General features: G+C 46.8%; 178 protein-coding genes and 1 tRNA gene (1 of these 179 cut by a window edge). 79 read left to right on the top strand and 100 right to left on the bottom strand.

What is annotated here, in order from left to right; genetic code table 11:
* The 6 genes in view from L3C95_RS26220 to L3C95_RS26195 are tightly spaced (at most 52 nt apart) and all read left to right on the top strand, a layout consistent with a single transcriptional unit that may run on beyond the window.
* Nucleotides 1-1,037 carry the 3' end of a hypothetical protein gene (locus L3C95_RS26220; RefSeq protein ID WP_236392376.1) on the top strand. It extends 1,195 nt beyond the left edge of the window, so the window shows 1,037 of its 2,232 coding nt (coding positions 1,196-2,232); the start codon falls outside the window, past its left edge; it ends in the stop codon at nt 1,035-1,037.
* Nucleotides 1,038-1,041: 4 nt separating this feature from the next.
* Nucleotides 1,042-2,148, top strand: a complete 1,107-nt coding sequence (locus tag L3C95_RS26215; RefSeq protein WP_236392374.1) for a hypothetical protein — start codon at nt 1,042-1,044, stop codon at nt 2,146-2,148.
* A 52-nt stretch (nt 2,149-2,200) separates the two neighbouring features.
* Nucleotides 2,201-2,686 carry a hypothetical protein gene (locus tag L3C95_RS26210; protein WP_236392372.1) on the top strand — a complete coding sequence of 162 codons (486 nt, stop codon included), beginning with the start codon at nt 2,201-2,203 and terminating at the stop codon, nt 2,684-2,686.
* Nucleotides 2,683-9,399, top strand: coding sequence for a hypothetical protein (locus L3C95_RS26205; protein ID WP_236392370.1), 6,717 nt, complete (start codon nt 2,683-2,685; stop codon nt 9,397-9,399). Before L3C95_RS26210 ends, L3C95_RS26205 begins: the two co-directional genes overlap by 4 nt.
* Before the next feature lie 21 nt (nt 9,400-9,420).
* Nucleotides 9,421-10,194: a hypothetical protein gene (locus L3C95_RS26200; protein ID WP_236392368.1), complete on the top strand. Its 774-nt coding sequence runs from the start codon at nt 9,421-9,423 to the stop codon at nt 10,192-10,194.
* A 29-nt stretch (nt 10,195-10,223) separates the two neighbouring features.
* Nucleotides 10,224-18,872, top strand: a complete 8,649-nt coding sequence (locus L3C95_RS26195; protein WP_236392366.1) for an RHS repeat-associated core domain-containing protein — start codon at nt 10,224-10,226, stop codon at nt 18,870-18,872.
* Between the two features lie 451 nt (nt 18,873-19,323).
* Here the strand turns inward: L3C95_RS26195 and L3C95_RS26190 are convergent, their stop codons facing one another.
* The 7 genes from L3C95_RS26190 to L3C95_RS26160 form a co-directional block, all read right to left on the bottom strand.
* Nucleotides 19,324-22,050 carry a glycoside hydrolase family 78 protein gene (locus L3C95_RS26190; protein ID WP_236392364.1) on the bottom strand — a complete coding sequence of 909 codons (2,727 nt, stop codon included), beginning with the start codon at nt 22,048-22,050 and terminating at the stop codon, nt 19,324-19,326.
* A gap of 405 nt (nt 22,051-22,455) precedes the next feature.
* Nucleotides 22,456-23,196, bottom strand: coding sequence for a hypothetical protein (locus L3C95_RS26185; RefSeq protein ID WP_236392362.1), 741 nt, complete (start codon nt 23,194-23,196; stop codon nt 22,456-22,458).
* 322 nt (nt 23,197-23,518) lie between these two features.
* Nucleotides 23,519-24,352, bottom strand: coding sequence for an aldo/keto reductase (locus L3C95_RS26180; protein WP_236392360.1), 834 nt, complete (start codon nt 24,350-24,352; stop codon nt 23,519-23,521).
* 10 nt (nt 24,353-24,362) lie between these two features.
* Nucleotides 24,363-25,709, bottom strand: coding sequence for a TolC family protein (locus L3C95_RS26175; RefSeq protein ID WP_236392358.1), 1,347 nt, complete (start codon nt 25,707-25,709; stop codon nt 24,363-24,365).
* 6 nt (nt 25,710-25,715) lie between these two features.
* A complete protein-coding gene (locus L3C95_RS26170; protein ID WP_236392355.1) occupies nt 25,716-28,835 on the bottom strand; it encodes an efflux RND transporter permease subunit in 3,120 nt (1,039 codons plus the stop codon).
* A 9-nt stretch (nt 28,836-28,844) separates the two neighbouring features.
* Entirely contained in the window at nt 28,845-29,921 is a 1,077-nt protein-coding gene (locus L3C95_RS26165) for an efflux RND transporter periplasmic adaptor subunit (protein ID WP_236392354.1), read from the bottom strand.
* Nucleotides 29,922-30,119: 198 nt separating this feature from the next.
* Nucleotides 30,120-31,025: a helix-turn-helix domain-containing protein gene (locus tag L3C95_RS26160; protein WP_236392351.1), complete on the bottom strand. Its 906-nt coding sequence runs from the start codon at nt 31,023-31,025 to the stop codon at nt 30,120-30,122.
* A gap of 143 nt (nt 31,026-31,168) precedes the next feature.
* Here L3C95_RS26160 and L3C95_RS26155 point away from each other — a divergent pair, with 143 nt between their 5' ends.
* Together L3C95_RS26155 and L3C95_RS26150 are read left to right on the top strand one after the other, a co-directional pair.
* A complete protein-coding gene (locus L3C95_RS26155; RefSeq protein WP_236392349.1) occupies nt 31,169-33,121 on the top strand; it encodes a M1 family metallopeptidase in 1,953 nt (650 codons plus the stop codon).
* Between the two features lie 17 nt (nt 33,122-33,138).
* Complete coding sequence (locus L3C95_RS26150; RefSeq protein ID WP_236392347.1) at nt 33,139-33,612, top strand: CYTH domain-containing protein; 474 nt, start codon at nt 33,139-33,141, stop codon at nt 33,610-33,612.
* Nucleotides 33,613-33,704: 92 nt separating this feature from the next.
* On the opposite strand, the gene L3C95_RS26145 is transcribed toward L3C95_RS26150, so the two are convergent.
* From L3C95_RS26145 to L3C95_RS26135, 3 genes are all read right to left on the bottom strand, one after another.
* Nucleotides 33,705-35,468, bottom strand: coding sequence for an alpha-amylase family glycosyl hydrolase (locus L3C95_RS26145; protein ID WP_236392346.1), 1,764 nt, complete (start codon nt 35,466-35,468; stop codon nt 33,705-33,707).
* 109 nt (nt 35,469-35,577) lie between these two features.
* Nucleotides 35,578-36,996, bottom strand: a complete 1,419-nt coding sequence (locus L3C95_RS26140; RefSeq protein ID WP_236392343.1) for a serine hydrolase domain-containing protein — start codon at nt 36,994-36,996, stop codon at nt 35,578-35,580.
* A gap of 262 nt (nt 36,997-37,258) precedes the next feature.
* The gene (locus tag L3C95_RS26135) at nt 37,259-38,014 is read right to left on the bottom strand and encodes an SDR family oxidoreductase (RefSeq protein WP_236392341.1); all 756 of its coding nucleotides are present in this window, start codon (nt 38,012-38,014) and stop codon (nt 37,259-37,261) included.
* 209 nt (nt 38,015-38,223) lie between these two features.
* Between L3C95_RS26135 and L3C95_RS26130 the strand changes: the two genes are divergently transcribed.
* From L3C95_RS26130 to L3C95_RS26120, 3 genes are all read left to right on the top strand, one after another.
* On the top strand, nt 38,224-39,003 hold the full coding sequence (locus tag L3C95_RS26130; protein WP_236392339.1) for a DUF1080 domain-containing protein: 780 nt from the start codon (nt 38,224-38,226) through the stop codon (nt 39,001-39,003).
* Between the two features lie 222 nt (nt 39,004-39,225).
* The gene (locus L3C95_RS26125; protein WP_236392337.1) at nt 39,226-40,449 is read left to right on the top strand and encodes a vWA domain-containing protein; all 1,224 of its coding nucleotides are present in this window, start codon (nt 39,226-39,228) and stop codon (nt 40,447-40,449) included.
* Between the two features lie 63 nt (nt 40,450-40,512).
* A complete protein-coding gene (locus L3C95_RS26120) occupies nt 40,513-41,073 on the top strand; it encodes a hypothetical protein (protein ID WP_236392336.1) in 561 nt (186 codons plus the stop codon).
* A gap of 116 nt (nt 41,074-41,189) precedes the next feature.
* Here the strand turns inward: L3C95_RS26120 and L3C95_RS26115 are convergent, their stop codons facing one another.
* Together L3C95_RS26115 and L3C95_RS26110 are read right to left on the bottom strand one after the other, a co-directional pair.
* Nucleotides 41,190-41,825: an OmpW/AlkL family protein gene (locus L3C95_RS26115; protein WP_236392334.1), complete on the bottom strand. Its 636-nt coding sequence runs from the start codon at nt 41,823-41,825 to the stop codon at nt 41,190-41,192.
* 433 nt (nt 41,826-42,258) lie between these two features.
* Nucleotides 42,259-42,648, bottom strand: a complete 390-nt coding sequence (locus L3C95_RS26110; RefSeq protein WP_236392332.1) for a hypothetical protein — start codon at nt 42,646-42,648, stop codon at nt 42,259-42,261.
* 418 nt (nt 42,649-43,066) lie between these two features.
* Here L3C95_RS26110 and L3C95_RS26105 point away from each other — a divergent pair, with 418 nt between their 5' ends.
* On the top strand, nt 43,067-43,882 hold the full coding sequence (locus L3C95_RS26105) for a class I SAM-dependent methyltransferase (protein WP_236392330.1): 816 nt from the start codon (nt 43,067-43,069) through the stop codon (nt 43,880-43,882).
* Between the two features lie 287 nt (nt 43,883-44,169).
* Nucleotides 44,170-44,709, top strand: a complete 540-nt coding sequence (locus L3C95_RS26100) for a YSC84-related protein (RefSeq protein ID WP_236392328.1) — start codon at nt 44,170-44,172, stop codon at nt 44,707-44,709.
* Nucleotides 44,710-44,879: 170 nt separating this feature from the next.
* Here L3C95_RS26100 and L3C95_RS26095 read toward each other — a convergent pair whose 3' ends face one another.
* Both L3C95_RS26095 and L3C95_RS26090 read right to left on the bottom strand, forming a co-directional pair.
* Nucleotides 44,880-45,410, bottom strand: coding sequence for a VOC family protein (locus tag L3C95_RS26095; protein WP_236392326.1), 531 nt, complete (start codon nt 45,408-45,410; stop codon nt 44,880-44,882).
* 66 nt (nt 45,411-45,476) lie between these two features.
* Nucleotides 45,477-46,217, bottom strand: a complete 741-nt coding sequence (locus L3C95_RS26090; protein ID WP_236392324.1) for a helix-turn-helix domain-containing protein — start codon at nt 46,215-46,217, stop codon at nt 45,477-45,479.
* Between the two features lie 487 nt (nt 46,218-46,704).
* Here L3C95_RS26090 and hmpA point away from each other — a divergent pair, with 487 nt between their 5' ends.
* Together hmpA and L3C95_RS26080 are read left to right on the top strand one after the other, a co-directional pair.
* Nucleotides 46,705-47,916, top strand: a complete 1,212-nt coding sequence (hmpA, locus tag L3C95_RS26085) for an NO-inducible flavohemoprotein (protein ID WP_236392322.1) — start codon at nt 46,705-46,707, stop codon at nt 47,914-47,916.
* 300 nt (nt 47,917-48,216) lie between these two features.
* Complete coding sequence (locus L3C95_RS26080) at nt 48,217-48,936, top strand: class I SAM-dependent methyltransferase (RefSeq protein WP_236392321.1); 720 nt, start codon at nt 48,217-48,219, stop codon at nt 48,934-48,936.
* An 80-nt stretch (nt 48,937-49,016) separates the two neighbouring features.
* Here the strand turns inward: L3C95_RS26080 and L3C95_RS26075 are convergent, their stop codons facing one another.
* On the bottom strand, nt 49,017-49,778 hold the full coding sequence (locus tag L3C95_RS26075; RefSeq protein WP_236392319.1) for an oxygenase MpaB family protein: 762 nt from the start codon (nt 49,776-49,778) through the stop codon (nt 49,017-49,019).
* An 11-nt stretch (nt 49,779-49,789) separates the two neighbouring features.
* Nucleotides 49,790-50,275 (bottom strand): hypothetical protein, encoded by a 486-nt coding sequence (locus L3C95_RS26070; protein WP_236392317.1) that lies wholly within the window; start codon nt 50,273-50,275, stop codon nt 49,790-49,792.
* Nucleotides 50,276-50,418: 143 nt separating this feature from the next.
* On the opposite strand from L3C95_RS26070, the gene L3C95_RS26065 reads away from it, so the two are divergent.
* Complete coding sequence (locus tag L3C95_RS26065) at nt 50,419-51,165, top strand: hypothetical protein (protein ID WP_236392315.1); 747 nt, start codon at nt 50,419-50,421, stop codon at nt 51,163-51,165.
* A gap of 52 nt (nt 51,166-51,217) precedes the next feature.
* Here L3C95_RS26065 and L3C95_RS26060 read toward each other — a convergent pair whose 3' ends face one another.
* Entirely contained in the window at nt 51,218-51,586 is a 369-nt protein-coding gene (locus L3C95_RS26060) for a nuclear transport factor 2 family protein (protein WP_236392313.1), read from the bottom strand.
* Nucleotides 51,587-51,970: 384 nt separating this feature from the next.
* Here L3C95_RS26060 and L3C95_RS26055 point away from each other — a divergent pair.
* Both L3C95_RS26055 and L3C95_RS26050 read left to right on the top strand, forming a co-directional pair.
* Nucleotides 51,971-52,044 (top strand) — tRNA-Pro (locus L3C95_RS26055).
* 103 nt (nt 52,045-52,147) lie between these two features.
* Nucleotides 52,148-52,822: a hypothetical protein gene (locus tag L3C95_RS26050; RefSeq protein ID WP_236392311.1), complete on the top strand. Its 675-nt coding sequence runs from the start codon at nt 52,148-52,150 to the stop codon at nt 52,820-52,822.
* A gap of 153 nt (nt 52,823-52,975) precedes the next feature.
* Here L3C95_RS26050 and L3C95_RS26045 read toward each other — a convergent pair whose 3' ends face one another.
* The 8 genes from L3C95_RS26045 to L3C95_RS26010 all read right to left on the bottom strand — a co-directional run bounded on the left by L3C95_RS26045 (nt 52,976) and on the right by L3C95_RS26010 (nt 61,584).
* The gene (locus tag L3C95_RS26045) at nt 52,976-53,785 is read right to left on the bottom strand and encodes a DJ-1/PfpI/YhbO family deglycase/protease (protein WP_236392309.1); all 810 of its coding nucleotides are present in this window, start codon (nt 53,783-53,785) and stop codon (nt 52,976-52,978) included.
* 34 nt (nt 53,786-53,819) lie between these two features.
* The gene (locus L3C95_RS26040) at nt 53,820-54,539 is read right to left on the bottom strand and encodes a putative quinol monooxygenase (RefSeq protein ID WP_236392307.1); all 720 of its coding nucleotides are present in this window, start codon (nt 54,537-54,539) and stop codon (nt 53,820-53,822) included.
* A 33-nt stretch (nt 54,540-54,572) separates the two neighbouring features.
* The gene (locus tag L3C95_RS26035; protein ID WP_236392306.1) at nt 54,573-55,385 is read right to left on the bottom strand and encodes an alpha/beta fold hydrolase; all 813 of its coding nucleotides are present in this window, start codon (nt 55,383-55,385) and stop codon (nt 54,573-54,575) included.
* A gap of 93 nt (nt 55,386-55,478) precedes the next feature.
* The gene (locus tag L3C95_RS26030; protein WP_236392304.1) at nt 55,479-56,048 is read right to left on the bottom strand and encodes a carboxymuconolactone decarboxylase family protein; all 570 of its coding nucleotides are present in this window, start codon (nt 56,046-56,048) and stop codon (nt 55,479-55,481) included.
* A gap of 3 nt (nt 56,049-56,051) precedes the next feature.
* The gene (locus L3C95_RS26025) at nt 56,052-56,633 is read right to left on the bottom strand and encodes a cupin domain-containing protein (RefSeq protein ID WP_236392302.1); all 582 of its coding nucleotides are present in this window, start codon (nt 56,631-56,633) and stop codon (nt 56,052-56,054) included.
* Nucleotides 56,634-56,643: 10 nt separating this feature from the next.
* Nucleotides 56,644-56,865: a 2TM domain-containing protein gene (locus tag L3C95_RS26020; protein ID WP_236392301.1), complete on the bottom strand. Its 222-nt coding sequence runs from the start codon at nt 56,863-56,865 to the stop codon at nt 56,644-56,646.
* A 197-nt stretch (nt 56,866-57,062) separates the two neighbouring features.
* Complete coding sequence (locus L3C95_RS26015) at nt 57,063-59,024, bottom strand: sigma 54-interacting response regulator (RefSeq protein WP_236392299.1); 1,962 nt, start codon at nt 59,022-59,024, stop codon at nt 57,063-57,065.
* A 13-nt stretch (nt 59,025-59,037) separates the two neighbouring features.
* Nucleotides 59,038-61,584 carry a histidine kinase dimerization/phosphoacceptor domain -containing protein gene (locus L3C95_RS26010; RefSeq protein ID WP_236392297.1) on the bottom strand — a complete coding sequence of 849 codons (2,547 nt, stop codon included), beginning with the start codon at nt 61,582-61,584 and terminating at the stop codon, nt 59,038-59,040.
* Nucleotides 61,585-62,053: 469 nt separating this feature from the next.
* Between L3C95_RS26010 and L3C95_RS26005 the strand changes: the two genes are divergently transcribed.
* Entirely contained in the window at nt 62,054-62,758 is a 705-nt protein-coding gene (locus L3C95_RS26005) for a hypothetical protein (protein WP_236392295.1), read from the top strand.
* Nucleotides 62,759-62,836: 78 nt separating this feature from the next.
* Complete coding sequence (locus tag L3C95_RS26000; RefSeq protein ID WP_236392292.1) at nt 62,837-66,004, top strand: TonB-dependent receptor; 3,168 nt, start codon at nt 62,837-62,839, stop codon at nt 66,002-66,004.
* 78 nt (nt 66,005-66,082) lie between these two features.
* Here the strand turns inward: L3C95_RS26000 and L3C95_RS25995 are convergent, their stop codons facing one another.
* From L3C95_RS25995 to L3C95_RS25980, 4 genes are all read right to left on the bottom strand, one after another.
* Entirely contained in the window at nt 66,083-66,595 is a 513-nt protein-coding gene (locus tag L3C95_RS25995) for an OmpH family outer membrane protein (RefSeq protein WP_236392291.1), read from the bottom strand.
* A 216-nt stretch (nt 66,596-66,811) separates the two neighbouring features.
* Nucleotides 66,812-68,617: a hypothetical protein gene (locus L3C95_RS25990; RefSeq protein WP_236392289.1), complete on the bottom strand. Its 1,806-nt coding sequence runs from the start codon at nt 68,615-68,617 to the stop codon at nt 66,812-66,814.
* Between the two features lie 394 nt (nt 68,618-69,011).
* The gene (locus L3C95_RS25985; protein ID WP_236392287.1) at nt 69,012-70,427 is read right to left on the bottom strand and encodes an alpha-L-fucosidase; all 1,416 of its coding nucleotides are present in this window, start codon (nt 70,425-70,427) and stop codon (nt 69,012-69,014) included.
* Nucleotides 70,428-70,558: 131 nt separating this feature from the next.
* Nucleotides 70,559-71,134: a YceI family protein gene (locus L3C95_RS25980; protein WP_236392285.1), complete on the bottom strand. Its 576-nt coding sequence runs from the start codon at nt 71,132-71,134 to the stop codon at nt 70,559-70,561.
* 198 nt (nt 71,135-71,332) lie between these two features.
* Between L3C95_RS25980 and L3C95_RS25975 the strand changes: the two genes are divergently transcribed.
* Nucleotides 71,333-72,616, top strand: a complete 1,284-nt coding sequence (locus L3C95_RS25975; RefSeq protein WP_236392283.1) for an amidohydrolase — start codon at nt 71,333-71,335, stop codon at nt 72,614-72,616.
* A 134-nt stretch (nt 72,617-72,750) separates the two neighbouring features.
* On the opposite strand, the gene L3C95_RS25970 is transcribed toward L3C95_RS25975, so the two are convergent.
* A complete protein-coding gene (locus L3C95_RS25970) occupies nt 72,751-74,241 on the bottom strand; it encodes a S8 family peptidase (protein WP_236392282.1) in 1,491 nt (496 codons plus the stop codon).
* A gap of 892 nt (nt 74,242-75,133) precedes the next feature.
* On the opposite strand from L3C95_RS25970, the gene L3C95_RS25965 reads away from it, so the two are divergent.
* On the top strand, nt 75,134-76,027 hold the full coding sequence (locus tag L3C95_RS25965) for a PfkB family carbohydrate kinase (RefSeq protein WP_236392279.1): 894 nt from the start codon (nt 75,134-75,136) through the stop codon (nt 76,025-76,027).
* A 148-nt stretch (nt 76,028-76,175) separates the two neighbouring features.
* Here the strand turns inward: L3C95_RS25965 and L3C95_RS25960 are convergent, their stop codons facing one another.
* A complete protein-coding gene (locus L3C95_RS25960) occupies nt 76,176-78,953 on the bottom strand; it encodes a substrate-binding domain-containing protein (protein WP_236392277.1) in 2,778 nt (925 codons plus the stop codon).
* 221 nt (nt 78,954-79,174) lie between these two features.
* Here L3C95_RS25960 and L3C95_RS25955 point away from each other — a divergent pair, with 221 nt between their 5' ends.
* Genes L3C95_RS25955 through L3C95_RS25935 form a run of 5 tightly spaced genes read left to right on the top strand, consistent with a single transcriptional unit; the run spans nt 79,175 to nt 87,863 of the window.
* Nucleotides 79,175-80,503, top strand: a complete 1,329-nt coding sequence (locus L3C95_RS25955) for a sugar porter family MFS transporter (RefSeq protein WP_236392275.1) — start codon at nt 79,175-79,177, stop codon at nt 80,501-80,503.
* Nucleotides 80,504-80,532: 29 nt separating this feature from the next.
* Entirely contained in the window at nt 80,533-81,450 is a 918-nt protein-coding gene (locus tag L3C95_RS25950; RefSeq protein WP_236392273.1) for a carbohydrate kinase family protein, read from the top strand.
* A 49-nt stretch (nt 81,451-81,499) separates the two neighbouring features.
* A complete protein-coding gene (locus L3C95_RS25945; RefSeq protein ID WP_236392271.1) occupies nt 81,500-84,580 on the top strand; it encodes a SusC/RagA family TonB-linked outer membrane protein in 3,081 nt (1,026 codons plus the stop codon).
* 21 nt (nt 84,581-84,601) lie between these two features.
* Complete coding sequence (locus tag L3C95_RS25940) at nt 84,602-86,320, top strand: RagB/SusD family nutrient uptake outer membrane protein (protein ID WP_236392269.1); 1,719 nt, start codon at nt 84,602-84,604, stop codon at nt 86,318-86,320.
* 34 nt (nt 86,321-86,354) lie between these two features.
* A complete protein-coding gene (locus L3C95_RS25935) occupies nt 86,355-87,863 on the top strand; it encodes a glycoside hydrolase family 32 protein (RefSeq protein WP_236392267.1) in 1,509 nt (502 codons plus the stop codon).
* A gap of 872 nt (nt 87,864-88,735) precedes the next feature.
* Here L3C95_RS25935 and L3C95_RS25930 read toward each other — a convergent pair.
* On the bottom strand, nt 88,736-92,788 hold the full coding sequence (locus tag L3C95_RS25930; protein WP_236392265.1) for a glycosyl hydrolase family 28-related protein: 4,053 nt from the start codon (nt 92,786-92,788) through the stop codon (nt 88,736-88,738).
* A 327-nt stretch (nt 92,789-93,115) separates the two neighbouring features.
* On the opposite strand from L3C95_RS25930, the gene L3C95_RS25925 reads away from it, so the two are divergent.
* Both L3C95_RS25925 and L3C95_RS25920 read left to right on the top strand, forming a co-directional pair.
* On the top strand, nt 93,116-93,640 hold the full coding sequence (locus L3C95_RS25925; protein ID WP_236392263.1) for a DUF2975 domain-containing protein: 525 nt from the start codon (nt 93,116-93,118) through the stop codon (nt 93,638-93,640).
* Nucleotides 93,641-93,644: 4 nt separating this feature from the next.
* The gene (locus L3C95_RS25920; protein ID WP_236392261.1) at nt 93,645-93,872 is read left to right on the top strand and encodes a helix-turn-helix domain-containing protein; all 228 of its coding nucleotides are present in this window, start codon (nt 93,645-93,647) and stop codon (nt 93,870-93,872) included.
* Between the two features lie 49 nt (nt 93,873-93,921).
* On the opposite strand, the gene L3C95_RS25915 is transcribed toward L3C95_RS25920, so the two are convergent.
* Nucleotides 93,922-94,836, bottom strand: coding sequence for a glycosyltransferase family 8 protein (locus tag L3C95_RS25915; RefSeq protein WP_236392259.1), 915 nt, complete (start codon nt 94,834-94,836; stop codon nt 93,922-93,924).
* A gap of 1,070 nt (nt 94,837-95,906) precedes the next feature.
* Here L3C95_RS25915 and L3C95_RS25910 point away from each other — a divergent pair.
* Complete coding sequence (locus tag L3C95_RS25910) at nt 95,907-98,294, top strand: ABC transporter permease (RefSeq protein ID WP_236392257.1); 2,388 nt, start codon at nt 95,907-95,909, stop codon at nt 98,292-98,294.
* Between the two features lie 1,085 nt (nt 98,295-99,379).
* On the opposite strand, the gene L3C95_RS25905 is transcribed toward L3C95_RS25910, so the two are convergent.
* Nucleotides 99,380-102,670, bottom strand: coding sequence for a hypothetical protein (locus tag L3C95_RS25905; RefSeq protein WP_236392256.1), 3,291 nt, complete (start codon nt 102,668-102,670; stop codon nt 99,380-99,382).
* Nucleotides 102,671-103,390: 720 nt separating this feature from the next.
* Entirely contained in the window at nt 103,391-104,242 is an 852-nt protein-coding gene (locus tag L3C95_RS25900) for a hypothetical protein (RefSeq protein WP_236392254.1), read from the bottom strand.
* Nucleotides 104,243-104,924: 682 nt separating this feature from the next.
* Here L3C95_RS25900 and L3C95_RS25895 point away from each other — a divergent pair.
* The 5 genes from L3C95_RS25895 to pepE all read left to right on the top strand — a co-directional run bounded on the left by L3C95_RS25895 (nt 104,925) and on the right by pepE (nt 109,191).
* On the top strand, nt 104,925-106,136 hold the full coding sequence (locus L3C95_RS25895) for a BamA/TamA family outer membrane protein (protein ID WP_236392252.1): 1,212 nt from the start codon (nt 104,925-104,927) through the stop codon (nt 106,134-106,136).
* A 97-nt stretch (nt 106,137-106,233) separates the two neighbouring features.
* On the top strand, nt 106,234-106,812 hold the full coding sequence (locus L3C95_RS25890; RefSeq protein ID WP_236392250.1) for a Crp/Fnr family transcriptional regulator: 579 nt from the start codon (nt 106,234-106,236) through the stop codon (nt 106,810-106,812).
* Nucleotides 106,813-106,963: 151 nt separating this feature from the next.
* A complete protein-coding gene (locus L3C95_RS25885) occupies nt 106,964-107,560 on the top strand; it encodes an NADPH-dependent F420 reductase (protein ID WP_236392248.1) in 597 nt (198 codons plus the stop codon).
* A 116-nt stretch (nt 107,561-107,676) separates the two neighbouring features.
* The gene (locus L3C95_RS25880) at nt 107,677-108,423 is read left to right on the top strand and encodes an SDR family NAD(P)-dependent oxidoreductase (protein WP_236392246.1); all 747 of its coding nucleotides are present in this window, start codon (nt 107,677-107,679) and stop codon (nt 108,421-108,423) included.
* Nucleotides 108,424-108,489: 66 nt separating this feature from the next.
* Nucleotides 108,490-109,191, top strand: coding sequence for a dipeptidase PepE (pepE, locus tag L3C95_RS25875; protein WP_236392245.1), 702 nt, complete (start codon nt 108,490-108,492; stop codon nt 109,189-109,191).
* A 3-nt stretch (nt 109,192-109,194) separates the two neighbouring features.
* Here pepE and L3C95_RS25870 read toward each other — a convergent pair whose 3' ends face one another.
* From L3C95_RS25870 to L3C95_RS25860, 3 genes are all read right to left on the bottom strand, one after another.
* The gene (locus L3C95_RS25870) at nt 109,195-110,118 is read right to left on the bottom strand and encodes an NADP-dependent oxidoreductase (protein WP_236392243.1); all 924 of its coding nucleotides are present in this window, start codon (nt 110,116-110,118) and stop codon (nt 109,195-109,197) included.
* 86 nt (nt 110,119-110,204) lie between these two features.
* On the bottom strand, nt 110,205-110,843 hold the full coding sequence (locus L3C95_RS25865) for an NAD(P)-dependent oxidoreductase (protein WP_236392241.1): 639 nt from the start codon (nt 110,841-110,843) through the stop codon (nt 110,205-110,207).
* Nucleotides 110,844-110,913: 70 nt separating this feature from the next.
* A complete protein-coding gene (locus L3C95_RS25860; protein WP_236392239.1) occupies nt 110,914-111,729 on the bottom strand; it encodes a helix-turn-helix domain-containing protein in 816 nt (271 codons plus the stop codon).
* Between the two features lie 121 nt (nt 111,730-111,850).
* Here L3C95_RS25860 and L3C95_RS25855 point away from each other — a divergent pair, with 121 nt between their 5' ends.
* From L3C95_RS25855 to L3C95_RS25845, 3 genes are all read left to right on the top strand, one after another.
* The gene (locus tag L3C95_RS25855; protein ID WP_236392237.1) at nt 111,851-112,222 is read left to right on the top strand and encodes a hypothetical protein; all 372 of its coding nucleotides are present in this window, start codon (nt 111,851-111,853) and stop codon (nt 112,220-112,222) included.
* A gap of 140 nt (nt 112,223-112,362) precedes the next feature.
* Nucleotides 112,363-113,733, top strand: coding sequence for a 3' terminal RNA ribose 2'-O-methyltransferase Hen1 (locus L3C95_RS25850; protein WP_236392236.1), 1,371 nt, complete (start codon nt 112,363-112,365; stop codon nt 113,731-113,733).
* Nucleotides 113,734-113,768: 35 nt separating this feature from the next.
* Complete coding sequence (locus L3C95_RS25845) at nt 113,769-116,312, top strand: polynucleotide kinase-phosphatase (protein WP_236392234.1); 2,544 nt, start codon at nt 113,769-113,771, stop codon at nt 116,310-116,312.
* A 277-nt stretch (nt 116,313-116,589) separates the two neighbouring features.
* On the opposite strand, the gene L3C95_RS25840 is transcribed toward L3C95_RS25845, so the two are convergent.
* The 3 genes from L3C95_RS25840 to L3C95_RS25830 all read right to left on the bottom strand — a co-directional run bounded on the left by L3C95_RS25840 (nt 116,590) and on the right by L3C95_RS25830 (nt 119,484).
* Nucleotides 116,590-117,852 (bottom strand): flavin monoamine oxidase family protein, encoded by a 1,263-nt coding sequence (locus L3C95_RS25840; protein ID WP_236392232.1) that lies wholly within the window; start codon nt 117,850-117,852, stop codon nt 116,590-116,592.
* Between the two features lie 422 nt (nt 117,853-118,274).
* On the bottom strand, nt 118,275-118,904 hold the full coding sequence (locus L3C95_RS25835; RefSeq protein ID WP_236392230.1) for a hypothetical protein: 630 nt from the start codon (nt 118,902-118,904) through the stop codon (nt 118,275-118,277).
* Between the two features lie 112 nt (nt 118,905-119,016).
* The gene (locus L3C95_RS25830) at nt 119,017-119,484 is read right to left on the bottom strand and encodes a hypothetical protein (protein WP_236392228.1); all 468 of its coding nucleotides are present in this window, start codon (nt 119,482-119,484) and stop codon (nt 119,017-119,019) included.
* 223 nt (nt 119,485-119,707) lie between these two features.
* Between L3C95_RS25830 and L3C95_RS25825 the strand changes: the two genes are divergently transcribed.
* The 5 genes from L3C95_RS25825 to L3C95_RS25805 all read left to right on the top strand — a co-directional run bounded on the left by L3C95_RS25825 (nt 119,708) and on the right by L3C95_RS25805 (nt 126,449).
* Nucleotides 119,708-120,262, top strand: coding sequence for a hypothetical protein (locus L3C95_RS25825; RefSeq protein ID WP_236392226.1), 555 nt, complete (start codon nt 119,708-119,710; stop codon nt 120,260-120,262).
* A gap of 141 nt (nt 120,263-120,403) precedes the next feature.
* Nucleotides 120,404-121,810, top strand: a complete 1,407-nt coding sequence (locus L3C95_RS25820) for an arylsulfatase (RefSeq protein WP_236392224.1) — start codon at nt 120,404-120,406, stop codon at nt 121,808-121,810.
* 8 nt (nt 121,811-121,818) lie between these two features.
* Complete coding sequence (locus tag L3C95_RS25815) at nt 121,819-124,599, top strand: glycosyl hydrolase (RefSeq protein WP_236392223.1); 2,781 nt, start codon at nt 121,819-121,821, stop codon at nt 124,597-124,599.
* Nucleotides 124,600-124,626: 27 nt separating this feature from the next.
* Nucleotides 124,627-125,535, top strand: a complete 909-nt coding sequence (locus L3C95_RS25810; protein WP_236392221.1) for a helix-turn-helix domain-containing protein — start codon at nt 124,627-124,629, stop codon at nt 125,533-125,535.
* An 80-nt stretch (nt 125,536-125,615) separates the two neighbouring features.
* The gene (locus L3C95_RS25805) at nt 125,616-126,449 is read left to right on the top strand and encodes an SDR family NAD(P)-dependent oxidoreductase (protein WP_236392219.1); all 834 of its coding nucleotides are present in this window, start codon (nt 125,616-125,618) and stop codon (nt 126,447-126,449) included.
* 940 nt (nt 126,450-127,389) lie between these two features.
* On the opposite strand, the gene L3C95_RS25800 is transcribed toward L3C95_RS25805, so the two are convergent.
* Nucleotides 127,390-127,971, bottom strand: a complete 582-nt coding sequence (locus tag L3C95_RS25800) for a TetR/AcrR family transcriptional regulator (RefSeq protein ID WP_236392217.1) — start codon at nt 127,969-127,971, stop codon at nt 127,390-127,392.
* Between the two features lie 140 nt (nt 127,972-128,111).
* Between L3C95_RS25800 and L3C95_RS25795 the strand changes: the two genes are divergently transcribed.
* Nucleotides 128,112-128,930 carry an SDR family oxidoreductase gene (locus tag L3C95_RS25795; RefSeq protein WP_236392215.1) on the top strand — a complete coding sequence of 273 codons (819 nt, stop codon included), beginning with the start codon at nt 128,112-128,114 and terminating at the stop codon, nt 128,928-128,930.
* A gap of 266 nt (nt 128,931-129,196) precedes the next feature.
* Here L3C95_RS25795 and L3C95_RS25790 read toward each other — a convergent pair whose 3' ends face one another.
* Nucleotides 129,197-129,874 (bottom strand): hypothetical protein, encoded by a 678-nt coding sequence (locus L3C95_RS25790; protein ID WP_236392213.1) that lies wholly within the window; start codon nt 129,872-129,874, stop codon nt 129,197-129,199.
* 136 nt (nt 129,875-130,010) lie between these two features.
* Nucleotides 130,011-130,826, bottom strand: a complete 816-nt coding sequence (locus L3C95_RS25785) for a helix-turn-helix domain-containing protein (RefSeq protein WP_236392210.1) — start codon at nt 130,824-130,826, stop codon at nt 130,011-130,013.
* Nucleotides 130,827-131,200: 374 nt separating this feature from the next.
* Between L3C95_RS25785 and L3C95_RS25780 the strand changes: the two genes are divergently transcribed.
* Nucleotides 131,201-132,958, top strand: coding sequence for an ABC transporter ATP-binding protein (locus L3C95_RS25780; protein WP_236392209.1), 1,758 nt, complete (start codon nt 131,201-131,203; stop codon nt 132,956-132,958).
* Nucleotides 132,939-134,699: an ABC transporter ATP-binding protein gene (locus L3C95_RS25775; protein ID WP_236392207.1), complete on the top strand. Its 1,761-nt coding sequence runs from the start codon at nt 132,939-132,941 to the stop codon at nt 134,697-134,699. The genes L3C95_RS25780 and L3C95_RS25775 overlap by 20 nt, the downstream gene beginning before the upstream one ends.
* A 5-nt stretch (nt 134,700-134,704) precedes the next feature.
* On the opposite strand, the gene L3C95_RS25770 is transcribed toward L3C95_RS25775, so the two are convergent.
* The 5 genes from L3C95_RS25770 to L3C95_RS25750 form a co-directional block, all read right to left on the bottom strand.
* A complete protein-coding gene (locus tag L3C95_RS25770; RefSeq protein ID WP_236392205.1) occupies nt 134,705-135,103 on the bottom strand; it encodes a DUF1634 domain-containing protein in 399 nt (132 codons plus the stop codon).
* A 4-nt stretch (nt 135,104-135,107) separates the two neighbouring features.
* Nucleotides 135,108-135,944, bottom strand: coding sequence for a sulfite exporter TauE/SafE family protein (locus L3C95_RS25765; protein ID WP_236392203.1), 837 nt, complete (start codon nt 135,942-135,944; stop codon nt 135,108-135,110).
* An 11-nt stretch (nt 135,945-135,955) separates the two neighbouring features.
* A complete protein-coding gene (locus L3C95_RS25760; RefSeq protein ID WP_236392202.1) occupies nt 135,956-136,612 on the bottom strand; it encodes a FadR/GntR family transcriptional regulator in 657 nt (218 codons plus the stop codon).
* Nucleotides 136,613-138,177: 1,565 nt separating this feature from the next.
* Entirely contained in the window at nt 138,178-139,104 is a 927-nt protein-coding gene (locus L3C95_RS25755) for an acyl-CoA desaturase (protein WP_236392201.1), read from the bottom strand.
* Between the two features lie 61 nt (nt 139,105-139,165).
* Nucleotides 139,166-140,710, bottom strand: a complete 1,545-nt coding sequence (locus tag L3C95_RS25750; RefSeq protein WP_236392199.1) for a TPM domain-containing protein — start codon at nt 140,708-140,710, stop codon at nt 139,166-139,168.
* A 207-nt stretch (nt 140,711-140,917) separates the two neighbouring features.
* Between L3C95_RS25750 and L3C95_RS25745 the strand changes: the two genes are divergently transcribed.
* The 7 genes from L3C95_RS25745 (at nt 140,918) to L3C95_RS25715 (ending at nt 146,962) form a co-directional block, all read left to right on the top strand.
* Nucleotides 140,918-141,703: an MlaE family ABC transporter permease gene (locus L3C95_RS25745; protein ID WP_236392197.1), complete on the top strand. Its 786-nt coding sequence runs from the start codon at nt 140,918-140,920 to the stop codon at nt 141,701-141,703.
* A 19-nt stretch (nt 141,704-141,722) separates the two neighbouring features.
* Entirely contained in the window at nt 141,723-142,499 is a 777-nt protein-coding gene (locus L3C95_RS25740; RefSeq protein ID WP_236392195.1) for an ABC transporter ATP-binding protein, read from the top strand.
* 6 nt (nt 142,500-142,505) lie between these two features.
* Nucleotides 142,506-143,291 carry an MlaD family protein gene (locus L3C95_RS25735; protein ID WP_236392193.1) on the top strand — a complete coding sequence of 262 codons (786 nt, stop codon included), beginning with the start codon at nt 142,506-142,508 and terminating at the stop codon, nt 143,289-143,291.
* A gap of 94 nt (nt 143,292-143,385) precedes the next feature.
* Nucleotides 143,386-144,402 carry a zinc-binding alcohol dehydrogenase family protein gene (locus tag L3C95_RS25730; protein WP_236392192.1) on the top strand — a complete coding sequence of 339 codons (1,017 nt, stop codon included), beginning with the start codon at nt 143,386-143,388 and terminating at the stop codon, nt 144,400-144,402.
* Between the two features lie 61 nt (nt 144,403-144,463).
* Nucleotides 144,464-145,009 (top strand): hypothetical protein, encoded by a 546-nt coding sequence (locus L3C95_RS25725; RefSeq protein WP_236392191.1) that lies wholly within the window; start codon nt 144,464-144,466, stop codon nt 145,007-145,009.
* Between the two features lie 88 nt (nt 145,010-145,097).
* Nucleotides 145,098-145,361, top strand: a complete 264-nt coding sequence (locus L3C95_RS25720) for a hypothetical protein (RefSeq protein WP_236392190.1) — start codon at nt 145,098-145,100, stop codon at nt 145,359-145,361.
* A 44-nt stretch (nt 145,362-145,405) separates the two neighbouring features.
* Nucleotides 145,406-146,962 carry a sulfatase gene (locus L3C95_RS25715; protein WP_236392188.1) on the top strand — a complete coding sequence of 519 codons (1,557 nt, stop codon included), beginning with the start codon at nt 145,406-145,408 and terminating at the stop codon, nt 146,960-146,962.
* Nucleotides 146,963-146,972: 10 nt separating this feature from the next.
* Here the strand turns inward: L3C95_RS25715 and L3C95_RS25710 are convergent, their stop codons facing one another.
* Nucleotides 146,973-148,307, bottom strand: coding sequence for a sensor histidine kinase (locus L3C95_RS25710; RefSeq protein WP_236392185.1), 1,335 nt, complete (start codon nt 148,305-148,307; stop codon nt 146,973-146,975).
* A gap of 159 nt (nt 148,308-148,466) precedes the next feature.
* Between L3C95_RS25710 and L3C95_RS25705 the strand changes: the two genes are divergently transcribed.
* Nucleotides 148,467-148,724 (top strand): hypothetical protein, encoded by a 258-nt coding sequence (locus L3C95_RS25705; RefSeq protein WP_236392183.1) that lies wholly within the window; start codon nt 148,467-148,469, stop codon nt 148,722-148,724.
* 43 nt (nt 148,725-148,767) lie between these two features.
* Nucleotides 148,768-150,132 carry an acyl-CoA dehydrogenase family protein gene (locus tag L3C95_RS25700; RefSeq protein ID WP_236392181.1) on the top strand — a complete coding sequence of 455 codons (1,365 nt, stop codon included), beginning with the start codon at nt 148,768-148,770 and terminating at the stop codon, nt 150,130-150,132.
* A gap of 70 nt (nt 150,133-150,202) precedes the next feature.
* On the opposite strand, the gene L3C95_RS25695 is transcribed toward L3C95_RS25700, so the two are convergent.
* From L3C95_RS25695 to L3C95_RS25685, 3 genes are read right to left on the bottom strand one after another with little or no spacing between them, the layout of a single operon-like run.
* Complete coding sequence (locus L3C95_RS25695) at nt 150,203-150,604, bottom strand: hypothetical protein (protein WP_236392179.1); 402 nt, start codon at nt 150,602-150,604, stop codon at nt 150,203-150,205.
* Nucleotides 150,605-150,620: 16 nt separating this feature from the next.
* Nucleotides 150,621-151,157: a YceI family protein gene (locus L3C95_RS25690; protein ID WP_236392178.1), complete on the bottom strand. Its 537-nt coding sequence runs from the start codon at nt 151,155-151,157 to the stop codon at nt 150,621-150,623.
* An 11-nt stretch (nt 151,158-151,168) separates the two neighbouring features.
* Nucleotides 151,169-151,738 carry a YceI family protein gene (locus tag L3C95_RS25685; RefSeq protein WP_236392177.1) on the bottom strand — a complete coding sequence of 190 codons (570 nt, stop codon included), beginning with the start codon at nt 151,736-151,738 and terminating at the stop codon, nt 151,169-151,171.
* A gap of 269 nt (nt 151,739-152,007) precedes the next feature.
* On the opposite strand from L3C95_RS25685, the gene L3C95_RS25680 reads away from it, so the two are divergent.
* Nucleotides 152,008-152,400 carry a winged helix-turn-helix transcriptional regulator gene (locus L3C95_RS25680; RefSeq protein WP_236392176.1) on the top strand — a complete coding sequence of 131 codons (393 nt, stop codon included), beginning with the start codon at nt 152,008-152,010 and terminating at the stop codon, nt 152,398-152,400.
* Between the two features lie 57 nt (nt 152,401-152,457).
* Here the strand turns inward: L3C95_RS25680 and L3C95_RS25675 are convergent, their stop codons facing one another.
* From L3C95_RS25675 to L3C95_RS25660, 4 genes are all read right to left on the bottom strand, one after another.
* On the bottom strand, nt 152,458-153,267 hold the full coding sequence (locus L3C95_RS25675; RefSeq protein ID WP_236392175.1) for a phytanoyl-CoA dioxygenase family protein: 810 nt from the start codon (nt 153,265-153,267) through the stop codon (nt 152,458-152,460).
* A gap of 246 nt (nt 153,268-153,513) precedes the next feature.
* Entirely contained in the window at nt 153,514-154,290 is a 777-nt protein-coding gene (locus L3C95_RS25670) for an SDR family NAD(P)-dependent oxidoreductase (protein ID WP_236392173.1), read from the bottom strand.
* 369 nt (nt 154,291-154,659) lie between these two features.
* On the bottom strand, nt 154,660-155,157 hold the full coding sequence (locus tag L3C95_RS25665; protein ID WP_236392171.1) for a DUF6691 family protein: 498 nt from the start codon (nt 155,155-155,157) through the stop codon (nt 154,660-154,662).
* A 10-nt stretch (nt 155,158-155,167) separates the two neighbouring features.
* Nucleotides 155,168-155,728 carry a YeeE/YedE family protein gene (locus tag L3C95_RS25660; RefSeq protein WP_236392169.1) on the bottom strand — a complete coding sequence of 187 codons (561 nt, stop codon included), beginning with the start codon at nt 155,726-155,728 and terminating at the stop codon, nt 155,168-155,170.
* A 161-nt stretch (nt 155,729-155,889) separates the two neighbouring features.
* Here L3C95_RS25660 and L3C95_RS25655 point away from each other — a divergent pair, with 161 nt between their 5' ends.
* From L3C95_RS25655 to L3C95_RS25640, 4 genes are all read left to right on the top strand, one after another.
* Entirely contained in the window at nt 155,890-156,342 is a 453-nt protein-coding gene (locus L3C95_RS25655) for a MarR family winged helix-turn-helix transcriptional regulator (protein ID WP_236392167.1), read from the top strand.
* A 19-nt stretch (nt 156,343-156,361) separates the two neighbouring features.
* A complete protein-coding gene (locus tag L3C95_RS25650; protein WP_236392165.1) occupies nt 156,362-156,736 on the top strand; it encodes a hypothetical protein in 375 nt (124 codons plus the stop codon).
* A gap of 100 nt (nt 156,737-156,836) precedes the next feature.
* A complete protein-coding gene (locus tag L3C95_RS25645; protein WP_236392163.1) occupies nt 156,837-159,080 on the top strand; it encodes a cation:proton antiporter in 2,244 nt (747 codons plus the stop codon).
* A gap of 198 nt (nt 159,081-159,278) precedes the next feature.
* Nucleotides 159,279-160,052, top strand: coding sequence for a M57 family metalloprotease (locus tag L3C95_RS25640; RefSeq protein WP_236392160.1), 774 nt, complete (start codon nt 159,279-159,281; stop codon nt 160,050-160,052).
* Nucleotides 160,053-160,209: 157 nt separating this feature from the next.
* On the opposite strand, the gene L3C95_RS25635 is transcribed toward L3C95_RS25640, so the two are convergent.
* Nucleotides 160,210-161,022: a hypothetical protein gene (locus L3C95_RS25635; RefSeq protein ID WP_236392159.1), complete on the bottom strand. Its 813-nt coding sequence runs from the start codon at nt 161,020-161,022 to the stop codon at nt 160,210-160,212.
* A gap of 181 nt (nt 161,023-161,203) precedes the next feature.
* Between L3C95_RS25635 and L3C95_RS25630 the strand changes: the two genes are divergently transcribed.
* Nucleotides 161,204-162,094, top strand: a complete 891-nt coding sequence (locus tag L3C95_RS25630; RefSeq protein WP_236392157.1) for a CheR family methyltransferase — start codon at nt 161,204-161,206, stop codon at nt 162,092-162,094.
* Nucleotides 162,091-162,660 (top strand): chemotaxis protein CheB, encoded by a 570-nt coding sequence (locus L3C95_RS25625; RefSeq protein WP_236392155.1) that lies wholly within the window; start codon nt 162,091-162,093, stop codon nt 162,658-162,660. The genes L3C95_RS25630 and L3C95_RS25625 overlap by 4 nt, the downstream gene beginning before the upstream one ends.
* 18 nt (nt 162,661-162,678) lie before the next feature.
* On the opposite strand, the gene L3C95_RS25620 is transcribed toward L3C95_RS25625, so the two are convergent.
* From L3C95_RS25620 to L3C95_RS25605, 4 genes are all read right to left on the bottom strand, one after another.
* Complete coding sequence (locus L3C95_RS25620; RefSeq protein ID WP_236392153.1) at nt 162,679-164,262, bottom strand: response regulator; 1,584 nt, start codon at nt 164,260-164,262, stop codon at nt 162,679-162,681.
* A 156-nt stretch (nt 164,263-164,418) separates the two neighbouring features.
* On the bottom strand, nt 164,419-169,047 hold the full coding sequence (locus tag L3C95_RS25615; RefSeq protein WP_236392150.1) for an efflux RND transporter permease subunit: 4,629 nt from the start codon (nt 169,045-169,047) through the stop codon (nt 164,419-164,421).
* 254 nt (nt 169,048-169,301) lie between these two features.
* Nucleotides 169,302-170,417 carry an efflux RND transporter periplasmic adaptor subunit gene (locus L3C95_RS25610; RefSeq protein ID WP_236392148.1) on the bottom strand — a complete coding sequence of 372 codons (1,116 nt, stop codon included), beginning with the start codon at nt 170,415-170,417 and terminating at the stop codon, nt 169,302-169,304.
* Between the two features lie 161 nt (nt 170,418-170,578).
* The gene (locus L3C95_RS25605) at nt 170,579-171,007 is read right to left on the bottom strand and encodes a hypothetical protein (protein ID WP_236392146.1); all 429 of its coding nucleotides are present in this window, start codon (nt 171,005-171,007) and stop codon (nt 170,579-170,581) included.
* A 236-nt stretch (nt 171,008-171,243) separates the two neighbouring features.
* Between L3C95_RS25605 and L3C95_RS25600 the strand changes: the two genes are divergently transcribed.
* Nucleotides 171,244-171,954, top strand: coding sequence for a hypothetical protein (locus L3C95_RS25600; protein WP_236392144.1), 711 nt, complete (start codon nt 171,244-171,246; stop codon nt 171,952-171,954).
* 454 nt (nt 171,955-172,408) lie between these two features.
* Here the strand turns inward: L3C95_RS25600 and L3C95_RS25595 are convergent, their stop codons facing one another.
* The 11 genes from L3C95_RS25595 to L3C95_RS25545 form a co-directional block, all read right to left on the bottom strand.
* Nucleotides 172,409-172,831, bottom strand: a complete 423-nt coding sequence (locus L3C95_RS25595) for an SH3 domain-containing protein (protein WP_236392142.1) — start codon at nt 172,829-172,831, stop codon at nt 172,409-172,411.
* An 18-nt stretch (nt 172,832-172,849) separates the two neighbouring features.
* Nucleotides 172,850-173,356 carry a BON domain-containing protein gene (locus L3C95_RS25590; protein WP_236392141.1) on the bottom strand — a complete coding sequence of 169 codons (507 nt, stop codon included), beginning with the start codon at nt 173,354-173,356 and terminating at the stop codon, nt 172,850-172,852.
* 39 nt (nt 173,357-173,395) lie between these two features.
* Entirely contained in the window at nt 173,396-173,914 is a 519-nt protein-coding gene (locus tag L3C95_RS25585; protein ID WP_236392140.1) for a hypothetical protein, read from the bottom strand.
* Between the two features lie 168 nt (nt 173,915-174,082).
* Nucleotides 174,083-174,400, bottom strand: a complete 318-nt coding sequence (locus L3C95_RS25580; protein WP_236392137.1) for a DUF59 domain-containing protein — start codon at nt 174,398-174,400, stop codon at nt 174,083-174,085.
* The gene (locus tag L3C95_RS25575) at nt 174,397-174,843 is read right to left on the bottom strand and encodes a SufE family protein (RefSeq protein WP_236392135.1); all 447 of its coding nucleotides are present in this window, start codon (nt 174,841-174,843) and stop codon (nt 174,397-174,399) included. The genes L3C95_RS25580 and L3C95_RS25575 overlap by 4 nt, the downstream gene beginning before the upstream one ends.
* A 7-nt stretch (nt 174,844-174,850) precedes the next feature.
* A complete protein-coding gene (locus L3C95_RS25570) occupies nt 174,851-176,098 on the bottom strand; it encodes an aminotransferase class V-fold PLP-dependent enzyme (RefSeq protein WP_236392133.1) in 1,248 nt (415 codons plus the stop codon).
* A 96-nt stretch (nt 176,099-176,194) separates the two neighbouring features.
* Nucleotides 176,195-177,514 (bottom strand): Fe-S cluster assembly protein SufD, encoded by a 1,320-nt coding sequence (sufD, locus tag L3C95_RS25565; protein WP_236392131.1) that lies wholly within the window; start codon nt 177,512-177,514, stop codon nt 176,195-176,197.
* Nucleotides 177,515-177,526: 12 nt separating this feature from the next.
* Nucleotides 177,527-178,291: a Fe-S cluster assembly ATPase SufC gene (gene sufC, locus L3C95_RS25560; RefSeq protein WP_236392129.1), complete on the bottom strand. Its 765-nt coding sequence runs from the start codon at nt 178,289-178,291 to the stop codon at nt 177,527-177,529.
* Between the two features lie 44 nt (nt 178,292-178,335).
* Nucleotides 178,336-179,781, bottom strand: coding sequence for a Fe-S cluster assembly protein SufB (gene sufB, locus L3C95_RS25555; RefSeq protein WP_236392127.1), 1,446 nt, complete (start codon nt 179,779-179,781; stop codon nt 178,336-178,338).
* Between the two features lie 45 nt (nt 179,782-179,826).
* On the bottom strand, nt 179,827-180,156 hold the full coding sequence (locus L3C95_RS25550; RefSeq protein ID WP_236392126.1) for a HesB/IscA family protein: 330 nt from the start codon (nt 180,154-180,156) through the stop codon (nt 179,827-179,829).
* A gap of 276 nt (nt 180,157-180,432) precedes the next feature.
* Nucleotides 180,433-181,011 (bottom strand): NADPH-dependent FMN reductase, encoded by a 579-nt coding sequence (locus L3C95_RS25545; RefSeq protein ID WP_236392124.1) that lies wholly within the window; start codon nt 181,009-181,011, stop codon nt 180,433-180,435.
* Between the two features lie 92 nt (nt 181,012-181,103).
* On the opposite strand from L3C95_RS25545, the gene L3C95_RS25540 reads away from it, so the two are divergent.
* On the top strand, nt 181,104-181,766 hold the full coding sequence (locus L3C95_RS25540) for a helix-turn-helix transcriptional regulator (protein WP_236392123.1): 663 nt from the start codon (nt 181,104-181,106) through the stop codon (nt 181,764-181,766).
* A 2,048-nt stretch (nt 181,767-183,814) separates the two neighbouring features.
* Here the strand turns inward: L3C95_RS25540 and L3C95_RS25535 are convergent.
* The 7 genes from L3C95_RS25535 to L3C95_RS25505 form a co-directional block, all read right to left on the bottom strand.
* Nucleotides 183,815-184,228 (bottom strand): EamA family transporter, encoded by a 414-nt coding sequence (locus L3C95_RS25535; RefSeq protein ID WP_236392121.1) that lies wholly within the window; start codon nt 184,226-184,228, stop codon nt 183,815-183,817.
* 11 nt (nt 184,229-184,239) lie between these two features.
* The gene (locus tag L3C95_RS25530) at nt 184,240-184,731 is read right to left on the bottom strand and encodes a GNAT family N-acetyltransferase (protein ID WP_236392119.1); all 492 of its coding nucleotides are present in this window, start codon (nt 184,729-184,731) and stop codon (nt 184,240-184,242) included.
* Between the two features lie 118 nt (nt 184,732-184,849).
* Complete coding sequence (locus tag L3C95_RS25525; protein ID WP_236392117.1) at nt 184,850-186,505, bottom strand: hypothetical protein; 1,656 nt, start codon at nt 186,503-186,505, stop codon at nt 184,850-184,852.
* Between the two features lie 12 nt (nt 186,506-186,517).
* On the bottom strand, nt 186,518-187,228 hold the full coding sequence (locus L3C95_RS25520) for a hypothetical protein (RefSeq protein ID WP_236392115.1): 711 nt from the start codon (nt 187,226-187,228) through the stop codon (nt 186,518-186,520).
* Between the two features lie 127 nt (nt 187,229-187,355).
* Complete coding sequence (locus L3C95_RS25515; RefSeq protein WP_236392113.1) at nt 187,356-187,910, bottom strand: GNAT family N-acetyltransferase; 555 nt, start codon at nt 187,908-187,910, stop codon at nt 187,356-187,358.
* A gap of 9 nt (nt 187,911-187,919) precedes the next feature.
* Complete coding sequence (locus tag L3C95_RS25510; RefSeq protein ID WP_236392111.1) at nt 187,920-189,026, bottom strand: AI-2E family transporter; 1,107 nt, start codon at nt 189,024-189,026, stop codon at nt 187,920-187,922.
* 56 nt (nt 189,027-189,082) lie between these two features.
* Nucleotides 189,083-190,009 carry a helix-turn-helix transcriptional regulator gene (locus L3C95_RS25505; RefSeq protein WP_236392109.1) on the bottom strand — a complete coding sequence of 309 codons (927 nt, stop codon included), beginning with the start codon at nt 190,007-190,009 and terminating at the stop codon, nt 189,083-189,085.
* A gap of 382 nt (nt 190,010-190,391) precedes the next feature.
* On the opposite strand from L3C95_RS25505, the gene L3C95_RS25500 reads away from it, so the two are divergent.
* From L3C95_RS25500 to L3C95_RS25485, 4 genes are all read left to right on the top strand, one after another.
* Entirely contained in the window at nt 190,392-191,303 is a 912-nt protein-coding gene (locus L3C95_RS25500; protein WP_236392107.1) for a DUF6089 family protein, read from the top strand.
* A 328-nt stretch (nt 191,304-191,631) separates the two neighbouring features.
* Complete coding sequence (locus tag L3C95_RS25495; RefSeq protein WP_236392105.1) at nt 191,632-191,961, top strand: hypothetical protein; 330 nt, start codon at nt 191,632-191,634, stop codon at nt 191,959-191,961.
* Between the two features lie 235 nt (nt 191,962-192,196).
* Entirely contained in the window at nt 192,197-194,122 is a 1,926-nt protein-coding gene (locus L3C95_RS25490) for a menaquinone biosynthesis decarboxylase (RefSeq protein ID WP_236392103.1), read from the top strand.
* The gene (locus tag L3C95_RS25485; RefSeq protein WP_236392101.1) at nt 194,094-194,585 is read left to right on the top strand and encodes a hypothetical protein; all 492 of its coding nucleotides are present in this window, start codon (nt 194,094-194,096) and stop codon (nt 194,583-194,585) included. Before L3C95_RS25490 ends, L3C95_RS25485 begins: the two co-directional genes overlap by 29 nt.
* 564 nt (nt 194,586-195,149) lie before the next feature.
* Here the strand turns inward: L3C95_RS25485 and L3C95_RS25480 are convergent.
* Nucleotides 195,150-196,733, bottom strand: coding sequence for a peptide chain release factor 3 (locus L3C95_RS25480; protein ID WP_236392099.1), 1,584 nt, complete (start codon nt 196,731-196,733; stop codon nt 195,150-195,152).
* Nucleotides 196,734-196,843: 110 nt separating this feature from the next.
* Between L3C95_RS25480 and L3C95_RS25475 the strand changes: the two genes are divergently transcribed.
* Genes L3C95_RS25475 through L3C95_RS25465 form a run of 3 tightly spaced genes read left to right on the top strand, consistent with a single transcriptional unit; the run spans nt 196,844 to nt 199,836 of the window.
* On the top strand, nt 196,844-198,058 hold the full coding sequence (locus tag L3C95_RS25475) for an ABC transporter permease (protein WP_236392097.1): 1,215 nt from the start codon (nt 196,844-196,846) through the stop codon (nt 198,056-198,058).
* A 30-nt stretch (nt 198,059-198,088) separates the two neighbouring features.
* A complete protein-coding gene (tsaD, locus tag L3C95_RS25470; RefSeq protein WP_236392096.1) occupies nt 198,089-199,099 on the top strand; it encodes a tRNA (adenosine(37)-N6)-threonylcarbamoyltransferase complex transferase subunit TsaD in 1,011 nt (336 codons plus the stop codon).
* A gap of 8 nt (nt 199,100-199,107) precedes the next feature.
* A complete protein-coding gene (locus L3C95_RS25465; protein ID WP_236392094.1) occupies nt 199,108-199,836 on the top strand; it encodes a tRNA1(Val) (adenine(37)-N6)-methyltransferase in 729 nt (242 codons plus the stop codon).
* 137 nt (nt 199,837-199,973) lie between these two features.
* Here L3C95_RS25465 and L3C95_RS25460 read toward each other — a convergent pair whose 3' ends face one another.
* The 4 genes from L3C95_RS25460 to L3C95_RS25445 all read right to left on the bottom strand — a co-directional run bounded on the left by L3C95_RS25460 (nt 199,974) and on the right by L3C95_RS25445 (nt 203,846).
* The gene (locus L3C95_RS25460; RefSeq protein ID WP_236392092.1) at nt 199,974-201,173 is read right to left on the bottom strand and encodes an NAD(P)-dependent oxidoreductase; all 1,200 of its coding nucleotides are present in this window, start codon (nt 201,171-201,173) and stop codon (nt 199,974-199,976) included.
* 161 nt (nt 201,174-201,334) lie between these two features.
* Nucleotides 201,335-201,538 (bottom strand): hypothetical protein, encoded by a 204-nt coding sequence (locus tag L3C95_RS25455; protein WP_236392090.1) that lies wholly within the window; start codon nt 201,536-201,538, stop codon nt 201,335-201,337.
* 342 nt (nt 201,539-201,880) lie between these two features.
* Nucleotides 201,881-202,909 carry an alpha/beta hydrolase gene (locus tag L3C95_RS25450; RefSeq protein ID WP_236392088.1) on the bottom strand — a complete coding sequence of 343 codons (1,029 nt, stop codon included), beginning with the start codon at nt 202,907-202,909 and terminating at the stop codon, nt 201,881-201,883.
* 88 nt (nt 202,910-202,997) lie between these two features.
* Nucleotides 202,998-203,846 carry an AraC family transcriptional regulator gene (locus L3C95_RS25445; protein WP_236392085.1) on the bottom strand — a complete coding sequence of 283 codons (849 nt, stop codon included), beginning with the start codon at nt 203,844-203,846 and terminating at the stop codon, nt 202,998-203,000.
* 123 nt (nt 203,847-203,969) lie between these two features.
* On the opposite strand from L3C95_RS25445, the gene xth reads away from it, so the two are divergent.
* A complete protein-coding gene (gene xth / locus L3C95_RS25440) occupies nt 203,970-204,749 on the top strand; it encodes an exodeoxyribonuclease III (protein ID WP_236392083.1) in 780 nt (259 codons plus the stop codon).
* A gap of 1 nt (nt 204,750) precedes the next feature.
* Here the strand turns inward: xth and L3C95_RS25435 are convergent, their stop codons facing one another.
* The 13 genes from L3C95_RS25435 to L3C95_RS25375 all read right to left on the bottom strand — a co-directional run bounded on the left by L3C95_RS25435 (nt 204,751) and on the right by L3C95_RS25375 (nt 218,051).
* Nucleotides 204,751-205,152, bottom strand: a complete 402-nt coding sequence (locus L3C95_RS25435) for a hypothetical protein (protein WP_236392081.1) — start codon at nt 205,150-205,152, stop codon at nt 204,751-204,753.
* A gap of 68 nt (nt 205,153-205,220) precedes the next feature.
* Nucleotides 205,221-208,442 carry an error-prone DNA polymerase gene (locus L3C95_RS25430; RefSeq protein ID WP_236392079.1) on the bottom strand — a complete coding sequence of 1,074 codons (3,222 nt, stop codon included), beginning with the start codon at nt 208,440-208,442 and terminating at the stop codon, nt 205,221-205,223.
* 16 nt (nt 208,443-208,458) lie between these two features.
* A complete protein-coding gene (locus L3C95_RS25425; RefSeq protein WP_236392077.1) occupies nt 208,459-209,958 on the bottom strand; it encodes a Y-family DNA polymerase in 1,500 nt (499 codons plus the stop codon).
* 1 nt (nt 209,959) lies between these two features.
* Nucleotides 209,960-210,697, bottom strand: coding sequence for an ImuA family protein (locus L3C95_RS25420; RefSeq protein WP_236392075.1), 738 nt, complete (start codon nt 210,695-210,697; stop codon nt 209,960-209,962).
* Nucleotides 210,698-210,852: 155 nt separating this feature from the next.
* Nucleotides 210,853-211,659: a helix-turn-helix domain-containing protein gene (locus L3C95_RS25415; protein WP_236392073.1), complete on the bottom strand. Its 807-nt coding sequence runs from the start codon at nt 211,657-211,659 to the stop codon at nt 210,853-210,855.
* Nucleotides 211,660-211,812: 153 nt separating this feature from the next.
* On the bottom strand, nt 211,813-212,874 hold the full coding sequence (locus tag L3C95_RS25410) for an ArsO family NAD(P)H-dependent flavin-containing monooxygenase (RefSeq protein ID WP_236392070.1): 1,062 nt from the start codon (nt 212,872-212,874) through the stop codon (nt 211,813-211,815).
* 27 nt (nt 212,875-212,901) lie between these two features.
* Entirely contained in the window at nt 212,902-213,390 is a 489-nt protein-coding gene (locus L3C95_RS25405; RefSeq protein WP_236392068.1) for a GNAT family N-acetyltransferase, read from the bottom strand.
* Nucleotides 213,391-213,582: 192 nt separating this feature from the next.
* Complete coding sequence (locus L3C95_RS25400; protein WP_236392066.1) at nt 213,583-214,332, bottom strand: metallophosphoesterase family protein; 750 nt, start codon at nt 214,330-214,332, stop codon at nt 213,583-213,585.
* Nucleotides 214,333-214,342: 10 nt separating this feature from the next.
* Complete coding sequence (locus tag L3C95_RS25395) at nt 214,343-215,116, bottom strand: metallophosphoesterase family protein (RefSeq protein ID WP_236392064.1); 774 nt, start codon at nt 215,114-215,116, stop codon at nt 214,343-214,345.
* A 10-nt stretch (nt 215,117-215,126) separates the two neighbouring features.
* Nucleotides 215,127-216,209, bottom strand: coding sequence for an ACR3 family arsenite efflux transporter (gene arsB / locus L3C95_RS25390; RefSeq protein ID WP_236392062.1), 1,083 nt, complete (start codon nt 216,207-216,209; stop codon nt 215,127-215,129).
* A gap of 16 nt (nt 216,210-216,225) precedes the next feature.
* Nucleotides 216,226-217,071 (bottom strand): arsenite methyltransferase, encoded by an 846-nt coding sequence (locus L3C95_RS25385; protein ID WP_236392060.1) that lies wholly within the window; start codon nt 217,069-217,071, stop codon nt 216,226-216,228.
* 55 nt (nt 217,072-217,126) lie between these two features.
* Nucleotides 217,127-217,456 (bottom strand): ArsR/SmtB family transcription factor, encoded by a 330-nt coding sequence (locus L3C95_RS25380; protein WP_236392058.1) that lies wholly within the window; start codon nt 217,454-217,456, stop codon nt 217,127-217,129.
* Between the two features lie 55 nt (nt 217,457-217,511).
* On the bottom strand, nt 217,512-218,051 hold the full coding sequence (locus L3C95_RS25375) for a TIGR00730 family Rossman fold protein (protein ID WP_236392056.1): 540 nt from the start codon (nt 218,049-218,051) through the stop codon (nt 217,512-217,514).
* 1,207 nt (nt 218,052-219,258) lie between these two features.
* Between L3C95_RS25375 and L3C95_RS25370 the strand changes: the two genes are divergently transcribed.
* Entirely contained in the window at nt 219,259-219,915 is a 657-nt protein-coding gene (locus L3C95_RS25370; RefSeq protein WP_236392055.1) for a hypothetical protein, read from the top strand.
* Between the two features lie 76 nt (nt 219,916-219,991).
* Here the strand turns inward: L3C95_RS25370 and L3C95_RS25365 are convergent, their stop codons facing one another.
* Nucleotides 219,992-221,092 (bottom strand): NADH:flavin oxidoreductase, encoded by a 1,101-nt coding sequence (locus tag L3C95_RS25365; RefSeq protein ID WP_236392053.1) that lies wholly within the window; start codon nt 221,090-221,092, stop codon nt 219,992-219,994.
* A gap of 401 nt (nt 221,093-221,493) precedes the next feature.
* Here L3C95_RS25365 and L3C95_RS25360 point away from each other — a divergent pair, with 401 nt between their 5' ends.
* Nucleotides 221,494-222,588, top strand: coding sequence for a S1 family peptidase (locus tag L3C95_RS25360; protein WP_236392050.1), 1,095 nt, complete (start codon nt 221,494-221,496; stop codon nt 222,586-222,588).
* Nucleotides 222,589-222,806: 218 nt separating this feature from the next.
* On the opposite strand, the gene L3C95_RS25355 is transcribed toward L3C95_RS25360, so the two are convergent.
* Nucleotides 222,807-223,292, bottom strand: a complete 486-nt coding sequence (locus L3C95_RS25355; RefSeq protein WP_236392049.1) for an Lrp/AsnC family transcriptional regulator — start codon at nt 223,290-223,292, stop codon at nt 222,807-222,809.
* A 129-nt stretch (nt 223,293-223,421) separates the two neighbouring features.
* On the opposite strand from L3C95_RS25355, the gene L3C95_RS25350 reads away from it, so the two are divergent.
* From L3C95_RS25350 to L3C95_RS25330, 5 genes are all read left to right on the top strand, one after another.
* Complete coding sequence (locus L3C95_RS25350; RefSeq protein ID WP_236392047.1) at nt 223,422-224,879, top strand: CoA-acylating methylmalonate-semialdehyde dehydrogenase; 1,458 nt, start codon at nt 223,422-223,424, stop codon at nt 224,877-224,879.
* 28 nt (nt 224,880-224,907) lie between these two features.
* Entirely contained in the window at nt 224,908-226,260 is a 1,353-nt protein-coding gene (locus L3C95_RS25345) for an aminotransferase class III-fold pyridoxal phosphate-dependent enzyme (RefSeq protein WP_236392045.1), read from the top strand.
* Nucleotides 226,261-226,483: 223 nt separating this feature from the next.
* Nucleotides 226,484-228,007, top strand: coding sequence for an NCS1 family nucleobase:cation symporter-1 (locus L3C95_RS25340; RefSeq protein WP_236392043.1), 1,524 nt, complete (start codon nt 226,484-226,486; stop codon nt 228,005-228,007).
* Complete coding sequence (gene hydA, locus L3C95_RS25335) at nt 227,991-229,373, top strand: dihydropyrimidinase (protein ID WP_236392041.1); 1,383 nt, start codon at nt 227,991-227,993, stop codon at nt 229,371-229,373. The genes L3C95_RS25340 and hydA overlap by 17 nt, the downstream gene beginning before the upstream one ends.
* Nucleotides 229,374-229,400: 27 nt before the next feature.
* The gene (locus tag L3C95_RS25330) at nt 229,401-230,267 is read left to right on the top strand and encodes a nitrilase-related carbon-nitrogen hydrolase (RefSeq protein ID WP_236392039.1); all 867 of its coding nucleotides are present in this window, start codon (nt 229,401-229,403) and stop codon (nt 230,265-230,267) included.
* The last annotated feature ends 419 nt before the right edge of the window (nt 230,268-230,686 follow it).

Genomic DNA, 230,686 nt, shown 5'->3' with positions numbered 1-230,686 from the left:
GGCAATTGTCGCAGTCGTTCCTGTCGCGTAACACTTTCGTAGGCACGGTATCTAAACAGATCCGCCTTGGAGAATACGGTTCGCTAAACGGTGAGTTCTCAAAGTCGGCCAACCAGTTTAGTCAGGCAACAGCAGGCAATAACGGTTATACGGTTTCCAATAAGGCAGCGGCCATGTCATTCCTGAATGATTTCTGGCAGACGATCTCTGTAGGGATCAATTATATGGGAAGCTTTGATAAAGCAGGCCTTTCCCATAAAGCGTACTTCACTTTTGCCGGTATGGGGTACAATAATCCGGGCGCGCCTAATGGCCTGCGTGGTTCCTGGCAGTATGGACTAAATGTCCGGAAGAAGTGGAAGCAGGCGGGATTAATTACAGGGTTGAAAGCCGATATGAAAGATATGAGTACTTCATTCTCTGGTGGATGGAAGAACAGGCAGTATAGTGCAGATGTATCATGGCGTCTGAAACGCAACTGGTACCTCAGTTCAAAATTAATGCAGTCATCATTGAAAAGCAGTAACAGCGATAAAAGTACCAGCAGCTTCCTGACAAGACAATTTACCGCAAGCTCTCAATTGAGCAGTAAAGTGGCGGGCCTGCCCACCAGCAATACGGTTGTATTTGGACTGCAGCAGATAAACCTTGCCAGTGGCGACGTCAGAACAAACAGTATGCTTGTCAATACGTCCCTTATGCAGGCAGTGATGGTTGGCGGCAACACGCTTTCTATGAATGTTTTCTATAACTACGATCTGAAACAGAACGCATTATATAGTAACCTGCTGAATGCTGACATGTCATGGAATTATACTGTACGGAAAATGATCACCTGTTCAAGCGGCATCACTTACCTGGATAACAGGAATGTAGTGCGTCAGATAGGTGTCAAACAAATGATATCGGCCGCGCTGCTGCCAAAACTTAACTGCAGCCTGTACATAGATAGCAGAAAGAATCTCCTGAATACAGAAAGGAACTATCTGTTCGGGACATTCAGAAGTGAAGTGGCTATTCAATATTTAATAAACTGATCTTATGTGGCAAATAAAGCATTGCTGGACAATATTAATGTGTTTGCTGGTCACAGGTGTTGTGAAGGCACAGGTATCATTTGCCTTTATTCCTGAAATACAGGGACGGACACTGGATGGCCTTTTTATGGCACGAACGGTTGCTTTAGATGGGCAAAGCCGTGTGGTGAAATTATCAATAACAGTAACAGAGCAGAAGGCTGGAAAGATCGTGGAAATACAGACGCCTGCATTTCATCTGTTCCCGGGCAGCAATGCCATTCCGCCACAGCTGGCGCGTTCCTCTGCTGTACTTTTTGAGGATAGCAAGGCGGCTGCTGTAACCCGGCAATCAGGCAGCTTTATAGAAGGAGATTATGAGTACTGCTACCGCCTGCTGGATGGGACAAAGACCGTAGGCGCAGAGGTAATAGCGGAACAATGTTTTCAATATTATCTGCAACCCTTTTCACCGTTGATGCTGCTTGATCCGGCAGATGAAAGCCGTAACTGTAATACACGTCCTACTTTCTTCTGGCAGCCGGTTTTACCTGCGGTGCCCAACATGCAATATCGCTTGCTGATGGTAGAGATCAAAGAGGGACAGCATAAGGTCGAAGCCATTAATACGAATCTGCCCCTGATCAATCAGCTGAATATAAATACGCCCATGTTATTCTATCCTGCGGTTAATCGTCCATTAGAAGAAGGGAAGCGTTATGCCTGGCAGGTAACTGCCTACAGGGGCACAACGCTGCTGGCAGAGTCGGAGATATGGGAGTTTACCAACACCTGCGTTGATAAACCGGTAGACACCGTCAAAGAGGCCTTCCGTGATATTGAAGATCTCGCGCATGGCAATTTCTATGTAGCAAATGGGAAGATCCTTTTCGCGCTCCATAATGCGTATAATCCCATGCCGCTGACATATACCATGAGTTGTATTACACAACCCTCGCTCAAAACCGGGAAGCTGGAGAAGATAAAGCTGGACAGAGGTATGAATTATATAACGCTCGATCTGCAGGATAAGAGAGCATTCAAAGATGGTAACTATTACCAGTTGTCCATCAAACTGCCGAATGGTGAGTGGCGGCAGCTCAGATTCCTTTATAAAAATCCTAACAAGTGAGTATATGTTGACAGCGAAACGATCCCTTATACTAATGATATGTTGCAGTGTTATGGGCTGTAAGCAAAATGCAAAACCATTGCTGGATGCAGAGATGAAGAAAGGAGCAATGCAGGAGAAGGAAGTAAATAACATCACAGTGGCAGTGGCCTATATGCCTTCCTGTCGCCAACATGCAGATGCATCGCAATCGGGCGCAGCAGGCGGTGAAGAGATGACTTTCAGAGTGAATGTACATTCCCGCGATAATAGCCGGCCTTTGCATGTGTCGGAGAAAGACAATTATAGTTATGGGATAGATTCCCTGTTCTCACTGGTGATCAACACCGACACCGTTCCTGCATTGTATGCCCACAAGGTGGCTAACGGGAACCTAGGTGGTATAGAATACCTGGTTAGTTTTAGAAAGGACCAGGTAGAAAGAACGTCCTCATTAGCACTGCTTTTCAGGGACTGGTTATTTACATCCACATTGTTACGGTTCAATTACAACCGTAATCTGCTGGATAAAGTTGACTCTTTAAGTTGTAGCATATGAACAAGCTCGTTAAGCCGAGGAAAATAATTGCCCTGTTCTTCCTTTGTTTGCTGATAGTGCAGACAGTGATACCGATGTACGCATGGGCTTTGACAAGCGGGCCCGCGCAACCGGAAAGTAAACAGTTTATGGCTGCCGGCGCCAGTGATATGGTAGACCTTTTTACCGGCGATTTTAAGTACAATATTCCGCTTTTAGACATTGATGGTTATCCTATCAACCTGAACTACCAATCGGGTGTTAAAATGGACGATGAGGCCAGTTGGGTGGGGCTGGGCTGGAGCCTGACCACCGGGGCTATCAACAGGCAGTTACGGGGTATTCCTGATGACGCGAACGGTGATGTTGTGGAGGAAGAGAACTATACAAAGCCCAACATCACGTATGGAGGCAGGGGTACGATCAGAACGGAGCTGAAAGGATGGGGCGTATTGGGACTGGGAGGATCGCTTACGGTAGGTATTTTCAGTAATAACTATAATGGCATCGGGGCTGAATTTGGTGCGAATTCCGGCCTGTCAATGAGTTTGACACAAAGCGGCTGGCTGACCGGCAGGATGGGGATTGGCGTGCATTCCAGCACTGCAGATGGTGTAGATGTCAGCCCCAGTATATCTTTAACCATACGTGGCATTATGAATGAGCAGGAAGCTGCCAGTATGGGCATATCTGCGAACCTGGGATACAATACACGGCAGGGGCTGAAGGACCTTACATTATCGCAATCCTTTTCTTATACAGCACAGGATGACGGGGGAAGCGGTACGCTTAATTTTGACGTTGGAGGAAGTACTACCAGTTTTAACACACCGCCGTTTTATCCCCGTGCAGGAGTACCTTATAAGTCTACTAACCGCACCTTTAGTATTGATGGGGGATTTACTGCCTGGACCCTCTTTTTTGGGGTAGGGGTGACAGGGTACAAATCCAGATCTGAGGTGCTGCAACCTGTGAGACAACAGCCAGCTTTTGGTTTTATGTATGCGGGGCGTGGTAAAAATGTGCCCGATGCACTGATGGATTTCATGAGGGAGAAAGACAATCCGGCCGTGCCTAATATACCCAATATAGCGCTACCGGTTGCTACGCCCGACCTGTTCTCTTATACAGGGCAGAGTGGTAGCGGACAATTCAGGTTATATAGCGGCGGAAGTGGTGTATTCTTTGATCCGGAAGTGAAAAGTATAACAGACAATTCTACACTGGGAGGTGATGCTGGTTTTGGCAGTTACTTCCATGGAGGAATTACCTACTATAAGCAGAACATTACTTCCAAAACAGGCAAGTGGAAAAGTCAGAATGACTTCTTGCAGAAGGGCGACTTCAGAAATAAAGGAAGGGAGGCGTCTGAAGAAGAGGACGTCTATTTTAAGCAGGTCGGGGAAAGGAATGTGGCCGATGCGGCTTTCGAGGAGAGCGTCCAGGGCGAGAAAGTGGTATCCGTGAAGGTTTCTAATAAATCCGCCAGCGGAAATCTGAAAGACATTTATGAGACATATGCGGCAACAAATCCCTATAAGAAGAATGGCCGGCAGGTGAGGAGAACGCCTATCTCTTATCTTACCGCAAAAGAAGCTGTAAATGCTGCTTTGGATAGAGATATAAAGAATTTCCCTTTCAATAACTATGGTAGTTTTTCGCCTGTTTCATGTAACGGGGTGAAGCCTGAGCTGCTGTCGCGTTGTAGCCAGTATAGGAAGCCCTCGCATATTTCCGAACTTACTGTATTAGGAGACGACGGACGCCGTATGGTTTATGGCTTGCCTGTTTATAATATCAAACAGGATGAATATACCTTTGCTATAAAGCCGTCGGGCCCCAATGGAGCCTTTGATAATCGGGTAATATTCAATACGACGAACGGCGTCATTAACCATAACTTCGGTACTGATGAATATTACTCCCGGCAAACGCAACCTGCCTATGCTACCAGCTATTTGTTGACGGCCCTGCTTTCAACGGATTACCAGGATATGACAGGAGACGGGATTTCGGATGATGATGCTGGTACCGCTGTACGCTTCAATTATTCCAAAGTAAATGGTGTTTACAAATGGCGTAGCCCTTATGAGCAATCGAGAGCCTTATTCAATAAGGCCTTGTATGCGGATCCGGACGATGACAAGGCTAGTCTTGTATATGGAGAAAAGGAGCTATGGTACCAGCATTCAATTGAAACAAAGACAAAGATTGCCTACTTTATTACAGAAGATCGTGATGATGCGTTGGGTGTATATGATTTCATGGGCGTTAAGAATACGGATGTCAGGCAAAAGCGTTTAAAAGAAATACGCCTGTATTCAAAAAGTGACCTGACCACACCTATCAAAACGGTGGTATTTGAATACGACTATTCGCTTTGCAGCGGCGGCGGGCCAAACGATGGTATACGCAACGGTGCAAACGGCGTCAGAGGAAAGCTGACACTGAAATCAGTTTATTTTAAATACGCCAGTTCTTCGAAAGGGCAGCATCATCCTTATACATTTGAATACAACGATGCGCCCTATGCAAATCTATCGACCGATCGCTGGGGCAACTATAAGCCCAAAACAGATAATGAAGCCAATGGCTGGGCAGGTATGAATAATGATGAATTTCCTTATACCAATCAGCAGCCTGGAACAGCAAATGCCAATGCAGGTGCCTGGTTGTTGAAAGTCATTCATCTTCCCACAGGTGGCTCAGTAAATGTGGACTATGAGGCGGACGACTATGCTTTTGTGCAGAGCCGGCGATCGATGCAGATGATTAAGATCAACAGCCTGATAACCGGAGATGGCGCCACTACCACCAACCTGGCTGATGCCAAAGGGTTCCGGCTGTCTGTTCCGGCTACGCCTTCAGGTTCGCAGGATGCTACAAAGTGGTTCCGGAAAGAATTCCTGAATGATCAGCAATACATGTATGCAAAGCTGTTTGTACATGTTACAGACCTGGTGGCTGCTACAGGTCAGGAAAACTATGATTTCGTTCCCTGTTATGGTAAGGTGTCGAAGGTGAATGTAACGGGGAGTGGAACCAGTGGTACAGCAGATGTGTACTTTGAAGATGTGGATGCGGGCGGTGTTCGGGTAAATCCCTTTGAGCTGGCAGCCTGGCAGAAGATGCGCCTGGAATATCCCCGTTATGCCTATCCGGGCTACAGGAACCGTATTCAGAACGACAGGCCGGTTGAAGCAGCCCTGGGCGCATTGGTGAATGCAATTGGTAATCTGGCGGAGCTTAGGGAAAACTTTTATAAAAGGGCTAAAAGAAAGGGATTTGCAAGCAGCGTAATGCTGAGTAAGAGCTTTGCACGAATGGTGAAATATGATGGTCATAAGTTTGGTGGAGGAACCCGTGTGAAGGCGGTGCGTCTGAAGGACAGCTGGCAGAGTATGACAGGTAACAATGATGAAACCACCTATGGACAAAGTTACGAGTATACGACTACACTAAACGGAAAGGAGATCAGTAGTGGCGTTGCTGCTTATGAACCGGCCATCGGAGGTGATGAAAACCCGATGCGGATGCCTGTTCCTTACCTTGAGCAGATAAAGGGTGGATTGAACAATTACTTCTACCTGGAAGAGCCTTTCGGTGAAACGCTCTTCCCGTCGCCCGATGTAGGTTATAGCAAAGTAACAGTGCGAAGATTGGGTGGCGGTGATGCACCTGATCCGACGAACAGAACAGGATGGGATGTATCAGAGTTCTATACAGCACGCGATTATCCTGTGATAGTACAAACACAACCTAAACCGGATCAGTGGAACTATCAGCCTTCCAGTTGGTTTTCCTTCTTTGGTGGTAACGTTGTTCATGAGCAGTCATTATCGCAGGGATATACCATCATTCTGAACGATATGCATGGTAAGCCCAAAGCGGAACGCTCTTTCAACCAGTCGGGTGCTGATATATCATCAACAGTGTATTACTATAAAGACGCCCCGCTTGATGCAACAACATCAAGGCTCACGAACAAGGTGAGGGTGGTGGATGAAAATGGACAAATATCACCTGATGAGGAAATACTGGGAAGAGAGATCGAGATGTTCGTTGATATGCGTGAGCAGGAGATGAGCAATTTCGGCCAGTCTATCAACCTCGGTGTGGATGTGATACCCATCATCTTTGGTATACCTTTCCCTATACCACACTGGCCTGTAAAGGACAATAACGAGTACCGTTTGTTCCGTTCCGCAAGTGTGCTGAAAACAGTGCAGTATTTCGGTGTCGTGGACAGAGTGGTAAAAACGATCGAGGGTTCTACAGTTACAGCCCGGACCCTGTTGTTTGACCGGAATACAGGAGAAGAGGTGTTGACTTCCACGCAGAATGAGTTTAACGACCCAGTTTATACCTTGAATATCCCTGCTTACTGGGTGTATAAACAAATGGGTGGGGCATATAAAAGCCTCAACAACCTATTGCAGGATTTTAATTCGGGTTCTGACGGTATTATCAGTCCTTCTTTTGCAAGCCTGTTAACGCCGGGAGATGAGTTGATAAATGTCAATGACGGCGAAAGATTATGGGTAAGCCAGCAATCCCGCCTGATAGATGAAACCGGAAAGTTAAAGACCAACTACCTGGGAACAGTTAAAGTATGCCGTTCGGGATACCGGAATATGCTTACCTCTTCAGCTGGCAGCATTACCTGTCTGAAAGACCCGTTGGAGAACAATACCCGTATTGGTTTATTACGTAATGAGGCATTAGCGGCATATAAGGTGCTTGATGCGAAGGCGACGCTTTTTGATGAAGCCTGGGGAATGCCTGGCAGCTGTGATATATTACCTTGTCCGGGCGGTGGAGCTTCTTTTGCCCGGCAGGAAGAACAGACGCAGGCCATGTCTGTACCAGATCCTACATGCTACAACGATAACTGTCCGCCGGGTTATGTATCAGATCTTATACCTGGCAAGTGTGTTATACTGCCGCAGGAGGATACGCGTGATATATTGAAGGTGTGTAACGGAGACCAGTATAAGGATTATGGACGCGATGGCGCTGTGTTCTATGATGCGTCCGGCAATATCACAGCGCAGAAAAATGACAACAATACCTTCTGGCGTACCTGTCGCCAGGCGCAGGAAGGCGGCACTACCGTCAATTACTGTGGCCGCCTGAATGAAGCGGGCGTCTGGCTGTGTGGCGACAGAAATTCAAGCACCCTGAAGTGGTGGGGCTTCAATAGTTGCTTTGATGCGCCTGTAACCCAGACATATTACATTGGTTTTGCTGCCGACAACCGGATAAAGATCTATATCGATAATGTGTTGTTTAAGGAGCTGGATCTCTATTCCACTATTACGCTCTCCCGTTGGTATGTATATCCTCTGCAGCTGGATGCCGGGCACCATACGATACGTGTGCTTGCTTACAACGATGTTGGAGATGGTGTAACACTTGCATCGATAGGTGTTGAGGTGTACAACAATTCATACACTGAGTTGCTGCAGGGTAACAGTAATGTTATCAGTGGCAGGCGTTTGTTCAGCACAAGGAACCTGGTGGGCCAGCAGGTACCGACCTTCATTAATGAATCCAATGGAACTGTCACCGCCCGCTACAGTTGTAACGGCAGCAGTTTGCGCAACCCGTGTGGTACGGTACCTTATTGCCGTGCAATAGGCCGGGCTAATGTGATAAATCCCTGGTTGCTGGGATACCTGGGCAACTGGAGGCCGTCGGAGTCAAAAGTGTACGAAGTAAACAGGGTGGACCGCCATATGACAGATGGTACCGGTAACGGCGTCTATGCACGGAATAGCGGTTATTACCAGTCGTTCGTTCCTCTCTGGTATGTGGATGATGCTGCAGCATGGCATAACAGCGGTGACAGGAACTGGGTATCGGCCAGTTATGTAACGCTTTATGACAGGGCAGGGCAGGAAGTGGAAACCAAAGACGCGTTGAATAAATACAGCGCTGCATTATATGCCTTTAAAAATACTTTGCCTGCGGCAGTTGGTGTGAATTCCATGCAAAGGGAGTTGTACTATGAAGGATTTGATGATTATTTCTTTAATAATAACTGTACCTCTGCTGCGGTATGTAACCCGGATAGTTTCAGTATCCGCTCTTACCTGGGCGGTAGCATCGCACAGGCACTGGTGCCCGGTACTGCGCACACCGGTAATTATAGTCTGAAACTACAGGGTGCTGTTCGCCTGAGAGCTAGCATGGATACCCGTGAGTATCGTCCGGGCATGTTCCTCAATACTAATACTGTTGGTGAATATTATAGAATGGGATTCCCTGGTCTATATCCGACAGGATTCAATCCGGTGTTTTCAAAGAAATACATTTTCTCTGCCTGGGTGAAGGATGGACAACCGCGTAGTCAGGATCCGGGAATTGTTTTACAGGTAAATGGAACCGGTGTTCAGCTCAAGAAAAAAGCGGTTGTGGAGGGGTGGAAACTGGTGGAAGGCGTGATGGACCTGGGCGTTCTTGCTACCAACGGCGCGTTACTGGACGTGGTGTTGCAGCCTGCAGGTGGCAGCGTTAACCTCGATGATATACGCATATTCCCTTATGATGCACAGTTGAAAACCTTCGCTTATGATGATCGGAATATGAGGCTGATGGCGGAACTGGACGAAAATAATCTGGCTACCTTCTATGAATATGATGATGAAGGCTCGCTTATTAGAGTGAAAAAGGAGACAGACAGAGGTATAATAACTGTCAGGGAAACCCGCTCGGCCTACATACGTCAATAACCAATTAAAAAGAGTATTAAAATGCAACGATATCGTATTCTGATAATAGCAACAGCCATCTTTTTGGCCGGTGGTATATTGCTCGCCGCCTGGGCGAACAACAGGAAGTGGTTGCTAAAACAGCCCACACAACCTGCAAAGGATGCAGTACATGAATACACCGCAGAAGAGAAGGCAGCACTGCGTGAGCTGGCAGCAGTTTACAGTCATTCGGATAGTTTAAAACTGTTGTACGTATCGGGAAGTATATCTGTAAAGGATCCTGCGGATACTACTAATAATATACATGCCGGTTTCCAGTTTGCCAGACGGTATGATAGTATTTACTATGCATTGGGAGATGATCAGATATTGAGCCTGCCGGATATCTATCTGACTGTAAATAATGCGGTGAAGAAGATATTTATACTGCCTTCAAAAAAGCTGCAGGCGCCGTTTCACCTGCCTGTTGATACCTTGCTGAAGATGTATGCAGAAGAGGGGTATGATGTGCAGGTAAGCCGGAATCCCCCTTTCAAAACCGTACGGTTATTCCGCCCCAATCATATATCGTGCAAGGAGTTTACCGTTACATGGCAGGAGGAGGAGCAGTCATTAAGAGAAGTAAGCATGCGGCTTACTGACCTTGATGATCCGCTGAATATTGAGAGAGATAAGATTGTGACGGTGAAAATAACAGGCTGGCAGACACTTGTTCCCCGAGACCTGTTTAATAAAGATAAATATGTGCAGCAAGGCGCCGGGCAGTGGATGCCCGCTACCAGGCTGACTGATTATGAGTTGTTAGTACCCTGATTAGAACGTTGATCCTAATACCTTTTTACATGTTATTGATTGGTAAACTTGTAAGTTCTGTCCCCAAACTCCTGGCTGCTACTTTGTTCCTGCTTTGCATGACACTGGGTGTCCGTGCACAGTCAACAGTTGAGCCCTACCAATATCAGCTTCGCGGAGCTATAAAAAAGGGGGACGTACTGATCGTGAAAGATGAGAAATTCCAGAACCCTTCCTACGACTGGGCTGCTATAGACAACAGGAGCGTAGCTGATATTATTACCTTCGGCCTTTTCCAGGATTCTACTTTAGCTTTTACCAAAAGCTTTAGTTGTGAGATCACGCTGAAGGTGGAATACTGGAGTCAGCCAGACCAGCAGGATCCCATTGTTATAGACCCGGTTAAACTGAAAGTCAATTATGATAGTTCAGCCGGCAGTGTGTACCAGTCCAGGGCTGTATATGATTTTAAGAACGCACATCGCTACAGGATCACTGTAAGCGATATTCAATGTGCTGAATACGGCAGTTCATTGCCCCCATATTTTACTTTGACGGCTCAGGTCATTGTGGACCGCAGGTATTTAACAGCCAGCGAAAGAAAGGAGCCGGTGATGCAGGTGAGTGAGCATGCGGAAGACATTGCAGCGGGTGGCATGCAGGCCCGGGGTATTGCGCAGACCACGAACCAGGTGGATATTACCTGGGACAAGGTGACAGGTGCAGAAGAGTACGATCTTGAATGGACATTCATAGATGAAACGTCAGCTAACGGACAAGTGATAACTCAGGCCCTGGCTAGTGGACAGCCAACGGTGGCTGTTATAGAGGGTATGTTCCGTAACAATTCAACCCGTGTTACTATTCCCCAGGAATCTTACAGTATTTCACTGGTACATAACAGTAAATATCTGCTGATAAGACTACGTGATGTGCATTATGAAACAACGGATGGATTCAGAACAGAATCTGCCTGGAGCTACCAGATACAGGATGAGGGGCAAACACAGCTGGGAGTGATCACACTGAATAACACCTGGCATCAGGCCGGATTAAACTGGCAGTATAGCGCTACATATGCAGAAGAGGGGAAAAAGAAAGAGGTTGTCAGTTATTTTGACGGCTCCCTTAGAAACCGCCAGACGGTTACGGTCAACAATTCGGATAATAAGGCCATCGTTCAGCAGAATGTACAGGATGAAGTAGGCCGTGTAATCGCGAATGTATTACCGGCTCCTGTCAGCAGTAATATTCTCAAATACTATGGGAATATCAATACGGCTACCGGCAATGCTATTTACACGCGTCAGCAGGTATATAATGCGGGCGCCAGCAGTTGTATTGAGAAGCCGCAGCCGATGCTGTCCACAACGGGAGCGGCTGCCTATTATTCGGCTGCTAATCCATTTATGGCCGAGCGGCCGGCCAATGCGTACATCCCTGACGCAGGCGGTTATCCCTTCAGTGTAACCTACTATACCCCTGATAATACAGGCCGGGTACGTTTGCAGGGTGGTGTAGGCAGTGCTTTGCAGCCAGATGCTGATGCAACGGCCGACAGGTCTACACGTTATTACTACGGTCGTCCGTATCAATGGGAGTTGGACCGCATTTTTGGTAATGATGCAGGGGATGCCTCACATTATCTGAAAACGATGGTAGTGGATCCTAACCGGCAGGCAAGTATCACTTATCAGAATAGCAGTGGAAAAACAGTGGCTACTGCCCTGGCGGGTCAGTCGCCTGCTGCGGTGGAAGCCCTTCCCAGTCTTCCTGCCGTGAAAAAGGAAACTTTCACCATAATACAGCCGGACGAATTTGTTTTCGACAGATCAGCGTTAAAGCTTACAGGCACTACAACTTATATGGCGCCACTGGTAGGTGCTGCCACTGTAGGTTACCAGGTGGAAAAGCTGGTGAAACGTTATGAAGAGAATGGTGTTACCATCTGCAGTAACTGTTACTATGCATTACGCATTACCATCTTTGATGATTGTAAAAAACAGGTGTATGCTACTACGGCGCCGGTGATGATAGGCGCTGCAGCGTCGGACTGTAACGCAGGTGGTTTGCAGCAGCAGAGTTTTGACGTGAATTTTGAGCGTATAGGAGCTTATTACATCACATTTGAGCTGGCCCTGGATCCGGATGCCATTACACGATATACGGAAGATTATGTAGCGCGTAATACTAATCTGCGCACGCAATTCAGTTTTATACTGGAAGAACTGAAGCGCTCCGATTTCTCGGGTTGTTTTGGCGAATGCCAGACCTGCCGGCAGTCGCTGGGTAGCAGGGACTATTTTATCAGCCGGCTAACAGAAAGGCTGTCAAAGAATGGTGTAGATCCCTATCAGATGAACAATGCTTTTCCTGATTGGGCTGCCGGCTTATATTCAACGTTACTGGCCCAGTGTCAGGCATTACAGGCGTCCTGTTTTGCCTCTCCCTGCGATTACTATGAGCGGCAAATGAAGCAGGATGTGAGCCCGGGAGGACAGTATGCATTGTTCAACGCCGCAGGTGAACCATTGGAGAAAGACCTTAACGTACTCTACCTGCACTGGCGGGATGCATTCCCGGTTGCTTCGCCGGGCATGGCTGATTATGAATCCACCAGGTTTACCCTGGCTGATGGAACGGAGATATCCCCTCATGCGGATTATTTTTCTCTGTCCATGCTGGTACAATACTGGCATGAGGAATGGGCGGAAAAATTCCTGCAGTATCATCCGGAAAAATGCGCACTTGACTTTTGCCGTAATAACGCTACGTATGTACAATGGGATGAGAAGGTCCGCAATTTTGTAACTACAGTGGCAGACATTCCTACTATACGGGTAGATCTTCGTTATGACATTGAATTTCCTGTATGGTTGTTAACAGCGGATCCCTTTTTTGCCAGTGGCGCGCCCGGGTTCCCTTTTCTGCAGGAATTTAAGCAGGACCTGGAGAGTTACTCTACCCGTGTGCTGAAATTGACAGATACAAGGGCTAAGCCCAAGAGCATCACGCAGTATGTAGATTATTCCATCTATTGCGTTGATAATACGAATAGTGTACATGCGGTAACAGATGATCCCTGGAATAACTGTCAGCCGGTTTCTTCCTGCCGTATTCAGAACAAGGAGTGGGAGCTGTATAAACAGCTGTATTTTGAATTAAAGGATAAGTATTACCAACTGGCCAGAAAGAACGGAGCCTGTAAAGATGCTTGTAAAGTAGGAGTGGATTATAGCCCCTCCGCAAGTGGGTGTCCGTCAATAGATCGCTTCGTTATAAGCCGTGACGCAACTGCCAGTTGCGGTGATGGTCTTCAGTCTGTAAAGATTGAGTATGGCGGGCTGCCGTATGGCAATACGTCTTACGACTGGTTAAAAGTAACGCTTTACTATCCGAAGGAATACAGCGACAAAGTTAAAGTGGAAAGTGTCACTTTGCGCGGAGGTACAATGTCTGAGTTAATTTGTATTGATGCATCCATTGATGTCAGTACTGTAAAAGTCTTGAAGACAGAATGTATGCATGGCCCATCGCCAATTTTCGGTACGTCTGCAGGAACCAGTGGTGGTGTGCAGACAATGGGTGCTGCGGATGAATTCTGTGACAATATCTCTCTTTGGGATTTTCGGATGACCCATGAGGGCCGTACCGGATCCGATTACAACTTTAAAATAGAATATATTGCTTCTGCAACGAAGCCGATTCCTGATGGAGTTACGGTAATGGTTAACGCCTTTGTTGAGTTTATTGATGGTTATGCTTATCAGCGGGATTATGGATTTACGAAAGATTATCTGAGTACTTCTTTTACCGTTCCTCATGGCTCTTCTACAGACAATGACATGGCGCTTGCAGCGTATAACCTGCTGCATGCCTGGTGTCCGAATGTAACCACACCTCCCGAAGACCCGGTATGTCCGCCTGGTTTAGCAGCGAAAACACCCCGCTTTACAACAACTACGCAGGGTACGTTCACTCCTCAGGATCCGACAACGGCATCAGCGGACGGACAGCAACTCTTGAATCAACAGATATTTACGTCCTGTTCCGCAACGGCAGATGCATGGCTGGAACAGTTGGAGACCTGTCTGAGAGGTTATACTGATTATGAGAACAAAAAGGCATTACTCCGGCAGGGGCTTATTTCGGTATGTACATTGGCAGGCGATCAGTCTCACCCGATGGGCGCTAGCACTACTCCTCCGGATAGAGCCACGGTGGAAGGATACAGGTCTTTTGCAGATGTGCTGCGTGGTGTACTGGGTATCAGTAGTTATACAATGGACTGTAATCCATGGTTGCCGGACGCGCCATATCCTTACAATATTAAGGCGCAAACGGCGGATCAGTTCCTGCAGACTACAAATGTTGCGCTATGCGACAGGCTAACAGCATTAAAGCGTGAACATGTGAGAAACCGTCCGGGTTTGTCATTTTACCTCTATCTGGTAAGTACTTATGGAACAGCCATGAAGCTTACGGAAGCGGAGCTGACGATGCTGGAGAAAAGCTGTACCAACTGCCGTTTTCTGCTGGAGAAGGAGATGCCTTTGCCGATATTCCTGGATCCCAACAATCCGGGTTGTATTTCTCCGGAAGAATTTGCCAGTGGCTGGAATAAGGCTCAGACAGGAGCAGGCACACTTGATCCTGCACATACCAACTATGAACGTATTGTAACGAATTATCTGAATCAGCGTTGGGGATTTACATTGTCTTTCGGCACATACAAAGACTACTATGATCAGTTACAACTGAATCCTTCAGGGAAGCAGTCCTTGTGTAATCAGCCTGTTTATAGTACCAGTCCGGTAGATCCTTATAGTTGTATGATGGATATGGTAGATGGAGCTATTGCCTCTGGCCGGCGTCGGTATGATGAATACATTGAACTGGTGAAGCAGGAGTTCCGCCGGGATTATGTTTCTTACTGTGCAGCCAATAAGGCCAAAGTTACCCTGGGCGCTGATCAGCAGTTGTACCACTATACCCTGTATTACTATGACCAGGCTGGCAACCTGTTAAGAACAATACCACCTGAAGGTGTTGTATTACTGGATGCCGCGAGTGTTGAAACTGTTGAAAGAGCGCGGGAGTTGCCGAATATGGAGTGTACCTATAACGGACCAGCTGCCAATACAGATAAACAAACCGCATTACAGGATCTTACCACGACATTGAGCCAGTCTAATCAGGCTGTTGAGATGTGGTTGTACAATCCATCCAGTCCGACCCAGCAGGTGATGATGACTTCCGGCGGACAGCAGTATCTTTTCCAGGTTTGTATAGACGGCCGCTATGTACATGCTGATATTTACACCTTGCAGCAGATAGCGCCGGGCGTATTGGGATTCCGTACGTCCAATCATGCAGCGGCGGATATTAATGGTCTGCTGCCGTTAAAGCCCTGGACGCACGTTGTATTGCAAGGCAGTAAGCTGGATGCAAAAGCGATAGATATTTATGTAAATGGCGTCAAATGTCCTGCAGCCAGTAACGCCCCCGCGGGTTCCTGTAAATGGCAGGTAGAGGTGATCAATACTAACGCACAGGTGCCGGAGGAACTGGCAGTATTAAAACATATGCGCCTGTACAATCGCCTCATGACTGCAAATGAAATAACCGCTAACGCGAAAGAGATATGTATGGGAATAAGCCCGGCGTACTATGCAGGGTTACAGGGCAGTCTGCGGGAGTGGGGACGATTTAATTTGCCAGCAGTAGATCCGGGTAATCCGGGACAGGGAACAGATGGTATTGAAAAACAGGAACCGCTGATATTCCCCCGTCATAGAATGGCGACCAGTTATGCGTATACATCACTCAATCAGGTAGTGCAACAGGAAACGCCGGATGCAGGTAAAAGCCGTTTCTGGTACGACCGCCTGGGCCGTGTTTTTGCTTCGCAGAACGCTGAGCAGCTAAGTCCGGCGAATGGCGGAGCTGCGGGCAGATACAGTTACACTAAATACGACGGACAAAACAGGATCATAGAGGTTGGAGAGAAGAGTGGTGTTACAGCATTACCAGCTCCAGGATTCCTGGAGACGCCAAACGTCAACAACTTCCTGCTTAACGGAAGCAATGTGCAGATCACTCAGACGCTGTATGACGTGACTTATCCTGAAGGTGGTACGGCGCTGTTTCCACAGGAGAACCTGCGTAAAAGGGTGTCCGCTGCTTACTACAAAGAAACTCCGGCCGCTGCGCCATCCCAGGCCACTTACTATAGTTATGACTTGCTGGGCAACGTGAAAACATTGTGGCAGCAGCTCGAGGGATTAGGCACTAAAAAGATAGATTACCAGTTTGACCTGGCAAGTGGTAAAGTGAATAAGGTGAAATACCAATCCGGTGCCGCTGACCAGTTCTTATATGGATATGCTTATGATGCAGAGAACCGGCTGGTAAAGGCCATGAGCGGGATCAAAACGGTATCCGCCAATGGTTGGGAGATTGAGAATCCGCTGACGGATGCTTATTATCAGTATTACCTCCACGGGCCTTTGTCACGTATGGAGTTAGGTAGTAATACGGTACAGGGCATTGACTACTCGTATACCTTGCAGGGTTGGCTGAAGGGAGTGAATGGGCACTATTTACAGCCCGGATCGGAAATAGGAAAAGATGGTAATACCGGGTCTCCCACCTTCCCTGTTGGAAGGGATGCGATAGCATTTACGCTGGATTATTTTAATAATGATTATACGCCGATAGGTAGTAATACAACGGCTTTCCCACTGAAATGGCAGTCGCAGGCGAATGATGCTACCGGTCAGCAGCTGTATAATGGAAATATAGGGCATACTACGCTGAGTCTTAGTAAGATTAACGCAGGAGCACCGGTGGGTTATAGTTACAAATATGACCAGTTGAACCGGCTGGTGCATATGAACCAGCATAATCTTACTGTTGGAGCTGCTACGTGGGGAATGGCGCAGGCGACACAAGCTTATAAAGAAGACGTTACTTATGATGGTAATGGGAATATACTACAGTATGATAGGAATGGTACGGCAACCACACCTGCCATGGATGCCCTACGATATAACTACAACCGCGATGCACTGGGTAATCTGTTGAACAACCGTCTCAGTTTTGTAAAGGATGCAACATCAGCCAGTAATTATGCGACAGACATAGACGAGCAGCCGAATAATAATTATATTTATGACAACATTGGTAACCTGACAAGGGATCAAAAGGAGCAGATCGATAACATTACGTGGACGGTGTATGGAAAGATCAGGAAGATCAGCAAGGCCGATGGGAGTTCTTTGGAATATAAGTATGATGCCTCAGGTAATCGTGTATACAAAGAATACAGGAATAGCACACAGTTGCAAAAGACCTGGTATGTACGAGACGCCCAGGGTAATATGCTGGCTGCCTATGGCAATAAGAATAACGATGCCCAGATCTACTGGAAGGAGCAGGCTTTGTATGGCAGTAGTCGCTTAGGTTTGTGGATGCCTGATATGAATCTGGCAAGTCCTAATAGTACGAGCCTCTGGTCACAGCAAGGTCTCAAACGCTATGAGCTGACTAATCATCTCGGAAATGTACTGGCTACTGTTACTGATAAGAAGTTGGCGGTTGATGCGGATAACAACGGTCAGGTGGATTATTACACGGCGGAAGTAAGCAATGCGCAGGATTATTATCCGTTTGGGATGTTGCAGCCGGGGAGGAGTTATGCGCTGGGAAATGCGTATAGGTATGGGTTTAATGGGAAGGAGAATGATAATGAGGTGAAGGGAGAGGGGGGGCAGCAGGATTATGGGATGAGGATGTATGATCCGAGGTTGGGCAAGTTCTTGAGTGTGGATCCGTTGACGAAGAATTATCCGTGGAATAGCGTTTACGCTTTTTCAGAGAATGATCCTATTAATTTCATCGATCTTGATGGAGGTGAAAAAAAGGAGCCTGATTCATACTATTTGAAATCAATTCCAAGAATAAAGAAAATGCAAGCCGAAATTATAGCTAAATCGAAAATTAATCCATCTGATGTTAACGGTGCAATAAATTACGCGTTTGGATACGCCAAAGTTTTTGAATTAGGAGGCAGACCCTTGTCAAGTAGGAATTTACTTCGATATCTTGAAGGGAAAGGAGGATATGATGTTTATAGTTATGAATCACTTCATAGTGCTTCCAATGTTGCATTTGAAACGACAAATCGTAGTGTTAGGCAGAATATTATCGCAGAGCTTGAATCGTGTATTGGGACCTTGGATCTTACGAAAAAGGCAGACTTCGATTATACAATTCAATCGCGAAGAGACTATCTTCAGGCTGGCGCATGGGCAAGTGATTTCGGTAGTGCTTTTGGATCATTTACTGTAACCGGTGTTGGCGCGTTTTATATTAGTGTTGATGGAAAAGGAGGATACACTGTTGCCGGAGATATCAAGTATACTTTTGCCGACCAATACCGATGGCATAGTGGGAGAGGAGACAAAGCAGATGAAGAACTTGTAAGCCATTCCACGATGAACACACTTCAGCTTCTTGGTGCTAAGCAGTTTTTCATTACCTCTTTTTATAGGCAAACTGTAAACGGTGCAAATGGTAAATTGGACATTTCGGACAGGCAAGATGCTAATGCAGGAGAAGATAAGTCAAAATATCCGATTACTGAAAATCCTTACTATCGCATTCCAGAAGGGACACAAAAAGTTTACGAATTTTGAGGATCAAGATAGATAATGAAAAAACAAATTCTTACTTTAACAGTATTAGTTTTCGTGCCGATACTGGTATCAGCTCTTTATGCTACCTCTTTTTTGGACGAAATACCCTTTTATTATGATTATTTTGGAATGGCGCTTGTATTCTGCGGAATACTTTATGTGTTGACTTGTCTTTTTTTTAGAAGAAATAGGGTTAGATTGTTTAGGTATTTTTTATTTATAGGAGCCGCGTTGGTATTGGTCGGCGTAATTTTATTTCTGAGCTTCTATGGATATGCTTTCTCAACTCCTGAAACTGAAGGTGGATGGTATTTTTAAAGTATTTTATAGTTAAATAACAATGGAAGGACTCTTATAATTTATAAAAAGCTACACAGCCGTTATTAGAAACGACTGTGTGGCTTTTTAATTCGTAGCTTTAACTGACAGACAACTAAGTAACCGAGTCGTCTTACAATGTCGTCGTAAAATGATATTTCCCAGACCCAATTTCCAGCCCCTGCTCCTTATCACCACTAACCATCCGTATGTCCTTTTGCTCACTAACCGCTTTCCCATTTTCCATTATCACACCACCACTTTTCACCGGCATATAAACAGTAGCCGTCGTATTAGCCGGTATCTCCACATCCAGCACAAACTGACCGTTCTGCAATTGCCATGAAGACTTGATCTGCCCATAATAAGTCTGTAAGGTACCAGTCGCCTGTGTAAGAGAACCTCCCGGGCGTGGCCTGATAATAATCTGACGATATCCGGGAGCATCTTCTTTAGTATCAATCCCCGCAGTAACCCGATACATCCAATCACCAATAGCACCGTAAGCATAGTGATTAAATGAGTTCATACCCGCATTTTCAAAGGTATGATCTGGTTTTTGTCCATTCCATCTTTCCCAGATAGTCGTAGCGCCCATTTTAACAGGATACAACCACGAAGGATAGGTATCCTGTAGTAACAGCGTATAAGCCATATCCAGATGCCCAAAACGGCTTAAAACGTGACACAGATATGGTGTACCCAGGAAGCCCGTGGTAAGGTGGTTGTTGTAACTTTTGATGTTCTCCACTAAGCGGTCGGCAGCCTGTTCCCGCAGGTTTTCCGGCAGCATATCAAAATTTAAGGCCAGCACATAAGCTGTCTGCGAGCTGGATACCAGACGACCGTTCGGTGTAACATATTCTTTTAAGAACGCTGCTTTGATGCGTTGCAGCAGGGCTGTATATTCAGTCACGTCAGCTGTTTTACCCAATACCTGTGCTGCATTGATGAGCAGTTGTGTGGAATGGGCATAGAAACATTGTGCGATGAGATATTTGTCAGTGATAGCGGCTCGTCCATCCAGGTCGTCATCGGGGTGGTAAAACAGCCAGTCGCCGAAATGGAAACCCGTGTTCCAGAGGTCCTGCGGACTTTGTTTATGAATATATTCCACCCAGGCTTTCATACTGGGATATTGCTGTTCCAGTGAACGCTTATCTGCATAAGTCAGGTACATGCCCCAGGGAATAATAGTGGCTACGTCCGCCCATCCGGCGGAGCCCATGGATCCTTGTCCAAGCACATTGGGTACAACAAAAGGCACACTACCATCGGCCCGTTGGTCAGCTGCCACGTCTTTCATCCATTTGGCAAAGAAGTTATTCACCTGGCGGTTGTATGCTGCTGTCCTGAAGAACGCCTGGGCGTCGCCTGTCCAGCCAAGCCGTTCGTCGCGTTGGGGACAGTCTGTCGGAACATCCAGGAAGTTGCCGCGCTGGCCCCATTGGATATTGTGTTGCAATTGATTGATCAGCTGATTAGAGCAACTGAATTCGCCGGTGGCAGGCATATCAGAATAGAGCGCGAAGGCGGTAAAGTTATCGGGGCTTAATTCACCGTTAAAGCCAGTTACTTTAACGTAACGGAAGCCCTGGAAAGTGAAGTGAGGCTCAAAAAGCTCGGTACCACTCCCTTTGAAGATGTAGGTGTTTTGCTGTTTGGCTTTACGCAGGTTTTCTGTGTAGAAGTTTCCTTTCTTATCCAGCACCTCTGCATGTTGAAGCACGATACTGTCGCCCGCACGGCCTTTCATCTGTACCTGCACCCATCCCACCAGGTTCTGACCAAAGTCCATCACTTTCTCGCCGGCAGGAGTGGTGAATATCTTTACCGGTTTGAATTGTTCATGCTTTCTCACTGGTTCATTTATAGTGGCGATCAGGTTATCTTTATTGTTGTCAGCGCTCAATTGAACGCCGGACCAGCTGTGGTCATCATAACCGGGTTCAGACCAGCCTTCTTTGTCTTTCCTGGCGTCTATTGTTTCGCCGTTGTAGATCTCAGAATAAAGGATGCCGCCGGTGGATGATTTCCAGCTGTTGTCGGAAACAATCATTTCTTCAGTGCCATCAGTATATTGGATATTTAACTGGAACAGCAGCCCTATTCTCGACCCGAAATGGTTTTTGCTGTTCTCCCAGGCCAGGTAGCCGCTATACCATCCTACGCCCAGTGTAGCCCCAATGGCATTGGCTCCCTGACGAAGCAGTTTGGTTACGTCATATTGCTGGTATTGCAGCCTTTTCCTGTAACTGGTCCATCCGGGAGTGAGGAACGCATCGCCTACCCGCTGACCATTAATACGCGCCTCATACATGCCGCGGGCGGTGATATAGGCGGTAGCGGATTGTATCTTTTTAGCGGTTTGGAATGTTTTACGGAACAGGGGACTAGGACGTGAAATACTATCCTGAGTAAAACCAGGTTCTATCCAGCTGGCTTTCCAGTCGCCAGGTTGCAGTAATCCCATTTGCCAGTCTGCCACGGGACTCCAGGCGGACGCTTGTCCCTTGTCGTCCCATATTCTAACCTGCCAATAGTATTTTTTACCTGAGGTAAGTGGGCTACCTCCATAAGGTACGTGAACAGATTGATCGGAGCTTATTTTACCGCTGTTCCATACCAGTTCCTTGCCCTGGTTCAGCGATTTGGGAGATGCACCGACACGCAGTTCATAGGCTGACTGGCGGATATTCCTCCGGTTACCAGACAACTGCCAGCTAAGCAGGGGCTGAGGTACATCGACACAGGCGGGATTGCTGCGGTTCTCGCAGAGCAGGCTGGTTACCTGCGTTTGCCCAAGGACATTGGCAAAAAAGCTAAAGAAGGCCAGGCACAAAAGCACCAGTTTTTGCATAACGGGAAATTTTGGTTAATAATCTGAAGCTAAATATAAAGAATGGTCATTTTTAACTGTCCTGTACTTTCATAGTGCATATAAAAGATTTTAAGGGGCTGGGACAGCAAGGAGGAAGAGATGATAATAATTCATCAAATAAAAGAACTGCCGGTGGGAGGCCGTCAGTTTACTATAGATCCTTGCTTTATTGTAATATCGGTGATATAGGGGCAAATTCATTTAAAGCGGGTGCTAAGGGAACTGCTTTCACAAAAAAGGGACAGGGAACATCAAAAGGGGGTAGACCAATACTAAAGCCTCGCTGGTAACGAAGGCTCTAGTATTGGTAGTAAATGTGGGGGAGATTAGCTTGCCCACAGTCAGTTTAACGGTCCCACTATTTTATGTGGGGTGCTGTTATTATTAGTAGCGTTTCACCACGCGGAATAGAAAACGTTCAGGTTCACCTTGTACTCCGCCCTCTGCCATTCTCTTCTTCAGCATATCCGATTTCCAATAGGCCATCGCTTTGGCGCTATCTGTCAATGCTGTTACTACGACTACTTTGTGGTTATCGTCTACTTCATGGCCATAAGCCCTTACAGCTATACCATTATCCATCCTATCCTGTTTACCTTGTTCGAAAGCCTTCTGCCAGGCATCCCAGTCTTTCACTGTAAACATTGTGCTGGATCGAAGGTCTGTACTCATCTGAACGGTGTCCTGAAACACCATGTTAACAAAATTGAAAGTCGGGGTCCCCATGACGCCTCCTTTTTTCATGGCTTCTTTAAGGTTTGGTGATTTGCTAAATTCTTTTGCTTTGTCCATATCCTCCACTTTTACAGCAACCAGTATCATATTGGAATCCTTTACGCCACGGCCGATTACATAATTATGTATTCTACTCGCCAGGCGCACGGAGTCATGCGACTCATAGGAGGGCAGCCATTTGTTGTAATCTGCGATCCTGAATTTTACCACCATCATACTTTGAGGTGTTGTAACAACGGTGCCTGTTACAGGCATCTCTTCGGCTGGGGGAACTGTGTCCGTTGCAGTGGAGTCTGTGGTGGTTTTCTCACTGGTGCCGCCAGCGCAGGCGACCAGTAAACCTATCACAGTTGCATAAACGAGTACACATGAGAATCTTAACTGCTTCATCGATTTTGGTTTTAAAAATTAAAAAAAATAGGTAGAAAGGAGGGAGGGGAGCACGTTGATAATGAGTTATGAAGTTAAATTATATTAATTTAATGGCCGAATTTTTTATGTTTTAATAAGAATATTCTTCAAATGGTGTTGACTTAGGCCGCTGACGAGCGAGGTAGATCTTCGCTGTATCGGTGAGTGTAAAACAGAAGGCGTATCAAAAAACTGATATGCCTTCTGTTTATTCGGTACCTGTTGGAAGTTATCATCCTTTAGGCAACTCACATTCTTCATTTGTTGATACCTTCTCTTTTGTGAAGATTTCTCTTGGCTATCAAAAGTTGAAATCCGCCGGGTTAGGGCCCATTCTTAGCCCTTCGTCCATATCATCGAGCTTTTGCATATCAGTCGGCAGGATGTTAAAATGAAACAGATGTGAGTTTGAAATGATTCGATCTCTTCTGATGCTCTTGGGAATGATAACAACGCCTTTCTGTAAGTTCCATCTTAGCAGCAACTGTGCTACTGTTACGTTGTACCGTAGTGCCATTTCCCTGAAAGCGGGAACCTGGAATGCGAAACCGTGCATCAACGGAAACCATGATTCAAACTGTATATCATGCCTGTTACAGAAATCAAGTAGTGACTGCTGTACGAGAAAGGGGTGGAACTCTACCTGGTTGACCATCGGGACGATGGTTGCAGTCTCCATCAGGTCTTCCAGTTGGAACTGAAGGAAGTTGCAGACACCGATAGCCTTTATTCTACCCTCGTTATAAAGTGTTTCCATGGCTTTCCAGGTTTCTTTGTATTTGCCTTTCACGGGCCAGTGCTGAAGGTAAAGATCCAGGTATGATGTACCGAGTCGCTGGAGAGAGTGGTTGAAAGCGCGTATTGTCGAATCGTATCCCTGATCACTATTCCAGATTTTGGACGTGAGAAAGATGTCTTCTCTTGGCGTATTGCTTCTTCTGATGGCCTGGCCCACACCTGTTTCATTAAAGTAAGCCGCAGCAGTATCAATATGCCGGTAACCCGCGTCCAGTGCATAGGTAACCGCATCCTGCACTTCTTTTCCATCTTTTGTTTTATATACGCCAAGACCTATATATGGCATCTTTATTCCATTATGTAGCAAGGCGTACCCGTTAATATCTGTAACTTTCATAAAATATGGTTTATTCAATTGAGCCAGTAATACGGTTCATATTTATTCTGGCAGAGAGGTAGTTAAAAACTGCTTCCAGGTAGTTTGACTGGGCGGTAGTCAGGGCCAGCTCTGCATCTGTTAGTTCGAGTCTTGTTGCAGCACCCCGCTCGTACCGATACTTCGTTAAAACGTAGCTGGTTTCTGCCGTGCTTACAACGTTCTCCTGCGTTTGTATCCTTTGTCTGGTTTCATTTAATGCGGCAGCTATCTCCTGCGTTTGTGTGTGCAGTTTTTCTACAGCTTCTTCGTACTGCAATAGTGATTGTCGTTCCTGCAATTTTGCAATGTTGATCTTTGATCTATGCAGATGTCCCGCAAATAGCGGAATTCGTGTCTGTATACCTACGAAGGAAACAGAAGGCCAATGAGCGTCATGGTATTTGAAACCAGAAGCTTGTGTAAGCAACTGATAGTTCCCGATTGCGTTTACAGCGGGTAGTTTTTCCTTTCTTGCAATTTCCAGATCTTTTCGGGCAGTTGTTTGCCTGAGTGCCAGGAGTTTTAACGCTGGTCTGTTGTTTAAGGCAACATTAAATATCTCACGCTCTGACGGTATTAATTCATGCTCGTCAAAGGCGAGTGTGTCTGTGAGGTGTAAGTCTTCCACTGAGTCGAGGCCGGTGATAACACGTAGTTCCTGTCTGCTTACTTCGATGTAATAGTGAAGACGCAGCAGATCCGGTTCCAGGTTTTTCCAGGAAGTATAGGCCCTCAGCGTATCAACCCTTAGTGCTTTTCCCTGTGCCAGGAGTGACCGGGCATCTTCCAGGGCGCGGACGTTCCTTTCTATGCTTTCTTCCTGCAATTGCAGCCTTTTCGCAAGTACCAGCATTCTCAGGTACACCTGTTTGACCTGGGCTACGATATCCGAGGCTGTGGCTTTATATTGGAGGACGCTTTGTTTTTCAAGCAGTCTGCTTTTTTCCACGCCGGCTTTTGTGGCAGGTTTGTAGAGTGGTACAGCAGCTGTTAGCGAAAAGCTGGCCTGGTCTTTACCTCCAAATCTGCCGTAGCCGATCTTGTCGGAAGCGGGAACAGGACTGGTTTCAAATCCGAAGAACAAAGGTTTTTGAAAGTAGTGATTAACATTGGCATCAAAGTCTACTGACGGGAGTAGTCCGCTACGTACTGTCTGCGTTTCTTCCCTGCTTACAGACAGACTGATGGAATCAACTTTCAATGTCCTGTTGTTGGCGAGTGCCAACCTGATAGACTCGTTTAAGGACAGGTTATATTGTGACTGGCCATGTACGCCCGATAGTAAACCGATGGACAGCAAAATGGCGGTATAAAGCCGCTGATATATTCGAAGCATAAAAAGTTAGTTAATTGTTTCAGATATAATGAGATGTCCCTGCTTATTTTCCTTATCTTTTTTGGGAGTATAGGAGAAATAGGAGTAGATGGCAGGGATGACATACAGGGTAAGAAGGCCTGCGAAAATCAATCCACCTACTACAACAATACCGAGCGACTTGCGGCTTCCTGACGATGCACCCAGCGATAATGCGATGGGTAAAGTGCCGAAGATCATTGCCAGGGTGGTCATCAGGATTGGCCTGAATCTGGAAACGGCTGAATTGATGGCTGCATCGATGGGCGAGGCTCCGTCTTTCCTGGTATGGTTTGCAAATTCTACGATCAGAATCCCGTTTTTGGTAATAAGCCCAATCAGCATGATAATTCCGATCTGGCTGAAGATATTTAATGTCTCATTCGTTATCCATAAGCTGAGTAATGCTCCGGCAAGCGCCATTGGCACGGTTAAAAGGATAATGAATGGATCGCGCAGGCTTTCAAATTGAGCTGCGAGCACAAGATAGATGATGATAATAGCGAAAATGAATGCATAGCTAAGACTGGAACTGCCTTCAGCATAGTCGCGGCTTTGTCCTGCCAGCTCAAATCTGAAGTCCTTCGGCAGCGTACGTTCCTTGATCATCTGCATCTCTTTTACAGCTTCCCCAAGGCTAACGCCCGGCGCCGGTGTGGCAGATATAGTAGCACTGTACGCCTGGTTGTACCTATAGATAGCCGAGGGGCTAACCCCTTCTTTTAATGTTACCAGGTTGTCAAGAGAAACCATTTGTCCGCCGGCAGATTTTACATTGAGTGAGCGAAGATCTGCCGGCGCTGACCGGTCTTTTCTGTCCAGCTGGCCAATCACTTCGTATTGGCGATCGTTGTAAATGTAGTACCCATATCTTCTGCCACTTAATGCAAGCTGCAGGGTGCGGCCGATTTCTTCTGTGGATATTCCCAATTGCGCTGCGCGGGCTCGGTCTATAGAGATGCTCACTTCGGGGCGGTTCACTTTAAAATCGGGGTCCGCAAACATCAGCTTCCTGCTCTGGTATACTTCTGACATCATACCGGGTAAATGTTTTGTAAGGCTATTGATGTCGGGAGCCTGCAGCACAAACTGAACCGGTTGTGTGTTTTCCCCGGTACTGATGGTAGGGAATTGGATCGGGATCATCAGCACATTCCGGAAGCGCCCGGAAGCAGCAACAAGTTTGTCATAGATCTGAGCCTGAGAAAGATGACTTTTTCTTTCTTTTGGTTTGTTGAGAAAGATCCACACAAACCCGGAATTCACTGGCTGTTCGAGATCGCCTACTGCTCCTGCAACCACCGAATAAGAGATATCGCCCATATGATCAGGTATGGAGTCTTTTACCCAGGCGCCGATCTCTTTCATGTAGCCTTCCATGCTCTCAAATGTGGTGCCCTCAGGCGCAATTACGGCTACACCGATCATTGACCGGTCTTCCAACGGAGCCAGCTCTGAAGGTAACTTTGGAAGTAGCCAGAACGCCAGTCCAAAGGAGGAAAGCAGTATAACAAAGGCTATCCATCTCACACGCAAAAAACGTTTAAGAGATCGCTCGTAAAGCGCGTTGAACGCAACAAAGAAGGATTCTGTTTTTTGGTAGAACCAGTTATGCTTTGCATGTGGCTTCAACAGATACGCGCTCATCATTGGCGAAAGCGTCAATGCGACAAATGCGGAAATCATCACGGATCCGGCTACCACTATTGCAAACTCCTTAAATAATTTTCCTGTAACACCACCCAGGAATAAAATTGGGAGAAATACTGCAGCAAGTGTTACGGTAGTAGATATAACTGCGAAGAAAATTTCTTCAGCGCCTTTCTTTGCCGCGTCAAGCGGTTTCATACCTTCTTCCACTTTGCTGTAAATGTTCTCAAGCACTACTATGGCATCGTCTACTACGAGGCCTATAGCCAATACAAGGCCCAACAGTGTAAGTACATTGATAGAGAAGTTGGCAATGTACATGATAAAGAATGCACTGATGATGGACACCGGTATCGCTACAAGGGGAATGATCGTGCTGCGCCAGTCGCGGAGAAAGGCAAATATGATGAGCGACACCAGTATGAAAGCGAGTACCAGGGTTTCTTCCACTTCAGAAAGTGAGTTCCGTACGAGCTCCGTGAAGTCTTTGCCAAGTGTTATTTCATAATCTCTGGGTGCATTTTTTTTGATCTCTTCAAATCGTTTGTTGAATTCATCAACGATTGCCAGTGAATTGGCGCCTCTTTGGGGACTTACGTTAGTTCCGACGCTGTAGTTTGCCTGCCTGCCTTTGTAAATGATCATGGCGGTACGCTCATTCTTTGAAGACATGACGGCTGTTCCTATGTCTCTGAATCGCACGATAGCGCCATTCTTTTGTTCAATGATCATGTTGCTGAAATCTTCTTCAGTAACAAGGCGGCCTTTGGTCTTGAGAGAGACCTCTGTATTATTGCCTTCTACGCGGCCTCCGGGCAGTTCCACGTTCTCGCGTTGAAGCGCTGCCTGGACATCTGCGGGAGTAATTCCGTAGCTGCTCATTTTTACAGGATCCATTCTCAGCCGCATCGCTCTCTTCCTACCCACGTAAGTATTGACGATACGTACACCTGGAATAGACTGCAGTCTTTCCTTAATGTTGGTGTTGACGAAGTCGGTTATATCTTCAAGGCTTTTCGTGCTGCTTTGAACGATCATAAATACCAGTGCTTCCTGCGGTCCTGATTTTTCGACAATGGGTGGCTCAATGTCTGTAGGCAGTTGCATACGTGATTTTGAGACCTTATCCCTGACGTCGTTGGCTGCTGCTTCCAGGTCGGTGTTCAGATTGAATTCTGCCGTAATGATACTGGTCTGTTCCCGCGATACTGATTTAATGCTCCTTATACCGCTTGCTTCAGCTATAGCTTCTTCAAGCGGTCTGGTTACCTGAGAAGCTATTACATCCGGACTTGCACCCGGGTAGACTGTTGTAATAGTAACGACAGGTGAGTCAATGACGGGGTACTCTCTTGTGCCGAGAAAGAAATACCCAACTATGCCGAGTAACAATAATAGTACTGACATAACACCGGCCAGTACCGGTCTTGATATACTGATTTTTGAAAGTGCGCTCATAAACTGGTTTTAGTGAACAGAAATAAATTGTAAGGCTGCGCCGGGAGATAACCTGAGAATATTGCTGGTGATGATGGTATCGCCGGGCTGGAGGCCGGTTGTGACGTGAATGTTGTCTGCATTACGCTCTCCCGTTTGCACAGATTGAAGCTGTGCTTTCCCGTTCCTGGCAATGTATATGCTATAGCCCTGTGCCGACGGAAGGAGTACGTTACCTGGAACCAGCAATGCATTCGCGGCACTATTGAGATCTACTGTGATCCTCGCGCTTTGTCCGGGTATCAGGTCCTGTTCTTTGTTGGTCGCGACAGCTCTGATGAGCAGGTTCCTGGAGTCGCTGTTAAGGCGGGATTCCTGTGCAGTAATATGTGCCTGGTAGGATTTGGGGCTTGATTCCACATGAAAGGTAACGGTCTGTCCCGTTTCAAACTGCCGGCTGTATTTTTCAGGTATGTAGAAGTCTACCTTAATACTGCTGTTATCTTCGAGATTGGCGAGCGGCTGGCCGGGCGTTACAAGTGCCCCCTTATGTACGTTAACCAGGCCTATCCGGCCGCTGAAAGGCGCTCTCAGATACGTTTTACCGATCATTACTTTCAGTTGGGTAATCTGCGCCCGTATAACTTTCAAATTGGTAAATGCCTGATCGTAATCCTGCTGAAGGGCAGCCTGGTGGTCAATGAGGTCTTTCAGCCGTCTTTCGTTTAACAAGGCCAGATGCTCCTGCTGCTCATATTGCTCAAGCTGCGCCAGCAAGTCTGCGTCATCGAGCTTAAATAGCAGCGCTCCTGCAGCAACCTCGCGACCTTCTTCAGCATATACTGTTATAATTTTCCGGCTTAGTTCACTCATGATATTTACTTCCTGCCTGGCCGATAGTGTACCTGATATCTGCATCTGTTCCCGCAGGCTGTCAAATTGCAATACCTTACCATCTACAGGTATGGTGCTGACTGCCGCTGTCTTTGTTTCTTCTTTTTTCTTTTCAGCAGTTGTACTGCATCCTGGCAAATAAATGCCTGCAACAGCCAGTAGTATGATAACTGTAGCTGATGAAGCCCTTGTTGAACTGTGTCTGATTTTCATCTTCGTTTATTTTAAACAATCTAATGGCAATTGAAAGCATAGCGCTGCCAGCCCGGAGAAGTTGTCTTCTCAGGCAAATCAGCCGTTAATAAGGATGATCAGCTAAAATTCAGGTCGGCAGGCGGCAAACAATGCCATACAAAATTACGAAGGATGGTTACCAGACAATTCCCCTAATCAATCAAATCATTACGAAAATCAAATAACCCGGTATTGAGAAGGATTTTGGTTAGTTTTCTTTTTAAAGAAGTTGTTGAAATGTGTAGGTGCCTCGAAACCAAGGCTATAGGCAATCTGGCTCACATTCCAGTCGGTATATTTCAACAGGGATAACGACTCCTGGAGTATCCTGTCACCAATAAGGGTGGAGGTGCTCTTTCCTGTCGTTTCCTTCAATGCTTTATTAAGATGGTTGACGTGTACAGACAGTTGATCGGCAAAATCGCTGGCAGAGCGGAAATGTATCCGTTGACCTGGCGACTCTATTGGAAACTGTCTTTCCAGCAGCTCAGCAAACTGGGAGGAGATGCGGGATGAGGCATCAGCTGCCGTATAAAGGGTGGATGCGGGCTCCATTTTTAAGGCTTCATGGATCAACTCAAATACATAGTTGCGCAGTACTTCATATTTAAAGGCATAATCTGAGGCGATCTCTTCAAGCATTCTGGAGAATATTGAAGAGATCTTTTTCAACTGGGCCGTGTTCAGAAAATAGACGGGTTGTCCGCCTGGCTTGAAGACAGGATAATCATTTAAACGAATGGAAGTGAACCGGCTGAAGAATGATTCTGTGAAGATGCAGATAAACCCTTTTTGGTCTTCGTCCAGCGGCGTCCAACGATAAGGAATATGGGGACTGGAAAATAACAGCGCATTCTTCCGGATATCCACCGTCTTATCTGCGTATTCATATTTATTTTTTCCGATGATCATACTGATTTTATAATATGATTTCCGCGTATAAGGGGAACACCTGTTTTCTATTGGTCCTCCGAAATCTTCCAGCCGGAATACATTAAAGTGCCCAAGGGAAGAAAGGATATTGTCAGGTATGCAGTTCAGCTTTTTCTTATAGAAATCTTCAAGTGTCTCAATATTTTTCATGCCCCGAAATTACGAAAATCAAATATTATATAAAACGATCGCTTAGGCCTTGTCATGTGCTGGCATTTTCGCCCGTCTGTTTTATCTTTACCGTTTCCCGCATGAAGTGGTGTTCTTATTAAATATTCATAACCTAATACAACATGCATAATAGTTTTGTAAGAATTGCAGTAATTATTGCCATCGCTTTTACCAGTCATACAGCGTCTAGTCAATCCAGGTATAATCCGGCGGTACTATTTCCGGCACTTCCCTTATTACCACCCGGCAATGAATACCGTACAGCTACCGGTGAACCAGGCCCCGCTTATTGGCAGAATCAGTCTGATTATGTAATAGATGCAACGCTTGACGATCAGCGAAATGTTATTAAAGGAGTTGCAACGATCACTTATACGAATAATAGTCCACAGGCGCTTTCTTCACTGTGGTTGCAACTGGATCAGAATGTTTATAAGCATAATTCGAGAGGAATTCTGTCGGGATTGTTTCAATATAAAGACCCTGACAAGCAGGTAGCTGATGGCGGATTTCAGATTGAGGATGTAAAGCTTAGTGGTGTTAATACAAGTAATATTACTTATGATATTTATGATACACGAATGAAGTTATCCTTGTCCGAGCCCCTGCTAAAAGGACAGCAAATCACTTTCCGGATACAATATAGTTACCTCTTTCCTGTCAATTACAAGAATGCCGATTTCCAGGTGAACAGAACGGACATTATGCCTTCCGGAAATGGTAATATTTATGCGGTGGCACAGTGGTATCCGAGGATGTGTGTATTGGACGACATAGAGGGTTGGAATACATTACCGTATCTGGGTAATGGGGAGTTTTACCTTGACTTCGGCAATTTCCAGGTAAATATTACGGTGCCTTCATCTTACCTCGTTGAGGCGTCTGGTGATCTGATAAATCCGGAGGAGGTGCTGACCCCTGTTCAGCTGAAACGGTGGCAGTCAGCCCAAAATGGTACGGAGCGTGTATTTATCAGATCGGCAAAAGAGGTATTGGACCTTACATCCAGACCATCGAAGCCTACGTGTACCTGGAAGTTTAAGATGGATCGTACAAGGGATTTTGCCTGGACGGCTTCTAAATCATTCATCTGGGAGGCGTCAACATTCAACGTTGGAAATGGAAAAAAGGTGATGGGAAGTTCCTTATACCCAGTGGAATCAGATAAACCTAACAGCTGGGCAAGATCGGGTGAGTACATCAAATTTACCTTACAACATTTTTCAGAAAAGTGGTTTACTTATCCGTTTAACAAAGCTGTCAATGTTGCATCCAATCTGGATGGCATGGAGTATCCGGGTATCGTGTTCTGTTCGGCCAGAGATACCGGTAATATTTATTGGGCGGTGGTAAATCATGAATTAGGGCATACCTGGTTTCCTATGGTAGTGGGAAGCAATGAGCGTAAGTATGCCTGGATGGACGAGGGGTTCAACCTTTTTATGGACAATATAGCGACGAAGGAATTTAATAAGGGGGAATTCAAGGGATATGCGGAGATTGATATGCCTGTTACGGCTCTTTTTGCGGATTCGTTATTGCCTATTTTAAGCCGTCCGGATATAACGCCTGGTAACCAGGTATATAATATCCAATACCAGAAGGTAGCTTATTTACTGGCCTTACTGCGCAATGAGATTGTTGGCGCTAAACGTTTTGATGCTGCTTTCAGGAAATACATTAATGATTGGGCATATAAGCATCCCACTCCCTGGGATTTTTTCAGAAGTATGAATGCTTCTGTCGGAGAGGACCTGACCTGGTTCTGGAAATCCATGTTTATGGAGAATTTTAAGCTGGATCAAAAGATCGCTAAAGTTGAAGATGGCAGCGGACAAAAGACGCTGGTAACTATTGAGAATATAGAGAGAGCTGCAATGCCACTTGTTGTCGATATTACTTACACCAGCGGCGCACATGAGCGGAGATCATTCCCTGTAGAGATATGGGAATATAATATTGCATATACGTTTGCTGCGGATAAGCGTGAGGCTGTATCCAGGGTTGTTATAGACCCGGATCAGGTTTATCCTGATGTGGACAGGAGCAATAATGTTTATGAAGTTAAAAAATAGTCACACAAATTGATAATATGGCAAAGGAAATTGAAAGAAAATATCTGATTGATGTTGAGAAATGGGAAAAGATTGAGAAGCCCATAGGGCAACACTACCGTCAGGGTTACCTGGTCACGGACCCGCAAAAGACGATACGTGTCCGGCTTACGGATACAAAGGGCTTTTTGACGATAAAGGGAATTTCTGTAGGTGCCACAAGATCGGAGTATGAGTATGAGATACCGATTACTGAAGCGAAGGAATTACTGGATAACTTTTCTATCTCGGAGTTGTCGAAAATCAGGTACAACATTGTGTATAGAGGCATGACGTGGGAAGTGGATGAGTTCCTGGGTGATAATGCGGGGCTTTTTGTGGCTGAAATTGAACTGCAAAGCGAGGATGAAGTTTTTGAACTTCCGGAATGGGTCGGACAAGAAGTTACTGAAGATGATAAATACTATAATTCTAATTTGACAATAAATCCCTATAAGAATTGGAACCGGTAGAACGGAGGTACTGCTTGTATTTCCATTATAATAATTTTACTATTCCTCTTCTCCGTAGCCTGAAGTATAGGGATAAACAGGACGTTGGTTGCTCAGGTAAGAATTAAACATTCCATTGGCGACAATTGCACCTGTATGGTTCTGAATACGCCTTGCGATCTGCTGTGTGCAGATAGTATTCCCCGCTTTGCGACTGGGAAAAGTACTTCCCACTCGCTGCCTTCGGGATGCAGGTTCTTATCGATCACGACATCCACCAGCACGTCATTTTCGGTACTTGTATTTGCTACAACCAACACTTCTTCATCGTTCAGCACGCGGGAAAAAGCGATAACGCCGCCTTTATAAGGGGAATGCCCAAAATTGACGCCATCGCCGCTGCAGGGCCGGAAATATTGCCGGCCATAACGCAGTGCTGGTACGGCAGCGCGTAAGCTGCTTAGCTGGGAGATGAACTTATACATGTCATCGTGCTCATTAAAGGCATTGGGCTGGCCCCACAAGGCTTCTCTGGCATACTCGCGCATGTTGCCAGCGCCGTCAAGCCCCTGCTCGGTACCATAATATATGCAGGGAACGCCCTGCATGCACAGCAGGCAGGTAAGCGCCAGTTTTGTTTGTCCGGGGAACTGTTTATGATGAAAGCGGCGGTCCAGGTCGTGGTTATCGAGAAAAGTGACGTAGTTCTTACCGGCATCACCATGTGAGCTTACAATCTGCCGGAGCACCTTAAGCCGGTAATCAAAGTGGTCGGCAAGATCTTTGGGGGCAGCAAAACCTTTGCAGACATCGACCAGGCGTTTACGCATCGGAAAGTCGATAGCAGCGTCTACACCGATGAACTCTTCGTCCTTTTCGGTATTGCGGCCAATGAATTCCGCAATCCTGGCTTCGTCATCGTCCTGCCATACTTCGCCAAAGGTGAAGAAATTCTTTTTACCGATAGATAATGCGTACTCACGCATGGCGTTGCCAAATACACGGGCAAAGTCGGCTTCCACATATTGAAGCGTATCAATACGGTAACCGTCAAGGTCAAACCTGGCCATCAGGTATTGATAGGCCTTGATCAGGTGATTGCGCACAGGGTAGACGCTCGTGCCTGGAATAAGGTAATCAGTGACCAGTTCTTTCATGCGGGAGAAATCGCCCCGGTAGCCGTCATTGCCACGACGGCGGAAGAAGTCATTCTGTTGCAATTGTTCCGGCCAGATCACACCGTTGTCGGGAGGATCGGGAATATGATCGATATCCGTCCAGTCGCCTTTTGCCTGCCCCTGTCCGTCACGCCAGTAGATAGTATACTCCCTTGCATCATTCCATGGCGCTTCATCGCGCATGCCTTCGTAGTTAAAGACATCGCCGGTATGGTTGAGCACAATGTCCAGGATCACATACATGCCATGGGCATGGATTTCATCTACCAGGCTACGGAATTCGGCGTCTGCTGCAGCAGGGTTCTGTAATGCGGCCGCAGGATCATCGCAAAAACGGGGTTCTATACGCAGGAAATCGAGGGTGCCGTAGCCTCCCCAGTAGTTATGGAACCACTGTGGATTCATGAGCACCGGTGAAAGCCACAGGGCGCCGACTCCCAGTTTTTTGAGGTATGGCAATTGTTGTTTAATGCCAGAGAACTTACCGCCCTGGTATACAGAGCAGGGATATACATTAGGTGACGGCGGTCCGGATGGATTATTAAACCGGTCTACCAGCAGAAAATAGATCCAGTGGTCACGCCAGTCTGCAGGCGAGGGGAAAGGATAAGGAATAGCGCTTCCTGATGATGTTAGAATAGTGGACTGTTGTGCGTTCAGCACGTCCTGCATAATGGGGTCTTCTAATGAGCGGGGCATGTGATGAGTATTGTGCGGTAAACAATAGTTTCAATCTGCACGTGTACCTTAAGTTAAGGAAAAATTGCCAATTAGGTATAGATAATAACCCCTTCTGACGGCAGATGGTTCACTCGTAGCGCTCTAATTTTTTGATGATGTCTGCCGCACTGCCATTGCCAGGGTCAAGTTCAAGCGCCTTTTTATAGCTGGCCAATGCATTGGTGCTGTCGCCGGCTTTTAAATAGGCTTCGCCCATACTGTCAAAGACGTTGCCTGATGTGGGGAATTGCGCTGTGTTGAATTTAAAAAGTTCGATGGCATCATCCAGCCTGTTATTCCTCAGTAAATAATAGCCGAGGGAGTTACATTCTCTTTCGCTGAAATAATAGTTGTTGCTGTCTTTGGTATTTAATAAAGTTCTGTAATCAAGGATCGCCTGTTTCACACTTGTTTTCTTTGCTTTACTCATGATCCAGTTGGCTCCTGAAATTTTAGGGAAGGTATATGGTTGATCATTCAGAACATTCACCAGTGCTGCCCTGATGTTGCCTGTCAGCTCATGTCGGACATTGCTGATAAGGATGATGGTATTATGTTTGTTTACCTGTCTTTCTATGTATGCACGAAATCCTGCAAAACCACCATCGTGGTGGATGATTTTGTCATTGCTGTTGCCGCTTATGAACCAGCCGTACCCATAGCCTTGTTTACCATACATTTTATTATCCCATTCATTTTTACCAGGCGTAAAAATCTCTGCAAGCGATTGTTTTGAGATGATAGTTGGAAGATAGAGCATGCTATCCCATTTATACAGGTCTTCTACGGTTGACACGACGGATGCAGCGCCGCCAATGTAAGTGCTGTAATTGTATTCATCTCCAAATAAATAATAACCCACCGCCCGTTTCCTGCTCTTCATTGCAGGTTCATCAACATAAGTATTCTTCATGCCACATGGGATAAAGATATTGGTGGTGAGAAAAGCGTCCAGACTTTTTCCTGATACTTTTTCAACAAGCATTCCCAGCAACGTATAATTGGCGTTGCAGTATTCAAACTTAGAACCTGGTGTAAAGCGTAAAGATGTCTGCTGTTTTAAGATATTAAATACATCAGTTGTAGTCATATTGGGATAATCGTCAAATAAGGCAAGTCCGGAAGTATGTTGCAGCAGGTTGCGGATTGTTACTGGTTGATAGCAGTCGGGCAATTCGGTAAAATATTCTCGTATAGGTTGGTCATATTTAATCTTTCCTTTTTCTTTTAACATTACAATAGCCAGCGCGGTAAATTGCTTGGATATTGATCCGATATAACAGGGTGTATGAGGTGTAAATGGTTCTTTCGTCTGGCGGTTGGAGAAACCGAAACCCCTGGTGTAAATGATCCTGCCATGATCAGCCAGTAGAACAGCGCCCGAGAATTGCCCCTGGTGGAATACAGCAGACATAAAATCATCTGCACGTTTTGCTTTGTTGCCTGTCTGGCCATTGGCTGAAAAAATCGATCCACTCAATAAAAGGAATATCAGTGCTCTTTTCATTTTTGCTGGTGGCTTGAATGGTCACTATGGTGATGCCGGTGCTTCTCAGCCAGATATATGCCAATGTATTAAACGATTGTAAATCAATTGATTGTTTTCGCTGGAATGCTATCAGGGGTGCCCACTTATGAACAGCTGATGTCCGGTTTTAATACATACCAGCTTGCGTTTTTCATTTATAAACCGGGGGCATGTTAATAGAATAATAACAAGCCCCTTTTCGCTGTAAAAAAGGGGCTTGTTATAGCTTGTTTTAAGTGAATCAGGCCTGAACCGCCTGTTTGTCCAGCCATTGTTTCAGGGTAATTTTACCCAGGCGGGCATCTCCCAGAGGGACAAGCGACTGTTCATCAATTATGCTACCAAAATAACGTGCTTGCGGATCTGCAACCACTTTCCGGGTATCTCCTTTTGCGGTGAGATATTGGCGTACAAATTCGGCCATGCTGAAACGCTCAGGCCCTGCAATTTCGGTGATGCCATTAATAGGGCCTGCTTCGACTACATCCGCCAGTGCCTCAGATACTTCTGCCGCTGCAACGGGTTGGATGGCGCCGGTAGACAAGATCACATCATCCCCCTTCATGGAAGAGTCAGCGATTCCGCCTGCGAACTCCATGAATTGAGTAGCGTGCAGGATGGTATAAGGTATACCGGATTCTTTGATCAGTTTTTCCTGGGCCACTTTCGCACGGAAATAACCATTGTCCGGCAGACGGTCGGTACCAACGATGGACAGGGCTACATGGTATTTTACACCTGTTGCTTTCTCGGCGGCAGCTATATTTTTCTGTGAGGTTTGAAAGAAATTCAGAACGGCATTTTCTTCAAAGGAGGGCGAGTTGGAAACATCTATCACGACATCGGCTCCGCCGAATGCCTGCTCCAGGCCTTCACCTGTAATAGAATTAACCCCGGAGGAGGGGGAGGCCGCAATTACCTCGTGACCGCGCTCGCTCAATATTTCAACAAGTCTTCTACCAATGAGGCCGGTGCCTCCGATTACTACTGCTTTCATAATTATGTGTTTTGTGGTTTGGGGGCCGGTTAAGAAATAATGTATCTTTCGATGAATGACACAAAGTTGGCAGCATTTCCAGTCCTGGATATTAATCTATAACAAGAAATAAGAGGATGGGTTCACCAGTGACAGGAGATGAAAAAGAAATAATTTCTGACTATATTTAAGCTTACCACTTATTAACCGTTATGATAAACAAGCTACGAATGCTGGCTTTTCTGCTGCCGGCTGTCATGTTTCAGTATGTGGCCCGGGCACAGGAACAATGGACGCCGTTATTTAACGGCAGGGATATTAATGACTGGATCGTCAAGATCCACCATCACGAAACCGGGGATAATTTCGGGAATACCTTCCGGGTACAGGATAGCACTATCCAGGTGCGTTACGATCAATATGGCAGTTTTAATGAGCAGTATGGGCATCTGTATTATAAAGTTCCATTCTCCTACTACCATCTTAAACTGGAATACCGTTTTACAGGAGAATGGGTAAAATCGGCTCCTTCTTATACTGTGCTTAACAGCGGGGTGATGTATCATTCGCAGGACCCTCGTACCATGCCCAAAGAGCAGGACTGGCCCATTTCCATCGAGATGCAGTTCCTGGCGGGGCTGGACGACGGAAAGCCGAGACCTACCGGGAATATGTGCTCTCCTGGTACGCATATCGTATATGAGGGCAAACTGGATACCCGGCATTGCATCAACTCCACTTCAAAAACCTATAGTAAAGACGAATGGATACAGGCGGAGCTCATTGTGTTGGGCGATTCGCTGATCACACATATTATTAACGGAGATACGGTATTACGATATTCAAAACCACAGATTGGCGGGCCGGTGGTGAACAGGTATGATCCTAAGCAGAAGCAGGACGGGAAGTTGCTGAATGCAGGGTTTATTGCGTTGCAGAGTGAAGGACAGCCAATAGATTTCAGGAACATCAGGATTTTGAACCTGGAAGGAAGGTTGTCACGAGAATAGCTCAATGCCTGTATCTTTTCATTTTTACAGTGTGTTTTAAGGCTTGACTGGGTCGTTACCTGTGCCGAAAAGCTACAATTTGCTGTCGCCCGGTACTTCATTGGGTAACTGTGGATTGAATGAAGATCAAGCTTTCGCCTTTTATGATTTTCTTAACACTTGCGATTATGGAAATCTGGTTTTTAGGGAATCCTGTAAAGTATCACCTAAAATCAACTTTTCATGAGCCAGAAAATTCTCTTTCCTATTCTGACAATTGTTGGAGCCTCATTGTTTATCAGTTACTTACATCCCTATACGCAGAACGTCCGGACCGAAGCACGGCCATCTTCGACAATACAGCCAGATAAAGCTCCCGGGGAGCCGAGGCCTGCTCAGTCGAAGATCCAGATTGTATTTGCCTTAGATGCCACCGGTAGCATGAGTGGCCTTATAGGTGCTGCAAAAGAAAAGATATGGTCAATTGCGGGTAGCCTTGCGCAGGCAGAACCGGCGCCGGTCATTGAAATGGGATTGCTGTTCTATCGAGATAAGGGAGATGTGTTTGTAACCAGGAAGGTCGCTTTATCAAGTGATATAGACGACGTATATGGAAAACTGATGCAGATAGCGGCAGAGGGTGGGGGAGATGAGCCGGAGAGTGTTAACCAGGCCTTGTATGAGGCGGTGACGAAGTTTAACTGGGACACTGCTTATAATACATACAAAACAGTATTCCTGGTAGGAGACCGCTCGCCGCATATGGATTATCAGGATGATGTTAAATACCCGGTAAGTTGTGGGCTGGCTAAAAAGAGAGATATCGTGTTAAATACTATTCTGATGGGCAATGACAGCAAAGCAATGCGGATATGGAAAGAAATAGCGTCATGTAACCAGGGCAGTTATGCGCAGGTAGGAATGGACGCCAATGATATAGCTGTGAACACCCCGTATGATAATGCGATTGCCGATTTGTCCGACAGGTTGGACGATACAAGAATCTATTATGGCAACGCAAATGAAAAGTCTGTTGCCTATGAAAAAGTTTCCAATAGCAAGATGATTACCGGCGCTGCCAAGGCAAATGTAAAAGCACAACGGGCAGAGTATAATTCGACTAAAGCGGGTAAAGCTGCATATTATGGTCAGAAGGAGCTGCTGGAGAATTACAGGGAGAAGTCAGTAAGCCTTGAGACTATCAAGGAAGAAGAATTGCCTGATGTGATGAAAAATATGACTGCTACTCAAAGAAAGGTGTTTGTTGAGCAAAAAATAGCCGAGAGAGATAGTCTGAATAAGGAATTGATTAAAATTACCAAACAGCGGCAGGAATATATCGAGAAAGATCTTAAAAGCCGGAAATCAGCGGAAGTAGACAGCTCGTTTACAAACCGGATATACAAGAGTATTCAGAAGCAAACAGAAAAGAAGAACATTCATTTAAAAGCTGATGCAAAGTATTAAGGCAAGAAGGTTGTACGCATGTCAAAGAATGTACTTAATCACATAAAATGCAATAGTCATAAAATGAAACATATCATTATCCTATTTCTTTCTATACTTACGATTTCGGCTTATGGACAGGATAAATATAATCATCTTTATTCCGACAGGTTGGTAGAAATCAAGGGAACACCATATGCATTTTTAAAAGTTGAAAATTGGGGCAAATTGTCTGTCAGAAGTCAATATCTTTTGTTCATCAATACGCAAAATGGCCAGTCAACACGGATTGATTTTCCTAAGGATGGATGGATAAGCAAGACTGCGCAGATCAAAATAGATAGTTTGCAGATTAACAAGGTAATGGTGCTGGCGAATACTGTGAATCTTGATAACAGTAAACATATTGACGGGGGGGATCCAACTCAGATAATTTTACTTTCTCCTGATGGGCAGGAAAAAACACAGTTAACTGACGACAAATTTTATGTACGGGACTGGGTAGTCAATGAGAAAACCGGAGGTATGCTAGTTACCGGACACTATGATTCTAATAATAACAGTAGGTATGATAAGGGTGACGATTATCAGATCTTACTTTACGATCTGAAGACCTTAAAATTGGTATCAAGGGTACAGGAATAGCCGGGGAGGAGTTTTTTCGAAATACATATAGAAAGGGCTGCACTTAAGAGCAGCTCTTTCTACATGTCTCGTATTTGAAGTATTGCAGAAGGTATTCTGCCTTTGTCCCCGCTTTCTTAAAACTTAAATCCCGCACCTACACTAAACAGCCAGGGATTGATCTTCGTATCTGCATATACAGTTGCGCCTCCGGCTACTTCAGGAACTGTGGTGACAGTGTTTTCTGTTTTCAGCCAGATCTTTTTAGCGTCTATATTGATAAACCATTTTTTACTGATATTTATATCAACCCCCAGTTGGGTGGCAAAGCCAAATTTATTCTTGTACGAGATGTCTGCTATGGCAGGACCTTCTTTTACGCCATAGAATATAGTGTAGTTGACACCTGCACCAACGTATGGTAGTATTCCTTTACCAACAGGCTGATGATAGAGGAAGGTCAGCGTAGGAGGCAGCAACCATACTTTGCCCAGATCCACATCGCCAAGAGCAGTACCCTTAGCAGTTACCTTATGTTTGGTCGTTCCCAGTATCAGGTTAGCTGACACACGGTCAAAGAGGAAATAAGTGAAATCAAGCTCCGGAATAACCGTGTTTGAGATGTCAGCACTACCGCCTATTGTACTGATAGCAGCACTGGCATCAGGAACTACAGCGGTAGCTCTCAGGCGTGCACGCCATTCTCCTTTCTGTTGAGCAAACCCTAATAAACTAAAGCAGCATAAGATGTTAAATAATAGTAACTTTTTCATGATTGTGATTTGGTTTCTTGTTGACACAAACCTAGAATAGACGGAACATGAAAAAGGTGATGAAGAACAGGATTAATACTGATTCTGAAGATTTAAATAACTGATACCGCTCAGACAAGGGGTAATGTAAGCTTGCCTTATAGTGTTATAACTAAGCCCTGTGGCTAAAAGGAACAGATAGTGATATGGTAGTATAAATAGCAACGAACCCTTTCCGACTTGGCGGAAAGGGTTCGTTGAAAAAGAACTTGTACAGTTAAAATGGGCTTATAAACTCAACAACATACCCGGGCCAGCTGCTTGTGCTATGATCTGATAGCGCCATTGGCAATAGTTTTTTCATAACAATACATTGAGGTGTAAAATAGACAGTGGCATCAACGGTTATGCTGGAGACACCTGATTGTGTCTCTTGCTAAGTTTAACTAAACGATCAAACACCGCCAATAAACTCCAGGCAATATCCGGTACCACAGGCAGTGCTGATGTGAAAGTACACCGCTGTAATAGACGTTTGCGTTTTCATGCCTCCAGCCAGGTAGTTCCCCGGAGAGCTGAGGCTAAAAGGATAAGTTCCCAGTGAAGTTCCCGACAGCGTTCTGAACGTAATAGAAGATGGTATAGTACCACTGCCATTTATTTCGTAGGCAATGATGCCGGCCTGCGTGCCGGCGCCTGGTGTACCATCTGTTGTACCAGTGATCGGAAAGGAGTACCTGTATGCACTCTTTTTGATCAGCGGGGCGTCAGAACGTACAGGAGCAAAACTGGATAAAGAAAAGACAGCGCATAGCATTAATGCGATAGGGAACAACTTTCTCATAGATAATGGTTCTTTTGTGTCTGGGTTAAAAAAAATATATCATAACGAATATAATTGTTTTTCTTACACGGGGGATGCTAAACATTTGCTAATGTTAAATAACTTTTCAGGCAGCAGATATTCGTTTTGCATCTATGATCTTTTATGCTGACAGACAATCGTCAGCATAGGTGGAAACCTTTAGTTTTGTCGCAGAACATGCATCGGATGGTATTAAACGGCTTTGCATGACCAGGTTAAACAGGTTGTTTGTTAACCAGGCCGTCTGAGGAAAATTCAGCAGGATGTTGAACCAGTCGCGGCTGGCTTTTGTTACTTTATAAATCTTCTAATACCGCTGACATTTCCGGGGAGCCAATCCGGGTTGCCAGACCCCGATAAATGGCAGCAATTTTTTAAGCATTTAAAATAAAACAGTATGAATCCAAACAAAGCATTATGGGAAAAAGGAGACTTTACACGTATTGCTCAGACCATGCGTCAAAGTGGAGAAGAACTGGTGTCTAAAATTGGTGTTGCGAAGGGGATGAAAGTGCTTGATCTGGGCTGTGGAGATGGCACTACTGCAATCCCTGAAGCAAAAAGCGGCGCAGAGGTTCTAGGCGTTGACATTGCAGGAAATCTTGTTGAAGCGGGCAAGCAAAGAGCTAAACAGGAGGGGCTCACTAATTGTGTATTCCAGGAGGGAGATGCAAGCAGTTTAGGTGAATTGCCAGATAAAACCTTTGACATGGTGGTTAGCATCTTCGGGGCCATGTTTGCACCAAAGCCCTTTGATGTTGCGAAGGAAATGGTTCGTGTAACAAAACCAGGAGGAAAAATAGTGATGGGTAACTGGATCCCTGGCGATCCGACCCTTGTGGCGCAAATACTGAAGATCAGTTCATCTTACACACCTCCTCCGCCAGAAGGGTTTATCAGTCCGATGACCTGGGGTGTTGAAAGTAATGTGATTGAACGTTTTGGAAACGCAGGTATACCCAAAGAGAATATATCATTTGAGAAAGACACTTATACTTTTGTTGCGCCGTTTTCACCGGCTGAATTTGTTACAGTATTTAGAAATTTCTATGGACCTACGATGAATGCTTTTGACGCTGCTGAGCGGGAGGGAAGATCGGAGGATTTACAACAGGAGCTGGAGGCGCTATTTAACAGTCAGAACAAAAACGGATCGGGGAATGGTACAGTAATTCCGGCTACTTATTTACGGGTTACGGTGAATGTTGATTAACATTCCGTTCATTTAAAGTATTATTATCTATCCCTTCAAAAACTGTATACACACCGCAATCCACGTAAGCAGACTGCACAAGGGGGACGCATCGGGCAGATAGGTCGAAAGAGTATTGTTGCCAACAAGTGTTAATTAATCCCATATGTAATATAAAGATAACTTGATCTTTTAACACGAATTCCCGATGGCATATTACTTGTGTTATAGAAGTACAAATCGTGCCGGCAGCTTAACAGATATGCATTGCCGCGCCCGGTTATAATTTCTAACCAAAAGATATTGCTATGAAAAAGTATCTGATCGGCCTTGCTATTATTGTGTTAGCGGGTTCATTACTTCCGTTGATGGTTAGAGGCCAGGACAAAGAAAGGATTATAGAAGATAGTAAAAAGGCTAAAGCCGCGTTCATTGAGACAGACAAACTCATGGATGCACTTTTTGACCACAGCTACGGATATGTTATTTTTCCCAACGTAGGTAAAGGCGCTGCCGGTGTTGGCGGAGCTGCTGGTAGAGGCGCTGTCTACGAAAAGGGAAAATTCATTGGTCTCGCAAAAATGCTGCAGGTAACCGCTGGTTTCCAATTTGGGGGACAGGCGTACAGAGAAGTGATCTTCTTTGAAGACAAAGCTGCACTGGATCATTTTAAGGACAACAAACTTGAATTCTCCGGACAAGCCTCAGCTATTGCAGCAAAAGAGGGAGCTGCTGCCAATGTCAAATACCGGGATGGCGTGCTTGTGTTCAGTCAGGAAAAAGGTGGGTTGATGCTTGAGGCAGCCCTTGGCGGACAGAAGTTTACTTATGACGCAACGGCAAAGTAGGGGTGGTAATGCACAAGAGAAAAACTCAAAAGTAAAAATAAGCACTGAGAATCGCTTAAATGAGTGCCTGACTCCTTCACGTACCTGAATAAAAAGAGGGTGTATCGTACTTTTGATACACCCTCTTTTTTTATATCCTATGGAATGCGTCAAATTTAATGTGATGAAAGCTATTGCTGTTCAAGGTGTCGTATATCCTTATGTGCCACTACATTGTTTTGAGCGTCCAACGGTATTAAAGGATTAGTGCCAATATCCCACAGATTGCCCTCTACATCCTGCACATAGCCGCTATAGGCGCCGAAGAACGTTTTCACCGGGCGTTTTACAATAGTTACTCCTTTACTTTCGAGCTGCGCGAACAGCTCATCCACTTCTTTTTCGTTGTTTACAATATACCCCAAAGCGTAGTGTCCTGAAGAACCCTCGGTATAGGGCACCTTTGCGTCTTCCGCTAACGCCTTCGCCGGGAAAAAAGAAATAAGGCTGCCATTGATCTTATAAAACACGATGTCTTTGTTTACGGCCTCTGGCGTCCAGCCGAACTTTTGTTCATAGAATGTACGTACGGCAGACAAGTCTTTTACGCCGATTGTCAGAATACTCAGTCGTTGTTCCATGGTTCGTTTTTTTTGAATGGAAGAATTGCTACAGGCAACAGCGATCAGGATAATAATAAGTGAGAAGTTAAAGGTCTTCATGCCGAAGTGTTGTTCTGCACAAAAATAAGAAAAGGTATTACGGGGCTTTTGGAAAAAAACGACAATTTAGCGGGAGAGCAGTGCAGAAGGAGGGAGGCCGGCGTACTTTTTTATTTCATTAGACAGATGCGCCTGATCGTAATATCCTGACTCTAAGGCGATACGTAGCAGGCTGTCGGGAGCATTATACGCTTTAAGCTGTTTCAAGGCATACTGAAAACGGATGATACCGGCTGTTTTCTTGAGGGTAATACCGGTACTGTTCTTTACCAGACGCTCGAGTGTTCGTATGGACATATGGTGCATTTCGGCCAGTTTATTTATAGATACCTGTCCTTTACATTGCTGTAAATAATTCATTATTGAAAGCAGTGTTGTACCGGATGCAGACCGCTGACGAAAATAGTGGTCAATGCGTGTAATAATGTGTTTGTCGGTATAAGCCATCGCCAATATATTACGGTCTCTGAACTCAATGATCCTGTCGGTTATTTCATGTAAAGGTGATTTGTAAAAGGAAGTGAATGCGCCTGGTCTGAAACGAATCCCCAACAAGCGAGTGCCGGGCGGATTAACTACCTGGCTCCGTTCCGACATAGGGCCTACCAGATAATTGTTTCCAGGATGGAGCACCGTATGATCATTAACCTGCAAACAAGTATCGCCTAGATTCATAATAATATCTACACATGCATCAGGAAAGATGGTTTGGTTGTACGGAGCCCCTGTTGACGCTGTACTTAAAGTCCAGTAGGCATCGATATAATCGTGTAGCGTACCGGAAGGCTGGTATTCATGATAAGACATGACATTACATTGTATGGAATGCAAGTTACGAAATGAGGGGATAGTGTAAAGCGACAGGGCGGGTTCGTCCGGACTAAACGCTGACTGTCCGCTAATGGAGACGTTTAAGCGTCCTGAGAAATGTCTGAATATGATTTTGAATACGCTTTTCCCGACGATACCATTTCGGTTCATTATAGTTTTTATCATGGCTGATCACGGCATTGGTTACGCTGGGTGGGCAGATTTTTATGCGATGAAGGAAAAATAAAAGATGTTGTTGTCTTTTATTATTCTTTAGCTATCTTTGCGGAGAAATGCTGCAGATATTGGCCTGGTACCTTACCCAATAAATCTAAAGAATGCGTAAGCCTATTACGCAATTGCTGCATCAGAAGGCTATCGGACAACTCAATAAATGAGTTGATCCAGTGGCAGTTTATACTGATAAAATTTTTTTGACCAAATAAAGGATAAAAACATCTTTTATTTTTAATATGGTTTGCAGATGACAACAGATCAAAAACAATTGGTAAAGGCCACAGTGCCTGTTCTTAGAGAGCATGGGGTGTTGTTAACAACTCATTTTTATAGCCGTATGTTCCGTCATAATCCAGAATTGAAGCATGTTTTCAATATGGGGAACCAGCAGAACAACAAACAACAAACAGCGTTGGCAATGGCTGTACTGGCTTATGCCGAACACATAGATGATCCTTCAGTATTGCTGCCGGTGGTCAATAATATAGGCCATAAACATACCAGCCTGGATATTCGGCCTGAACATTACGCCATAGTAGGCAGGCATTTGATTGCATCTATTCAGGAAGTGCTGGGCGATGCGGCTACTCCTGAGTTATTGGAAGCATGGTCTGTCGCCTATCAGCAATTGGCGACCCTCATGAGCGGGCATGAACAGAAATTATATGAAGAACAAACAGCTAAAAAAGGGGGCTGGGCTGGCTGGAGGCCATTTTTAGTAAAACAGAAAGTTAAGGAGTCAAATGAAATTACCTCTTTTTATCTGTACCCTTCTGATGGCGGTCCGGTGGCTGATTTCAGACCTGGACAGTACATAAGCCTGCGCTTATTCCTGCCTGAACTGAACTTGTTACAACCGCGTCAATACAGTATATCCTGTGCGCCTAACGGCGAATATTACCGCATTTCAGTTAAGCGTGAATCAGGTAGCACACATCCTGATGGTATGATCAGCAACCGTTTACACGATCATATCAGGGAAGGCGATCTGGTTGATCTTTCTGCACCTGCTGGTGTATTTGTACTGAAAGATAATAAAGCCGCCCCGAAAATATTCATCAGCGGCGGTGTCGGGCAAACCCCGCTCTTAGCCATGTTGGAAGAATTAATCACACAGAAGAGTAAAGAACATACTATGCCAATTACATGGATACATGGTTGCCGTAACGAAGCCGTACATGCCTTCAAGGATAGATTAGCTGAAATTTCAAACACTTATGACCATGTCAGTCAGCATATTTTTTATGATGACCCCGTATCAGAAGGAGCTTCCCACTACCACGGTTGGGTTGAGTTAGCGAAAATAAAAGAAGACATCATTCAGGCGCATGCAGAGTATTACATCTGTGGCCCTTCACCTTTCATTGCCAAACATTATGACTTCCTGGTAGAGAATGGTGTTCCTAAGACAGCTATCCATTTTGAGGAGTTTGGTCCGGCGTCACTGCAGTTGAATTAAGACAAGCGTGAATCTTGACTGTGATAATAAAAAAGTCGAAGCTCATCCTGAGAGTTTCGACTTTTTGTTGTTTTTGGATCTTCAGGGGCGTCTTAAAAACAGTTAGTCATATTTATTTTTTCTATATTGTGTTGACGGATTTGCCTTGTGTGGCTAACTGCTAATGGAACCTGTACATCGAATTTGGCGCTACGGCTAAATTGATGACCCTGTTTTAGAGGCAGTAATAGTTGATAAATTATGTTAATTGTTAAAATATATGTAGCTTGCCGGCCGAATTATTCTGACTGAGCTATCTATATGAAGAAACACTCTTTTCTACGTAAAATATATTACTGGTATCGGGAAAGGTACTTTTGGGGTTTAAAGAATAAACCTGTTGAGCAAATTTTTTCTGACATTTACGAGAGCAATTCCTGGGGTGGTAAACCCGGCGAGTTCTATTCCGGTGATGGCACATACAGTCCAAATATTCCTCAATACATCAGTAAGGTTGAAGAAATAATCAAGACCCACAACATCAAGTCAATTCTCGACATCGGGTGTGGTGATTTTCGTGTGATGTCGCAGGTTGTTAATAAGGTAGACGTGATGTATACCGGCGGTGATGTTGTGAAAGGCCTGATTGATAGAAATCAGCAGGAGTTCGGCAACGCAAAAACCAGGTTCATGCAGTTAAATGCAATTGATGACGAATTGCCTCAGGCTGACCTGGTCACTATAAGACAAGTGTTACAGCACCTGAGTAATGAACAGATCCTGAAAATTATACCTAAACTATCGAAGTTTAAATATGTACTGATTACCGAGCATGTTTTGATTGGTGACGATGTTGTTCCCAATTACGATAAGATTGCCGGTCCGCACATCAGATCCAGGTCTTTATCAGGTGTGTTTATTGATTTGCCGCCCTTCAATATGACTAACGCAAAAGTTGTTCTGGAGGTACGTGAAGATGAACCGATAAAAGGTAAGCTGCACCCAGCGGTTTTGAGGACCTATCTGATAGAGAACAAATAGCAGCTATTCATCAGATAATGTTTGTCGGATCATAGCTTTAGAGCGCTTGACGGATAAAAGGTCATCAACAAGCGGCCATGCTAAATGGGGCGGTCCATTGCCTTCACCTGTTCTTTAAACTTACGCGGCACCATCATTAATATGAGCTGCTTATGCCAGCTGTATTTACGGATTAGTCTGTAAGCCGGAATCAGTAACTGAACAAGTTGTGGGCGCCCGAGCTCGAGGAGGTGGTTGACTTGTTTGGATACCAGCATTCTTTGAATATCCAGCAGTAAAAAATAACGAACTGCACCCAGGTGCTTTTTATATTGTTGAAAGAGATCCCTGGTAAACGAACTATTCGAAAGGTTGAGGGTTAATTGACGTTTATATGTTTTTTCCCATTCCCCGTAATCAGAAGGCATATTGCGTATATGCATATGATGCCCGATTCTGGTAAAAGTGCTTACAACATCATCTTTCTCCTCACTGGTTAATTTCCTTTGTAATAATTCGAAAGAGGCAATAGAGTAATAGATCAGCATGTATAATACGTCCTGGTAGCCTTCATTAGTAATATTAAAACCACGTGCCGATTCTACATGCTGGTGTACCGCATTTATTTTTTCAATCGAAGCAATCGCCTCTTTTTCTTCTTTAAAAAGAATATACTGTGCGTATTTTACAGTTGAGAACAGACGTCCTATGGGATCACCAGGCAATTTGCCGGTAAAATATAACCAGTCCACCTGCTTGTTCAATGCAAATTCTGCACTGGCGCCTGCAAATATAAAAAGGGTAATATCTGTCGTGCTCCAGATCTTCTTTACAATTGAAGTATTCTCCACAAATGTCTTCATCACAATTACTTTTACGCTATTGCTTTTTCCAATTGTTTTATCCTTCTATGGCATATTAGTAAAGGAATTATCCCAATAATTCCGAACGAACAGTCGATCAACCGCCAGAAGACCGGTATCTGTCTGATATATCCCGCTATGAAAGCAAGTGGAATAATTAGTATACAGGCTATGCAGCCGAATTCAATGATCCAGATATTTTTTACGGGATCCTTAAGAGGGCCGATGAATGCGATTGCAATTACAATATGCGCAAATGCCAGCCAGTCGTATCCATAAGCCAGATAAGGGTATTGTTCATTGGTGTTCTTTACTGCCAGGTAACAGGTATTCAGCCACTTATAAAAAGGAGAATATTGCTCGGGGCACCAGGAGCAGACCCATCGCAGCTCGGTTTCTACAGGGAAAGCGGTTATACCGCTCAAAAAAAGGGAAACGATAAAAAAGATAAGCCAGCCCTTTATTTCCTTCCTGAATTTTTCCATGTCTGATGTCATAGAAGTACTTTGTAGTACAAAGTAAGTAAACTTATTTCATACTTCCAACACTATGGAAAGCTATGTATGACATACTTTAATTAGAGGCTATGTAATTTATTAGAATAATATTATATTTAATGCGTTATAACTATAATATACCTATGAGAATAAGACAGCTGTTAGTTGCATCTCTTTCCCTTTTAACTTGGTCTTTATCAGCGGACGCACAATCCAATAATTCAGGGGAGTTTAAATATATTGTTAAAGACAGTGTATCCGGAAAGTATGTAAGTTCAAAGGTAATTGAGGTAAATGCCAAAAGGGAGACAATCTTCCACACATTGTTCATGGGATTGCAACAGGGGAAACTACGGGAAGAGATCACCAAAAATGATCCATATGTTAATCTTCAGGTGCTTCACAGGGGGACAGCGGGAGTGGATAAGATGGAGTTCTTTATTGTTTTAAACCGGAAGGAATTTGGGGATAAAATCAAATTTTCACTTGACCCTGCAAAGTCGAATACGCCGTTTGCCTTTTGGCGTAAGGAGAACGATGTTAGGGATGGCCAGTTTGTATCCCTACTTACAGTAATGACAAAAGATAATAAGCTGAAGTATGTCATAGAGGATATCAAATATTTCCCCGAGTCCTTCGAGCTAGTATACAGCTACATTCTCGGTCAGATGGTAACTTATGAGCAAATGGGCTTTCCGGTTGAGGTAGAAGATATGGAAGCATACATTGAGGATAAGAAGAAAACTAATAAATTGAAAGCCAATAGTAAACGAAAGGAAATAGTGCAAAACTGGGGCAAAATAAGGCCTATTACCCTGCAAAGTTATGAGGCTTTTTCTGCTGTTCTGGATGCCTATATTAACAAATCATTTTCAGAAACGGATTTTTAAGGAAGACATACTTTATGCGGGAGAGCTGTTAATATAATCTATACCCAGGTAACTAACCCTGGCTGCGGATCCGGCTAAAATTGTCTCTGAATTTATAAGTGTCATATATTATAGTCAGTTTCGTGAACTTGTCTTGCGTGTCGTTCAGATTGAACACGTCCACACATTCAAATGTTTCTACAAAATCATTTTTCATCTTCCATTTGTAGTTGAAATGTAGTGCAAGCGATTTATTCCCTGTCGCAGGTAAAAAGATATTCAATAGCTCAGTTGAAGAATTGCTGGTATCACTGAAGAGCGCTATATAGAACTCCTTAACATTCATTTTTCCGTAAAGTGGTGATAGGACAATAGCGTCATCAGTAAATAAACCAAGCACATTTCCCAGATCGCCTTCGTTTAGAGCGTTTAAATAAGACATGCATAGCTCATTCAGGTTCATATCAACGATTTTTTGGGAGTGATGGTCAAACTTATGAAAAATGTGCAAGCAGTGTAAAATACTGTCGCTTTGCCGATTAACCAGGTTGGGGCGAATCTGCAGAAAGTGGTGAAGACTGGATAAAACTCATGAATGCCTGGCTGCGGACCAGCTTTACCCCTAAGAGAATTCATCGCCCGGGTCTGGCCTCCTTAAGCACCATCGGTTGCAATTTAATGCTCCCTATAGTAGACTGAAAGTCAATTACATAAAACTCTGCTGCTAAGCTTAGCTGAACTGGAAAATAAGTGCCTAAAAATTTTAAAAAATCAAATTTATTGTTACATTTGCATCCCGCCGTTGGAAAAGCGGTAGTTACCGGTTCGGGACGTAGCGCAGCCCGGTAGCGCACTTGCATGGGGTGCAAGGGGTCGCTAGTTCGAATCTAGTCGTCCCGACAAGTTTTAAGGCCGTTTCAGTAATGAAACGGCTTTTTTATGGAAATCGTGTTTGTTGGCCATCATGTTTGTGAAATAAAAAAACCAATTAACCTATACATCTATGAAATTTACAAAGCTTTTATGTTTAGCCGGTTTGGCTATTTTATTCTCCTGTGGCAAAGGTGATGATGTTCCTGGACCAGAAGGACCGCAAGGACCACAGGGCCCAAATGGATTAAAAAGCCTTTTGGATATTCAACCGGTTGTCGCGGGGACTCAATGTAGTTCCGGTGGATTAGCTGTTCGATCAGGCATTGATAAAAACGGCAATGGTAAGCTTGATACAGACGAGATAGACAATACTCAATATGTATGTAATGGATCAAATACCTCATTAGACAAGCAGGTTATTATAAGAATTACAGCAGGCTCTGTATATAAAGATGGAGCAAGCGCTGAAGCTATTTTGGCTACACTTCCCGGTTTTAGTAAGCAGGATTACCCAGGCGTTGATTCTATTGTTATGTATGCTCAACCAGCCGGTGGTCGTATCTCGGGAGGAAATACGGATAGTAAAATAGCAGTAGAATTATTCAATATTACAGACAATGTTGTAGTAGCCAATAGCATAGTAAAGGGCAGTCAAAAAATGGCAGACGCATTGTTCATCCGATCTAACAATATTTATAATTCATTACCTAATAAGACAATTGATCTGGGAGTAAGGGTAACATCAGAAATACCGGGAGATTTTGGCTTTTCAGGACAAGTATTGATGATTTTATATAGGAAATAGGTAGCGGATTCGAATCTGGGTCGTCCGACTTTTTAGCGATCTTGTTCGATTGCGAGATTAATCGTTTTTATCGAACGTCAAAAAAGGAACAGATCATTTGAATGCTCTGTTCCTTTTTTTTTATCGTACAGACGATCCATAAAATGGATGATCCTACTTTTTGATCAACCAGCTTTCTACCGCTCTCGAAAATTCGGCTACATCGATAGGGTGCCTGCTCGTGATCAGGTTTCCGTCTGTCACCACTGGTTGATCCAATACCGTGCCTCCGGCATTCTTCAAATCCACCTGTATATTCCAGTAACCTGTCAGCGTTTTTCCTTTTAGAATATCAGCAGATGCTAATACCACCGGTGCGTGACAAATAGCGGCAATCAGTTTACCCGACTTATTGAAATCCTGGATGAACTTTATCACATCTTTATCATAACGCAGGTTGTCAGGGTTCCATGCACCACCAGGTATAAATACAGCATCGTAATCATTTACTTTGATCTCGTTTGCAGTATGGTCAAATTTTACCCAGCCAACGGGTTGCAAATACTGGATGGCCATGATATGTGTTTTTGACATTTCCGGATACATCAGGCCATATCTCTCTGGCGCGGGATTGTACTTCGGGGCTACAATATCTACTTTGGCGCCGAGTTGTTTGAAATACCATACCGGACCGAGTAATTCAATTTCCTCGAAACCATCAGCAGCAAGTACGGCGATCTTTTTACCTTTTAATGCAGTCGGGTCCTTTACAGGAGTAAAGAAGAATGCTTTCAATGCCTCATTCCCGGGTGCATTCAAAAGTTGCGATACGGGCATATTCACAACAACCGAGGGTGATCCAAGTTGATTCAATACTGAAAGTTCATGACTGTTCATGGCCGTTGTTTTAACCTGTGCTGTTGCGTTCAATACAGTAAAAGCGCTTACTATACCGACCAGCATGGCTTGATTAAAGAAAATCATTTCATCAATTTTTAATTGTTACATATATCTTTCTTTACTGAAATGGGGCAAATCTTATCAGTTTGTGAAGTCCGGTCTGGAAAGGTTGTTTTTTAATACTGGTGTTCAGATAGTCAATCACCGGTAGTATGGGAGGAAAATTCAGGTGATACTGGAAGGCATCTTCATTCCTGAATTTTTCATAAGTTACAAACTGCGTGCTGTCTTCCTCAAGCTGTGAGAGCTGGTAATTGATAACACCTGGTTCACTTCTGAATTGTGGCATTGCAGTATGATACACCTCTCTGAACTGGCCTTCAGTACCGGCCTTACCATCCACAAATAGCATAATAGTGATAGGGGTATCATCCATCATTGGTTCCCTTCGCCATGCCTGTTTTGAAAGCGGTTCCAAGTCTTTTGCATAGATCGTTTTGGCAGGCTGTGCCAGTTTCTTTTCAGATGATATTCTGATCTGTTTATACCTTATCCCATTTCTCATTTTCTCAAACACAAGCTTACTGTTCCATCTTTCAATGATCCACATTATAGACGGGCTTTCCTTTTCATAGTAGGCCTCTGCCATAATATTATCTTTATTGCGAACAGCATGTTTCACGTACTTACGAATTAACTCACGGAACTTTTTCCCGTGGTCTTTTTTCACATCAAACTGCGTTAATACAACCACGTCCTCCATTCCATCTGTTTTTTGCGCTTTTACATAAATGCTGCTCAGCATAACACACATTGCGAAAATTAAATTTCTTGTCATTGTAAACTGTATTGATTTGATGGTACAAATCCGCTATTGTCCGGCTTTAAGTAGCAACGCTGAAACTGTATGCGGTTCTGCCAGGAAGGGGGAGTGACTTGTGTTCACAGTATACACTGTTTTTATACCCGCCGCAGCTATCATACGATCCTGCAACGCTGGTGAGATCACTATATCCTGCAGTGTCTTGATATATATTTTATCTACCGAGCCGAAACCTTCACTTGTCAGCGTAACCTTGTTGGCGAATGGAATGGCCGGCTCTGCGCGATAGTTGGTCAGCACAAGTTCTTTACTAGCGGGGGAACCATCGTTGATAAATAGATATGTGAGACTGTCGGGTTTTACGTCAAGCGTCAATTGATCGGCTGAAGGTCTCAGCAATGGCCCCAATTTAGAGCCGGGATCCGAATAGGCAAGATCGGTAAGCGCCTGTCCTGTTGTGGGTAGAAATGCTCCTATGTAAACCAGTTTGCTGATCTTATGAGGGATTTTTTCCGCCACACTCGTGATCACCATACCACCCATGCTATGTCCTACGAGAATTACATTGTTGTCAGTTGCTGAAATAGCATTGATCACGCTGTCTCTGTATACATTAAGGCTCAACAGATGTGGAGCGGTTGTGTCGGAACCGTGACCTGGCAGTTTCACTACGATCACTTTGTTGCCACTTTCAACAAGATCGGCCCGCACAGAATCCCAAACGTAGGAAGCCTGCCATGCGCCATGTACCAGTACATAAACTTTGGGAGTAGTGGCGGGTTCTTTTTTATGATTAGCGCATGAGGCTACTGTTGCGATAATCGCAACAGTAGAAAGCAGTGATATAATGGCTTTTTTCATTTAAGTTGTTTGATTTTGCTACAATACTTGCAAATGCCTGGCCTTCCTGTTTCAGACGTCTCAGGTTTTGCCTTGTCTGAGATTACTTATTAGTCAGCTTACTAATTCAGGTGCAGGAATATCAAATCCATTTAAAATAATTGCTATAAGACAATAACCTCCAATGAGAAAGAAAAGCTCTGCCACAGCGTCCTGCCCAAGCAGCTGAACAGCCCTTTTGTAAGTGGAATCGGGTACAACATGTCCGGAGACCAGCACACGCGCAATATTGTGGGCGATAGCTTGCTGTTCATTTAAACCATGGGGATGATTGCCGGCGGCAAGCGAAGCGACAACATCGGCCGAAAGCCCAAATGCTTCGGCCATGATCTCGTGTGCATATATTTCGAAGCGTGCGCCAAAAGATGCCCCGACGGTTAATATAGCTACCTCGCGAACACTCTTGTCAAGCGTTGCATGCATGTCGAGCGTTTTTAGAAAACTCAACGCCGGAATGCCGAACTTCGGATAGTGTAACATGGCTGGGAATGGGCCAAGTAATGCACCTTGCGTATCCGTCATTTTTACCTGGCTTTGACTTCGGCCAACGAGATTCGCGATCTCATCATGTACTGAACGGGCTTCGCTACTAAGTGTATCCGGTGGTAATGGTTGTAGACGCATGATTTAGTTTTTAGGGTGCGCAATTTCAGCCGTAAATTCACCATCGATCAATATAAACACCATACGGCAGATCTTGCCCGAGCGGTTGGCCCACGCATGGTTGGTACCATTTTGAATAATGATATCACCAGCCTGAATGACCGTCTCCTCCTGATCAAGCACCAATGTTATTTCTCCTTCCAGCACAATTCCGTAATCAACCGTTTTTGTACGGTGCATCAGTGGATGAGGGGCTGTTTCACCTGAGGTGGAGGCATTTTCATCGCCCATTGATTTGAATTTTGCTGCTGCATCGGCGCCGGTAAGTTTTCGTATTTCGTCACCTTCCGGAGGGAATTCAATCACCCGTATGCGCGTACCGTTTTTAGGAGGCGGCAATGTCAGCCCCTTTTCATCAGGCTCCCCCGGTTGTGCGTGGATTAAAGCTGGGGTTTCCAGTGTATGCCATACTTCAAAAAAGGTCGGTCCGCCCGGCCCGCCTACAAGTTGGGTGTGCGTGGGTGGTGCATCGGAAACAATAATGGCTGTACCATCTGTATCATGGCCCGTTATAATACGTCTGAATGTTTTCTGTTGCTGGTTCATAGGGCGGACTTTAATTGCTCGTTGATTTTTTGAAAACAAATACTCCCAGGTAATGGAATAAAACACCGATACCCCATGCGATCGTGGACCACAACGGCCATGGATACGTTCTGTCTGTGAAGTACCATACGATCCACATCACAGGAATGGCAAGCAGGAATACGAGGAGGTGAATTCTGAAACCCTTCTTAGGGTTGATGGAAGCGGCGCTCCATTGATTTGGGTATGTCATACAAATAGTTTTGCCCTATGTTTGCTATTTGTATGCCATTCCGTTACAACGATTGTATGCTGGAGAAAGAAATGTTGTAATGAATTGACAGTAAGATCAATACTAATTTGTCCATAATTGAGAAGGGGAAAAAATACAGGCATGGCGCTCCGATTTTTCGGAGTTTAAGTAATCAAACTCCGAAAAATCGGACTTAATTAATTGAAATCCTGTCTTCTGATATTCAGCCTCGTCATTTTTGATTCGAGGGTAGTGGGTTTTATATTCAATAATTCTGCGGCTCCGTTGGCCCCACGTATACGGCCTTTTGTCTTTTTGAGGATTGAGGTAATATATTCTCTTTCAGTTTCCTGCTGAATATGCTTTAGTCCATCAAATGTATTAATCCCGGCTTTTTCATCAGCATTAAAAGGTGCCGATGAAAGGTCTCGCATTAATTGCAATTTCGATCTGCCATCATTAAGAACAACCGATTGTTCTACAACATTCTCAAGCTCCCGAATATTTCCAGGCCAGTTGTATGCGCATATTTTTTCGATCATTGCGTCTGAAATCCCATTAAAGGGTTTATTGAATGCCGTGCAAAATTTATTGCCGAAGAATAATGCTAATGCTGCTATATCCGTTTTACGTTCACGCAATGGTGGCAGGGTGATAGGAAAAACGTTCAGCCGGTAATATAGGTCAAGCCTGAACCTTCCTTCGGCCACTTCTTTTTCAAGGTTACGGTTAGTGGCAGCAACAATGCGAACATTAACCTTTACAGGGGAATTGCCGCCAACGTATTCGATCTCCCTTTCCTGTAACACACGTAGTAATTTCGTTTGCACGACGAGTGGCAGTTCTCCGATTTCGTCTAAAAAGATAGTTCCACCTTCAGCTTGCTCGAACTTCCCCTTTCTTTTTTCGATGGCACCTGTAAATGCACCTTTTTCATGACCGAACAACTCAGATTCTACCAGTGTTTCAGGAATAGCTGCGCAATTCACCTTAATAAATGGTCCCTTTTTCCTGGGTGAAAGCTCATGAATGGATTGAGCTACTTTTTCCTTGCCCGTGCCGCTCTCGCCTAATATCAGAACGGATGTGTTGTAAGGCGCCACCTGTGTTGCAAGATCTAATGCAGATAACAAAAGATGATGATTCCCGACAATGTTCCTGAACCCGGAATAGAACTCCGCTTCGTTTTGTTTTCTGTCCCGAGACATGGGCCGGTAATTCGCTGCAGGTGATGACGTCTCATAATAGATGATTTTTTCCGCCAGATCTGCCAGCCATGATTTCAAGCGGTTCAGAAAGGTAAGATGAGTTTTACTGTAGATAGCAGGCTGCCGGCTATAAAAGGAATAATGGACCGATAATCCATAGCCGGGCGAAACCGGAAATACCAGATATGTTTGCATTCGCAAACCATTTAACAATGTTCTTTGCAGGGAATTGTTCCGGGAATTATCGTTTGGTACTCCGCTGCTATAAATGTACCCCTCGCTGTCGGCAGGGCTGTTTTCAATAACAGCATTAAAAGCCCCTTTACCTAAACCTGTCATGGTGATCAGTTCTTTTTCACCAATATGCTGGTATTCATCAAAACCAACGCGTAAATAACCAATATCAGTAAAACGTTCAGCACTGAGTGGTCTTACGCCGGTTGCCATAAAATCGAACGGTATAAAAGATTGAATAGCCCTGGCCAATTTCAATAATTTGAACTGAATATCAGCATCCTCATTACTTATTTCGCTCAGAAGTTTGTACAAACACTCTTCCTGCCTCAATTTTGACTCAAGGCTATGTGTGTGACGATACCATGCAATATCTAAGGTGATCAGCAGATCTTTTTCCCTGAATGGTTTAACCAGAAAACCGTAAGGCTCGGTTGTCTTTGCTTCTTCCAGTATTTTTTGGTTCGAGTTGGCAGACACATAAATGAATGCGGTGTTTTCGTTCCTTAGCTTCTTTGCAAGGGTAATTCCGGACTGTTTTCCGTTTAACCGGATATCCAGGATCACCAGGTCTGGTGTTTGCTTTTGCAAATACTCCTCAGCTTCTTCGACTGACACGGCAATTCCTATGACATTGTACCCGGCCCGTGTTAAGATTAATCGCAGGTCATTAGCCACTACAAATTCATCTTCTACTATAAGCAATTTTTTATTCATTGAAACTTGTTGCTTAAGAATTAACAAATGGTTCTTCCGAAATTGGTTTACTCATTACTACAAACCTGATTATTACACTTAGCCCGTTATCACTTACAATATTAACATGCCCGTTTAATTGCCTGGCAAGCCCCCGTACCAGATCAAATCCCAAAGAATTATGTCCCGTCAGATTAAAACCCGTCGGCAGGCCGATGCCATTATCTGAAATATTGAGCAATATGTAATCATCGTCGACGTGCTGCAGATTGATACAGACAATTCCTTCCCGATCGTCGGGAAACGCATACTTAATGGCATTCACGGTACATTCATTGATGATCAATCCAAGCGGAATTGCCTGTGATACCTCAAGATCAATAGGTTCAATGGTTTGTTGAAGAACAATCCGGTTGCCGGTATCAAAGCTGTCATGTAAGTAACTCAGCAGGTCCCTGATGTATTCAGGCATGCTGATAGTGGAAATATTTCCGGATAAATAAAGCTTTTGATGAATAAGTGACATGGCCTGCATCCGCCGCAAGCTATTTTTTATCGCCAGCACTGCTGCGTCATCATTGAGATAGGCAGATTGCGAATTTAGGAGACTGGTCACCATTTGAAGATTGTTCTTTACGCGATGATGGATCTCTTTGATGAGCCACTCTTTTTCTTTCAATAATATATCCTGTTTTGTATTCAGGGTTTCTAAAAAAGTGTTTTTTTGATCTAATTCTTTTTGATGTACCTCCAGCTTACGATTACTTCTATGTTTAAGAAGGTAACGATTGAATAATAATACTACAATGATCACTAATAATGCTACACATGCCAGGGTAATGTTCTTTGTTCGGTTGGCTTGCTCTACGCCAAGGCGCTGTAATTGGTTTTGTTTATTTAGTGATTCAATATCTTTTTCCTTTTTTGCAGTTTCATACTGCACCCTTAACTCTTCCATTTGCCAGCTTTGGGTTTCATTGGAGAGGGAATCGTTCAATGTTTTGTGCCTTAGTAAATGTTGCACGGCAGCAGGATAGTTCCTCATGCCGGAATCAGCCTTAAATAACAGCAGATAAATATCCCTGGCTACAGGAGGCGAATTATTAGCTCCGGCAGTATTCAGCGCCTTTTGCAAATAGACTGCAGCCTTTTCATATTGCAGCTTCCTGATGAAATAATGCCCGATTTCGTAATGGATATCGGTCGTAATTTCATTGTCTTTCTGCAACTGATCGGACAGTTGTATTAATTTAACGTAATATTTTTCGGCCTGTCGTGCTTGTTTTACCGCATTGTAACAAAGTGCTAATGAACTGAGCAGGCATGCTTGTGCATGAACGCCGACGGGTTTGTTTTTTGCGTTGATATCAAGAATATACTCCAGCGCTTCCTTTGTTCTGTTTATTTTTATAAGCTCTCTTGCAAAAAAGAACGCATCCCTGAATATATAAGCGTTGTTATCACCGTTGAATACCCGGCCTCTGAGCGCTTTGGAATACCACTCAACACTTTTGTCTGGCTGGCCCGATTCCCGGTACATATTTGCAAGGCGACTGTAGAAAGTAAGGGCCGAGATAGAATCATGTGTAGCCTCCATACTTTCGATTGCCTTTAACCCATAGAAAGTACACTTATTATAATCGCCTTTGTAGCGGCAGGTTACTGCCAGCAGATCATAAATGTAGTGCAGATCCCGGTAGCCGATCGCTTTGTACAGTTCAAGTACTTGTAGCAATTCTGTTTCTGCAAGATCCGACTCCCCATCCACCAGATGTATATCGGCAATTGTCTTTAATACCCATGCTTGTCTTTCCTGATTACCGCTTTTTTTATAAAGTGAATACATCTTTTCAAAGCAGTAAATCCTGGTTATTCCAGTCTTCTCACGTAACGGAATCAGCGTTGCAAGTTCGTGCCACAGAAGGGCCTCCATTTCCTCATTACCAGGTTTGCTTATCTTCTCGATCGTCTCCTGGTATAGCTTTTTGCTTTGCTGCAAGCCTTCGGTAATAAAGGAATGCATCGCTTTGACATGTATACGCTCGGCTTGCAGTTTTTCAGTCAGATGAACTACTGCAATTTTATTGGCTTGCTCCAAAAAAAGTAGCGAACTATCCAGGTCTCGTTGGGTTCTGTCTGTATGAAAAAGGTAGTGCCGGGCCAATATTATCAGTAAACGAAAGCGGGTTGGTTCATTCACACTACCCAACAGGTTAATAGCTGATCGTATTTCATTTTTTCTGATAAAGGCATCTCCTTTTATTAACATCGACTCGTTCCTGCCATTTTCATACTTTAAACCGTGACTCAGATGCAGGGCTTCCTCTGCGAAGTAGGAGGCACTGTCCAGCTGTGTTCTGGGATTACCGGTTTTATACAAATAATACTCCCTCAGCATATAATATCGACCAAGCTTTAAGAAAAGAGATACACGATTTGTATCCGCTTTGCTTGTCCGAAGTTGTGATACCAATTGTGAATGAACGTTATCTTTTAACTGGGGAAATGATAAAAACGGGAAAAGCGCCAGAATAAAGATGGCGGCAAGTATATAGAATAACGCTTTATTGTTGGGTGACATTTGGTAATCAACAACTTATTTAATTGTTCATTAATGTATTACGCCGTTCGCTGTGATCTCCGGGTACTTTTCCTCCGATGTTGCAGGTCAGTTGTGTGGTGATTTTATGATTGATTGGTTGCAATTTTGAAAAGGACCAATACTAAATTAGCACAAATGATGATCTTTTAAGCATATTATCCTTAGGTCTCAGGCATTATAGCGTTACGGTCTGGGGCCCTGTCCGAATTCTACCTTGCATCCATAGCTTGTAAAGTATTAGCAGAAGGCCTGCCAATGTCAATGTGGCGTACCATTCCCTCCACATCACGTATATTATGGTGAGTTACTCTTTTTAGGAGTGATATACTGAGTATCTTACTGAGTAGATTTGAGATTCGATAGGAGTGGCTTTTTACTAACTTGATAAGAAGCCCGGGTACATCCCCCCGTCTTAAACCGTATATTTATACTCATAAATCCACCAATTATGAAAACACTTACCAAACTCCTCTTTGCACTGTTATTCACGTTCGTAACCATCGCCCAATCAAAGGCCCAATCAGAAGTGATCGGGGCGTGGCAATCCAGGTCTGGTCCTACCACTTTCCTGATGCTGGTGACTCCTTTCTATTACAGTATCACAGTTTATGACACCGCCGGTTTTAAATCCACAATGGGAGGCACCTGGGCAGTATCATCGAATAACATTGGCATCACTACGATCGAGTTCTGTTCAGCGGACCCATCACAGGTGGGGAAACAGCTGGAAGCTAATGCTGACTTTAAAGGGGATCAGCTGGAAACTGTAATGAGTGGCCAGAAGATAGCCTGGACGAGGATAGACTACGGCAACAGCGAAATGGCCGGTGTATGGCAGATAACCGGCAGAGAGGTCAATGGGGCAATGAACACGATGAAACCGGGCGATAGAAAAACGATCAAGATACTTACCAACACCAAATTCCAATGGATCGCCATGAATACGAAGACAGGCGAGTTCTTTGGTACGGGCGGCGGAAGCTACACTTTCAAAGACGGTGTCTATACAGAGAACATAGAATTCTTTTCAAGAGATAACAGCAGAGTCGGCGCGTCTCTCTCCTTTAAAGGCAGCGTAAACGGCGACAAATGGGATCACAGCGGTAAAAGCTCCAAAGGTGATCCTATCCATGAGGAATGGACACGAAAGTGATGATGGCGTATATGAATTCTATGTTAACATACTGAAACCATATTGCATTGATTTGGGCCCAATTTTATTTTCGCGCTTATGAAACCTATATGTACTGGCATTCTAATGCTATTGTTGTGTTGTTTTGCCCATTCACAACTATCCGCTCAGACAACCCAGGCCTCCATTACCGGCGTTGTCACTGATGAAACCAAACAGCTCATTCCCGGGGCGTCTGTGCTTGTAAGGAATGAATCTACCGGCTTTAGTACCCGAACCGTCACTAATGCCAAAGGCGAATTCTCGCTGAAGGAATTACCTCTCGGCGGACCATACACCATCACGGTATCTTTTGTTGGATATAGTGAACAGAAGCGTACAGGTTATTCCCTCAACCAGGGCGACCTTGTAAGGGTGAATGTCGAGATGAGATCTTCCACTGTCAGCATGAATGAGATCATTGTAAGCGGTAGTGGGCTCAAGAACAAAACGGAGAACTTCGGAGCCGCTACGACCGTGACAGCCCGAGATATTGCGCGACTGCCGGTGAATGGCCGTAACTTCTCTTCACTGATAGATCTGTCTCCTTTGAGCAATGGCAGTAACCTGGCTGGTCAGCTGGGATCTTCTACTAATATTACCATCGATGGTACTACCGCTAAAAACCCGACTTCCAGTAGTGGAACGAATACCCGTATCGGCGGACCATACGCGCTGTCTATGGAAGCGATCAGGGAGTTCAAAGTGGTAACTAACCAGTATGATGTTACTTTCGGCCGTAGCGGTGGCGGTACTATCAGTACAGTAACAAAAGCAGGTACCAACACCTTCTCCGGTAGCGCGTTCCTGTATTACAGGGGAGATGTTTTGTCAAGTGATTACGACATCCGCGGAGCGAAAAGAGTGAATGACTTCTCTACAAAACAATATGGTTTCTCCTTAGGAGGACCAATTATCAAAGATAAGGCGCATTTCTTCGTGGCCTGGGACCATCAGGCTGATGCCCGTCCGCTGCTGCTGGCCGATATTCAGTCGCCTGCTGATGAGAAACGTCTGAGTGTTACCAGGTCGACGCTGGATAATTTCCTGACAATTGCACGTGGTAAGTATGGTGTAGCCAATGCACCGCAGTTCGGATCATTCGATAAGAAGAGAGGTACTGATGCCGTGTTCGCACGTATTGACCTGCAGCTGAGCGAGAAGAGCTTGCTGACATTGCGTGACAACTATATCAGCGACCGTGCTCCGCTGGGACGCGATGATAATACCGCCATCAACCTGTATGAAGTATATGCAGACGCCAAGGCGGTTAATAACAGTATCCTGGCTACCTTGCGTACAGTGCTGAACCCACGCCTGACCAACGAGCTGAAAGTACAGCACCTGTATACATTTGAAGAGAGCACACCCGGCGCTCAGCTGCCCGGTAAGAATATACCTCGTGGTATTGTTGAACGCGTGCAATCTGTAGTGGGTACTGACACGGTGTATACGTCTATCCAGTTCGGCGGACAGCGTTATTCTCCTGAACATTTCTATAACCATGTCGTGCAGCTGGTTGACAACGTATATTTCAGCACAAATAAGGCGAACTATACATTTGGTGTTGACCTCCAGTACAGTCATATGAACTCATTGTACGGGAGTGAAATGAACGGACGCTTCTATTTTACAGGTATGGATAATTTCAACAACATGAAACCTTACCGTTATGCGCGTGAGGTAGCGTTGGCAGACGATCCGAGTGTGAAACAGAATATTATCAGCAGCGCGTTGTATGCACAAATGCAGACAAAGCTGTTCCCCGGCTTTGAAATGATTGCGGGTATCCGGGCTGATTACACTACCTACCTGAACAAACCTAACTTCAACGAAACAGTATACCAGGACCTTGGCCTGCGTACCGACAACTCGCTGAAGACGTTCCAGGTGCAACCACGCCTTCAGTTCAACTGGGATATCAATGAGAAACATAAGGATTATCTGCGCTTCGGAGCAGCTATTTTCGGCTCTGATATCAATAACTACGCGATGATCAACAATATGCTGTTTGACGGTACAAAGGTACTTACTGTAGATGTGCAGGGCGCCAGCGTTCCTGCTCCTAATTTCGTGGAGTATCGTAAGAACCCATCCTCGGCACCTGGCAAGGAACTGTTCGATCAACTGGGCCTGGCCCGTCAGGGTACTATCAACATGAATGGTAAAAACGCGCGGATCCCTGTAGTATACAAAGCGAATATTTCCTACAACCACTTCTTTACAGATCGCTTTAAGATGGGGATTACCGGTTTTGTGACCCTGGCACGTCACAATTATATGTATGTTGATCGTAACATGGTGGACCAACCGTTCTTCCGCCTGGCTAATGAAGGCAACCGTGGTGTATATGTGCCGGATAGCACGATCACTGTAAGTAATGGTGCTACCGACTGGATGAAGGGACGTAAGAGCAACCGCGTAGGCCGTGTGCTGGAACTGAACAGTGAGGGTAGGGTGAACCAGTTCGCCTTCGTGATAGACGGTACTTACCGCTACTGGAAAGATGGTGAAGTATCTTTCAGTTATACCTGGAATGATTCCAAAGACAATACCTCTTACAACGGTGATGTGGCGAATACAGCAACATTGTCCCTGATGGTAAAAGATGATCCCCGCGACCTGCGTACCATGTCTTATTCCGACAACCAGTTCCGTCATAAAGTAGTGTTCTATGGAACGCTGCCTACTTTCTGGGGCATTAATGTGGGCATCCGCTACTCCGGTATAGGTGGTACACGCTACTCTCTCGCCGTAGGTGGTAACGTGAATGGCGATTTCGTTGCCTCTAACGACCTCGCTTACATCTTCGATGTGAAAGACCAGAGCGTTCCCGAAAAGATCCGTAAAGGTATTCAGGGAATTCTCGACAATCCTCTGGCATCAGAAAGCGTGAAAGATTACATCAGGAAGAGCAGTGGTAAGATTGCTGAAAGGAATGGCGGTGTAAATGGCTTTTATGGCATCTGGGACCTGAGAATAGGTACAAAGATCAAAACCTATAAGACGCAGTATATCGAGCTGTCAGGCGATTTCTTTAATGTGGCCAACATGCTGAACAAGGAATGGGGCGCCATCAAAACACTGGGTAAGCAGAACATCTATTCACTGGGTGGTTTTGACAGGGCTACTTCAACTTATAAGTATAACGTTAACGTGAATACCGGCGTTGTAGTACCTTCCGGTAATCCATGGCAGATACAGATCGGTATCAGATACGGGTTCTGATTGATACACCTTTACAATATGAAGGGCTGCTTCAGAAATGAAGCGGCCCTTTCTTTATAACTAACACAGACAAAAAAACTATTTGATACCCAGCTTCTGTTTGGCTGCTGAAAGCAAGTCCTCACAGGTGGCAGTTACAACAATATCTTTAGAGCTATCCAGCACACAGACAATCCCTTTTTCTGTTGCCAGGTCAGATACTGCCTTTTTAGCTCTGGCAAGGATGGGGGCTGTCAGCTCCTGTTCACGGGCAGTGAGCTTCTGTTCCATGCGCGCCCTGTACTCTTCTATATTGTTTTTGGCCGTTTCCAGTTGTTTCATCCTGATCTCTTTCATATCTGGTTTTAAGGTCGGTTCATCTGCCTGGAACTTTGCCGCCATTTGCTGAAATTCGTTGACAAGTGCCTGTCCGTCTTTCGACAGTTCATCCTGATACACCTGCAGTGTGTCATATGCGCGTTTTGCCTCTGGCATACTGGTTACCAGCTGCTGCATATTGATGTAGGCGATCTTTGTCTGAGCGTGACTGCGTGTAGTAAAAAAGGTGGCAAAGGCTGATAAAAACAATGCGATTGTACAGTTATTTAGCATAAATAGTTGATTTAATTGATGCCGTAAGTTGTACAATGATATTGTAATAAAAAGTTAAGGGAACGATAAAGGAAAGTTAAGCAGGCTCCTGTATACTGTAGTATGCGGTTAATTGCCTGATTGAGGGAAATAGGAGAGGGGGAAAGCAATATCAGGCAGTGGGGGAATTATGAAGAAAGGCGTAATGCGACGCCTTTCTTCATAATGACTAAAACGCTATTTTTTCTGGTCCTTGCCGATCTTATCGAGCATGGCATTCAGCGGTTTTATTTTACTGAATACGTGACTTAATGCGCCGGGCTGTAATGAATTATGACTGTGGCAGGTAAAGCATGTGTGGCTGGTAGACTGGAAGTACGTCTCCATTGTACTGTTGGCTAACAGGCTTGTTCCAATAGCCAGTCCTGAAATGGAATCTCTTGGATTATAGACGCCACCATTTGGCGCAGAACCTCCAGATGTCCATATAGCGCCAACGAACACATAGTTTTTCCTGAGGTCATTACCCGGTATCATCCCCCTGATCGCGTTGTTAATAGCGATAAGTTCAGTATTGGAAGCCGAGGCACTGGTGTCCTGCTGGTTAGGTATTGAGTCAATAGCAGCGCCAAATGGGAACATGCGCTGTGTATTGCTGGGGCCTATGCCATGACCGGGACTTGCTGCCGTCAGGGATTGATTGGTGGTGTCATAATTTATATAGTTTACATTGTAAGGCGTATCCGACGCGTTGCTGTTAAATAGCCAGGAACCGGTATCTGCCGCAACCGTTTTAACCTGGCCATTGGTGTTGATATACTGATATGCTGCATTCGGTGTATTGCTCTGGTGCTCGAATGTAGCCCATATCATTTCAGGATGTCCCGCTACACTGCCGACAATATGTATACCGACCAGCGCCAGCTTCGCCTTTTGCTGTCCAGCGGCTTTCCAGAGTGTATCAGACACGGCAGAATAGGTTGGGATCATGGCATCCATCAGGAAGTAGTCCTGCGGATTCGCCAGGCTGTCCGCTATTACCCAGGAGGTTTTCAGTTCCATGGTCAGGGCATTTGAATCTGTAGGGACAGGATATCCACGGCTGATTGCATAGTTGACGATACAGGTCCTTTCTGCCGCAGTAGTTGGAAACTGTTGGCTGGAGATGCTGTCATTCTTAAAATTCGGATCATTGATGGCAGTCAGGTAATAGGCGTACATATCGTTCACCATAGTAATATAATACACCAGTGAATTATTTTGGGCGATCAATGCATTGCGTGTAGCCTGGGTAACTTCTGCATCCACTTCATTGCCGTTAATATCCAGGAGCACATTGCCTGCAGGGGTGGGAAATACGTGGAGTACTTTTTCCGGATGGATCAATCTGGTAACGATCGATGCCTGCTCAATCTTGTTGCCGGCTTTGTCTTTCAGCAGCGCTGGTGTGTGGGCAGCTTTTTCTATATTGCCTAATTCTATCAGTTTACCGGCTTTGTTTTTTAGGGTGATTTTTTCGCCTGCTTTATGGAACATTACTTCAAACAGACGGCCTTTTTTGTCTCTTACAATGGGCAGTCTGTTGGGGCCGTTCTTATCCAGGTTGCTGGTGGCCGTAGGAATGATGCCTGCTGCATGTCTTTCCATTTGTAGTCCGCCGGCCGGATCATCTACTACATTGAAAAATACGGGAGAAGCCATCACGGTGCCTCCATACTGCTCTGAAGAGGATGTGATCCAGAGGAACATGCGTTCTGACCACTGATAGAAATCACAGTTGTTCTGATGGCCGAATGTGACGCTGTTAGCAGGTGTTACCGCGCCGTTTTCCGTCGCTGTACCGCTTTGAAACCAGGTATTAAATGTGTCTTTTGACACCGTGCAGGTGGCCATGGCATCCTGAGGTAGCTGAATGCTGGAATAAGGCGCATTCCCAACGGCGCTCTCCGTGGTTTTGTTACTGTTACTGCTGTTACAGGCGCCCAGCCATATGAGGGTTACGGCTGCCATGAGGGTAATACCGACAATTACGTTTTTTTTCATGTTGCTTGTGTGTTTTTTTAACGTGAGTTGTATGCAGGAAATCGGATGAAGCAACAGCCACGGCTAATTATACTACAGGATAGTATAGATCAAACAGGGTGGTGATGTTACCTGTACTTTGGGTTATGCGTTTTCAGGAAGTGGGAAAGATGTATTCTTTTGAGTTGTCGTAATTGGAATAAATATAGGACATATTACATTAAAGGATCAATAATTTTTTTTATTGCTTCTTTAAGTTTTTGCATTCAAACTGTTACATTGGTGGATACCGTCTACTCAGCAGCAATTTACACCTTCGTTCCCGGCTTTCTGCTACCCGGACCTCCTCCATCTGCCGCAATAAAAAAAGGCGTACCACATGTGTGATACGCCCCGACTATAAGATAGTTATTACCTATGCGCTGATCTTAAATGCCGCACTGTATTTTAAGCCACTTTTCTCCTGAATACTCTTCGGTATCTTAATAGTCAATTGACCATCCTTCAAAGCCCATTGCAGTTTTGCTTTGGTACCTAACAATGTCACACGACTGATCTTTTTGATATCCTGTACGGCAAAGGTGACTTCCGCCGGCAGTTTTACATCATCGCTGTCAGAAAGATAATAGGCATACAGGGAATGCTGGTCTTTCGACTGTGTGAAGTAAATATTCTTATCTGAATAAGGCGCTACTGGTCTTGAACCATGGATGCCTTCTCCGTTGATGTCCATCCACCTGCCCATATCTTCCAGGCGTTTATACGCTTCCGGCGCCCAGTCTCCTTTGTCGCTGGGACCGATATTCAGGAGGAAGTTCCCCCCTCTTGACACGATCTTCACCAGCAGGGATACCAGCTCACGGGAAGGCTTGTAGGTGTCCCGCGGACTGTAACTCCAGGAATAACCCATTGTCATACAGGTTTCCCATGGATAAGGCAGTGGCTTGTCGGGAATGGATTGTTCCGGTGTGGTATAGTTCTCAAATTCACCGGGAACAGTTCTGTCCACGATGATCAGTCCTGGCTGATGACTGCGGGCCATTTTGGCAATACCTGGCATATCGATGCTTTGTTTGCCATCTGGTCTTACCCAGCCACCATCCAGCCAGAGGATATCGATAGGACCATAACCGGTCATCAGTTCCTGAATCTGATTGTAGGTGAAGTTATTGAACCGCTGCCAGCGTTCAGGGAACTTCTTAATATCATAGTTGACGTGTTCGTCTTTAGGCGGATAATATTTCCACCAGAAATCCTGGCTATGCCAGTCAGGTTTGGAGAAATAAGCACCGATCATAAAACTGTCCTTCCTGAACGCGTCAAAGATCTCTTTGGTCACATTGCTGCGCGGATTCTTTGAGAAAGGGGTATTCGGACTGGTAATCTTATAATCGGTTTCTTTCGTATCGAACATGCAGAATCCGTCATGGTGTTTGGTCGTGAAAACCACATAACGCATACCGGCAGCTTTGGCGGCTTTCTCCCATTTCTCAGGGTTGAAATCTACCGGATTAAAATCGTACTGCAGATGTTCGTATGCGCTTCTGTAGGTGTTATAATCATCGCTGTAAGGACCTTTCCTTACCACCCAGTCAACAGGGCAGATACTCCAGCTTTCCACCTCTCCCCAGAGGGTATAGGTGCCCCAGTGCATGAACAGCCCGAAACGCTGGTCCTGCCATTTGGAGAGTTTTCTGATCACTAAAGGATCTTTTGGAGCCTGGTAGTCTTTCGACATTTCATGTACCCCTTCTTTTTCCTGTGCTGATGCGAATTTTCCCGGCATGATGCCTGCTAATAACAGCGGGAAAATGACCAATAATTTCCTCATGTATAGACCTGTTTAAATAAAATTGTGATGCAGCTGTAAGATCCCCGAATTGGCTTGTCCAGGATGTGCATATTTTACCTGATGCTGATGACCTTTTATCTTTTTAAGGTATATACCGAAAAGAGGCCACTTTAATGCCGGAAGGTGAGGTTGAAGGTAATGGTAACGTTTTCACCGGTGCTGAACTGACCGAAAAGGAAAGTAGGCGGGTCAATATCGAAATCGCGCATGTCGATCTGTTTGGTGCCTTTGATGGTGATACTTCTGTCTGCATTGATATGGGCCGCGCCAACAATGTTAATACTTTGGGTCACGCCGGCCACTGTGAGGTTTCCGGTGCAGGCGATGACAGTACCCTGTTTGGATACAGCGGCAGATACAAGATTGAAGGTGATAGTAGGATACTGTTTCGTTTTCAGCGCCTTGTAGGCAACGGCGTCCAATCCCGTTCGTTCACTCTTCAGACTTTCTGCCGGCATCGTGAAATTGAGCAAGGTCAGTCCTCCCAGTTCGCCGTCTTCATAGAATGTAAAGGTGGCGTTGCACGCAATCCTGGATGTCTTCATTTCCCAGTCATGCATGGTGGACGTGCCATTGATCGTGAGCGTAAAATCGTTCTTCTGCTGATACTGAACCTGTGCGATTGTGGTTGTCGTCAATTGATTTGCAACAAACAATAGCGTTATTGTCTTAATGAGTGTTTTCATAGTGCGAATTCCTGATTTGATGCTGCAAGTTAGCGGGCCGGGCCGGAGCCAGGCATGACGGTCATCAGTCAAAAAGCTGATTGATACTTCCTGTGAAGCTGACTAGATACCCGATGGATACTTTGGCAGATTTCCGGCAGTAGTAGACGAAAAATTTTATATTTTGTCCTATCAATCAACCAAAATCAGTTATTGCTTATGAAACCCGGATTTATTGTACTGCTCACATTTGTACCCATGCTGGCGATGGCTCAGCTGAAAGAACTGGATAAAAACGTTGCCAGTGTTAAAGATTCTGTTGTTTCCTGGAGACGGTATCTTCATCAGCATCCCGAGCTGTCCAACCGGGAGTATAAGACCGGTGCTTATATAGCGGCGCGCCTGAAGGCTTTAGGACTTGAAGTGCAGACCGGTGTAGGCAAGACGGGTGTTGTAGCCTTGCTGAAGGGAGGCAAACCCGGACCTGTGGTAGCTCTACGTGCTGACATCGACGCATTGCCGGTATATGAAAGGGTCAATGTTCCTTTTAAATCAACAGATAGTGCTGAATACCTGGGCCAGCAGGTACCAGTTATGCATGCCTGTGGCCATGATACCCACGTGGCGATATTATTGGGTACAGCAGCTGTATTGGCTGCTATGAAGAAGGATATACCGGGAACGGTAAAGTTCATCTTCCAGCCGGCAGAAGAAGGTGCGCCGGGTGATGAGGAAGGTGGTGCTCCGCTGATGATCAAAGAGGGAGTGATGGATAATCCTAAGGTAGACGCCATTTTCGGACTGCATATCAATTCACAGACGCCTATTGGTACGGTAAAGTATAAATCAGGTGCTGAAATGGCATCCAGCGACTGGTTCGTAGTGAAGGTGAAAGGGAAACAGTCACACGGTTCCCAACCCTGGAACGGCATTGATCCGGTGGTTGTGGCAGCACAGATCATACAGGGCTTTCAGACCATTGTAAGCCGTCAGGCAGAGCTGACCAAAGCGCCTGTGGTGATTACGGTGGGTAAGATACACAGTGGTGTGCGCAGCAATATTATTCCTGAAGAACTGGTCATGGAAGGAACTATCCGTACATTGGACAGCAAGATGCAGGAACAGGTCCATGAGAAGATGAAAATCACTGCAGCGAAGATCGCTGAAGCATCTGGCGCTACAGCAGAAGTGAGCATTGATACCAAAACAAAAGTAACCTATAACGATCCGCTGCTGGTAAAACAGATGCTACCCTCTATAGCAGCAGCAATAGGTGCAGAGAATGTAAAGGAGGGCGAATGGACAACAGGTGCTGAGGACTTTTCTTTTTACGGCGATAAAGCGCCTGCCTTCTTCTTTTTCCTGGGTGGATTGCCTGCCGGGAAAGACCCTGCCAAAGCAGCTCCGCATCATACGCCCGATTTCTATATTGATGATTCCCGCCTGGATGCGGGTGTGAAAATATTCTGCCAGCTGGTATTTGATTACGGGAGGAAGAAATAAATCTCACTGCCTGGCCGTCTTTCTTTAGTTTCCCGACAGGCTACATAACCTAAATTAAATAGCCTTTCAGACCGTTTTACAAAAATAAGAGCCCGTCCGTCGAAATGGCGGACAGGCTCTCTCTCTTCCTGATATTAATAACTAACCGCTTTTCCTGCATTTACCTGCCCGTTACCGAAGTAGGCGTCCTTGCCTTTCAGACCATAGTCGTCGGACGATCCGCGCAATATGAGATCTGCGAGTATGGGGTTCATATTCGGGTACTTGCCATACAGCATCGCAATGACTGCGCTGGCATGAGGCGCTGCCATGCTGGTGCCGGCCGACCAGCCATAGGAATACTGATTTGTTGCTTCATCCCAGAAGCCGATATTGAAGACGAAATTGAATACATACTCATAGAATACGATGCCGCCAACATTGACGATCGACGTATTCAATGGATCGCCCCAGTTACCGCCCGGTGCAGCATATGAAACGAATTGTTTACCGTAGTTGGTGAAGATAGATGGCCTGTATAAAGTAGTATCCTGGCTGATACCCCAACCCAGTGGTCCGCTGGAAGAGATAGACAGTACACCCAGTGCAGCTGCAGGATAGGTGATGAATCTCTTTTCCACGTCATAGTTGTATGCATCATTACCGGCTGCAGCAACCAGGGTTGAACCTCTTAAAGTAGCATAGAGCGTGGCCCTGTTAATAGCTTTGATGAGGTCTTTGATGTCCCTGTTGTATTCCACTACATAGTCGTCGGATGGATCGTCTGGTGTGCCGTTGTCGTCCGTGTAGGTCTTACGTGGCAGTTCTCCACCAAGGCTCATATTGATGACATCAGCGTCGTGATTGGCCGCATAAAATATACCATCGATGATGGCACTGAAGGGGCCTGAGCCAGCGTCAGACAATACTTTCACCAGGATGAGCTTAACATCCGGAGCAACGCCCACAACGCCATAGGCATCATCCAATGCAGCGATAGTACCCGCTACATGCGATCCATGGCTGAAGCCTTCCCAACCATGATACTGTACTTCTTCCCCTTCAATAAAGTTGTGGGTCAGGATAATGCTGGGTGCAATCTCAGGATTGTTCAGGAGGAATCCTCCATCAAGCACCGCTACTTTGGCGCCCTTGCCTCTATAGCCTTTGGCCCAGGCCTGTGGCGCTTTTACAGATTTAAGGCCCCACTGCAGGAAGCTGTAGGGATTGCTGGCCACTGCTTCTGTTTTCGCTCCGGCAGCATGAGAAGATTGAAGTTTGTCCGCGCGGTATACTTTACCCGGGAGCCTCCAGCTCATTACAACGTCTACTACCACTGATTCTACATCAGCTACCTGTCGTGCTTTTTCGGGGAAGGTAGGGTCCGGGGTTTGCACACGGATCAGTCCTAATTCCTGATTGGCTGTTTTTAGTTTAAAGTTTTTTACGTGTAAGTTGCTCAGGCTTTCAGCAATAGTTTCCAATTTAGCGCCTTCTTTAGCGATAATGATAAAGCCTCTGTCCTGGTGTTTATTGCCGAGAACGTTTTCGCGGACACGGAGGATCTTGTCGTCTTTAGTACAGGAAGCAAGGGTCATCAGCACCATAAGAGGAATTGCAAGGACAATGAGTTGACTTCTTTTCATAGAGAGCTTTTTAAGTGATTAACAGAGTGGTTTTTAAATAATGATTAACGGAATTTTTGTTTACAGAACGGTTTTAAAATGCTTGACAGTATGGTGTTTAAGCTACTTACAGCGCGGTTTCCAAGATGAATAACAGCGTCGTTTTTAAATGATCAACAGATTTTTGTTTAGAGATTAGTTTTAAAATGCTTAACAGTAAGGTTGTTTTAAACTGCTTACAGCGCGTTATTTTAATGAATAACGGCGTGGTTAAACTGATTAACAGATTTTTTTTGTTTACAGAACGGTTTAAAGTACTTAACAGAATGGCTTTATAAAGCTGCTTACAGCGTGGTTTTCACAATGAATAACAGCGTGGTTTTTAAAAGCGATTAACAGTGTTTTTTGTTTACAGAATGGTTTTAAAATGCTTAACAGAACGGTTTTTAAAAATGACTAACAAAACGAAACTTCGTGCAGATTGTGCTTGGTTGAATTTAAAAAAGGTCTAAGTGAATGTAGAAAAATTATTTAGAAAAATCATCACACTTTTTCATTCTCTTTTGAAATAATATTAATGCAATATTTGAATTGCAATTAATGTGTGATTAACTGACATATAGTTTTTTATTTTATTGTTGCTGCGTCTGTTTTATCATCGCTGTTATATGATCTCAGCAGACTGTTATTACCCTGCAATATGTATGAGTGTAAATTGAGTATTGAGAGGTGTCACGGCATGCCTTCCGGCAACAATTTTAGGGGAAACAGGTCGCCGGAGGTTCTTGTAAACGAATGAAAATCAATTAAAATGCTTTCCCGGGCGACTATAATGCCGCAGATCGGTATCTATTAGCTATATTTGACGCTTATTTAGCATATTAGTTGGTATAATAATCACATAAGAAAGTACATGTACGATATTTGTTGCGTAGGGCATATCACGTTGGATAAAGTAGTAACCACAAAGTCAGTGGTGCATATGGCGGGAGGCACTTCTTTCTACTTTTCCAATGCTATCCGTCATATGGATGTTAAGTATAGACTGGTAACCGGGCTTGCAGAAAGTGAAATGAATACTGTTACGGAACTGCGCGCGAAAGGCATTGAGGTGGATGTAGTACCGAGCAGGCATACTGTCTACTTCGAGAATATTTATTCTGAAAACCAGGATCATCGTACACAGCGGGTATTGCAGAAGGCAGACCAGTTTTCAATTGAGGCATTATCACATACGGATGCCCGTTTCTTTCACTTGGGCCCTTTACTGGCCGATGATATTCCGGTAGAATTAATCAAGTCATTATCTCAGCGCGGAAAAGTGGCGCTGGATGTACAGGGGTATCTGCGTAAGGTAGAGAACCACGATGTGCATGCAATAGACTGGCCAGCGAAACAGGAGGCTTTAAAGTATATTCATACACTGAAGGCAAATGAGCATGAAATGGAAGTGCTGACTGGCCTGAAGGATGTACGTAAAGGCGCGAAAGTGCTGGCTGAATGGGGTGTGAAGGAAGTGGTGATCACGCTGGGCAGTATGGGATCGGTGATTTATGCGAATGGCATATTTTATCATATCCCTGCATACGTACCGACTGCAGTGATAGATGCTACAGGATGTGGCGATACCTATATGGCGGGATATTTATACCAGCGTATAAAAGGCGCTTCACTGCAGGAAGCAGGAGAGTTTGCAGCAGCAATGGCCACGCTCAAGATCGAGTCTTCCGGACCGTTTACAGGCACGAAAGATGATGTGCTTGAATTGCTGGCAAATAGCAGAGAGAAAGTATTTGCTGATCTGTAAAGCAGCATGATATAAAAAAGATCCGGTAGTTGGGTACGAAACCTTGCTACCGGATTTTTTATTTATTTGAAGGAGCTTCGGGCTGACGGCCGCGAATAGTTCACCGAAGACTTACGCTTTTCCATTACCTGTTTCCCGGTAGATGTCGTTACACCCCCGGTTTCTTAAACGCCTGTTCCCTGAATGTTTTCGGCGTTTGCTGACATCTTGTTTTAAACACGGTAGAAAAATATGCCGGAGAGGAGAACCCACAGGTATAGGCTATTTCAGAAATAGAAGAAGTTGAATTAATCAGCAAATACTTCGCTTTCTTTACTCTCGCATCCAGAATAAAATCATTGACATTGCAATTCAGCAGCTGTTTTACTTTACGGTATAACTGCATTTTTGAGATGGACAGCTGCGTACAGATATCCTCCACGTTGAACTGATCGTTCCCCAGGTTCTCTTCCACTATAGCAGTGAAATCATTGACAAACTTCCTGTCCGGTTTATTGGATTGAACGGAGTGTACCCTTGTTTCCGGTACCGTGATATAATGGTCTTTTAACAGTGCACGATTGCTGAGCGTACTGGCAATACTTTCTTTCAGGTACTGCATATTGAAAGGTTTGCTGATGTAGGCATCCGCTTTATGTTGCATGCCCCTGATCCGCTGTTCTTCGCTGCTGTTGGCACTTAACAGGATGACAGGAATGTGGGAGGTCCTGATATCCTTCTTTATTGTTTCCAGCACCTGGATGCCGTCTATACCCGGCAGCATAATATCGCAGATGATAATATCTGGCACATGGCGGAACGCGAGCTGCAATCCTTCTTCACCATTGCTGGCATGAAATACCTCGTAAGATTCGCTGAGATAGCCTGCCAGGAAGCTGTTCAGGTCAGGATGATCTTCTATGATGAGCAGTGAATGCGACTGGTCCTGGCGGGTAACTGGTCCAGTAAGCGCAGGACCCATGTTTTCCAGTTCCTCCACATAATTGTGCAGTGATTCATTAATGATATTGATGTGCTCTTCTTCCTGCTGGATCTCTTCCTGTGCGAAGGGGGCGCTGGTAGCAGGTAACGTGATCGTAAATGTAGTACCCGCGCCTTTTTTGCTTTTCACAGTGATATCGCCATGATGCAGCTGGATGATCTCGCGGCTGAGGGCCAGCCCGATACCGGTACCTTTGTGTTCACTTTCCCTGCTTTGATAGAATAGCTCGAAAGCGTGCAGCAGGGTGTTCTCGTCCATGCCGGCGCCGTCGTCTTCAATGCGCAATATGGCCTCTTCACTGTTGGCGGAGAGTTCCAGGTATATATGCACCTTGCCGTAGTCGGAAGTGAATTTAAAAGCGTTGGACAACAGATTATACAGCACCCGGTCAAAGAGGCGCTGGTCCAGCCAGGCCTTGATACCTGGCTGACGACTGATTAGCCGGAAGTCTATATGTTTCTTGACGGCAATACCCTTGAAAGCTTCCATGATCTCGGTCACAAAAGCGGAGAGCTCATTTTCCGATACCTTGAGCTGCAGTTTGCCACTTTCTATCCGGCGGAACTCCAGCAGCTGGTTCACAAGCCGCATCAGGCGGACAACGTTCCTGCGCATCAGTTCCAGTTGTTGTTTCTGGACGGACGATAGCTGTCTGCCTGCCAGCAGGTTTTCCAGGGGCGCCTGTATGAGGGTGAGCGGTGTACGGAATTCGTGTGAGAGGTTGGTGAAGAAGGCAAACTTTGCTTCCGTAGCCTTTTCTGCTTTGCTGGTCATTTCCACCAGCTGGTCGCGTTGCAGGAGTATTTCGTCCCGCTGTTGTTTCAGCTGGTGATTGATACGCCTGTTGGTGCGCAGGATAAAGAACAGGACGATCCCTAAGAGGAAAGCCACACCGAGAGAGGTAGCCACAATACGCAGCAGGTGTTGCTGGTCCTGGTACAGGCGGCGTTGTTCCTGCAAGAGGGACTGCTGTTGCTCTATTTCCTGGTGCTGCACCTGGATCTTGTCGATCTGGAGGCGCATCAGTTTTACGTTGGTACTGTCGATCAATACTGTCTGCAGCAGTGTATTCCGCTGCGGCTTCCCGCCTGCAAGGATATTGGCCGCCATGGCAATCGCTTCCTTACCGCCACTGGGGTACAATAGAGAGGCACTGAGCACACCGCGCGATACCAGGTCAATGCCGGCATCCGGGTAAGGGGAGGCATCGACCCCGATAAACCTGACATTGTGAATGCCCTGCTCCCTACAATATTGATACATAGCGTAGGCCATGACGTCGTTCTGGGCGAAGATGATATTGGCCTGGCGGATGGCAGCGTCATTGTTCCCGGCGGCTTCCTTTGTTTTATCGGCAACCCAGCTTCCTTCCAGGGTCGCTGTCAGCTGTAAGCCGGGATACTTCGCCAGGGCTGTACGGAATCCTTCATGCCTTTCCACAGTAGGAGAGGAGCCACGTAGTCCGGTCACTTCAATAATGCGCCCCTTTCCATTTAGCTGGGCGGCAATATACTCCGCCGCCAGCTTCCCGATATTACGATTATCGCCGCCTATATAAGCTGTGAATGAGTCGGTAGCTGCTTTACGGTCGAGTATAATTACCGGGATACCCTTACCATACACTTCTGCGATGATGGGCGCCAGTGGGACTGCCTCGTTAGGGGATACCAGCAGGATGTCGATCTTCTCTTTCAGGAGTTCCCTGATCTGTGCTACCTGCCGCAGACTGCTGCTCTCTGCATCCTTATATAATAGTTTCATTTCCGGATGGTAGAACAGCTCCCTTTTCATCTCGGTGAACATATTCCTCCTCCAGTCGTCATCGCCTGTACATTGGGAGAAGCCGATACGGTATTTCGGTTCCGCTTCGCGGCGGCAACCCAGACTGCATAAAATGGCTGAGAGGAGAAAAATATAGATATATCTCGAAAAGATGGCTGACAACGTGGACTTTTTTTAGATGGTGGAATGTTGCAATATCTAAAGACAATGATACAAAAATGAAATGATCTGGTACTGATCTTTATTCTTGATCTATTTAATCAGCTGATAATTAAAAAATTATAGTTTTTTACAAAAGTTACAAATTTGATAGTAATGGAGACGGAGTCATAAGGGGCGGCAGCGGTGATTGACTAGGTTTGGGGCATAAACGATTCTGCGTTATGACTAATAAAACGGTGTTTTTCTGGGCTTTTGTAGTGGCCCTGGGTGGTTTCCTCTTCGGTTTCGATACGGCGGTTATTTCCGGTGCGGAACAGTCAATTCAGCAATACTGGGGGTTGTCTGAAGTACAACATGGCTTTACGGTGTCTATTGCCTTAATAGGGACCGTGTTCGGTGCCCTGGGTGGCAGCATTCCTTCGGACAGGCTGGGACGGAAGTCGACGCTCTTACTGGTAGCGGCCATTTACCTGTTCTCTGCCATTGGGACGGCCCTGGCTACCAACTGGTATCTTTTCCTCTTATGCCGCTTCATTGGAGGCCTGGGTGTGGGGGCATCTTCTGTTACTGCCCCTGTGTACATCTCTGAAGTATCGCCGGCGAAGTACCGGGGACGTATGGTGGCCCTCTTCCAGTTCAATGTTGTATTGGGCATCCTCATATCCTACCTGTCCAATTACCTGATCGGTATGGGCGGCGACAGTTCCTGGCGACTGATGCTGGGGGTACAGGCTGTCCCGGCGGCTCTTTTCCTGGTGTTACTGAAATGGGTGCCTGAAAGTCCCCGCTGGCTGCTGATCAATGGGCTGAAAGAGCCCGCGGCTATTGCAACGTTGAAAGTGATCAATCCTGAAGGTTATCTGTCTGACATTGATACCATCCGGCAGTCGCAGCAGGCACAGGCCAGCCAGCTACAAAGTGAGAAACTGTTCAAGGCCAAATACAACACGCCGGTGATGCTGGCGGTACTGTTTGCCATGTTCAACCAGGTATCCGGTATCAATGCCATCATCTATTATGCGCCACGTATTTTCGAAATGTCCGGTCTCGGCGAAGGATCTTCACTACTCTCTACCGTAGGTATAGGCATCGTCAATTTCATTTTCACACTAACAGCTATCCGTTTCATAGACCGGATAGGCCGGCGTCAGCTGATGCTGATAGGCACCGTTGGACTGATTGCTACACTGGGACTGGTAGCGGTGTCCTTTTATATGCATACCGGCGGTATTGCCGTGGTGTCTTATCTCCTGATCTACATCGCGTTTTTTGCCTTCTCCCAGGGAGCAGTGATCTGGGTATTCATCTCAGAGATCTTTCCGAACCAGGTGCGCGCCAAGGGACAGACACTGGGCAGTTTTACGCACTGGATCATGGCGGCTGTCATTGCCTTCACCTTTCCTTACCTGGCCAGCCGGATCGGCGGCGGGCATATCTTCCTCTTCTTTTGTGTGATGATGGTGCTGCAGCTGGTCTTCGTACTGCGCTGGATGCCTGAAACGAAAGGCAGAACACTGGAAGAAATTGAAATGACGATGGTGGTACACTAAATGAATTTTTCAACGCATTGATTACAATTATGACAAACTATAATATCGTAAGCCTGGGAGAGATCCTGTGGGATATATTACCGGAGCAGGAACTGCCGGGAGGCGCTCCGCTGAATGTTGCCTATCATCTGCATAAGCATGCGCAGCGGGTAGTGTTGGTATCGAGAATAGGGAATGACACTCATGGACAACGTTTGCTGGACATTATGCAGGAACGCGGACTGGCTACAGATCTGATCCAACGCGATAACAGATACGATACAGGCAAGGTGTATGCCCGTATGGATGAGAAACTGGATATGCAGTATGATATTGTATACCCCGTCTCCTGGGATCATATCGGCTGGGATGCTTCGCTTGAGGCGATGCTCCGCAATGATGAACTGCAATACCTGGTGTATGGCAGCCTGCTGGCCAGAAATGATGTGTCCCGCAATACATTGGAAAAAGCCTTGCAATCCAAAGCCCGCAAGGTATTGGACATCAATCTGCGTGCGCCTTATTATTCAAAAGAAACACTGGAATGGTTGCTGTTCAGTTGTGACTTGTTGAAGCTGAATATCGGTGAACTGGAACTCATCTCTTCCTGGTACAACAAGTTTGCAACATCGGAGGAGCGGATACAGGCGCTGTCTGAACAATTCAACATTCCCACCATCATCGTTACGCTGGGCAGTAAAGGATGTATGGGATATATTCAGGGACAATTTTATTACCAGGAAGGGCAGCCGGTGAAAGTAGCAGATACCATCGGCAGTGGGGATGCTTTCCTGGCGGGATTTCTCACTTCTCAGATCAAAGGTTGTACACCTGCGTACAGTCTCGCCTACGCCAATGCACTCGGTGCGTTGGTGGCATCGAAGCCGGGCGGTTGCCCGGATTATCATCCGCAGGAAGTAACAGACATCATCATAAAAAAGCAGGCATACGTCAGCACGGGACAATAATACATTCCACGATTTATTTTATTTCCACCAATCAGCCAAAATTCCAATTATGAAAAGATTATTCTACCTCTTACCTATGCTACTGTTCAGCATACTGGCTGTAGCACAGCAGAAGCTCTATCAGGGTACTGTTACCAGTCGTCAGGGCAAAACACCTTTACCTGGCGTGACCGTCCAGGCGGGCAAGGCAAACGCTATTACAGACAATGCCGGTCATTTCTCTATCAATGCGGCGCCGGGTGAGACGCTCACTTTTACCTACCTGGGCATGAAGCCAATGACGCAGCAGGTGCCTGCAAATACAGCTGTACTGTCGATCGAACTGGAAGAAAATGCCACTGATCTGAACCAGATAGTGGTGACGGGTTATCAGACCCAGAAAAAAGCAGACCTGACGGGCGCTGTAGCTGTTGTGAATGTAGCCGAGATCAAAGACATTCCATTAGGCAATCCACTGAAAGCGTTGCAGGGAAGGGTACCGGGGGTAATGATCACTTCTGATGGTGCTCCCAACAGCGCTGCCACCGTGCGGATCAGGGGGATCGGTACACTGGGTAACAACGATCCTTTGTATGTGATAGATGGTATTCCTACCAAGCGCGGACTGCAGGAGCTGAACCAGAATGATATTGAATCGATACAGGTATTGAAAGATGCGTCTTCGGCTACTATCTATGGTTCCCGTGCTGCCAACGGTGTCATTATCGTGACGACGAAGAAAGCGAAGAAAGGTTTTAGCAAGATCAATGTGGATGCATCTTCCTCGCTGCAGTATTATAGTACAAAGCTGAAGACGCTGAGCACAGAGGGCCGGGGACGTGCTTACTGGCAGGCCGCTGTGAATGATCATTCAGATCCGAACAACAACCAGATCTATCAGTATGACTGGAACGGCGATTATAACAATCCTGTATTGAATAAGATCATATTGCCGGAATATATCGATGCTGCAAAGACAATGAAGCCTGCAGATACTTACTGGTATGATGAAATAGCGCAGACTTCCCTCTTGCAGAGTTATAATATCTCACTGACCAACGGGGGAGAAAAAGGAAATTCATTCTTTTCTGTAGGTATGTACAACAATAAGGGCATTGTTAAAGATACCCGTCAGCAGAAGCTTACCGCCCGTTTTAATACAGACTACTCCTTCTTTAAGGGGCGATTGAAGATGGGAGAGAACCTGTCTGCTACTTATATCAAAGATGCGTTGGTACCTGCAACAGATGTTCTTTTTGCAGCGCTGGTACAACAGCCGGTAGTGCCCGTGCATACTGTTGATGGCGGCTGGGGCGGTCCTGCGCCGGGTATGACGGACAGGCAAAATCCCGTACGTTTGATTGAAGATAACAAACAGAATAAAAGTCAGTTCGTAAGATTGTTCGGTAATGCTTATGCCGACCTGGAGATCATTCCACGCCTGCATCTCAGGTCAAGTTTTGGTATTGATTACAATGGCACCTTCCAGCGTGTGCTGCGCAAGTCGTACACTTCCGGTTTCCTTTCTGATAAGACGAACCAGACAAATACTTCACAGGATTATAACGGTAACTGGGTGTGGCAGAATACTCTCTCTTACAATGTTGCATTGAAGAAACACCGGCTGGACTTCCTGCTGGGCGAAGAACAGATCAAATACATGGCGCAGAACTTCTTTGCCAGCCGGCAGGGATATGCGCTGGAGAATATAGATTACGCGTACCTGGATGCAGGTACCACGCAAAAAGATAATGGCGGTAGTGGCAGCGGATATGCCTTGTTGTCTTATTTCGGTAAGGCGAACTATGTATATGATAACAAATACCTGGCTTCTGTCACCCTGCGCAGGGATGGTTCTTCCCGTTTCGGAAAAGAGAACCGCTTTGGTACCTTCCCCGCATTCTCTCTGGGATGGCGTATCAGCGAAGAAAGCATTGTGAAATCGGCGCTGCCATTTATTTCAGATCTGAAGCTGCGTGCAGGCTGGGGTAGAAGCGGCAACCAGGAGATCGTCAACAACGCTACCTATACGCTGTATTCTGCTATTTATGGCATTGATCCTACCTGGGACTTTGACAGTGGCAGTGCTTATGATCTGAATGGCAGTAATACCGGCCAGCTTCCCTCAGGATATACCCTGATCAGACAGGGCAATGCTGCTTTGAAATGGGAGAGCACGAAAGAAACGAACCTGGGTATTGACTTCGGTTTACTTGACAATCACATCTCCGGATCGGTGGATTACTTTGTCAAGAAGACTTCCGATATCCTGATCAATCCCGCCTACCTGGCGGTGATCGGTGAAGGTGGTTCCCGGTTTGCGAATGGCGCCTCTATGCAGAACAAAGGCCTGGAAGCTTTTGTAACCTATTCCGGTGATATCGTTCCGGGACTTACTTTAACCATGACAGGCAACGTAGCTACTTACCGCAACAGGATCACTTACCTGCCCGATGAAGTGCTGACCTCATACCCCGGCAATGGCCAGGATAAAACCATCCTCGGGCGTTCTATCAATTCCACCTTCGGTTATGTGGCAGACGGTATTTTCCAGTCGCAGCAGGAAGTGGATGATCATGCCAACCAGATCGGCAAGGGCGTGGGACGCATCCGTTATAAAGACCTGAACGGCGACAAAGAGATCAATGATAAAGACAGGGATTACATCGGTAAGGGAGATCCTGATTTCACCTATGGACTGAACGTGGCACTGGAGTACAAACACTTTGACCTGTCTTTCTTCCTGCAGGGAGTACAGGGTATACAGGTGTATAACACGTATAAGACGTATACTGACTTTGCTTCCATCTGGACGGGTACCAACTGGGGTCAGCGTACATTGGATGCATGGACGCCGCAACATATGAATACGGCCATTCCTGCGCTGACACTGGTAGACCGTAACAATGAGAACCGCACGTCTACCTATTTCCTGGAGTCAGGCTCTTACTTGAAGCTGAGGAATATACAGCTGGGATATAGCTTCAGACATCTCTTCAACGGACAGTTCCAGACAGCGAGGGTGTATCTGCAGGGCAGCAATCTGTTCACTGTAAAGAGCAAAAGCTTTACGGCCACTGATCCGGAGAACCCGAACAATGCTTATCCTATTCCCGTTATCGGCACCGTGGGCCTGAACCTGTCATTCTAGTACCTGTTAAACATGATCACAATGAAACGTTTTATATATCTCTTCACCTGTTGTAGCCTGTTATTCGGCGGCTGCAGCAATTTCCTGGATCAGACGCCACAGGCGGTTGTTTCCGGCGATGATCTGAATACACCTGAGAACGTGGATAAGATGGTAACTGCCGCTTATTCTGCGTTAGGCAATGACCACTATACAGCGCCTTATTCTAATATGTGGCCTTATGGCAACCTGCGTAGCGGGGACGCTTATAAAGGTGGTGATGGCGCTGGCGATATCAGTGAATTCCACTTTTATGAAACCTTTGCCCTGAACAGGATAGACAATGGTCTTACCGACCTGCTATGGTTCCGCTTATACGTATGCATTGGTCGCACAAATGATGCATTGGCGCGTTTGAATGCCCTCAGCGAAGATGCATTCCCCGAGAAGGTAGTGCGGCAGGCAGAAGTGCGTTTTCTCCGTGCGCATTATTATTTCCTGCTGAAGGTGCTCTTCAAGTACATGCCTTACATTGATGAAACAGTACCGAAGGAAAACTATGCGACTATTTCCAATAAAGCGCTTGGCAATGATGAGCTATGGACAAAGATCGCGGATGATTTCCGTTTTGCTGCAGATAACCTGCCGGCTACACAGCCACAGATCGGCAGGGTGAATAAATTCGCTGCAAAGGCTTACCTAGCAAAAACCTTGCTGTACCAGGCGTATAAACAGGATGAGAACAATGCAGTGACTGGCATTGATGCGGCTACTTTACAGCAGGTGAATACCTTGTGTGATGAAGTGATCAGCTCAGGGAAGTATCAGCTGAATGGTGACTTTGCAAATAACTTTAAATCGGCCACCGAGAATAGTATGGAATCAGTCTTTGCTATCCAGTATTCGAGAGAAGATGGCACGCCTAAAGGCAGACTGGACTACGGTCATGCGTTGAACTATCCGATGAATACAGATTACGGCTGCTGCGGATTTCATTCTCCCAGCTATAACCTGATCAACGCTTTCAAGACCGATGCTTCCGGATTGCCGATGTTCAATACCTTTAACGACAAGAACATCACCGGCGGGAGCGATTTTCAGACCAATACATTTGATCCGCGGCTGGACCATACAGTAGCTATACCAGGGCATCCTTACAAGTACGACCCTGGCTTTATCTACCAGCGTGCCTGGGCCCGTGCTCCGGATGTATATGGCAGTTACCTGAGTTTAAAGGAAGCTGTATTGCCAAACGATGCTGCGTTTCAGAAGATACCTCCTTTTATGTCGAGCTCCAAGAACTGGGATATTATCCGTTATGATGATGTGCTGCTGTTTAAAGCGGAAGCATTGGTGGAACTGGGACGACAGGATGAGGCACTTGCGCTGGTGAACAGTATCCGGACGAGAGCAGGAAACAGTACGGCGTTGTTAAAGCAGTCAGACGGTTCTTTTACCTCCAATTATAAAGTAGATGTTTACAAGCCGGGCATCAACTGTACCTGGACGCAGGACTTCGCCAGACAGGCCGTACGTTGGGAGCGCAGACTGGAGTTTGCCATGGAAGGCTATCGTTTTTTTGATCTCGTACGCTGGGGCATTGCTGCCGAATATCTGAATGCTTATTTTGCAGTGGAGAAAACACGGAGCCCGCATCTGTCAGATGCTGCATTTAAAAAGGGAAGGGATGAATATCTGCCGGTACCACTCAATCAAATGAACTATAGTAAAGGATTATATAAACAAAATACTGGTTGGTGATCTATACCGGCCCATTAAAAACATTGTCCATTTTATGAATAAGCAACTGATTACTTTCTGGCTTACATGCCTGTTACCGTTCACTTTACTGGCCCAGCAACAGGCGGTTCCTACGCCGCAGTGGCGTCCTGTGTATCATTTCACTCCGCCGAAGAACTGGACGAATGATCCTAACGGATTGATCTATCTGGATGGTGTTTATCATCTCTATTACCAGCACAACCCTTTTGAGAATAAATGGGGGCATATGAGCTGGGGGCATGCTACCAGTACAGACCTGCTGAACTGGAAGCACCTGCCTGTGGCTATTCCGGAGATAGTAACCAAAGACACGATCACTTCGATCTTCTCCGGTTGCGCTGTGCTGGATAAAAACAATACCAGTGGTTTTGGTACTAATGGCAAGGCGCCACTAGTGGCAATCTATACGGCGGATCTGCCTAAACAGCAGCGGGAGACACAGTGTGTGGCGTTCAGCAATGATGGTGGTCTGACCTTCACGAATTACGCGGGCAATCCGGTATTGGACCTTCAGAAAAAAGATTTCCGTGATCCCAGTGTAATTTGGATGGAGGAACAGCAGCAATGGGTAATGGTTGTTGCGCTTCCGACAGAACATAAGTTGCAGTTCTATGGCTCAAAAGACCTTAAAAAATGGGACTTGCTGAGTGAATTCGGAAACGAGGGAGATACACGTAAGATCTGGGAATGTCCTTCTCTCACTCCCCTGTATGTAGATGGCGATCCTTCGAAGAAAAAGTGGCTGATCATGATCTCATCCGGCAACCAGGATGCGGCTACGGGTATGCAGTATTTCACCGGCGATTTTGACGGTAAGACATTCAGGAACGACAATCCGCCGGCACATCAGCAGTTCGTGGATTATGGCAGGACGTTTTATGCCGCTATTCCTTACAATAACCTGCCGGATGGGAGGCAGACGATGTTGGGCTGGCTAATGCCTTTCCAGACGGAGACTTATCCATGGCGTGGGCAGATGTCCATTGCAAGGGACCTGCTGTTGAAGTCGACGCCGGAAGGGGTGCGTTTGTATCAGCAGCCTTCTTCAGTGCTGCATGCGTCGCTGGAGAAGCTGCCGGCGGCGAAGAAGCTGGTGAAGAACGGGCTGGAGATTGACAGCAAAGAAATTCCGTTTGGCAAGGGCGGAAGTTTCAATTCAAATGCCAACTGGATAGATGTGACGTTTACTCCTGGTTCTGGCGATGAATTCGGGCTTAAAATCGGGCAGAACAGTGTTGATAAGACTCAGACTGTCATCGGGTATAATAAGGCCCGTAATGAGCTTTATATTGCGAATGAGAAAGGTGTGGTTGCGGATAAGGTGACCGTTAAACCGTCTGAGGGGAAGATCAGGTTGCAGGTGTTGTTTGATAAGTCGTCTGTGGAGGTGTTTGTGAATGGTGGGGAGCGGGTGTTGACGACGCTGGTGTTTCCGGCGGAAAAGGCGACGGGGTGGTCTGTGTTTGCGGCGAACGGGAAGGTGATGGTGGATACGTTGAAGGTGTGGGATCTTTCACGCTAAGCAGCGCTGGGTCCGGTATTCTCCGGAACGCTATTGGCGCTTGTTCAATTATTAACGCTAAGTAGCGCCGGTTTCAGTATGGGATGTCGGTCGGCGCCTCTCTGGAAGCCGATCAGGCCTTGTCAAGCGAATGGAGGTTTGAATGTCGATTGGCAGCACCGGTCGTGTCGCCGGAGAGCCGAAGGCCCGACATTCCCATCTGAAACCGGGTGCTACTTTCGCTCTCCCAACGATGAATATTGGGTTACGCTAGTTGGGGCGATGGTGCCGAATTGTTGACATGTAAAGTCAATCCTGAACCTCTAAAATGAAACTGTGAAGTTTTTCTGCACTAAGACACCTGTAAAGCCAATCCTGCGCCTTCACAATAAAACTGTAAAGTTTTTTCTGTATTAAGACATAAATATCGCTTTGATACCGCTTTGATACCGCTAATCCTACGTTAATGCTACGTTCGTGAACGTAAGATTAACGTAGGATTAGCGGTATCAAAGCGGTATTAAAGCGAATAATGTGCGTTGAAACCTGGGATGATGATTCGCGGCGATCGGCCCTGTAGGGGCCGTGTGTTTGTAGCCCGGGGTTTTCAACCCCGGGTCCGCAACCCCGTTCCGCGAACCGGTTGGATCCCGGAATGGACGTTTTTTCAACCCTGGGTCCGCGAACCGGTTCATCCCGCAACGGACGTTTTTTCAACTCCTGTTTCGTGAACCGGTTGAATTCCGGAATGGACGTTTATTAACCCCGGGCCCACAACCATTTCATTCCCACGTTTTGGCGTCCTATGCACATGATTTTGCGTCCTGTGGACATTCCTCAAAACCGCTTTCAGTTCTTTCCTAATATTGCCTGGTAGCGATAGGAAAGTGCCTTTACTGAACGATGATCTTCTTCACTTCGCGGTTGCCTTTCTGGTCGATCACTTCCAGCATGTAATAGCCGGGAGGCAAAGTTTGCTGCAATGACAGCGGATAGGTGCTGCTTGCTTTGCCTACGTTGATGGCTGTGGTGAATACAGGCTGGTTGAGTGAGTTGAACAGGATAACACGGTATTTACCTGCCGTATGGTTCACCAGTTGGAGGTTCAGCTGGTTGCCGGTTAGCGGGTTCGGATAAGCCACGATTTCAGCGGTGTTGTCTGCCAGTTTAGCCGTGCTGGTAGTGCCGGTACGGGTCAGCGTGAGGTAGTCAACATTGAAGCCGTCTGTTTCCATCACGACACGCAGTGTTTTAATGCCGGTAGTGAGGGCCGGTGTGGTGGCAGTCAATGTCTGGTAAGTCTGCCAGCCGCCGGTGTTGGGAATGTTGATGGTACCCGAGATGTTCACACCGTCCAGTTCTACATGCAGGCGTCTGCTGCCGTAAGGGGAAGCAATGCCAACCTGTAGTGTGTAAGTACCGGGTGTGGTGATATTCACTGTGTAGTTCATCCATTCGCCGGCAGAAGTATAGCCTACATCATAGCCGCCGTCGCCGCAGGCTTCTACGTCTACGCCTTCAGATCTGTATAGGCCGCCGTTGTTTGCAGGATCTGCGTCTGAGTAAGCGATACCTTGTCCGCCGTTATCGAAGTTCTCGGCCTCGATCCTGCCCGGGATGGCAGCAGGTGTGCCACCAAAGGCGTTGGTGGACGCTTTCACGGTGTCGATGCAGCTGGCAGTTTTGTTACCGTCTACAGTAGTGACGGTGATCGTAACGATGCCCGGTGCTATAGCGGTTACTTTACCGCTGGTATCAACGGTAGCGATGGCGGGATTGGAGGAAGTCCAGGTCTTCGCTTTGTTGGTAGCATTCACAGGCAGGATAGTGGCTGATAATTGCTGCGTGGCACCCACGTTCAGATTGCCGGAACCGGGTGTTACGCTGACGCTGGCAACGTTCACACGGCCAAATACATAGAACTCATGGATGGACCAGTAGTTGCCTTTGGAGCCTGTCTGTACGATACGGATGTAGCGGCCTACCTTTTCAGGGAAGGTGATGAGTGTCATGCCCTGCGCACCGGCGCCTGAAGCAATAGGGCTGCCCCAGTTGATGCCATCCATAGAGATGTAAGCGCTGTAACCAGCAGGAGAGTCGGAAGGACTATCCGTAGCATCCAGTATAATACGGTTGATGGTATTGACTGTTTTCATGTCTACTGTGAAGGTTTGTCCGTTCACCTGGCCACCCTGCGTATCCCAGCGGGTTGCGGCGTTGCTGTCGAGCGCATTCTTTGCGTTGCTGGTATTGACAGAGGCGGAGGCTGTCCAGCCCTGTCTGTCCATCACGCCAGCTACGGATACAGACCAGATGTTACCCAGGTTATTTTTCCATAGCGCGGTTTTGTAAGCATCGATGTTGGCGCTATCAACGATGGAAGAGTGTGCGGAGAATTTAGGTTCTGCTCCTGCATTCAGCAAGGTACCTACGGGCCAGATGGTGGAGTTGTGCAGGTTCAGCGAACCATTGCGGATAACGCCCCAGTGCTGGAAGCCAGGTTCTGCGAAGTTGGCCGTTTGCAGGTTGATGCTGCCTCCGGCAGTTACGATAGACCTGGCGGGATTACCCCAGTAGTCGGAGTTGAACAAGTTGATCTGACCGGTGAATGTGCCGGTGGTATTGAGATAACTGGTAGACGTATCCTGGTTGTTGTTCAGGGCTACGATCTGGCTGTTGATGAAGTCGAATCCGCCGCTGCCCAGTTTTTCGAAGCTGATCGCATTTTTAGTGCCATCCAGTCCGAGGCCCATACTGATGCCGGAGGCACCGCTGCCCTCATTGGCGAGGATCAGGCCACGGCGTGCGCCGTATACGAAGTCGTTATAGAGGATCTCATTCTGAGCGTTACCGAGGATGATGAAATCCATGTTGTTCAGCTGATAAGAGTATATGGCAGAGTTGTCGCCCTGCGGTGAGTTGGGCCAGCTGCCGAATTTCGACTCTGCACCGGCAGCATACGCGATGGTGTTGAACTGGGTGTTGGAGATTTGTCCGCCGGTAGTACCGCCCCCCACTTTGATAGCATTGTGGAATACATGTCCGGCCAGCCAGTCAACATAGTGATTGTTACACTGGTAAGTGAACATATCTATACCATTGTATACAGCACGGAGGCCTACGTTCACGATGTATACATCATTGCCTGTTACCTGTATGGTGTAAGGATATGCGGGGAAATTAGGCACCAGTGAAGCCATCTGTTCCGGATAGTTGATGGTGACACCCTGCAGACCGCTACCGGCAGATAACTTAATGAAAGGCGTACCATTAGGATTGCCTTTATCAGCATACGGTTCCAGTACACTGCCTGGTCCTGTAGGCGTAGTGCTGTTGTCGGCCGCTCCTTTGAGCTCTACGTTTGTAGGTACTGTCAGGTGACCGGTCACTTTATATTTTCCCGGCGGCAGGAACACGATACCGCCACCGTCTGTACCGGCTTTTGTCAGCGCGTTCTGGATAGCGGTGGTATTGTCGGTCACGCCATCAGGTTTAGCGTTGAAAGGCGCTGCGGTAGCAAGGTACAATACCTGCCGGGAGGGTTTGTGTGTAGTTTGTGTGATGGTGGGGAACGGAGGCAGCTTTTTCAGCGTCAGCGGCGTATGATCGATGGCGTTAGTATAGAGCGAATTGTTCTGGATACTCACACCCTCTTTGAAACGGTTGCCGGTGATGATACCTCTTGCATTAGTGCCTAAAGCTATCTGCGGAGCTTTGTTATTAAAGTCGCAGTCGGACGCCGCGAAGGTACCGCCTCCGATGTTTACATTACCACCGGTGATCGTACACTGTTGCAGCATGATCCTCGCTACGCAATCGGGATCGGCGGTAATGGCGTCAATAGATCCGCCGAAAGTACAGGTATGCAGCTGTAAGGCGCCATTGGTGGAGGAACCGCCGCCAACAGCGAGGCCGGTAGCGCAGTTGATCGTCGTACAACGGGCAAACATGATGCCTACATTGCTCACTACCTGTGCATAGATGCCGGTTTTACAGTTGGTAAAGGTCATGGCGTAGTTTTGTCCGTTAGGGACAGCAGGCGCACTGGGAATAGAGGTAACCGCGTGGAAGCCGATCGCATAACCTTCGATGTCCACGAATGCGGTATACGACCAGTCATTTCTGCGCATGACAATACCGGTACCATTCTGGTAGATCCAGTTAGCGTAGGAGCCACCGGCTGCAGGTGCATTCGGCAATCCGGAGCCAGCCCAGTAAGCGGGGGAGAAGTTGACGTTTTCAATTCGTCCTACGTCAACGATATTATCGATCTCCACACCTCTGGATAAGGGAGTACCGTATACGCCGTTAATCACCGGACAGGTGCCACCGTTCGTTCTCGAAAATACAACGCCCGTATAGGCGTTCACGAAGGTAACGTTCCTGGCGTTGCAGAATTCATTACCGAAGTAGTTAGGCGCTCCGAATATGATAGCCGGAGGGTAGGGTGTGATATTATCCGGCAGTTGTTCCGGGTACCAGATGGCCAGATCACGCACGGCTGCGGAGGTCTGCATGGTGATGAAAGGTGTTGCATTTTCGTCGCCACGGCCGGCATAAGCCATCAGGATGGTACCGTTAATCGGCTGGCCTTTGGTCGGTTTCTGCCATTCACCGCGCAGGGTGATACCTTTTGGAATGAGCAGATTACCACGGATAACGTATTTGCCGGCAGGCACATACAAAGTACCGCCACCCAAAGCACCGAGAGCGTTGAGGCGAGCCTGGAAGATGCTGGTAACATCGGTCACTCCATCGCCGGTAGCGCCGTAATCGGCAACGGAGTAGGTGATGACAAAAGCATCGGTAGTTGGGTATGCAGGTTGGGCCAGTCTCCAGTTCTGGGAGAAAGCGGGCGTAACGGTCATACCTGTCATGATAATGGAGAGGACAACGGCGAAGAGAAACGTAATTCTCCTGCGTGTCGTAGCACGGGTTGTGATCATATGGTTTTCATTTAAGGGAGTTGGTTAGCAAGGTTTTTCGATAGGTACAACTGGCGGGTGCTGTACAGTAAATTGGTTTCCTAAAGGATATAGTTGTAATGGATCAACAGCGCCTGGAAAGAAGTAGTAGACCTATCCCGGATAGGTAAAATAACTTTTCTCAATCAAACCACAACAAACTTCAGGTCGTTTTATGGTGCGAATATAATGGATAAAATCGAAATTGATCGATATACTGAGATCAGGTATACTTGATTAAGTGATAGAAATATTTTATTGTTTTTCGATAAACATTTATTGATATTTGCTTTGTAAATTAACCTCATTATGAAAACTAAACCAGAGAAAGTACTACGGACGCTGAATATGGTGGCATGGGTCGGTTTTGTGGTCCTGGCCATCAGGGCAGGCGCCTTGCTTACATCGTACGGGGTGAGTATTTTCAACCCTGCGGCAACAAAAAATTTATATATGGGGCTGGACCTGTCGCCTTTGCGGGAGCATAGTTTCTGGCACTATACGTCGATGATTTTATTGAAGATCGCTTTTTATGTCCTGGAGGCGTATGTAGCGTATCTGTTGATCAGCGTATTATCGAAGATCAGGATGAAGAATCCATTTACAATGGAGGTTGCAAATAACCTGGTGAGGATGAGTAATGTTATAACGGCTGCATGGATTGTAGCTGTGATCCACAATTGGTATGTCGGGTGGCTGTCGTTCGACATAGCGGGTTTAAAACTGAATGTGATCCCGTTGGAATTCATATTCGTATCCGGAGTGTTGTTTGTGATTGCACAGATATTTAAAAAAGGAGTAGAATTGCAAACTGAAAATGAGTTAACTGTATAGATTCATGCCGATTATTGTAAACCTGGATGTGATGATGGCGAAGCGGAAGATGTCATTGAGCGAGCTTGCTGAGAAGGTAGATCTTACGCTGGCCAATCTTTCGATACTTAAGACAGGAAAGGCGAAGGCGGTGAGATTCAGTACGCTGGAGGCTATTTGTAAAGTACTGGATTGTCAGCCGGGAGATATATTGGAATACAGAGGCGGTATACCAGAGAATGAAGGAGCGTAAAATATAAACAAGGGCGGTTCAATGAGTGTTGAGCCGCCCTTCTTTTGTTTTATTTAGCTGCAGTCGCAACAGCAGGTGCTTTTGCGCCGCGGAATCTTTTCAGGAAGTGCTTGGCCAGTGATCTTCTGATCTTCCAGGTACGGTGTAACTTCGCGAATGTGAAGTTCTTGTATTTCGCATCCCAGAAGTTAGTGTCATAACCTGTCCAGATACTGTACCCGGAGTGGATCGTCTTTCCGAGGAGGTCCCATGGTTTTGGTGCTCCTGCGAAATGGAATATGACGTTGTCCAGCTGTGCGGGCGGCTGTTGTTCCGGTGTCCAGATATTGTTAAAGCGGCCTTCGAAGTAGTGAAAGCTACCGGCGCAAAGACCGTTGAGGATCGTTTGATCGTGTGACGGGAATTCCTGCGGGAATTGTTCGAAGAGCTCCAGTATACGCTGATCCATGTTCCGTTCTTTCCATACTTTCAGATTGAACAACAATACGCCCGCGTTGAAGCAGCGTTGTTCCCCGTCAACGTTTAATTTTTCCATCAGAAATTTACCGTCCAATGCATTTTTGAACGGTCCTCTTGGTGCTGCTGCCAGGAAGTGATCATCAAATTTGATATCCTGCAGTGAGAGGATGTCCAGCAGAATCAGCAGATCGGCATCCAGGTAGAGCGCATAATCTGCATTGATCACTTCAGGAATGAGGAACTTACCGTAGGTAGTCCAGTTGCCGTGCAGGGAATTGAGGTGACCGAATCTCTTAGGGGCATCGAAGTCATGAAATTCCGTTTTACCACGGTATGCTTCTTCCTGCAGCAAACGCAGGATATTGTCTTTATGTTTAGGGGCAACTTCTGAACAGATAAAATGAAGTGTCAATTTTTCTGTGTCCCGGCAGTTTCTCACGAGTGATGTGAGTGTTGTACCCAATCCTTCAAATGCAAGAAGGTCGATTACAAATGCGATGTGCATGTTGAATTAGGTTGTAAATGAATAAAGATGGTGTTGTGATATATGGTATAGTATTATCCAGGTATATAAATATAACAATACAAATATATGAATGAAATTTATAATTCCTATATCTGGGCTATATTTCTTGATTTGTGGCTTTAACTGAAGATAGTAGTTATGACTGCAGGGGGCTTGCGGGCGGTTTGAGTATGAGGGATTAGCGGGATTGGACTTCGCGCGATCCGGTTTGAGTGTGGGGGATTGATGGGAGATTGGACTTCGCGCGATCCGGTTTGAGTGTGGGACCACTGGCTGAGTTCTTTGAAGTTCCTTGCTATGAACGTTTTTTTTCGGTTGGGCGGTGGGAATGCTATTAAACTCCTGGTGGGTCGTGTCAACATACTTCAAACAACTTAGGCCAGTGATCTCCACCTCAAACCGTCCGCAGTTATTGTCGTCCAATTGGGGTAGGGGTAAGAGGAACGGTGTAATAGGACGATTACCTGCGTTCGGTTTGAGTGTGGGACCACTGGCTGAGTTCTTTGAAGTTCCTTGCTATGAACGTTTTTTTTCGGTTGGGCGGTGGGAATGCTATTAAACTCCTGGTGGGTCGTGTCAACATACTTCAAACAACTTAGGCCAGTGATCTCCACCTCAAACCGTCCGCAGTTATTGTCGTCCAATTGGGGTAGGAGTAAGAGAGAGGGCGGACGTCTGCAAGGCGACCTTTTTGTGGATATAGGGTCTGATGTTAGGGTGGTGTTGAATTTTGTTTTTGACTCGTGGTAGTGGTACGCTGTCAGCATACCTTAGTACTCAATGTACTCAATGTACTCAATGTACTTAATGTACTTAATGTACTTAAAGTACTTAATGTATTTTATCTGTTTATGTGGGCTAATGCGAAGGTCATGTATATTATGTTGCCTTTGGGGGCAATTGTAAGGGCATAAAATCCGGGAATGGACATTACGGTGTTTCAAAACCGGACAATATAAGCGTGTTTTGATGTTGTAAGTAATTGATAATCATATTTGGAGGTATTTGGCATACTTTCGGTGCGCTGACATCACACAACCCATACCATTATGATCAGGAACTATTTCAGAATTGCCTGGCGCAATCTTTTGAAGAGCAAAGGGTATTCCCTTATTAATATTGGCGGACTTGCTATGGGCATGGCAGTGGCTATGCTGATCGGTCTGTGGATCTGGGACGAACTTTCCTTTGATAAGTACAATAAACATCATGACCGCATTGCGCAATTGATGCAGACACAGGATTTTGGTGGACGCTTGGATACCTGGCAGACGATGCCCTATCATGTGGGTGATGAGCTGCGGGAGCGATATGGGAGTGATTTTAAGCGGGTGGTGATGTCTTCCTGGGATTTTTATAAGGTGCTTTCTTTCGGCGATAAAAAGCTGCGTAAGATAGGGAAGTTTATGGAGCCGGATGGGCCGGCGTTGATGGATATTAAAATGTTGCGAGGCTCACAGGATGCGCTGAAAGATCCTTCTTCTGTTTTATTATCTGCATCTACCGCTGCTGCCTATTTTGGCAATGAAGATCCTATGGATAATACCATGCGGCTGGATAATAAAACGAATCTGATCGTAAAAGGTATATATGAGGATCTGCCTTATAATTCCAACTTTGGTCGTGTCGGTTTTATCGCTCCCTGGAGTGTTTATATCAATAATGATCTGGCCTGGCTGAAAACCAGTAGCGATACCTGGGGCTTTAATAGCTTTCTGACGTATGTGGAGCTGGCGGATAACGTAAGTATGGCTGGTGCGTCAGCGAAGATTGCCAAATTAAGGGCAGAACATCTTCAGGGAGAAGATAAACGTTTTAAGCCGGTTGTTTTCCTGCATCCTATGAGCAAATGGCATCTGTATGAGGAGTTTAAAAATGGAGTGAATACGGGAGGGCGTATACAGTTCGTGTGGTTATTTGGTATCATTGGATTGTTTGTGTTATTGTTAGCCTGTATCAATTTTATGAACCTGAGCACGGCGCGTTCCGAGAAGCGCGCGCGGGAAGTGGGGATACGTAAATCCATCGGCTCTCTTCGCTCACAGCTGATAGGTCAGTTCTTCAGCGAGTCGCTCCTCGTAGTAGCGTTGGCGTTTGTATTGTCTATCGCTATCACACAGTTAACGCTGCCTTTTTTTAACACTGTGGCTGATAAGAAGATGTCTATTCTCTGGACAAATCCTGTCTTCTGGCTGACAGGCATCGTTATTACTTTTCTGACTGGATTGGTGGCTGGTAGTTATCCGGCTTTATACCTTTCTTCTTTTCAGCCTGTTAAGGTGTTGAAGGGAACTTTTCGTGTAGGGCGCAATGCCGCTTTGCCCCGGAAGATATTGGTGGTAATGCAGTTCACCGTTTCGCTGGTACTGATCATCGGTACTATCATTGTATTCCGGCAGGTGCAGTTTGCCAGGACGCGGCCGGTGGGGTACTCCCGCGAGGGGCTGATATCTACGGAGCAAAATGTGCCGAATATTCATGATCACTTTAATGCGGTACGCAGTGAGTTGATCAATAGCGGTGCGATCGTTGAGATGTCCGAGGCCAGTGCTCCAACGACTACTGTATGGCAGACGAACGGGGGGCTTTCCTGGAAAGGTAAAGATCCCAGTCTGACGATAGATATACCAACTGTAACAATATCGCCGGAATATGGTAAGACAGTAGGCTGGCAATTCAAGGCAGGGAGAGACTTTTCAAACGACTTTGCGTCAGATTCCACCGCGTTTGTAGTGAATGAAGCGGCAGTGAAGTTTATGGGACTCAAAGATCCTGTCGGTGAGATCGTGCAGTGGGATGACAAGACATTTACCATCATAGGTGTAGTTAAAGACATGATCATGGAATCACCTTATCAGCCGGTACGGCCGGCGGTGTTTCGTATGAACAGGGAGAACCTGGGGATTATACTTATCCGTATTAATCCTGCCATGGATGGGCACACGGCATTGGCGAAGATTGAAACGGTGTTTAAGAAGTATAGTCCTGAACAGCCATTTGAATACCAGTTTGTGGATGTTGAGTATGCGAAGAAATTCAAGACGGAAGTGCGGGTGGGGAAGCTGACAGGGTTCTTTTCTATACTGGCGATATTTATAAGTTGTCTTGGGCTGTTCGGCATGGCGTCGTTTATGGCAGAGCGACGGACAAAAGAGATTGGTGTGCGGAAGGTGTTGGGGGCGTCGGTGTTTAATTTGTGGACGATGCTGTCGAAGGATTTTGTGGCGTTGGTGGCGGTGGCGTTTTTGATTGCGATGCCGATGGCGTATTATTTTATGCATGGGTGGTTGCAGAATTATCAGTACCGGTCGGAGATATCGTGGTGGATTTTTGCTGTAGCGGGGTTGGGGATATTGGTGGTTACGCTGGTAACGGTTAGTTTTCAGAGTGTCAGGGCTGCGTTAATGAATCCGGTCAGGAGTCTTAAGGCTGAATAGGTTTTTGAAAGCCGCGTCTTTTGGATGCGGCTTTTTTGTTTTGGACGTGGATTATGCGGTTCGGTTGGAGATGGTGGGTTGTGGGGATTGGACTTCACGCGATCCGGTTTGAGTGTGGGACCACTGGCTGAGTTCTTTGAAGTTCCTTGCTATCATCGTTTTTTTTCGGTTGGGCGATGGGAATGCTATTAAACCCCTGGTGGGTCGTGTCAGCATACTTCAAACAACTTAGGCCAGTGATCTCCACCTCAAACCGTCCGCAGTTATTGTCGTCCAATTGGGGGTAGGGGTAAGAGAGGGACGGACGTATGCAAGGCAACCTTGTTGGATTCATGTCAGCCTCTTGGAGGAGTGACGGTTATTTGAATTCAATGTCATTTTGATATGATTCAGTTATCCGATCATTTGTCCGATTATTTGTCCGATTCAGTTATCTGATTCAGTATTCGATCAGTTATCTGACTCAGTATCCGATCAGTTATCTGATTCACTTAGGTAATTCCCTTTATCTAATTCGCTTATTTGCTGGTTTAGTGTGATTCAATTTGAAACGGTTCCATCTGTTTGTTGTCACTTGCATTTGACTCCTGATTAGGATGACGCAAATTATATTGTAGGGAGAGCGAAAGTAGCACCGGTTTCAGATGGGAATGGCGGGCCTTCGGCTCTCGGGTGACACGACTGATACTGTTAAATCTGTATCCAAAATCCTATACGATTGACAACGCTCAATAGTCATCCAGAGAGGCGCCGACCGCCATCCCATGCTGAAACCGAGCTACTTTGCGTGAATAATAAAATCAGCAACTGATCATCCAAAGACTGGAACCGATCTACTTTGCGTGAATAATAAAATCAGCAGCTGATCATCCAAAGACAGGAACCGAGCTACTTTGCGTGAATAATAAAATCAGCAACTGATCATCCAAAGACAGGAACCGAGCTACTTTGCGTGAATAATAAAATCAGCAACTGATCATCCAAAGACTGAAACCGAGCTACTTTGCGTGAATAATAGAATCAGCAACTGATCATCCAAAGACCGGAACCGAGCTACTTTGCGTGAATAAAGGGATGCCAGTACTTTATTGCTTCCGGAACTGAAAGGTGCCCCACAGGTCTGGCGATAACATGGCTTCAGAAGGTACATCCGCAGTAATGCCGGTTGCTTTATTGCTCCAATAGAGGCGGGAGGTGGTCTCACCTTGATTACCCCGTAGAATGCCTATATCCCCCTTTATTTTAAGTCCGTCGACGGCCTGGAGGCCCAATGCCGATAATGGTATGGAAAGCTCGTAATTGCCCCCGGAAGTGGCAAACTGGAGCTGGCTGGTGAGATTATCTACCCTGTCGAAGGTGATCGTCCTTGAAGGGGAGGAGAAAGGCACTTTGTCTTCCGTACGGGTACCTGGTACGACGGCGCGGTAGAGTAATGCCTGCGGCTTGCCGTTGATGACACTGATGAGCAGTCGGCAATCGCCGGCAACGGGTGTGCGACGGTTGGGATCTGCTTTGGCGTTGGTACTGCCGATCATGATGTCGAGTGCGCCACCGGTTTTAAAAGGCGCCTGTGGCATTTCGCCGGAGTTGTCTGCCAGGTGCGGATTGCCGGTGCGGAAGGCTGCGTATAATCTTCCTCCCGACACGGTGAGGGCGCCGGTAACGTCGTAAGGTTGCGCGCTGGAGTTGAAGTATCCTTTTACGCCCCTTTTGTCGATATCGGCCCAGGAGGCGGAGCTCCAGTCGTTCAGTTTGCCGTCGATGACAGGCTTTTGAGAAAGGATGTTCACCTGTAAGGTCTTCGGTCCTGTTGCCTGCTGGCGGGCGGCCTGTGTGGCAGCCATTGCGGAAAGGCTTCTGTTGAGAGAGGACTGATTGACGGTGATGGTCATGTCGGGCAGACGGCTGATGTTGTCCATACCGTCCAGTCTTACGATAGCGCTGCGGGCGCCATCTACCAGGTAGACCTTCCCATCCTGGGTGGCAGTGATGCTGGGCCAGAAGTTCTCTTCGCCCAGCGTGATGCTGTCGAGCGGCATATTCCTTTGTGCCGAAGGCATCCGCCAGATCCTGCCGCTTCTCATATTCTGGAAGAGGGATGCTACGAAGAGACCATCCGCAGTAAAGATATAGACGTTACCGTGATTGCCGTTGATGGCCCAGAGCGGACCTGCATCGCTGCCTTTGACATTGAAAAAGCCTCCCAGCAGACGGGTGGTACCGGTGAGCTGTCCGGGGAGGTCTGCAACAGGTGCATTGTGAGATGCGTGCAATCCCGGCCAGAGGTTGGGATAACTCCATACAGGGGTTCCGTTCTTTGTACCGCTGACAGAGAGCGGAGAGAATGGTTTCGCACCTAGGGTAAGTATGTTCCAACCGTCAGGGCCTTCCAGCAGCTGGTCGCCGCCGGAGGAAGCGGGAGATTGTACACCTTGTGCAAGTATTTTTCCTTTGTTGATATCGTAGAGAGGCACGCCCAGTTTGGTGGTGCCGGTAACGGCGAAGCGGACGGCTTTATCATTGATCCTGGCCACACAGAAGGAGAGGTCAGGCATGATGGTGACACCGCCGGTGGTGCCCTGCTGGTATCTAACCTCATTGGGTTGCACGCGGGCGTCGCCGTTCAGGTCCTGCCATATGAAGAATGCCTGGCTGGAACCTCCCCTGGCATTGAGGTTGACGCCCTGGGGCCAGGAGGCTTTAAAGGCGTCTCCTTTCAGGAGGTCCCATTGTGATGCTTGTCCCATGGCAGCTACAGGGTATGCAATACCCTCCCGCCTGATGAAAAGGTAGGCGATAGGAGCGCCGCTGGTAGGGTTGCTGTTGTAGCAGTTGGTGAAGTATTGTTGTCCGTTGTAATAGAGCGGTGTTTCCGGCGCTGCATTGCGGGATGCCAGTGGCAGGTCGTCAGCGTCGGGCCGGTAGTAGACCTGTTTTAAGGTGGAAGTACCCGTCTGCCAGTTGATGGCGAACTCCATGGCGCCATGGGCGTCGTCGGCGTAATAGAAGCGGGACTTATCCTGCGGATCGAGGGTACCGCCACCGCCATATTTCGGAGGACCATAATACGCGTGCAGCAGTTTACCATCCAGCGACCATACGCTGACCCTTTTGGGCAGGTAATCGGCTTCTGTTACCCATAGTTGCTGGTTGGCGTCGATGGTGATGCCGGCGGGATTGTTCATGTGCTGCGGATTGTACGGGCCGGCAGCAGGAGCGCCGGGCGTACCGATCTGCCGGAGGTACTTGCCTGCGGGAGAGAATATTTTAACGGTGTGGCTTTTGCCACGATCGCTGATGTAGATATTGCCTGATTTGTCGAGTGTAAGTGCATTGGGTGCTTCCAGTCCATTGTCAATTAGTTTCTCTGGTCTGTTACTGCGGAGGGAGCCGGTGTAACGCAGCAGATCATCTCCCGAAAGCAATAACAGACGTCCAGTTGCATCATAACACATGCCTGCCGGTGCGGTGATCTGTAGGCTGTCTGTCACCTTGCCCTGACTTACATCGATCATTAGAATGCGGTTCTTGTTACGAAGACTGATGAGCAGGATACCGTTGTTGACCGCCATGCCGGAGATGGCATCCTGTACGTCATCCAGTTGGATGGCGCCCAGGGAATATTTGAGGATCTGTTTTACGTCGTAGTCGTTCTTTTTATTAGCGCTCAGGGCATTGATGCGGAGTTCTGCAATACCGGATTTTTTGTTGGTCTCCCATGCGGATGCCACATACAGATCGGTGCCGGGAATAGCTTTGGGGCCATTGTCCATTGCCATGAAGGGAGCGGCAGTCCAGACGCCGCCTACCCAGGTACGGCCTCCGCGTTTGCGGCCATTCATATCGATCCATGCCATGCCATCGGGGCCTTCAGTGATGTAACAGCCTAAGAGTACTGCAGGTTGTCCGGTAGGTGAAGCGCCTGCAGGGACAAATAATGCGGCCTGCGGAGGTGTATGATTGGCCAGCCAGGCACCGGTATGGTCTTCCGTTCTCCAGGGAGGAGTACCGGTTGAATAAGTTGCCAGTTCGTAATGAGCGTTGATAGCGCCTCTTACCAGTCCGCGGACCTTATATTGTCCTGGTGTGACCATCTTGCCTGGAACGCTGTACACGCCATGTCGTGCAGCGTCGCCATCTCTTCCCAGATCATCAAGGCCATCCCATTGTACGGTGTTCTTACCGGCGGGAAACCATGTTTCGGCAACCAGATTGCGTACGCGTATGCCGGCGCTGTTTTCAACAACCAGGGTAACGTAACCGGCTTGTTTTAAAGTGAATTGGATTGGTATGGCGCTGGGTGATTGCTGGGCGAAGGTGTGGTGTGTTACTGATAAAAGTAGTAGTGTAATAAACAGCAGGTATTTCTTTGACATGGATTAGCATTATGGGTGGTGTAGGGCAAAGATAATGCCGGGGAGTGGCAGATGCAATGCCTGGCTTTATGCCGTGGGCGTACGCGCCTTTGGCGGTGGCGTACGTGGCTTTGGTGGTGGGCGTACGCGGTTACCTCCTTCGTCAATAACCTTATGCGGTGGGCGTAAAAAAATAATTGGCAGTTATCTCCGTTGCTGCGGTTTCAGGTGGGACATCGGGCTGTATCCCTTTTCGAGACTTGCTATTGGACTTTGTCAAGCGTGGGGGCCTTGGGAATGCTGATTGAACTCCTGTCAAGCGTGTGAGGCTCTCTAAGGGATAAGGCCCGACGTCTCCACCTGAAACCTGGCGACTTTGATGCCCCGATTATAGATAGTCGTCAAATACTTTGGGAGGTGTTGCTATGTATGTGCTGTTTATGTACTGTGCAAGTGGCGTTACCCAGGAGTAACAGTGAAGCTACCATGGCTTTGAGGTGGACTTACAAAAAAGCATCGTTGCTATCTCGCGTATGTAGTTGTGGATACCAATTACTGAATAAATAGGGGCGATATGTTGTGTTTTGAGGGTCTTATTGCTGGTTGGTTCATGTATCCTGCTTATAAAAATGAGGTGAAGATGCTGAAATGTTGGTTTTGGGGCATAGGGATACAAGCGGAGCAATGCTGTCGTCAGTTGAAATGAAAACATATTTATTCATGCATGAGTGAGCTGCGTTATCATTCCTTCAACGGATATACGGAAACGCGTCGTCTGCTTTGATGTTTCTTCACTGTCTGACAGCAAAGAGGGATGATGCGCAGCTGAGGTGTTTTGTTCGTTTTGACCTTTGGAGTTTTCCTTGCGGGCAGTACTGCAATGATGTCTATTGCTGCCGTTTCTTTCTTCGGAGATATTACTATGCTACCGTTTATTTCATAGCCGCATTGTATTTCGAGCATGATGAGCGTTTGCTCTTTGCTGGCAGGCAGGGTAAGGGTGATGGGTTGAGGTGCGTTGTTACGCTTTATGGTGATAGTCTCGCTGGCGACAGCAGCTGTGGTGTTTTGTCTGAAGTTGAATGGCAATGCGATTGCCTTTACCGTGATATGTGTAATGCCTTTATAGCGCTTTGCATTGCTGATATGGATACCGGGCAGCAGGACAGCTGTCCTGTTGCCGTTTTCATTGGTGATGACAGGAGTGCCGGTTAAGAAATCGTGTGTTGTTTTAACAGTGTTGAAGTGAAATCCGCGGAGGGATTGCATGTTTTGATGGGTGGGCAGTTTAAAGCCGGTTTTGTGAGCTGTATCAGCTTTTACAAGGTTGATAAAAGCTTTGTTAAGCCGGTTGTGGTCAAAGTGGTAGCCATAATACTGCAGCCATGGGCGCAGGGCATGACGAACCAGGCGACTGCATCTGCAGGCAGTGCCAAAGTCGGTGGCAGCTCTTTTTGTGGCGGCGGTCCGCCGTACGTGTTCTGCGGCCTGGCGTGTCCACCATTCTTTCTCACCTTTTTTGTTTTTCCTGTAATAGCCTACCCGGTCTTTCAGCTTGCCGCTATACGGGAAAAAACCTGTTTGTCTACTCATCTTTATTGATTATGAATGTATTAAGGTAAGGGAAAGATGGTGTCTGTGAGCAGGATGTGCATAGTTTGTGCATATATACCGGGGATATGGTGGGGAGGGCTTTTCCCCGGATTAGGGGATTTTATCCGGAGCATTTTTGATGGAAGTTTGTGTAAGATAATGAATGCGTTACGATATCATTCGTCTGTATAGTTCCGGCTCTTGTTTAGGTTTATATTTCAAAGAAGGGGCCTGGCCGTCTGGCTGGGCCCTGATTATTTTCGGAAATTTGTTGTTCCTCCTTCGTTTTATTATTGCCCGTGGCGAACTTTTACAAAGATGTTATGAACAGGAGGATGGTTCCGGCCAGTTAGTACCTGGACGATTGTTGTTCCTCCTTAGCGTTTTATGATTGCCCGATCTGTGGCGAACTTGTTACAAAGATGTTATGAACAGGAGAATGGTGCCGGCCAATTAGTACCTGGACGATAGAAGACCATGTTTGGTGCAGGGACATGACCGGGTCTCCTGGTAGCCGGGTTTCTCTCCGGGCAGGCGCCGATTATATCAGGTTGGGGATTGTCGCTATCCGGTGTGCTAAGGGTTGGCGCTACCGTGCCAGTTTAACAGTGTATCTGCTGGCATAATATTTAGACTATACTATATACTAAGTATTTATGTTAGAACCAGATAGCTGACGCTGATGAAGAAAGTTACCCTGATTATAATACTGTTTTTAGCCCTTCCCGCCTGCCTGATCGCGCAGCGCAGGGATGATGACCAGGACGAGGATACTGTACCCCGTAAGGACGTGATAGACCTGTTTAAGGGTGTTATCCATTACAAACCGAAGCCACCTAAAAAAATAGGGAAGAGAAGGATCTATTATTCATTATTGCCATCGGCATCCTCTATGCCGGGAGGTGGCGTGGCACTGATCACCTCTACGAATGCGGCCTTTTACCTGGGTCCACGAAGGACAACCAACCTGTCAAACGTATCGTTCACCCCGTCTTTTTCCTTTAAAGGGCGTTTTTCTTTCGCCCTGCGGTCCAATATATGGCTGGAGGGTAATATGTACAATATGGTAGGGGATATGCGCTTTATTATCAATCCGCAGTACACCTGGGGAATGGGAAATGGCGTACCTGATGAGCAGAAGCAGTTATTGGGGAATAATTATCTCCGGTTCTATGAAACCTTTTACCGTAAGGTGAGACCTAAATGGCTGGTGGGGGTGGGGTATCATATGGACTGGCATTCCAACATCGGCATCAGGGATAATGATAGTCTGACGCTGTCGAAATTCGTGAGTTACAAGTATGGAACGGACGTCAGCCAGACCGTCTCGTCGGGGATCTCTCTCAACCTGTTGAAGGATTCGAGGCAGAACTCTATTAATCCGCAGGCAGGGCATTATTTTAATGCGGTTTTCAGGATCAATCCCACGTTCCTGGGTAGCAACGACAACTGGGAGTCCTTATACCTGGATTACAGGAAGTACATTCACTTCGGTGATGAAAGGCAGCAGAATGTACTGGCTTTCTGGGGATTTTATTGGACAACGCTGAGTCGCAAGACGCCTTACCTGGACCTGCCCAGTATTGGGTGGGATCCCAATACGCGGAGCGGGCGGGGGATAGATCAGAACAGGTTCAGAGGAAAAGGGTTGATCAATCTCGAAGCAGAATACAGGAGGGATATTACCAAAAACGGGTTGCTGGGTTTTGTGGTATTTGTGAACGCGAATACTGTCACACAGGCAGATAACTACCGGTTTACAGGCTTGCATCCTGCTACTGGGGCAGGGCTGCGTATCAAGTTCAATAAGCGGTCAGGTACGAATATAGCGTTCGACTATGGCGTCAGTAAGTATGGCAGCACGTTTAGTTTAAACCTGGGCGAAGCGTTCTAAACGAAGAAGCGCTAACGGAAGTATACCGGTAGTTTTCGATTTTCGCTAATTTATAACTATACAGTAATTTTATACCGTAATACCTAAGCAATACCGCATGTTTGATGTTTTCCAGCAATATCTCCAATCGAAAGGCAGCTTCACGCAGGAAGAACTGGCGTTAATCCAATCCCGAAGCTTTATTAAAAAGCTGCGCCGGAAGCAGTACCTGTTACAGGAGGGGGATGTATGGAACTACTATGCATTTGTAGCGAAAGGATGTCTACGGAGCTATCACCTGGATGAAAAAGGTATTGAGCGTATTATGAAGTTCTCGGTGGAGAACTGGTGGGCGGGCGACAGGGAGAGCCTGGTGAATGGAACCCCGTCTACTACCAATATTGACGTACTGGAAGATGCGGTGGTGGTGATGTTCAAAAAAGAGGATTTTGAGCAGCTGTGTCAGGAGATACCGGCCTTGAATAAGGTGGTCAACACGCTGGTACATAGGAGTTATATCGCTGCCAATCACCGTATTCATGCAGCTATCAGTTACACAACTGAGGAGAAATACAAAGACTTTATCGAAAAGTACCCAGACCTGATGAACAGGATACCGCTGCATATGATCGCATCGTACCTGGGCGTGACGCCGGAAACGCTCAGCAGGGTACGGTCGCAACCTGCAAAGAAGTGATTATCAAAGTTAATGAGAAAGAGCCTTGACATTTGTCAAGGCTTTTTCTTTACAGTTTTAAAGGCTTTTCCATATTAGTTGTCATTGGAACAGGACCCTGTTATGATGCAATTTTACATCGTTGATCATCAAACAAAATCAACGATAAGCCATGAAAAAGACAATAGGAATAATAGGAGCAGGTGCGATAGGACTGGCTTTTGCAACGCGGGCTGCAGCGGCAGGGCATGAAGTAATTATCAGCAATAGCAGGGGACCGGCATCGCTCAGCGCAGTTATAAAAGATCTGAAAGGTATACAGGCCGGTACCAGAGAAGCAGTTGCGCAGGCAGACGTAGTCATGATAGCAGTGCCCTGGCAGCACCTGGATGCGGCAGTGGCAGGACTTGACCTCTCCGGAAAGATTGTATTTGATCCCATGAACCCCATTATTACTCCCGGTTTCATTGTAGCTGATCTCGGCGGAAAGACCTCCAGTGAAGTGGTTGCCTCTAAAGTGCCGGGTGCGGCACTGGTGAAAGTGTTCAATACTTTGCCGCCGGCACTGATCACCGCTAACCCTGCACAGAACGGAGATAACAGGGTAATGTTTTACTCAGGAGATGATAAGACCGCAAAAGAGATAACACACAGATTGTTAAGCAGTATGGGATTCGCGGGAATAGATCTGGGAGGATTGGTACAGGGCGGCAGGATGCAGCAATTCCCCGGAGGGCCGCTTGCAGCGATTCATTTGGTAAAATACTAAGGAGAAAGGCCGGAACTGTGTCGGGAGTGTAAGGCATGCCCATAACATCTCCGGGAAAGAAAAGAATAAAATAACAAACAGTAAAACACATTAACAACAAGTAAACACTAAATATCATGTCAAACTTAGCAAATAAAGTAGCTCTGGTAACAGGGGGCAGCCGTGGCATCGGCGCGGCAATTGTTAAACGTCTGGCCGCTGATGGCGCAGCGGTAGCATTCACATATTTAAGTGCTGATGACAAAGCGAATGCGCTGGCTAATGAAATAAAGAAAGCTGGTGGCAAAGCCATCGCGATCAGGGCCAACAGTGGCAATGTAAAGGACGTCGAAAATGCTGTTGAGGAAACAGTTAAACAGCTGGGAAGGCTGGATATATTGGTCAACAATGCCGGTGTAGCTGTATATAGCCCGGTAGATAATGCTGCAGATACATTGCCGGCGCTGGAGCAGCTGCATGCTGTGAACGTCAGAGGAGTAGCTACTGCCGTACGCAGCGCCTCTAAGTACCTGGGCGAGGGTGGACGTGTGATCAACATTGGTTCTAATGCCGCCGAAAGGATGAGCACTGCCGGGTTTGCGGACTACTCTGCCGCCAAAGCCGCCGTAGCTGCCTATAGCAGAGGATGGGCACGGGACCTCGGTAAGAAAGGCATCACTGTCAATACCATACAACCTGGTCCGACCGAAACAGATATGAATCCCGATAACACCGATTTCGCGAAAGTAGTAAAGGCAGAAACAGCCTTGGGCCGTTATGCGGCTCCGGGTGAAATTGCAGCGGTGGTTGCGTTTTTAGCAAGCGCAGATGCATCTTATATCACCGGATCTACGATCACTGTGGATGGCGGTCAGAACGCATAACTACATACAAAGAAAAAGTATAACCGGTAGCCGATGGTTACCGGTTATCTCTTTATATTGCAGGATATGAAAAATGTTGTTTTAGCCAGTACTTCCACATTACACGGAGAGACTTATTTGTCATACCTGCTACCGGTGATCAGATCGCTGTTTGCCGGTATCTCTGAAGTGATCTTTATTCCTTATGCCCGTCCCGGAGGTATCTCACATGATGAGTACACCGACAAGGTAGCAACGGTATTTGCGACAGCCGGACTGAAGGTGCGGGGATTGCATACTTTCAATGATCCTGCAGAAGCTATCAGGAACGGCGCAGGATTCTTTACGGGAGGCGGAAATACTTTCCTGCTGGTGAAACAACTGCATGAACTGCAATTAATGGATGTGCTGCGCTGGGAGGTAGAAAAAGGAAAGCCATATCTGGGTACAAGTGCAGGCAGTAATATCGGCGGTGTGAATATGCAGACAACGAATGATATGCCGATCGTTTATCCGCCCAGCTTCCAGACAATGGGACTGGTGCCGTTCAACCTGAATCCGCACTATCTCGATCCTATTCCGGATCTGCCACATATGGGAGAAACCAGGGAAACGCGGATACGGGAATTCCAGGAGCAACAGGACCTGACTGTGGTAGGGCTACGCGAAGGCAGCTGGATCAGGGTGAAGGGATCAAAGATCACGCTGGAAGGAAGTGTGTCTGCCAGGATCTTTCAGAGAGGAAAAGAAGCCTATGAGCTGGAAGTTGGTGAGGAGATTATTTTTTAATTGTTATTCTTCATGTATCTTCAACACGATCTTTCCACGAACGTGTCCACCCTGCACTATTTTCTGTGCTTCTGCAGCCTGTTCCAGCGGTAATACTTTGGCTATGACCGGTTTGACCCATCCTTCGTCTACCAGGCTGGCAATAGCGGCCAGGTCGTCGGGTTCGGTCTGCGTATACATACCGATCAGACGAACGCCTTTTTCATCAAAAGCGTCTTTGTTTTCTGGTTTCAGGGTAGTGACCAGTATTCCTCCGGGCATTATAAATTTCAGGGAGCGTTGCTGGGTTTCACCACCAATTGTATCGAGTACGAGGTTGACGCTCGAGATGGTGTCCTCATAGCCGGGCGTGTGGTAATCTATCACTTCATCCGCGCCTAATTTTTTTAAGAAGTCATGATTCTTTTCGGATGCAGTGGCCATGACGTAAGCCCCTTTCCATCTGGCAAACTGTACGGCGAATGTACCTACTCCGCCGGAGGCGCCGTGTATCAGCACTTTCTGACCAGCCTCTAACTGGCCATGTGTAAACAGGCACTGCCATGCGGTCAGGCCTGCGAGGGGAATAGCGGCAGCTGTTACGTGATCTATAGAGTTTGGTTTATAGGCCAGTTCATTTGCCCTGACTGCGACATATTCCGCATATGAGCCGTCGCGTTTAACATCTGGTCTTGTATAAACGGCATCTCCCTTTGTAAAGTTACGGACGTTGGCGCCAGTTTCTTCAATGACGCCGGAGAGGTCCCATCCGGGAATAAAGGGAAGCGGGTGTTCAGCCTTGCCTTCTCTTATTTTCCAGTCTACGGGATTGACACCACTTGCATAAACCCTTACCAGTACTTCATCGGCATTGATCCGCGGAACGGGCACCTCTTCCATCTGTAATACTTCGGGTCCGCCGTAAGAATGGATTTCAATTGCTTTCATATCCTGAATTTTAGGGGGTATAAAATGAGTGTATGAAAGCGTCGTAAAAACTGTGCCACGAAAGGCGGCCAGAAGTGGAGCAATGCTTAATAAGATAAGCCTGGTGTTTTCCGCAGGTAGGTATTGGCGGTCAACTGCTTTAACATAAAATCAGCCACATCAGCCCGTGAAATCTTCATTTTAAGTTTCTTTTCTGTTACGGGGAAGCCTTGTTTGTAAACACCGGTGTAAGCATCGTCAGTAAGATTGGCGGGGCGTGCAATGATCCAGTCCAGCTGGCTTTGTTTAATATATTCTTCCTGCAGGGCATGGTCGGCGAACGCTTTCTTTAAGATGAAAGGCACGATGATGTTTCTAAAGATAAACGGGGTCTGGGCCAGTAATTTTTTACTGTCACCATATCCCAGGGAGGTCTGGCAGATGAGGCGTTTCACGCCGGTTGCTTTCATTGCCTGAATGATGTTTTTGGTACCGTCAGACCTTATCCTGCCGGTTTTATTGGCGGGAGCGCCGATGGCACATAGCACGGCGTCGTGTCCCTGCATAGCGGGGATGATAGAGGAAGGGTCCATGAGATCGCCTTTTGCGATGGAGAGATTAGAATGCATGATACCGAGTTTTGCAGGATCGCGGACGAATGCAGTAACGAGATGGCCCTGTTCAAGTGCCTGTTCAACTAAACGTTTGCCGGTTGCGCCCGTAGCGCCGAAGATGATGAGTTTCATTATAGTTTGTTTTTGTTATCCCAAAGCTATAATGTCTTCATAGCGAAAAATAGAACGAAACCGTCACGGCTTATTTTGTCAGGATAGATAAGTTTTCAATGAGCTCTTTTGATCTTTTCTGGAACTGAAAAGGGGAGAAGCCTGCAAATTCTTTGAAGGCCCTGATAAAGTGAGATTGATCTGCATATTCATTTTCAAAGGCGATATCAGAGAGCTTATTGTAATCGCTTTGCCTGAGCAGATGCATGGATGCCTGGAAGCGGGAGATACGCGTGAATAGTTTTGGTGTGATACCGACATGTTGTTTGAACTTGCGTTCAAAACTTCTTTCTGATAATTGTAATTCCTCTCTCAATTCCTTAACGGAGATGTTGCCGTTTGCACGTTTTATACGGTCCAGCACATGTTGCATGGACTTATCTGCAGATTGATTGTTACTGTTGATCTGTGCCAGCAGATAAGAACAGAGCGTATCTATCTGAGCCTGAGAGGAGTGCAGGTTGGATAATTGTTCAGAAAGGCGGAAGCCGTGTTCACAGGCCATCAGGTCGAGATCGAGGCAGGTATCTGTGAGTTCGTCAGCATTGAGTCCGAAGATGGATTTCAGTGCATGCGGATAAAAGAAAATGCCTATTGTATTAAACAGGCCGTTTATCCGCAGTTCGGCATGCTTGGTGGCTTGTCCGTAGAGGATAGTGCCGGGCAGTTGTTTATTATTCTGGAATAAAATGCCTTTGTCCTGGTGCTGGAAAATAAGTCCGGGACAGCCGTCGGCGATGGTCCTGAAGGAGGCTGCAGAGATATCCGTATCATGGCTTTCCAGTACCCAGAAAAACCGGATGTAATCTCTCAGGTAGTCTGGCGGGGGTATTTGTTTGAATTGCATACCCTATTGCGTTTTCAGCCTAAAGGTACTATGTATTGGCAGATCTGCAAGCGGTAAAGCAGGTTGAACTTATCATGCATCGGGGTTTTTGTTTCCCGGGGATTGTTTATAAATTGGCTGCATGGAATTACAGGTCTTAAAAACATTATTGGTAAGGTTCCTGGAAGGGGACCTGCTGAAGGAGCATGAGGGGGAGGAATTATTGACAGGATTGGAACAATTGATTGAGCAGAATGAACTACACCTGCTTGTGGGGACAAAGTATCGTATTGAGGATGAGAAGGTATTGTCCGAGTACGATCTGAAGGAAGTTTACTGGGAGGTACATATGTTTTATGGGCATCATGAAGACGATCATGATCATGATCAGCATGATGAACCGTCAGTGGAAGGGAAGCCGGATTTTCTGCATAGGTGGGGATGGTTGCATATGTTGTTAACGGCATTGGTGGCCGTGCTGGCGTATATGCTGATACGAAGGTATGCTTTGTGACGGGTGGGGGCAAAGCCCCCTTTTTTATTGCCTCAAACGCTTATTTTAGTTGGACAATACGGTTTTTAAACTTTTTTCATACCTGCGCAAAAAGATTTCGCACACCGTGGAGACCTTTGCCCTATCAATTTTTTATAAAGATGTTACTGACTATTACGACGAGACATACGCCTGCTACCGACCTGGGATATTTGCTGCATAAGCATCCGGCGAAGGTGCAGGAGGTTGAATTTGGAAAGGGGAAGGCGCATATTTTTTATCCGGTAGCTAACGAAAACGAATGTACCTGTGCCCTGGTGCTGGATATTGACCCTGTGGGCCTGGTGCGGAACAATGACAACCAGTTTGCGCTGGAGCAGTATGTGAATGACAGGCCCTATGTGGCATCTTCCCTGATGAGTACTGCTATTGTGAAGGCATTCAGTTCGGCGATAAACGGCAAGTGTAAAGATAAACCGGAGCTGGTCGATGTGGCGCTACCACTGGAAGTGAAATTGTCTGTACTGCCGGTGAGCGGAGGGGAAACGATGCTGTACAGGATGTTTGATCCGCTGGGATACATGGTGACGGCTACACAGCATCCGCTGGACAAGCAGTTTCCCGAGTGGGGCAACAGCCGCTATTTTACGGTTACACTGAGACAGACTATTACCTTAAAGGCTTTATTGTCACATCTTTTTATACTGATCCCGGTACTGGATAATGACAAGCATTACTGGGTGAACAAAGAGGAAATAGAGAAGTTGCTGGCGAAGGGAAAGGGATGGCTGGAAGTACATCCTGAACGGGAGCTGATCATACGTCGTTATCTGCGTCACCAGGCTTCGCTGGCTAATGTTGCACTGGCAGTAATGATGAAGGATGATATGCCGGAGGAATTGCTGAAGACCGATACTGTTGCAGAGAAGCCTAAGCCCGGATTGCATGAGGCACGTTTACAGCGGGTATGTGAAGAGTTGCTCAGTACTCCTGTGAGATCTGTGGTAGACCTGGGATGTGGAGAGGGAAAACTACTGAAGCTTTTAGTACCGCATCAGCAACTGACACATATAACGGGGATGGATGTATCGTCCCAGCGACTGGAAATTGCTTACCGGCGATTGAAGATTGACCGCCTGCCGGACAATCAGCGCAAGCGCTTGCGGCTCATACAGGGATCACTGACCTACCGGGACAGAAGGATTGAGGGATTTGAGGCGGCTGCGCTGGTAGAAGTGATTGAACATCTTGATCCTGACAGACTCAAGGCGCTGGAGAAATGTGTATTTGGATATGCAATGCCGGGAAAGGTGATAGTCACCACACCTAACAAGGAGTGGAATGTCACTTTTACTGAAGATGCAGCGCAGATGCGGCATAGCGATCACCGGTTTGAATGGACACGCGCCGAGTTTCAGCAATGGTGTGATAAGCTGAGTGCTGCATATGGATATGCATATGTTATCAAGCCCCTGGGTGATGAAGTGGAGGAGATCGGAGCGCCCACCCAAATGGCAGTTTTCACGAGGTAGGGCGCAGCTATTTATCAGATAATATAATTGAATTTATGAGGATACAGATACCCGAGTTATCTCTTGTGGTAATGGTAGGCGCCAGCGGGTCTGGCAAGAGCACTTTTGCCAGGCGATGGTTCGCCAATGCGGAAGTGGTAAGCAGTGATGCCTGCCGGGAGACAGTGAGCAATAATGAGAACAATATGGATGCGTCTGAGGATGCGTTCGACCTGCTGCACTATATAGTAGGTAAAAGATTGAAGCGCGGTTTGCTGACGGTGGTGGATGCCACCAATGTGCGTCCGGAGGACAGGAAGAAGCTGGTGGCACTGGCGAGGGAGTATCATGTGCTGCCTGCTGCCATCGTGTTGAATATGTCTGAGAAGGTTTGTCTTGAACGGAATGAGCTGCGGACAGACAGGAACCTGCCACCGCATGTAGTGACATCTCACATCAGCCTTTTGAAAAGAAATGTCAGCAAACTGAGGGAAGAGGGGTTCAGGAAAATATTTGAATTGCGTGACGTGGAACAGGTTGCCGGGGTGAATGTGATAGAAAGGGAAGCATTGTGGAATAACAAGCATAGCGAACAGGGGCCGTTCGATATTATCGGCGATGTACATGGCTGTTATGAGGAGCTTTGTAGCCTGCTTACGTTGCTGGGCCATACCGTGGATACAACTGCATACAGGGTACAGGTGAATAATGGCAGAAAGTTGGTATTTCTGGGAGACCTGACGGATAGAGGTCCGGCGACACCGGCGGTATACAAGCTGGTAATGAACGCCGTGAATGATGGAGTAGCCCTTTGTGTGCCGGGCAACCATGATATGAAGTTGCTGAAGTTCCTGCAGGGGAAGAATGTACAGCTGACGCACGGACTGGAAAGGACGGTAGCGCAGCTGGCGGAAGAAGATACTACCTTCAGGGAGCAATTAAAGGGCTTCCTGGATGGATTGGTCAGCCATTATGTGCTGGATAACGGCAAGCTGGTGGTGGCCCATGCGGGATTGAAGGAGGAGATGCAGGGAAGGGCTTCTGCAGGTGTACGTGAATTCTGCTTGTATGGAGAGACGACCGGAGAAACGGACGAATTCGGGTTGCCGGTACGGTATAACTGGGCCGCAGGTTATCGTGGCAAGGCCATGGTCGTGTATGGGCATACACCGGTATACGCGCCCCAATGGTTCAATAATACGATCGATATAGATACAGGCTGTGTATTTGGCGGTAAGCTGACGGCCCTGCGTTACCCCGAAAGGGAGTTGCACAGCGTGCCTGCACTGGCTACTTATATGGAGCCGTCCAGGCCATTGAAGATACCCGGAGAGGGCAATAACCTGCAGCATGAAGAGGATGACGTACTGGATATTGAAGACCTGATGGGCAAACAAGTGATCCCTACCCGTTTGCTGAACCTGGTGACGGTGCGTGAAGAATATACGGCTGCGGCACTGGAGTCTATGAGCCGGTTCAGCATTCATCCGAAATGGCTGATCTATCTGCCGCCAACAATGTCTCCTTCAGAAACAAGCACCCTGCCTGAATACCTGGAACATCCTGCGGGCGCGTTCAGCTACTACCGGAAGAATGGGATCAAACAGGTGATCTGTGAGGAGAAGCATATGGGATCCAGGGCTGTGGTGATCGTCTGTAAGGACAGTGAAGTGGTGAAGCGTCGGTTCGGTATAGAAGAAGATAGTATAGGCACCTGTTATACGCGTACGGGCAGGGCGTTCTTCACTGATAAGGCGACAGAACAGGCCTTCCTGGGATTGGTGCATACAGCGCTGACTGAGCGTAATTTCTGGGAAGAGATGGAGACGGACTGGGTATGCCTGGACAGTGAGCTGATGCCCTGGAATGCAAAAGCGCAGGCACTGGTGCAACAGCAATATGCTGCTACGGGAGCAGCTGCAGTAAATGCGATGACGGAGGCAGTTGCTGCTTTGACTGCAGGGGCAGAAAATCCGGCAATAGCATCTTTGCTGAAGGATTATGAACAGCGTGCAACGATGTGTCATCAGTTCACCGATGCCTACCGGCAGTACTGCTGGGAGGTGAAATCCCTCAGTGACTATAAGCTGGCGCCATTCCATCTGCTGGCTACGGAAGGGAAGACCTATTTCGATAAAGATCATGTCTGGCATATGGAGCAGCTGGGCCGCTACTGTGGTGGAGAAGGGAATCCGATGATCGCTACGAACTGGCGGGTGGTGGATCTGGAAGATGAGCAGAGCGTTGCGGATGCTACCAGCTGGTACACGGCACTGACAGCGAAAGGAGGAGAAGGAATGGTGGTGAAGTCCCTGTCATTCATAGAAAGGGGCGAGCGCGGTTTGCTGCAGCCGGCTATTAAGATCAGGGGCAGGGAATATCTGCGGATCATCTACGGACCGGAATATACGCTGGAACGTCATCTGACGCGGCTGAAACAAAGAGGGCTGGGAGCCAAAAGGGCGCTGGCGCTGAAAGAGTTTGCGCTGGGTGTACAGGCGATAGAGCATTTCGTAGCGAAGGAGCCGTTGAGGAAAGTGCATCAGTGTGTGTTTGGGTTGCTGGCGCTGGAGAGTGAGCCGGTGGATCCGAGGTTGTAAATTACGAGTCGTATTGCGTATGGGGGTAGGACGTGTGTCGCGCGGGCGCACCGGGGGATAATGCATGGCCCACGGCGGCGATCGGGGCGGACGCGTTATCAACCCGGGGGATAATGCATGGCGCGCGGCGGCGATCAAGGCGGACGCATTATCAACCCGGGGTTGAAAACACCGCGCTACAAACACGAGACCCCTAACAGGGTCTTTGTATTTAGCGCCTCCGAATTGTTTTAAGGAGTTTTTTTATACCTGTTCAATTGGATGGGAAACCGATGTGTTAGCGGCCTTTTATTTTTTTGGCAACTGATTTACCTGTGGTTAGTGCTGCTTCTACGGTACCGGGGCTTGCGCCATTATAGAGGGCTTCGCCGGCAAAGTAGATGGTGTTTTCAATACCTGTGTTCAGCAAAGCCTGCGCTGCCTGTGATGCAGGCGTACCATAGCTGTAGCCTCCCATGACATGAGGATCGGCTGTCCAGTTGGCGATATAAGCGCTGACGAGTTGTTCTCTCAGCGTTGCCTCGGTTTCATTGCAGAGCGAAGCAAGGGAGCTGATAGACAGGTCCAGCAGCTGTTCGTCTGTTTGGGTAATGTGAGCCGCAGATGGCGGGCCTCCCAGCCAACCTGTGAGCGTATTCGTCCTGGAAGGGTTTTGTGTCCACCATGTAGGGATGGGCGTTTCGCCGAAAAGAAAGCCCATCTGAGGGGAATGTTTTTCCCAGAAGGGCGTTTTGAAATGCAATATTGTTTTGATGACTATCCCCCAGCCGATATCATTGGCTGCTTTGATATAGTCAGGAATAGCGGGTGAAAAGGAAATTGTATTCTTCTGCAGTGCGCCGAGGGGAATGGTAACGATCAGCTTATCTGCTGAAAATGTTGTGCCATTTGCAGTTTGTACCTGTACCTTACCTGCCGACCATTCAACAGCGGTGACAGTAGTATTGGTTATAACGTTACACTCCAGTTTACGGCATTCTTCTTCCAGGAAGTCTGTCATAGCTGAATATCCCCTGTCTATCCTGAAGTTCTTTTCACTTTCGTTTGTCCATTCATCGTACAGGTATTGTACACTCACTTTAGAAATATCTGCGAGGTCGAAGCCTTGTACAAATCCCTGGATATTTTGTCGCAGGTCAGGGTGCTGAGCATAAGGGTAATGCTGATCGAGAAAGTCCTGCATGGTCATGTCTGCCGGGCTCTTTCCCATTTGTTCCAGCAGCTGATCCCAGTTGGAAATCATCTCATGCTGTAGCATCCATTGCCCGTCGCGGACATGGAACATCTGACCGCTTATCGCCTGGTATTGAAGTCCGGCTTCTTTCAGTAATCCTATTGTAATGGGCAGCTCGCCATGTACGAACTCGGCGCCTGTTTCTGCTATTTTGATGCCATCCCGGTAGATCGTTTTTATACGTCCGCCGGTAGTATTCATAGCTTCCAGTATCGTTATTTTGTACTGTCCGGCTAATTCCCTTGCGGCAATCAGTCCTGCGGCGCCTGCGCCTATGATGATAATCTCTTCTGATGTTTTGGCCATATACCTAATGATTCTATTATAGCAAGTTATGGCTTTTTATGTTGTTTATGTACTTATGTTATACGCGGGTAACAGTCTTTGAGTCTTCTGGCAAATTGTGGGGCTGTTATGTTGTCTAAGTACTTATGTTATACGCGGGTAACAGTCTTTGAGTCTTCTGGCAAATTGTGGGGCTGTTATGTTGTCTAAGTACTTATGTTGTACGCGGGTAACAGTCTTTGGGGCTTCTTGCAAATTGTGGCGCTGTTATGTTATTTGAGCGCTTGTGTTATACGCGGGTAACAGTCTTTGGGTTTTCTGGTAAATTATAAGCTGTTGTGTTGTTTGAGCGCTTATACTATGGAAAGGGGATTAGTTTTTATCTAAATGGAGAGGGGCTATATCATACTTGATACAGCCCCCCTTTCTTGCGAAAAAGAAAATTAATTCTTTTTGAATCGCATAATTACTTTAGCATAATTATTCGTGTATTCAGTTACGGTCATACCCGGTTCACCGGTAACGGTGGTATCGAGCTGACGGACTTCTGTCGTTATTACCAGCGTATCACCTGCCCATTTGTATTTAGCTCCGGATGGTGTTGCTTCCACCGGTTCGTCGCCCATTTCAGGAGCAGTTACAAAGCCACCGCTAAGGTAAATGGAATCTGTGCCGATCAGTTTATAGTCGGACGTGCTGCTGGCTTCCGGAACATCCATGGTAATTGGCATGTTCGAATAGCCGGTCTGCACGCCGTTGGTGTAAGTCGCACCTAACAGGGTAGTTTCGATGGTGTACTTAAATTTGTTTGAATAAAATTTAGTAGGGTCGATTGTAATGGTACCGGCGATGTTTTTAGCATCATAATCGTAGGTAGAGATCGTTTTGATCACGTCACCATTCGCGGCATAGTGGTATTCCAGTTCTACATGATTGTCGGCTTTCATCGCTACGAATGTGTAATTCCCTTCCAGACCATTTTTTACTTCGTTGTTTGTGTCGTCGTCATTCGAACAGGATGCAAATGCAGATGCTAAAACGGCTAACAATAACGCTGATTTTACTGATTTCATAAGTATATATGTGGGTTTAAAAATACGCGTACGCAAAGGTATGTAATTACAAATGAATTATAAAAATAATTATTTGTAACAGTGTATAGGCGAAATAACAAGAGGGCAGTAATTATCTTTTCAGGACTTTTTCTACTTCATAGAGGCGTCTTCTTAATTCTGTAAGTTCTTCTTCCAGCAGGTCTACTTTTTCACTGAGCAGGTACTGGTGGTAATCGGGAATAATGGAGAGTTCGCGCAGTTTTGGGAAGAGGTCGTGTTTGAAGAAGGTTAATCCGGTTTCTTCTCCGTGAAATTCGTGCGCAGTTTTTGTAAGATGGTTGTACAGGCAGTAGCGGAGGCCATCAGAATTGAATGTCCAGGGACTGATGTACAGCAGTTCCCAGTTGCCGATCCTGAGTAGTTCCAGTTCTCCTTTAGCGTTTACAAACTGGTAGATGGTAGATTCAACATAACCATTGGATTTGTAGGTATCTGTTGTCATGAGAATGTAGGAGTACTCGGGTAAAATGGATATTGATTCAAGACTGTGTAATGGGCTGTGACTTCCATCTCTGAATATTGCGTAGTATCTGACCATAAAAATGCTATCTGTTTGAATATTCGTATCACATAACTGGCAAAGGCAGTGACAATAAGATTAGGTTGAAAATAATATAATTAATATGAAAATCATGTATTAAATATAGAAAATGGGTAACAATCCATGAATGGGAATTGTATAGACGGCTTGAACAGTTGTGGCGGACATACTCATTTTAAATAAAATGCTCTTATCTTTATGGATTAATAAACACGAATTTATGAAGTACTTTTCATTATTAACCATTGCCGGGGTATTATTGTTTTCGGCTTGTAAGAATGGCAGTAATGCTCCGAAAACTGCAAAGGAAATATTGGAGGAGGCAGCGCCGAACATGAATGCAGGCGCGGGTAAATTCGCTATTGACGCACCTGCGGGCTGGAAGCGGATAGATACGACCCTCAACGGTGTTAAATCAACAATACTACTGGCGCCGGAAGAAACGGATGGTTTCAGAACAAATATCAATGTAGTGTCTGAGAACATCGGGAAAGACTCCCTGCAGGCTTACTTCGACAAGACAGTGAGCTCAATGGAAAGATACCTGGAGAAATTCGCAGTAGCTGATAAAGGCGATAAAGACATTAACGGCATTGCTTCCAAATGGGTGAAATATACGGCTGTACAGGGCGGCAAGCAGGTAGCTGCGGTATTGTATATCGTACCGAAAAACGGTATTGCTTATGGTATTACCGGTATTACAAAGGCAGGTGAGGGTAATAAATATTTTGCCGTATTTGAACAGACAGCGTCCACATTCAAGGTGACAGAATAATTGATGTGATTATATTATTGAAACACAAAGGCCGGGCATTTAGTCCGGCTTTTGTGTTTTATGGCTTATTACTCTATTAATTTTGTAGGTTTTTATAGATTTATGCTTGTAACAGAATATTTAAGTTGATCAATGCATTCTATGAGACGTAAATTCTGGATGGCAGTCCTGACAGGCAGCGCTATGCTGGTGGGTATGATGGCTGAAGGGCAGACCCGCAAGCCTAATATTATTTTTATTATAGCGGATGACCTGGGATATGGAAACCTTAGTTGTTATAACCCCGGGAGTATTGTGAAAACGCCGAATATTGACAAACTGGGACAGGAGGGTATCCGGTTCACGGATTTCTATTCGGGCAGTACGGTTTGTGCGCCATCGCGTTGTGCATTGCTAACCGGAAAGCATATGGGACACGCCTACATCCGCGGTAACAGTCGTTTGCCACTGCGGATGCAGGATAGTACACTGGCGCAGTTGCTGCAACAGAACGGGTATCGTACGGGGATGTTTGGCAAGTGGGGACTGGGAGAAGAGGGGACTACCGGATCTCCGGAGGTAAAGGGCTTTGATACATTCTTCGGTTATCTGAATCAGCAGCACGCCCATAACTACTATAGCAATTACCTGTTTGAGGTGAAAAATGGAAAGATGAGCAGGGTGCCGCATGACACGACGGTATACACGCAGGATGAGATCATGGCGCACGCGGTGTCTTTTATCAGGGATAACAAGGATGCGCCTTTCTTCCTTTTCCTGCCTTTTACCCTGCCTCATGCCGAGCTGGCGCCGCCGGCTGCTGATATGCAGGCATTTCAGAACGCTGATGGCACCAGTAAGTTAGGACCGGAAACGCCGTATCAACGAAATGGCGGCACTTATCGCAGCCAGCCGCAGCCGCATGCTGCCCTGGCGGCAATGATCGCGAGGCTGGACAGGAATGTCGGGGAGATAACGGCGCTGGTAAAGCAACTGGGGCTGGATGACAATACCTATATCTTTTTTACCAGCGACAACGGTCCTCACAAAGAAGGAGGCGCTGATCCGGAATATTTTAACAGTAATGGTCCTTTGAGAGGTATCAAACGTGACCTGTATGAAGGAGGGATACGGGTCCCCATGCTGGTAAGAGCGCCGGGTAAAGTGTCTGCCGGACAGGTTAGCAGTATTCAATGGGCTTTCTGGGATATTTTACCAACCCTGACCGATCTTACACATTCAACTACTTTATCCGGAATAGATGGATTATCTTACAGCAAAGCATTGAATGGGAGTAAGCCCGGAAGGCAGCATGATTACTTTTACTGGCAGTTCAATGAAGGTGGATTAAAAGAAGCAGTGCTGAAGGGCGACTGGAAACTGATCCGCTTTAAACGCCAGGGAACGGCTGCCCGGTTTGAGCTGTACCGTCTTTCTTCAGATATTGGTGAAGCGCATGACCTGGCTGCAAAATATCCGAAGAAAGTAAAAGAACTTTCCAGGTTAATGCTGCAATCAAAGACACCAGCCGAACATCCGGAATTTGACTGGTCGGCGGTAGAACAATAAATGACGTTATGAAAACTGTATTCCAAAAAACCGGCAGGTTGCTGTTAACGGCCCTGTTCTTATTGTTTGTATGGCCTGCCTTTGCACAGAACACCTGGCCCGCTGTAAAGAGAGAGACTAAACCCTGGACCCGCTGGTGGTGGATCGGCAGTGCAGTAAATGAAAAGAACCTGGCTTCTTCACTGGATGTATTGCAGCAGGCTGGTTTTGGTGGTGTGGAGATTGCGCCTATCTACGGGGCTATGGGATACGAACCGCAATATGTCAGTTTTCTTTCACCACGCTGGACGGAATTACTCCGCTACACGGTATCAACCGCAGGACAACGGCAGATGGGCGTAGACCTTACCACGGGTACGGGCTGGCCTTTTGGCGGTCCGCAGGTGACGAAGGCTTACGCGGCTTCCCGTTTTATTATACAACAATATCATCTGGCTGCCGGAAAATCGCTTACGCAACCTATAAGGGTAAACGATACCAAACAGGAAGGTGCAGCATTGCAGGCGCTGACGGCTTATAGTGGCAGTCAGACCGTATCACTGCTGGATAAGGTAGACAAGGAGGGACGTTTACATTGGTCGCCCGCCAGTGGAGAATGGGAGCTGTATGCTCTCTTTGACGGCTGGACCCTGCAGCAGGTAAAGCGTGCGGCGCCGGGAGGGGAAGGATATACACTTGACCATTTATCGGCCGAGGGTACGCGGATCTATCTGCATCGTTTTGATACTGCCTTTAAGTATAAGGCGCCGGGCGTACGTTCTTTTTATAACGACAGTTATGAGGTGTATAATGCCGACTGGACGCCTGCGTTCCTGACCACATTTAAAAAGAAGAGGGGGTATGACCTGACGAAGTATCTGCGCGAGCTGGCCAGTAATGACAGTACAGATTTGGTGGCGAGGGTGAAGTCTGATTACCGGGAAACGATGTCTGACATGCTGCTGGAGAATTTTACCCGTCCGTGGACACAGTGGGCGCATGGATATAAGAGCCTGTCGAAGAACCAGGCGCATGGATCACCGGGCAATCTGCTGGATCTGTATGCGGCGGTGGATATTCCGGAGTGTGAGACTTATGGTTCGACCTATTTCCCGATTCCCGGTTTACGCAGGGACAGCGCGGATATCAGGAATGTGGACCCTGACCCGGTGATGCTGAAGTTTGCCTCTTCTGCCGGACATGTGACAGGGCATCCGCTGATATCGTGTGAGACGTTTACCTGGCTGACGGAACATTTCAAGACTTCCTTATCGCAATGTAAGCCAGAGGTGGAGCAGGCTTTCCTGTCGGGAGTGAACCATGTGTTCTACCATGGCAATACTTTTTCCCCGCCCGAAGTTCCCTGGCCGGGATGGCTGTTTTACGCCTCGGTGAATTTTGTGCCGACAAACAGTTTCTGGCCACATCTGCCGGGGCTGAACGAATATATTACCAGGGTACAATCGGTGTTGCAGTCGGGCGTGCCTGACAATGAGCTGCTGGTGTACTGGCCGGTATACGATACCTGGTACCAGGCAAAGGGCCGGGATATGTCGCTGAATGTACATGGTATTGATCAATGGCTGCAGCCTACCGCATTTTATAAACAGGTGAAGGCATTGCAGCAGGCGGGGTATTCCCTGGATTTTATTTCGGATGAACTACTGGCGAAAGCTGCTACACGAAAGGCAAATGACAGCACGGTTGACCGGCTGTCTGCTTATAAAGTCATTGTTATACCGAAGACCAGGTTTATGCCTGTGGCTACGCTACGGCAAATTATGCGGCTGGCAGGCCAGGGAGCCACCGTTATGATGGAATCTCTGCCAGAGGATGTGCCGGGACTGGGAGCGCTGGATAAACGAAGAAAAAGCCTTAAGAGCATCCTGGACTCATTGCAGTTCAAGTCTTATGCGCATGGCATACAGGTCATGCCGTATGGAAAAGGAAGACTGGTACTTTGTACCGAGATTAAAAATGCATTACTGCTGACAGGTATACCGGGTGAGACGCTGACCAGCAAAGGGCTGAAATTTATCCGCAGAAAAGATAAAAATACAACCTGGTACTATATCGTAAATCATACTCCGCAAAAGATAGATGAGTACCTGCCTTTGAATAAGGCGACAGGCGGAGTGATGCTACTGGACCCGCAAACAGGCAGGACTGGCCTTGCACAAAGCAGGTTAGATGGAGGGCGTACCCTGGTGAAGTTGCAATTATTACCCGGAGAAGCAATGATCGTGCACACGGGAAGTGGCGTACAGTCAGGAGTGATGGCCGACTGGAAATACCTGGAGACACCGGAAGCGCCCATTACATTATCCGGTGACTGGCAGTTGACCTTTACCAATGGAGGGCCTTTTATGCCGGCTGGCCGTCAGCTGGATAAACTGACACTATGGACAGCCCTGGGCGATACGGCTGCCAATGCCTATTGCGGATCGGGCGTATATACGACAAGTTTTACACTACCGGAGAAGAATGCGGGAGAATACGTTTTGGATATCGGTCAGGTGCATGAAAGCGCCCATGTGTGGGTAAATGGACAGGATGCAGGTATACTCTGGGCTATTCCTTTCAGGGCCAGAATAGGGCCGTACCTGAAGGCGGGCAGTAATGAGGTCCGCATAGAGGTGGCTAACCTGATGGCCAACAGGATACGGTATATGGACCAGCACCAGGTACCCTGGAAGCGGTATCATGAGATCAATTTCGTAAATATTAACTATACGCCCTTTAATGCTGCAGGCTGGCCGGTGCAGCCTTCTGGGCTGACGGGACCGGTTACTATCACTCCGTATCGCTGATTTGTTTGAATTTTGTAACTTCGGGGTATGGCAACAACACAAACACTGGAGGAATTCTATCAGCAGAAATTTAACTGGTTACCTGAAAATCTTCAGCAGGATATCGGGCATTTCAATGTGTTCCGGCTTGAAGACAGCCTGGCGGGCGTACATGGTACTGTGCCTTTTAAGTATAGTCGCCGGGATTTTTACAAGATCAACCTGGTACGGGGAAAGACCCTGTACCATTACGCTGATAAAAGTATAGAGCTTGATGGAACTGCATTGATGTTCTTTAACCCGCATGTACCGTATACCTTCGAGCCGCTATCCGACGAACGGACGGGGTTCTTCTGCATATTTAAAGAAGGGTTCTTCACGGAAAGAATGAGGGGTAACATCAATGAGCTGCCGATGTTCGCACCGGGCGGCAAGCCTTCCTATATGCTCAATAAAGAGCAGGACGAGCATATCAGTCAGATCTTTACGAAGATGCTGGATGAGATAGGGTCAGACTATAAATATAAGTATGACCTGCTGATGAACTACGTAACGGAAATTATCCACTATGCCATGAAAATGACGCCTATGGATACTTTATATAAGCATCCCGACGCCAAATCGAGGATCACTTCCGTATTCACAGAGCTACTGGAGCGGCAGTTCCCCATAGAATCTACTTCCCAGCGGTTCACCCTGCGGTCGGCCAAAGACTTTGCAGACCAGCTATCAGTGCACGTCAATCACCTGAACCGTGCTATCAAGGACACTACCGGCAAAACCACCACGGAGCATATTGCCGAGCGGCTGGTAGGAGAAGCAAAGGCCCTGTTAAAGCATACTGACTGGAATATTTCCGAGATCAGTTATTGCCTGGGCTTCGAAGAGCCGGCACATTTCAACAACTTCTTCAAGAAACAAACCAAGGTAACCCCTTCCTCTTTCAGGACTGTTTGAATTTTGCAAGCATCGCTTTGATGGGTATAAGCTTTAGTGATACTACCTGTAGTAGTTTTGTATCACTAAAATCACGAAAGATGAGCGAGAAAAAAGTATGGTTTGTAACAGGAGCATCGAAAGGGCTGGGGCTTAGTCTGGTGAAGCAATTACTGGCAACCGGTCAGCTGGTGGCGGCTACTTCCAGGAAACAGGCGGATCTGATCGATGCAGTAGGTATTGCGTCTGCACAATTTCTTCCCTTAGAAACAGATTTAACGAATGAAGCCAGCGTTGCTGCGGCTGTAGATAAGACAATTGCAACGTTTGACAGGATCGATGTGGTTGTAAATAACGCTGGTTATGGCATTGGCGGAAGTATTGAAGAACTGAGCGATGATGAAACGAGAGAGAGTTTCGACGTAAATGTTTTCGGTACTTTGAATGTGATCCGTAAGGCCATGCCGTACCTCAGGGCACAGCGGTCGGGACACATCATTAATATTTCCTCCATTGCAGGTATTGCGCCGGCTACAGGATGGGCGGTGTATGGGGCTGCGAAACATGCTGTGATAGGATTGTCGGAAGTGCTGGCGGAGGATGTGAAAGAGTTTGGCATCAAAGTAACGGTTGTGGCGCCGGGCGCGTTCCGGACGAGTTTCCTCACGGCCGAATCGCTGGTGATTGCTAAAGAGCCTATTCCGGAGTATACGGCGATCCGGAATTCTCATGCGAAGTATAAGGGAATGGATGGGACGCAGATAGGGAGTCCGGAGAAGGCAGCTAATGCGCTGATCGCTATTGTAAATGAGCAGAAACCACCGGTGTATTTGTTGTTGGGTTCTGATGCGTATGCGAGGGGGCTGGCGAAGCTGGAATTGCTGAAGAATGCGTTTAAGGAGCGGGAGGAGTTGACAATGTCGACGGATTTTTGATATTATTATTCACGCTAAGTAGCTCCGGTTCCAGTATGGGATGTCGGTCGGCCGAAGGCCCGACATTCCCATCTGAAACCGGGTGCTACTTTCGCTCTCCCTACGATGATATAGTGAGTCCGGCTTTCAGTACGATGATGGCTATTCTGTATCTGGAATTGCGGCCATTGAGTTATTCTTGTAAGGTTGTCTCTGATATTCACGCTAAGTAGCTCCGGTTCCAGTATGGGATGTCGGTCGGCGCCTCTCTGGCAGCGGAGTACTATTTGGCTTTGTCAATCGGGTGGACGATGGGATATCGATTTAACTGCATCGGTCGCATGCCCAGAGAGCCGAAGGCCCGCCATTCCCATCTGAAACCGGGTGCTACCTTCGCTCTCCCTACGATAGCATCGTGAGTCCGGTTTTCAGGACGAATACGTATTCTGACATAAAACGCATTGACGGTATTCAGTATTCAGTATTCAGTATCCAGTATTCAATATTCGGTAACTGTTCCTCAAACATTACAACTCTATAGAGCAGGCCTCAATCTATAAGTGGAAGTCGCTAAGCATAGCGGCTTCAGGTGGGAATCACTGGCCTATGTTGTTTGAAGCAGCCCACACGATTGACAGGGGTTTAATACATATCCAATGGCCCACACGATTCCAAATGCCTAATAGCACGCAGCTTCAAAGAACACAGCCAGTGATCCCAGCCTGAAGACCGCGGTATAGCCCATCAATATGATATGCAGCATCCCAAAATATGAGCGGAAGTCAATAAGCATAGCGGTGGGAATCACTGGCCTATGTTGTTTGAAGCCGTTCACACGATTTCCGATGCTTAATAGCACGCAGCTTCAAAGAACACAGCCAGTGATCCCAGCCTGAAGACCGCGATATCGCCCCAATCCGTATATATGCAGCAGCCAAAAATGCAAGCGGAAGTCGCCTGATTATTTAATAACAGACATCGTAATTCTGATAATATCATCAAATACCTTCTTGTCGGCGCCTGATTTGGAATGTACGCTCAGGCCCCAGAGATTATTCATGACAAATCTTGCGAGGGAGCGGGGCGGATTGTCTTTAGAGATCTGTCCCTTTTCCTGACCTCTTTTAATAGCTGAAGTGAAGGCATTTTCCAGTGCTTCCCTGTTCTCTTTTACGATAGCAGCTACTTCTTCGTCGTGCGGGGCGAGTTCCACTTTGGAGTTCACCATGAAACAGCCCCTCTTGTCTTCACCTGCGAAGCTTTGTGCTTTTGTTTGCAGGAACAGCAGTTTAAGTGTTTCGGGAATATTCTCCGACGCTTCCAGTATCTCAATGATCTGCGCGGTGACGGTATTTCTGTAGCGTTTCAGTGTACTGATGAATAGGCTTCTTTTATCGCCAAAGGTATCATACAGACTGGAACGGCTCAGTTTCAGTTCATCCAGTATTTCCTGCGGAGAAGTGCCGTTGTATCCTTTATGCCAGAAAAACAGCATGGCATTGTTCAGCATTTCCTCTTCGTCAAATCGTTTTGTCCTTGCCATAGGTGATACTATTTATTATACAAATGTACAAAACGGAATTAAAATTCCGGAATAGAAAATATTTATTAGGAACTTTTGTTCCGTTATGTATATATTTGCGGAACAAAAGTTCCGTTATAATAAAAATTTAATCATCAGATATGAAGAAGACAGTATTTATTACAGGTACCAGCGATGGTTTAGGAAAATTAAGCGCAAAGTATTTTGCAGGACAGGGATGGAATGTAGCGGCTACCATGCGTATGCCGGAAAAGGAGACAGAACTGACACAATATGAGAATATCCGCATTTTCAGGTTGGACGTCACTGACATAGAACAGGTGCAGGCAGCTGTGAGAGATGCGATAGCTGCATTCGGAAAGATAGATGTAGTGGTGAACAATGCGGGAGTGGGCAGTTATGGTGCTTTGGAGGCTGCGTATGAATCGGTGATAGACTGGCAGTATAATACGAATGTGCGCGGTCCTATTAACGTGATCCGTGGTTTCCTGCCTCACTTCCGGGAAAACAAGGGAGGAATGTTCATCAATATCAGCTCCTTCATGGGGGTTACTACTGCTGTACCGGTAGGGTCTCTGTACAACATGTCCAAGTTTGCGCTGGAGGGTCTGACAGAGGGACTTTATTATGAGCTGAAGCCTTTGAACATTGAGTTACGCCTCGTAGAGCAGGGCGGATCGAGCGGGAATAACTTCAAAGACCGTATTGCCTGGAATAAACATCCTGAGATCCGTGATTATGATGATATCACTGACAAGGTTAAGTCAATGATGGCTAATGTAGACCCGGCATTGCTGGATGATCCGCAGACGATTGTAGATGTGATCTATGATCTGGCTACAGGAAAAAGCAAGCAGTTCAGGACATTGGTAGGGGATCAGGGTAAGCAGCTGATGGCGATGCGTAATTCCATGCCGATTGAGAATTACCTGGAGACAATTGCAGGACTTTATAAGTAAGATAATATAGAGCGGCTTTGATCGTGGAGAGGGAATAACAGGACATAGAAAAGTAAGTCAGTTGTCAGCGCTGCACGAACGCAGCTCTGACAGCAAAGAAGTAACGATAGGTCATATGTGACGTCCGCCTTTGGAGGAGCAGCACCGCAGTGTTGTTCCTTCAAATGTTTGTACCTATGCTACTGAGTTTGTTTGTTTGTTTGTTTGTTTGTTTGTTTGTTTGTTTGTTTGTTTGTCCGCGTCTGGAAGCAGAAATATTCTCCAGGCTAATGCAGGCGACTCATATCCTTTTTAAATACCAGTGTTTCGGATGTAATATGTTGAATAGCGGCTACGGACGTCTGTTTGTCAAGCCGTTCCAGTATCTCCGGTAATGCGGCATCTCTGCCGAATTCGTTGTAAGCGTTATATGCCAGCAATAGTATCAGCTGATTGATATCACCTCCATCCACTACTTTGTAAATGTACAGGCAGGAGGTGTGCAGCTGGTCTTTTAGTTTACGGGTGATTGCGATAGCTGCATTGATATCAGTGGCGGATAAAGTTATCATACGCAGTAAGCGTGACTGTAATCCTGCGTTACTGCCACAGCTGGCCACCTTTTCCAGTTTCATGACAGCCCGGAGATCTGCAAAGGGATAGACATGCAGTTTATTATCGGCTCCGTCTTCTGCAGGTTTCAGCGGTGTGTCAAAATCCTGCCAGGCATGATCCACTGTTGCGTCCATAAACTGTCCGCTCCGGGGACCGGATGTGAAGTACCAGCCGTACCAGTCCCAGGGATCATCATTGGCAGCATGCCATTGGAGATGTTGGCGGTAGCCGGTTTCGAAAGTTAGTGCCTGTCCTTCTTTAGGTTCCCATATGACAAATTGCGCCACATTCTTTTCCTGTGCGGATGCCAGCGAAGAAAATAGCAATGCTGCTATCAGCAATGATTTCATGTTTTTTGACACAAAACTACTGCTGTGGCATAGGCGGAAATTGTAAAAAAGTGAACTGTCGATATTGAAAATAGGTTATTGATCCAGGTATTGCTACTGCTGTGGCATAGGCGGCAATTGTAAAAAAAGAGAACTGTCAGATATTGACAAAAACGTTATTGATCCACGTATCACTATTGAAATACGCCTTAGGCGATTGCTGGGTATACTGCCGGAATGTGCGGATGAGGTGGGACTGGTCGTAATAGCCGGTTTCATAGCTACCGGCGGTATAGTTTTCATTGGGATGCGCCTTTTGCCAGGCCACAAAGTGGTTGAAGCGGATAATGTTGCTCACGGCTTTGGGCGTTAATCCCACCTGTTTTTTAAACAGGGCGTCAAGATATTTTCCTGATACGCCGGTGCGGTGCAGGAGCTGATCTACAGACACGTTTCCTTTGTGACGCATTATTTCGCGTACGGCAGCGTGTACATAATCGTAAGTGCTGGAAGGCTGTTCCAGCCTGGTGATCATCCCGGTAAGCAGTTTCTCGAAGTGGCTGAAAGTCGTTTGTGGATGTTCTGTGATACAATCCATAAAGCTGCCGGCAGGGAGAATATCACTCAACGGTGTAATACCGGAGGGCGGATCGGGGACCGGCATTTTCAGAAAAGCGGATAAGGTATGCGGGTAGAAACGAATACCGTATAAACGCGCGCCCGGCATCAGCTGTAGCGTGTAGCAGGTGAGTGTTTGTCCCGCGATAAAAGCGGTAGGCTCTTCGATCCACTCCGTGTCACTGAATTTTCGTTTGCCTGTATGCGGGTACAGATGGAAAATAATTTCATGATGCCCGTCGGGTAAGATATCCTCCAGGTAAGGCTGCGGGAGATGTGCAGGGACTTCCAGGTACCAGCAGTTTTTGACCAGATGGGTCAGGTTTTGCGGAATATAGGTTTCGATGCGTATCATAATATAACACGAAAATTACCACTAAAATTGACAAACGGAACCGCATATTCGGATAAATTCCGTAATTTCATTTCTCACTAAAGAAAAGGAGGTATTCATGCAATCTACAGAATATTCATGGAAACCTTCGGTTGGTATCGCCTAACCGGGTTGCTCCATAAAAAATATCTGGGACGCGGACGCGTCGAGGTCCTTCCGGTTACGCCGGGAGGACTTTTTTTTCCCAGTCACACAATATTTGTTCTGCCCGTTCGTCAGCTTATCAGCGCATTAACCCAACGCCCCTATACCTGCGTATTATAATGCTCTATTTTTAGTTTAAATTGGCCTTTTGCAGTGATAGGTCTGCCAGCTGCCATATATTTGTTATTGATATGAAGAAGACAAATGCACCTGTTGCCACGACAGGGAAAGGAAAATCAGGATTGATGTCTTTGCTGCGCCCTTACAGAGGACAATTATTCTTACTGATCCTGATGGCTTTATGTAGTAATGGATTGAACCTGGTCCTGCCAGCACTGACCGCCAAGGGTATCGATGCCTATGCTAAAGGAACGCTGGTGATGAGAGACCTGGTAACCGAGTTCATCGCCGCCGCTGCCGGTATTTTTATTTTCACTTATCTGCAAAGTATCATTCAGACATACATGGCCGAAAAGGTGGGACGCCGTTTGCGAACATCTCTCGCCGACAGGATCTCCCGGCAGGACTATTCGTATATACAGCAGGTCAATCCCTCGAAACTGCTCACGAATCTGACGGGCGACGTCGACAGCATCAAGGTCTTCATTTCACAGGCTATTATTTCCATCGCTTCTTCTGCCTTTATGATCATAGGTTGCTGTGTACTGCTGCTGAGCAGGGACTGGAAGCTTGGACTGGTCATACTCACTATCATTCCTTTTATTGCGATCGCTTTCTGGCGGGTGCTGAAAAAAGTGCGCTCTATGTTCCGCATCAGCAGAGAGGTAGTAGATAAGCTGAATAAGACGATCAACGAGAGTATTACCGGTGCTGCCCTGATCAGGGTAGTCAATGCACAGCAGCTGGAATACGACCGTTTTATTGCACCGAACGGAGAGTCAAAGACACTGGGTATCGCGATCGTGCGTATGTTTGCCGGCCTGGTACCCGTTATCAGTTTTCTGGCAGGGATGTCTGTACTGGCAACGCTCCTCCTGGGAGGACATTTTGTGATAAGAGGCGAGATGACGCTGGGTGATATTGCCGCTTTCAACAGTTATATCGCTCTATTGATCTTTCCCATCATTGTGATCGGGTTTATGAGTAACCTGATTGCGCAGGCATCTGCTTCCTTCCAGCGTATCAGCGAGGTATTGTATGCACCGGAAGTGCAGGATAAAGGGACGGTGAAGAAACAACTGGACGGAGACGTGATGGTAGAAAATATTGTCCTGTCTATGGACGGTAAACCGGTGCTGAAAGATGTTTCCTTCTCGGTAAAAGCCGGTACCCGCACCGCTATTATTGGTCCGACGGCAGCGGGTAAAACACAGCTGCTGAATGTGATCGTGGGATTGCTGAAACCTGAGAGCGGACGTATATGCTATGATAATACGGACCTCGATGAATATGATAAAGCGGCTTTGTTACAGCAGGTGGGCCTGGTATTCCAGGACAGTATTGTTTTTAATATGAGCCTGCGTGAGAATATTGCCTTTAATGAAACCGTAAGCGAGGCTACTATGCAGCAGGCGATCGCTACGGCAGAGCTGAAAGAGTTTATCGCCGGCTTGCCTGAGGGATTGGAAACAGTGGTATCTGAGAGAGGCGCCAGTCTTTCCGGCGGACAAAAGCAACGTATCATGCTGGCGAGAGCGCTGGCTATTAATCCGCGCATCCTGCTGCTGGACGATTTCACCGCAAGAGTGGATGCCAACACCGAGCAAAGGATACTGGAGAATGTCCAGGAAAATTATCCGCATCTGACTTTGATTTCCGTTACGCAAAAAATAGCATCTGTAGAACATTTCGACCAGATCATTCTGCTGATGGATGGGGAAGTGATAGCCGCGGGCGCCCATCCGGAGCTGATGCAGACATGTCCTGAATACGTACAGATCTTTAATTCCCAACGTAGCACCAGCAATTATGAATTACAACCTGAATAATACAGACAGAACGGAACAGAAAAGCACTTCAGGTAAGCGTCTCCTGAAATTACTGGCCTATATCAAAACGGAACACAAGGACCTGATGAAGGCATTCTTCATCATGATGGTCAGCCAGTCGCTGACGCTGACTGCGCCCTTTGTAATTGGTTATACGATCGATCATTATGTACAGTCGAAGCAGTTCTCCGGCATCCTGCTGTGTGCTGGTATTTTGCTGGCTATGTACCTGGTAAACTTTGCATTTTCCTACTGGCAGAGTCTGATGATGGGAGGAGTAGGGCAGCGTATGTTGTATAATCTCCGGAATGCGGTTTTTGTAAAGCTGCAGGAGCTGCCTATTGCCTTCTTTAACCAGAATAAAACAGGCGATCTCATTTCGCGTATCAACAATGATACGGACAAGATGAACCAGTTCTTCTCACAATCCCTTGTGCAGTTTGCAAGTGGTATTATGTCGATGACAGGAGCCGGTATTTTTCTGTTGTGTATAAATGTGAAACTAGGTGTTGCTACATTGTTGCCGGGCCTGATGTTATTGGTTTTCACCCGTCTGATATCTCCGTTGGTGAAGCGTAAGAATGCCGCCAATATGAAAAGTACGGGAGGCCTGAGTGCAGAGATACAGGAAAGTCTGAGCAATTTCAAAGTGATCATAGCTTTCAACCGCCGCGATTATTTCCGTAAGCGTTTTGATCAGGCCAATCAACAGAGCTACCGTACGGCGGTATCTGCGGGATTGTTCAATAACATTTTCACGCCTGTCTTTTCTTTCTGTTCGCAGATGGCCATGCTGGCGGTGTTAGTGTATGGTATTTACCTGATCTCTGTGGGAGAGTTTACCGTGGGATTGCTGATCAGTTATTTATCTTACTCTAACCACTTCTATAACCCTATTCGTCAGCTGGCAGCGCTGTGGACGAACTTCCAGATGGCGATGGCGGGATGGGACAGGATCTCGCAGATCCTCGAGCTGGAATCTGATCTGAAGGTGATACCGGCTGGTCCGGCGAAGGACAATGCTCCGCTGATCAGTTTCAGCAATGTATATTTCCGTTATCCGGGAAGTAAAGACATTCTGCGGGATGTAAGCTTCAACATGGAAAAAGGAAAGACTTATGCATTGGTAGGGCCTACCGGCGGAGGAAAAACAACGACTGCTTCTCTGATAGCGCGGCTGTACGATCCTACAGCAGGGGAGGTGTTGTTGAACGGGCGAGATATCCGCTCATACACGCCGGAAGAACGGGCACAGAAGATCGGTTTTATCCTACAGGAACCTTTCCTTTTCTCGGGCACTATCCAGGAGAATATCGTGTACGGGAATGCGCGATATGCTGAATACACGACGGCGCAGCTGGAAGAAGTCATTGCGAAGGCCGGACTGGATACCTTGCTGGAGAGATTTGAGGAGGGGCTGGCAACAAAGATCGTATCTGGTAACGACGGCATCAGCCTTGGGCAGAAGCAGCTTATCGCCTTTATGAGGGCCGTACTGCGTGATCCGGATCTGCTGGTGCTGGACGAGGCCACAGCCAATATTGATACCGTAACTGAACAGCAGCTGGAGGCGGTGTTGCAAAAGCTGCCGGCTCATACCACCCGTGTGATCATTGCACACAGGTTGAATACCATTGAGAATGCGGATGAGATCTTCTTCGTGAATAATGGGGAGATTGCCCGTGCCGGATCTTTCAGTCATGCGATGAACATGTTGTTGCATCACGAGCGTAGCTCGTGATGCCATCAGCCTCCCAGTCCGCTGAAGATGCTGAATGTGATGACGCTTAACACAATAAGTGTGATCACCACATACAACTTATCTTTCTCCATGGCGAAAGCCAGTACTGAAAAGGCGATACGGGTGATAGGAGTAGCCAGTAGCACGACTACGCCCAGCTGGATGATAGCCCTGCCATCTAATCGTAATACGCCCTGAAAAATGCCGGGTAAATGCCGGACATATTCCGGAGCACCGGTAAATTGTGTGTATGTGGGCATGGCAGCGCCATGATTGATCAGGTAGATGATACCTCCGATGAAGGCGATGATGCTGGAAGTGATGACGCCCCAGCGCAGCTGCTGACCGATGAACATTTCTACGTCCCTTTCCTGCCAGAATGATTTCGAAAATAACCTTTTCATTTGCTTATAATTTCCCTGTAAAACCGTTATAGATCATTTCCAGCGCCAATGCACTGATCACAACACAAAAGAGAATCCTGAGCTTGCGTGTGTTCAGTTTCATCAATAATCTGGAGCCACCGAATGCGCCTGCGAGTACGCCCAGTACCACCGGCATGGCGATGCCCGGATCGATATATCCGCGTTGCAGATAGATCACCGCACTGGCAGCGGCAGTTACTCCGATCATAAAATTGCTGGTAGTAGTGGATACCTTGAAAGGGATGCGCATAACGCCATCCATTGCCAGTACCTTGAGTGCGCCGGAGCCGATACCCAGCAGTCCCGATACGATGCCAGCCACTGTCATCAGGGCGTAGCCGCCAGCAACACCCCTTACTTTATACGGAACTTCCTGACCATTCACGGGGTACGAGCTGTTGAGCCGCATGATGCTGGCCAATTTGCTGCCACTGCCACCATTACCATGTTCGTTTTTCTTTCTCAAGGTCATAGCAGCGGAGAATAACAGCACAAAACCAAAGAGGATTGCCACCAGGTGTGTGGGCGTGTATACTGCCAGTATAGCACCTACAATAGCGCCGGTGGTAGTGGCTATTTCGAGGAACATTCCAATGCGGACATTAGTAATGCCTTCCTTAATATAGGCGGCGGCCGCCCCGGATGAGTTGGCGATCGAGGCAACCAGCGAGGCGCCTACTGCATAACGGATGTCGACATGAAAGATGAGTGTCAGCAGGGGAATGATCACTACGCCCCCTCCCAGACCTGTGAGAGATCCCAGCATACCGGCGGTAAAGGCGCCGACCAGGAGAATTAATGTGAATACAAGAACAGACATGACAATTATATTTAGAAATTATTTTCAAGGATGGCCTTTACGGTTTGAATAGCTTTACCGGCTTGTTGTTGAGCGATAGCAGCGGCAAGCTGTACGTGCAGGTCGTGCGTTCGCTGGAACTGTGAGACATGCGGTTTCTCCCTTTGCCGGAAGCCATCCATGATCACGTTCGTGAAGGTCTGGTAGAGGTCTGCCAGCACACTGTTATGGGAGGCCGTGGCAACGGCTCTGTGAAAGCGTATATCGGCGTCTGCACAGGCGCTATAATCATCCGCAGTAATAGCTTGCCATCTTTCGTCCAGCAGGGCCTGCATCGTGTCGAGGTCTTCCTGTTGCCGGTGCTGTACGGCCAGCTGTACTATTTCCACTTCCAGCAGCTGGCGGACGTGATTCACTTCCTGTATAGCGGCGCGTCTGAGTCGCTGGTCCAGCGGTTCTGCCATCGTTTTGGGGTCGCAGACGAAGGTCCCTGCGCCTTGTTGTACTTTCAATATTCCCGCGTTGGAAAGCGTCTTTATTGCTTCCCGGATGGTAGATCTGCCTACGCCGAACTGCTCCATGAGGACCGGTTCCGGTGGGATCAGCTCACCGGGTTTGTATTTCCCCAGGGAGATGTCTTTTTGCAGGCTATATATGACCTGATCGGCCAGTTTGATTGCTTTTGCCATGATTAAACGTCTGATGTTTCACAAAGGTATGATGTCTGGATGAAACGTCTGATGTTTAAATCAAAGATTTGCTTGTAAAAAACAGGGGTGTTGCGGTATCAATTCGCTTACACTATAGTACCAATCCGGTGGAAGTTATAGCTTATAGGCTCTGTACTATAGCGTTACAGCCACTATTGTATAGCCAGGGCTATACAATAGCAGGCGTAACGCAGGACTATAGCGCCTGGAGATAGACATCGGTACTATAGTCGTAGCGAATCGTATACCTATTGGTCCCGGAGTGGGATACTGCGGTGTTCAGGCTGGGGGCACTGGCTGTGTTCTTTGAAGCTGCGTGCTATTAGGCATTTGGAATCGTGTGGGCCATTGGATATGTATTAAACCCCTGTCAAATCGTGTGAACGGCTTCAAACAACATAGGCCCAGTGATTCCCACTGCTATGCTTATTGACTTCCGCTCATATTTTGGGATGCTGCATATCATATTGATGGGCTATACCGCGGTCTTCAGGCTGGGATCACTGGCTGTGTTCTTTGAAGCTGCGTGCTATTAGGCATTTGGAATCGTGTGGAGCACTGGATATGTATTAAACCCCTGTCAATCGTGTGGGCTGCTTCAAACAACATAGGCCAGTGATTCCCACCTGAAGCCGCTATGCTTAGTGACTTCCGCTTATAGATTGAGGGCCGCAATATCGAGCCGCAATGTATTGATAACAATTATTGAAAACTGAAAACTGAATACTGAATACCGAAGACTGTCAATGCGTTTTATCACAGAACACGTATCATCGTCCTGAAAGCCGGACTCCCTATATCATCGTAGGGAGAGCGAAAGTAGCACCCGGTTTCAGATGGGAATGTCGGGCCTTCGGCTCTCTGGGGGTACGACCGATGCAGTTAAATCGATATTCCATCGCCCATCCGATTGACAAAGCTAAATAGTCCTCCGCTGCCAGAGAGGCGCCGACCGACATCCCATACTGGAACCGGAGCTACTTAGCGTGAATAATACGAGACAACCTTGCAAGAATAACGCGATGACAGCAATTACATCCACAGAACAGCCATCATCGTCCTAATAAGCAGAACCCACTACACTATCATAGGGAGAGCGAAAGTAGCACCCGGTTTCAGATGGGAATGTCGGGCCTTCGGCTCTCTGGGGTACGACGGATGCAGTTAAATCGATATTCCATCGCCCACCCGATTGACAAAGCTAAATAGTACTCCGCTGCCAGAGAGGCGCCGACCGACATCCCATACTGGAACCGGAGCTACTTAGCGTGAATAATAAGAGACAACCTTATAAGAATACCACAATAGCAGGATTCCAGAATTGCCACTATCGTCCCGACAGGGGAACCGCAGCTACTTAGCGTGAATAATAAGAGACAACCTTATAAGAATACCACAATGGCAGGATTCCAGAATTGCCACTATCGTCCCAACAGGGGAACCGGAGCTACTTGGCGTAAATAATAAAAGACGAGCCTATAAAACGACTGAGGCCCAGCGCATTACACACCGGGCCTCAAAATATTTAAAGAAGATGAATGATTTTATCTGTTGGCATCTACCAGCCTCCTGTTCGCTTCTTTTACCTCTGCTTTAGCTTCTTCAGTAAGCAGATTGCTGGTCTTTACTTTTTCAGGAACACCCCTGATATCCCATACAATGCCAAAAAGAGACAGTGTACGAAGAATGTAGTAGGTAATATCGATCTCCCACCAGAAGAAGCCCTGACGGGTAGCGCTTTGGTAGTAGTGGTGGTTGTTATGCCATCCCTCACCCAGGGTAACGAGCGCCAGGATCAGGCTGTTTTTAGAGAAATCGCCTGTGTTATACCTGGGTTTGCCCCATTTATGCATCAGGGAGTTAATGGTGAAGGTACCATGATACAGGAAGATGGTGCTCAGGAAGAAACCGATCAGCAGGGTAGAGAGACCGGCGCTCCAGTCGAACCAGCCTGCACCGTTCACTTTGTTCCCTACAAAGTATACCGCTACAGCTAGTACCAGGCCTGGTACGAAGTGATATTTATTCAGCCAGAACAGTTCTGGTTGTTTGAAGTCCTTTACCAGGTCGTAACGGGTTGGTTTATATTCAGGTCCCATGATCCAGCCCATGTGCGCGTACCAGAAACCATATATGTTGGCAGAGTGCGGATCCTCAGGAGTGTCGCTGTGTTTGTGGTGGATACGGTGATTAGCTCCCCACCATAACACGCCTTTCTGTAAACTGCTCTGTGCACCGCCGGCCAGGATGAACTGGAACACGCGGGAGGTCTTGAACGTTCGATGGGAAAAATACCGATGATATCCGCCTGTTACGAAGAACATGCGAACTACATACAATGCAGCACATAAAATCCAGTCAAATGCTGTCACGTGCGTGAAAATTGCCAGAATCGGCAGCAGGTGCATCCCCAAAAAGTCAAATTGACGCCACCAGTTAGGTCCTTTCCTCAGTTGTTTTTCAGAATTCATAGGTGCAAAAATATCCCTATTCCGGACAATAAACAATGATCATGATCAGGGATCGGATTTTTTACCAGCTACTGCCCGCGCCGCCACCTCCTGAACTGCCGCCGCCCCAGCCACCAGACGAAGATGAGGATCCGGATGAGCCCGAGGAGGAACCGGAAGAACTGCTGGAAGATAACTTAGCAATAACATACGTTTCCGAATGGGTATAGTGACAGTGTTTACAGAGGTAATGCTGAATGCCTTCTCCCTCCCGGCTGGTGGTAGCAGGCCTCACTACTCTGCTGCGACCTGCAATATAGGTAAGGGCCTGGCAGGAGGGGCAGTTTTTTGCATCGGTGCGTAAATTCCTGTAACCCAGTATCTTTTTTTCATTACAATTTTTGCAGTGCCAGGCATCGTAAATGACAGAACCAACTTTGTCTTCCGCTATCTGTACGGGCTCCAACATCTCCAGTTTTTTTCCTTTTTTCAGTAGCTGCATTGGTTGATGGCATGTTTCGCAATCATAGGGATCGTAACGCAGCTTGTTCATCCGCGTGATATGCCATCTTGAATACGCCAGCAGGGGCAGGGGAAAGAGGATGGAAGATATCCAGCTATTGGCATGTGCAAGGTTCAATGTTTCATATTGCACATGGCGGTCGACGCCTGCCAGTAAAACGCCTGCCGTTTTGTTGATGGTGAAAGCACGGTAACTCAGGTAGGCGAGCAAATTGAAATACATCATCAAGGCTAACGTCCACCAGTGATAAACTCCGGAAATAGTCATCAATATCAGCAGCACAAGTGGCAATGCATAGACCCAGACCTTGTGCCACATATTTGCTTTGAATAGCTGTGGGAGATCTTTATTCTTTCTTACGATACCGGGTTTTATTATGAAAATGGTAGCAAATAACGCATAGACTACATATAGGATCGCTGAACCGGGGCCCGGTCTCTCGTAGGTGTCCTGCTCAACGGTGGTAACCTCCGATTGGGAATAGGGTTCTGCTGCAGTAGTTCCTACATCGCCCACTTTCATTACTGCTGCATTGCTGGTATCATCAGCAGCGGCAGGAGCATCTGCCACAGCAGCTACACTGGTATCCGTCTGCGGCTGCAGCACATTTACAACTGCTGTCATCCCTTTCAGCATACCTTCATCGATATTGTTTTGCTTAAATGAGGGCAGCATTTCGGATTGTTGTATGCGGAAGCAGATCACATCGGGCAGGTCGCCTTCCAGCCCGTAACCGGTTTCAAATTCTACCCTGTGCTGATCATTCACCAGTAATATCACCAGACCATTATCTTTTCCCTGCTGGCCGGGTTTCCACAGTCTGAAAACATCGTGTGCTACATCTTTGGGGACCTTATCGCCAATGGTGTTCAGCAGTATAATTGCCACCTGGGCAACGCCGGACTGGTCGAGCTGCCGCATCTGTTCATTGAGCGCGGCTTCTGTCTCCTGTGTGATAAGATGATCGGGGTTACTTACATAAGCCTCATGTTGCATGGGATCAGGGATCTTTTCTATTGTAAAACCCGTGTCCTTCTTTTCTCCACAGGCAAGGGCAAACAGCAACAACAGCAGATACAGGTGGCATCTTTGTAAATGAACCATAGAATTGTACATATTCTTTTCAAAAATAATGAATAGTATCTGGAAATGCTATCCTTCTTTGTACAGGTTGGGTAAAATATTACCCAATGAAGTAAGTTTTTACTGCTGTTTCTGCCTGAAAATCATCATTTCCCGCCATGGCATGAAAATTCCATCTTTCTTATTAGCAGGGATGATCATTTCCAATGACCCGTATCAATTGACCTAATGCTTACTAATATGGCCAGTGCGCTTACATCAGCTTTTAATAAATACATGGAAATGCTTGGAGACCAGGTGGTTTTCACCGGTCAGTTTGCCCGTAATATTTTCCGCGATGGATTTGAATGGGGAGAATTCTTCCGCCAGTGTTTTATTGTGGGATACCGCTCTATCGGCCTTGTGGCTATCAATGGTTTTATTATCGGTTTCGTACTGACGCTGCAGACACAGCCTACACTGAAAGATTTTGGTGCCGAGAGTTATGTGCCTGGCATGGTCGCTATTTCCATTGTCCGTGAGATAGGTCCTGTTATCATTGCGCTTATCTGTACAGGAAAAATTGCTTCCAGCATAGGCGCAGAACTGGGAAGTATGAAAGTGACAGAACAGATAGCCGCCATGGAAGTATCCAGCGCCAACCCGGTACAATACCTGGTAGTGACACGCGTCCTTGCCTGTACTATCATGGTGCCTTTGCTAACAATCATGGCTGACGGATTGGCGCTGGTGGGCGGATGGGTAGGTGTGAATTTGCAGGAGAACGTCAGTGCTGCGCTGTTCTTCCGGAAGTCGTTCAATGCACTGGAATTCAGTGACCTGATACCTGCTGTGATAAAGACATTTTTCTTTGGATATGCGATTGGTTTTGTGGGCTGCTATAAAGGTTATCACGCATCCCGCGGAACGGAGAGCGTAGGCCGTGCCGCCAACTCCGCTGTGGTCAGTGCTTCAATATGGATCATATTCATAGATGCCATTGCGGTGCAGATCACGAACCTGATCTATTATTAAAATGTTTAACCCGACAAGTATGAATGATACAGTCGTACAGGAAAATGCAACGCAGACTGCCGCGGAAGATGATGTTGTGATACGTATCGAACATCTGAAAAAATCGTTCGGCGACAATGAAGTATTAAAGGATATTAACCTGGAGCTTCATAAGGGAGAGAACGTAGTGGTACTGGGACGTTCAGGTCAGGGTAAATCCGTGACCATTCAATGTGTAGCCGGACTACTGGAGCCTGACGGCGGTAGTTTAAAGGTGCTGGGCAAAGAAGTGAAAGAGCTTCCGGATGAAGAGCTGAAGGAGCTGCGCAGCAAGCTGGGATTCCTCTTCCAGAGCGGCGCTTTATACGACTCAATGACCGTGCGGGAGAATCTCTTGTTTCCCCTTACCCGTGTGCTGAAAATGAAAGATGAAGCGGAGATGGAAAAACGGGTAAAGGACGTGCTTGAAAGTGTTGGCCTGGAAGAAGCGATCGATCAATATCCCGGTGATCTTTCGGGAGGTATGCGTAAAAGGGTAGGACTGGCGCGTACACTGATACTCCGGCCGGAAATCATACTGTATGACGAGCCTACTACCGGACTTGATCCTATCACTTCGCGGGAGATCAGTGAACTGATCGTGAAGCTGCAGGAAAAATATGAAACATCATCTATAATAATCACACATGATATGGCCTGTGCCCGTATAGTGGCCGACCGTATTGCCGTGATGAATGATGGCGAATTTATTGCGACAGGTACGTACGACGAACTGACTAAATCGCAAGATGAACTCATTAATAACTTTTTTAAATAGTAAAGTATGCAGCAAAAAACACAACAGAAGGTCAAGGTCGGCATCTTTGCTGCGGTTATGCTGGGGTTATTATTAGTAGGTATATTCCTGATCGGAAGGAATAAGAGCATGTTCCAGAGAACCTTTGTGCTTTACGGAACCTTTCAGAATGTCGGAGGCCTGCAGGTGGGCAATAATGTCCGTTTCGTTGGTATAGATGTGGGCACCGTGGAAAGCATTGATATATTATCCGATACAACGGCCCGCGTTGCCCTGCGTATCAAGCAAAAGGTGAAGCCCTTCATTAAAAAGGGAGCGGTGGCAGGTATCAGTTCCGATGGTCTGATGGGAGATAAACTGATCACTATCAGCTCTGGTACACAGAATGCTACTCCGGTTGAGGATGGAGACGTGATTCAGGCTGTTGATCCCATGGATTATGACAGGGTGCTGGACAGGCTTTCCGGTGTGGCGGAAAATGCTGAAGTGATCACGGAGCAGCTGGCAGGTATTGCCACGCAGATCAATCAGGGTAAGGGTAGTATCGGCAGATTGTTGTACAGCGACAGTCTTGCGACGAGCCTGGAAGGAACAGTGACGGAAGCAAAGAAAACAGTAAAGTCTATCCGGAAAGGTTCGGATGGTTTTAGTGAGAATATGGAGGCCTTGAAACATAATTTCCTGTTGAGAGGGTATTATAAAAAAAGAGAAAAAGCTGCTAAAAAAGAGGCGGAAGAGCAAAAGAAAGAGGCCGAACGTAAGAAAAAGAAGGCAGAGAAAGATTCTGCCAGCCTGAAAGTACCAAAAGAATAATTTACGCAGATCGGTTTTTGCAATATGGCCGTCCGGTTTTTATACCGGGCGGTTATTTTTTTATTATTTTAGCCCGATACAATATAAACACTTTATGAAAATACTCACCTGTACCACGCCCGGTAAGTTTGAATATGGAGAAACGGACATGCCTGTATTGACGGCGGATCATGCTATCATCAGGATCAAAAGGATAGGCATCTGTGGTACCGATCTGCATGCTTTTGAAGGAACACAGCCTTATTTTTCCTATCCCCGCATCCTGGGCCATGAGCTGGCAGGCGAACTGGTTTCGTTTGATAATGCGCCCGGTTTTACTGCCGGTGAGCCGGTTACTTTTATTCCCTATTTTAATTGCGGCACCTGCGTGGCCTGCCGTAACGGAAAGCCCAATTGCTGTACAAACATCAAAGTATGCGGTGTACATGTAGATGGTGGTATGGTGGAATATCTCCTGGTGCCGTCGGCGTCGCTGGTGCATGGAGAAGGTTTGAGCATGGATGCGCTGGCTCTCGTGGAGCCATTGGCAATTGGTGCTCATGGCGTGCGCCGTGCAGGTGTTACGCCTGGTGAATTTGTGCTGGTAATAGGGGCGGGTCCTATAGGACTGGGCATTATGGAATTTGCACGGATTGCCGGAGCGCAGGTGATTGCTATGGATATTAATCAGTCCCGTCTCGATTTCTGTAAAGAGAAGCTGAAAGTGGCCCATACTGTCAATGCGAAAACGGAGGATGTTATGGCCGCTTTAAGGCAGATCACAGGAGACGATATGCCGACGGTGGTAATAGACGCTACAGGCAGCCAGCAGGCTATAAATAATGGCTTTGCTTACATGGCGCATGGCGCCCGTTATGTGCTGGTCGGTCTGCAGAAAGGAGAGATCGCTGTCAGTCACCCGGAGTTCCATAAAAGGGAAGCCACCCTCATGAGCAGCCGGAACGCTACAAGGGAGGACTTTGAGCATGTGATCCGTTGCATGAAGAGCGGGGAAGTTGATCCTACCACTTACATTACCCACCGGGTTCGTTTCGGGGAGGTAAAAGATGAATTTGAAAGCTGGCTGAATCCGGCCAATGGCGTTATAAAAGCTATTGTGAATATGGAATGATGTGTTACAAGATGCACTTTTTCAATAACTTGTATTATATTGTCAGGTAAATTTCATATTAATGGATGAATTAACTGCCGGTAAAGGATCAAGGGTACAGCATGCACGTTATGGCCCCGGAGTGATCATCGGCGTAAAGTATGCGCAGTATGTAGTGACCTTTATGGACCAGGGCATTATTGAGGTGGACAAAACAGACCCTCTTTTTGAGATACTGCACATAGAAAATCAGAGTATTGAGCTGGAAACAGTATCCTCTGTTGAGACATCCCTGCTAAAAATATTAAGGCTTTGGGGAGGTCTGACAGAGGTCGTTCCGATGGGCGAAAGATGGGAAGGTGGCGTAATGACGCTGCAACCAAAAGATCCTTCATTGAAGCCCAAGGAGATACCTATTGAAGCGTTTTTTCATAAAATAGTGATGGTACGCGACCGTCTTCGGGTGTTGGAACAGCAGATAAACAGTCACAAGCAATTAAGCGATGAAGACAAAATAAATCTGCAGCAATATATTACCAGGATATACGGATCACTTACTACCTTTAATGTACTTTTTAAGCAGAAAGAGCACTGGTTTACAGGCGAAAAAGGGGCAAAAGAAGACTAAGGGGCAATGAAATCTTTTTGCAACCACATGGCCTTAATTTTGTTATATTTAGATTACATACAACTGTTCTTCCTAAACAAAATGCCGTATGAAAGATTTTACATTAGATTTTGATTTGAAAGGAGACAACTATGTAGTTGTTGTTCAACCTCACGAATCAAGGGGAATAGAGCACTATAAAGCTGTACTCGATGAGGATCACTCTATCGACTATCTGTTACAGGGCAATGGCGACCTGCAGCCTAATGCAGACTATGCAGCGGATCCCCAGTTAGTGAATGCAATTGCCACACGTATACTCCAGGTCGTACATGTGGAAGATCGTGGAAAAGGCGCCACATCGTATCCATGAGCATGTTTCAGGCATTGGGATACTATTGCTAAATAAGTATCTTTATGTCTATGTGGAAAACTGCCAGTATCAGATCTGTATTTGTCGCACTAATTGTACTTCTTGCGCCCGCTAAACTGAGCGGACAGTCGAAACGACCAAACATCATCTTCATTCTTTCGGATGATCACACTTCCCAGGCCATCAGTGCTTATGGTAACAGGTATGTGCAAACGCCGAACATTGACAGGATTGCCCGCGAAGGGATTTTGTTCAACCACGCTATGGTCACAAACTCCATTTGTGGCCCCAGCAGAGCTACCTTACTGACGGGTAAATACAGTCATAAGAACGGATACCCGCTGAATGAAAAGCAGTTTGACAACACCCAGCGGACCTTCCCCGGTATTTTGCAGCAAAATGGTTACCAGACGGCCTGGATAGGCAAGATGCATCTAGGTACATTGCCCAGAGGTTTTGACTATTTCAATATCCTGCCGGGACAAGGCAAATACTATAATCCGGATTTCATCGCCACACCTAACGATACGGTGCGGATGAACGGTTATGTCACCAATATTATTACGGACCTCTCAGTATCCTGGCTGAACCGCCGGGATACTGCCCGTCCTTTTATGCTGATCGTAGGAGAGAAGGCTACCCACAGGGAATGGCTGCCGGATATTGCTGATCTGGGGGCTTACGATAGTATCCGTTTCCCCCTGCCCGTTACATTTGGCGATAAATACAAGGGCAGGCAGGCTGCGGAACAGCAGGACATGACCATTGCGAAAACAATGCGGCTGAAGGAAGATCTGAAGGTACACCTTAACTATAGTAAGGACGCTTATGGTGAATACAGCCGTTTTACGCCCGAGCAGTATGCGTTGTTCCATGACTATTATGAGAATAAAGTAAGCCGTGAATTTGATTCTCTGCAGCTCACAGGCGAGGCACTGACTGCCTGGAAATACCAGCGTTATATGAGAGATTACCTGGCTACAGCCCGTTCTCTCGACAGGAATATCGGTCGTTTGTTAAGATACCTGGACAGCACCGGTCTTGCGGAGAATACAGTCGTGATCTATGGCTCGGATCAGGGATTTTACATGGGAGAGCATGGCTGGTTTGACAAACGTTTTATCTACGAAGAATCCCTCCACACACCTTTCGTGATGCGCTATCCGGGTGTCATCACTGCTGGTTCAGTTACCAATGGTTTTATGCTGAATATTGACTGGGCGCCCACCTTACTGGATATCGCCGGAGTAAAAGCGCCTGCAGATATGCAGGGTACTTCGTTTATGCCACTGGTAAACGGTAAAGGAGATACGTCGAACTGGCGGAAAGAGGTGTATTATCACTATTACGAATATCCGGACCCTCACCGTGTGTCGCCGCATTTCGGCATCCGCACGCAACGTTATAAGCTGGTGCGTTTTTATGGCCCGGCGGATTACTGGGAGTTATATGATTTGCAAAAAGATCCGCAGGAAGTACATAATATATACGGAGAGAAATCTCAGGCACGCAACATTGCCGATCTGAAAAAGCGCTTAAAGGCCCTTATTGTGCAGTACGAAGATAAAGAAGCATTACAGCTGTTTGGGGATGGGAAATAACGGCCATCGCTTATAGTAGTGTAAAGGGAAGATCTATATTGAAAATGGTTCCCTGGTTCTCTTTCGTGCTAACATAGATGTTGCCGCCGTGTTCCTGTACCAGTTGTTTACAGATATGTAGCCCCAGACCATTGGACGGTTCATTGTTCAATCCCTGGCGGCTGGAAGCAGTAAACTGGTCGAACAGTGTGGGTAGCAAGGCTTCAGGTATGCCAATACCTGTATCTGTAATGGATATACGTACGCCTCCCCTGTGTTGCTGCATACCTAAGGTAATATTACCTTCCGCCGGCGTAAACTTCGCTGCATTGTGCAGCAGATTATCAACCACCCGTTGCATCTTCCCCGTATGGATACGCGCTTTCAGTTCCTGTGGCGGCAATTCCAGCCCGATCTCCCTATTGAAGTTCGATTTCTGTAGCCAGTTGTCCCGCACATGTTTCAGCCAGTCATTGAGTGATACATAATCTGTCTGCAGAAGGTCAAGCTCCCGTTGCCTGGCTGCCATGAGCAGTTCCTCGATAATCTGGTCGGCCGTTTTACAGGCATCTGTGATCCAGCAGAGATACTTTTCTTCCTGTTCTTTCGTATAGGGATATTCCTGCATGAGGTGTGTCACCGATCGTATACCCGAAATGGGGTTCCGCAGGTCGTGTGCTACGATAGCCAGTATCTTATTCTTCAGCTGGTTCGCCTTCTCAATTTCCCTGTTCTTGTCCTCAATAGTTTTGAGCTTGATAAAATAATTGGCATGATATGAGTATATGAGGCGGGAAATAAACAGGAAGCAGGTAATGATCAGCCAGAATACCACATAATTGAGTGCCCGTGCATCTGCCGATACCTGGAAGACGTGGAAGAATAACATAAAGGTAACAATGGTGGAACCGGCTATCAGCAGGAGGTTGCGGAGTGAATATACCAGTAATACGCCGACACTGATCAGTCCTAACAATAACATTGTCATTGTGTTTTTGGGGTTATGCTGCGCTATAAAGGTGAGGGCCATACAAGCGCCGATAAACGATAATGAGTACAGGATGCTGATAAAATGGTATCGAATTTGCTGCTTTGGAGCGGACTTCTTCCAGAGGAAAAAAAGCAGGCCTGCGAAAAGAGTGGAAGTGGTGATCGTATAGTTGTTAATGATCCGGTATTCGTTAAACTGATCGGATGAAACCATTACCTGGTAGGGGACAAACCAGGAAATGACACGTACTGTCGTTGCAGTGATGGCAACGGTAAGTGCAATTAAAGCTGCAACTTTTATGTTTTGCAGCATTGTATGATGATCGAATTCCTCCCGGTATTTTTTTTCGATGGGAGAGAATAGGTATAGTTTCATTCGCGTTTACATAATGGAAGGTGTTCTTCCAAAGATACCTGTTTAAAACTAAAAATTTATAGTAGAGACCGAGGTCCTGTTCCCCGAAACCCTTATGAATTGGTGTTAATGTCATTTTTTTATTGAAAGTACCTTTTAGGAGGTTTAACCTAAGCCATCATGCAAGAATACACAACTTTGGAAAATCCGACGGATGTGATCCGTCATCTGACTAATGCCCTGGGACGAAAAAAGGTCAGAGAAATAAGATTTGGTTACAGGCTTGACAATGAAGAACCTGCCATTAAGTTTAAGATCTGGTTACGTTTCCCCTACAATTTGTTTGCCCGCAAGCAGGTAACGGAAAAGGTGGAACATGAAATATCCCAGATCCGTTTGTCGACCGATTCCTCCAAATTAATATTCCAGGTGGAATAAACATTTGACAGTTTTGGGTAATTTAATGTACTAAATCTACCTCATGGCAGTTAAATTATCCACCATCAGACAGGCCTTCCACTTGCTGAAGAGCATTGATTTTGAACAATTAGGGCGTTTATCAGAGAAGATAGATCTGCCCAAGGTAATGGCAACCGTTGGTAAGATGAATGATCAGCAGTTGTCCGGTCTAATGAGAATGCTGCAAAGCAGTGGCGGAGGGCAAAAAAAGGAATTGCCGCCCGTAAACGGGGATTTTTATGACCTCAGCAGCCTGTTATCCCCGGAGGACAAGGCACTTCAGTTGCGGGTAAGGGAGTTTATGGAACAGGAGATCCAGCCGGTAGTCAATGAATACTGGATGAAAGCGGAATTCCCGTTCGAGCTACTTCCCAAAATGGCGGCTCTGAATATTTGTGGCGCTACGTATGAAGGCTATGGAGGACTTAACAGTTCTTTCCTGATGGAAGGTATTGTTACCATGGAGATAGCCAGGGTGGACTGCTCTATGGCCACTTTTTTCGGTGTGCAGAGCGGTTTGGCCATGGGCTCTATCTACCTGCTGGGATCAGAAGCCCAGAAGAAGGAGTGGCTGCCTGATATGCAGCAGATGAAAAAGATCGGCGCTTTCGGCCTTACCGAACCCGAAGTGGGTTCCGGTGCTGCCGGTGGGCTTACGACCACTGTAAAGCGGGTAGGGGACACCTGGGTATTGAATGGCCAGAAGAAATGGATCGGTAATGCCACCTTTGCCGATGTGGTGGTGATCTGGGCAAGGGATGTGGATGATAACCAGGTGAAGGGCTTCCTGCTGCGGAAAGGCACTCCGGGTTTCACTGCAGAGAAGATGCACGGCAAAATGGCCCTGCGTATTGTGCAGAATGGGCTGATCACTTTGAAAGATTGTGTAGTGGAAGAAAAGGACCGTCTTGAACATGCCAATTCCTTTAAGGATACTGCTAAAGTATTACGCATGACCCGCGCCGGTGTGGCCTGGCTGGCTGTAGGATGCGCCCGTGGCGCATATGAGAATGCGCTCGCATATACGCTGAAAAGGAAGCAGTTCGGGAAGCCGATCGCTTCGTTCCAGCTTATACAGAACCACCTGGTGGAAATGTTGTCTAACCTGACGGCTATGCAGACCATGGTGTACCGTTTGTCTGAACTGCAGGACCAGGGACTGCTGGCAGATGAGCATGCATCTATTGCAAAGGTATTCTGTTCTCTAAGGACACGCGACGTGGTAAGAGGCGCCAGGGAAGTAATGGGCGGTAACGGGATATTGCTGGAGTATAATGTAGCCCGCTTCGTAGCGGATGCAGAGGCAATCTATTCTTACGAAGGCACAAAGGAGATCAATACTTTGATTGTGGGGCGTGCCATTACAGGATTCAGTTCATTTGTATAACAAAGCCAATTCACAGGTATAAAAAAAACGCTCCGACAGGGGCGTTTTCTTTATATCATATCTGTGAACTTTAGATTGATTTACCGAAGAATGGTCTTAATGCAAACCATCCGAGCGCCGGAAAGAAGTGCATGGGCACTGTCAGTCCAGGGAATAATTCAGGTGATTCCTGCTCCAGTGGTAGTCTGAAACCTATTGGTCCGAGGATGCTTGCAAAGGAAAGGATCACAAACAGCAGGTTAAACACCATGTCTGTTTTGCCTTTCAGGACAAGGCTGATCAGGAAGTAACCAACAGCGGCAACCAATGTGCCCAGGATACAGCCCATCATGATATTCTTTATGCTGGCGATGTCTATAAATCCTTCACCCACTGTTTCAATATACACTTTCTGGTAAACGACACCAGCTATACCTGAAAGAACACCTACCAATACTGCGAGCGTTGCAAGCAGCAATATTTTTTTACCCATAAATGCAATTTGAAAATTAGGCTTTAACAACAGGAACAGCTACTGTAACATCGATCACATCAGCCACGTCGCCGCCTGGTTTTCCAATACGGAAATCGTTACGGTTCACTTTGAATGTGCCGGTAAAAGTAGCGTTGTTGCCAGCTTTCTTAAAGGTGAAAGGAATAGTGAATTCCTTTTTAACGCCGTGGATTTCAAGATCACCGGTTACCTGGTAGCCAGCGCCTGCTTTCACGATCTTTTTGGAAGTGTATTTGATCTCAGGGTATTTGGCAGCATCAAACCATTCGTCGCTTTTAGCGTGTTTGTTCTGCAGGGCGTTACCGGTATTGATAGATGCTACATCTATGGTAACGTTGAAATTGGAAGCCGCCAGATTCTGCTCGTCGAATGCAATGGTACCTTTAAAGGTTTTGAAGATACCGCTTACTGCATTGCTGGAGAAGCTTACATTGTATTTAGGACCGATGTTCCATGCCTGCGCTACAATGGCGTAGGCAAACACTGCTGCTGAGAGCAGCAGTGTTGATGAAAATATGATTAATCTTTTCATTGCCTTCTTTATTATTTAGTGAATTCACCACTTGCTCTCAGGTTGATAGTTTCACCCAGTACAGCAGCTGGCATAGCGGTAGCGAAACCGAAGTCAGCGCGTTTGATAGCACCGGTGATAGTGAAACCAGCAACTGGTTTTTTGCTCATTGGATTCTCAACAGTACCGTTGTAAACCGCGTTTAAAGTAACTGGTTTAGTTACGCCGTGCAGGGTCAGATCACCAGTCAGTTTGTATTGTTTACCGCTTACTTTCTTGAAAGAAGTGCTCTTGAAAGTGATGGTAGAGAATTTCTCAGCATCGAAGAAGTCAGCGCTCTTCAGGTGTTTGTCGCGCATTTCGTTTTCAGTGTTGATGCTCGCTACCTGGATAGTTACATCAAAAGATGCGTCAGAGAAATCGTCTTTAGTGGTGGTGATCTTTACATCGTAATCTTTGAAGTTACCTTCCTGCTCGGAGATGCTCATGTGGGTAACGCTGTAACCCACTCTAGAGTGAGATTTGTCTACAGACCATGTTGTTTGTGCAAAAGTAGTTGCTGAAAGGGCCAATAAAGAGGCGATGATTGTGATTTTTTTCATGTTTGCTCTTGTTTAGAATTCAAAAGTATATCTTTTTTTGGATAATAGATGTTTCAACATATATCGTTAAAGAAAATCTTAAACTAGGTTAATGTTTCACATTATTTGCGTTTTATCATAATCTTAAATATTTGTGATAATTTTACTCCTAGCAGAGAGTTACTTTCTTTTAGAAAGCCAAAGGTATGGGGAGTGTAATTGTAAAACAAGAACGTTTCACCGCAGCAACTTACTTACTTTTTAGTAACAATCGTAGAAATCAATATGTTATGCGTAGAAAAAGTGGCGAAAAGATCTGGATTGGCGGCACTTGTCCTATCCGGCAGGTATTGGACCGGTTCGGAGACAAGTGGTCTATTCTGATCATAGAATTGTTGTCGCACGAGGGAAAGCTTCGTTTCAGCGAGATCGCGCAGACGATAGGGGATATTTCCCAGAAGATGCTGACGGTTACATTGCGTTCGCTCGAGTCGGACGGACTGATTATACGGCAGTTCTATCCGGAGATACCGCCAAGAGTGGAATACGAGCTTTCTGAGCTGGGAAAGAGCCTTGTACCACATATCCAGCAACTTGCTGCCTGGGGGCACACCCATATGGATAAAATATTGGAGAACAGGAAGCGATTTGAGGAAAAGCAGCAAAGTAAGACAGCTTATTAATGACAAAAAAAATGACGGACCAGCAGATCCGCCATTTTGTAATGATATATTCAGGAATTATTTCAGAATAACACCTGCAAGGCGCTGATAGAGTAAAGTAGGACTATTCTCATGTTTAGGCTCATACTTGCCGGCAATGATCGGGACATAAATAACTCTTCTGCGGCTTTCCTCACCAACAACACTGGACTTTGCAACACGGTGCCATAAACGTCCGTCATGTACTGTCAGGTCGCCCGCCTTTGGCATGATGGCCAGCTCATTTTTATCGGGTTTATGACCGATAAAATATTTCTTGCGGAACAGCATACTTAGAATACCTTGTTTATGCGTGCCCGGTATGATACGAAGGCCTCCGTTTTCAGGACGTAATGTGCTGAGGTGGATGCCCACATTTAACATCGGATTCAGTTTACCGCCCAGGAAAATATCGCGTAGGCCATCTGTGTGCCATCCCATTTGAGTGAAAGTACTTTCGGGACCATTCACGTAATGGTTCAACACCATACCATCTTTCTCATTTGCCCCGATGCGGGCGCCGGGCCCGATAAGCTGCAGTAAAGCCTGCAGTCTGTTGTCTTTCAGAAGCTCGGAAAGCACCTTTGTATGTTGGTTTAAAAATGCGAAACGCTGTACAATGGGGCGGCCGTCAAGGTCTTTCCCATATTTAACGGGAACCCCATTCACTTTTTCCACTTTGCTGGCAATCCATTTTTCCTGCACTTCTTCTGAAGCGGTTACAATTTCCTGCACTTCTTCCGGTGAAAGAAATCCGGAAAAGTGTATATAGCCATGTGCTTCGAAAAATGCTTTTTGTTCATCTGTAAGCGTATTGCCGAGTGTAAACGTATGATAAGCTGCTGACATAATGTAGTAAGTTTAAAATAATTGTAGGCTGTTAATTGCTTTAAGTAAGCGATAGTGACGTATACTCTCTGCATGAATATCCAGAGAGAAGAAATAGATCAGCAACAACAATAAGGACATTCCTTGCTGATAGGAAAAAAGGAGGGAGAGTACAGAAGCGTAAATAATTTAGTGATCATTATTAGTCTACTAATTTTGTAGATTGAAGATAACTAAATTATTAACAACAACAAAATAAAGCTTATTCTATTTGGTTTTATACAGGTCTGCTGCTATTTTTTCTACTAATGACTTGGGAACCAGTCGGGTAAGGAAGGCGGAAATGATATTTAATGCCCCGGGAATGATCTCAGATTTCTTCCTGAACATACCTTTGATGGCAATATCTGCTACTGCATCGGGCATCATGCCATATTTATCTGCCGTTTTCTGTATGGCCTGCATGCTTGCTCTGTTGATAAAATTGGTCTTTACAGGCCCCGGACAAACACAGGTTACTGAGACATTGGACGACTTCAGTTCCTGCCGTAATGCGCGGGAAAACAGCAATAAAAATGATTTGCTGGCCGCATATAATGCCAATGTAGATACTGCCTGATAGGCAGCTGTACTGGAGACGTTAAGTATATACGACTGCTGCTGTTGCTGGAGGATGGGCAACATATAATGACACAGGGCTACCGGTGTTTCTGCATTTACACGGACCATCTGCTGATGTTCCTCCAGGCTGCGGGAGATGAAGTTGCCCCATACCGCATAACCGGCATTGTTGATCAGTACTGATACCGGATAGTTACCCGCTTTACACCATTCATATACGTTGGCTGCTGCTTCAGGTAAGGAAAGGTCAATAGCCAGATAATCGGCTTTTACCTGCCATCTGGAGGATAGCTCTTTTGCGATGCCATCCAGTTCCTCTCCAGATCTGGCTACCAGCAACAGGTTATATTTCCGCGATGCGAGTGCGTGTGCCATGGAGAGACCAATTCCTTTACTGGCCCCGGTTATGAGTGCATATGTCATCCTTCAAATGATCTTTTACGTTGAATAGAAGTCGCTAAATATAAACATATAAAGTGGAAAGAAGATATGAAGGGGGTATAATGAGCAAGGGCGATAAGAATACCGCCCTTAATTTTTTAACCATATCCTATGAAAAACCTGTACCAAAGATAGCAGAGACAATTGACCCTGCTTCTTCATTTTGGTAAAGGGTATATTTTATCTGGTTAACGCAAGAAATCGCCTTCCGTTAACCAAAAATTAACATCCCCGTAATCGTTTGATCCTTCTTTTGGCTTGCCAGTATTGCAATGCGTCGTATTTACACTATTCAAACAAGTAGTTTGACGGCGTGCAGGTAAGTGGTGATAAAAGAAGAAAATGCAGTGCCTAATGCGGTAGTTTATCCCTCAGCATTCCGTATACCCACGTTCCCAATATGGCGCTGGCCAGGGTAGCCAGTGAAACAGTAAAACCGGCGCCTATCTGTGCAAATAAAGGGCCCGGGCAAGCGCCTGTAAGTGCCCAGCCGAAACCAAACAACAAGCCTCCGAAGATCTGCCCTTTGTGGAAAGGCTTCGGCCGGAAGGTGATAGGCTCTCCATAAAAGGTCTTTACACCGGTCTTTTTAATGATCGCCACAGAAATAATCCCTGTAATCACCGCTGATCCGATCACCCCATACATATGGAAGGACTGCAGGCGGAACATCTCCTGTATCCTGAACCAGGAAATCACCTCAGATTTGATCAGGATGATGCCAAAGAGGGCGCCTGCGGCCAGATATTGTAACTGACGCCACCATGGTGCTTTTTTTGTAGTACTAATGGTACCTGACGGTGTGTCGGGACTTTCTAACTCAAAATCTGTATTGGAAGGTAATGACATAAGAGGGCGTTTAAAGGTGAAGGATGAAAGGTAATACCAGGTTGGCCATTATAAAGCCTCCCGCCATAAAGCAGCATGTAGCTACCAGGGAGGGCCACTGCAGGTTGGAAAGGCCCATAATGGCGTGTCCGGAGGTGCAGCCGCCGGCATAACGGGTGCCAAAGCCTACCAGGAATCCGCCCGCTATCATCAGCAGAAAGCCCTTTAAAGTAAACAGGGCGGGCCAGTTAAACAGTTCAGCGGGGAGCGGCGCTTGTGCGTATGTAACACCATATCCTGCCATTTCCACGGCCAGCTGTGGATGTATAGATGATGGCCCTTTATCGGCCAGTAAAGTACTGGCTATCAGGCCGCCGATGACAATGCCGGCGGCAAAAAGGAGGTTCCATGACTCCTTTTTCCAATCGTAGGAAAAGAAAGGAGCCTTAACGGGGAGGCAGGCTGCACAGATGTGCCGGAGATTGGAAGAAAGTCCAAAATGACGGTTGCCCAGCAGCAATAACAGGGGGACCATCAGTCCGATCAGCGGACCGGCAATATACCAGGGCCAGGAACCGGTTAAAATACTCATAAACATATTGTTAAGATTTATTTGAACAGGGAAGTACAGGAAAAACAGATAAGGTACAACACAAATATAAGTATAGCATATATTTCAAATATCCACAGGCTGTTAAAAGAATACATTAACTCAAATATGTTGCAACACGCATATTTATTTATCTTTGATGTATGAGAATCGAACAAGCTATTAATCAGCGCAAGTTCAAGGACGATTATCACAAGATCGTAGTGAACCTGTTGTATACGGGTAACTGGCTACGTGACGCCCTTGGAGCAAACCTGAAAGAACATGGATTGTTGCCGCAGCACTACAATGCCCTGCGGATCATAAAAGGACGTCACCCGGAACCTGTGTCTGCCGGCGACATTAAAGACGTCATGCTGGACAAGGCGAGTGATGTGACCCGTTTGCTGGACAAACTGGAAAAGCTGGAATATGTGCAACGCCGGCTCTGTCCGCACAACAGGCGGAAAATGGATATCAGTATCACGCCACAGGGCCTGAAGCTCTTGTCAGACGTAGATATACTGATGGATACCTTTTATGAAGACCTGGCAGACAGGATTACAGAAGAGGAAGCTGCCACGTTGAGTGACCTGCTCGACAAAATACGGGGATAAAAAAATTATCTTTGTCCGTATGCGGAGTCTTTCTTATCTGTGCCTGCTGATCATGTTGTATTGCTGCGGACTGAGTGTCAATGCAGCTATAACTGGATGTCATAGAGCCAGCGCGGTGTCTCCCTCCACCCGGCCATTCCTGAAGATATTGTCATGCGAAAGGGAGCTGAGGCGTCATGGAATGCCTTCCTCCCCGGAAACCATCATCACTACTCCACAGCGATCGGTCATCGCTTCCACTAAAACAGATACCCGCGACGGAGCAGATACTGTCAGGGCACATTTCCTGGCGGGCATCAATTTATTTTCCTGTAAAGTACAGGCAGTACGTCTACTGCCTGATCTGCATGCAATCATCCGGTCGCTTATCTACCCTCAGCATATTTTTTGGTGAGTTAACAGGACATAGCTGTTGTTAACGGGCGCTGCGATTAACATCTGCAGGCGCTGTTATGTTATTTCTATTATTAACTCATTCAAACTGGAAATACCGGATGATACATTTACCACCTTTGATTACCGACCTGGCTTTGATACTAATTGCTGCGGCTATTACAACACTGATCTTCAAGAAACTGAAGCAGCCACTTGTGCTGGGATATATTGTGGCCGGCCTTCTGGTGGGACAACATGTGTCGCTCTTCCCTACAGTTTCTGATGAAGCCAATATCAAGATATGGTCTGAAATAGGTGTCATATTCCTTTTATTCAGCCTGGGACTCGAATTCAGTTTTAAAAAACTGATCAAAGTAGGAGGTTCCTCCTCTATTACCGCTATTGTAGAGGTAGTATTCATGTTGCTACTGGGTTATCTCATCGGGCAACTCATGGGATGGTCTTCTATGGATAGCATATTCCTTGGCGGCATATTGTCTATATCTTCCACAACTATTATTATCCGTGCATTTGAGGAACTGGGCATTAAAGGGCAACAGTTTGCAGGACTCGTATTTGGTATTCTTGTAGTGGAAGATCTCGTGGCGATCGTACTCCTGGTACTCCTGTCCACACTGGCTGTCAGTCAGCAGTTCGCCGGCGGAGAGATGCTTTCCTCTGTCATCAAACTGGTCTTCTTTCTCATCGCCTGGTTTGTGACAGGCATCTTCTTTATTCCCACATTACTGCGGAAAACAAAGAAGCTGATGAATGAAGAAACACTGCTGGTAACCGCTATAGGGCTTTGTCTGCTGATGGTGGTACTGGCTACAGAAGCCGGATTCTCACCAGCGCTGGGCGCTTTCATTATGGGATCTATATTGGCAGAGACCACGCAGGCAGAGAAGATAGAACATCTCGTAAAGCCGGTAAAAGAGCTGTTTGGCGCTGTATTCTTCGTCTCTGTAGGAATGCTGATCGACCCTGCCATGCTGGTAAAATATGCGGGTCCGGTGGCTATTATTACATTGGTCACACTGGCAGGTAAAACAATCAGCACCTGTACAGGCGCACTGCTTTCAGGGCAACCGCTGAAGACTTCCGTACAGGCGGGGATGAGCCTTGCACAGATAGGAGAGTTCTCTTTTATTATAGCACAGCTGGGGCTTTCATTGAAAGTGACGAGCGATTTCCTGTATCCTGTGGCTGTTGCTGTATCTGCAGTCACGACCTTTACAACGCCTTACATGATCCGCCTGTCTGCGCCTTTTTATGAGAAGATAGCAGCTGTATTGCCCCATCGCTGGAAGACGGCATTAAACAGGTACAGTGCTGCGGCGCAGACCATTTCTGTTGAAAGCGACTGGAAGCAATTACTGAGATCTTATGTCGTAAATATGACTATCTATTCAGTGGTCATACTCTCTATTACGCTGTTGGCGTATTACTACCTGTTGCCGCTGGTTACGATCAGCATCAATGGTTATAACTGGGGGCGTGTAGCCAGCGCGGTGATCACACTGGTACTGCTGATGCCTTTCCTTTGGGCACTGGCTTTCAGAAAAATCAGCAGCCGGGCATCTTCCAATATATGGGAACAAAAGAAATACCGTGGCCCCTTGTTATTGGTGCGTTTGTCCAGAGTAGTGCTGGCGGTGTTCCTGATCGGCTTTTTCATGGACAGGTTCTTTTCTCCTTCCATTGCGTTGATGGTCACATTGGCTATCGTAGCACTGGTCTTTGCGCTGCGGCATAGGGTGCAGGCTTTCTATACCACGATAGAGGAACGGTTCTTCTCTAATTTCAATGCACGCGAAGCAAAAGTAGGCGGGATCAACAAGTATGTGCTCGCCCCATGGGACGCGCATCTTGCTGTAGCTGAAATACGTCCGCTGTCGCCGGTTGCAGGCAAAACTTTGTTGGAATTAGCACTACGGGAAAACTTCGGGATTAATATTGCGTTAATCAACAGAAGTGGACAGAAGATCTATGCACCCGATAAAAATGAACGCCTGTTTCCTGGTGATGTTATCACGGGAATTGGGACCGATGAACAACTGGAAAAGTTCAACCGTTTCCTCGAACCTGTGCCGGGAGATAGTGATCCACAGCCGCTGGACACGGATCCGATCGCTTTGAAGCATTTCCTTATTGGCAAACATTCACATCTGTCGAACAAGACTATACGCGAGATAGGCATACGGGAACGCACCAGCGGAATCGTGCTGGGCGTGGAAAGGAAGGGAAGAAGGATTTTAAATCCGGAGTCAAATATGCATCTGGAAGAAGGCGATATTGTGTGGGTGGCCGGTAGCGGTAAAAAGTTAAATGCTTTCATTAAAGCGCAGCAGGGTGCTAATTAACAGCTGCTGATGCCGCAACATATTTGCAGCAGGACAAGTCTCAAAGGCTTGTCCTGTCTTATTTTTTGGGGGATACCGTTAGTGACAATTACGTTTAGCAGTGATAGTAATAATTTGTTTTCGCATTGTTTTTTTATTGTAAATTCAATCTACACTGTGTAGCTCTTTTTTTTACCCTCAAAATAAAAACCCGTTTGTATGAAAACCAAGTCACTCTATGTGCGTCAAATCCAATTTCTTTTTTTTGCCCTTTCAATGTTCCTTTTTGCCTGCAGTAAAGACAATGTAACTGCGGACGTCAAATCTGAAGATAACACTGAAAAACTGGTGAGCTACCTGGAAACACAGGGATTCAAAAAGGACAAGATCGTCCTGAAGGGAGACAACTTCATCCTGGATGGCGATGTAATCATTTCAAAAGAAGAAGTTGAAAAACGTGTTGCCAACGCTGCGAATCCTGATCGTATTCCTACAGGAGAGCATTGGAGAGGCGCTTACCTGGTAAGCAACACCTACAACACTAATGTAAGGCTCTACATTGATCCTGCGGTACCTACGGCCTGGAGAACGGCTATTCAGGGCGCTGTAAACAACTGGAATGCGGTTAACGGTACAAGACTGGGCATGTCCATCACTACCTCTGCAACAGGTGTTTACACGAGGATCTTTATGGGCTTTGAGTCTGCCCCCTGGATTGCCCGCGCTTATCTGCCTACTTCCAACGGCAGACCGGGTGTAAGCGTTGAGATCAACAGTAACTACAACAGCCTTCCGGCTAGCCAGAAACTGTTCGCCATCACTCATGAACTGGGCCACACCATCGGTTTCTATCACACTAACCAGACCCAGGGCATCTTCATCACCGGTACACCAACTGTAGATGCCAACTCAGTGATGAATTCATTCGTATTGAACTGGGCCGGCTTCACTGCTGGTGATGTACTGGCTACACAGATCCTTTACCCACAATAAGGGGAAGGAGAACAGTTAACGTTGAAAAAGAATACGTGACTCCCGCGGTCAGTTATATGATCATATTGATGGCAAGCAATATCAATCTATCACATAACTGGCTCCGCAGGAGTCACGTATTTTCAGCACAATATGTCCAATATAATGGCCGGTTTTGTTAGTCCCACTCCAGCTCTGTCACCACCAGTTCATTGTTCACGGCACACCTGATAATGATCTTTGCCGGATACCGTTCCGCATTGTATGCGTAGGAATAATGATTCACGATGCTGTTATTGCCGGCAGCAGACGTGATGGTTTCAGTGACGATATTATTTGCAGACATATTCTCTGCAGCAATATCCGTCAGGTAACACAGAGAGGGGATGCTATGCTGTGCATTAGGATGATCGTCGTATGTATAAGTTGTAGTAGAACTTAACGTGAACGGCAATCTTCTGTTTACACGCCCCATATTCTCAATCGTAATAATGTTGCCTTTATTGTTCCAGGTATAGAACTGACAGCTGTTATTTTCAAATGCTGTTCCATCCTGTGTATCATTAAAAAAATAACGTGCACTGATCTGAGCATTGGCATTATAGGCCAGTGAGTCATACCCATGTACTGCACCATCCAGGTAATAGATGATCCTCCTGATCCTGCCTTCTGTTGAATACTCAAAAGAAGAGAATAACGCCGGCGCATGTGAAGACTCCTCATCCGTCACAAATATGCTGATAAGCCTGCCGTCTTTATAAACAGGAATGCGTGTAGTCGCATAAGCACCTTCTGCTGTCCGCGAAATGGTGAGCAGTTCCGCAATGCTTTTGTCCGCGTTATAAGAGATCATTGTTTTACTGGCAGCTGTACTGATACCCCGGAGACGCATTTTGCCTTTATCGCTGTTCCCCGGGCGAAAGGCGCTGGCCGTGATTATTACCAGCAACATGGCCACGCAAAGCGGGCTTTTAGTCCTAAAGAGTGGCATACACTGGTATTAACTAGGTACGGAATAAAAATACTAATGAATCTTATGACAAGGTCTATGTTAAAGGTAGCAACAATGGCGAAAATGTATGTACTATTTACGTTGGATTTTAATTGCTGAGCTGCTGTTGGCATTACGTTTGACGTTATGCCGCTATATGACGGCGGATTGATATGTGAATATGGAAATGCCGGAAAACTTTGCGAACTTACAGCAGCAAAAACAGCATGAATACTCAATGATGGATCACCTGCGCCATTTGAAGGATGAGGATGTCTTACTACTGTTGAATGACTTACTGGAGCAATATGGATATGATTTTACCGATTATTCATTCGCATCTGTGAAGCGCAGGTTGCAGCGTGTCTTCATCGCGGACCGTTTCCCCAGTTTTGCAGAGTTCAGGTACAGGGTAAAGACAGACCCCGGCTACCTGGTACATCTGATGGAGCAGATCACCGTGAATGTGACGGAGATGTTCCGGGACCCCGGTTTCTTCCGGGAGCTTCGCCGGCAGGTACTACCGGTACTGGCCACCTATCCGCTGATCCGGATATGGCATGCCGGCTGTTCGAGCGGGGAGGAGGCCTACTCTGTGGCCATCCTGCTGCATGAAATGAACCTGCTGCACAAATCTGTCATCTACGCTACGGATATCAACGAAAGTGTGCTGGAGACAGCCCGTAAGGGGATCTTTCCCCTGCAGTATATGCAGCAGTATTCGCAGAACTACCTGTCCTCTGGCGGACAACAGGAATTCTCCCGGTATTATGCAGCTAATTATGAATACGCCAAGTTCTCAGACATGTTGAGGGAGAAGATCATCTTCGCTGCGCATAACCTGGTTACGGACCGTTCGTTTAATGAGTTCCAGCTGATCATTTGCCGGAATGTACTTATCTATTTCAACAAAGATCTGCAGGACAAGGTGCTGCACCTGTTCAGCGACAGCCTGGAGCAACTGGGCTTTCTGGCATTGGGCGCGAAAGAAACACTACGCTTTACAACTGTAGCCCCATTATTCAAGCCGGTCGCTCACAAGGAGAAGATCTGGAGAAAAATAACAACATGACCTCTTTTCCTACACTGCTGGTCATCGGTGGCTCTGCAGGCAGCCTGGATGTACTGATGCAACTATTACCTGAACTGGAACCAGCGTGGCCGCTGGCAATGATCATTGTGCTGCATCGCCGGGCCGACAGTGAGACGCTGCTGTCTGACCTGTTAGCTGCCAAAACATGCCTCGCCGTAAAGGAGGCGGAAGAGAAAGATGTATTGGCACCCGGTTGTATATACGTGGCGCCGGCAGATTATCACCTGTTAATAGAGCCGGATGGCTCACTCACACTGGATGCATCAGAGAAAGTACATTACAGCCGTCCCAGTATCGATGTGACATTCATGTCCGCGGCTGAAGTATGTGGTGGCCGCTTATATTGTTTGTTGCTGTCAGGTGCTAATATGGATGGGGCAGAAGGCTTACAGGCGGTGCATGATGCGGGCGGTTTTACAGCTGTGCAGGACCCTGAGACCGCAGAAGCTTCTTTTATGCCGAAGTATGCCATCAGTACGGCAACGGTGGATGAGATACTGGATATTCAAGACATTATTGATTTTGTAAAAGACCTGAAAGACTGATAGTTATTGCTTTCCGGTTTAGTTTGCGGCTGTCTTTGGCTGTTCCACGGGCAATACCATGATAAATGTAGCCCCCTCATTCTCCCTGCTGGTTGCCCCGATAATTCCCTGGTGCCGCTCTACTACTTTCTTTGCGATGGCCAGCCCGATACCCGTTCCGTCATATACATCGGTACTATGCAGCCGTTGAAACAGTGTAAAGATCTTGGGCAGGTACGCCTCATTAAACCCAATGCCGTTATCGTTGATGGTGATCCGGCAAAAAGGTCCTTCTGCTGCCGCCGGACTGTGAAATTCCTTTTCCAGCACCCGTTCTGCCTGAATGTGAATACATGGCGCCACACCCGGACGGGTGAACTTCAGTGCATTACTGATGATGTTCTGCAATGCCTGTCTGATCTGGCCGGGAATGGCTTCCACGACAGGAAATGCGCTTGTGGTGATCTCTGCACAGGCATCCCGGACGGAGAGTTCCAGGTCTGCCAGTATCTCTCTTATGATAGCATTGATATCCACTGTCTCAAAGGGGACGTCAGCAGAAAGTCTTGAATACTGCAGCAGATCATTGATCAAACGGGTCATTCGTTCTGAAGAGCTGACGATGCGCTGCATATACTGCAAGGCATCCGGATTGGTACCCAGATGGCGATCCCGCAGGATGGTGCCAAACAGCTGGATCTTGCGCAGGGGCTCCTTGAGGTCATGCGATGCCACAGAAGCGAATTGCTGTAACTCATGATTACTGGCCTCCAGCGCATGGTTCATTTCCTGCAGTTCACGCGTACGTTCCATCACCCGTTGTTCCAGTATTTCATTGGCCTGTTTCTGATGAGCGATGTCTGTAAAAGTGCCTACCCATTTTACAATACGGCCGTCTTCCTCCAGGGGAATAGCTCTCAGCAGGTGACAGCGGTAGTGGTGATGCTGGCGGTGATGGAGGTAAACTTCTTTTTCCAGCGGTAGTCCGGCCTTAATAGCATTTTCCCAGACAGAAAGCTGTTGCTGTTCATGGTCGTAAGTGACCGGAAACTCCGTAAGAGAAGGGGAGTAGTCGAACCAGTGACGGTTGGCATACTCTACGGCGCCATCGCCACCGGCGGTAAACGCTACCTGCGGCAATGATTCGAGTATGGAATGCTGTTCCTGTACTTTGGCATTCAGTGCAGCCTGTGCATTTTTACGAACTTCCACTTCTTTCTGCAGCGATGCATGCATCTCCTGCAGCTGCCTGTTTTGTTCGTAAAGCCTGATAAAGGTTTTTACCTTCATCAACAGGATATCCGGATCTACTGGTTTGGTGATGTAGTCCAGTCCCCCGGAAGCATATCCTTTCGCGATGAACTTTTTATCTTTATTGACAGCCGACAAAAACAGGATAGGAACATCCTTTGCCTTACTATATCCCGAAATCGTCTCTGCCACTTCAAAACCGTCCATACTGGGCATCTGTACGTCCAGTATGATCAGCGCATAGTTGTTCCGTAGGATCTTCTTCAGGGCTTCTTCGCCGGAAGATGCGGTATCAACTTCAAAGTCATGCAGCTCTAAGATCTTCCTGAGGGATAAGATGTTCTCCGGTTTATCATCTACGATTAATATCATTCTTTTGTAATGTAATTGGCAATAGGGAATACCTCAAAAATCGTTCCGTCCGGACTTTTTTTTAATAAAGATGCGGATGCACGAACATACGAATATCTGCATCATTATTCGTATATCCCTGCATCCGCACAACAGTAATGGTACGATGAAGTGAGGTTATTGCTGACCTCCGCCCAGTGCGCGATATAATGTAATAGTTCCCAGGAAAAGGTCTTTTTTATTGCCTGCCAGCGCCAGCTCAGCTTCCAGCACGCTTTTCTGTGCGGTGATCACTTCCAGGTAATTGGCGTACCCGGTAGCGTAAAGATCATTTGCCGTGGACACGCCGTCTTTCAGCATCTGTACCTCAGCCGATTTTAATGCGTAAGCTTCCTGTCCGTTCTTTAGTTGTCCGAGGGCAGTGATCACCTCCTGGTATCCGTTGATGATCGCCTGGCGGTATTGATAGAATGCAGACATTCCTGAAGCTGTGGTGATATTGTATTGCGACTGCAGCTGTTTTTTGTTGAGCAGCGGCGCAGAGATGCCTCCTAATATGCCATAGGCGAGAGAGGCGGGTGTATTGAACAGCATACCGGCGTTGAAGGAGTTGAATCCTACGTAAGGCGTGATATTCAACGATGGGAGGAAGGCCGCACGCGCCGCTTTCACATCTGCTTTAGCGGCTTCCAGTTCCAGCGCAGCCTGTTGAATGTCCGGCCTGCGGGAAAGCATGGTAGCCGGTACACCTGTTTGCGCAAAAGGAGGCAATGCCGCATCAAGCAGTGAGGTATCGCGCCTGATAGGTTGCGGGAAGCGGCCCAGCAATGCATTCAGCTGGTTCTCCAGCTCCAGCGACTGTTGTTTAAGCCCCAGGGCCATACTCCGGGTATTGAGCAACTGGGCAGAGAACTGCTGAACGGCCAGTAATGTGGCCCTGCCGGCTTCCTGCTGTATCTGTACGGTGGCCAGCGCAGTTTCCTGCAGACTGATATTGCGTCGTATCACTTCCTGTTCATAATCCAGTACCATCAGCTGATAGTACATGCCTGCAACCTGCGATACCAGCTGTGTGGTAACCAGCCGGCGTCCCTGTTCACTGGAGAGGAAGCGCATAAAGGCAGCCTGTTTGCGGCTGCGCAGTTTTCCCCAGAGATCAATTTCCCATGAGCTGCGCAGTCCTGCGAAGTAATCAGGTGTAGGTCCGGGTATGCGTTGTTTGTCACTGATATTGGGAGAAAGATTGGTATCAAAATTACCCACGCCGTTGAGCGTATAGTCGCCCCAGCGGTCTACACCGGCGCTGAGCGCGATGTTCACTTCCGGTTGCCATGCACGGCTGGCGGCCATGAGTTGTGCCCGGGCAGTCTCCATCCGCTGGGTGGCCAGCAGCATGTCGGTGTTATGTGCCAGTGCCGTGTCCAACAGGCGGAGGAGCAATGTATCTGTAAAGAATTGTTTGTAGGACAATGCCCCGATACCACTGCTGTCTGTACCGCTTTTAACGATAGTACTGCTGTCGGCAGGATCCCCTCCGGCTGTTTGTGACGTATCACCAAACGTAGCGGGTGTTTTGGGTGCTTCCGGAAGGGTAAGTTTGGCCGGTGAGTAGCAGGCCTGTAGTCCGCCTGTCAGCAATCCAACTACCATGAACACCGTCAGTACACCCACCGCCGGTTTGGCGCTTTTAGGCTTTGCCTTCTTTTGCCCTATGCTGGCAAACAGTACATACAGTCCCGGGATGATCAATACCCCAAATACAGTACCGATCAGCATACCGCCGGCGGCCGCTGTTCCGATAGAGCGGTTACCCATAGCGCCGGCACCGCTGGCCACGCAAAGAGGTATCAGGCCCGCAATGAAGGCAAAAGACGTCATCAGGATAGGCCGCAGACGGGATACCGCCCCTTCTTTGGCAGCTTCCAGAATGGACAATCCCTGCTTGTTCCGTTGTATCGCAAACTCTACGATCAGGATGGCGTTCTTACCCAGCAATCCTATCAGCATTACCAGCGCCACCTGCGCATAAATATTGTTTTCCAGTCCGGCCAGTTTCAGCGTCAGGAAGGCGCCGAATATTCCTGCGGGCAGGGAGAGGATCACCGGTAGCGGCAGGAGGAAGCTTTCATATTGTGCGGCCAGCAGCAGGTATACGAACAGGAGACAGAGCCCGAAAATGTAAATAGCCTGATTGCCCGACAGGATCTGTTCGCGGGTCATACCACTCCATTCAAAACTATATCCACGGGGCAAAGCCTGTTTCGCTACTTCGTTGATGGCCGTGATGGCGTCGCCGCTACTGAAACCGGCAGCTGCATCCCCGTTGATCATTGCCGCTGTGTACATGTTATAACGGGTCAGCTGTTCTGGCCCGTATACACGCTCCATCTTAATGAAATTGGAGAAAGGCACCATTTCCCCCATATCGTTCTTCACGTACAGATGCATAACATCTTCCGGTTTGGTACGATAACGGGGAGAGGCCTGGACCATCACTTTATACATTTGTCCGAAACGGATAAAATTAGACGCATAGAAGCTGCCAAGCAATGTCTGAAGGGTCGACATCGCGTTGTCGATACTAACGCCTTTTTGGGCCGCCATAGCCTGATCTACGTGGATCATATACTGTGGGAACTCCGGATCGAAACTGGTGAAGGCACTTCCTATCTCCGGACGTTCTTTCAGGGCATTAATAAACTTGTTGGTGACATCGGCGGTCTGCTGCAGATTACCGCTACCGGTTTTGTCCAGTACGCGTAACTCAAATCCGCTCGAGTTACCAAAGCCCGGTACCGTAGGAGGAGGGAAGAATTCGATACTCGCATCTGAAATGATCTTACTGTCCTTTTCCAGTGCTGCGATGATCTCTTTTACAGAACGTTTCCTTTCCTCCCAGGGCTTCAGGTTGATCATGCCCATTCCATATGAGGCCCCTGCTACGTCATTCACGAGACTGAAACCCGCCAGTGTGGACACCGACTCCGCTTCCTCCAGTTGTGACGCGATCTCCTGTACTTCGTCCAGCACCGCTTCTGTACGCGCTACTGTGGCGCCCGCGGGTGTGGTCACATTCACATAGATCATACCCTGGTCTTCAGAAGGAATGAAACCTCCCGGCAACACAGCACTGATACCCCAGGTGGCCACAAAAAATACGATCAGCATAACGATCGTCACCGTCCGTCTGCCGGCTATATACCCGATCAGACGCTGATAACTGCGCTCTGTCTTATTATATCTGTAGTTGAATTTATCGAAGAAGCGCTGCAGCATATTCCGGGGCTTGCCGGCATCATGCGTATGGCGCAGCATGATCGCGCAAAGGGCAGGAGTGAGCGTTACCGCGTTAATACCCGATATCACGATCGCAATCGCCAGTGTCAGCGAGAACTGCCGGTAAAATACCCCTACGGGACCAGAAAGGAATGCCACCGGCACGAATACTGCCGACATCACCAGTGTGATCGCCACAATTGCGCCGCTGATCTCTTTCATGGCCGCCAGCGTAGCCTGCAAGGGAGGCAGATGCGTCTCCTGCATTTTTACATGGACGGCCTCCACCACCACGATCGCGTTATCGACGACTATACCGATGGCCAGTACCAGGGCAAATAATGTCAGCAGGTTGATGGAGAAACCCATCAGCTGCATGAAGCACAATGTTCCTATCAGCGCCACCGGCACTGCCAGTGCAGGTATCAGTGTGGACCTGAAATCCTGTATGAACAGGAACACCACGATAAACACCAGTATGAACGCTTCCACCAGTGTTCTTAATACCTCATGAATGGAGGCATCCAGGAAGCGGGATACGTCGTAGTTGAAATTATAACTCATTCCCGGTGGGAAAGAAGTCGCTTTCAGTTCAGCCATCCGCTTTTTTACGTTCATGATCACATCCTGCGCATTGGAGCCGGGCCGCTGCTTCAGCATGATAGATGCGGAAGGCTTACCGTCTGTCTTTGACACCATGCCATAACTCAGTGCACCAAAGGTCACGTCTGCCACATCTTTCAGTCGGAGCACGGAGCCGTCCGGATTAGCTCTCAGGATAATATTTTCATATTGTGAAGGTTCGAAGAACTTACCGGTGTAGCGCAATACATATTGTAGTACCTGCGGATCATTATCCGCGCTTTCACCTGTCTTACCGGGAGCAGCCTCAATATTCTGTTTGCGTATGCCGTTTATCACTTCATCGGCCGAGAGCTGGTAAGCCAGCATACGATCGGGTTTCAGCCAGACGCGCATCGCATATTCCTTGGCCCCCATGATCTCTGCAAAACCCACCCCGTCAATCCTTTTCAACTCCTGCAATACGTTGATGTCGGCAAAGTTGTAGATGAATTGTTCATTCAGTGTGCTGTCTTCACTCATTATGTTGAGGTATAGCAACATACTGTTTACCTCTTTCTCTGTTGTCACACCAGCTTTGATCACCTCTTCAGGTAATTCGTCAATGATGGTCGCCACACGGTTCTGCACATTCACTGCCGCCTGATCGGGATCAGTGCCGACGTTGAAGAACACCTGTATCAGTGTCATACCGTTATTACTGGATACAGATGACATATACGTCATGCCGGGTACGCCATTGATAGCGCGTTCCAGCGGAGTAGCCACCGCTTTGGCACAAACCTCTGCGTTGGCGCCGGTATATTTGGCCGTCACCGTTACTGAAGGCGGAACGATGTCGGGGAATTGTGTGACGGGTAATGTAAATAAAGCCAGCAACCCAAGCAGCACAATGATCAACGAGATGACCAGCGATAACACAGGGCGCTTTATAAAAGTATCGAACATAAAAATGTTATAAAAGATGAAAAAAAGTTTGCAGGCCGGTAACATCACAATGCCGCAATTCCTGATGGCTACTGATAATGCCGCCCGGAAGTGGGGAAGGTAATGAACCGGATTGCTTCAGCTGTACAGCCAGCGCACCGCAGGCTGCCTTATCCGAATGCAGCATGCCTATATTTTCTGAATGGCTGTAAGCCGAGCCCCTGAATGCACAAGAGGCAGGTAAGCCTGCTTGAAACCCCGTAAGATTATCGCCCTTACAATCCTTTAATACTGTCAAGCGTTACAGGAGCCGGAATGATCTTCATACCGTCACGCAGGTTACGTACGCCCTCATAAACAACTTTGTCGCCCGCCTGAAGACCAGATGCCACAACATAACAGTTGGCCAGGCGTGCACCGGGCACGAAGTTTTTCATCTTTACCTGGTTGGATGCATCCACGACAAATACATAATTCTTGTCCTGCATTTCAAATACTGCTTTCTGTGGAAGCAGCATAGCGTTGGGCAGGTCATTGCTCAGCTGTACTTTTCCGCTGGCCCCATGTTTCAACAGGCCTTTCGGATTTGGGAACCTGGCTCTGAAAGCGATAGAGCCGGTTGTTTCCTCAAATTCACTTTCAATGGTTTCTACTTTCCCCGGATAGGGATAATCTGTTCCATCCGCGAGTACCAGCCGTACTACCGGATGTTCTGCTGTGGCATGTGCTTTTTTATGTTGGAGATATTCGGTTTCAGACACATTAAAATATGCATACACTTCTTTAATATCAGATACAGAAGTGAGCAGGGCGCCTTCTCCGATCAGACTTCCGGCCTTTGAAGGTATCCTGTCAATATAACCTTCAAAAGGAGCACGGATAATGGTATAAGACAACCTGGTAGCGGCATTGCTTTCGGCCGACCTTGCCTCTTCGATCCTCGCCTCTGCGGCAGCCAGCCTGGCTTTTGCCACTTCCTGTTCACTTTTAGCGATCACTTTTTTCTCCACCAGCAGCTGTACGCGCGCCAGTTCCAGCTGAGCGCCTTTGGCTTCTGCGATAGCGCTGCTGAGGGTTGCCTTCGCTTTTGCCAGCTCGGAGCGGTATTCTTCATCATTAAGGGTAAAGAGCAATTGTCCCTGTTGTACATGTTGTCCTTCGTCCACATAGATCTTATTCAGGAATCCATTCACGCGGGCACGAATTTCCACGTTGCGTACGGCTTCTATATCTGCTACATAATTCCTGTGCAGTACTGTGTCAGAAAGAGAGAGTTGCAGAACAGGGAATGTCTGTAACTCATTTTCGTTGCTGATTTTTTCTCCCCGGGTAACACAACCACCCAGGGCAATGCTCATTGCCAGTATATTAATCTTCAAAAACGTTCGCATGATAGGAGTGAATAGTTTTACAGGGCCGTAAGTTTACGGCCCGTATTGTTGAATACATGCAGTGCCGGCCGACAGCAAAGTGCCGTCAGCGGTTACAGCTGCATGTTTATTGTAAAAAAACGGGTAACGGTAAGAGCTTATAGCTAATACTGGTAAGCTATTCAGAAGGGCGTATACCTGGACAGAAAACTATAGTAGGCCGGCAGAAACGCATGTTGCTGTGTATATACGCCGGTCTTGTTCTCTCTGACAGGTATATAAAATTCCTGGTTATATTGAAATTGCAGGAAACGTGTGGTATAACTGGACGATTGATAGGTACTATTGATATAATACCGCTTTTTGCGCGGTATCTTCTTGAGGCCCAGCCTAAGCTGTATATCATCCTCTTCTTCTAACTGGATGCCACCATTATCGATATACGGGATGTGGATCTTTTCATGATCAAAGAGGCGTTCGAAGCAGAGGGTCTTACCTGCCTTAAATGGCGATTTACCCTGTACAATAGCGGAATGGCCCGTCATCAGGCCGGATATCAGCATGATGTACAGTAAAAACCTGCGGAATATTTGCTTCTCTGTTTTTACCATAATTAGGTTAGTCCTCCAATTGGAAATGCAAAGATAAAAACGATGCGTGCTAAATCAAAATACTGAATTGACGAACGGTAAAATTTTATTATCTGTCCATCCCTGGGTATCGATATAACCCGCCTTTTTGTTCGGCATGTTAGTTGTTCCCATTTTAGGAGGTAACATCATGAGATATCTAAGATTCACCCTGAGAAAATTTCAAAACATCTTCACCAAATCAAAAAAGAGAAGGTATGAGACCCATCATTTGTTTCCTGCTGATATTTGGCATCGCGTGCAATTCGCCTATAAAAAATAAAAACGAGATGGCAGACTCTTCTTCCAACATACAGGAAGGCGCCTCCCAGAGTGCAGCCAATAATCCCAGCCAGAATGCTGCTGGTGGTACTGCCAATATGGGAAGTGCCCCGGCCCCCGGCGAAGAGGAAGCTAATGTCAGGAAAGGCGGAACAGAGCCGGTCTCTGGTATGCTGCGGTTTAATGATCATAAATACGCCATCGTCTCCAAAGGCGACGGTTCAGCCCGTTCTATCACGATAGCCGCCACCAACCTTAAAGGCGATTCCTCAAAAGCGGATAGTACTGTCATCAGAGATGTGAAAGGAGTGCTACAAAAAACCGTAGTGGAAGACCTCAATAATGACCGGAACCCGGAAATTTATCTCTTCACCACCTCAGCAGGTACTGATGCGACTGGCAGCGTGTATGGGATTACCTACATAAATAACAAACCTGTCCGCATCTTCTCGGGCGATTTCGATGATCCCGACAAGGAAGGATATCGTGGACGTGATTCTTTCTACATTCAGCAGCGCCAGATTGTACGTGTATATCCCGTTTATAAGGAAGGCGATCTTGATACTAAGCCCTCCGGTGGGAAACGCACTGTCAGGTATACTTTGCAGAAGCAGGCAAATGGGTTTATATTGAGAACCGCTAAGTAAGGGCCATTTGTTATTAATGTATCTTCTCTATGTGCCTGGCTCAATATTCTTATTAATCTGGCAGCGAACAAAGGGATTGAACAAATATTTGCCATTTAGTTTACGAACATTCTAAATAAAGTGGAAGTAATAAATTGGAACTAATAAATAGCACCCTCTTATTCAATCTTCACTCAATGAGTAGCGGAAGGTTTCAGAAGGAGACTGCGGGCCTTAGCCCTTTACGAGCTCCAATACGATTGATGGGAGTTAAACAGACATTCCCATGCCCATACGCTTGATATCGCTCAATAAATAGTGCTCGAAAGGGGTACAGCCCGCAGTCCCTTACTGAAACCGAATCGCCGCGCATCCCTCCACCAAACCACACCACCCGCTACGATCATTCGCGCCAACCACAAAAAAAGACGAACAGCTCACGCCATTCGTCTCTCAAAAAAGAAAAAAGTAATTATCATTCAACCGGCCGGAGATATTGCGCATGCGCATACCCTTCCTCGCCGTCTTTAGTACGGATCAACCACCATTCATTACTATGCTTACTGATCAGCGTAACAGTCTCCGCATGCGCGGCCTTGCCAATAACCGGCTGATCAATACCTGGTCCCTTCCGCACATTGAGATTGGACGATTGAGTCACTACCTCGAGTTTCGCTCCCTCAACAGCCGTCGCCACTTTGATATCCATGACAACATCACCACTGAGGAAATTCGGATCAATCTTTCCGTAGATATTCCACAGATTGTCCTTCACCGCACCACTGGGCGCTTCGCCACTGATGTGTAATACGCCTTCCTGTTCATTTACCTGGAGATTACCGGTGCCCGCAGATCTGGCGGTATCTATCAGTTCCTTGTATTTATCCTGTAATGACATAAACAGTGATTTAAAAGGTTATTTTACTTTCAAACCTGACGCATCTACTCTTTTAGGATGCAGGGCATCCAGCGCCTGTTTCAGCGTCTTCCATTTAGCTGCGGAGAGTTCGCCCGTAACGGTGATAACGCCTGCATCGACTTTGATGTCAGCATCGGGGAAGTCTTTGGAGATGTTGGTAACACCGGTACGAAGTGCTTCATCAGCAGGAGTAGCCATAGCAGTTGTGTCGGCAGGAGGTGGTGGCGGTGGAGCAGCAGGTGTCACCATAATGTTGTTGACAACGCTTTTCACGCCTTCCGTCGATTTCACCGTCGCCTCAGCAGAGGCTTTGGTCGCGTCATCCGCGACATTGCCAGATAGGGTTACCACACCGTCTTTGACATCAGCCGTCACTTCCGGCATGGTGCTGAGTTGTTCCGAAACTTTTGCCTGGATCTGCGTGTCGCTGGGTTTCGCCTTACAGGCTACCATAGCAGCAAATACCAGACAGAGGATAGCAGTGCTCAATTGTTTGTTGCTCATAATTATTGATTGGAATGGTTAAAAGTTCCATCTGAATAATTACCTGAACATCTTCGTGATATCGTTCAGATCAACGTCGCCGTCTCCATCTTTATCTAATCCCAGTTTGCCGCCAATACTATTGATAGAGCTCTGGATATTACCGCTGCCAAAACCACCACTACCGAAGTTGGTACCACCCAGGGAAGATAAGATATCCTGGATGTTGAAACCACCTGCACTACCGCCGGGTGCATTACCACCTTTGATGGCGTTCAGAACGGTCGGGATTAAGGTGGCAGCAATGCTGGTAGCTGTAGCACTATTAATGCCAAACTTTTCCATGATGTTGCCGGCGAAGTTTTGTTGAATGTTCTGCGTAACCGGATGGTCGGCAGATTCAAGCGCTTCATTCACCTGTTGTGTTTCACCGTTGGCATTCAGTTGGCTGAAAGAGGAGAGAATGGAGTTCTGCGCTTCAGCGATCACACCGTCATTGTGCTCGTTAGGTACTTCGGGATTGTTAATGACAGACTGCAGACCGCTTTGCTGGATGAGTTGCGTTAATTGTTCAAACATAACTGAGTTTTATAAGGTAATAAGATGACAAAGGTAGGGAACCTAATAACAAACTGACCATTAAGAATGTTTAAAGGGATGGAAATAGATATAGGACGGTAATCGCGGAATATAAAAAGCCGGTACTGTAATCACAGCACCGGCTTGTATAATTGCTTACAGGCTTCATTACATAAAGCCCAGTTCCAGTTTGGCTTCTTCGCTCATCATATCTTTCGTCCATGGTGGATCGAAGGTGAGGGTCACATCTACATCAGATACACCCTCAATATCTCTTACTTTCTCATCTACTTCACGTATGATGTCGCCGGCTACCGGACAACCCGGTGCGGTCAACGTCATCGTAATGGCAACGCGGTTATTATCGCCTATCCTTATTTCGTATACGAGGCCCAGCTCAAAGATATTTACCGGTATCTCCGGATCATATACTGTGCGCAGCACCTCTTCAATCCTGTCGCGTAGTGTCAATGTATTTTCGCTCATAGCTCTTTGCCGTTTTTTTGTGATTGAGATTTTGCCTCATAGGCAACTGCATATAATTTGATCTGTTTGAGCATGCTCAGTAATCCGTTGGAACGGGTAGGAGAGAGATGACTGCTCAATCCGATCGCGTCAATAAAGTATATTTCAGATTCCGCGATCTCTTTAGGCGTATGTCCTGAGAATACGGTGATCATCAGGCTTACCAGTCCTTTGGTGATCACAGCGTCACTATCAGCTGTGAAGATCAGTTTACCGTCCTGCATTTCGGTGTGCAGCCATACCTGTGACTGACAGCCCTTGATGAGGTGATCGGGCGTTTTATATTTTTCGTCTATCAGCGGAAGTTCCTTGCCCAGTTGAATAATGTGCTCGTATTTATCCATCCAGTTCTCCATGAAGGAGAAGTCTGATATCAGTTCGTCCTGTTTTTCTTTGATAGTCATAATCCTGTTATCTTAACATAGCGGCCGCCTTTTTGATGCCCGCTACTAGTCTGTCTATATCTTCGAAAGTGGTATACATCGCAAAGGATGCACGTACGGTACCAGGGATGCAGAAGAAGCCCATTACAGGTTCAGCACAATGGTGGCCGGTGCGGATAGCAATACCCTGTTTGTCCAGCAGTTCTCCGAGGTCATAAGGATGAATGTCATGCACCAGGAAGGAGATAGCGCCGGAGCGATGCTTCGCATTACCAATGAAGCGCAGTCCTTCAATCTGCTGCAGCTGCTGCACAGCATAGTCTACCAGCTGTTCTTCCCATGCCTGGATATTTTCAACACCTACCTGTTGTACGTATTTTATAGCAGCTTCCAGTGCAATGGCGCCGCTGATATCAGGTGTACCTGCTTCGAACTTGTACGGCAGTACGTTGTAGATGGTTTTAGCGAAGGTAACGGTCTTGATCATATCGCCACCACCCTGATAAGGGGGCAGTCTGTCCAGCCACTCTTCCTTACCATATAGTACACCGGTACCAGTAGGGCCGTATATTTTATGACCGGAGAATACGAGGAAGTCTACGTCCAGCTCCTGCACATCCACCGGCATATGCTGTACTGCCTGTGCGGCATCGAGCAGCACAGGGATGTTACGGGCATGTGCCTGGGCTATAATATCGCGTACGGGATTAACAGTACCGAGTGAATTGGAAACGTATGTTATTGCAATGATCTTCACTTTGTCGGTCAGCAGATCAGAGAACGCTGACATGATCAGTTCCCCGTTTTCATCCATGGGAATGACTTTGAGTTCCGCGCCCCTGTCTTCGCACATCATCTGCCAGGGAACGATGTTGGAGTGGTGTTCCATGGCGGATACCAGCACTACATCGCCCGGTTTGATCTCACCACGGCCGAAGGAGTAAGCTACCAGGTTAACACCATCTGTGGTGCCTTTGGTAAAGATGATCTCTTCCGGTTTACGCGCGTTAAGGAAGGAGGCCACGGTCTTACGGGAATTCTCGTAAGCGGCAGTTGCTTCCTGGCTGAGGTGGTGTACACCACGGTGTACGTTGCTGTTGAGATGAATATAGTAATGCATTAACGTATCCAGCACGATCTGCGGCTTCTGGGTAGTAGCTGCATTATCGAGATATACGAGTGGTAATCCATATACTTTTTCCTGTAACAGCGGGAAATCCTTTCTGATCTTTTCTATATCTATTGCCGGAACAGTGATGTCTGGTACGTGTTGCATAATACTCTTAAAGTTTATCGTTCTTCTCTGAAGCATCAGAGGTCATCCGGGATGAACCTGGATGACCTCGTGCAAAGATCGGAATTTCTGATCGAATTAATTATTGATAGCGCCGGCTACATACTGGCGAATCTTTTCTGCGAGGAAATCCTGTAAAGCCGGTATATGTACCTGGTCGGTAATATCAAATGCGAAAGCATTTACCAGCAGTGATTTAGCGGCTTCTGCACCAATACCACGGGAGCGGAGGTAGAACAGTGCTTCTTCGCTGAAGCGTCCTACTGTAAAGCCGTGGCTACATTTCACATCATCTGCATAGATTTCCAGCTGAGGCTGTGAATTGATGTTCGCCTTTTCGCTCATCAGCAGGTTGTTGTTCTGCTGGAAAGCGTTTGTTTTCTGCGCATCCTGGTTTACATGGATCCTGCCGGTGAATACGCCATTGGCGTCGTCCAGCAGTACACCCTTGTATAGCTCATTACTGTTACAGTTAGCTACCAGGTGATCCACAAATGTATGGTTATCTACGTGCTGCGTTCCTGTAGCCAGGTAGAGCCCATGCAGATTGGTTTCCGTATTGCTGCCTGTCAGCGCTACGCTGAGGTTATTACGGGTCAGTTCTGCAGATGGCAGGGTAAAGTTAAAATGATGATAGCGGCTGTCAGCTTTCTGGGTAGCAGAAGTATGATAGATATGACGGCTGTTCTTAACGGTGTTCTGGATGTTATAATGCCAGAGTTCAGCATTTTCTTCCAGCACAATTTCAGTTACACCATTTACAAAAGCGATCGCATTCTCACTGAGACCAACAGCGCTTTCAATTACTTCCAGCGTTGCGCTCTTATGTAGTACCACCAGGTGGCGGGGCTGAATGAAAGCGTTTGTGGAAGCGGTATACACATGAATGATATGTAAAGGTTTGTCCAGGCTGGCGTTGATTCCTGCTTCGATGAACAGGCCATCTGCAAAGAGGGCTGCGTTCAGCGCTGCAAAAGGCTGCGACTGCAGGTGCGGATGTTTATCGAACCATGCCTGCAGCTGTGCGTTACCGGCAGCATCGCTCAGCTTGGAGACGGTGATTTTACCACCGGAAGGCAGGGTAGAGAGGTCGGCCTGCAGGCGTCCGTTCACCAGTACAGCGCGGTAGCTGTCCAGGTGGGGGATGGCAGCAGATTTCAGTTGTTCTGCCGTTACAGTACCTTGCTCTTCCTGTGCCAGGGTAAAGGCGTCTTTGAGATAACGCTGGATGTTAGTATAGCGCCACTCTTCAGTTTTGATCGTAGGCAGACCCAGTTCCTTAAAGCGGCTGAATGCCAGCTTGCGGGCAGGAAGGATGGCGTTGTCCGCATCTACTTTCTGCTCGGGACCAGGTACCCCGTTGGATATAAATTCGTAAAATGATTTATCGCTCGTCATGTTCTTTTTGCGTTATACAGATTCTTTCTGGTGTACCTCTTCTTTCAGCCAGTCGTAGCCCTTTTCTTCCAGTTCCAGTGCCAGTTCTTTGGTGCCAGTCTTAACGATCTGACCATTGTACAGCACGTGCACGAAATCAGGCACGATGTATTCCAGCAAACGCTGGTAGTGGGTAATAACCATAAAAGCCTTATCTGCACTGCGCAACTTATTCACGCCGGCAGCCACAATGCGGAGGGCGTCAATATCCAGGCCGGAATCTGTTTCATCCAGGATGGCTAATTTCGGATCAAGCATAGCCAGCTGGAACACTTCATTCCTCTTTTTCTCACCGCCGGAGAAACCTTCGTTCAGAGAACGGTTCATCAGGTTGGCATTAAAATCTACCAGCTGCTGTTTTTCTTTGGTCAGCTTCAGGAACTCTTTGGATTCCAGCGCAGGCAGATTATGGTAAGCCCTGATCTCGTTTAATGCAGTCTTGAGGAAATGCAGGTTGGATACACCCGGAATTTCAACGGGATACTGGAACGCCATGAAGAGGCCTTCGCGTGCACGGTCTTCCGGAGACATGTCCAGCAGATTTTTACCTTCGAAGATCACTTCACCCTGTGTTACAGTATAATTTTCACGACCCGCCAACACAGAAGACAGTGAGCTTTTTCCTGAGCCGTTAGGGCCCATGATAGCATGCATTTCGCCTTTCCTGATTTCCAGGTTTATGCCTTTCAGGATTTGTTTACCGTCTACTTCTGCGTGCAGATTTTTAATCGTCAGCATGATTGTATGTTTCTCTGTTGTTTTTTGCTTTGTAAATTGTTTTATTATCCTACGCTTCCTTCCAGTGTGATAGAAAGCAGTTTACGGGCTTCCACCGCAAACTCCATCGGGAGCTGGTTCAGCACTTCCTGTGCATAACCATTTACGATCAGTGCTACCGCTTTTTCTGTATCTATACCACGCTGGTTCAGATAGAAGATCTGGTCTTCCCCGATCTTGGAAGTAGTTGCTTCGTGTTCTACTGTAGCAGTACTGTTCCTCGATTCGATGTAAGGGAAGGTGTGTGCACCGCAGCGATCGCCGATCAGCAGGGAGTCACACTGTGTAAAGTTACGTGCGTTGGCGGCACGTGGACCAACCTGTACAAGACCACGGTAAGTATTGTCACTGTGACCTGCAGAAATACCTTTTGAAATGATACGGCTGCGGGTGTTACGGCCCAGGTGGTAGATCTTGGTACCGGTGTCAGCGATCTGCTTGTTACGGGTTACGGCTACTGAGTAGAATTCACCCTCGGCATCGTCGCCCTGCAGGATCACGCTTGGATATTTCCAGGTGATAGCGGAGCCGGTTTCAACCTGTGTCCAGGAGATCTTGCTGCTGTTTCCTTTGCAGATACCACGTTTAGTCACGAAGTTGTAGATACCGCCGTTACCGTCTTTATCGCCGGGATACCAGTTCTGTACGGTAGAGTATTTGATCTCTGCGTGGTCCATCGCGATCAGTTCCACCACTGCTGCGTGCAGCTGGTTCTCATCACGTTTCGGAGCTGTACAACCTTCCAGGTAGCTTACGTAAGAATCGTTGTCGGCGATGATCAGGGTACGCTCGAACTGACCGGTATTTTCCGCATTGATACGGAAGTAAGTGCTCAGTTCCATCGGGCAGCGCACGCCTTTCGGAATGTATACGAAAGAGCCGTCGGAGAATACCGCAGCATTCAGGGCGGCAAATATGTTATCGGAGTGAGGTACTACTGTACCCAGGTATTTCTTTACCAGGTCGGGATGGGTCCTTACTGCTTCACCGAATGAGCAGAAGATGATGCCCAGTTCGTTTAGTTTTTCCTTGAAAGTAGTGGCAACGGAAACGCTGTCAAAAACAACGTCTACAGCAACGCCGGCCAGTGCTTTCTGTTCGTTGATGGGAATACCCAGCTTTTCGAAAGTAGCCAGCAGCTCAGGATCTACTTCATCCAGGCTGTTGAGTTGTTTCTTTTTCTTAGGTGCAGCATAGTAAGAAAGCTTCTGAAGGTCCAGTTCAGGCATTTCAAAGTGCTGCCATTTAGGGAACTGCATCTTTTTAAAGGCCTGGAAGCCTTTCAGGCGCCATTCCAGCATCCATTGCGGTTCTTCCTTTTTAGCAGAGATAAAGCGGATGGTGTCTTCATTGAGACCCACCGGTGCCATATCCATCTCGATGTCGGTAGTAAAGCCAAACTCGTATTCCCGGTTGGCTATGTCATCTATTATTTCGTTGCTGTTTCTCATTTTCCGAGTTAATTAAGTAATGCAGAAGCCCGGGGTAATAAAGGATTATACCGCGAAGCTTTCCCCACAGCTACAGGTACGGGTAGCGTTAGGGTTGTTAAAGTAAAGCCCCTTACCATTGAGACCATCTGAATAGTCCAGCTCAGTGCCGTACAGGTACAGGAGGCTTTTCATCTGCACCACGATCTTTACACCTTTATCTTCGAAGGTCTGGTCTCCATCCTGCTGGCTGTCCGCTTCAAATTTCAACACATATTCCAGTCCTGAGCAACCGCCGCCTTTTACGCCAACGCGTACGAAGGTGCCGGGAGCGTGATTCTCCTTGACCATAAGCGCCTTTATATATTCGCCTGCTTTTTCTGATACTGTTATCATAATTGCTTCCTTTTATACAGATTTCACCTTAGTATTATTAATTGACCGGAAATTGTTGGCGATGTTTATCATCGGTATTCTTCCGATCTTTTCTGCCGGTCAGAGCGTTCCGGCCTCTCTGGTCCCTGATCTGTTGGCGGGAGATTACTGGCGCTTGTTACCAGTCTTCTCCAACGCTGTTTGTTGGTCAGGGTGTTTGGCCCCTTCTCTGATCTCTGATCTGTTGGCGGGAGACTACTGGTGCTTGTCACCGGTCTTCTCCAACTTTTCTGGTGCTCAGAGATTACCGGTTTTTGTCACCGGTTTTTTATCTCCGATCCTGGAGTCTCCCAGCAGGGAGATCATCCTATCGAATTTATTTTTATATGATGTTGTAAATGTTTTAGTTTCAGCATCATATAAATGTTCTTTCATGATCGGCACTGAAAACGGCAGTACCCATGCCCGGAGGGCTTTGGCTACCGAATCCATTGCGTTGATCCCCTGCATGGCCTGGGAGCCGTCTCCCCAGCATACCAAAGCTACAACCTTTCCCGTTAAATAAGGATTACTGAGCTTGCTGGTCATTTCCAGCCAGTCCAGCGTATTCTTCATGACACCTGTCATGCTCCCGTGATAAAGAGGGGTGAGCCATACGTGTACATCCGCTTTCAGGAAGACCTCACACATATGTTTAACAGAATCGGGCATGTCTCCCTTAGGATATGCAAAGAACGGAATATGGCCGTCAACAGGGCTGAACACCTCCGTAGAAAATCCCTTTTGCCGGAACTGTTCTTCGAAATAGCCCGTCAACTGGTTAGCAGTGGTATAGGGGCTACTGTCCATTGTGCCGTTGAAGATCAATACGTTCATTTATTATTCCTCTGTTTTAAGCTGTTGTTCTGGCAACAAATTTTTTTAACTCCTACAAAATTACGACATTTGAGAATAAAACAAGTAATAACTTGGAAAATTATAGACCCATCACAAAAGCGACTGCCGACAAATTTCTGCAGTTACTGAAGACGAAGGGGCCTCAATCGGCCGCTATGCTGGCAGCCGCATTACGTATGACAGGAGAGGGCGCCCGCCTGCAGCTGTTGAAGCTGGCAGAGGAAGGGCTTGTGGTGTCGGCTACAACATCCAGAGGAGTAGGCCGGCCTGTTCAAATCTGGGACCTTACACCGCTGGGCCACGCTCACTTTCCGGATACGCATGTGGAGCTGACACTGCAATTAATAGAAACCATCCGCCAGGAACTGGGGGAAGCTGCACTCGAAAAGGTAGTAGCTGCCCGGGAGTTCCAGCAGCAGGAGAAATATATGAGTAAACTGACAGGTATTACCGACCTGGGCGAAAGACTGGCGCAGTTCGCCACTATTCGCACATCTGAAGGTTACCTGGCTGAATGGCGGGAAGAAGGGGACGGTTTCATATTCATAGAGAACCACTGTCCTATCTGCTGTGCTGCTACGCAGTGCGCAAATATCTGCGCTTCCGAACTGAAGACTTTTCAGGCTATTATGGGAGATGAAGCGGAGGTGAAGCGGGTGGATCATATTATCGCGGGAGACAGGCGTTGTGTGTATGAGATAAAGAAGGTGAAGGAGTTGATTACCAGTAGATAAGGGGTAGTAAGTGAATATATTTTAGGAGGTGTATCTTATTCGATACACCTTTTTTTGTTTCACTCGGTACTGTCTCATTAAGCGGTGGATGCTTCTTTGTCCGGGCGCTCATACAATTTCATTATTCACTCACGCTAAGTAGCCCGGTTTCAGTAGGGGATGGCGGTCGGCGCGTCTCTGGCAGCGGAAGGCTATGTAGCTTTGTCAATCGGATGGTGCGCAGGGGGCTCTGGACGGCTATTAAGCGCAGGGCACTGTTTCCCTTCGGGGGGCAATACAAATTTTCATTATTCACGCTAAGTAGCCCGGTTTCAGTATGGGATGTCGGTCGGCGCCTCTCTGGCAGCGGAAGGCTATGTAGCCTTGTCAATCGGATGGGCATTGGAACACTGATTTAGCTGCGTCAGTCACAGGCCAGAGAGCCGAAGGCCCGCCATTCCCATCTGAAACCGCTGCTACTTCCGCTCTCCCCACGATAATGTCTGCGTCCCCCATTATAAGGACGATGTTCCTGTCATAAGTCATAACTAAGACATGAAATTCGCTGCATTTAATCATGCTGCCTGGCTGACAGTGCGTTTGTAACCTGTGTGTCGACCCGGTCATGACGTTATAAGTCCACCTCAAAGGCATGGTAAAGGCATGGTAAAGGTATGGTAAAGGTATGGTAAGGGTATGGTAAGGGCATAGCAAGGCACATGGTAGAAGCATAGGTAAAGGCGGCAATCCGCTGCATTAATCAAGACAACAGGCTCAACACCTGTCGGGTAACCGGGAGGCCAACTCCGGATAGGTTACAACTCACCCTAAGGCATAGCAAGAGCATAGTAAACGCATGAGTTCCCCGCATTGATTGACTAGCGAAAAAAGGGCAACAGTACACTTGTTAAAAAAGAAAAATTTCAAGTCATTAATTTATTCAATTGAAAATCAAGAAACTAGAAGGTGAAGTTCATGTTGAATGAGAATCTTAATTCTCCTAACGCTCTTTAAACCAACAAAATAAGCTCTTCGCACCGGCCAGAACATTTAATAACCCGGTAAACCATCACTACAGATTCGTTCCTATTGAAAAAGGCTTCACTGTATTGATCTTCTAAAACCGCATAGACGAATTGTCGCCAGAAAATAGAGGTCTGTAAAACAGGAACCTTAAATTCATCATTGGGAGAGCGGAAGTAGCAGCGGTTTCAGATGGGAATGACGGGCCTTCGGCTCTCCGGTGACACGACCGATGCTGCCAAATCTGTATTGCAACTTCCATTCGCTTGACAATGCTCAATAGCCATCCGGAGAGGCGCCGACCGTCATCCCATACTGAAACCGAGCTACTTAGCGTGAATAATCGACAATAAAGATCATCCGCTGCCAGAGAGGCGCCGACCGTCATCCCATACTGAAACCGAGCTACCTAGCGTGAATGAATCAACAATAAAGATCATCCGCTGCCAAAGAGGCGCCGACCCCATCCCATACTGAAACCGAGCTACTTAGCGTGAATAATCGACAATAAAGATCATCCGCTGCCGGAGAGGCGCCGACCCCATATTGAAACTGAGCTAGTTAGCGTGAACCGCAATCTGCAATCATTCATGTTCGACTTTGATACTGACTCGTCCCCTTTTTCCTTCTTAATCCACTCTGGTACTGAAATGATCTCGATACTTCCACATCACTTCACCATCACTTCCATATCGCTTTATCAACATTTCCATATCATTTCACCGTCATCTCTATATCGAACCGATATACAAATGACGGTAAAGTGATATCCAGACGACGGTGAAGCGATATGGAGATATCGAAATCAAGACGGGGAATGATTGAACACAGCGGAAAACAGGAACGATGTAAAAAGTAACGAAGCCAGAGAGCTTTACCGAAGAAAAAAATCCGTAGCGGTAATACAACGCGCTACGGATTTGTAGTGAAGAGTTGAATTTTTGATTGTGTCAACTATCTGCAATTGACTTATAATCAGCATTTTATTATAAAAGTAAACTAAGCACACTCTGCCGGCAACTTTGAGTGATTGACCCTGTCAACTGTTACAAAATCAGCACCAATGTCCCGGAAATGATCAGTATTGCACCAATCGCAGTTTTGATTGTCAAGGCCTCATGCAGAAATACGACGGATAGTAGGATAGTCAGTGCAACACTCAGTTTGTCGACCGGAGCCACCTGCGAGACCTTACCCATCTGTAATGCTTTAAAGTAAAAGATCCAGGACAAGCCGGTAGCCATCCCTGACAAGATCAGAAAGATCAGGCTGAACTTAGAAAGGTGCTGGAGGCCTTTACCCTCGCCCCGGAAAAATACAATGCCCCAGGCCATGATTAATATAATAATGGTCCGGATAGCCGTCGCCAGGTCGGAATTCACTCCCGATACCCCGACCTTGGCAAAGATGGCCGTTAGGGAAGCGAATAAAGCAGAGAGTAAAGCGTATATCCACCACATAATAAAGTGTATTAGTCAACCCGTTTTCCAAGAATGTTCAGACTTCTTTCCACACCGTCCAGCACGGCGATATTAGGCAGGTGCGCCCATTCTTTGAATCCCAGTTGTTCGAACAAACGCAGGCTGGGAAGATTGTGTGCAAAGATGAAGCCCAGCAGGGTATGCACGCCAAGCGACGGACATTGTTCCATGGCATAACGTAAAATTGTCTTGCCATATCCCTTGCCACGCTGGTCTTCATGCAGGTAAATACTGATCTCGCATGTGCCGTCATACGCCGGCCGGCCATAGAAAGACTGGAAACTGGCCCATCCTACAGTGACGCCATTGTCTTCGACCATCCATAAAGGACGCTTCTCGGGAGAATGTACATTGAACCAGGGCATACGGCTTTCAACGGTAACGGGTTCAGTATCAGCGGTCACCATACGGCCCGCAATAGTTGTGTTGTAAATAGCGACGATTTCTGGCAGGTCTTCCAGTGTTGCGTTCCGGTAAGTCATTATGTTGTAATGAAGGTTAGAAGGCAAACGTAATAAAAAGCGGGCATAAAGAGGGTATAAAATCAACAGGAGGCCTGCTCCAAATATAAGCGGCCTCCTGCTTGTTATGTAATGCCTCTTAAGGCCGTAACCAGATGATCTTTGTATTTTTTCCTCTTGTTTTTGTCTCGATCTGCATGGTAACGTATATATTATTTACCTGATCGTAATCTGAAATGGTAAAAGCAGCGAGTTTATAGTTCCTTTTTTCGTTTTCAAATAGATACTGCCGATCAGGGAGGGTATTCTTGCCATCTACAGGGTAATAGAAGGCGTCACATTTGCCTACTCCGATAATAGGGATTTTTTTGCCGACCTTCAGTTCATCTATATTACGTTCTGTATCGTTCAGTAGGATGTAATTTTTATTACCGGAATTGAGATAACTGAATGATTTGAATTGAAGGCCTCCTAACAGCTCATTGCCGGTATTGTCCCTTCTGGAGTGATAGAAATTTTCAAGCCAGGAAGGCTCCAGGCGGTGTTCTTTAGGAATGAGGGTAGATGTTTTTATAACGCCATCCCTGTCGAAAGTTGATACGGCAACATCTCTCAGCATTACCTCATTTAGATCACCCATTTGATTCGCAGTACCTACCTTTGGTGCGATATAATGTTCAGCGAATAGGTCCTCATACACAATCGAAAATCCCCCGTCGGCATTAAGGAAGAGATTTTGTGGCATACCATGATAGTGGCAGTTGCATTTGTATAGCTTTTTGCTTCTTTCACTAGCTTCTGTGGGAAAGACATCAAATGTCTTTTCAATGTTCATGGCGGTGGGATTCGCAAATGCAGCGAAGGCAAGGTATTGCTTACGTATCACTTCCAGTTCTCCGGCTTTCTTTTTCGTTTTGGGGGCGGGCTCGTCATTGACTAAGGCACAACCGAGCAGGATCAATTTTCCGGTGACAGGATTATGGCGGATAATACCTCCGTCGATCTGGTGGCCTTTCATGATACCAGGTTCTGTGAGCATTAATGTATGTTCATTTTTTTCCAGTTTCATCAGCACAAGATGGCCTTCCCTACGATTTGTTGCATCATTATGATAATCTCCGTAGCCAAGCAGGCCGACGGTTCCCCCGTTGTAAACTACAAGATCATGTAATTGCAGTAGGCTGTATTTATTATCAGCGGCAGCATAACGTGCCCTGCTGATCTCCGCATGCCGGCTATTATAGAGTACTACTTCGATCCGCTCATCACTCCAGGTTTCATCTTTGTCGTGGGAAATAGCCACAGCATAATAGTCGTTCAGCGGGTCTTTACGGACCAGGAAAGGGTTACGCAGTGGATGATTCCTATCGATCTTCTGTTTCCCTGCCTCAGCGATCTTCTCCATTTTTGTCAGTTCACCGGTAGTAGCATTAACGATCATGCGGAACAGCGTAGGTTTCTTTTCTATAAGTGCTGTAATGAGAATGGTGAGATCTCCATTGATCTCAAAGATATTGTTGACGGATTCATGATCATAATTTCCGCCAGGTCGGGCCACGATATGTTTTATTGCCGTTTGTACGTGCTCCTTGTTGTAGATCTGTACTTCAATGCCCTCTTTCTGTTCGCGGTGAATATGCGTCAGTACGGTACCACCGTTTTTTAGCAATAATAATCTGCCAAATCCTTCTTCAGGCTCATTGAAGGCAGGACCTTCAGCTAATACCTTAAATTGTGCGGATGCTAACTGTTGAAATGAAAACAACAGTATAATGAGTTGTAAAATTTTTTTCATTTGAATGATTAGTTATTGGTTAACAGGTGCCAGTGCCGAACTATCGGCATTCACAGCCTTTTTAACTGTGCTGTCGGCTTTTATTGGTTTATAGTATCGCTTATTGTAGATCTCCAGGGATTGCTCCAGGTGCTTTTTTGCTTTTTCGTTGTGGTAACGATTAAGGGCATATCCGGCATATGCAATGACCAGACCGGGCACTATACGTATGAGGCCTTGCACTAAAGATGTTGAGTAATTTAAGTCCTCATCACTGCTTTTGGTGACAGCAGAGTATATGCCAACTCCACTGGCAACTATACCAATGCCTACTAATGGCCAGCCCTGAATTGCTCCACGTCTCCGCTGTTGGTCCATTAGTGTTAACTGTTCAGTTGCCATCGGCGCTTTCGCATAATAAGACCTGAGTATATTGGCACGATTGTCCAACCGTCTGAGCTCGCCGTCATTAATACGAATATAAGGTACGTTCACAGTCGAGTAGGTAGGTGCCCGGTACGCCGGCAGATTGGGATTTGCTCCGGTCATACGGAAGCCTGCGCCGTCATAACTTGCTCCTGTAGTTTTGATCGTCTCTTTTTGATACACGAGTTCCAACTTAGTAGAATTGACCGCTTTTTTGGACTTGAAGGAAGTATTCCTGGCGGCTGATGAATCGGTTTGCGCCTGAACCAATGAAGATGTTACGCATAACAATGCTAAAAGAATACTGCGAATCTGCATATTATATATTAGGTATAAGGATGGGCGAAGATAATGCTCAGTTCAGATATTATAATAAATTATATGATTATCGGGCTGATTAGTATAGTATTTTGTCTTTTTTTTATTAGGGGAAGAGTAATTCTAGTCAAAATTGCATATCATACCTGTAATCTCTCTGCAACAGGCTGTAAATAAACGCATCCACAAACTTTCCCTTCTGAAAGAACGCCTGCCTTACCTTTCCTTCACGTTCGAAACCCAGTCTCTCAAGCAATTGACGGGAATGGATATTAGCAGGATCGACAAACGCTTCGATCCTGTTCATCTGTAAGTCCTCAAATCCATATTGCATAAGGCGGTGTATGCTGTTGGTCATAATACCTTTGCCCCAGTAGGAGGGCAAGAGGTCATATCCCAGCTCCATTTTATAATGTATCCTGTTGATATGATGAAAGCCACAGGTACCGATCAGTTCATTATGCCCGTTGATGGTTATGGCCCAACGCATGCCTTCTCCACTGGCCAGTTTATCACGAAAGAAAGCGATCAGTTGTGCCGCTTCTGAGACATTGACAAAACGTCCAATGTCCATGAAACGCACTACTTTCTCGTGAGAGAACAGGCTGAATAGCGCAGCAATATCTCTTTCATCAATGGCCCGCAGGCTGATGTTACCGGTACTAAGCGTGGGTATTTCCATCTTTACGGTTTATTCACTGACAGGATCCGGCTCCGGTCCTTTTTGGACTACCGGCTTCTTCTTTCCTTTCATTGTTACATCGCCCAGCAGAATAGCCCAGGGCTCCATATATTCTATATGTTCGAAAATGATTTTGAGGATGGCAATAAAAGGAATAGCGAGGAACATACCGGGAACGCCCCATATGAGATTACCAAACACGACTCCCAGGATGGTAACCAGGGCATTGATCTTCACTTTAGAGCCCATAATGCGGGGCAGGAGGATGTTACTGTCCAGGAAATGCACGATCAGCAGGCCGCTGCCTACCTGTATAGTGGTGGCCAGAGAACTGTTGGTCAACGTCAGCACCATACAGATGACGGTAGCAATATATATACCCAGGTAAGGAATGAGATTGAAGAGCGCCGCCATAATACCCAGCAGGGTAGCGTATTTAATGCCCAGTATCCAGAACATGGTACAGTTTACAATAGCCACGACGATCGTTTCTATCATCAAACCGGTCACATAGCCTTTGATGATGTACCGGGTTTGCACAACTACATTGAGGAGTTTGTCCTGGTGCTTTCCCCGGAATAACTTTATGAGAAATGTTATAATGAGAGAGCGGTAAAGCAGAAGGAAGAAGGAATATAATAGCACAAAGATGATGAAAACCAGGAGGGAGGAAAGGGAGAGCAGGGTACTGCTGACAAAGGATGTAGCTGTGCCCAGCGTGCCCATCGCCATCTGTTCCAGATAATCCATCTGCTGTGTGGAATCAATATGGAATCTGACGTTTACCCATGATTGTAACGAATTCAGCTGCTGTAGTAATTGCTGCTGCAGGTGCGGGAAATCTGCCACGAAAGCACCCATTTGTGTGCCTAATAACATTAACACGCCTAGCAGGAAGGTTACAAAAAGCAGCACTACTATAAAAGCGGCCGTTCCCCTTGAAAAACGCCATTTTTCCAGCTGACTGGCAATTGGTAGCAGCATAATAGCTACCAACATGGCAAAAGCAAGAGGGATGATCAGGGTATGGCCCACGCGGGCAATATATATGATCAGTATGATACACAGTAGGGTAAATGCCAGCCTCGCGTTGAATGGCAGCTTCACTTCGTTCATGGACAGTCGTATTTCCCTCAAATATAGATTTTAAAGAGGGAAAAGGAGAATGGGAATTACAACAACTGCTTGAGATGTGGAATATAGATGACACAGGAGTTAGGAGCTACTAATGATATGAAGAAGTGGGTACCACTCATTTTAAATACACCTTCTTTCACATATCTGTCTATGAACTCGTACATCGGGATGCCTGCTGTCGCAAAATCCGTCGGTACGGGCAGGGTGATATAATGTCCTCCCGGAATCCGTTTGGTCATTAGTTTCTCCGCAACCGCCATTTGCATGAATAATGGGGTAATTTCCTTATTGGGAATGAGGATGCCGGCGTACATGCTCATTTTTTCGTAATCAGTTACAGGCACCGAATCCAGTGTGCTGGTAATGACTTTTGCATTGGGCAGGTTCAGGGCTGAAATGATATTCCGCATACGTTGTTCCTCCCTGGTCATCTTCATGATCATCTGGGCGATAGGATCCTGACCACGGGACAGCAGGGTATAAAACAGTGTGCTGTCTGGCAGATGGTCTGTCTCTGTCATTTCGAAACTGAACAAAGGCGTAATAGCGTGCCCCTTTTTATCGAAGGCCTGCACGATCATGTCGACCATTTCGAGCGTACGCTTTTCGTTTGGCAGAATGTCGATCTTCCTGAAACTACGCGGGCTTCGGTGGAAATACTGGGTGAATGCCTTAGTATAGGCGGCAACGGTAGCATAACCGGTGCGGTCGCCGATCTCACTGATGTTATAGCCACTGTGCCTGAGCAGGCCGGCTGATAGTTCCAGGCGGTGACGTTTAACATACTGCCAGTAAGGTTCACCTGTCACGGTGGTAAAGCTGTGATAGAAGTACGAGTAGGAGATTCCAAGCCATTCCGAAACATCCTTCATCTCAAACGATTCAGATATATGGTCGTCTGCGAAACAGAGTGCTTTAATTGCCATTAGCTCCATTTCGTGGGCCGCGGGGTTGTGATTCATAGTTAGATCATTTGGAGGTTTAAACGGTTTACGAAGGTTTTTCTGACGTTTTCTCTGCGCTGCTTTACTTGGTCAATATTTCACATATTAGATAATTCAATAAGTGATAGTATCGAATTTAAGATTTTGGTAGTAGATAATAAAAAACGTTTTAACAACTAACGTTTAATTGAGTACATTTTGTGTAGAAGAAAGGAAAAGTGCGTAGATTTGCGACCGTCATTTTATCGAATATTTAACAATTTTTATCTATTTCCGGCGTTAGAGTTATAGTTAGTATAATTATTGCGACCCTTTCCCTGTTTACCCTTTATGCCTGCTGAAGTACTCCGGACATTTCTCCGGTGACTAAACATGATCTTTAAATCAATCCCCTTAATTGATGCCAAATCTGAATTTATTGAAAAGAAGCCTGCCTTGTGCTGTATGGAAAAGAGTAGTTGTTATTTTATTGATCTGTGCCCCATTTAAAGGCTTTAGCCAATACTGGCAGGCAGGTGGTTTTCTTGGTACGTCCAACTATAGCGGTGACCTCGTACAGCAAAGGGTAGACCTGAAGTATACCCGGTATTCCATCGGCGCTTTCGTAAAGCGGGATGTTAACCGTTATCTGACTTTCCGTGCGGGATTAACTTACGGCAGGATTGCCGGCGCTGACAGCACCAACACTGATACCTTCCTCCTGAGACGTAATCTCAGTTTCCGTTCCCCGATCTTTGAGGCACAGCTGGGAGCGGAGTTCAACTTCCTCGATCTGGACGAGAAACGTATCACACCGTATGTTTTCGGAAGTGTAGCACTCTTCAGTTTTTACCCGACCACGAAAGACGCCCAGGGAAACACTATTAAACTACGCGCACTCAGTACGGAAGGGCAGGGACTGGCGCAATATCCAACCCGCAAACAGTATAATCTCCGTCAGATATCCATTCCATTTGGCGCCGGTGTCAAAATATTACTTACCGACAACTGGATCGCCGGCTTTGAAATTGGTTTTCGTAAAACATTCACCGACTACCTGGACGATGTGAGCCTTACGTATGTTGACAGGAACACATTATTAAGATCACGTGGCGCCAGATCTGTAGAATATGCTTATCGCGGTGATGAAGTTACCGGCGGGCACGTTACGCCTGGTACATATCCGACCGATGGCACCAAACGTGGATCTGACAAGTATAATGACTGGTACGTCTTTACCGGTTTCACGCTCGCCTATCGTTTTGGCGGTGGCGGCGGGTATGGGCCTAATCGCTGGGGAAAGCAGAAAGTATCTAACTGTCCCAGGTTTTAATTTATTATGTATAATGAGAAGGAGCGATGGATTGTCTGTCGCTCCTTTTTTGTTTTGAGTTGGCATCTTGTTTTGCTGGCGTATACTCAGCCCGATTACTTAATCCTCCGTCACCTGAAACATAAAACCATTTTTTGGCATACTTCTTGAATTTTACATGCCAGACAGAACAAAACAACTGTCAGAAACCGAAAACACATACTATATATTAAAAAATACCGTTTAATACAGCAAAGCGAACACCATCATCTTTATCATCAAATTATTATTTCTTAACAGAGAGAACTATTCCAATCTTTATTTTTTCCAACAACAAAACGACAACAGTATGAAACAGATAGTATTATTATTACTGCTGATAGGGGGAGGTATACTCAGTGCACAAGCTCAGGGAAAAAGAGGTCATGGCCATCACCGTGATTATGACGATTGCCGCGGACGGAACTATAGAGTACATCATGGCCGTTGGGATGATTGCAACAGGGATTACAGAGGTGCTTATTATAGCTGCCGCCCCGCACCAGCCCCGGTTGTCTATGTGGAACCTGCGCCGGTAGTATATGTACCTGCCCCGCCACCACCGCCACGCCCAAGAGTAGTGTATCAGCGCTCTCCTAAAGTGGTAATAGCTACTGGTCCTATTGTGATCGGATTGTAAGATAATATTCCATAGGCCGCAAGCGTGATCAGATACGTTTTTGCCAGCACCGGTTTCCTGCAGGAAAGCAGCTAATTGCGTGATAAACAAAACAGTGGCCCGGGAAAACAAACTTCCCGGCACCGGACGAGCCTCCGGTCTGAGCTGGCCAGCGGAATTACGAATGACGAATTATGATTGTGTGTATCTTTGCACCGATTGTAATTCGTCATTCGCATTTATCGCAATTAGAAATATGGCATATAAGCACCTGAAACACTTTATAGATACATTAGAAAAGGCAGGAGAGCTGATAAGGATTAAAACTTATGTGGATCCCAGGCTGGAAATAGCAGAGATCACCGACAGGGTGAGCAAATCGCCCAACGGAGGGAAAGCGTTGCTGTTCGAGAATACCGGATACGATTTTCCCGTACTGATCAACTCTATGGGCAGCTATAAACGCATGTGCATGGCGCTGGGAGTAAACGAGCTGGATGACGTCGCGAATGAGATCGAGGCCCTGGTGAAATTATTGTCAAAACCAAAAGAAGGCCTGCTGGATAAGCTGGCAATGCTTCCCAAGCTTGGACAGTTCGCTTCCTGGATGCCGAAAGTCGTGAGCGGCAAAGGGGCCTGCCAGGAGGTGATCATGGCAGAACCCGACCTCAGCAAACTGCCGGTAATGCAATGCTGGCCGAAAGATGGCGGCCCCTTCATCACACTTCCCGTAATTCATACAAAAGACCCGAATACCGGTACCCGCAACGTAGGCATGTACCGCATGCAGGTGTTCGATAAAACCATGACAGGCATGCACTGGCACAAACATAAAGTGTCCGCCAAGCACTTCATGGAATATAAAAAACTGAAGAAACGCATGCCCGTAGCGGTAATATTGGGAGGCGACCCGGCATATACCTACTCCGCTACAGCTCCGCTGCCGGAAAATGTGGACGAATACATGCTGGCTGGCTTCTTGCGGAAACAGAAAGTGGAACTTGTAAGATGTATTACACAGCCGGAAATTGAAGTTCCCGCTGACGCAGACTTTGTAATAGAAGGCTACGTTGATCCGGAGGAAGAGCTGATCTGGGAAGGACCGTTCGGAGATCATACAGGTTATTATTCACTGGCCGACTGGTATCCACGCTTCCACGTGACCGCCATCACCCACCGCAAAGACGCAGTTTATCCTTCCACGATAGTAGGTATTCCTCCCCAGGAAGATGCCTGGATCGGTAAGGCGACTGAAAGGATCTTCCTGGCCCCGATCAAAATGACCATGGTGCCTGAGATCATCGACATGGAAATGCCGGTGGAAGGCGTGTTCCATAACCTGGTGATCGCCCAGATCAAAAAAGACTATCCAGGACAGGCGCAGAAAGTAATGAATGCCATGTGGGGCGCCGGACAAATGATGTTCAACAAGATCCTGGCAGTCGCAGACGAGGGAACGAACATCCAGGACTATAAAGAACTGGCCCGCTACATGTTCAAACACCTCAATCCCGCTACTGATATCTATTTCAGTCAGGGCCCTATGGATGTACTGGACCACTCCTGCTCTAAAATGGGCTTCGGTGGTAAGATGTGTATTGACGGTACCCGCAAATATGAAGAGGAGATAGAAGGTAATGGTGAGCAGCTTACCAGCAATTATGCCTTTAACAAAGCTGAAATCCTGAAGCGTTTCCCGGAAGTGAAAGGCATCAATGATTCCCTGCTGAAGGAGGATATCCCCTGTATCCTTGTCTCTGTACAGAAATCCCGCCCCTTACATATCAAGGAACTGAATGAACAGTTATACTGCCTGCCGGAAATGACGGCTGTGAAGATGGTGTTGTATGTTGAACATACCGTAGACGTCAATGATCTGCCGTCCGCATTGTGGCGTTTCTGTAATAACCTCGATCCACGCCGTGACAGTTTCGTGGTGCGTCCGCCATTACCGGGACATCCGGGCAAAACCGGTGCCGGCATAGGTATGGACGGAACATTGAAAACACGCGTGCTTGACAATTTCGAACGTGACTGGCCCAATATCATTGTTGCAGATGATGCCACCATCAAAATAGTAGATGAAAAATGGCAATCGCTGAACATTGGCCCATTCATAGCTTCTCCATCCCATAAATATAAATCCCAGATGTATGGAGAAGAAGCAGTGGTTCCGCAATAGCCTCTTTATCATATGTTGCCTGTGCGCCTGCCATATAGCAAGCGCACAGGTACAGCTGACTGATTTTCATTACCTCGACCGCATGGAAGGTTACTGGACAATGAAAACCCGCTTGGGTGTCTACGCCGAGAAATGGAAAAGAGTGGATGAGAATACCTGGAAGGGCAGAACGATGCGCATTGAAGGGAATGACAGCACTAAAATGGATGACATGTTCCTGTTCCGCGATAGTACCGCCATTTATTTTACAATAGCAGCTGTGAAAGATAAGCAGACAGGTGCGCCCGTTAGATTCAAAGTACGTGTACTGAAACCCATTGGCTTTGTTGCAGAGAACCTGCAGAGCCCATATCCCCAGAAGATAGTATATCGCTGGAAGGATGAAAGCCATATGGACGCTCATTTTGAAGGCAAGGAACAGAAAACCACCCGCGAGATCATCCTCCAATACACGAAGCGATAATAACGTTGTATCAAAACACAATAGGCCGCCTATATCGCGGCCTATGTTTATGGCACGGTGCGCAAACGCCGTGAACAAACGTTATTAACAAAACATAACAGGACTCCGCTGGGATTCCCGTGTTTGTAACACGGGGTGCAACCCCGGGGCCGACGGTGCCCCCCGCGGATGGACGCGTAATCCCACGGACAACGTATAACCCCGAGGACAATGTGCAACTCGTGAATAAACATCATTAACAAAACACAATAGGACTCCGTTAGGTGTCCAGTGTTTGTAGCGCGGGGTTTGCACGTCAACCCCGGGTTGACGTGCAAACCCCGGGGCCGACGAATAATCCCGACGTACCCGGGTTGAACGCATCACCCACACGATCCCATCCCGATCAATTTGAATTCCCAATTGCGTAAATCAAATTCCCGATTGTATAAATGAGTAACGCAAAGCTGATATAGCTTTGCGTTATTGTTTTACATACATAAGGACAGTCTGCAATTGTACTTCGATTTGAGTTGGTCGTACAATTCTAAAATACGCCGCGCCTGATCACAGGATGCGGCTTTCTTATTTATGAATTTCTGATGTAAAGTGGAACTGGATATCCGGGTTGTTCGCGCGTTCTGTGTTCAGGTACCACTCTGACTGTGCCAGATATACGAGATGCCCGTCTTTATCTTCCACAATATTGGCCTGTTTGAAACGAATGAACTCTTCTACTTTCTGTTTGTCCCCTGTGATCCAGCATGCTTTATAGAAAGGCAGTGTATTGAACTGGCAGGAGGCGCCATATTCCTGTAACAGGCGGTATTGTATCACTTCAAACTGGAGGTCACCCACACAGCCGATGATCTTACGGTTACCGCCGTGTTGTGTGAACAGCTGGGCAACACCTTCGTCCGTCAGCTGACGTAATCCCTTTTCCAACTGTTTGGTTTTCATCGGATCCTTGTTCACCACCTCCTTAAACAACTCCGGAGAGAAGCTGGGGATGCCGGTGAAATAGAATTTTTCACCTTCGGTGAGGGTATCGCCGATTTTGAAGTTACCCGTATCGAACAGACCTACCACATCACCAGGATAAGCATCATCCACAATATTCTTCTCACGTGCCAGGAAACTATATGGGTTGCTGAAACGCACATCTTTATCCAGGCGTACGTGCTTGTAAAATTTATTACGTTCGAAACGGCCGGAACATACGCGCAGGAAGGCGATACGGTCACGGTGACGGGGATCCAGGTTGGCGTGTATCTTGAAGATAAAACCGCTGAACTTATCATCGCCGACCTTTACCTCACGGGTGCTGGATTCACGGTCGCGGGGAATAGGAGCGATTTCAACGAAGGTATCCAGCAGGTCTTTCACACCAAAGTTGTTTACCGCACTACCAAAGAATACCGGAGCCATCTTACCTTCCAGGTACTCTTTATTGTCGAAAGGATCGTACACGCCCTCGATGAGTTCTACGTCGTTACGTAGCTGGGCTGCGTCCTGAGGACTAAAATGCTGATCAATATAGCTGCTGCTCAGGTCACTCAGTTCAACGATATCATCGTCAGTAGCTTTTTTATTGGGTGCAAATGATACGAAGCTCTTATTGTACAGGTTATAAACACCCTTGAAGTCTTTACCCATGTTGATGGGCCAGCTCAGTGGGCGTACGCGTATATTAAGTTTTTCTTCCAGCTCGTCGAGCAGGTCGAACGGGTTTTTACCGTCGCGGTCCAGTTTGTTCACAAATATGATTACCGGAGTATCACGCATCCGGCATACATCCATCAGTTTGCCGGTCTGTTCTTCCACCCCTTTTACGCAGTCAATCACCAGTACTACGCTGTCCACCGCCGTTAAGGTACGGTAGGTGTCCTCAGCAAAGTCCTTGTGACCGGGCGTATCCAGGAGGTTGATCAGCATATCGCGGTACTCAAAAGTCATTACGGAAGTAGCAACGGAGATACCACGCTGCCGCTCTATCTCCATAAAGTCGGAGGTAGTATGTTTTTTGATCTTATTGGACTTTACAGCACCGGCCGTCTGAATAGCACCGCCAAAAAGCAGGAACTTCTCCGTAAGGGTTGTTTTACCGGCATCCGGGTGGGCGATAATGGCAAATGTCTTCCTTTTATTGATCTCGCTTGCGTACTTCATATTACTTTATAACCAAAAATGTGTGCAAAGGTACGGAATTGTCATGGTTAATCATTAATTTACATGTATCTATGATTGCCACGATCAAAATTTTGTGGAATAGCCTTAGAATGGCTATCCTCGAGCTGCGGGTCAATAAACTCCGCACCTTCTTATCCCTCCTGGGTATTACCATTGGTATATTCTGTATCATCGCTGTGTTAACCGCTACCAACAGCCTGGAAAAGAACGTCCGCAATGAGGTGGAATCGCTGGGAAGCGACGTGATCTATATCCAGAAATGGCCCTGGGATGGTGGTCCTGATTTCCCCTGGTGGAAATTTGTGAACCGTCCGCTGCCCAAATACCAGGAACTAGGGCCGATTAAGGAGAAAGTCCATAGTGCTGGCCTGTCTGCCTTCGCTTTTTCCTCCAATGGTAAGCGGGTGGAATATAAGGACGACTACATGGAAGGTACCGAGTTGTTTGCCGTAAGTGGCGATTATGAGAAAATCCAGGCCATGAAGTTTGTCAGCGGCCGTTTCTTTGCCGGTAAGGAGAATGAAAACGGTGCGAATGTGGCCATCCTTGGCGCTAATATATGGGAAGGACTGTTTGGTACCCCGGAAAAAGCCCTTGGAAAAACGATCGCTATCGCCGGCCGTCCCTGCCGTGTCATCGGCACCCTGAAAAAGAAGGGCGCCAGCCTGGTAGACGGCATTAACTACGATAACTCTGTTGTTGTGCCATACCTGTATGGCCGTACCATTGTGGATGAGCGCCGCTTCGCAGATCCTTTCCTTATCATAAAAGCTGCCCCGGGGGCTACATTGTTGCAACTGAAGGATGAACTGAGAGGAGTAATGAGAAGCATGCACCGCCTCAGACCGAAAGAGGAGGACGATTTCTCCCTGAATGAGATCACTGCCGTAAGCGGGGATCTCAATAAGATGTTCGGCATGGTAAACCTGGGAGGAGGATTTATTGCCTTTTTCGCCCTGGTAGTAGGTGGTTTCGGAATTGCCAATATCATGTTCGTGACGGTGAAAGAGCGTACAAATATCATTGGACTGAAAAAAGCCATAGGCGCCCGTAAGAAAGTGATCCTCATGGAGTTCCTGCTGGAATCCATCATCCTTTGCCTCATGGGAGGATTCTTAGGGCTGTTCTTCGTATACATCATCACTGCCATCGTTAACAGCTTTGATTTCTTCGAATTCACACTCACTTTAAGCAACGTTATCTTAGGACTATCCATCTCTTCGATTGTCGGGGTGATAGCAGGATTTATTCCCGCTTACCTCGCATCCAAACTGGATCCGGTTGTAGCCATCAGGAGCAACTGATAAAGGCTATAATTTCCTACCTTTGCGGGCATGTCTGTAAAAATACTGGCCATAGAGTCTTCGTGCGATGAAACGAGCGCTTCCGTGCTGGCCGATGGGGAGATCCTGTCTAATTTTATTGCCAATCAAACTATTCATGAGCAATATGGTGGTGTAGTGCCGGAACTGGCATCCCGTGCGCACCAGGAAAATATTGTCCCCGTAGTCGACCAGGCCCTGAAAGCGGCAGGCGTCCGCAAAGAGGAGCTGAATGCCATTGCCTTTACACAGGCGCCAGGCCTGATAGGCTCCCTGCTGGTAGGCAGTTGCTTCGCCAAATCTATGGCGCTAGCACTGGATGTTCCGCTGATTGCAGTACACCATATGCAGGCGCACGTACTGGCTAATTTTATCGGGAAAGAAAAACCGTCGTTCCCTTTTCTTTGTCTGACCGTTTCCGGCGGACATACCCAGATCGTACGCTGTGACGGTCCTCTCAATATGAAAGTCATCGGTGAAACACTGGACGACGCGGCGGGAGAGGCCTTCGACAAAAGCGCCAAATTACTGGGCTTACCTTATCCCGGGGGCCCGCTTATCGATAAATATGCCCGTCAGGGAAATCCCGACAGATTCAAGTTTCCCGAGCCCCAGATCCCCGGTTTGAACTTTAGCTTCAGCGGATTAAAAACGTCTATCCTTTACTTCCTGCAGGAACAACAGCAGAAAGATCCGCAGTTTACGGAGAATAATATGGCGGATATCTGCGCTTCCATTCAGCATCGTATTGTCAGCATCCTGATGAACAAACTGGCGAAGGCTTCCAAAGAAACAGGTATTAAGCAGATAGGCATCGCCGGAGGCGTAAGTGCTAATTCCGGTCTGCGGACAGCCTTACAGCAATATGGCGAAAAGTACGGCTGGCAGACTTACATTCCGAAGTTCGAATACTGTACCGATAATGCGGCTATGATAGCAATAACAGCCTGGTATAAATACCAGGCAGGAGAATTTGTAGGACTGGATGCTGTACCCGGAGCAAGGGCAGGTTTTGATCATTAGTAAGGACGATGGCGAATCACTATTTCCGTTTTAAACAATTCACTGTACACCAGGAGGCCTGCGCGATGAAGGTTTGTACAGACGCCTGCCTGCAGGGCGCCTGTACGGCTGCATATCTCCAGGCAAATAAGCCGGGCCTGCGACGGATACTCGATATCGGCACAGGTACGGGACTGTTGTCTCTCATGCTGGCGCAACAATTGCCTGCGGCGACTATTACCGGTATCGAACTGGATGCCGCTGCTGCTGATCAGGCGAGGGCGAACTTTACTGCTTCTCCCTGGAGCGAACGACTGCAGGTCATAGCAACAGACGCGAGAGAAATGGCTGCTGGCGGACAATATGATTTCATCATTACCAATCCTCCTTTTTACGAATCAGATCTGAAAAGCAACAATCATCAGCGTAACCAGGCGATGCATGCCACTACGCTGGACTATAGCGACCTGTTGAAAGTAATTGACAGGCAACTGAAGCCAGGAGGAGAGTTTTCTATTCTATTGCCTTATCGCCCATTTAGTGACTTTGTGGCGATGGCTGGTACAGCCGGATTTTATCTGAACGATGTATTACATGTGAAACAGAGTGAACGGCATGAATATTTCCGCAGCATAGGCATCTTTAGCAGAGAACAGCGCGAACCAAAGATGGAATCAATGGCGATCAGGGGGGCAGATCACAACGAGTATACGCCGGCGTTCATATCATTATTACAGCCGTATTATCTGTACCTGTAGTCAGCGCCTTTTTATAGCCTCTCTACATAATTCTTCAAGTACTCAAACAGCCTGGTTTGTGAGCCATTACAGCCCATCATTCCTCTGAATAATCCTTCAAGTACTCAAATCGCCTGTTCAACGCACTTTACAGCTTTTTATTCTTCCACATAATCCCTTAGATATTCAAACCGCTCCGTCAGTGCACCTTTGTCCGCAATAGTAGCGTTATGAACAACTACGCTGTCGGGTCGCTGCAATTCATCAAAGACGTATTTCATCAGCTGGTCGCCAAAATACTGCGATGCATCCCGTGGAAGTTCATTCGGCAGATTGCTGACGCACATCATATCCAGTGTATCCGGCAGGTAAGGAGCTGTGCGCTGCCTGGTGTGTCTGTCCACCCCATATACAGGATCATCAATACTGGAATCTCCCAGATTGGAAGGGATCGAGCCGTTAGTGTCATCTGTGATGTCAGCGATGACCTTAATACGGAAATTATCTTTCGCCAGGTCATTCCAGGTGAACAGTGGTGGAATGCGCTGATCCCAGTAAATACCATTCATGAGAATATCTGTCGCCGTCACAAATGGCAGAAAGCGGCAGTCGTATTGCTCGGGATGGAGATGGAAGTCTTCCCTGCTATATGTTTTATCTGTTTTCCGGAGATATAGTTCCCCTGCCTTTAGCTGTGTGTATACTGGATAAGCATACGTGTTGATCAGGAACTCCTCTGGCGGAATATATTTGATACCCAGTAATCCCATTACCTCCAGCGTTCCTGCTGCCACGCGACCAGAGCCGGTAATAACGATCTTCAGCGGAGGCAGTTTCGCCCCGAAATAATGATTGATCAGCTCTTTAAAATCATGACATTGATGTACTGGTACCAGATTATACATCCCGGTCTTCTTACCATAGGTCAGCAATCCGTTGTGTGCGCCAACCACACCGGCAAAGAATCCGAATCCCAGTATCCGCTGACCGTCTTCATGCACCAGGCATTCATAGTCGATCAGGGTAATATTCCGTTGCAGAATGGTCTGCAGCATATGTTTGTTGTGCGGCTGCTTTTTGCGTGTATGGGAAAAGAACAGGTATTTTTTCCCGGGCAACAATTTCTCTGCGGGTACTTCCTTTATTCCTAACAACACCTCACAATGGGAGAGGTCTTCAGAAAGAGGAATACCGGCAGCTGTATACTCATCATCAGTAAAACATCGCCAGGCAGATGGCTGAACAGTAATGCTTACCTGCGGGTTGTGTTTGATGATCCACTGACATTGCTGCGGCGTAAATGCTACTCTGTTATCATGTGGCTGTTTCTCCTCCCTTATAAGACCAATGTGTAACATATTCGGGTTTTGGTGTAACCAAATATAATACTTATTCGTCTTTGATCTTACTGACTGCTATGGATATGCATCGACAGGTGGTTCCACATTGAGCGGAGTTCCATGGTTATCTCAATTATCCATATGGATAGGGATATTAGGATCAGACATCTCTAGCTGGTTTAAACAGTAGTATATCGGTACCCTGGCTTAAATTTAACCCGGACATGCCCCAGGATCTGGTTGCTGCCTAATGGTGGAGGTACAAATCTGGCAGTTTCAATAGCATTGATGTTTGTTTCTACAAGCTTGACGTACTGATAAGGATTCAGGATTCGTTCCTCGTCAAATTTGGGCTTAATTGGTGCAGGTTTGAACGTCATCATATCGTTGTTGTTTACGAGTGTCAACAAATTTTAATCTATTCTTGCAACAAATCTTAATGCAGACATTGTTGCATCAGGAGGTATGTTAAGTGGTGCGAACGTAAAAAAACAACAATAATCTCTTTATGGAATAAACGGTTAGGCTGCCGGTTACAGTGGATGTTTTTTTGACAAACTTACGTGCTCATTCAACAATGATACTCCTCTCTCCCGGTATTTTAGTTAACCCCTCGTTAAAAAAACAAAAATCCCACCACTCACCTTTACGCCTATACAAAAGAAGGTAGCCTCTGACTGCATTCCGATGCTGTCAGAGGCTACCCTTTTCCAGTGAACCTTCGCTTATTTCAGGTAAACTTTCAGTTCATTTCCTGCCTGCAACATAGCAGAACGTGTGGTCGGTGTGTTTGCGATAGGGTTCAGCAGACCATAATCATGAATGGCGCCGTTGTATCTTACCATTGTAACCTTCACACCTGCAGCGTCCATCTTGCGGGCATATGCTTCACCTTCATCACGCAATACATCGTTTTCGGCAGTCTGCACCAGCGCTGGAGGTAAGCCTTTCAGCTGTTCCAGTGTTGCCTGTAATGGAGAAGCATAAATTTCTTTTCTCGCTGCCTGGTCTGTTGTATAATTATCCCAGAACCATTTCATCATATTTTTAGTCAGGAAACGCTGTTCTGCGAACTGGTTGTAAGAACCGGTCTCAAAGTTAGCGTCTGTCACTGGCCATAAGAGTAATTGAAATTTAATAGCAGGACCATTTTTATCTTTCGCCATGAGCGCTACTACAGCGGCCATATTACCACCAACACTGTTACCGGCTACTGCCAGGCGTTTTCCATCTACATTGATCTCTTTGCCATTGGCTGCTACCCATTTAGTAGCTGCATACGCCTGATTGATAGCTACCGGATAATGCGCTTCCGGAGATGGGGTATAGTCAACGAATACCGCTGCTGCTCCTGATGTTACTACCAGGTCGCGTACCAGTCGCTGGTGGGTAGGGAAATCACCTAATACCCATCCACCGCCATGGAAGAACATAAATACCGGCAATACTCCCTTAGCTCCTTCCGGGCGAACAATATGCAGTTTTACAGTTTGTCCGTCCTGGGTAATCGTCTTTTCAGTTACGGTAATACCGGAAATATCCACTTTCACGCTCGATTGTGCGCCAACCAGTACCGCACGGGCATCTTTAGGAGACAATGTTTCCAAGGGGGCGCCGCCACTGTTATTCAAGGCATGAAGGAACGCCTTCGTGTGACTGTCGATGTTAGGATCATTATCTGGATTGATATTCTGTGCCATTGCGCCTATACTTAATAAAGTGGATGCTGCGAGTGAAAGTATTTGCTTTTTCATTTTGTGTGTCGTTGAATGTGATTGTTTTAATTTGATAACACAAAACTACTGCAGCAGGGAAAGGGGAACAATGCACGAATGGCGACACTTATTGTACTTTTTCCCCCTCAGTGTATTTTTTTCGGAAAAGAAGGGGGGAAGCGTCCACCTGGTTGGTAAAAAGACGCACGAAATATGCCGGATCTTCATATCCCAGCTTATAACCGATCTCCTTTACACTGAGATCTGTATGTATCAGCAGCCTTTTTGCTTCCAGGATAATACGCTCCTTAATAATATCATTAGGACTCTTCGAACTATGCCTCGAGATCCTTTTACTCAGCGCTTTCGGCGTAATATTTAATAAGTTGGCATAATCGGCCACATTATGATGAGTAGTATAATGCGCTTCCACCAGCTGACTGAATTTCCTGATAAACTCCACTTCCTGGGCTATACCGCTATCTGCCAGATCATGTGCTTTCTTCCACATACGGGTGGAACGTATAATAAGTTGCTTCAGGAAAATACGGATCATTTCTTCCATATTACTTTCCTCATTGATCGCTTCCTGCTTTATTTCCTGTATCAGGTGCCTGGTTTGCCGCGAGGCTTCCGCATCCAGCAATACCACCGGTATTTCATACACATTATTATATAACAGACCATCACAGGCTACTTCCTTATCATGGATCTGCACACAATAGAAATCGCGGTTATAATATAATAAGGTGCCCTTACCGGAGAACTTATACCATTGTCCGTCCTGTATAAAAAACAACGCATCCTGTTCCAGCCTGTATTCCCGGAAATCCACCATCACCTCAGCCCCCGCTTCAACAAAAAGGATCTTAATGAAGGAATTGTAATCGTCATACCTGATATCGCCTGCCGTAGCGGCGTCAAAATCAAGGCAGCCTATCGTCTTGGAAAAAAAATGTTTCAGCAGATGTTCCATGTTGCAAATTTATGGCCTTTTTTGGTTGTGTGTTATAAACAAGGCCCAGCTTGGTGGTATGATCTTGCATAACCCTTATCTTCGTTGCGGAAGTAAATACGCAATTGAACCAAGCCGATTATTATGAAGATAGCTACTTATAATGTCAATGGCGTCAACGGACGCTTACCGGTCTTACTCCGCTGGCTGAAAGAGACAGCGCCGGATGTTGTTTGTTTACAGGAGCTGAAAGCGCCGCAGGAGAAATTTCCTGAAGCTGCCATAAAAGATGCTGGCTACAATGCCATCTGGCATGGACAGAAAAGCTGGAATGGCGTAGCAATCTTAAGTCGCACCGCACAAGTGGAAGAAATAAGACGCGCACTGCCCGGAGATCCGGAAGATACCCACAGCCGTTATATCGAAGCCGTGATCAACGGCGACTTCATACTGGGGTGCCTGTATCTGCCTAATGGAAATCCCGTACCCGGACTGAAATTTGACTATAAGCTCAATTGGTTCAAGCGACTCACGGCACACTCAAAAGAACTGCTGTCTAAAGATTTTCCCGTAATACTGACAGGCGATTATAACGTCATCCCCACCGAAAAGGATGTCTATAAACCAGAACGCTGGGTGGATGATGCCCTGTTCAGACCAGAAACACGGGCGGCGTTTCAGGAACTGGTGGCACAGGGATGGACAGATGCTATCCGCAAACTGTACCCGGAAGAGAAGATCTATACTTTCTGGGACTATTTCAGGAACGCCTACGGTCGCGATGCCGGCTTGCGCATCGACCACTTCCTCATGAGCCACCATTTTGATAAACGCCTCAAGGCCGCCGGAGTTGACCGCCATGTGCGGGGCTGGGAAAAGTCAAGCGATCATGCGCCTGTATGGATTGAAGTAACAGCGAAATAACCTATTTTTTAACAGGTAACATATGTATTTCCAACAGGACGCCTGCAGGGTCCTTGTAGCCAACCACGAACTGATCCTGATCTAGTTTTATTACCTGGTACAGGGTCTGTTCCCTGGTTTGCTTATCGGTGATTGTTAACAGTCTTTTAGTGGCATCATATTGCCAGCTGCCATTCTCTTTTTTCCCGTTTTCAATAGATAACACACGATTGTCTTTATAAAAGATCATCCTGCCTTCCTGCTGTCTGGCAGTAGGGGACTGCCTTTTACCGTTGTCTCCATAAAACTGTAACCTCCATTCTTTTGAGATCATATCTGCAAACGCGGTATCATTATTTTGTCCATGGCTATGGACCATTGAGGAGAATAGCGCAGTAAGCAGTAGCAGAAAAGGCCTTTTCATGGATCGTATTTTGATGAATGTACTATTATTGCTGCATATATCCTGCCAATCAGAGATGCACCGCCGGCTTACCTGAAATTTCTTGCCTCGGGAATTCTGATCTCCTGTGTATTTTCCTGACCCTGAGCACCTTGCTCATCTATGTCAAAAAGCATATTTTCTGCGGATGATTGTGAGCCTGTTACATCTTCCTCCTTTACTGCCGTCAGGTGATGCAATAACTTTGTCAGATTATGACAACGCTGTACAACAACATGTATCACTTCACCTTCCCGCTGTACTTTGCCTTCCACCATCAGTAACCTGGATTGCAGGATCTCTTTCCTGTATTGCTGGTACAGCTTCTGAAACACAACCAGATTAGCATGTCCTGTTTCATCCTCAATGGTAATAAAACAGATCCCGCTGGCAGTTCCCGGCCGTTGCCGCACCAGAATAAGCCCTGCTACCATCACCGGCATACCGTCACTCATACGCTCCAGTTCATGGATAGACCGGATATGCAGCATACTGAGTTTCTCCCTGATAAAACTCACAGGATGCGCCTTTAAGGATAAGGAAAGCGCACTGTAATCATGTACTACATGCTCTGCATCTGTCATCTTAGGAAGAGCTACCGGCTTTTCAATAGCGCTTTCCGATTGTCCGCCGCTAAACATCCCGATAGGACGGTCGCCAAGGGCCGATATTTCCCATAATGCCTGCCGCCGGTCTAATCCTAATGATCGGAAAGCATCGGCATCTGCCAGTTTTTCAAGGGTAGCCTGCGATACGCCTGCCTCCCGGATAGATAATACACTCGTATAGGCCGTTTTCCTGGCAGATACAAGCACTTCGATCTCATCCTGCTGTATACTTCTTATCTGCCGGAATCCCAGCCGTAAGGCGCAATATTTATCATTTATCTTTTCCTCTAAGGTATTATCCCAGTTAGAGTAATTGACATCCACCTGCCTGACTATCACATCATGTTTGCGGGCGTCTATCACGATCTGTGCAGGCTGATAAAATCCCATCGGCATGCTATTCAGCAAAGCACAGGCAAATACATCAGGATGAAAACATTTGAGATAAGAAGAAACATATACCAGTAGCGCAAAACTGGCGGCATGACTTTCCGGAAATCCATAACTACCAAACCCCTCCAGCTGTTTGAAAATACGGCGCGCAAATGTTTCGTCATACCCCTTTTTCTTCATGCCCTCGATCAGCTTCTTTTCGAATTTGGCAACAATCCCCTTTGCCTTGAATGTTGCCATACTACGACGTAATTCATCCGCTTCTGCCGCCGTAAAATCTGCCGCTACCATAGCGATCTGCATCGCCTGTTCCTGGAAGAGCGGCACACCCAATGTTCTACTGAGGATGCCTTCTAATTCTTCTGAGGGATAATCCGGGTCTTCCTCCTTATTACGCCTGCGCAGGTAAGGATGCACCATGTCTCCTTGTATAGGTCCGGGACGGACTATGGCTACCTCAATGACAAGATCATAGAATTTTTCAGGTCTCAAACGTGGTAACATTGATTGCTGCGCACGGCTTTCGATCTGGAATACACCAATAGTATCCGCACGGCTGATCATCTCATATACTTCCTTTCTCTCTGCTGGAATATTAGCCAATGTAAAATCCTTATTATGATGTGCTTTCGCAAGATCAAACGCCTTCCTGATACAGGTTAGCATACCCAGTGCAAGTACATCTATCTTCAGAAAACCCAGCGCATCGATATCGTCCTTATTCCACTCAATACAGGTCCTGTCCTCCATTCGCGCATTCAGAATAGGACACAGATCAGAAAGTTTATCCTGCGTAATCACAAAACCTCCGGTATGCTGTCCAAGCTGACGCGGAAAACCTACCATCTGTTCTGTCAGTTCCATTACTTTCTTCAGATGAGGATCATTCGTATCTAATCCCGTTTGTGCTACACGTTGTTCACTAAACTCTTCATCCATATGATGCCAGATAGAGGATGATAGGCGGTTGACAGTATCTACGGATAATCCCATCGCTTTTCCTACGTCCCTCACCGCTCCTTTGTAATGCTGTTGCGTGACGGTAGCGACAATAGCAGCACGGTCCCGGCCATACTTCTTATAGATGTATTGCATAACTTCCTCCCTGCGTTCATGCTCAAAGTCAACATCAATATCAGGTGGTTCATTACGTGCGGAAGATATAAACCGTTCAAACAACAGCTCTATCTGTGTCGGATCTACAGACGTGATACCAAGACAATAACAAACAGTGGAATTAGCTGCAGAACCACGTCCCTGGCAAAGAATTTCCTGCTTTCTGGCAAAACGCACAATATCATGCACTGTCAGGAAATAAGAAGCATAATTCATCTCTTCAATAAACGACAGTTCATGGCGAATGTTAGCGGAGATCTTTTCAGGGATCTCTTCTCCATATCGCTCCCTGGCGCCCTGCCAGGCAAGATGTGTCAGTTCTTCCTGTGGCGTGCGTCCTTCAGAAGTAAGCTCCTGCGGATAAACATATTTTAAACTGTCCAACGAAAACTGGCAAGCCTGGGCTATTTCCTGTGTGCGTTTTATAGCATCAGGATACTGTCGGAACAGTCGGTGCATTTCAGGAATAGGTTTCAGGTATCTCTCTGCATTCTGATGCAGCCGGAATCCTGCATTGTAAATAGTGCATTTCTCACGTGTACAGGTTAATATATCCTGGAGCTGCCGCCGCTCGGGAGAATGATAATGTATATCATTGGTAGCTATCAGTGGAATGTGCAACCTGGAAGCTAGCTGTGAAAGCTGATATATTCTTTTCTGATCATCGCCAAGATAAGAACGTGTCGCCGCCAGATACAGCTGCGATCCTAAATGTTTGCCATATTCTTTCAATGCCTCTTTGAAAGTCGCCTCAAAATCAAAAGAGGTTGTCAGCTGATCGGGTGGAACAGCAATGAATTTCATCCCCTCTGCATGCTCATACACGTCTTTCTTGTACAGATGACAATCCCCTTTTTCTGCGCGCAGGTTCCCTTTTGTCAACAGTCTGCAAAGGCGGCTGTAGGCTGCTTTATCAGTCGGATAGGCCAGCAGGCTGGGGCCATCCATAAGGTCAAGCCTGCAGCCGACAATAATACGCATATCTTTCTTTTTGGCGGCAACATGCGCCCGCACGATGCCTGCCAGGGTATTCCGGTCAGTAATAGCGATCTCCTTATATCCATAGGTTGCTGCCTGCTCCACCAGCTCCTCCGGATGAGAAGCGCCCCGTAGGAAGCTGAAATTACTTGTTACCTGCAGATCAATGTAATTCATACAACATCACTTTTAACTACGCAAAAAAGCCATGAATAAACCATTGGGACTGATTCCCGGAATAATGCCCTGATCTGAACAACCAGTATCGCTGTCCATCTGCATCTTCCACATTATAATAGTCCCGGTGTTCCCCACCATCCAGCCACCATTCACGTTCTATCCGCTCCGGCCCGTCTGCTTTCCTGATCTCATGCAGTTTCCCTTTGTAGCGGAATAACATAGGCGGATAATCCGGTATCGGCGCCGTTACTTCAATAGGCTCGGGTTTTGACAACAACTGCACCGGCCTGGGTTTATCTGTCCGCCAGGCAATAGCCGGCTTTTCATCAAGAGAGGCAGCCACTTTGAACGACCGTTCTGGCCAGTAATGCTCTGCAGGCAGATAACGGCGGATGCAGTCTTCCCCGATCTTTCCCGCCAGCCGGTCCAGCAGTTCTGCCACCGCAGGTGCTTTTAAGCCCGGATTGCCTATCCATAACGCTTCCTGTAAGGGCGATACCTCTTCAACCTTTAACGCTTCCAGCGTGAATAGTTCAATCCCCAATGCAGGTTCTATAGTGGGTATCTTCAGTTCAAATAACCTGAAAAGATGCTGCGGATGATGTGAAGCATGACTGGTCCCTATCTCTGCCTGCACGATCCTGTTATCTACACGATACCCCTTGAGAATGGCAGTGCGCAGCCCTTTCCCTTCTTTCTGCAGGCGCAGACAAAGCTGTTCCAGTAATACTTTTATCGCTATCTCAATGCCGGGAGCTGTACGGATCGGTTCAAGACAGGGAAGGCGTTCTTCATAGGGTGGTAGCGGATTAAGCGGTTCAATCGCTTCTACTTCATATCCCAACGCCTGGCCAAGCCGAATTAACAATTGCGACCCGAATCGTCTGCGTAGCACAGACGCTGGCATATTCATAAAACTATCGATCTGGTGTAATCCCAGCTTCTGCAAACGGGCAAGTGTCTCTTCTTCCAGGCGTAAAGCGGCAGGAGGTAAGGCCATAAGCGCATCGCGCTGTCCGCCCTTGTCAATAATGGGCGTTATTTTTCCGTAACGGGAAATAGCCCAGGCAGTTCCAATGGTATCTGCCATCGCACCACGTACATCATAACCGATGGCGCGGAGTTTTGTAATGATCTCCTTCAGATAGTTCCGTTCTCCTCCCCAGAGATGTGTACAGCCGCTTACATCCAACAGCAGGCCATCCGGCAGATGTACGCCTACAACAGGTGTATAACGGATGCACCATTCTCCCAATGCCTTCAGCAACTGTGCCGGCCGCTCGGGTTCATCATCAAATGCCTGCAGGGAAGAAACAACTGCTTTGGCATCTGCCAGCGGCATGCCCGGGCGAATACCTTGCGCTTCTGCCGCCGGACTGGCTGAAGAGATCACCATCCTGTTATGAACAGGAGCAGCCAGCACAAAAGGAGTGTTCAGCAGCCCCGGTTGCCGGCGTACATACCAGTCAGTCAGCAAATGACGGAACCATATCGACATAAAACGCCTGGACATATCACCCCACCTTTAATTGCCGCTCCGGTATAATAGCCGTAGCAGCATCACCTGAAATAACCACACATTTCCCTTCTGCCCATTCCATCTTCCAGGTACCGGGTCGCCCATTCCGTACCTTCAGCAGGTCTACATTCCAACGTGGGAAACCAACGCCCGGTATACCATCTTCCAGCTCGCTGGACAAAGGTGTGATCTTCCACCGGGTCACACATGCTGTTGTATTGGCACTTCTGGAAGAGGTACGGAGAATAAAGCCCGTCACCTTACTTTGTTCCACTACCAGCTGCAGCCGGCGGGACTGCGTAAAGCTGATCTCCGGCACTTCAGCGATCACTGCCGCAATGCCCTCACATTTAAGCGCTTCCTCCAATGTCCAGAGCGCATCTTTTATTCGTTGTACGTCGATGAAAATAACCCTGTCCGGCGCTATGCCAAAAGTTTGCAGGGAAGGAGGGAAGAGTGTCCTGGCCACGCTTATCCAGATACAGGCGCCTCCACGTCGCATCAGATTGCCGGCAAGGGCGCTTACAAAACCAGTTGTTGCAGCTGCATGCTCTTTTGCAGCACAGAGAAATTCATGTACAGCCCCTGTAGGGAAAATACCATTCGGGAAAGCAGTGTTGACGGGGCCCAGGTCTATATCAGGTACAGTATCAGTCAGCTTCGATCTGAACCCTTGCATCTGAAGGATATCCTTCTGCAATTGTGAAATAATATCTGCTTTTACTCCTGGCATACCTGACTGCTGATTGAATTCGGATAACTAATTTATTTAGCAAAACTACTAATAAAATTAGTATTGTAAAAGAGTGTTTTTTACACGTTTAGCAGGTCAGATGCTTATCGAAAGATTATCAGGCAATTAGGTATTGTTGCTGGCAGGTAGATCTGTTATGAATGTCCGATCTTACTGGGTGCCATTCCATACATTTTCTTGAACGCAAAGGAGAAGTGGGAGAGATCTTCAAAACCTACATCAATATACACATCCGAAGGGGCCGCGCCTTTTTCTTTGATCCGGTAATACGCTTCCTGTAATCGCTTGTGCTGTAACCATTTGCCCGGGCTTTCATTGAACGTTTTTTCAAAGTCGCGCTTAAAGGTAGAAAGACTTCTCCCCGTTAAATAAGCAAATCTGTCCAGCGACACATTAAAATGGAAATTCTTGTTCATAAACCCTTCCAGGTCAATCTTCCCGGGTTCTGTCAGATCAAAGAGTATGTCTTTTAACGACGGATTGGTTTGCAACAGCACGGCAATCGCTTCTTTAATCTTTAGCGACAACAGTATCTCATTGTTACCATGCATCAGTGCCTCGTAAGGTTGTAAAGAGTCGATATAACTCTTAAGAAGAGGATGGGAGTGCAGCAATATCACCGGTGCTGTTTGTACATGTTGCGCCGCAGTATACCCATACTCTGCAGCAAAATTCCTGAGCGTTTGCTGGTCAAGGAAAACAGAGATGTTTTTATATTGGCCATTTGGTGGCGGCTGTTTGGTGAATTTTATCAGGCTGTTTCTTCTGCTTAACCTGAAACACGCTTCGTGAAAAGTATACTGTTTTTCCCCATCGGACATCATGAGTGTACCAGATATCTGGTAACTGAACACATGTTCGGGTACAAAATGTTCACCTTCCCTCGTCTGGTTGTAATAACAGGAATAAGTGATTTGTTTTAATGGTGTTTGCTCGCTCATATGCATCCTGAATAAAATAACCGGACAGCCATGAGGCAGCCAGGTATAACAAAACTAGATTATTTAGTATTATCCTTACTTAAAATTACGGCCTGACTGTCGGCGAAGGTTTGTTAAAAAGTTCAATTTCGTTTGCTATAAAGTTCTGGAAATTTACCTGACGCCCTTTAAAAACAGCGCCACTTCATCTGCCGTTCTTTTAGCCGTACGTCCGACACCGATCAGTGTAGCAGAGGCGAACCCTGTCCAGGAGCCATATCCCACCAGCCAGAGTCCTGTTATATTCGTAGCTTTCGTTTCATGTGTGGGAACTTTTCCATCTGGCTGGAAGATGCCTAGTGATGCCAGATGTTGTAACGCAGGAAGAAATCCTGTACAGAAGATAACAGCATCTACCTGTTCCTGCCGGCCCTCATGCCAGCCAATACCGTTCTCATAAAAATAATCAAAAGAGGGTAAAGCATGATATATATCCCTTGCAATTGCCTCGCGAACAAGCGGCACCTGTACAATATGACCAAGAGAGGGCGGCTGATAGTTTCTCCCTTCCTGCCGGGCTTTATACAATGCGGTCGCCGCATCAAAAAGATAGCGTCCATCTACATGTTCAGGTAGGAAAGAAGGGGTATTTCTCGTTGTCCACAATACATCTGCCACTTTGGATACCTCCGCCAGTATCTGCGCGCCGGAATTGCCTTCACCGGCTACTACGACCCGTTTGCCGGCAAATGCTGCCGGATCGCGGTAGTGGGCAGAATGTATAACCGTCCCCTTAAAAAGAGACTCGTTTGGAATCTCAGGAATAATAGGGTGGGAGTAGCTGCCGGTCGCACTTATAACAGCTTTTGAAATATACGTTCCGCGGTTGGTCGCTAATATGAACAGCTCATTCTCTTTTGTCACTTCCAATACCTCAACCGGCCGTACCACCGGAAACTGATACCTGTTCTCATAATCGCGCAGGTATTGAAGCGTCTCGTTTCTTGTAGGATATTTGTCGCTTCCTCCCGTCATAATAACGCCGGGCAATGAGCTCCATTGCGCAGGAGAAAAAAGCGTGAGAGAATCCCATGTATGCTGCCATGATCCTCCCGCTTCATCTTCCTTGTCAAGCAAGACATAGCGAAGGCCTGTCCTTTTTAAATAGTAGGCTGCTGCCAGCGCACTCTGACCGCCTCCGACAACAATGACATCATATACGTTCTCCTGACTCATAACGCAAATTCTTATCCGTTGATTAGATCAAACACCAATGATTTTACTTCTTCTTTCCATCAGCACAGTATTTCTCCATATGCCATTCATTTGACCTATCTTTTCCCGGTAACCTACCTGCCTGAACCCGTTTTGTTCATGTAGCCTGATACTCGCGGTATTCTCAGGGAAAATACCTGCCTGTAATGTCCAGAATCCATGACCTTCGCTTTCAGTGATCAGCGTCTGCATTAATTTATTGCCGATCCCTTTCCCTCTTGCAGATTCTCCGATATATACGCTGACCTCAGCCACACCGGCGTACACACAACGGCCGGATACAGGAGTGAGGGCAGCCCATCCCTGCACTGTATCATTTTCAATAGCTACCAGCCGGCAGGTTTGTGTATGTGCCTTATCCCATTCCTCCCAGGAAGGAGCACTTGTCTGGAATGTAGCATTACCGGTTGCAATGCCGCTTTCATAGATAGTTTTTACCTGCTCCCAGTGCGCAGGTTGCATGGAAATGATCTGCATACGTAATGCTTGTTTTGAACAACAGTCAGGCTCGCAGCAAATGACGGCCTTGTTTTTTTTGCATAGACTGTTTATGAAAGATCTTTTTATCTGTTGCTGTATCGCGATATTACAATGATAGCGCTAATTACCCAAAAAAGCAGGAGGCCTAACCTGAAATAAAAAGCCGGATTTCTCCGGCTTATATTGATTTTATTGCGCTGTTCTCAGTTTTTCCGCAAACTCATCTGGCAATGGGCTGTCAATAACAGCCCGTGCAGCTCTTTCAATATCATAGTCAAAGCGGATAAATTCAACCCCGACGGACTCAGGATCAAGCACGCTGGTATTTTCATTGATATGTAGTAAAACATAACATCCGCGTGGATCTCCGTCTTTTGGCTTTCCTACAGAACCGATATTAACGGCGTGTTTGTATCGTGTAACAGCTTCTCCTGATACCGGCACAATACGGTGGTAGGGTTTATGACTATGCCCAAAACAGAGAATATCAGCACCGGCATCGTTCAACTGCGCGGCAATAGCTGCTTCCTCCATCTCCTGCAACAGGTATTCATTCACACTTTTGGGACTGCCATGCACCATGAGTAATACCAGCTTCTCATTGTTCAATTGAAACTCCAGACGTATGTGGGCTGGTAAGTTTTTCAAATACACCTTGCCTTCGTCGCTGATTATCTCGTAGGCATAGTCCTTACCCAGGTCCTGAACGGTTTTCCCTTCTTCCAGGTACGATTTCCTGATCTTCAGATCATGATTGCCTGCAATAGTCGCAATATTGCGATCGCGAATAGCTGTTATCACTTCGTTGGGCCAGACATTGTATCCAACCAGGTCTCCCAGGCAATAGATGACATCCGGTTGTCTTTTATCCACACTCTCGAAAAAGGCGTTCAAAGCCGGTAGATTAGCGTGAATATCACTAAACAGTGCAATTCTCATATTTTAAGTCTTAAATGCCTTTACGCAGGCTCTCGGCATATGCATTGGGCAGCGGACTGTTTTCTACAGCCTTAGCCGCCTTCTCTATATCGTATTCAAAACGCACGAATTCAACCTGTACGGTGTCTTTGTTGAATATACTGCTGTCCTCATTGATATGTAGCAGTACATACCCACCGCGCGAGTCGCCATCCTTAGGTTTACCGACAGAGCCGATGTTAATGGCATGCCTGTAGTGCTGATTTTCTTCCGGTATCGCAGGTAAGACACGATGGTAGGGTTTATGAGTATGACCGAAGCACATAATATCTGCGTCTGCATCCTGCATAATGCGCATCAGGCTTTTTTCGTCCCTGTCTTCAAACAGGTATTCGTTTATCTTACGGGGACTGCCATGTACCAGCAGGAGGTTCAGCTTGTCCTGATTTAACTGAAATTCCACTTTGATGTGAGCCGGCAGTGAGCGCAGGTATCTGCGCTCGTCGTCCTTTACGATTTCATTGGTATACGAAATGGACACAGCACCATTAGCCTTTTCATCATCTGTTTTATATGCGCAGCCGCAATCGTCACTTTTTCGGCCAATACCAAAATCATAGTTGCCCGCAATGGTCGGAATGCCGCGCCTGCGCACCTCGTTAATCACTTCGTTGGGCCAGATATTGTACCCTACCAGGTCCCCCAGACAGTAAATGGCATCCGGACGCCGGGCTTCCACATCTTTAAAGAATGCTTCCAGGGCTGGCAGATTGGCATGGATGTCACTAAATAATGCAATTTTCATATGAATAGGTTTAGGCGTTTTGAACCTGATTATTTAAATAATACTTTTTTCTTAACGCAAAGGCCACATTTACCAGGGCGATGAGTGCAGGCACTTCTACCAATGGCCCGATCACACCCGCAAATGCTTCCCCGCTGTTGATGCCAAATACACCAATGGCAACGGCAATCGCCAGTTCAAAATTGTTGCCGGTAGCAGTGAAAGCAATGGACGTGTTGCGGGCATAGTCGGCCCCCAACGCTTTACCAATAAAGAAGCTCAGGAGGAACATGATAGCAAAGTAGAGTACCAGTGGTACAGCGATGCGTACAACATCCATTGGTATTTGTACGATTAACTGGCCTTTCAGACTGAACATGATCACAATAGTGAACAACAATGCAATCAAAGTGATGGGGGAGATAAAAGGAATGAACTTTTTCGTCAGCCATTCTTCACCTTTAATGCTAATGAGAGCATAGCGGCTTATAAGGCCGGCAGCAAAAGGTATTCCCAGATAAATGGCTACGCTCCTGGCAATTTCGCCTATCGTAATATTCACGGCCAGCCCTTTCATGCCGAATAAAGGAGGCAATACCGTAATGAACACATAAGCATACACACTGTATAGCAACACCTGGAAAATACTGTTTAAGGCAACCAGCCCTGCAGCATATTCCCGGCTGCCCTCCGCAAGTTCATTCCATACAATTACCATTGCAATGCAGCGGGCCAGGCCAATCAGGATAAGCCCCACCATATATTCCGGATAACCATGCAGGAAAGCGACGGCCAGTGCAAACATAAGTATCGGGCCTATAATCCAGTTCAGAAACAGCGATGCGCCTAATACCCTGGTGTTGTTGAACACTTCACCCATCTTTTCATAACGCACCTTTGCCAGTGGCGGGTACATCATCAGGATAAGACCAATAGCCAGGGGTATATTGGTTGTGCCGCTGGACATTTGATTAATATAAGCAGGAACACCTGGCATGAAATACCCGATGCTTACACCTCCTGCCATTGCAAGAAATATCCAGAGGGTAAGATAACGATCCAAAAAACTTAGCTTTTTCCGTTCATGCGCCGGCGCACAATTATTAGCTGACATACTTTACTGTTTAGCGTTATTTACAGCAGCCGGGAGCGCAGCAAGGAGCTTCTGCTGTGGGCTTCTCTGCATATACAGTTACACTGTAAATGCCTGTCTGACTGTTTTTAAATTGGTTTATCTCATCTGCAGATAAATACCCCGACAGGATATCATCCGGTATAATAATGGCTTTCTCTTTCTGTACTGTAATATTCACAAAAGCATTATCGCGAATTAAATCCAGGTAAACCTGTTTCTGTATAGCGCCCGATACACAGCCTGCATACATTTCAGCCGCTTCCTGTATAGCTGGCGGCAGATCGCCCTCCAGCACAATATCAGAAATACTGAAATGACCGCCCGGTTTTAATACCCGGTAAATCTCTTTCATCACAGCGTCTTTATTGGGAACAAGGTTCAATACACAATTGCTGACCACTACATCAGCTACATTGGCTGTCACCGGCATATTTTCAATATCTCCCTGCCTGAACTCGACGTTATTAAATCCGCGCACCTCCGCATTCGCACGCGCTCTTTCTATCATCGCCGGCGTAAAGTCTATACCGATCACCTTACCCGTTTCACCTGTCTCATGTCTCGCTATAAAACAATCATTCCCTGCACCACTGCCAAGGTCTATCACAGTATCTCCTTTTTTGATCTGCGCAAACTGTGTTGGCAGACCGCATCCCAGACCAAGGTCCGCATCGGCATTATAACCTTCTAATGTACTATAATCATCACTCATGATGTTATATACCTCTGTAGAGCAGCAGCTGGAACCACAGCAGGACGCCTGGTTACTGGCTTTATCCTGTAAAGCAATCTCGCTGTACTTCTGCTTCACCATGTCTTTGATTTGCTGATCGTTTGACATAAAATTGGAGTTTAAACTATTATTGTAATATTACGATGAATAAAGGCAAAAAAAATCAACAGCATTTATTCTCCAGGCTTACCTCCCCAAAGAAACTGTTGAACAATTGCTTATACTGTTTCCAAACCGCCGGATTGATACAATAGCACACACTGGCGCCTTCAATAGTACCCTGAATGATCCCCGCGTTCTTTAATTCTTTCAGATGCTGGGAAGTGGTCGCCTGAGCAAGCCCTAATTCTTCTACCAGGTCCCCGCACACACAGGCATTGGTCTTCACCAGGTACTGCAGAATGGCAATACGTGCAGGATGTGCGAGTGCTTTCGCCATACCGGCGAGCTCATTCTGCTGTTTTGTGAAAAGGTCTGTTTTACTGGCTCCCATATCGCAATATTACGATGATAGTTTTAATTACCAAAAAAAAATCAAAAAATATTTCTCAGGATAATCTGTTATTAAAAATGGCTTCTGGTGTATCCACCACGGTAAAAGCATGTACCGGATCAGTATACAGGAACCCTTTTTCTCTCATCACTGAGATCTGCTGTACGAATGGATCATAGAACCCCGCTGAATTAAGCAGAATAACTTTTTTATCATGGATACTCAGGCTGTTCCATGCCATCATTTCAATCACCTCGTCCAGTGTACCGTAGCCGCCCGGAAGAATGATAGCTGCATCACAAAGATTGTACATCATCTTCTTCCTGGTATGCATGTCTTCCACAATGTGGAACTGCGTAACCCTGTCATGCTTGAATTCTCTTTCCACCAGCGATTTAGGCATCACACCAATTACATTCCCCTCGTTTTCCAATGCCGCATTCGCGACAACACCCATAAGACCACTGTTACCGCCTCCATAGACGAGCGTAATCTTATGCTGCGCAAGTAAAGCGCCAAGCCTCGCTGCATGTTGTGAGAAGAGTGGATCACTTCCTGGTTTGGAACCACAGAAAACTGCTGCTGATTGAAACATGGTAAAGATGATTAGAGTGTAATATTAGCAGATAAAAGTGGAATATTCATGCAGTATGGATATATGGTGTGATTGCTGAAAAGCTAATACTGAAGGCGGCTATAGATAATGGATTCTTATAAAGAATGGATTTTGTTTATTGCTAATATGCTGATTTAAAATAAAGTATGCGATTGTTTTATAAAAAAAATATCAAAATAATCATCTCTGAATCATGCAATCTCTTAACTTTGCAACATCAACAACCCAACGAAAATTATTTTAACACCAAAATTTAAAATCCTAAGACATGAAAAATCTAACAATGCTATCAAGCCTAGCGCTACTACCACTACTACAACTACTACCACTAAACCTGGAAAACGCGCAAGGACAATCTATTTCTCAATCCACAAAACCTGCATATCCAAATGAGACAGCAAGCAAATTACTTCCATCATCTGAGTGATTCATGCAGCACTATGCGGGCGAGCAATAGCTTACGCATGAACCACGTCAACCTCAATATCCACCGGCCTTTCTCAGTTTCCTATATATCAGGTGTCATTACAACGTTATCCCCAGCCAAAAACAAGACACACACTAAGGATTATAATAAGCCTCCCACATATACTGAAATCAGCCCTCACGCAATAAATAACTCTTACTCACAAGTAGTTTTCGGAATAAGTCTGCAAGCGGTGGATGACATTGCATTATTCGCCGGCTCTGTATTAAGCAACGGTAAACGTAAAGAATGACCGACAAGTAAACAGCATATACATACTTAAAAGACTCAAGAACATTACGTCTGCGTTCCCGGAACGTAGTGTAAATCGCATTTCCTGCCGCCGGCCAAATCTGGACCGGGATTGCGGCTACTATTGCCTTAACAGGTTATAACGTGCATTGAGAATGACTCCCTCATTCTCAACAGGGAAAGCTATTGCGAATAATTGATTTATACGGTCTCCATAAAATCTAATTGAAGTAGCCAGGTTAATATGTAACATGACTATTTCTAATGAAAGAATTTTTAGTGGAAGAATTATGAGGGTTATGAAACAGGCCTGGTATTCCTGCCGGGCTTCTTTTAAAATTCCGAAAAGAATGCTGCCGGCGAATAAATCGTTCGGACAATCCTTGTAGCAATACCTGGTATACAAAGTATGTCTACCCGGACTAATAGTGTAAAAATACATTGATCACAAAACAAATAACAATAACAATGCCTAATATAAAAACAGCGCAATCATTCTGGATGTGGTTCTTGTGCCACCAAAAGGTTTATTTACGCTTACATGAGGTAAGTGAAACAGAAAAGGAAGCATGGTTAGATGAATTATTGAAGCAATTGCACAAATATCATAAGGGACTGGGGTATGTATTAAATCTTGAACATCGTATCCATGCGGAATTAATCATATCGGCTGAGGGAGATTTCAGGTTGTTTGAAGAGGTTACATTTCTAATAAGCAGAGCCCCTGTAATAGATGAGTGGCACTTCGTCGACTTTATATATCCAACTGAGATTAAAGGCTTATTTACTCATGATGATATGGTGTTCTTCCCTAATGATATTTATTTCACCGCTCGCAAGAATAACAAGCGTTTAGGATTATTGGATCTTCAGTTATACATGGATGCGACTCAGGCTAACTGGCAATCGGCAGAATTCTACAATGCCGTAAATCTGCTTTTGTTAAACCTTCTCGGGGAGATAAATCTCGCTACAACTATTGGTAAGTTCTCAGTCAACGATATACAGAATGTCTCCGGTAAAAAGCGACTCTATGCTTTACGGGAGTTGCCTGAGTTTGTTGCTACACGTAATGTGATAAGAAAATTGCTTCCGGCTATGATGAGTCAGGGTATTTTATTTTGATGCACAATTTGGGGTTTAATTAGATAACAGCACCCCGGTTTCCACCGGGGCGCTTGTTTTATACTAACAACTACAACTACAATAGTTCTGTCAATGCTTCTTTTGAAAACCCTTTCAGCTCTTCCGTCCTGCCTTCCTTAATCTTCTTCACCCAATCCGCATCCGCAAGAATAGGTCTTCCAACAGCCACCAGATCAAAATCACCCCGGTCAAATCTGCGTACCAGTTCATCCAGTGAACTAGGCTCCGAACGCTCTCCTCTGAACGCAGCAAGAAACTCTCCGCTCAATCCCACAGAACCAACAGTAATAGTCGCTTTACCCGTGATCTTCTTCGCCCATCCGGCAAAGTTCAGATCAGAGCCTTCAAACTCAGGTTCCCAGAAACGGCGCTGTGAACAATGGAATATATCTACGCCCGCATCTGCCATTGGCTGCAGCCACGATTCCATTTCTGCCGGAGTAGCAGCCAGTTTATCATTATAGTCGTAAGGCTTCCACTGCGATAAACGGATGATAATCGCAAAATCATCTCCCACACGCCTCCTTATTTCCTTAATCACTTCAACAGCAAATCTTGACCGCTCTGCAAGTGTTTTGCCACCATAACGATCACTACGCAGATTCGTTTTTGCGGAGAAGAACTGATCGATCAGGTAGTTATGCGCACCATGTATCTCCACACAGTCAAATCCCAGGCTTTTTGCGTCCGCTGCAGCATCGCCGAAAGCTTTGATCGTGTCCTGAATATTCTTTTCCGACATCGCAACACCATTCGTATTCTCAGGTCTGTTAATACCCGAAGGGCCCTCAAAAGGCGTGAGAGGCAGCCATCCGGAATGATGATTGTCCATTACGCCCTGATGCCATATCTGTGGTCCCATACTGCCGCCAGCTGCATGTACCTCATTAATCACCTGCTGCCAGCCATTCAGTGAACTGCTCCCGTGAAAACGCGGAATGTTCGGATCTGCAGAAGACGCCGGACGATTGATCACCGTACCCTCCGAAAGGATCAATCCAACCTCACCCTCCGCACGACGGCGGTAATAAGCGGCTACGTTGTCTCCCGGTACGCCATTTGGTGAAAATGACCGCGTCATAGGGGCCATTACAATCCTGTTCTTTATGTTCAGCGACTTGAGGCTGAAAGGCTTAAATAAGCTCAGATTACTCATTCTGTTTACATTTATGTATATGTGGACCCAATAAGGGATAATAGAATTTCAAGGCAAATATATCGGAGATTTCCGAAATGCCAATTATCTTTTACCGGTAAATGACATTTCCCCCGGATGGGATAGATTTGATATCTGACGGAAAATGTTGTAGTTTGCTGAAGAAAGGATAGCGCCCCAAAACATTGTAAACCAGCCATCCTTTCCCTGAAAAGTTAATGCCCAAAAAAATACTTCCATGATACTGCCGTCCTTTCACCGCTGCAACTGCGTTATGATTACGTATGCAATGCCCTGGCATTATCCCACAGGATGTTTTAATACGGGTTTAACAACACATTCACCACACATACTTGCAACACATTCGCCGAATACCGATCTTTAGACTAAATAAATAGCATATGAAATCGAGAGAACAACTCCAACGGGAAAACGAAATGATCCAGGATATGCTGAAAAGCGGGGTAGAAGAATCATTGCTTAAGATTCCCGGAGTACATCATGTCAGCATTGGCCTAAAAGAAGTAAACGGACATATCACAGATACACTTTGTATCAGGATATACGTCCAGGAGAAAAAGGGGCAGGGCCAGCTGGCTGAACATGAAGTACTGCCCGCAGAGATCAATGGCATCCCGACTGATGTGAATATCATTCCTGACTTTAAAGCCTCTCTCGATGAAAATATTTATCGTCCTTTACGCGGAGGTATACAGGTCACCAACCGTATCGTAGTACAGGACCCCGAGAGCTTCGGCAATGAAATAGCACACGGTACCCTGGGCTGCCTGGCAACAGATAACGAAACAGGTAAAACCGTGCTCTTAAGCAACTGGCATGTACTGATGGCCAACAACGCAAAAGTGGGCGACAGAATATACCAGCCGGCTCCCGCAAAAGTGCCCGACATCAGCCTCTCTCAATTGCCATACCATCCTAAAGACGACGTCAATGCTGTCGGCACGATCATTAAAGCAACCATCAACAATAAAGTAGATGCTGCCATCGCAGTGATTGATTATCCCCGCATCAACGGCGACGCTCAACATATTAATGAGATCAACGGACTTTGCGTGAATGGCCGCCCAGAGCAAAATGTGATCCTAGGTCAGGCTACCGCTATCGCCGGACAAACAGTCTTCAAGGTAGGAGAGGTGTCAGGACGTACCGAAGGCAGAATAGTAGATGTGAACTATCCGGTTACCACCTTTCCGATAGAAGGCGTACCCCGCACATTTACCGGCCAGATCGCCATTCAGCCCATAAGCCCGGACAAGCATTTTTCAGAAAAAGGAGATTCAGGTTCCGTAATCATCGACGCGCACAATAATATCGTTGGATTATTATTTGCCAGCAACGGTAACGCAAAACCACAGATCACGCTTGCCAATCACATCGCCGATGTAGTGGAGGCAATGAATATCAGTATCAATTTTTCTAACCAAAGCGTATCCACGAGCCACTCAGAAGCCGGAACGATGGAAACGATGCCTTAGGAGTGAAATAGTAAATTGAAGTTCTCAGATAGCAACCACTAAAAGGAGAGTAATTACCGGTAGATAAAAAGGTGATACATTAAGGGCAGCGACTATGTCTGTTGTGTCAGCGACGATCTCCCTGTAAATGCTTTCCTGCTGTTACTAAACAAAGAGTCGGCCGGTAGGAGCTTTCTGTAAGGGATCTTGGGAGTTTCAGCTTATTGATTGGTGTACACTCACCGCTTCAGCAACATCAGATCCGGCTGTGCATACTTATACACCTTAAAGTAGATCGTCGTATTCGTCTGATATACCCCGTCAAACGTCGACAACAGATCTACAAACGAAAGTAAATGATCATTATCCCTGCACATTACATTCACTTCAAGGTCATACGCTCCGGACGTCATTGCCAGAAAACTTACCTCAGGCAGGACGGATATCTTCTTCGCCACTGCCTCCTTTAATGTCGCCGGTCTGACATACACAGCAATATGCGCATAAGACCTGAACCCCACCTTCTCCGGATCAACCCGCCCCACAATACTGATCGTCCCGTCCTCAATCAGCCGGTTAAACCGGGTCCGCACAGTCCCGATAGACACATTCAGCTTCTCCGCAATAACAGTAAAAGAAACCCTGCCATCCTGTTGCAGATAGGTTAAGATAGAGAAATCAAGATCGTCCAGGGGAAGCTTGTCAGTGGATTTAGTTTTTCCCATTTCTCTTAGAATATAGGAGTTAAAGGTATTTGCAGAAATGTCAGAAAGTACATACTAAATGTACATTTTTTTCAGTAAATTAAGGGTATCGTATAAAAAATGCATTCATAACCCAAACTCCCCAAGGCAATGAAATACGAAAGGGTCAGGAATTTCATTAATGGTAATTTTAAGGAAGTATCATCTCCACGTACACTCCCTGTCATTTCTCCCACAGATGGCAGTTTGCTGGCTGAAATGCCTTGCTCCACTGCGGCAGACGTAGCAGAAGCCGTGCAGGCCGCAAAAGCAGCTTTCCCCGGCTGGAGTAAAACACCGATCAAAGAACGGGTGCAGGTCTTCTTCCGGTATAAATATCTGCTGGAACAATATCTGCAGGAGCTCGCAGAGCTGGTCAGCGAAGAAAACGGTAAGACAATGACCGAGGCCATCGCAGAAGTGGAAAAATGTATAGAACTGACCGAATTCGCCACCTCATTGCCCCAGCTCATCACCGGCGAAGTGCTGGAAGTAAGCGCGGGCGTGGAATGCCGCACGGCCCACGTACCACTGGGAGTGGTCGCCTCTATCGTACCTTTCAATTTCCCTGCAATGGTGCCCAATTGGACCATCCCCAATGCCATCGCCCTGGGCAATTGTATGATCATAAAACCGTCCGAAAAAGTACCGCTTAGCCTGGGCGTACTCGCTCGTCTCCTCAAAGAAGCCGGACTACCCAACGGTGTGCTGAACATCGTCAATGGCGATAGCGAAGTAGTCAACGCCATCTGCGATCACCCCGATATAGAAGCCGTATCATTTGTAGGTTCTACGAAAGTTGCTAAGATTGTCTACCAGCGCGCCACGCAGAACCTCAAACGCTGCCTGGCTCTCGGCGGTGCAAAGAACCACCTGGTGGTATTACCAGACGCCAAACCCGGTATGACCGCCCAGAACGTGGCCGCATCTATGAGCGGTTGCGCCGGACAACGTTGCATGGCGGCATCCGCAATGATAGGTGTAGGACAGGTAGATCATATCGTAGACCTCGTTTGTGAAGAGGTGAAAAAGATCGTCCCCGGACAAAATCTCGGGGCTGTCATTAGCAAAGAATCGAAAGAAAGAATAGAAAAATATATCACCGAAGCCGAAGCCCAGGGCGCGAAAATACTCGTTGACGGCCGCGGTGCAAAAGTAAGCGGTAAGGAAAACGGCACCTACGTCGGCCCGACGGTCATCGACTATGTAACCGCTGATATGGCGGTAGCAAAAGAAGAGATCTTCGGTCCCGTTATCAGCATCATGCGCACCAATACGGTGGATGAAGCCCTGGTCATCGAAAACGCCAATCCTTACGGCAATGCAGCCTCCGTATTCACGCAGAACGGAGGTATGGCGCGTTACATCGCTGAAAGGGCCAGCGCTGGCATGATCGGCGTGAATGTTGGCGTCCCTGTACCCCGTGAACCTTTCTCTTTCGGAGGATGGAACGAAAGCAAATTCGGCGTAGGCGATATCACCGGCAAAAGCTCCATAGAGTTCTGGACGAAGCTAAAGAAGAGTACCACCAAATGGAATCCCGAAGAAGGCGTAAACTGGATGAGTTAGCATCATTGTTCACACAAATTTTCCGCGTATGTCAGAAAAAGGGATCATATCCCATGCACAGGAAATTATCCAGGAAAACCTGGACTATACCTTATTCTCATGGAGTAAACAAAAAGGCATTGCCCCCATTGCCGTAAAATACGCTGCAGGCGTCTATCTCTATGACTATGACGACAAACGTTACATCGACTTCTCATCAGGACTGATCAATGTAAACATCGGCCACGGTCATCCACGCGTCACTGCTGCTGTCGTGAAACAGATGCAGGAAGTCAGCTATGTTACTCCCGGATGCGTAACAGAAGCACGTGGCAAACTGGGACATAAACTGGCAGAGATCTGCCCCGGCAATCTGAAAAAGACCTTGTTCACCGTCTGTGGCGCGAGTGCTATAGAGAACGCCATAAAACTGGCCCGCCTCTATACCGGCCGGCATAAGATCATCGCCCGCTACCGGGCTTTCCATGGTGCTTCCTACGCTGCCATGACTGCCGGTGGCGATCCCCGTAAACTGGCCCACGATGCCCAGCAGGTCCCGAACATCGTACATGTCGAAGATCCCTATTGTTACCGCTGTCCGTGGGGCAAAGAAATAACTACCTGCAGTCGCGAATGCGTCAGCCACATAGAAAGGGTCATCCAGTTCGAAGGTCCTGAAACCATAGCTGCCATCCTGATGGAGGGTGAAAGCGGTTCCTCCGGTTGTATCAAATATCCGCCGGATTACCTGCAAAAGATCCGGGCCCTCTGCGACAAATACGGCATCCTCCTGATCGCCGATGAGGTCATGAGTGGCTTCGGAAGAACAGGCAAATGGTTCGCCTGCGACCTGCATGGCGTAGTGCCCGATATGATCGCTACCGCAAAAGGAATTACTGCCGGCTACATCCCCCTGGGAGCTTTAATCGTAAGTGATAAAATAGCGGCTCATTTCGACGATAAAACACTCTGGCTGGGATTGACCTATTCCGCGCATCCCGTAGCCTGTGCAGCAGGCGTGGAAGTGCTGGATATCTACGAAGACGAACACCTCATCGAGAACGCCGCCGCCATGGGCGCCTACATAGAACAGGAAGTAGAGACCATGAAACAACATCATCCCTGCATCGGCGATTTCCGCAACACGGGCCTGCTGGGATGTATAGAGCTCGTAAAGAACCGGGGCACAAAAGAACCCATGGTGCCCTTCAACGCCAAACCGGAGGAAATGGCCGTAATGAACCGGGTAGCTGCCCGGCTCAAACAATTAGGAATGTATGCTTTTGTCCGCTGGAACTATGTATTTATTGCGCCACCTTTAAGTATCACAAAAGCACAGGTTGATGAAGGCCTCGCCATGATCAGCGACGCGCTCTCAATTGCAGACGAATATGTTCTCTAGACACCGGACAACAAAGCGCAAACGCAACAAAACATACCTAACAAAACATCAATCGGCTCCGTAGGTGCCGTGTGTTTGTAGCGCGGGGTTTCAACCCCGGGATTGTGATAATCGGACGACGATAATTGGGATGGTTTCAACCTCGGGATTGTGATAATCGGACGGAGATAATTGGGGTGGTTTCAACCCCAAAAACAACATCTGCTAAAACATAAATAAAATAATGGACGCCCAAAACCATAACATCAACCAAAACATTCCCCGCTCCGCGCTTTACAGCGAGGACCTGGCCCCTGTACCCGAATCACGTCGTACCTGGAACACCTGGAACTACGCCAGTCTCTGGATCAGCATGAGCCTCTGCATCCCGACCTACATGCTGGCCAGTTCCCTGATAGAAGGAGGAATGAACTGGTGGCAGGCCATCCTCACGATCTTCGCCGGCAACACCGTCGTCCTGATTCCCATGATCCTGAACGGTCATGCGGGCGCCAAATACGGCATTCCCTTCCCGGTCTTCGCACGGGCCAGCTTCGGCACCCAGGGCGCCAATATTCCTGCCATGCTGCGCGCAATTGTTGCCTGCGGATGGTTCGGTATCCAGACCTGGATCGGCGGATTTGCCCTCTACCAGATGCTGAAATTGTGGATGCCCGGTCTTGTCGGCTTACCACCAGTATTCCCGGCGTCCTTTGGCCTTGCGACCGGTCCTGCTATCTGCTTCCTCTTATTCTGGCTGCTCAACATGTACATCGTTTATTTAGGCATAGAAAGCATCCGGAAACTATTGGTCTTCAAAGCCATCTTCCTGCCCATCGCCGTACTGGCACTATTGTACTGGGCGGTAAACGCCGTCGATGGCGGCCTCGGACCTATTCTGACACAACCCTCAAAATTCACCTCCAACGCTGCCTTCTGGGCTTTCTTCATTCCCGGTCTCACAGGCATGGTAGGTTTCTGGGCTACACTGTCACTCAATATCCCTGACTTTACCCGCTATGCGGTCAGCCAGAAGGCACAGATCAAAGGGCAGGCCTTAGGGCTGCCCCCGTCCATGACCTTATTCTCTTTCATTGGTGTTGTTGTAACCTCCGCCACCACGATCGTTTACGGCACCACTATCTGGGATCCCGTAGTACTGGCCGGCAAATTCGATAACAAGATCCTGGTCAGCATTGCTATGATCGCAGTGGCTATTTCCACACTGGCAACCAACATCGCGGCAAACATTATCAGCCCCGCGAACGACTTTGCCAACCTCGCGCCTAAAAAGATCAGCTTCCGTACCGGCGGTTATATCACGGGTATTATCGGAATTCTCATTTTCCCCTGGAAATTGGTCGCCGATCCTACCGGCTACATCTTCACCTGGCTGGTCGGTTACTCGAGCTTATTAGGCCCGGTAGGTGGCATTATGATCGCCGATTACTACCTGATCCGTAAGCAGCAGCTGGTGGTGGATGAATTGTACGATCCGCAGGGGGCCTATAGTTTCTCCAATGGCTTCAACCGCTATGCCATAGTAGCCCTGCTGCTGGGTATTATACCTAACATCCCCGGCTTCCTGACAACGATCAGACTCATACCAGCGGATGCCGTCCCCGGCTGGATCACCCAATTATACAGTTATGCATGGTTTGTAGGATTCTTTGTATCCGGCATCAGTTACTATCTCATCATGCGTTCTTATAGTATCATTACCACTACCGGAAAAAACAACGAAATCAATTATGTCACTGCTGATTAAAAACGGAAGGATCATTACCGCTACGGATGATTACCTGGCGGATATATTGGTAGAAGGAGAACAGGTAGCCGCTATCGGTAAAGAACTGATCGCTGATGCTGAACAAACCATCGATGCTGCCGGTATGCTGGTCATGCCCGGAGGAATAGATCCGCATGTACACCTGGACATGCCTTTTATGGGCACTTTCTCCAGCGATACGCACGAAACAGGCACCAGGGCCGCCCTCTTTGGCGGTACTACTACCGTGATCGATTTCGTGTTGCAGAAACAAGGACATACCCTCCGCGAAGCACTGGATGAATGGAACAGCAGGGCCCGCGGTACTACTGTAGGCGACTATAGCTTCCACATGGCAGTGACCGATTTTAACCCCGGTACCAAAGCTGAAATAAAGACCATGGTGGAACAGGAAGGGATCACTTCCTTCAAGACATTCATGGCCTATAAAGGCGCCCTCATGATCGACGACCGGCAAATGACCGCGTTAATGCAGGAAGTAAGACAGCAGGGTGGGATGGTCACCGTACACGCTACTAACGGCGATGTCATCGACTATCTCGTTGCAAAACACCTGGCCGAAGGAAATGTATCTCCGCTATATCACTACCTCTCTCAACCGGAAGTGACGGAAGCCGAGGCCTCCGCCCGCTTCACCGACATTGCAAATTATACCGGCTGCCCGGCATACATCGTCCATCTCACCTGCGAAGGAGCCCTCAATGCTGTTCGCAATGCCACCCGCCGCAATCAGAAGGTCTACGTCGAAACCTGCATCCAGTACCTCACCCTCGATGCGTCTAAATATGATCAGGGCTTCGAAAGTGCGAAATGGGTTATGAGCCCGCCCCTCCGGGAATTAAAAGACCAGGAAACGCTCTGGGCAGGCATCAACCAGGGACTTGTCAATATTGTGGCCACCGATCATTGCCCCTTTATGTGGAAACAAAAGCTGATGGGTGAAAACAACTTCTCAAAGATCCCCAATGGCCATCCCGCTATTGAAAACAGAATGGAGCTGCTGTTCAGCGAAGGGGTAAATAAGAACAGGATCACCCTCAACAAATACGTGGAAGTTGCCTGCACCAATCCCGCAAAGATCTTCGGTATGTTCCCCCGTAAAGGAACTATCGCTATTGGTAGCGATGCCGATATCATTATCCTGGATCCGCACGAGAAACATACCATCAGCGCAGCTACCCATCACATGAATGTAGACTACTCCGCTTATGAAGGATGGGAACTTACCGGTAAAGTGAAGACGGTGGTCTTAAGAGGAAAAGTAGCGATCGACAACAACGAATGCCTGGTAGCCAAAGGCTACGGGCAATTCATCAAACGTAATAAGGTCAGCGGAAAGATCTGAACAATTCATTACCTAAAATAGATCCTCATGTCGCGTATTATCAAATCAGGACTTATTCAAATGAGCTTGCCCAAAACAGAAGGTGAGGGAACCATCGACGAGATTAAAGAGGCCATGTTTCAGAAACATATCCCGCTGATCGAAGAAGCGGGAGAAAAAGGCGTGCAGATCCTCTGTCTGCAGGAGATCTTCAACACCCCTTATTTCTGTCCCGGTCAGGATACTAAATGGTATGCGTCAGCCGAAACCGTTCCAGGACCTACTACCGAGAGGATCGCTGCCTATGCGAAGAAGTACAGCATGGTGATCATCGTGCCCATCTATGAAAAAGAACAGGCAGGCGTATTATACAACACAGCCGCTGTTATCGATGCTGATGGTACTTACCTGGGGAAATACCGGAAGAACCATATCCCGCACACCTCCGGCTTCTGGGAGAAATTCTTCTTCAAACCGGGCAACCTGGGGTATCCTGTCTTCCAGACCAGGTACGCAAAGATAGGCATCTACATCTGCTACGACCGCCACTTCCCTGATGGCGCCAGAGTACTTGGTCTGAACGGAGCGGAGATCGTTTATAATCCATCTGCCACAGTAGCCGGTCTGTCCCAGTATCTGTGGAAACTGGAACAGCCTGCACATGCCGCCGCCAATGGATACTTTATGGGCTGCATCAACAGAGTAGGAGAGGAGAAGCCCTGGAACCTGGGTAAGTTCTACGGATCATCTTATTTCGTTGATCCCCGCGGACAGATCTTTGCCAGTGCCTCTGATGATAAAGACGAACTGCTCATCGCCACTTTCGATCTCGACATGATCGACGAGGTAAGAAGTGTATGGCAGTTCTTCCGCGACAGAAGACCGGAAACATATGGTAAGCTCACAGAGCTGTAGGCAACCATATTCAGCTGAATGCCGGTAACAAAACATATTCAGCAAACCGTCAATCCGCTCCGTTGGTGCCGTGTGTTTATAACGCGGGGTGCAACCCCAGGCGGTCCAACAAACCGGTAACAAAACATATTCAACAAACCATCAATCGGCTCCGTAGGTGCCGTGTGTTTGTAGCGCGGGGTTTTCAACCCCGGGGGGTGTGTTTGTAACGCGGGGTGCAACCCCAGGCGGTCCAACAAACCGGTAACAAAACATATTCAACAAACCATCAATCGGCTCCGTAGGTGCCGTGTGTTGTGCGCCCGGCATGTTCATAAACTAAGAGGTGTAAGTCCTCCGCGAGCCTTGATAGTAGGAATCGCTAGCTCAAGACAAGGGTGTCCACCGCGAGGTGGAATCTGAAGGAAGTCGGCGGCAAA

It is taken from the genome of Chitinophaga filiformis, from assembly GCF_021646545.1.
GTDB classification, from domain to species: Bacteria; Bacteroidota; Bacteroidia; order Chitinophagales; family Chitinophagaceae; genus Chitinophaga; species Chitinophaga filiformis_A.
The sequence above is the reverse complement of the archived record's forward strand: the minus strand, read 5'-3'. Positions and strand labels throughout refer to the sequence as shown.

Excerpts from the sequence above, each read along its gene's own strand:
- L3C95_RS26215 (WP_236392374.1), top strand. The coding sequence starts at position 1,042 with ATGTGGCAAATAAAGCATTGCTGGACAATATTAATGTGTTTGCTGGTC.
- L3C95_RS26210 (WP_236392372.1), top strand. The coding sequence starts at position 2,201 with ATGGGCTGTAAGCAAAATGCAAAACCATTGCTGGATGCAGAGATGAAG.
- L3C95_RS26205 (WP_236392370.1), top strand. The coding sequence starts at position 2,683 with ATGAACAAGCTCGTTAAGCCGAGGAAAATAATTGCCCTGTTCTTCCTT.
- L3C95_RS26200 (WP_236392368.1), top strand. The coding sequence starts at position 9,421 with ATGCAACGATATCGTATTCTGATAATAGCAACAGCCATCTTTTTGGCC.
- L3C95_RS26195 (WP_236392366.1), top strand. The coding sequence starts at position 10,224 with ATGTTATTGATTGGTAAACTTGTAAGTTCTGTCCCCAAACTCCTGGCT.
- L3C95_RS26190 (WP_236392364.1), bottom strand. The coding sequence starts at position 22,050 with ATGCAAAAACTGGTGCTTTTGTGCCTGGCCTTCTTTAGCTTTTTTGCC.
- L3C95_RS26185 (WP_236392362.1), bottom strand. The coding sequence starts at position 23,196 with ATGAAGCAGTTAAGATTCTCATGTGTACTCGTTTATGCAACTGTGATA.
- L3C95_RS26180 (WP_236392360.1), bottom strand. The coding sequence starts at position 24,352 with ATGAAAGTTACAGATATTAACGGGTACGCCTTGCTACATAATGGAATA.
- L3C95_RS26175 (WP_236392358.1), bottom strand. The coding sequence starts at position 25,709 with ATGCTTCGAATATATCAGCGGCTTTATACCGCCATTTTGCTGTCCATC.
- L3C95_RS26170 (WP_236392355.1), bottom strand. The coding sequence starts at position 28,835 with ATGAGCGCACTTTCAAAAATCAGTATATCAAGACCGGTACTGGCCGGT.
- L3C95_RS26165 (WP_236392354.1), bottom strand. The coding sequence starts at position 29,921 with ATGAAAATCAGACACAGTTCAACAAGGGCTTCATCAGCTACAGTTATC.
- L3C95_RS26160 (WP_236392351.1), bottom strand. The coding sequence starts at position 31,025 with ATGAAAAATATTGAGACACTTGAAGATTTCTATAAGAAAAAGCTGAAC.
- L3C95_RS26155 (WP_236392349.1), top strand. The coding sequence starts at position 31,169 with ATGCATAATAGTTTTGTAAGAATTGCAGTAATTATTGCCATCGCTTTT.
- L3C95_RS26150 (WP_236392347.1), top strand. The coding sequence starts at position 33,139 with ATGGCAAAGGAAATTGAAAGAAAATATCTGATTGATGTTGAGAAATGG.
- L3C95_RS26145 (WP_236392346.1), bottom strand. The coding sequence starts at position 35,468 with ATGCCCCGCTCATTAGAAGACCCCATTATGCAGGACGTGCTGAACGCA.
- L3C95_RS26140 (WP_236392343.1), bottom strand. The coding sequence starts at position 36,996 with ATGAAAAGAGCACTGATATTCCTTTTATTGAGTGGATCGATTTTTTCA.
- L3C95_RS26135 (WP_236392341.1), bottom strand. The coding sequence starts at position 38,014 with ATGAAAGCAGTAGTAATCGGAGGCACCGGCCTCATTGGTAGAAGACTT.
- L3C95_RS26130 (WP_236392339.1), top strand. The coding sequence starts at position 38,224 with ATGCTGGCTTTTCTGCTGCCGGCTGTCATGTTTCAGTATGTGGCCCGG.
- L3C95_RS26125 (WP_236392337.1), top strand. The coding sequence starts at position 39,226 with ATGAGCCAGAAAATTCTCTTTCCTATTCTGACAATTGTTGGAGCCTCA.
- L3C95_RS26120 (WP_236392336.1), top strand. The coding sequence starts at position 40,513 with ATGAAACATATCATTATCCTATTTCTTTCTATACTTACGATTTCGGCT.
- L3C95_RS26115 (WP_236392334.1), bottom strand. The coding sequence starts at position 41,825 with ATGAAAAAGTTACTATTATTTAACATCTTATGCTGCTTTAGTTTATTA.
- L3C95_RS26110 (WP_236392332.1), bottom strand. The coding sequence starts at position 42,648 with ATGAGAAAGTTGTTCCCTATCGCATTAATGCTATGCGCTGTCTTTTCT.
- L3C95_RS26105 (WP_236392330.1), top strand. The coding sequence starts at position 43,067 with ATGAATCCAAACAAAGCATTATGGGAAAAAGGAGACTTTACACGTATT.
- L3C95_RS26100 (WP_236392328.1), top strand. The coding sequence starts at position 44,170 with ATGAAAAAGTATCTGATCGGCCTTGCTATTATTGTGTTAGCGGGTTCA.
- L3C95_RS26095 (WP_236392326.1), bottom strand. The coding sequence starts at position 45,410 with ATGAAGACCTTTAACTTCTCACTTATTATTATCCTGATCGCTGTTGCC.
- L3C95_RS26090 (WP_236392324.1), bottom strand. The coding sequence starts at position 46,217 with ATGTCTTATCATGAATACCAGCCTTCCGGTACGCTACACGATTATATC.
- hmpA (WP_236392322.1), top strand. The coding sequence starts at position 46,705 with ATGACAACAGATCAAAAACAATTGGTAAAGGCCACAGTGCCTGTTCTT.
- L3C95_RS26080 (WP_236392321.1), top strand. The coding sequence starts at position 48,217 with ATGAAGAAACACTCTTTTCTACGTAAAATATATTACTGGTATCGGGAA.
- L3C95_RS26075 (WP_236392319.1), bottom strand. The coding sequence starts at position 49,778 with ATGAAGACATTTGTGGAGAATACTTCAATTGTAAAGAAGATCTGGAGC.
- L3C95_RS26070 (WP_236392317.1), bottom strand. The coding sequence starts at position 50,275 with ATGACATCAGACATGGAAAAATTCAGGAAGGAAATAAAGGGCTGGCTT.
- L3C95_RS26065 (WP_236392315.1), top strand. The coding sequence starts at position 50,419 with ATGAGAATAAGACAGCTGTTAGTTGCATCTCTTTCCCTTTTAACTTGG.
- L3C95_RS26060 (WP_236392313.1), bottom strand. The coding sequence starts at position 51,586 with ATGTCTTATTTAAACGCTCTAAACGAAGGCGATCTGGGAAATGTGCTT.
- L3C95_RS26050 (WP_236392311.1), top strand. The coding sequence starts at position 52,148 with ATGAAATTTACAAAGCTTTTATGTTTAGCCGGTTTGGCTATTTTATTC.
- L3C95_RS26045 (WP_236392309.1), bottom strand. The coding sequence starts at position 53,785 with ATGATTTTCTTTAATCAAGCCATGCTGGTCGGTATAGTAAGCGCTTTT.
- L3C95_RS26040 (WP_236392307.1), bottom strand. The coding sequence starts at position 54,539 with ATGACAAGAAATTTAATTTTCGCAATGTGTGTTATGCTGAGCAGCATT.
- L3C95_RS26035 (WP_236392306.1), bottom strand. The coding sequence starts at position 55,385 with ATGAAAAAAGCCATTATATCACTGCTTTCTACTGTTGCGATTATCGCA.
- L3C95_RS26030 (WP_236392304.1), bottom strand. The coding sequence starts at position 56,048 with ATGCGTCTACAACCATTACCACCGGATACACTTAGTAGCGAAGCCCGT.
- L3C95_RS26025 (WP_236392302.1), bottom strand. The coding sequence starts at position 56,633 with ATGAACCAGCAACAGAAAACATTCAGACGTATTATAACGGGCCATGAT.
- L3C95_RS26020 (WP_236392301.1), bottom strand. The coding sequence starts at position 56,865 with ATGACATACCCAAATCAATGGAGCGCCGCTTCCATCAACCCTAAGAAG.
- L3C95_RS26015 (WP_236392299.1), bottom strand. The coding sequence starts at position 59,024 with ATGAATAAAAAATTGCTTATAGTAGAAGATGAATTTGTAGTGGCTAAT.
- L3C95_RS26010 (WP_236392297.1), bottom strand. The coding sequence starts at position 61,584 with ATGTCACCCAACAATAAAGCGTTATTCTATATACTTGCCGCCATCTTT.
- L3C95_RS26005 (WP_236392295.1), top strand. The coding sequence starts at position 62,054 with ATGAAAACACTTACCAAACTCCTCTTTGCACTGTTATTCACGTTCGTA.
- L3C95_RS26000 (WP_236392292.1), top strand. The coding sequence starts at position 62,837 with ATGAAACCTATATGTACTGGCATTCTAATGCTATTGTTGTGTTGTTTT.
- L3C95_RS25995 (WP_236392291.1), bottom strand. The coding sequence starts at position 66,595 with ATGCTAAATAACTGTACAATCGCATTGTTTTTATCAGCCTTTGCCACC.
- L3C95_RS25990 (WP_236392289.1), bottom strand. The coding sequence starts at position 68,617 with ATGAAAAAAAACGTAATTGTCGGTATTACCCTCATGGCAGCCGTAACC.
- L3C95_RS25985 (WP_236392287.1), bottom strand. The coding sequence starts at position 70,427 with ATGAGGAAATTATTGGTCATTTTCCCGCTGTTATTAGCAGGCATCATG.
- L3C95_RS25980 (WP_236392285.1), bottom strand. The coding sequence starts at position 71,134 with ATGAAAACACTCATTAAGACAATAACGCTATTGTTTGTTGCAAATCAA.
- L3C95_RS25975 (WP_236392283.1), top strand. The coding sequence starts at position 71,333 with ATGAAACCCGGATTTATTGTACTGCTCACATTTGTACCCATGCTGGCG.
- L3C95_RS25970 (WP_236392282.1), bottom strand. The coding sequence starts at position 74,241 with ATGAAAAGAAGTCAACTCATTGTCCTTGCAATTCCTCTTATGGTGCTG.
- L3C95_RS25965 (WP_236392279.1), top strand. The coding sequence starts at position 75,134 with ATGTACGATATTTGTTGCGTAGGGCATATCACGTTGGATAAAGTAGTA.
- L3C95_RS25955 (WP_236392275.1), top strand. The coding sequence starts at position 79,175 with ATGACTAATAAAACGGTGTTTTTCTGGGCTTTTGTAGTGGCCCTGGGT.
- L3C95_RS25950 (WP_236392273.1), top strand. The coding sequence starts at position 80,533 with ATGACAAACTATAATATCGTAAGCCTGGGAGAGATCCTGTGGGATATA.
- L3C95_RS25945 (WP_236392271.1), top strand. The coding sequence starts at position 81,500 with ATGAAAAGATTATTCTACCTCTTACCTATGCTACTGTTCAGCATACTG.
- L3C95_RS25940 (WP_236392269.1), top strand. The coding sequence starts at position 84,602 with ATGAAACGTTTTATATATCTCTTCACCTGTTGTAGCCTGTTATTCGGC.
- L3C95_RS25935 (WP_236392267.1), top strand. The coding sequence starts at position 86,355 with ATGAATAAGCAACTGATTACTTTCTGGCTTACATGCCTGTTACCGTTC.
- L3C95_RS25930 (WP_236392265.1), bottom strand. The coding sequence starts at position 92,788 with ATGATCACAACCCGTGCTACGACACGCAGGAGAATTACGTTTCTCTTC.
- L3C95_RS25925 (WP_236392263.1), top strand. The coding sequence starts at position 93,116 with ATGAAAACTAAACCAGAGAAAGTACTACGGACGCTGAATATGGTGGCA.
- L3C95_RS25920 (WP_236392261.1), top strand. The coding sequence starts at position 93,645 with ATGCCGATTATTGTAAACCTGGATGTGATGATGGCGAAGCGGAAGATG.
- L3C95_RS25915 (WP_236392259.1), bottom strand. The coding sequence starts at position 94,836 with ATGCACATCGCATTTGTAATCGACCTTCTTGCATTTGAAGGATTGGGT.
- L3C95_RS25910 (WP_236392257.1), top strand. The coding sequence starts at position 95,907 with ATGATCAGGAACTATTTCAGAATTGCCTGGCGCAATCTTTTGAAGAGC.
- L3C95_RS25905 (WP_236392256.1), bottom strand. The coding sequence starts at position 102,670 with ATGTCAAAGAAATACCTGCTGTTTATTACACTACTACTTTTATCAGTA.
- L3C95_RS25900 (WP_236392254.1), bottom strand. The coding sequence starts at position 104,242 with ATGAGTAGACAAACAGGTTTTTTCCCGTATAGCGGCAAGCTGAAAGAC.
- L3C95_RS25895 (WP_236392252.1), top strand. The coding sequence starts at position 104,925 with ATGAAGAAAGTTACCCTGATTATAATACTGTTTTTAGCCCTTCCCGCC.
- L3C95_RS25890 (WP_236392250.1), top strand. The coding sequence starts at position 106,234 with ATGTTTGATGTTTTCCAGCAATATCTCCAATCGAAAGGCAGCTTCACG.
- L3C95_RS25885 (WP_236392248.1), top strand. The coding sequence starts at position 106,964 with ATGAAAAAGACAATAGGAATAATAGGAGCAGGTGCGATAGGACTGGCT.
- L3C95_RS25880 (WP_236392246.1), top strand. The coding sequence starts at position 107,677 with ATGTCAAACTTAGCAAATAAAGTAGCTCTGGTAACAGGGGGCAGCCGT.
- pepE (WP_236392245.1), top strand. The coding sequence starts at position 108,490 with ATGAAAAATGTTGTTTTAGCCAGTACTTCCACATTACACGGAGAGACT.
- L3C95_RS25870 (WP_236392243.1), bottom strand. The coding sequence starts at position 110,118 with ATGAAAGCAATTGAAATCCATTCTTACGGCGGACCCGAAGTATTACAG.
- L3C95_RS25865 (WP_236392241.1), bottom strand. The coding sequence starts at position 110,843 with ATGAAACTCATCATCTTCGGCGCTACGGGCGCAACCGGCAAACGTTTA.
- L3C95_RS25860 (WP_236392239.1), bottom strand. The coding sequence starts at position 111,729 with ATGCAATTCAAACAAATACCCCCGCCAGACTACCTGAGAGATTACATC.
- L3C95_RS25855 (WP_236392237.1), top strand. The coding sequence starts at position 111,851 with ATGGAATTACAGGTCTTAAAAACATTATTGGTAAGGTTCCTGGAAGGG.
- L3C95_RS25850 (WP_236392236.1), top strand. The coding sequence starts at position 112,363 with ATGTTACTGACTATTACGACGAGACATACGCCTGCTACCGACCTGGGA.
- L3C95_RS25845 (WP_236392234.1), top strand. The coding sequence starts at position 113,769 with ATGAGGATACAGATACCCGAGTTATCTCTTGTGGTAATGGTAGGCGCC.
- L3C95_RS25840 (WP_236392232.1), bottom strand. The coding sequence starts at position 117,852 with ATGGCCAAAACATCAGAAGAGATTATCATCATAGGCGCAGGCGCCGCA.
- L3C95_RS25835 (WP_236392230.1), bottom strand. The coding sequence starts at position 118,904 with ATGAAATCAGTAAAATCAGCGTTATTGTTAGCCGTTTTAGCATCTGCA.
- L3C95_RS25830 (WP_236392228.1), bottom strand. The coding sequence starts at position 119,484 with ATGGTCAGATACTACGCAATATTCAGAGATGGAAGTCACAGCCCATTA.
- L3C95_RS25825 (WP_236392226.1), top strand. The coding sequence starts at position 119,708 with ATGAAGTACTTTTCATTATTAACCATTGCCGGGGTATTATTGTTTTCG.
- L3C95_RS25820 (WP_236392224.1), top strand. The coding sequence starts at position 120,404 with ATGAGACGTAAATTCTGGATGGCAGTCCTGACAGGCAGCGCTATGCTG.
- L3C95_RS25815 (WP_236392223.1), top strand. The coding sequence starts at position 121,819 with ATGAAAACTGTATTCCAAAAAACCGGCAGGTTGCTGTTAACGGCCCTG.
- L3C95_RS25810 (WP_236392221.1), top strand. The coding sequence starts at position 124,627 with ATGGCAACAACACAAACACTGGAGGAATTCTATCAGCAGAAATTTAAC.
- L3C95_RS25805 (WP_236392219.1), top strand. The coding sequence starts at position 125,616 with ATGAGCGAGAAAAAAGTATGGTTTGTAACAGGAGCATCGAAAGGGCTG.
- L3C95_RS25800 (WP_236392217.1), bottom strand. The coding sequence starts at position 127,971 with ATGGCAAGGACAAAACGATTTGACGAAGAGGAAATGCTGAACAATGCC.
- L3C95_RS25795 (WP_236392215.1), top strand. The coding sequence starts at position 128,112 with ATGAAGAAGACAGTATTTATTACAGGTACCAGCGATGGTTTAGGAAAA.
- L3C95_RS25790 (WP_236392213.1), bottom strand. The coding sequence starts at position 129,874 with ATGAAATCATTGCTGATAGCAGCATTGCTATTTTCTTCGCTGGCATCC.
- L3C95_RS25785 (WP_236392210.1), bottom strand. The coding sequence starts at position 130,826 with ATGATACGCATCGAAACCTATATTCCGCAAAACCTGACCCATCTGGTC.
- L3C95_RS25780 (WP_236392209.1), top strand. The coding sequence starts at position 131,201 with ATGAAGAAGACAAATGCACCTGTTGCCACGACAGGGAAAGGAAAATCA.
- L3C95_RS25775 (WP_236392207.1), top strand. The coding sequence starts at position 132,939 with ATGAATTACAACCTGAATAATACAGACAGAACGGAACAGAAAAGCACT.
- L3C95_RS25770 (WP_236392205.1), bottom strand. The coding sequence starts at position 135,103 with ATGAAAAGGTTATTTTCGAAATCATTCTGGCAGGAAAGGGACGTAGAA.
- L3C95_RS25765 (WP_236392203.1), bottom strand. The coding sequence starts at position 135,944 with ATGTCTGTTCTTGTATTCACATTAATTCTCCTGGTCGGCGCCTTTACC.
- L3C95_RS25760 (WP_236392202.1), bottom strand. The coding sequence starts at position 136,612 with ATGGCAAAAGCAATCAAACTGGCCGATCAGGTCATATATAGCCTGCAA.
- L3C95_RS25755 (WP_236392201.1), bottom strand. The coding sequence starts at position 139,104 with ATGAATTCTGAAAAACAACTGAGGAAAGGACCTAACTGGTGGCGTCAA.
- L3C95_RS25750 (WP_236392199.1), bottom strand. The coding sequence starts at position 140,710 with ATGGTTCATTTACAAAGATGCCACCTGTATCTGCTGTTGTTGCTGTTT.
- L3C95_RS25745 (WP_236392197.1), top strand. The coding sequence starts at position 140,918 with ATGCTTACTAATATGGCCAGTGCGCTTACATCAGCTTTTAATAAATAC.
- L3C95_RS25740 (WP_236392195.1), top strand. The coding sequence starts at position 141,723 with ATGAATGATACAGTCGTACAGGAAAATGCAACGCAGACTGCCGCGGAA.
- L3C95_RS25735 (WP_236392193.1), top strand. The coding sequence starts at position 142,506 with ATGCAGCAAAAAACACAACAGAAGGTCAAGGTCGGCATCTTTGCTGCG.
- L3C95_RS25730 (WP_236392192.1), top strand. The coding sequence starts at position 143,386 with ATGAAAATACTCACCTGTACCACGCCCGGTAAGTTTGAATATGGAGAA.
- L3C95_RS25725 (WP_236392191.1), top strand. The coding sequence starts at position 144,464 with ATGGATGAATTAACTGCCGGTAAAGGATCAAGGGTACAGCATGCACGT.
- L3C95_RS25720 (WP_236392190.1), top strand. The coding sequence starts at position 145,098 with ATGAAAGATTTTACATTAGATTTTGATTTGAAAGGAGACAACTATGTA.
- L3C95_RS25715 (WP_236392188.1), top strand. The coding sequence starts at position 145,406 with ATGTCTATGTGGAAAACTGCCAGTATCAGATCTGTATTTGTCGCACTA.
- L3C95_RS25710 (WP_236392185.1), bottom strand. The coding sequence starts at position 148,307 with ATGAAACTATACCTATTCTCTCCCATCGAAAAAAAATACCGGGAGGAA.
- L3C95_RS25705 (WP_236392183.1), top strand. The coding sequence starts at position 148,467 with ATGCAAGAATACACAACTTTGGAAAATCCGACGGATGTGATCCGTCAT.
- L3C95_RS25700 (WP_236392181.1), top strand. The coding sequence starts at position 148,768 with ATGGCAGTTAAATTATCCACCATCAGACAGGCCTTCCACTTGCTGAAG.
- L3C95_RS25695 (WP_236392179.1), bottom strand. The coding sequence starts at position 150,604 with ATGGGTAAAAAAATATTGCTGCTTGCAACGCTCGCAGTATTGGTAGGT.
- L3C95_RS25690 (WP_236392178.1), bottom strand. The coding sequence starts at position 151,157 with ATGAAAAGATTAATCATATTTTCATCAACACTGCTGCTCTCAGCAGCA.
- L3C95_RS25685 (WP_236392177.1), bottom strand. The coding sequence starts at position 151,738 with ATGAAAAAAATCACAATCATCGCCTCTTTATTGGCCCTTTCAGCAACT.
- L3C95_RS25680 (WP_236392176.1), top strand. The coding sequence starts at position 152,008 with ATGCGTAGAAAAAGTGGCGAAAAGATCTGGATTGGCGGCACTTGTCCT.
- L3C95_RS25675 (WP_236392175.1), bottom strand. The coding sequence starts at position 153,267 with ATGTCAGCAGCTTATCATACGTTTACACTCGGCAATACGCTTACAGAT.
- L3C95_RS25670 (WP_236392173.1), bottom strand. The coding sequence starts at position 154,290 with ATGACATATGCACTCATAACCGGGGCCAGTAAAGGAATTGGTCTCTCC.
- L3C95_RS25665 (WP_236392171.1), bottom strand. The coding sequence starts at position 155,157 with ATGTCATTACCTTCCAATACAGATTTTGAGTTAGAAAGTCCCGACACA.
- L3C95_RS25660 (WP_236392169.1), bottom strand. The coding sequence starts at position 155,728 with ATGAGTATTTTAACCGGTTCCTGGCCCTGGTATATTGCCGGTCCGCTG.
- L3C95_RS25655 (WP_236392167.1), top strand. The coding sequence starts at position 155,890 with ATGAGAATCGAACAAGCTATTAATCAGCGCAAGTTCAAGGACGATTAT.
- L3C95_RS25650 (WP_236392165.1), top strand. The coding sequence starts at position 156,362 with ATGCGGAGTCTTTCTTATCTGTGCCTGCTGATCATGTTGTATTGCTGC.
- L3C95_RS25645 (WP_236392163.1), top strand. The coding sequence starts at position 156,837 with ATGATACATTTACCACCTTTGATTACCGACCTGGCTTTGATACTAATT.
- L3C95_RS25640 (WP_236392160.1), top strand. The coding sequence starts at position 159,279 with ATGAAAACCAAGTCACTCTATGTGCGTCAAATCCAATTTCTTTTTTTT.
- L3C95_RS25635 (WP_236392159.1), bottom strand. The coding sequence starts at position 161,022 with ATGCCACTCTTTAGGACTAAAAGCCCGCTTTGCGTGGCCATGTTGCTG.
- L3C95_RS25630 (WP_236392157.1), top strand. The coding sequence starts at position 161,204 with ATGGAAATGCCGGAAAACTTTGCGAACTTACAGCAGCAAAAACAGCAT.
- L3C95_RS25625 (WP_236392155.1), top strand. The coding sequence starts at position 162,091 with ATGACCTCTTTTCCTACACTGCTGGTCATCGGTGGCTCTGCAGGCAGC.
- L3C95_RS25620 (WP_236392153.1), bottom strand. The coding sequence starts at position 164,262 with ATGATATTAATCGTAGATGATAAACCGGAGAACATCTTATCCCTCAGG.
- L3C95_RS25615 (WP_236392150.1), bottom strand. The coding sequence starts at position 169,047 with ATGTTCGATACTTTTATAAAGCGCCCTGTGTTATCGCTGGTCATCTCG.
- L3C95_RS25610 (WP_236392148.1), bottom strand. The coding sequence starts at position 170,417 with ATGCGAACGTTTTTGAAGATTAATATACTGGCAATGAGCATTGCCCTG.
- L3C95_RS25605 (WP_236392146.1), bottom strand. The coding sequence starts at position 171,007 with ATGGTAAAAACAGAGAAGCAAATATTCCGCAGGTTTTTACTGTACATC.
- L3C95_RS25600 (WP_236392144.1), top strand. The coding sequence starts at position 171,244 with ATGAGACCCATCATTTGTTTCCTGCTGATATTTGGCATCGCGTGCAAT.
- L3C95_RS25595 (WP_236392142.1), bottom strand. The coding sequence starts at position 172,831 with ATGTCATTACAGGATAAATACAAGGAACTGATAGATACCGCCAGATCT.
- L3C95_RS25590 (WP_236392141.1), bottom strand. The coding sequence starts at position 173,356 with ATGAGCAACAAACAATTGAGCACTGCTATCCTCTGTCTGGTATTTGCT.
- L3C95_RS25585 (WP_236392140.1), bottom strand. The coding sequence starts at position 173,914 with ATGTTTGAACAATTAACGCAACTCATCCAGCAAAGCGGTCTGCAGTCT.
- L3C95_RS25580 (WP_236392137.1), bottom strand. The coding sequence starts at position 174,400 with ATGAGCGAAAATACATTGACACTACGCGACAGGATTGAAGAGGTGCTG.
- L3C95_RS25575 (WP_236392135.1), bottom strand. The coding sequence starts at position 174,843 with ATGACTATCAAAGAAAAACAGGACGAACTGATATCAGACTTCTCCTTC.
- L3C95_RS25570 (WP_236392133.1), bottom strand. The coding sequence starts at position 176,098 with ATGCAACACGTACCAGACATCACTGTTCCGGCAATAGATATAGAAAAG.
- sufD (WP_236392131.1), bottom strand. The coding sequence starts at position 177,514 with ATGACGAGCGATAAATCATTTTACGAATTTATATCCAACGGGGTACCT.
- sufC (WP_236392129.1), bottom strand. The coding sequence starts at position 178,291 with ATGCTGACGATTAAAAATCTGCACGCAGAAGTAGACGGTAAACAAATC.
- sufB (WP_236392127.1), bottom strand. The coding sequence starts at position 179,781 with ATGAGAAACAGCAACGAAATAATAGATGACATAGCCAACCGGGAATAC.
- L3C95_RS25550 (WP_236392126.1), bottom strand. The coding sequence starts at position 180,156 with ATGATAACAGTATCAGAAAAAGCAGGCGAATATATAAAGGCGCTTATG.
- L3C95_RS25545 (WP_236392124.1), bottom strand. The coding sequence starts at position 181,011 with ATGAACGTATTGATCTTCAACGGCACAATGGACAGTAGCCCCTATACC.
- L3C95_RS25535 (WP_236392121.1), bottom strand. The coding sequence starts at position 184,228 with ATGTGGTGGATATACGCTTTACTCTCTGCTTTATTCGCTTCCCTAACG.
- L3C95_RS25530 (WP_236392119.1), bottom strand. The coding sequence starts at position 184,731 with ATGACTTACCGGAACGCAACACTGGAAGACCTGCCAGAAATCGTCGCT.
- L3C95_RS25525 (WP_236392117.1), bottom strand. The coding sequence starts at position 186,505 with ATGAAAAAAATTTTACAACTCATTATACTGTTGTTTTCATTTCAACAG.
- L3C95_RS25520 (WP_236392115.1), bottom strand. The coding sequence starts at position 187,228 with ATGCAGATTCGCAGTATTCTTTTAGCATTGTTATGCGTAACATCTTCA.
- L3C95_RS25515 (WP_236392113.1), bottom strand. The coding sequence starts at position 187,910 with ATGGAAATACCCACGCTTAGTACCGGTAACATCAGCCTGCGGGCCATT.
- L3C95_RS25510 (WP_236392111.1), bottom strand. The coding sequence starts at position 189,026 with ATGAACGAAGTGAAGCTGCCATTCAACGCGAGGCTGGCATTTACCCTA.
- L3C95_RS25505 (WP_236392109.1), bottom strand. The coding sequence starts at position 190,009 with ATGAATCACAACCCCGCGGCCCACGAAATGGAGCTAATGGCAATTAAA.
- L3C95_RS25500 (WP_236392107.1), top strand. The coding sequence starts at position 190,392 with ATGCCAAATCTGAATTTATTGAAAAGAAGCCTGCCTTGTGCTGTATGG.
- L3C95_RS25495 (WP_236392105.1), top strand. The coding sequence starts at position 191,632 with ATGAAACAGATAGTATTATTATTACTGCTGATAGGGGGAGGTATACTC.
- L3C95_RS25490 (WP_236392103.1), top strand. The coding sequence starts at position 192,197 with ATGGCATATAAGCACCTGAAACACTTTATAGATACATTAGAAAAGGCA.
- L3C95_RS25485 (WP_236392101.1), top strand. The coding sequence starts at position 194,094 with ATGGAGAAGAAGCAGTGGTTCCGCAATAGCCTCTTTATCATATGTTGC.
- L3C95_RS25480 (WP_236392099.1), bottom strand. The coding sequence starts at position 196,733 with ATGAAGTACGCAAGCGAGATCAATAAAAGGAAGACATTTGCCATTATC.
- L3C95_RS25475 (WP_236392097.1), top strand. The coding sequence starts at position 196,844 with ATGGCTATCCTCGAGCTGCGGGTCAATAAACTCCGCACCTTCTTATCC.
- tsaD (WP_236392096.1), top strand. The coding sequence starts at position 198,089 with ATGTCTGTAAAAATACTGGCCATAGAGTCTTCGTGCGATGAAACGAGC.
- L3C95_RS25465 (WP_236392094.1), top strand. The coding sequence starts at position 199,108 with ATGGCGAATCACTATTTCCGTTTTAAACAATTCACTGTACACCAGGAG.
- L3C95_RS25460 (WP_236392092.1), bottom strand. The coding sequence starts at position 201,173 with ATGTTACACATTGGTCTTATAAGGGAGGAGAAACAGCCACATGATAAC.
- L3C95_RS25455 (WP_236392090.1), bottom strand. The coding sequence starts at position 201,538 with ATGATGACGTTCAAACCTGCACCAATTAAGCCCAAATTTGACGAGGAA.
- L3C95_RS25450 (WP_236392088.1), bottom strand. The coding sequence starts at position 202,909 with ATGAAAAAGCAAATACTTTCACTCGCAGCATCCACTTTATTAAGTATA.
- L3C95_RS25445 (WP_236392085.1), bottom strand. The coding sequence starts at position 203,846 with ATGGAACATCTGCTGAAACATTTTTTTTCCAAGACGATAGGCTGCCTT.
- xth (WP_236392083.1), top strand. The coding sequence starts at position 203,970 with ATGAAGATAGCTACTTATAATGTCAATGGCGTCAACGGACGCTTACCG.
- L3C95_RS25435 (WP_236392081.1), bottom strand. The coding sequence starts at position 205,152 with ATGAAAAGGCCTTTTCTGCTACTGCTTACTGCGCTATTCTCCTCAATG.
- L3C95_RS25430 (WP_236392079.1), bottom strand. The coding sequence starts at position 208,442 with ATGAATTACATTGATCTGCAGGTAACAAGTAATTTCAGCTTCCTACGG.
- L3C95_RS25425 (WP_236392077.1), bottom strand. The coding sequence starts at position 209,958 with ATGTCCAGGCGTTTTATGTCGATATGGTTCCGTCATTTGCTGACTGAC.
- L3C95_RS25420 (WP_236392075.1), bottom strand. The coding sequence starts at position 210,697 with ATGCCAGGAGTAAAAGCAGATATTATTTCACAATTGCAGAAGGATATC.
- L3C95_RS25415 (WP_236392073.1), bottom strand. The coding sequence starts at position 211,659 with ATGAGCGAGCAAACACCATTAAAACAAATCACTTATTCCTGTTATTAC.
- L3C95_RS25410 (WP_236392070.1), bottom strand. The coding sequence starts at position 212,874 with ATGAGTCAGGAGAACGTATATGATGTCATTGTTGTCGGAGGCGGTCAG.
- L3C95_RS25405 (WP_236392068.1), bottom strand. The coding sequence starts at position 213,390 with ATGCAGATCATTTCCATGCAACCTGCGCACTGGGAGCAGGTAAAAACT.
- L3C95_RS25400 (WP_236392066.1), bottom strand. The coding sequence starts at position 214,332 with ATGAGAATTGCACTGTTTAGTGATATTCACGCTAATCTACCGGCTTTG.
- L3C95_RS25395 (WP_236392064.1), bottom strand. The coding sequence starts at position 215,116 with ATGAAAATTGCATTATTTAGTGACATCCATGCCAATCTGCCAGCCCTG.
- arsB (WP_236392062.1), bottom strand. The coding sequence starts at position 216,209 with ATGTCAGCTAATAATTGTGCGCCGGCGCATGAACGGAAAAAGCTAAGT.
- L3C95_RS25385 (WP_236392060.1), bottom strand. The coding sequence starts at position 217,071 with ATGTCAAACGATCAGCAAATCAAAGACATGGTGAAGCAGAAGTACAGC.
- L3C95_RS25380 (WP_236392058.1), bottom strand. The coding sequence starts at position 217,456 with ATGGGAGCCAGTAAAACAGACCTTTTCACAAAACAGCAGAATGAGCTC.
- L3C95_RS25375 (WP_236392056.1), bottom strand. The coding sequence starts at position 218,051 with ATGTTTCAATCAGCAGCAGTTTTCTGTGGTTCCAAACCAGGAAGTGAT.
- L3C95_RS25370 (WP_236392055.1), top strand. The coding sequence starts at position 219,259 with ATGCCTAATATAAAAACAGCGCAATCATTCTGGATGTGGTTCTTGTGC.
- L3C95_RS25365 (WP_236392053.1), bottom strand. The coding sequence starts at position 221,092 with ATGAGTAATCTGAGCTTATTTAAGCCTTTCAGCCTCAAGTCGCTGAAC.
- L3C95_RS25360 (WP_236392050.1), top strand. The coding sequence starts at position 221,494 with ATGAAATCGAGAGAACAACTCCAACGGGAAAACGAAATGATCCAGGAT.
- L3C95_RS25355 (WP_236392049.1), bottom strand. The coding sequence starts at position 223,292 with ATGGGAAAAACTAAATCCACTGACAAGCTTCCCCTGGACGATCTTGAT.
- L3C95_RS25350 (WP_236392047.1), top strand. The coding sequence starts at position 223,422 with ATGAAATACGAAAGGGTCAGGAATTTCATTAATGGTAATTTTAAGGAA.
- L3C95_RS25345 (WP_236392045.1), top strand. The coding sequence starts at position 224,908 with ATGTCAGAAAAAGGGATCATATCCCATGCACAGGAAATTATCCAGGAA.
- L3C95_RS25340 (WP_236392043.1), top strand. The coding sequence starts at position 226,484 with ATGGACGCCCAAAACCATAACATCAACCAAAACATTCCCCGCTCCGCG.
- hydA (WP_236392041.1), top strand. The coding sequence starts at position 227,991 with ATGTCACTGCTGATTAAAAACGGAAGGATCATTACCGCTACGGATGAT.
- L3C95_RS25330 (WP_236392039.1), top strand. The coding sequence starts at position 229,401 with ATGTCGCGTATTATCAAATCAGGACTTATTCAAATGAGCTTGCCCAAA.